The following is a 229,893-nucleotide window of genomic DNA, read 5'->3' on the forward strand; positions in this document are numbered from 1 at the left end:
TTGCCGAATCCGGTTTCACCATGCTGTTCATCGGCGCTGCTGTGCTGCTCTCCACGGTGGCGATCGTGCTGCTGGTCGGCCACTACATGATGCGCATCCCGTATGACGATCTCGTCGGCGTCGCATCGGGCGCGACCGGCAACCCCGCCATTCTGGTCTACTCGACCAAGATGGCACCAACGGAGCGGCCCGACATCGGCTACGCCATGATCTTCCCGTCGATGACGCTGGTGAAGGTGATCGCCGTGCAGATTGTCGGTCTCCTGACGTTGGGCAGCAGCGCGGGCGGGTGACGACGGATCCCGGGGAATATCAGGATGGACGAGCCGCCGCCCGCGTCACAGACGCCGATCTTCAATCTGCAGGCCTACAGCCCTGCCGAGATAAAGGAAGCCGTCGAAAAGGTTGGCGTGAAGAAAGCCAATCTGCCCTTTCTGACCTCCTTCATGCTGGCGGTCGTGGCCGGCGGCGGCATCGGTTTTGGCGCGGTCTACTACACCATCGTTGCCAGCGACCCCACGTTTAGCTTCGCCACCGTGCGGGTGGTCGGAGGGCTTGTCTTCAGCCTGGGATTGGCGCTGGTTCTGGTCGGCGGCGCCGAGCTGTTCACCGGCAACAATCTGATCGTGATGGCCTGGGCCAGCGGCAGGGTGTCCACCGTCACGATGTTGCGTAACTGGACCGTCGTCTGGTTCGGCAACTTGCTCGGCGCGCTTGGGCTCGTGCTGCTGATCTTTCTCTCACATCATCTGGACATGAATGACGGCCGCGTTGGCTTGTCCGTCCTGAACACGGCGGTCGGAAAAATTCGCCCGGACATGCTGACGCTGTTCGTCAAGGGGATCCTGTGCAATGTGCTGGTGTGCGCGGCCGTCTGGCTCGCCTACGCGGGCCGATCGGTCACCGACAAGATGGTTGCCGTCGTATTGCCGATCTCGGCATTCATTGCCGCCGGATTCGAGCATTGCGTGGCCAACATGTACTTCCTGCCGTTGGCCTGGTTGCTGGTCCAGACCGGTCATGCGCCCGCGAACTTCGATGCATCGCTCATCACAATATCGGGCATCGTCCATAACCTCGTGCCGGTGACGCTGGGCAACATCGTTGGCGGCGGAGGCTTTGTCGGCGTCACTTACTGGGGAATCTACCGGGTAACGTTCGGCGAATCCCGGTGAATATCAGACTATGGCTGCGTCTTTATGAGTCCGCTAGCTGGCCGCCGCCGTGCGCAGACGAAAAACCTTCGCCACTGGTGCGAACGCGGTTACGGCCGAGAATGTAGATCGCGATCGTGACGATCAGAAGCGCAAGGCCGAGCAGGATCGAGACGAAGCCGATCGGGATCAGCGCCAGCGTCAGATTGCGCTCGGGATTGATCAGCCAGTGATGGATCGAGGTCAGCACGAAAGCGAGGCCGAGAAAGCCGACGCCGCCGCCGGCAAGCAGCAGCGCCCACATCCGGCGCAGCTGGCTGAGCCGTTCGCGCGCGATATCGGTCCGCGGCGCGTGATGGCGCGCGACCCGTCGCACCAGGCGGATGGCGAAGGCAATCGAGCTGAAGCCGATCAGCAGGCTGGCTGCGCCCAGCCACATCCGCAAGCTGGGATCGAGATCCGGCATCCGCTGGAGGGTGAGCAGCGGGAAGTCGAACGCCGAATGCAGCGCAACCGGGCCTGCGAAGATCAACAGGCGGCTAGACAGGCGAGCCCAGTCGCGGTGGTGGCGGTTCGCACCCAGCGCCGTGCCGGCGCGGGCGATCGTCAGATACGCGCCGGCGATGATGCCGAGCGCGCCGTGGAACGGCACGGTCAGCACGCTGCGCAAGGCGGCCAGCGAGCGCCACATCTCGGCGTGCTGTACGAGATAGGCGAGGTTCTCGTAGGCGGCGAAGCCGAGGCCGACGGCGGCGCCATAGACCACGGTGTCCATCGGGTTGGCGAAGGTCCGCCGCTTGGTCGAGGAGACCAGCACGATGGCGATCACCTTGACGGCTTCCTCGGGCAGGGCGACGCCGAAGACCGAATGCATGGCGAGCGCCGCCCAGGGGTCGTCAGGGGCTGCAACCATCTTGGTGAACGGAGCGCGGGCAAGGCCCAGCAGCGAAATGCTGGCCGCGCCGAGCAGGAACGCAGTCCAGACCTGGGCCGGGGGTCCCGGGCGCTCCTCAGCGGCAATGACGAGCCATAGCATCAGCAGCGCCGGTGCGATGGCGGCAGTTCCGATGACGGTGGGTAAGGCTTCAATCAAATACATCGGCGCCGAAAATAGGTTCCCTTGATCCGCTAATCTACGTCCACCGATGCGACCATGTGCCATGCGCTTGCTGTCGTGTCGCTTAACAAGCGTGACAGCTTGCGTTCATCACCGCCGCCAAACGTTTAGAAGACGAGCACAATCAACTGCATGACAGGACCACTTCGCCATCCATGGCAGCGGTCGCGCGGACGCCATCGGATCGCGATTGGTAAGTCAGATCAAGGTAATGCGCAGGTTTCTTCGATTCACGATGCACGTGTGGGAGCAGCGAGTCCAGAGGCGGGATCGCTCCCGTCCGGACAATGCGCGGCAGTGCGAGCCGGCCTATTCACGCTTCGTTGTGCGGCCGCGGGGCGCCGATGCGATCCGGCGGGCCCGCACCTGCTCCAGCTCCCAGAAGGCGCGCACGAGGCACGTGCCAAGGACGAGGACGATGAGCAGCAGCAGGAAGGCCTGGTCGACGGCAGGGATGTGGATCATGGTGTGGATTAAGCAACGAGCATGCCATGTGTTCCCCGCGCCGCGCGTAGCCGCGCCTGCCGCGAAGCGCCGCTTGCCCCGGCTCGTATCCCGGCCCCGGCAAGGCGATCCGGGCCCGCGCCTCCGGCCCGTTCAATGCGTGGTGAACGGCGGCGCGTCGGGCGCGATGTCGAAGGCGCCGAGATGGTATTCCTCGCCGACCGCTTCGGCCGGCTCGGAATGGTGCGCGAGCAGCGTGAACGCGGCCCGCGGGTACTGCTTCCAGATATCGAGATCGCCAGCCGTAATCGTCAGCCAGCCGAACGTGTACATGTAGCGTCCGGGCTCGGTGACCCGGCCAACCCTGTCCCAGGTGATCTTGTTGACTGCCATACGGTCCCCCGATCGCAAGTCCGCAAATGACGTCCGGCATGAGGCACGGACCGTCAAAAACTGATCCCGCATTGGGGCCGCGATAGGGCAGCGGCGCGGAGGCAGGACGACCGCAGCGCGGTCGCCGCCGGCCGGTTAGCGCGCTGTCGGGGCCGCCTGCGCTTCGGCCGCCCGCTCCAGCTGACGGTGCGAGGCGTGGAAGACGTCGTGGACGAGGCCGATCTTCTCCAGGCCCAGAATGATCAGGCCGTTGAGATCGATCTCCCACCAGGCGTGCGAGATATAGGCGTCCCGCGGGAAGCGGTGATGGTTGTTGTGCAGACCCTCGCCGAAGGTGAGGATCGTGGTCACGAACTCGTTGGTCGAGGCGTCGTCGACCTCGAAACGGCGATAGCCATAGGCGTGGCAGACCGAGCCGGTGAGCTGGCTGGTGAGGATCAGCAGATAGGCGCGGAGCAGGCCGGAGAACAGCACGCAGCCGATCATGGTGTGCACGCCGCCGAAGACGTAGCCGATCACGCCGGGGATGAAGACCGCCGACATCCCGTACCAGACCCAGCGCGTGCGCACGAAGAACATCGCGATGGGATCAGCGAGGATGTCCTTGGCATAGTATTCGTTGTCGGTGGTCGCCTGGTCGAACACCCAGCTGCCCTGGGCGTGCAGGAAGCCCTTGAGCGCGCTGACATAGCGATTGCCGAAGCCGTCGAATTGCGGGCTGTGGGGGTCGCCGACGTCATCGGCATAGAGGTGGTGGCGGCGGTGATTGGCGACCCATTTGGCGATCGAGCCCTGCACCGCCATCTGGGCGATGGCGCAGAAGAAGACGCGCATGATCGGGCCGGTGCGGAAGCTGCGATGGACGAACAGGCGGTGCATGCCGGCGCCGATGCCGAACGTCGTCAGCGCGAACATCCAGACGAACGTAAACAGCTCGACCTTGCCGAGGCCCTGGGTGACGGCCCAGACGATGCCCGCGACAGCGCCGACATAGAGAATGCCGAGGAGAAGATAGCTCTCGCGCAGCTTGGCCTGGACGAGCGGTCCTTCGGTCACGACGCCGGGTGGAAGCTGTGGCTTAGCTGCAGGGTTCCGGGTGGTCTCTGCCGGCGTGAACCCGGCATCAGCGATGGACATTCCAGTACTTCCGATAACTCAGGGCCCGCAGTGATTGCGGACGTACCGGGTCACACCCTATCGCGCAGGGGTCTCCACCTCCAGTCCTTAGTTAAGAAAGAGTTAAGATTGATCCGGCCCGGTTCAGGCCGATTGCAGCATGGGCGTACGGACGATCAGGCGGACGAGGTCGTCCCGCTGCTGCTTCTCGGCGAACTTGACCGCAAAGCCGTTGTCGAATTTGCGAATGACGCGGCCGACGCAGGCACCGACCGCAAGCGGTGTTCCGATCTCAGGGTTGTATTCGCAGGATATCGCGACGCCGGCCGTGGAGACGTCGATGATGAAGCAGGGATGGGTGCTGCCGTCGGCGAGCGTCAGGAAGGTGTGCGAGACCTGGGGAACGAAGCGCGCGTCGTTGCGCAGCTCCAAAATGCTGTCGTCCTTCTGCTTCTTCTCCAGCCAGGTCAGCTTCTCCGACATCCAGGCACGCCGTGCCCGCGTCATGTCGAGTTCCATCAGGAAGCCCGCCTTCAGCGTCGCGCTGATGGTGCACTGGAATTCGCCAAAGTCCTGGAAATAGGAGGTCACGCGCTCGCCGACCTTTCCGACGACAGGCACGTCGACCATCATGCGGAACGGCGAGACACGGCTGGTCCGGCAGGCAAAGGTGCGCAGCTTGCCCTCACAATCGTACCAGCGCGGCAGCGAGTAGCTGCCGCTTACGGTGACCTGCACTGCACGCTGCCTGAGGAACTCTGCGACGGACATGGGCGCCAATCGTGTTTCGGAGGGTTTCCGTAGAAACACGTAGCGAGCAACGTCTAAGCAATCGATACGCCGATCAAATAGCAGGGGTAAATTTTTGGTAAATGCCCTGATCGGAGCCGGCGACATAGCGCCGCGTTTCATGGGCTTCCGATCTCACGATCGCGTCATCCGAGCATCACCAGCAAGGCCAGCGCGCCAACGGCCATGACGAGCTTGATCGCCGACCAGCCCAAGCTGTCCGGCCTGATCTGAAGTCCGAACCACGGCAATGCGCGCCGCATCGCCAGTGCTGCGAAGGCTTCGACGATGGCGAACACAATTGCGATGCCGGCGATGAAAGACCATGACTCCGCCGGCGGCATCCACGCCGCGAGCCAGGCGGGGGCGGAGCCTTTCAAGGACGCGAGCAGCGCGAACCATCCGAACATGGATGCGAAGCCCTTGACGACGTCAGGGCCAATCGTATCGGGCTCGAGCCGGATGCCGATCGTTCCGAGCGCGCGCTCGACGCGCTCGCCGTCGCTGATGAAGAGAAACCCGCCGAGATAGAGCGGGACGCGCGACTGGAAGAGCAGGGCGACGATACCGAACACGACCACGTAGCCGAAGGCATCGCCGAGAATGTCCAAGCCGCTCGTGCGCACCGGCGCCGGCACCCTCGCGGCGTGAGGCTGTGGAAGCGATCGGGCGCGTGCCATGTGCTCCAGCATCTTTGCGCGCCGGTCGGGTGCGTAGGGCGTCGTACGGTGCATCCAGGGCGGCGGTGCCGGCGACTGGTCTTCCGAGGGGGATTTTTGCTGCGCCATGGCCTGCACCGGTTCCAACGGGACATTGGTCGGCGGTCAGGGGCTGGGAGGTTCATGCGGGGTGGCGGATATCGCCGCATCACCCGATGGCTTGGATGATGGCGCTCCCTAGCGGAATCGAACCGCTCTCTCCACCGTGAAAGGGTGGCGTCCTAACCGATAGACGAAGGGAGCAAACGAAGGCCCCGCCGCTTTCCGCGGCACGGCCGCTGGCCGCCCGAGTCGGGCCCGGCGGCTGGCAGCGGGCGAACGTATAGTGGCCTTTGCGGCCGTGGGCAAGCCGTTCGGGAACGGTCTTTTGGCACCGGTGGATAGCCGGCCCCGGCACCATTCGGGAGGCGATTTCAACGGTTTCTTAGGCCCCCTGGGATAGCGCTGGAACCGGAGAAATTTGTCCATGCCACAGCCCAAGAAGCGCGCAGCCCGCAAATCGCTGTCGCAGCACGCCTGGATCACGCTCGACGGCGGGTTCGCGGCGCGGCATTGCCTGGTCCAGGACATCTCCGACACCGGCGCCAAGATCACGATGGACGAGGACGCGAGCCAGCTCCCGGGCGTGATCCGGATGGCGTTCGCGCGCGACGCCCGGACCGGGCGGAGCTGCCAGGTGGTCTGGCGCCGCGGCAAATCGGCCGGCGTCAAGTTCATCTGACCCGCGGGCGAAGCGAGCCGGATGGCGCGGGGCGCCGGTCCGGGCTAGAACGGCCCGCATGCGTGCGCCGCTCCTCATCCTCGTCTCGTTGCTGGCCCCATCCGCGGCCGGGGCCGAGGCCCTGCGCCTTCCGCCCGCCGAGCGGCCACAGGCCGGCAAGGCCCTGCCGCTGAAGGGCGCGGGCGGGGCGGCCAAGGCCGGCTCCTGCGCCTCCTATGGCCCGCGCTTCGTCATGGTCGAGGGCACCGGCACCTGCGTGAAGGTTGGCGGCTCGGTCAGTGTCGAGACCACGGTCAGGCGCTGAAGCCGATGCCGCCCGATCTCATGCGGCCCGACATCATCGTCCCCTTCGTGATGTATTGCGCGCTGCTGTTGTGGGTCGGCCGCGGCCTGAGCTGGACGGCAAAGCTCGCCACCGCGGTCGTGACGCTGGCGCTGATCATCTGCGTGCTGCTGGTCGAGCGCGGCTGGCGCTAGGGCCCCCAAAAACAAAAACTGGGAAAACAACCCCATGCACAGTAGCCGTCAAGTGCCGGCGCGGTGCTTGGCACGTGCGCCATAGCGCCGATTCATTGCGCTCTCAGCGCAGCTTACCCCGCGCCACCGCTCACGACATCGGCGGTGCGACGAATTGCGCAAATCCGGGGCGTTTGCCGAGCTCGGCGAGCCAACGCGCCAGGTGCGGCTGCGAGGGTCGCGTGATGCCCTCGACGCCGAGCCAGCGCCGCGCATAGGCGCCGATCGCGATGTCGGCGAGCGTGAACGCATCGCCGTCCATGAATGGCCGCGACGAGAGCAGGCGGTCGGCGATGGCCCAGACCTCGGCGGCGGCATCGGCATCCTTCTGCACCTTGACCATGTCGCGCTCGGCCGGCGGCGTGCGCACGATGCCCCAGAACACCGGACGGTCGACCGGCTGCACCATCGACAGCGTCCAGTCGAGCCAGCGGTCGACGCTGGTGCGCAGCTTCGGCGCGTCAGGATAGATCGGCGTGCCGCGGCCATGTGCGAGGCAGAGATAGCGCATGATGGAGTTGGACTCCCACAGCACGAAGTCGCCCTCGACCAGCGTCGGGATCCGCGCATTGGGGTTCATCGCGAGATAGTCGGCCTCGCGGGTCTTGCCGAACGCCATGCCGGCGTCGATGCGCTCATAAGCGAGGTCGAGCTCGGCGAGGCACCACAGCACCTTCTGCACGTTGACCGAGTTGGCGCGGCCCCAGATCGTCAGCTTGGTCTCCGGCATGAAATCCTCCCGCGGGTTTTCGTTGGCTACAGGCCACCGCGCGCGGTTGATAGCGGAATTCGCTTCAGCGGGCGACGCATGATTGCGCTGAGTCCCTCATGCAAAAAGCTCCGCCCGGGGCGGAGCTTTCATTGCAAGTCAAACTTCGTAAGTCGAACCTGGCAAATCAACTTGGCAGATTGAGCCTGATGATCAGTGGCCGAAGAACAGCCACAGCAGAATGATCACCGGGATCGGCACACCCAGCAGCCACAACAAAATTCCGCGTCCCATCGCGTTCTCCTCCAATCGCATTGTCAGGGAGAGAACGCGGGCAGCGCGGGCTTTGTTCCTGCGGGTTAAGCCTACCAATGGCCGGTATTGGGCATCGACGACCACGGCTCCTGCGGTGCCTTCGGCTCGCCCTTCTGCAAGATCTCGATCGAGTGCAGATCCGGCGAGCGGACGAAGGCCATGTTGCCGTCGCGCGGCGGCCGGTTGATGGTGACGCCGGCCTTCTGCAGCTTCTCGCAGGTGGCATAGATGTCGTCGACCTCATAGGCGAGATGGCCGAAGAAGCGATCCTCGCCGTACTTCTCCTCGTCCCAATTCCAGGTGAGCTCGACCAGCGGCGCGCCGCGCGTTTGCGGCTGCTTCTTCAGCGCCTCGAGATCGTCCGCCGAGCACAAGAAGACCAGCGTGAAGCGCCCCTTGTCGTTCTCGATCCGCCGCACCTCCTTCAAGCCCAGCGCATCCTGGTAAAACTTCAGCGCGACATCGAGATTGCGCACGCGCAGCATGGTGTGGAGGTATCGCATGTTTCTTGCTCCCTGGAATGGTCGGAGGGGTTTTGGGTCGGCGGGGCCGACGGGGGAAGGAGATAGCAGGAAAGTGGAACGAGGGGCAGGGGGTGAGAGCACGTGTACGTGAGGCGAAATGGCTCGCGACGCAAACTAGCGACGCAACAGCTCCAGCGGCAGGACAGGTGAGATGGCGACGGCGCATGAATTCAAGTCCGCTTTGAACCGGATGCCGTCGTGGGGAGTGCGACTGCTTCCAGACTCGGTATCTCCCGGTCCTCCCATTCCACGTTGTTGACTTCGAGATAGCGCGAGACGGCGACGCCGATTGTCGGAAAGAAATAGTGCTCGCCGAGCTGCGAGAACAAGCCAAATCGTTTCAGCTTGTCCTTCACGGGATCCTTGAGCTCGGCAAAGCAGAGCTCTATGCCTTGCGCCTGCAGCGCCTGGTCCAGTTCGGCGACCACGTCGCAGGCAGTGACGTCCACGCTGGTCACGGGTTCGGCGGTCACGACCAGCCAACGCACGGGCGTCGGCGATGTCGCGACGGCGTCGAGGACGCGTTCCCTGAAGAATTCGGCGTTGGCAAAAAACAGCGGCGCATCCCACCGGAACAGCACCAGCCCGGGGATACGGCGTGCATCCGGATATCTTGTGATGTCGTGATAGCCTTTGACGCCGTGGGCGCGCCCCAGGATGGCCGAGTGCGGGCGCCAGCCGTCCCACAGGAACTCGGCGATCGCGATTGCGATCGCAAGACCTATTCCCTGAATCACCCCGAGCACGGCGACGCCGACAAAGCAGACGACGGCCAGCCAGAACTCCCATCGCTGAATGCGATAGATGCGCCGGAGGTCGGCGACTTCGATCAAGCCGATCGCAGCGGCGATCACGACGGCGGCGAGGGCGGCATTGGGCAAATGCTGCAGGAGACTTGGTGCCACCAGCAGAAGCAAGGCGATGGCAAGCGCGCCCGTGACGCTCGTGAGCTGGGTGCGGGCGCCCGCGGCTTCCGCAACAGGTGTGCGCGAGCTGCTGCTGCTGATCGGAAAGCCCTGGAAAAAGCCTGCTGCCAGATTGGCGGCGCCAAGCCCGACCATCTCCTGATTGGGATCGACCCGATCCCCCAGGCGCGCGGCGAAGGCGCGTGACAGCACGCTCGTATCGGCAAACGAAACCAGCGCGACCGCGCAACCGCCGATCAGCACGGGGACGATGTCGCTGGTGCTGATCCAGGGGATGGAGAAAGCCGGCAGCCCCTGCGGAAGCGGACCCAGGACCTGGACGCCATACCGGGTCCCGAGATCGAGCATCCCGACGACGATCGTCGCGCCGACGACGGCTATCAGAATGCCGGGCAGCTTGCTGTTCTTGAGCAACAGGATCACGGCCAGGGTGGCGGAGCCAATTCCGAACGCGACCCAGTTTGACCGTCCAGCGAGGATGGCGCCGGCGATCTCCCACAAGCTCCGTAGCGGTCCCTCGCTCTCGGTGGAAAAGCCGAACAGCTTGGGCAGCTGGCTGATCAAGACAGTCAGGGCAATTCCGTTCATGTAACCGTAGCGGATCGGCTTGGACAGAAGCTCGGTGACAAAGCCAAGTCGCGCGACGCCTGCGAGGATACAAGCCGTCCCCGAGACGATCGCCATCATGCCGGCGAGCGTCACGGCCCGTGCGGGATCGCCGTGAGCCAGGGGCGCGATGACGCCCAGCAGTATGGCCGCCAGCGCCGAGTCCGGGCCCAGGACGAGAATGCGGCTTGGGCCAAACAACGCGTAGGCCAGCAGCGGCACGATCGTTGCGTACAAACCATAGATGCCGGGCAAGCCCGATGCGGTCGCATAGGCAATTCCGACCGGGACCAGCATTGTTGCCAGGACGACGCCGGCGAAGATGTCGCGCGGAAGCCATGCCGCTTCGTATCGACGGAGAGCGTCCAGTCCGGGCAACCAGTGCTTCATTGGCGGTCACTCCCAAGCTCGCTGCGAGCATTGAAAAGCGGTGGCCGCTGCGCCTCTATGAACCAGGTAAGGCCGATCCAAAAGGTCGCTGCACCATGCGTCGGTGGCGTTGACGCAGATCAACATTGCTTTTGGCACGCGGCACGCGTCGGGGCCGCGGAGCCATGCGTCGCACCCCTCGCGAGAAACGTCCGACCATACAACAGCTGGGGCGGTCTGCTAGTGTGGCTTGGGCGCGCGTCAGTCCTTGCAACCACGATGATGGTGCGCACATCCGAAGAGGAGATTTAGGCGACATGGTGGGTGACACGAACGTTCGGGCTGGCCAGTGCCATTGCGGTGCGGTGCGTTTCGAGGTGACGCTCAGCGACGGCTTCAATTCGATCCGCCGCTGCACGTGCTCTTACTGCCGCATGCGAGGCGCCGTCGTTGTCATGGCGGAAATGGGTGGGATCAAGATTCTGCAGGGCGAGGTTGCGCTCACAAGCTACCGCTTCCACACCGGATCAGCGCAGCACTTCTTCTGTTCTCGCTGCGGAATATACACACATCATCAGCGACGATCTGACCAGACGCTCTATGCCGTCAACGTGGCGTGCCTGGACGGGGTCAGCCCGTTCGATTTCTCCGAGGTTCCCGTCATGGACGGCGTCAATCACACCAATGATACCGGGAGGCCAACGCGTCGGGCAGGCACACTCCTCTTCGTCCCGGCGGACTAACCGGGCATCGAAAGGCAGCGGTTGCCAGCCCTGTCGCCGTAAAGACGGCTCTTGCGCCGCATCTCGAAGCTTGCCGATTGAAATGGTTCGGCCCTCGGCAGTTGAACCCCGCCGGAGCCCGGGCGACTAAACGCCATGGCCGCTGTCTTTGCAGAATTGCTGTTTGGTCTCGTCAGGAGCCTCGTTGGCGACTGGCTGAGGCAGGCTGCGATGGCCGTTTGTGCGTGGCTCGATACGAGGATTCACGGCCGCGCGGCGCGCTTTGTCGTGGGAGGCCTTCTTGGGCTTGCCGCCTACATCCTCATTCCTGTGATCGCCGGGCTGTTGGGATTCTGATGCCCTCCGTGAAGACGAACCTCATCATTGCACTGGCCATCGGCGCGCTGATCTCGGCGGTGCTGCTCGCCATCGAGCCGCTCACCGACTTCGCTTTTCTGTCGCTGGAGTGGCCTGGCATCAGCGTGGCGTATCTGTTCTGGGGAGCGGTCGGGGGCTCCACCTTCGCAGGGATAGCTATTTCCTGGGTGGTGAATGCACTCTGCTACGGTCTGGGTATTTTCGTCATTCTCAGCGCTCTCAAGGTGCTGATTGAGCCGAGGACTTGAGAAGCGCGGCTATGAAGCGGAGATCCAGGCCATGATGAGGGCGGCATGATGCGCTGGCTTCAAAGGCTCGGATGGATTGCGAGGGTTGCGGCGATTTGCGGGACCGTCGCGTGGCTCGTGCTTTTGACAAGCTCGCCTCAGGCGCCTGATGCCGCACATCCCGAACGTTACGCACACCGACACGACATCAGGTATGTGAGCGAAGGGACGGAATTGGCTCTGCGCATCCTGCTCGGCGCGTCGTTTACTCTGGCCCTGGTGGCGTTTGGATGCCATTTCGCGACCAGGGACATGCGTGAGTGAACTCCGCTGTCGGTGCCGCCTGCGTCGCCAACTGGAGCCCGGCTCTGCGCGGCAGCGTTGCCGGACGATGCTACGCATCGCCTAGGCTGCAGCGCGTCCGGGACACGAGAGTTTGGCGGATGGCCCCACGAACGAATTGATGCCCGGCCGCCGAACCCCGGCGCGGGCAGGGGCGACTAATCCATATGCTCCAGTCCCTGCTCAGCGCGCTCGTGGAAATCCTCCTGTCTGCCGCATGGAGCGCTGTCGTCCGATTCCTCGGTCTGGAAAACGTCGTCGAGATCGCGACGGTGATCTTCGGCCTCGGCTGTATCTTGATTGGCGCCGCCGTCTATTTGCTGGGCGCTCATTGACCATGGGGACGCCATGAAGACGATCACGCTGCTCGCGGTGGCGGCCATGCTGCTGGTGGAAATCTTGGGGCCGAAATCGAGCGTCGGCGGCTCGATGACCTTCATGCTGGTCTTTGTTGTCGTGATGCTCACTGTCGCGATCTACGAGGCCTGGTCGAACGGGCGCGGCGCGATCGGGTGGATCGGCAACATCATCGCCTCTGCCTTTGGCGGGCTGATTGCGGTTGCGCTCATCGGAATTGGGATGGACGAGTTGCTCCCGCACCTTCACCTCGAAGGTTCGCTCGCGTCGTCACAACATCCGCTGAAGTATGTTCTGGTCGCCGTCATTGCAGTCTTGATGGTGCTGGGATCATGGATCCCGCTATGGACGCTGAACCGGTTTCGGCGCTGAGAGCATTCGGCGGCGAGTTCCCTAGCGCTTTGCTTCCTCCTTGCGGCGCCTGATATCCTCGGCCTCGTCCACGAGCTTCAAGGCGGCGCTGTCGTAGCTCAGCTTCAGCCCGCGGCCGACGGTCCATATCCAGCCCTCGCGGGCGTCCCTGGTGGGCTGGGCGTTGAACTGGTCGGATATCGATTTGACGGCTGCCTCTTGCGGCCCGGGACTGATCAACTCCGCTTTGACGCGCCAGATGGGATGTTTTGCGTCAACTTCGTCGCTGTCGATCGTGAGCTTGGCGCCATCGACGGCGCATTCGAGGGTGTAGGAGTCGCGAAGCTGGCGGCAGCGGTAGCGGCGTTGCGTGACGACCTTGTCGGTCTCGTCGGAGGTCATTCCGGGCGAAAAGCCGAGGATGTCGGACTTCTTCACGAGCGCCAGCGACGCAGGCCTCAAGAAGCTCGGCTGGATCGCCACGACGGCGGCAACAGCAACAACGATCAAGCCGGCGAGAACAATGGCAATCTTCATCAGCCCCTCACGAGAAACAACCGACCATATACAACAGCTGGAGCATCCCGCCAGTCAGGCGTGGACGGCGCGTCGATAAGTCCTTGCAGCAGCTTGAAGTAGTCCTGGAAAAAGTGCTCAATCGGCTCCTTTTTCAATGGTCCGAATTATTTGGGAGGATAGTTGTGGAGCAGAATGAGGTGGAGGCCGCCATCGTCGAGGAGTTTGAGGGCGATGAGATCTATGAATCCTATGGGCCGAGCCAGCTAGCTGAAAGCGTCGTATGGGAGGTCTGGGTTAAAGAGGGGGGCGAGGTGTTCGCGACGCGGTTTCTGGAGGAGTTCGCGGACGGAAGCTACAAGGCATATGGATCGTTTCAAACTCTGGCTGTGAAGCTCAACAAACAACACGAAGCGACGGTCCAGAAAGCCAAGACCGACGAGTGGGCAAGACAGAAAGAGCTGGTAGAGATCCAGAGCAAGGATGGACGGCGAGCAATCGAGACCCAGGCGAAGATTGCGGCCCAGGCGGCGGCTCTGTCAAACAGCCGGATCGAACTCCTCGTCAAGCTCGGGATTGGCGTGCTTTGCATTGTGGTGGGGCTCGGCGTTGCCAGCGTTCTCGCAATAAGTGGTGCCGGTCTCCTCGCAGCCGCGGCTGCGTCTGCCCTGTTCCCGATCATCGGCGCGGCGTGCTTTTGGGTGTTCGGAAAATACCCCCGATTTAGTTGGTCGGGTCTCCCTTCTGCTTCAGACGTCCGCACAGAAAGTCCCCAGCCGCAGCCGGGGACATCGATCTAGACGCGGAGATCTCCTGCAGCAACTAAACGTGCAAAACCGCCCCTGACATGACCAGGGGCGGTTTTCGTCAAGCGCTGTTTCCGAAACTCGATCTAGTGACCGGTGCCGGGCTTCGTCGTCTTCGGCGGCTTGCCGTCTTCGACGCGGCCTTCGTTCCTGAGGTCACGCCCCTCCTGAGCCTTCTTCTGACTCTCGGGGGACTTGCCGTGCTCGTTCAGCTCTTCCTTGATGTAGCCGGCTGCTTCCTTCGCCTTGCCTTCAACGCTCATGTCGATCTCCTTGTCTGGAGATGAGTCAATGCGCGTGAGAACCGGGCGTTCCTGTGCTGCCATCATTGCTGGGAGCAGGCATGAGTGGGCCGCGCCGCCTTGTGCGAAGCGGCGCGGCCGGACGTGAGCGCTACAGGAATTCCGCTTACTTCATGTTGCTGCGAGTCTTGGTGCCGCCCTGGTCGCTGCCCGGGCCGGAGCCGCCCTGGCCGGAGGCGTCGGGCTTCACCATTCCGCCCTTGTTCATGCCGTCCTTGCTCATCCCGGTCGTGCCCGTCGAGCCCCTGTCCATCTTGTTCATGCCGGGCTTCTGCATGTTGTCGGATTGCGGGGCGGGGCCGGTCTGGTTCTGGGCAAAGGCAGAGCCGCACATGAGACCGGCGGCTGCGGCAGCGATGATGAACTTCTTCATCTCGAACTCCTGGTTGGTTGTGTGGGCCAACGGGAGTGCAGAAGCCCCGTTCCTAAACGGGGCCTTTTTGGAGCAAAGAAATAGCAGGCCGGAAATGTCGCCGTCTGCTGCTACGCCGCGATCCGCTGGTCGACGGGCGTTGTCAGATATTTGAGCGCCTGTGCATGTTGCAGATCGGGAACCGCGATGGCGGTGTGGCTGTAGATCGCATGGGTCCGCGATTTTGCGATCTGATCAAGGATCTCGCCGCCCTTGATGACGTGCAGGCCCATGCCTTCCTGCGAAGGGAAGATCGCCAGCACCACGTCGTAAGCCCTGATGACGGCGCGAAGCGCCTCGGCCTTGTCTTCGGCGATGTCGACGAACACGCGAACATCAGCCGCGAGTTCACGCAGCTCGTTAAAATCCAGCACTTTGGGGGTACTCCAACGCAACGATACTGAAGAGAGAGTGGAGGGGTTGGGTTACTGAAGTCTCAACAACGAGGGCCGAACCACAAGTTTCACGATGAGGTGAATCCCTCCCGGGCATCTGCGTGCTCCGTGCTGCGCGGCAGGGCGTCGATGGCAGTGACCACAGGCGAGTGGACGCGGCGCCGGCCTTCGAACGGCCATGCCCGGCCACGACGCTGTGGAGAAAGCGAAAGCCCCGCCTGGGGGAAGCGGGGCTCTCTGATGGGGGGTGAAGCTTGGGGACTTCAATTAGTTAGACGCGCCAGCGGGCGATTGGTTCAAAACAACACGGCAGCATGCTGCGACAGCTTTCAAGGGAGGAGTGGAACCCTCGCGGATACCCTGCTTGTATTTTGGGGCTCGATGGGTTCTAAGCCCGGGACTTCACGACATCAGGCATGAATCAGCATCACACTTGTGTGGTTCAGCCGCGTCCTGAGCAGGATTTGCTCGCCCGCACAAAAGGAATTCAGACATGGCGAAGATGACGAAGACTCAATTGATTGATGCAATTGCCGAGGGCACGCAGCTGTCGAAGAACGACGTGAAGTCGGTGATCGAGTACATGGCGACGGTCGGCTACAAGGAGCTCAACGAGTCCGGCGAGTTCGTCATTCCCGGCTTCGTGAAGATGTCGGTCGTGAACAAGCCCGCCACCGAAGCCCGCATGGGCGTCAATCCCTTCACCAAGGAGCCGATGCAGTTTGCGGCGAAGCCGGCGAGCAAGTCGGTGAAGGCCTCGCCGCTGAAGGTGGCCAAGGACTCCGTCTAAGCGGCTCGCGATGTCGTTGCGGCGCTTCCTGTCGCGAAGCGCCGCGACGGCCGCCGTGCGATGGTGACGCCTGGACGGAACTCTCCGGCGGTGTCAGGCTTTGCTTCCGAAAGGGAGGCAGCGCATGGCCAGTTTGAGCGAGGAAGAGATTCGAACCCGCGCCTATCACCTCTGGATGGACGCCGGCGAACCCGCGGGAAAGATGGACACTTTTTGGTACCAAGCCGAAAAGCAACTTCTCGCCGAGCGAAATGAGCAAGCCGCAGTGCCGGCGCCGCGCGATCGCTAGACGGACACATCCACGATTGCCGGCGTATCGACCTCGCGCTCGCGCCAGACGACAAAATCGCGTTTGGGATTGAGCCACTGGTACTCGGAGCCGTGCGCCTTCACATGTTCGAGCGCCGCATCGCGCGCGCTGGTCTCGTCGGGCGCTTCGACCATGATCTCCACGGTCTCTTCGATCTGACGCACCACCTCGACGGCGAAGTATTTTCTGTCGCTCTTCCTGGTCACGGCCCCTCTCTCCGGAGAGAGTAACGGGGAGGGCGCCAGCGCGTTCCGGTCAGCCAGCAGCCCAAAAGAAAAACCCCGCGCTTTCGCACGGGGCTCTCTTGGCTGGCGGCGTTGGGATTTCAGCGCCTGACCGCCGGCCGTACCTCTAACTTAAGGTTGAAAATCCAAAAAGCAACAGCGCCGCGGTGACGGAGTATATTCGTCAGGCGGCGCTGCGATGTTGACCGGGCGCTGAAATCCCCAGCCTCCATGGGTCCGCCCAGCGCCAAAAAGGTTCAACGCGACAGGGTGGAAAATCGCGCGCGAGGGGCTGGACTTTTGTTCTCATTTTGTTCTAGTTGGTCATCACGTTGGAGGTGACGCATGACCATCGAGAAACAGCGCGAGATCATCAGGCTCTGGAACCAGCTCAGGAAGGTCGAAGGCCCGGCCGCAGAAGAGCTCCGCATCCAGATCCTCGAATGTTTTTCCGAGAAGGCCAACGCCAAGCGCGCGGCGTGAGGAGCCTCGACGGGTGACGACGGCGACAGACCTCCGCCACGCGGCTTCGCGCGGCATCGATGTGAACCATGCCGCGAGATCGTGATCGTGATTGCGATCGTCTCGAAACTTCCGCCGCCGAAGAGCCTTGGCGCCAAAGAGTCCTGTCGTTGAAGACGTGACGGTGCGCGCCTTCATCAATCGTTAGGAGTCGCTCCGCGCCGATTGTTTCGACTCCGATTCGTTCTTTGCGAACGAAATGGAGTCGGATGCAGAACAAGGCGTGGCTTCTGTGTCGATGCGGGACATGCCTTGTCGCGGCGAGTTGGTGTGATGCTTCGCACAGTCCCGCCCTCGTGTCCTCGTTACGGAATGAGGCGAGGGAGAGCGACATGGATGTGTGCTGGTTTCTCGCCGAGATCGTGAAAGTGTTCTGGTACGACAGGCACCCGCGGCTGCGCAAAGGCAGGCCGTCGGTGCCGCAGGTGCCGCCACCACACAAGCCCGACGACACTCAGGTGATCGGGCGTTCGTCGTGACCATGCGTTCGCTTTCGCGACGATCCACACTGCTTGTTAAGAAACGCTCCGCGCTGATTTCTTCGATTCCGATTCGTTCTTCGAGAACGAAAGGCAGGCGAAGCTGGAACAAAACCGGCCGACGTTGGCCTTTCAGTTCGCGCGATCTTTAAGCGGCTCGCGGAGATGCAACGACGCCGCGCAAACTCCTAACGAAAGTTTGCGGGGAAGCCGATAACCCTATTCGGTTAGGTTAAAAGCCCAATCGCGTTGCGCTTGCCGTTGTTTGGGATAGGTGTCTGGCAACGACAAGAACGACTTTGCCAAGAAGCAAGTTTGCGAAGACAGATTTCATGACACCTTTTTCAGAACCGTCCTTTTATCAAGGCGACCGGCACACCTACCGGCGTGTCGCCATCGTCGGCATGCTGTTCTGTCTCGCCTTCGTGGCGATCAGTTTCTCGCTGCGGCCGCAGTTCGAGGACACCCGCGTCGCGGTCAAGGCCGACAGGTTGGTGCGCACGGCAGGCCAGGCGCCGCGCGCCAATTAGCGCTCATCGTTGCAGCCGGGAATCGTCGGCTGAATGGTCGCCGGACCCGCCGCCGCGGGTCGCGAGCGCGACGAAGCCGGCATAACCGGACAAATTGAGCAGAACTTCGAGCCACGCGGGCATGTCGGGTCCCTTCTGCGTGTGAGGTGACTCAACGTGCGCGGGTAATCCTTGTTCCCCGCGCGCCGAAACAAACGCGCTCAGAGCGGAGAGGAGGGGGCGAGCCGCCGGCCGGGAACCAGCCCGCGGATACGGGCAGCAAAGCCGATAGCGGCAATGTTTCCTCCCCGGCATTCGTCCCGATGGCAGCCATCGCTGCTGCTGCCATGTCCACTCCCTGAAATGAAGAACCCCGCCAGCACCGCGGAGGATGCTGACGGGGTCTTCGTGCTGTCACCTCTACCGGATAGCGGAGGCTTCCGCACTTGCAGGATAAAATCTTCGGAGCGCGGTTTCGTTCCCTCCCTCCCGACATTTTTTCCCAGCCCGGGTTCCGCGACTGCGCGCAACCATCGCAGTCCGCTCGCGTTGTCCCGAGGCAATGCGGAAGGAGAAGAGCATGAAGAAGACACTGGCAGTTCTCGCCACCGTCGCAGCCGTCGGCGTGACGGCGGTCGCGGTACCTGCGCCCGCCGAGGCGCACTACCGCGGCGTTGGCCCCGGCCTCGCGTTCGGCCTGGCCGCCGGCGCGATCACCGCAGGTGCGGTCGCAGCGTCCCGTCCGTACGGCTATGGCCCGGGCTACGGCTATTATGACGGCCCCGGCTACTATTACGGCCCTCGCCCTTACGCCTATTACGGTGGCGGCCCGTATTACCGCCGGCACTATTACCGTCACTGGTAACCGCTGAATAAGCGAAAAGCCCGGAGCGATGCCCCGGGCTTTTTTCATGCGTGGCGATCGGAAATGTCTTAGGGCCAGAGCGAGGGCCGTTCCACCTTGCGCGCATTGTCGAGCGTCGAAACGAAATACTCTTCGCGCTCGCGCTTGAATTTTTCCTGAGTGGCACGGAATGCGGCGACACGGGCGGCAATCTCTTCGCGTTCGCGGATTTTGCGTTGTTCGTCTTCGGTCATTGTCAAATCCTCTCCACACGTCAGTATGTGCACTACTGAACCCAAGCACTGCCGCCGCAATCACCTTGAGTCGCGTCAACACATGCATTGGCGCTTCTGATTGAGGCGTCAATGGGGAGGGGGCATTGCAGCATTGTGATAAGCGACGGTCGGAAAAAATTGCCGACCACAGCTTGCGCGGTTCTTGCGCGGCGGTGGATAAGAGCGTCAACAATCTTGTCGCTTGCGCGTGGTGCAGCTAGCGCAAAGCCAGATCGGGAGGCCGCGATTGATTGCATCGGATCTTCGCAGCGGCGTTGAGCGTCTCGGCGACATGATCGCGGAGGCGAAGACCATCGTGCCGTTCACCGGCGCCGGAATCTCCACCGAATGCGGCATTCCCGACTTCCGCTCGCCGGGCGGAATTTGGACGCGCTACCGTCCGATCGAGTTCGGCGACTTCGTCGCGAGCCAGGAGGCGCGTGACGAATCCTGGCGCCGCCGCTTTGCGATGGAGGAGGTGTTCGCCGCGGCAAAGCCCGGCCGCGGTCATCGCGCGCTGGCCTCGCTCTACCGCGCCGGCAAGATCCCCGCGATCATCACCCAGAACATCGACAATCTGCACCAGGCCTCGGGCTTCGCCGCCGAGCACGTGATCGAGCTTCACGGCAATACCACTTATGCGCGCTGCATCGGATGCGGGCAGACCTATCAGCTCGACTGGGTGAAGCGCCGTTTCGACGAAGACGGCGCCGCGCCCAACTGCACCGCGTGCGACGAGCCGGTGAAGACCGCGACGATCTCGTTCGGCCAGATGATGCCGGAGGACGAAATGCAGCGCGCGAGCGCGCTGTCGCAAGCCTGCGACCTCTTCATCGCGATCGGTTCCTCGCTCGTGGTGTGGCCGGCGGCGGGCTTTCCGATGATGGCGAAGAACGCCGGTGCACGTCTTGTGATCATCAATCGCGAGCCGACCGATCAGGACGACATCGCCGACCTCGTCATCCGCCACGACATCGGCGAGACTCTCGGGCCCTTTGTCGCAAATTGAGGCATCAATTTGATTCGCGGCTGTGCAAGCTGTTCATAGGTTCCGGCGAATCTCTTTTTTATCTATGCCTCGCAACCGGGAGTGTTATCTTTTGAGTCGAAAGATTCGCATCGCGTCGAATTGAGAATATTCTCTTAAGACGCGTGATTCGACGCCGCCGCTGAGGCGGGTTGCAATGGGCAGTGTGGGGTCCGGGGTTATGGGGTCGTCGGACGGATTTGAGTCCAAGAAGGTCGGAGTTCCAGCGGCAGGCGAGCACGGCGGTGCCGGTCGCGACAGCGGGCTCAGTCCCTTCACCGGTCTAGGTGAGGGCAGTGCGAACCTCGTCGAGGTTCACGGCGTCATCAAATGGTTCGACGCCTCAAAGGGCTACGGCTTCATCGTTCCCGACAATGGCTGGCCAGACGTGCTCCTGCACGTCACCGTGCTCAGGCGCGACGGCTTCCAGACCGCCTATGAGGGCGCCCGCATCGTCGTCGAGTGCATCCAGCGCGCCAAGGGCTACCAGGCCTTCCGCGTGGTCTCGATGGACGAGTCGACCGCGATCCATCCGGCGCAGATGCTGCCGCCGCGCACCCATGTCACCGTGACCGCGACCAGCGGGCTGGAGCGGGCGCAGGTCAAATGGTTCAACCGCCTGCGCGGCTTCGGCTTCCTGACCTGCGGCGAGGGTACGCCCGACATCTTCGTCCACATGGAGACGCTGCGCCGCTTCGGCATGACCGAACTCCGGCCCGGCCAATATGTGCTGGTCCGCTTCGGGCCCGGCTCCAAGGGCATGATGGCGGCCGAGATCCATCCCGAGACGGGATCGCCAGGGCTTTCTTCCCATTAGAAGGCTTTCTTCGCACTAGACGGCTTTCTTCTCACTAGAAAGCTTGCGGTCGCACCGGCGGCGGCCGATCGCCAACTCCCGCAATCGTGACGAGGGGCGCGCAGGCCAGCCCGCGCGCCTCTGGCTTTTGTCACGGTCGCCGCGTAAGGACTGCTCCAGTCCCCACGCCCTCGAGTACCGTCCCATGAATTTTGATCGAAAGGCCGTCTGGTCCATTGCGAGGGGCTGGCTGGCCGCCATCCTTGTCGTCGGCTGTGCCGTCGCGAGCGCGCCCGCCGGCGCCGCCAGCTTCGAGCCGCTCGAGATCGTCACCAAGAATGGCGTGCAGGTGTTCTCGGTGGAAATGGCGACGACCGAGGAGGAAAAGCAGACCGGGCTGATGTACCGCAAGGAACTGGCTGACGGCAAAGGCATGCTGTTCGACTTCAAGCCCGAGCAGGAAGTGTCGATGTGGATGAAGAACACCTACGTCTCGCTCGACATGATCTTCATCCGCGCCGACGGCCGCATCCTGCGCATCGCCGAAAACACCGAGCCGATGTCGACCAAGATCATCTCGTCCCGGGGCCCGGCGCGGGCGGTCCTGGAGGTGGTGGCGGGAACGGCGCAGAAATACGGCATCCGCCCCGGCGACCGCGTCGGCCACCCGCTATTCGGCACCAAATAGGGCGGTTTGGCGGGGTTATCGCCGCCGGACTGAAAGCTTGCTGGCGCTTTGGGAAGCGTGTATCGACGGGGCTCGCTGGACATTCGGGGTATAGCGCAGCCTGGTAGCGCGGCAGTTTTGGGTACTGCAGGTCGTTGGTTCGAATCCAGCTGCCCCGACCAGTCCCGAGGTTGAAGCTCCTTCAATTCTCTTGATAGTCCGACGCGCGAGTCCCGTTCCGCGGCCCGCCGACGGTCGGGCCGGCAGCGCGATCCCGCGAAATATTGCCGGATGCAACCTCTGCGTCAGGTTCGCGTGGTACTGATCCCCGCTCAAGGGGTGGCGAATGGGGAAGCTCGGGACATGTTGAAGTATCTCTGCGGCGCGGCGGTTCTCGCCCTGTCTGTCACGACGGCATCGGCCGCTGACCTCGCGCTGAAGGCAGCTCGCGCGGCTCCCGTCTCGTTCACCTGGACCGGCTGCTATGTCGGCGGTCACCTCGGCGGCGTCGTCAGCGACGATCGCACCATCAGCAGCATCGGAACGACGGTTGATTTCAGCTCGTCCGGCTTTGTCGGTGGCGGACAGATCGGCTGCAACTATCAGTTCGCGCCGAACTGGCTCGTCGGCGCAGAAGGCCGCGCCGCGTGGTCGAGCCTTTCGAACCACCATGCCGGCAGTGTCAGATTTCCCGCGCTCGGCAACCTCATCGTGCCGTCGCAGTTCGGCCTCGAGAACGATTTCCTCGCTTCGGCCACCGCACGGCTCGGCTACGTCTACGCCGAACGCTGGCTGCTCTATGTGCGGGGCGGCGCCGCCTGGACCCGCGAGAAGATCGACGATGCGTTCATCGCTCCAGTCGCCGGCGTCCTGACCGATCCCGGCGCAACCGTCACGCGGACCGGCTGGACAGCAGGCGCGGGCGTGGAATGGGCGTTCGCACAGCACTGGTCGGCCAATGTCGAATACAATTACCACGACTTCGGCACGAAGGGCCCCATCCTGCTGACCAGTCCGGTCAACAGCGTCACCGTCTCCAACCTCAAGGACACGATTCACGCCGGGACCGTCGGCGTGAACTATCACTTCTGATTCGTTGGCGACGACTGCGGCCGGCGGCGCAGGTTCAGAACAGCAGCCAATTGGCGAGGCGCCAGGCGATCCAGGCGAGGGCGCCGATCCAGCCCAGCATTGCGATCCCGGCGATGCCCAGCCCGCATAGCGCGAACAGCGAATTTTCGGTCTCCGGCGTGGCCGAGAGTTTCTCGGTCGTATCGATTTGACTCACGGCATCCCCTTGCCTGACGGCCTGCTGTTCATTGGTCTCCGCTCGCTCGTGAAAATTCACCGGCCGCGCTCCAGCTCACACGGTCGTGAGACGAGATGACCGTCCGTACATGACGCGGCGCGTCCATCGCAGCCACGCGGCTTCCCCGGACAGATGGGAAGAACATGCAACTCGTGGCGCGGTGATTGGTTGCGACCGCAGGAGCGGGAACTGCGCGCCGCAGCGACGATTTTTCGCAGCGCCGGCGCCTGCTTCGCGTGCCCCTTGCGTTGAAGGAGCGGGCAGGGCGCGCCATCGGCAAAGCGCCCGCGGCTTCCCTTGAGCGAGGACTTCATGTCGATCAGTGCGATTGCTTCATCCGCCGCGACGGCCTCGACCTTCCAGTCGACCACGGCGGCGTCATCCTCCGCTGCCTCATCGACGTCGTCGACGTCGTCGACATCCGCCACGTCGGCGACGTCCGCCGCGTCCGCGACATCGTCCTCGCGATCCGCGGGCGGCAGTTCCGGATCGGGCGGTGGCGGCAGCTCGGCCAAGACCATCGTCAGCGAGGTCTCGACCACCGTTGGCGGCATCACCACCACGACGATCACCTATTCCGACGGCACGACCGAGGTCCAGACCTCGACCAGCCCGCAAGCCGGCCAAGGCAACCAGGCGGGCCAGACCTACAACGCGCAGGGCACGCTCAGCGCCAATGCGCAGAGCACGTCGAGCATCTGAGCCGGTGGATCGCCGGGCGCGGGGCACGCGGCCGTCGTGTCCTGAAGCGCGTGCGAACCATGCGGAAAGCCTTGCTTGAAGCCTTGCCCGAACGCTTGCCTAACCCTTGCCTAACCCCTGGCGCTTGTTCTTCACCCAGCGTGACTTCTGGGCGATCTTTCAATGCATTGCGCAGGCCGGTCCGGCGCAGAATTCACAAATTTGCATCGAACCTTTGGCTGTCGCCATAGACATAAGAGTGTTGGGGGATTTCAGCGCCCAATACCTAAACGGACGCCGCCAAGCGATGATATTCCGCTTGCGCGGCGTCGCGCTTTTCCGAGCGATCAGTTCGTCGCGCACCAGCCAAGCGGAAACGGCAGGAACGGCCAGACCAGCTGATTGTCGTTGGCGGCCTTCGGCGGTTCTTGAGCGGACGTCTTGACGCGCGGAGCAGCCGGCGTCGAGCGCAGCGCCAGGCGCAAACATGCACATTGCAAATTCATTGTGGTCGACCCCGGCCAGTCAATTGTTTTGAAAATTGGAGATCAGTTCAAAATTACGGAGCGCCCAAACGGCGCGTTCATTCTCAAAGCGCGCATGCATTCTAGAAAAATCGACGCCTGCTTTCAACCGGTGTCTGCGCACCTGTGGACGACAAGTAAGGTTGATCGGTTAGGTTAAGGGCGAGAGGTTGTTGCGGCCCCATTCGAGGCTGTTATCAGGTCGGCAAGGCTCGCGATGGGCTACCTGCAAGAGGTACTCACACAGGATCACAGTTCGTCGCGGCGCTCATATTTTGTGAGTTTTGCGTCATGTCTTTCGATCGCAACGTCCGAACCGTCCATCCGCAGTCGAGCTGGACCGAGATCTGGCACCTCTGGACCGTGATCGTGCCGCGCCGCTCGATCAACGGGCAGCTGGTCTATGGAAAGGTCTGGCGCCGCCACGACGGCCGCGACTGGATCTACAAGAAGTTCACCGAATACGACAGCGAAGCGGCCTGAGCCCCCGCCGGGATCAGGCGGCCTTTGCAGGCGGGGCGACCGCGGGCTTGGCCGGCGGCGGCTTCAGCGGCTTGTCCTGCTTCTTCGACCAGGAGATGTAATAGGCCACCGTCGTCATGATCGCGATGCCGGCGATGCTGACGAAGAGTTGCGCGAACACCGAACCCGAGCTCATCGACAGCTCGAAATGGCCGACGAAGGACAGGAACACGCCGACGCAGAACACGGCGAGCGACTGCTGGCCGCACACGATCAGCGGATCGAACACCTTCCACTCCAGGCCCGGCCATTCCTTCGGCACGAAGCGGATCACCAGGATCACGATCACGACGAAGTGGAGGAAGCGGTAGGGCGCAAGGTTGGTCTTGTCATTGGGGTTGAAGGCCGAGAACAGCCATTGCGGGAACATGCCACCGAAGGTGGGGAAGCGGCCGGCCATGGTCATGACCAGCGCGAAGGCGAGATAGCCGAGGCAGAGCCACAGCGTGATCGGCGAGTTGATCAGGGCGCCGGAGCGCCGTGCCCCGCCCATCGCACACCAGGCGCCGAACACGAACAGCACCTGCCAGCAATACGGGTTGAAGTACCACTGGCCGGCCGGATAGGCGGTCAGATTCCAGCCGAAGTGGCGCGCGGCCAGCCACAGCACGATCGAGAGCACCATCGTCAGGTCGGGCTTGCGCAGCATGAACCACAGGATCGGCGGAAACAGGCCCATCAGCACGATGTAGAGCGGCAGCACGTCGAGATTGAGCGGCTTGAAGCGCAGGAAAAGGCCCTGGCGCAGCGTCTCGGTGGCGTTGTCGACGAGGCCGGCGACGTTGAACTCGTTGATCATCTCGGAATCGCCGAAGCGCAGCGCGAGATAGCTGATCGAGGCGATGTAGATCACGAACAGGATGATGTGGGCGACATAGAGCTGCCAGACCCGCTTGGTGAGGCGGGTGGCGCCGACGATGAAGCCGCGCTCCAGCATCATCCGCGCGTAGACGAAGGAGGCGGTGTAGCCGGAGATGAAGACGAACAGATCGGCGGCGTCGGAGAAGCCGTAATTGCGCGTCGTGATCCAGTTCACGACGTTGTCGGGGATGTGGTCGAGGAAGATCGCCCAGTTGGCGACGCCGCGAAACAGGTCGAGCCTGAGATCACGGCCTTTCTCGGGGAGCGTTGCGCTGACGTTCAGGAAGGCCATTCGACGGGGGCTTTCGAAAGGGACAGACAGGCAGGCGTCGGCGATGCAGCGCCGCCGGGCGGCATCCCGGGGCGGAAGGCGGGTACGCAATTGTCACGGTGCAGCATAATGACTATACCCGTCGGCGAGGCACCCAGGGACCGGAATCACCGAACAGTTCCCGAAAGGTGTCTCTATACTATGCCCACGGTTTCCACCAACTGCTACCGTGACGCATCGAATTCGACCGAAAAGACGCACAGAGGCCCGGACCGACCATGACCGCACGCATTTTCAAGCCCGCCAAGAACGCGATGCAATCCGGCCGGTCCAAGACCAAGGAATGGCAGCTCGACTACGAGCCGGAACAGCCCCGTTCGGTCGAGCCGCTGATGGGCTGGACCTCGTCCGGGGACATGAAGCAGCAGATCACGCTGCGTTTCCACTCCAAGGAAGAGGCCGTCGCCTATTGCGAGCGCAAGGGCATCGCCTACCAGGTGATCGAGCCCCAGGATTCGATCCGCCGGCCGGCTGCCTATGCCGACAATTTCTCGTTCCGGCGCGGCGAGCCCTGGACGCATTGAGGGGCGCTACGCCCGTTTAGGCCTCGTCATGCCCGGGCTTGTCCCGCCTGCGCGGCCGAAGCCGCTTCGGCGGGGCGCTACCTCGTCGGCGGCGACGATGGACATTCGCCAGAACCTTCTCAGGCAACTTTTCGAATGACCGGCGGCTTCCAGGATTCGTTCAAAATGCCTTCCTTGCCCCAATAGGCACGGATGTAGAGCGAGAAGTGTCCGTCCGGCGCCGGCAGCCAGTTCGTCTCCTTGTCACCGCCCGGTGACCTGGCGCCGGCATAGAGCGTCAGAGAGCCGTCGGCGTTGCGCTTGAGGTTCTTGTTCTTGGTGCCGAGCGAATAGCGCTTGAGGTTGTTGGCGTGGAAGAGATGCTTGTCGTTATAGAGCGTCAATGACCAGAAGCCGTTGACCGGCGGCTCCTCTCCCTTCGGAAACGTTATCTCGTAAGCGCTGCTGCCGTTGAGTTCGGCATTCGCGCCGTCATTGTCCGTGTAGAAATATTGCGTCTCAGTCGGCCGGTTGTCGAACATGTTCGATTTTGCCGTCCCGGTGCGGTTGAAGTAGTCGATGCCGAATTGCGCATTGTTGGTCGAGCGATTCCAGCCGTTACCGGCCGGGCGGCCGTTGTGCTTCCACTGGAAGAAGCTCTTGATGACCTTTTGCTCGGTCTCGACAGCGGTCTCGACCAATGCCTTCTTGAGTTCCGGATCCTTGCTGGCGGCATCGAGCAGCAGGCGGAATTGCCCGTACATCGCTTCCTCGCCCGGGAGCGGGCCGACGATGTCGAGCACCTCGCCGAACTGATCGAAGAATTTTTCCGGGACCACCCACTTCGTCTCCTCGCCGTCCGATTTCGGACCGGGGATGTTCGGGAGCTTACTCCATTCGACGGTCTTCATCTTGCCGGTGAAGTCCTTCAGCGGATAAGCGACAACTTGATTGACGACTGCCTGGATCGCCTTCTTGTCCTCTGCTGTGTCATCCTGGAATACACGCGGAATGGCGTTGGCAAGCGTGGTGGAGCAGCGAACGATCCCGGTAATGCCGGACGGCTTGAGGCCCTTCCAGTTCGGCCCAACCAACAAGTAGAAGCCGGGCTTTGTATGGTAGGGCTTACCGAGTTCGCCAAACTGGTCAGTGCGCGCATCGTAAAGAGCATAGACCCAGAAGCGGTCGCCAAAATCCGGGACTTGAACGACCACAGGCTCCTCATCGAGCGAGAAGAAACCAAGTCCGTAGACCACATCCTGGTTTGGACAGGTCACGAAAGTCTCCGACGGTTCGATGTAATCGTGGAGCATTCCGATCTGGCCGCGGGGCGCGACCGGTATGACGCCGTTCAACAGACCAGCCTGCGGCGCTTGCGTGATTGTCGCCCTGCGATTGATCATGTTGACCATCGGCCAACCCCAGATATAGGCCATCTGCGCGATTGCCTTCGCATAATCCGGGAACATCACGATGCCCGTCGCGGGCTCCGTTGGGGCGAGTGTGGCCTCGAGGGCCCGTTGAGCTTGAGCGGCGTCAGCGGTCAGCGCGATCGAAGCGGTCGCAATCGCGACCGGGGCTGCGGGGCCGGTGCCCAGTGCGGCGAGAGTTGCCACGCCGATACTGCCCTTCATTGCGTCGCGCCGCGTGGTGCCTTGTTCAATGATGGTTGCTGGTTTCATGCATTCTCCAGTTTCACTTCGATGGCTGAGTTGGATCGCGTCGATCTCGTCTCAGTTCACCTTCACGACGTCATCAGGTTTCCAGGTCTGGTCGAAGAATTCGACGCCGGTGCCGTAGAGACGCAGTGCCGCCAGGAAATCCCGTCCGGCGACGGTCTGGATCCAGTTCGACTCCGGCGCGTTGGCCGGCTTTTGCGGCGCGAACCAGATGTCGACCGAGCCGTCGCTGTTGGTCGCGACCTTGTTGAAGCCGTTGATCGACGGCAGCAGCTGCGGTGTCTCCGGCATCGTTCCGTCGGTGACGTTGTAGGCCGTCACGGCCCAGAACAAGGCGGCCGGCGGATTGGGCGGCAGATGCAGCTTGTAGGTGTTCGCACCGTTCAGAAATTCACCTTTGGAGTCGCGCCCTGTGAACGGATATTTCGATCCCGCGCCAAGCGTGCGCATGACCATGGCGGACGCCGTGGAATAGGCAAATTGGAAGTACGACGCCCGCTGATCCACATCGAGATAGCCGTCCTGAAGCCATTCCGCGGTGCCGCCGGCCCAAGTGTTCTCGTATTGGCGATCATTGTAGTACCGCGTACGGCCGTCCGGGCGGCCGAGCTGACGATTGGCCAGGATCATCCTCGGCGCTGTCTCGACTGCTTTCTTCAGCAGTTCCTGCTGCTTCGCGCCGGGATTGAACGGCTGGCCTTTGATGATGCCGATCGATGCCAGCACCCCGCGCAGCTCGGGATCGATGGCGGCGACGGGCTCGTAGTCGACGAACGCCTTGAGCTTCGTCCAGTAGGCATTGTCGACCGGGTACATCATGTTGACGCGCTTGCCGCTGCCATTGGGGAATTGCATCGGCTTGACGTCTTTTTCCATCGCCCACAGGGGATAGATGCGTGTTTGTTCCGCCAGCGCCACAGCGGGCTTGGGGTCAGGTCCGTTATCGCCCTTCGCCATCACGGTGCGGAAGAACAGGAAGACGTTGTAAGTCGATGATTTGAACGCGAAATACCCTTGAGGAATCTCGCCCTCGTAGCCAGGCGGCAGCAGCAGATAGAGCCCGCCACGCGCACGGTCAGGACCGATCGCACCGACATCCGTGATGGTCCGCTGGAAGAAATCGGTGAACATGCCGATCACGTTCGCAGGCGCAGCCACCACGAGCGGACCGGTCTCCTTGAGATCGAGATAGTTCATGGAGTAGACGACGTCGGCATTGGGGGTCGGCACCCACGCGCGCGAGTCCATCCTGTCTTTCCAGATCGGCAGGACGTTGTAGCCCTTTCCGAAGGCGGCCTCTGAACCGTCGCGCATGCCGATCACGTTCAATGCCGGCTGCATCGTCATGTAGACGTGGATCGCGCGCTGATAGAACAATTCGTCGCGGAGGTCCTCAGCTTCCTTCTGAGGCAGCCAATTCCCGTTGTTTATCTGTTTGAGCAGGGGAGGAACCGGCTGATCCTGCGCCATTGCGGACGAGCCGGTGAAGATAGAGGAAACCAGGAGAGCGGACATCAATACTGTTTTCATTTGCTTCCTCATTTCACACGGGAGCAATTTTCGCGACGTCGTTTCAATTGTGGATGGATCGTCCGGATACTGCTCCTCATTTGGAGCTGTATCATCGCATCAGTTCCATCTTACCGTTATGCAGTTTGTGCCAGGACGCGAGTCCTGCGGCAGTTTGACTCAAGAGAGCATCAATGACGGTGCTCGCGCGAAACGATCGGGTCGGATCCCCAGTTCCGCCTCTTGGCACCGATTCCGCCGCATGCTTCGCTGCCTCGCATGAGGCGACCATGGCGAGGTGGGGTATGGCGGGGCGTGATCAGCTCGACGGCATCGATCTGAAGATACTATCCGAGCTGCAGCAGGACGGGCGCGTTCGCAACAATGAGCTGGCGCTACGCGTCGGCGTCTCCGCGCCAAACTGCCTGCGGCGGCTGAAATCGCTGTTCAGCCGCGGCGTGATCCGGGCAGTCCGCGCCGTCATCGACGAGCGGCTGCTCGGCTATGAGGTGGTGTCGTTCGTCTCGATCCAGCTCGGCAGCCAGGCCCAGCCGGTGCTGGAGGCGTTCGAGAGCTCGATATCAGCGATCCCGCGCATCCAGCAGTGCTGGCGGATTTCGGGCGACACCGACTATCTGCTGAAATGCGTCGCGCCCAATGTCGAGAGCATGCGCCAGCAACTCCTGCATTTCGCCGCCATGCCTGATGTGAAGAACGTCCGCAGCTTCCCGGTGCTGGGTGTCGCGAAGGACGTGCCGCTTCCGTTGCAGGAGGGCATGGCGGCGGCAGCAGGATAGGGGGCTGCGCACTCCGGCCGTTGACCCGGCGACGATTTCACAAAAACCGAACTTGTGGCCTACTTATAGCTTAGCAACTCACCTAACTGTAACATGTGATTTAGGAAGCCCTGCGATGCGCTGGAACGTGATTGTCGGCTCGCGCGCCCGGCCTACATCCGGGGTGTGAACCTTGGCGTGCGTCCCATGCCGAGGACTCTTTTGTGGGACCCTGAGCTAGGAAAAGACAGCATGACCTCGACCTCGAAGACGTTCGTCGCCTCCGCTGCGACGCTGTTCGCCTCTGCGTTTCTCATGATGACCGCGCCCGCTGCCAAGGCCGACGACTTCTGCATCACCAACGGCGCCCAGGCCGCGCACGGTTGCGGCTATCCGACGATGGAAGCCTGCCGTCAGGCGGCCGGCGGCATCGGCGGCATGTGCTCGCAGAGCGGCGGCGCGAAGACCAGCAACGACGCGCTCGCGTTCCAGCCGAAGCAGACGCAGTCGCGCGGCAAGCATCGCTCGGGCGGCCAGACCAACTCGAACTAACGATAGAAGTCCCGTTTCTAGACTTTGCGGCCTCCGAGGTTCATCTCGGGGGCCGTTATTTTATGACAATCGGGCGACGGCGCGCGCGCGTGTGCCTCAGCGATACCGGCCGCGAAATTCGCGCGGGGAGGCGCCGGTCCAGGTGCGGAAGGCACGGGAAAAGCTCTTTTCGTTGCGGAAGCCGGCGATCTCCGCGATCCGCTTGATCGGGGCGCGTCCGCGCATCAGCTCCTGCTTGGCGAGCTCGAACTTTGCCTCTTCCTTGAGGTCGCGCAGCGAGGTCGCTTCCTCGCGCAGGCGGCGATGCATGGTGCGGGTGGAGAGCGCCAGCTCGCTCGCGACGTCTTCGGCGCCGAGGCTACGGCCGCGCGCGTTGCGCAGCACGCGGCGGACGCGCTCGACCAGCAGCCGGTCGCGCCGATAGGGCAGCACCGTCAGCCGCAACGCGCCCTTGAGCATGTTGTCGAGGTCTGCCGCGCTGCGCGTGAGCGGCAGCGAGAGATAATGCTTGTCGAAGATGATCGATGCGCACTTCGCGTCGAAGCGGATGTTCCGACTGAAGATGGTCGGATAGACCGAGACGTGGTCCGGCTCGGGGTACGGAAACTCCGCGGCGCGGAGCGCGATCCTGGAATCGACCGCCCAGCAGGAAAAGCCGAGCACGTAGCGGAGCAAGGTGACCAGGCAGAATTCGCGCAAAGGCCCGAGGTCACGCAACTCCCGGATGGAGACGATTGCGGTCTCCTCGCCGACCGCGAGATCGAGCAGCACGTCCTCGGTCAGCAGGCGGTGATGCCGGCACCAGCGTTTTAGCGCGACTTCGAGCGTGGGGGCTGTGATCGAGGCGCGGCACAGCATGCCGTAGGTGCCGAACGGCAGCCGGCGCGAGAACCAGCCGAGCGCCTCGTCGTCGAGCTCGCGCATGGCGTGGCCCGCCAGGGCCTCGAACTGGGCGGCCGTGACCCGCCCATCCGGAGAATTGACAAGGTCTGGCGGTACCTGGCCCCGGCTCAGCGCCTCCGCCGGATCGCGGCCATAGCGTTCGTAAGCGGCAATTACGCCGCGGACGAAGGCGGCAGGGGTCACGGCGCGGCGCGGGATCGCGGTGGCGACTTGGAACGGCATCGGAAATCCTTTGGGAAAATCCTCGCCAAGTTTGGCGGAAAATGCAACCTTTTCGACCGCAAGAGGGCCAGGACCCCGCTAGGTTCGGTCCCCAAAATACGGAGGAATCGCCGTGAACATCCCGAGCATCGATTTCGATCTGGGCGAAGACATCAGCATGCTGCGCGACACGCTTCGCGACTTCGTGGAGGCGGAGATCGCCCCGCGCGCGGCCGAGATCGAGAAGGCCAATCTGTTCCCTGCCGACCTCTGGAAGCGCTTTGGCGACCTCGGCCTGCTCGGCATGACCGCGCCGGAGCAATATGGCGGCTCCAACATGGGCTATCTCGCCCATATCGTTGCCATGGAAGAGATTTCGCGGGGCTCGGCCGCCGTCGGGCTGTCCTACGGCGCCCATTCCAACCTCTGCGTCAACCAGATCCGCCGCAACGGCAACGACGCGCAGCGCCAGCGCTATCTGCCGAAGCTGATCTCCGGCGAGCATGTCGGCGCGCTGGCGATGTCCGAGCCCGGCGCCGGCTCCGACGTCGTCTCGATGAAGCTGCGCGCCGACAAGCGCGGCGACCGCTATGTGCTCAACGGCTCCAAGATGTGGATCACCAATGGCGGCGACGCCGACGTGCTGGTGGTCTACGCCAAGACCGATCCGGCAGCGGGACCGCGCGGCATGACCGCGTTCCTGATCGAGAGAGGTTTCAAGGGGTTCACCCACGGCCACCATCTCGACAAGCTCGGCATGCGCGGCTCCAACACCTATCCCTTGTTCTTCGACGAATGCGAGGTGCCCGAGGAGAACGTGCTCGGCAAGGTCGGCGAGGGCGTCAAGGTGCTGATGTCCGGCCTCGACTATGAGCGCGCGGTGCTCTCGGGCGGCCCGCTCGGCATCATGGCGGCCTGCATGGACGCGGTGGTGCCCTACATGCACGAGCGCAAGCAGTTCGGCCAGCCGATCGGCGATTTCCAGCTGATGCAGGGCAAGCTCGCCGACATGTATGCGACCTGGCAGGCTACGCGCGCCTATGTCTATGCCGTCGGGCGGGCCTGCGACCGCGCCGACCACGCGCGCACGCTGCGCAAGGATTCCGCCGCCGCGATCCTCTATTCCGCGGAGAAGGCGACATGGATGGCCGGCGAGGCGATCCAGGCGCTCGGCGGCGTCGGTTATACATCCGAATTTCCGGTCGGACGGCTCTGGCGCGATGCAAAGCTCTACGAGATCGGCGCCGGCACTTCGGAGGTTCGGCGCATGCTGATCGGCCGCGAACTGATGGCCGAGACGGCTTAAGACCTTCACCTGATTGGAATCAACATGCCGCTCCATTCCAGCATCGATACGTCTTCATCCGACTTTGCGCGCAACTCCGAGGCCATGCGCACCCTCGTCGCGGATTTGCGCGAAAAGCTCGCCCAAGTCGCCGGCGGCGGCGGCGAGGCCTCGCGCAGCCGCCACACCGCGCGCGGCAAGATGCTGGCGCGCGAGCGCGTCGATCTGCTGATCGATCCCGGCACCTCGTTCATGGAGCTGTCGCCGCTTGCGGCCTATGGCCTCTACGGCGGCGACGTGCATTCGGCGAGCGTCGTCACCGGTGTGGGCCGCATCTCGGGCCGCGAATGCGTGATCGTCGCCAACGACGCCACCATCAAGGGCGGCACCTACTATCCGATGACGGTGAAGAAGCATCTGCGCGCCCAGGACGTGGCGCGGCAGAACAACCTTCCCTGCGTCTACATGGTGGATTCCGGCGGCGCTTTCCTGCCGCTCCAGGACGAGATCTTTCCGGACGAGCGGCATTTCGGCCGCATCTTCTACAATCAGGCGCAGATGTCGTCGCAGGGCATCCCGCAGATCGCGATCGTGATGGGCTCCTGCACCGCCGGCGGCGCCTATGTCCCCGCGATGTCGGACGAGAGCATCATCGTGCGCAACCAGGGCACCATCTTCCTCGGCGGCCCGCCGCTGGTGAAGGCCGCGACCGGCGAGGTCGTGAGTGCGGAGGAGCTCGGCGGCGCCGACGTGCATTCGCGCCAGTCCGGCGTGACCGACCACTACGCCCAGAACGACGCCCATGCGATCGGCATCGCCCGGCGCATCGTCGGCACGCTGAAGCCGTCGGCGCGGCCGAACCTCAACATGCATCCGCCGCGTGATCCCCTGTTTGCGGCGGAGGAGATTTATGGCGTGGTGCCGGTCGACGGACGCAAGCCGTTCGACGTGCGCGACATCATCGCGCGCGTCGTCGACGGCTCCGAGTTCGACGAATTCAAGAAGCTCTATGGCACGACGCTGGTGTGCGGCTTCGCCCACATCTGGGGCTATCCGGTCGGCATCATCGCCAACAACGGCATCCTGTTCAGCGAGAGCTCGCTGAAGGGCGCGCACTTCATCGAGCTGTGCTGCCAGCGCGGCATTCCGCTGGTGTTCCTGCAGAACATCACCGGCTTCATGGTCGGCAAGAAGTACGAGGCGGGCGGCATCGCGCGCGATGGCGCCAAGCTGGTGACGGCGGTCGCAACCGCGTCGGTGCCGAAATTCACCGTCGTGATCGGCGGCTCCTACGGCGCCGGCAATTATGGCATGTGCGGCCGCGCCTACTCGCCGCGCTTCCTCTGGATGTGGCCGAACGCACGCATCTCGGTGATGGGCGGCGAGCAGGCCTCGATGGTGCTGAGCCAGGTCCGCCGCGACAATATCGAGGCCAAGGGCGATAGCTGGTCGAAGGAAGAGGAAGAGACATTCCGCAGCCCGATCCGCGCGCAATATGAGAGCCAGGGGCATCCGTACTACGCCACCGCGCGATTGTGGGACGACGGCGTGATCGACCCGGCCGACACCCGGCTCGTGCTCGGACTCGGCCTCTCGGCGGCGTCGAATGCGCCGATCGAACCGACGAAATTCGGCCTGTTCAGGATGTGATGCGATGGACCGCTCAAAGCTCTACCGCCGTTTTCGCACGCTCCTCATCGCCAACCGCGGCGAGATCGCCTGCCGCGTCATCCGCACCGCGCGCGCCATGGGCCTGCGCACGGTCGCGGTCTATTCCGAGGCCGACCGCGACGCGATGCATGTCGCGCTCGCGGATGAAGCCGTGCTGCTCGGGCCCGCGCGTGCCCGCGACAGCTATCTCAATGTCGAGCGGCTGATCGAGGCCGCCCGCAAGACCGGCGCCGAAGCCGTGCACCCGGGCTACGGCTTCCTGTCGGAGAATGCCGAGTTTGCGCACGCCTGCCTCGATGCGGGTCTGGTCTTCGTCGGCCCGACCGCCGGGATGATGACCGCGATGGGCTCGAAATCCGGCTCCAAGGCGCTGATGGAGAAGGCCGGCGTACCGCTGGTACCGGGCTATCACGGCGAGGCCCAGGATGACGCCACGCTGTCGAAGGCGGCGGACAAGATCGGCTTCCCCATCCTGGTAAAGGCGTCCGCCGGCGGCGGCGGCCGTGGCATGCGGATCGTTCGCTCTGCCGCCGAGCTTGGGCCGGCGATCGTCAGCGCCAAGCGCGAGGCCAAGGCCGCGTTCGGCGACGATCGCATGCTGATCGAGAAATATGTCGACAATCCCCGTCACATCGAGGTGCAGATCATCGGCGACAGCCACGGCAATCTGCTGTCGCTGTTCGAGCGCGAGTGCACGCTGCAACGCCGGCACCAGAAGGTGATCGAGGAAGCGCCGTCGCCGACGCTCAATGCCAGCCAGCGCGAGACCGTCTGTGCCGCCGCGCGCAAGGCGGCGGGCGCGGTGGACTATGTCGGCGCCGGCACCATCGAGTTCGTCTCCGACGGCAAGGACGTGTTCTTCATCGAGATGAACACGCGTCTCCAGGTCGAGCATCCCGTGACCGAGCTGATCACCGGGATCGATCTCGTTGAATGGCAGCTGCGCGTCGCCTTCGGCGAGGCGCTGCCGATGAAGCAGGACGAGATCAAGCTCAACGGCCATGCCGTCGAGGCGCGCGTCTATGCCGAGAACCCCACGAAGAACTTCATGCCGTCGGTCGGCAAGATCTCGACCTGGCGCCTGCCGGCGGAGACCGGCGGCCTACGCATCGATGCCGGCTATCGCGAGGGAGACAGCGTCTCGCCGTACTACGACGCCATGCTCGCCAAGATGATCGCATGGGCGCCGACGCGCGACGTCGCGATCGAGCGGCTGAACCGGGGGCTGGAGGAGTCCGACGTTCGCGGCATCGTCACCAACATTCCGTTCCTGTCGGCGCTGATGACGCATCCGAAGGTGCGGACGAATGCGATCGACACCGGCTTCATCGAGCGCGAGCTGGCGTTCCTGACTTCGGCCGCGCCTGCGCCCGGCGAGCTCGAGCTCTGTGCCGCGGTGGCCGCCATCGTCGATGACGAGCGGCAGGCCGCGCAAGGCGGCGCGAATTCGCCCTGGCAAACTTTCGGCTGGCAGCCGGTCGGCCGCCGCCAGCGCAGCTTCGCCTTCCGCGTCGGACATGGGCCGGAGCAGAAGATCACGCTGAACTACGGCAGCGGGCCGTCGACACTGGTGATCGGCGGCCGCGAGCTGGCGTTCGCGATTGCGCCGAAGGTTGGCGGCTTCGACCTGACGCTCGATGGCGTCAAATCCGCGGTCGCGGCGGTGATCTCCGGCCATGAGCTGTACCTGCGCACGCGCAACGGCCGCTTCGACCTGCACTGGGTCGATCCGTTCGGCGGCGAGAGCGAGGAGCAGACCGGCGAGGACAAGATCGCAGCGCCCTTGCCCGGTACGGTCGTCGCCGTGCTGGCCGAGGAGGGCGCCAGGCTCGAGAAGGGCGCGCCGATCCTCACCCTGGAAGTGATGAAGATGGAGCAGACGCTGCGCGCGCCTTATGCCGGCGTGCTGAAATCCATCAAGTGCAAGGTCGGCGACATCGTCCAGGAGGGCGTCGAGCTTGCCGTGGTCGAGCCTTCCGGAGAATGACATGAGCGACCCCGTCCGCATCATCGAAATGGGGCCGCGCGACGGCCTCCAGAACGAGAAGACACCTGTGAGCGTCGAGGCTCGCATCGCTTTCATCGAGGCGCTGGTCGCGGCCGGCCTCGATACGGTCGAGGTCGGCGCCTTTGTCTCGCCGAAGGCGATCCCGCAAATGGCGAGTTCGGACGCCGTGCTGCGCGGCGTCAGCCACATCAAGGACGCCGAGTTCCACGTGCTGGTGCCGAACGAGAAGGGCTATGACGCCGCGCGCGCTGCGGGCGCGAAGGTCGTCTCGGTGTTCGCGGCGGCCTCGGAAGGGTTTTCGCGGGCCAATATCAATTGCACGGTCTCGGAGTCGATCGAGCGATTCAAGCCGGTGCTGACGCGCGCCAAGGCCGATGGCATTCCCGTGCGTGGCTATATCTCCTGCGTGCTCGGCTGCCCGTTCGACGGCGAGATCAAGCCGAAGGCGGTTGCCGACCTCGCGAGCACGCTGTGGGAGCTCGGCTGCTACGAGATCTCGCTCGGCGACACCATCGGCGTCGGCACGCCCGACAAGGCGAAGGAGATGTTGCGCGCGGTCGGCGCCAACATCCCGCCCGCCAAGCTCGCGATGCATTTCCACGACACCTACGGCCAGGCGCTCGCCAATCTCTATGCCGGCCTGGAGCAGGGCGTTCGCGTCATCGACGCCGCCGCCGGCGGCCTCGGCGGCTGCCCCTACGCGCCGGGCGCGACCGGAAACGTCGCGACCGAGGATGTCGTCTACATGCTCGAAGGCATGGGCGTCAGGACCGGCGTCGACATGGAAAGGCTGCTGGCGGCCACGAACGAGATGAGCGGCGTGCTCGGCAAGCCGCCCGTGAGCCGCGTGGCGTCCGCGCTGAATGCGAAGAAGAAGCGGGCTGCTTCGTAGCTTTGTAGGCTGGGTTAGCCCTGCGGACTGCGCGTAGCGCAGACCGCTTGGCGTAACCCACCACTTCTCGTTCCGCGGTCGCAAAGTTGGTGGGTTACGCCTTCGGCTAACCCACCCTACGAAACCTGTTTTCAGGCTGCCTTCAGGCCCACGTCCGGCAGGCGTGGCCGGCTCTTGAGCGCCTTGGCCATCATGGCCTCGACCTCGGCCTTTTCCTGCGGCAGCAGCGCCAGGCGCGGCGGGCGCGTCAGCGCGGTGCCGCGCCCCATGATGTGCTCGCACAGCTTGATGCACTGGACGAGGTCCGGGCGGGCGTCGAGATGCAGCAGCGGCATGAACCATTCGTAGATCGGCATCGCCTCGGCAAAGCGTCCCGCCTTGGCGAGGCGGAACAGCGTCTCGCCCTCGCGCGGGAACGCGTTCGACATGCCGGAGACCCAGCCCACGGCGCCCATGGCGATGCTCTCGACGATGACGTCATCCAGCCCTGCGAACAGCACGAAGCGGTCGCCGACCATGTTGCGGGTGTCGATGAAGCGGCGCGTGTCGCCGGAGGAATCCTTGAAGCAGACGACGGTTTCGACGTCGGCGAGCGAGGCGAGGATGTCGGGCGTGACGTCGTTCTTGTAGATCGGCGGATTGTTGTAGAGCATCACGGGAAGGTCGGTCGCGCTGGCGACGGCGCGGAAATGCGCGGCGGTCTCGTGCGGCTTGGACGAATAGACCAAAGCCGGCATCACCATCACGCCGTCGATGCCGACGCGCGCGGCTTCCTTCGCCGTTTCGACCGCGAATGCCGTAGTGAATTCGGCGATGCCGCACAGCACGGGCACGCGGCCCGCAGCGACGGACTTGGCCGTCTCCATGATCGCAACCTTCTCCTTGCGCTCCAGCGAGGTGTTCTCGCCGACGGAGCCGCAGACGATCAGGCCGGAGACGCCGTCGCGGATCAGCCCGTCCATCACTTTCGCAGTCGCGTCGATGTCGAGCGAGAGATCGTCGTGGAATTGCGTGGTGACGGCCGGGAAGACGCCTTCCCAGGAAACGCGGCGGCTCATGGTTTTCACTCCAGGTGTATTGCCGGCGGGGGGCTGGATCCGCCGGTAGTTAGGAACAGGATGGCTGGTGGGGTCAGAGCGTGGCGCCGACCTTGCGCAGTTCGGCGAGGACAGGTGCCTTCGGCAGCCAGATCTTGTCGAACTCGGCGATGACGGCCTCGGTGTCGCCCGCCGGGACCTGGCGGATCGGGATCGGCGCGTTCTTGAAATTCTCGATCAGTGCCGGCTCGTTGCCGGCGAGCTCGTCGATCTGCGCGTCGAGCGTCGCCTTCACCGTCTTGGCGATCAGCTCGCGGTCGGCCGCGGGGAGCGACTGCCAGACCCGGCCCGAGACGACCGCGGCCATCGGCATGAAGACGGCATTCATCTGAAGGATCACCTTCGACACCTTGTCGAAGCGCTGGTTCCAGGAGAATTCGAGATCGGCCTCGAGGCCGTCGACCTGACCGTTCGCCATCGCGTCGAACACCTGCGGCGTCGGGATCGGCGTCGGCGCGGCGCCCAGCGAGGAATAGAAATCGCGGTAGACCGGCGTCGGGTTGATACGCAGCTTCATGCCCTTGATGTCGGCGAGCGAATTCAAATCCTTCGACGAGAACACCGCGCGCATGCCGGTGATGCCCCAGCCGAGCCCGATCGTTCCGGTCTCCTGCGGCAGGACCTCGAACAGTTTCACCGCCGCCGGATGCCGCACGAATTTGGCGACCGCGGGCGTCGAGCGGACGATATAGGGCGCGTTGATTGCGGCGATGTGCGGCACGCGCGAGCCGAGCTCGGCGGCCTGGATGAAGCCCATGTCGAGCGCGCCGGACTGCAATTGCTGCATCATCGCCGGCTCGTTGCCGAGCTGGCCGGAGTGGAACACGGTCAGGCTCAGGCGGCCGCTGGTGGCGGCCTTGAGATCGTCGCCGAATTTGAGCGCGGCCTTGTTCCAGGAGTGGCCGTTCGGCGTGATCAGGCCGAGGCGGAATTCCTTGGCCTGGGCGAGCGCGAGCGACGGCGCAAACACCGATGCGGCGGCGCTGGCGGCGAGAAAGCGGCGGCGTGAAAGCGGCATGGTCGGGCTTCCTTCTGGACGGGCCTATTTGATGAGGATCAGCGAGAGCGAGGGATAGAGCGAGAGCAGCACGAGCAGGACGCAGGAGATGACGAAGAACGGCAGCGTCACCATGAACATCTTGCCGGGCTTGGCGCCGGTGACGGCGGCTGCAACGAAGAAGCAGAGCCCGACCGGCGGCGACAGCAGGCCGAGCACGAGGTTAATCACCACCACGACGCCGAAATGCCGGGGGTCGATGTGGTAGACATCGGTTGCGACCGGCAGCAGGATCGGCACCGTCATGATCAGGCCGGGGATGCCGTCGATCACCGTGCCGATGATCAGCAGGATGACGTTGCAGATCAGCATGAAGCTGACCGGGTCCCTGGCGACGGACTGGATCCAGCCGGCGGTTTCCTGCGGCACCTTGCCGAAGATCAGGACCCAGGAAAACACGGCGGCGGCCGCCACCAGGAACAGCACGATCGCCGAATAGATCGCGCTGCGCAGCATCATCTGCGGCAGCTGCGAGAACTCGAATTCCCTGGTCCAGTATTTTCCGACGAGCGCGGCGGCGACCGCGCCGACGGCGGCCGATTCCGTCGCGTTGGCGAGCCCACTGAGGATGGTGCCGACGATGACGATCGGAATCAACAGGGTGGGTGACGTCCGCAGGATTGTCGTGACGCGCTGGCGCGGCGTCTGATAGTCCGCGCGTGGGTAATTGTAGACGTAGCCCATCAGCGCGATGACGAGGCAGAACATCACGGTGAGGATCACGCCCGGCACGATGCCGGCGATCAGCATGTCGCTGACCGAGACCTGCGCGAGCACGCTGTAGACCACGAACATCACCGACGGCGGGATGATCGGGCCGAGCATGCCGCCATAGGCGGTCAGGCCCGCCGCGAAGGTCTTGTCGTAGCCCTTCTTCTCCATCTCCGGCACCATGATCTGGGCCATGATCGCGACCTGCGCGGTCGCCGATCCCAGGATCGAGGAGATGAACATGTTGGCGAGGATGTTGACGTAGGCGAGCCCGCCCTTGAGCGAGCCGACGAACGCCATCGCCATGTCGACGATGCGCCGCGTGATGCCGCCGCCATTCATGATCTCGCCGATCAGGATGAACAGCGGGATGGCGATCAGGCCATAGCTGTCGACACCGCCGAACAGCTGGAGCGGATAGGACTGGAACAGCACCGGATTGCCTGATGCCGCGATATAGACGAGGCCGGCGAGGCATAGGCAGAGGCCGATCGGCACGCCGACCAGCATGATCGCGACGAAGGCGGCCGACGTGATCATCAGTTGACCCCGTCGAGTTCGGAGAGCTGGAAGCCCTTCGGCGGCGTGCGCGGGACCAGCTCGAGATCTTCCAGCAGATTGGCGAGACCGTGAACGGTCATCGACACCGCGAAGATCGGCAGCGTCAGATAGAGCACCCAGGTCGGCCAGTTCAGCGTCTGGGTGTGCTCGGTGTAGAGGAAGTTGAAGGTTTCGGCGGCGAGCTTGCGCCCGTCGAAGCCGGCGCGGGCAAGGCCAATCGGATCCATCCAGAGCACGCAGGTGACGATCAAGGCGACGCCGAACACGACGACGAGGCCGGTCGAGATCACCTTTGCAACCTTCTGATGCTGCGGCGAGAGACGCTCGGTGAGCATCGTCACCGCGAAATCGAGCCGCAGCCGTGTCATTGCGGAGGCGCCGACGAAGGTCAGCCAGACCACGCAATAGACCGCGGATTCGTCGATCCAGTAGATCGGGAAGCGCGCGTAGCGGGTAACGACGTTCACCAGGATCAGGCCGGTGAGCAGGTACATCAGGCCCATCAGCGCGACGCGTTCGACGGCGAGCAGGGCGCTGGACGCGCGGACGATCAAGCGTCGAACGCTGAATGCGGGCGTGGCCGGCATCGTCTGCTCGATCATGAAAGAGGCCCCAACCCCTGAGAATTGTCGTGCTAAAGTCAAATGTATAATTTATACATTTTGGGTGTCAAACAGAGATTGCGGTCATTTCGGCGGCAGGACGCGCTTTTGCTGGGCACACGGCTTGTGGGGCTATTTGGCTTTTGCCGGGCGCCTCACCATGCAAGAGAGGGACCGCTTCACGCCGATGAGTCGGGAAGGACAACGGAAGGTCAGATGAAACAGCCTCTGAAGCATCGTACGCTGTCGGCTGCGATCGTGGACCAGCTCCGGCAGGCGATCCTCGACGGCACCTATCCGGCAGGCTATCAGCTGCGCCAGGATGCACTCGGCGAGGCCTACGGCGTCAGCCGCATCCCCGTGCGCGAGGCGCTGTTCCAGCTCGAGGCCGAAGGCCTGGTGCGGATCGTGCCGCAGAAGGGCGCCATTGTTTCTGAACTGTCGCTGGACGAAATCAACGACGTGTTCGACCTGCGCTGCATCCTGGAGCCGCGCCTGCTGGCGCAGTCGGCGCCGGGTTTCTCCGCGGACGATTTCGATGCGCTCGACGACATCCACAGGCAGTTCGAGAAGGCAATCAAGGCGAAGAATGTCAGCGACTGGGGGCAGCTCAACGCCGACTTCCACCTGGCGCTCTACATGCACGCCCCGCAGCCGCGCACGCGCGCGATCGTGCTGTCATTGCTCCAGACCAGCGACCGCTACACGCGCCTCCAGCTCTCCAACACCAAGGCGATGGGCACTGCCGAGAAGGAGCACGCCCATCTGATCGCGCTCTGCCGCGCGCAGAAGGTCGAGGAAGCCTGCCGGTTTTTGGAACGGCATATCGAGGCCGTGCGCAAGGATCTGCTGCAGGTGGTGGCGATCGCACCGCGGTCGCGGCGAAAGAGCTAGTGGTAGGAATCGTAGGGTGGGTTGGCCTTGCGGCTGCGCAAAGCGCAGTCGGAAGGCGTAACCCACCGCTGTTTGTCTCCAAGGAAACAGAAAAGGTGGATTACGCCTTCGGCTAATCCACCCTACGGCAGTTGTGATTGCCGCTACCTGCTCCCGTCCGGCCCCATCACCAGATCCGGCAGCCCGGTCGAGATCTCGGGCACGAAGCACAGCAGCAGCACCGCGAGCATCATCAGGAGCACGAAGGGCAGGGTGCCCCAGATCACCTCGCGCAGGGGAATATCCGGCGCGACGTTGCGGATGACGAAGATGTTGAGGCCGACGGGGGGATGGATCAGCCCCATCTCCATCACGATGGTCATGACGACGCCGAACCAGATGATGTCGAAATTGGCGGCGCGGAGCGGCGGCAGGATGATCGGCGCGGTCATTAGGATGATCGACACCGGCGGCAGGAAGAAGCCGAGCACGACCACCATGACGAGGATCGCGAACAGCAATTCCCAGCGCGGCAGGTGCATCGCGACGATGGATTCGGCGACCGATTGCGAGATGTGCAGATAGCTCATCACGTAGGAATAGAGCAGCGACATGCCGATGATCATCATCAGCATGGTCGATTCCCGGATCGTCGATTTCATGATCGGGGCGAGGTCGCTCGGCCGCCACACGCTGTAGATCGCCGCGATCAGCGCCAGCGCCAGCAAGCCGCCGAGGCCGGCGGTCTCCGACGGCGTGGCGTAGCCGCCATAGAGCGCGATCATGACGCCGGTGAGCAGCAGCACGAAGGGGATCACGCGCGGCAGCACGCTGAAGCGTTCGGCGAGCGTGTACTCGTCGCGGGCGAGGATCGCAGCCTCGGGGCCGCCATTCTTGAAGACTGCTTCGGCAGCGGCATACTCCCGGCGGAATCGGTACACCGCATAGAAGCCGAACAGCGAGACCAGCAGCAGGCCGGGGCCGATACCGGCCAGGAACAGCCGGCCGAGCGATTTTTCGGCGGCGACCGCGAACAGGATCATGGTGATCGAGGGCGGCAGCAGAATCCCGAGCGTGCCGCCGGCCGCGATGATGCCGGCGGCGAACCCGCCGGAATAGCCGCGCTTGCGCATCTCGGGGATGCCGGCCGATCCGATCGCCGAACAGGTCGCTGGGCTCGAGCCCGCCATCGCCGCAAACAGCGCGCAGGCGAACACGTTGGCGACGCCGAGGCCGCCGGGGACGCGATGCAGCCAGGCATGCAGGGCCGAATAGAGATCCTGGCCAGCGCGCGATTTGCCGATCGCGGCGCCCTTCAGGATGAAGAGCGGGATCGACAGCAGCGTGATCGAGGCCATCTCCTCGTAGACGTTCTGGGTCACCGTATCCAGCGAGGCGGCGGGCATGTAGATGCCCATGAACACGACCGCGACGGCACCGAGAGCGAATGCGATCGGCATGCCCGAGAACATGATGACCAGCGTCGCGATTCCGTAGGCGAGGCCGATACCGAAAACGCTCATGGACGCCTGGCTCCTGCGAAAGGCAGCGCAAGCTGCACGAGGATCTGGACGCAGAGCAGGCTCATCCCCAGCGCCATCAGCGAGTAGGGAATGGCGAGCGGCGGCGACCACATCGAGTTCGAGACCTGGCCGTCGACATAGGCTTCATGAGCCAGCGTCCAGGACTTCCAGGTGAAGAAGGCGCAGAACAGGAATGTCGCGACATCGACCAGCCAGAGTCTGATCCGGTTCGCGAGCGGCGACAGCAGGCCGACAAAGGCCTCGATGCCGATATGGCCGCGGTTCTGCTGCACATAGGCCGCCGTCATGAAGGTGGCGCCGACCAGGAGGAACACAGCGGCCTCGTCCTGCCAGTAATTGGCGGCCTTGAACAGCGCGCGGCTGAGCACGCTGTAGCTCAGGATGGCGCAGGCCGCGACCAGCGCGATCGCGGCGAACACCACGATGATGCTGTTGAGGATGGCGAGACTGCGATCGATCGCCGCCGCAAGGCCGGTCCTTGCGGCAGCGGTCTCGAGGTCATCACGATCCGGAAGCGGACCGTGGCTCATGCCGCGACGTCTGTGGCGAGCTTGAGCAAATTCGCCGCGGTCGCGGTCTTGGCGCTGTAGTCCTTCCACGCGGTGTCGCGGGCGATGTCGCGCCACTTGCCGACGGTGGCGGCGTCGAGCGCCGAGACCTTGGCGCCGGCCTTCTCGTAGACCTTGGCGACCTCGACGTCGTCATCCTGCGCGCCCTTGCGGCCGAAGGCCTCGAGCTCGGTGCCGACGGTGAGCAGGATGTCCTGCTGGTTCTTCGGCAGCTTGTCGAAGATCGCCTTCGACATCATCAGCGGCTCGAGCATGAACCAGTAGGAGGCGCCCGCGCCCGAGGTCAACGACTTCGCGACCTCTTCGAGCCGGAACGAGATCAGGCTGGTCGAGGAGGTGATGCCGGCATCGCAGGCGCCAGTCTGCATCGCTGCGTAGATTTCGTTCGAGGGCACCGACAGCACCGAGGCGCCCGCGGTCTGCAGCACCATGTCCATCTCGCGCGAGCCGCCGCGCACCTTCATGCCCTTGGCGTCTTCGGGCGCGACGATCGGCTTGGAGCGGCTGGCAACGCCGCCGGCCTGCCAGACCCAGGTGAGCAGGATGATGCCCTTGTCGGCGAGGAAGTCCGTCAGCGCCTTGCCGACCGGCTCCTTCTTCCAGCGCAGGCCCTGGTCGTAGGTGGTCACGAGGCCCGGCATCAGGCCGATATTGGTCTCCGGCAATTCGCCGCCGGCGTAAGGCATCGGATAGAGGCTGATGTCGAGCGCGCCCTTGCGCATCGCGGAGAACTGCGCGTTGGTCTTGATCAGCGAGGAGTTGGGATAGATCTCCGCGGAGATGTCGCCCTTGCTGCGCTTGGCGACTTCGGCGGCGAACATGCGGCAGAGGCGGTCGCGGAAATCGCCCTTGTCGATGGTGCCGCCCGGGAATTGATGCGAGATCTTCAGCGTGGTCGCGGCATGCGCGGTACCGGTGCCGAAGCGGAGAATGGCGGGTGCGGCGACGGCGGTCGCGATCAGGTGACGGCGCGTGAGCATGGTGTGATCCCCTTGGACTGGTCTTTCGACTGTTCTTGTTGGTGTGATTGGGTCAAGTCTCTGAGACCTGCGCGTAGGCCTATCCTAGCCGGTCTTTCAGTCGATGTTCTCTAGTCTGATAGTTCGAGACCGAATGCCGCGGCAAGTGCCGATCTTGCTGCGCTGCACACTTCCCGATCCCGTGGCTATTCCGAGCGATGGACGACGAGGAGCCCGCAGAAATTTTGTCAGCGGGGGCGTAACAACGCCAGCGGGCAATCCGTCGAGATTAGATAGCGGCGTCCGTCGCTGACAAACATCATCTCGAAGGGAAGATCACATGACCATTCGCACCCGCATCGTGCTCGGCGTCTCCGCTGCCGCTCTGTCGCTTGGCCTCGCGCTGTCGCCGGCCGCTTTTGCTCAGGACAAGATGGGCAAGGACGACGGCATGATGAAGAAGGACACGATGTCCAAGGACGGCATGAAGAAGGACACCATGTCCAAGGACGACGGCATGAAGAAGGACCACATGTCGAAGGACGGGATGAAGAAAGACGACGGGATGATGAAGAAGAATTGATCTTCCGCGGTCGTCACGACGTCATGACAGGCTGACGCGCGAGCTGAGCAGTCCTGGGGCGGTCACATCGACCACCCCAGCGATGCCCGGTTCAATTTCAATTGAACGTGACTTGCGAACGTTACTTCCGCTTGGCCTTGCGGGCCGCGTAGCGGGCGTCGCGCTTGGCCTTCTGCTCGGCCTCGAGTTCTGCCTGCCTGGCGATCGCTTCTTCCGCTTCGCGTGCGATGCGCGCGGCTTCGGCGGCGGCAGCTTCTTCCGCGGCGCGCTTCTGCTCGGCCTTTTCGGCTTCGCGCGCGGCCTTTGCCTCGGCGCGCTTGGCCGCGAGCGCCTCGCGCTCGGCACGACGTGCCGCTACCGCCGGGTCGTCTTGCCCGGGCTGCGACTTGAATTTGTTCAAAAGATTTTTGCGTGCGTCCTGCGCCGCCTTTTGCCGGTCTGCGAAGCCGGGTTCCCTGAATCCACTCATCGACGAGCCTTGTCTTCCTCGCTTCCGATCCTACATCATTGCCAGTTGGTACGTCGGCTGGGCATAGCGGGCGCCACGCGACGCAAGAGCGTGTACATCGGCGCGCGTCGCGAAGCCACCCATAATCGCAGCCGATCAGGTAGACGAAAAATCGCCAGCCCCCGACGATCTCTCGTAGCCCCGAAAAACTGCCGAATTGTGATGTCCCTCATAAGGGACCACGCGGAGCGGCGCCTAGCGTCCGCCCCGGATACGAGACGGAGCACGGGCATGACGAATTTCCGACTGAGCCCGAGGGCCCTGGCAATCGCCGTCGCGGCGGTCGCCGTGGCCGGCGCCGCGCTGCTGTTCGCCCGCCCACAACCGATCGAAAGCGCTGTTCTGGGCACCGACTGGGAATGCACGCAGACCGCATTCGTAGTCACGACCTGCGCACCGCGGGGTACCCCGGCGGTCGAAACCTCGCGCAAGGATCTGATCCGGCCGACCCGAGGCTGAGCGGGATGTGACGCCACGTCGCAGAGGTGGTAAAGCCGCTCATCCCTGTGATCAATCAGTCATGTCCAAGCCTGAGTCCAAGCCCGAACCGGGCGAAAAGCCCAAATCCCGCGCACAACCTCAATCCGGCGACAACCGCCGTGGCGCGATTGCCGGATTGATCATCGCGATCGTGATCCTCGGAATCGGCTGGTGGCTCGCCCGCGATCTCACCTCGGCCAGCAAGATGCAGGACTGCCTGATGTCGGGACGGACCAACTGCAACGTGATCGAACCGGCCCGCTAGAACCGCTCCAGTAGGGCCCTCTGCAGCCATCCGGGGCCAAAAATTGCCGTGATCTTAAACATTTGTAACGGGACAGGGCCTGCCAAAGCAGGTCTGTTATGTCAGCCGGCATCAGCCCAGCGCGAGGCGAATCGTCTTTCGCGCAGGGACCACGGCAATCGAGAGAGTAGGGGGTCAAGCACGCATGAGTGCGTCCAGCCGCATGAAGATCATCATTCCCTTGGTTTCGGCCATGTCCTTGGTCGCGCTGTCGGCGCAGGCCCAGGATTCCTTGCCGCCAAGGCCCCAGGCCCAGCCGCAGGGCGCGCCCGGCGCCGGTGCGCCGCCCCAGAACAATCAGAACATGCGCAAGGGCCCGCCGCCGCAGCAGGCAGCTCGGCCCCAGGCACAGCCTGGCGTACAGCCCGGCGGCCCGCCCCATGCCGGCGGTCCCGGTCCGGGTGCCGATCGAGGTCCGCGTCCGCAAAATGCCGGCGGCCCGCCGCCCGGCCGTAACTATGCCCGCGGGCCCGCGCCGCAGCGCGACTGGGGCGGTCATGCCTATCGCGGCAATCGCGCCTGGGATGGCGGACGCTGGCGCCACGAGGTCCGCAACGGCCGCTCCGGCTGGTGGTGGGATGTCGGCGGTGTCTGGTATTATTATCCGCAGCGGATGGCCGGCCCGCCTGCCTACATCTCGGACGACTATTACGACGACGTGCCGGTGGCCTATGCCCCGCCTGTCGCCTACGAACCGCCGCCGCCTCCGCCGCCGGCTGATCCCGGCGCGAGCGCGCTTGGCGGTGCCATTGTCGGCGGCGTGCTGGGCGGCCTGATTTCGGGCAACGCCTCGGGTGCGGCCGCGGGTGCCGTGATCGGCGGCGCGACCGGTGCGATCGCCGGCGCGACGGCTGCCTCGCGCCCTGGCTACTATCTGGCCCAGGGCAACTGCTACTACCGCTATCCGAGCGGCCAGTATGTGCAGGCCGATCCTCGCGCGTGTTACTGAGGCTGCAGGCAAGATCTGAAACAAAGAGGCGGGCGCAGGCCCGCCTCTTTTTGTGTGGGCGAAAGTGTTGGTTATCGAAGAGGTGCTGACCGGTTCGCGCCTCACACCAGCCAGTTGAAGAACGCGATCGCCGCCCAGACCAGGCCTGCGATCCAGGCCAGCATCACGATGCCGATGGTGACGAGAAGCGTGGCACCGAACAGGTCGGGCCTTGCGCGTTGCGTCGGGACGTGAGCCTCGGCTGCTTCTTGTGTCATGACGGACCACCCATGCCCGCTCGCGGCGGTGCGAGCGGTTGAGGCGCGGTTTAGCCGAGACGCCGGGCGCAGGCTGTGACGTAGTTCACAGATGGGTCCGGGGGAGGCCGGACGACGAGAAACCACCCCGCAATCATACGGACGAAATTGCCATGCGCCCGTCCATATCGGTCGTTAGGGTTGGGCGCATGTGTCCCAAGTACGACCCACAGCATGAAGCCGAGGCCGCGATGAAGCGGGCCGCGGCGTCGTCCGACGGCGACGACCGGCAGAGGCTGATCCAATTGGCTCTGGCCTGGCATCAGCTCGCCCGCGACCGGCGCGACCAGCAGGCGGACTGATCGCGTTCTCGGCGAAATCCCGCGTCAATGGTCGGCCGAGGTTTGCGAAGCTAATTGGCCTGCATGAGAAAGCCCCGTGCTCGGGGGACAAGCACGGGGCCCTTCAAAGCCGACCGGGGCAGATGATCGGCACCACTCTGTTTCGCTGCATCCAACGTGCCGGTCGTGACGTCGTTCCACTACGTCTTCGCATTTTGTAGCGCCGTGGTTCGCTGCGCCTGACATCGCGCGATGAGGAACATCCGTTCCGCGACGACGTTGGCCGGTGATGATGACGGACCCCGAGTTGCGCGCACAGGCGTTCGAGATCGCCTGGAAATATCTCGAACAATCCGGCTTGCTCACGGGCGAGCACGAGGATTCAGCCCGCTTCATCCTGAACAGGATCGATCGCATGATGCTGCGCGGCGAGCGGCGCAGGCTGCTGCTGTCGAACGCTGCGATCGATGCGTACCGGTTGCGGCCCGTGCTCGTGAGCGAGTCCGCGTGATCCGTTCGATCTGCTGAAACGTGTCGTTAACAATTGTTCGGGTGTCGATTTGCCGATCTCGATTCGTACTTCGGGAACGAAGCGGCGGCGGATCGTGAACAAACAAAAGGCCCCGAAGGGGCTCAATGTGTCGGGCAGCTGATTTCGCTCATCATGTCCTCCTCGTGCAGTGTCAACTTCGATGACCGATCTTCGTTGCAGCGGGAGCCGTTGCTGGACCTGCGGCGCGTCCGAAACGTTGTCAGTCGGTTGTATTGTTCTTTGAGTCCGCATGGAGACAATTCAGGACTATCTCGCGCGAAAACATCGTGAACTCGGGCTGCTGAACGACTGCCTGAGAAGTCCATTGCATATGGCTCGCCCGCGATCGGTCGATGAGGTCGTGACATCCAAATTCCAGCTCGCCGCCGCGCTGCGCGCGGAGCACGCGCTGCATGACTGGAAGGCGACTGAGACGGCCTGGTCGCATGCGGCGTGTCCCACCAGCGGACCGTTCGCGTTCAGTTACGACTACCAGCGCGCGGACCTTACGGTGCGTGGTCCCTCGTTTTACGAACTCGAAGGGGGCTGCAGGAGCGAAGCGATCTACACCGCCTCCGGCATGGCCGCGATCTCGGCGCTGCTGCTCGCATCCGCGGAGATCATCGACGAGGCCGATATTCTGGTGCTGCCCGGCTCCTACGGCGAGACGCTGGAGCTGATCGAGCGCTTTGTCCCTCATTTGCGGCTTGTCACGCTGAAGCTGCCGCTGGACGAAGCATTCGCTCCGGCCGGCTCACCGCGCATTCTGCTGCTGGATTCATGCGCCTCGGCCGGAGCGTTCGAAGCGGCCTTGCGCTGCGACGGATCGACGCTCGATCTGCTGATCTTCGACACGACATGTTTCGCCGGCAGATCGGGCCGCATCCGGCGTGTCCTGAGATGGGCAGGGCGATGCGGGATTCCCGTCGTGATGGTGCGGAGCCATAACAAGCTGGATTCGCTCGGGGTGGAATACGGCCGGCTCGGTTCTGCGGTCTTCCTGCGCTGGAGTGGGAAGGACCTCAACGCAAACGGTTTGATGTCCGAATGCCTGGCGGCGGAAACCCGCAATGCGGTGCGGCTTCTCGGCGGCGCGGCATTGCCGGCGCATTTTCCGCCGTTCGTGGGCACGAAGGCCTATTGGGCGTTAACAAGAAAGCGTGTCGCCGCGATCCTGCGCAACGGCCGCCATATGGCGCGATATTTCGCCTCGGAGCTGGCCTCGCTCTCGGCCGAACTGCATTTCACCCACGGCCTCTATGTCACGCTCTGCGGCAGGCACGCGCTCAATGAGGCGACCGCACGGCAGGCCGCCGAAGGCATGAGCCGCGACCTCAGCCGCGAAGGCTTCCCCATTCGCCACGCCGGCAGCTTCGGCTTCGATTTCGCCGCGACCGAGTGGTTTCACAACGCGACAACGAATCAGTACAGCGTCCGGGTCGCTGTGCCGGACCTGCCGACCGAGCTGTGGGGGGATCTCACCGCGGCGATTGCAGGGTGGTGGGCGAGACGTCAGCGGGTCCCTGAAGGGTGAGCACGTGCGAGGCCATGACAGAGCGGCGCAGCGGTCAATCGATCGCCAGGCATTCTTCCAAGCGCGGCTTCTGGTGGTCGCGACGCGGCCACGCCTGAACGGCGAAGGCGAGGTGATTCTGACCCATCGCTGCGCCCACGATGGAAGTCTGAGCCGTCTCGATCCGTTTTGTGACGACACTGGTGTTCACGACGCCGGCGTCGATCGCCAAGTACGACATTGCGACGATTGCCACCGCAGATGCGATAGCCATTCTCGTCCACTCGGATAGCGGCATCGGAGTCCTTATCGGGCGCACGTCGCCCGGCGCTTAGATAGGACTCGTTTGCCGGGTTGAAAGGCCGGTGCGAGGGTACCCACGCGTTCGTGATGTCCGATGGGCTGGGGACTGTGCGTCGGACACCCGCGCCCCTGCTTTGAGTCCGGGCCGGAGCCGATGCCGCAAATCGGCTTGAGGCTTCGTCAGTCCAATGATCAATGGCGATCCCAGCAGGACTCGAACCTGCAACCCGCGGAGTAGAAATCCGCTACTCTATCCAGTTGAGCTATGGGACCGTCTTTTGGCCAGACTTGAGACCAGCCTTGATGCCAGCCCTGGGCCGGCCTCGGCTGCCGCCTACTGGTCTCTTACCACGCCACATATGAAAAATCCTCGACCGCGCCAAGTCTGAACCGAACCGTTTTCGCACCTAAAGCGACAAAGCGGAACGGTGGGGTGTCAGGGTGCCGGGTTGAGCGGCAGCGGACTGGACGATGGTTCACATCGCCGGGAACGCTGGCCAGCTTCCGGGACACGGCCGCCGGTCGACGGGTCAGGTAGGGCTGCGCCATCAGGACGGCGTGCGCGGCGATATCTCGATCGGTCTCCTCTGGGCTTGCCTTGTCATGGCGAATGCGACGATTAGCACCTCTGGTTCCATCGCCTTGAGTCTGTCACCTTTCCGCGCACTTCATGCGCACGCGGCGTTCGCCGTGATTTCCGGGAGTCCCTCATGATCGGTCTGGTTCGCGCCGTCACAATCTGCGCCACGCTGGCGTTCGGCCTCAGCGCGGCGCACGCCGCCGACAAGGCGTTCAAGCGCGACGATCTTGCCGATTCCGCGATCAAGCTGGAGGCGCAGATCAAGAGCGAGGCGGGGCCGGTCGCCAAGACCAGCGCGACCCTGCGCACCGACGCCGACGCCGCCTTCCGCCGCAACGACTACCGCACCGGGCTGTCGGTGCTCGGGCAGATCGCGGCCACCACACCGGAGGATAACGGCAACTGGCTGCGGCTCGCCAAGGTCATCTTCCAGATCTCGCCGAAGAGCTCGAGCGAGCAGACCTTCCTTCTGGAGCGCGCCTCGACCGCCGCCTACATCGCCTATCAGCGTGCCGGCAACCCGGGCGAGGAGGCCGACGCGCTCGCCGTGCTCGGCAAGTCGCTTGCCGAACGCAAGCTGTGGCGGCCGGCGCTGGACGCGCTGCGGCTGTCGCTCGACATGCGCGAGGTCGCCGACGTCCGCGGCCAGTATGAGAAGATGCGGGACGAGCACGGTTTTCGGCTGCTCGACTATACCGTGGACTCGGATTCGGCGAGCCCGCGCGCCTGCTTCCAGTTCTCGGAAGAGCTCGCCAAGCGCACCGATTTCGCGCCGTACCTCGCGCTGGCGGGCCAGGACAAGCCGGCGCTGTCGGCCGAGGGCAAGCAGCTCTGCGTCGACGGGCTGAAGCATGGCGAACGCTACAACATCAATCTGCGCGCCGGCCTGCCGTCCACCGTCAAGGAAGGCCTGCCGAAATCGGCCGAGTTCAACGTCTATGTGCGTGATCGCAAACCCTTCGTGCGCTTCACCAGCCGCGCCTATGTGCTGCCCAGGACCGGCCAGCGCGGCATTCCCGTGGTCAGCGTCAACACGCCCGCGGTCAACGTCAACGTGTTCAGGATCGGCGACCGCAATCTGATCAATACGGTCGTCGATAGCGATTTCCAGAAGACGCTGTCGCGCTACCAGCTCTCGGATCTCGGCGGCGAGCGCGGCGTCAAGGTCTGGACCGGCGAGCTTGCGACCGCGATGACGCTGAACCAGGACGTCACCACCGCATTCCCCGTCGACCAGGCGCTGGGCGAGCTCCAGCCAGGCGTCTACGTGATGACCGCCGCCGCCAAGGGGCCAGGCTCGGACGACGAATCCCAGCTCGCCACCCAATGGTTCATCGTCTCCGACCTTGGGGTCACAGCCTATTCCGGCAATGACGGCATCCACGTCTTCGTCAATTCGCTGGCCTCGACCGATCCGGTCGGCAAAGCCGAGGTGCGGCTGATCGCCCGCAACAACGAGATCCTGGCCACCCGCAAGACCGACGACAGCGGCCATGTGCTGTTCGAGTCGGGCCTTGCGCGCGGCGAGGGCGGCTTGTCGCCGGCGATGCTGACGGTCACGGGCGAGAAGGCCGACTATGCCTTCCTCAGCCTGAAGACCTCCGCCTTCGACCTGTCCGACCGCGGCGTCTCCGGCCGCGCCGTGCCTGTTGGAGCAGACGCTTTTGTTTATGCCGAACGCGGCGTCTATCGCTCCAGCGAGACCGTCTATCTCACCGCGCTCTTGCGCGACGGGCAGGGCAATGCCGTCACCGGCGGGCCGATGACGCTGGTGATCGAGCGCCCCGACGGCGTCGAATTCCGCCGCGCCGTGCTGTCCGACCAGGGCGCCGGCGGCCGCACGCTCGCGGTGCCGCTCAACTCGGCTGTCCCGACCGGGACCTGGCGGGTGCGCGCCTTCACCGACCCAAAGGGCTCGTCGGTCGGCGAAACCACCTTCATGGTCGAGGACTACGTTCCCGATCGGATCGAATTTGATTTGTCCGCCAAGGACAAGGTGATCAAAGCTAACGCTCCAGTGGAGCTTAAGGCGGACGGCCATTTCCTCTATGGCGCGCCGGCCTCTGGCCTCCAGCTCGAAGGTGACATGCTGGTCGCGCCCGCGAGCGAGCGCCCGGGCTTTGCCGGCTATCAGTTCGGCGTCGCCGACGAGGAGACCACCTCGAACGAGCGCACGCCGCTGGAGAATTTGCCCGAAGCCGACGCCAACGGCGTTGCGACCTTCCCGGTGACGCTGGACAAGCAGCCGGCCTCAACCCGGCCGCAGGAGGCGCAGATCTTCGTCCGCATGGTCGAGACTGGCGGCCGCGCCGTCGAGCGCAAGATCGTGCTGCCGGTCGCGCCCGCAAGCGCGATGATCGGCATCAAGCCGCTATTCGGCGACAAGAACGTTGCCGAGGGCGACAAGGCCGAGTTCGATGTCGTGTTCGTCTCGCCCGAGGGCGAGAGGCTGCGCCGTGACGGCCTGCGTTACGAGCTCCTGAAGATGGAGTCGCGCTACCAGTGGTATCGTCAGAACAATTACTGGGAGTACGAGCCGGTCAAGTCGACCTCGCGCGTCTCCGACGGTGACGTGACGATCGCTGCCGACAAGCCGTCGCGGATCTCGCTCGCCCCGCAGCCCGGCCGCTATCGGCTGGATGTGAAGTCCAACGACGCCGACGGCCCGGTGACCTCGGTGCAGTTCGACGTCGGCTGGTATTCCGACGGCAGCGCCGACACGCCGGACCTGCTGGAGACCTCGATCGACAAGCCGCAATATTCCTCCGGCGAAACCATGACGGTGTCGGTGAATGTCCGCAGCGCCGGCAAGCTCACCGTCAACGTGCTCGGCGACCGCCTGCTGACGACGCAGACTATCGACGTCAAGGAAGGCACCGCGCAGGTCAAGCTGCCGGTCGGCAAGGACTGGGGCACCGGCGCCTATGTGGTGGCGACGCTGCGCCGTCCGCTCGACGCGGCGGCCCAACGCATGCCGGGCCGGGCGATCGGGCTGAAATGGTTCGGCATCGACAAGCAGACTCGCACGCTCCAGGTGAAGCTGACGCCGCCGGCGCTGATCCGGCCGAATGCGATGCTGAAGATCCCGGTCAAGCTCGACGGGCTCAATCCCGGCGAGGACGCCAAGGTCGTGATCGCGGCGGTCGATGTCGGCATTCTCAACCTGACCAATTACAAGCCACCGGCGCCTGATGATTACTATCTCGGCCAGCGCCGCCTCAGCGCAGAGATCCGCGACCTCTACGGGCAGCTGATCGACGGCATGTCGGGCACGCGCGGACAGATCAAGTCCGGGGGCGATGCCGGTGCTGGCGAATTGCAGGGCTCGCCGCCCGCGCAAAAGCCGCTGGCGCTCTATTCGGGCGTCGTCACCGTCGCTGCCGACGGTACTGCCGAAGTGAGCTTCGATATTCCGGAGTTCGCCGGCACCGCGCGCGTGATGGCGGTGGCGTGGACTGCGACCAAGCTCGGCCGCGCCAACATTGATGTCGTGATCCGCGATCCCGTGGTGCTGACCACGACCTTGCCGCGCTTCCTGCTCAATGGCGACCATGGCACGGTCAATCTCGAGATCGACAATGTCGAGGGCCAGGCCGGCGACTACGTCATCAACGTGAAGACCGGCGGACCGGTGAAGATATCGGGCAATCCCGCGACCACGGTCAAGCTCGCCGCCAAGCAGCGTAATTCGTTCGCGCTTGCGATCGACGCGACCGCAGCGGGGCAGGCGACGCTCGACGTCGACATCAAGGGACCGAACGGACTTGCGCTGGCGCGCCACTATGCGCTCGACGTCAAGGCGGCGACCCAGGTGCTGGCGCGGCGCTCGATCCGGACGCTGGCGAAGGGCGAGAGCCTAACGCTGACCTCGGACATGTTCTCCGATCTCGTGCCGGGCACCGGCAGCGTCTCGGTCTCGGCGAGCCTGTCAACGGCGCTCGACGCCGCGACGATCCTCAAGGCGCTCGATCGCTATCCCTATGGCTGCTCGGAACAGATCACGAGCCGCGCCTTGCCGCTGCTCTATGTCAACGACCTCGCCGCCGGCGCGCATCTGGCCATGGACACCGAAGTGGACCAGCGCATCCGCGACGCCATCGAGCGGCTGCTGGCCCGTCAGGGCTCGAACGGCTCGTTTGGCCTGTGGTCGGCGGGCGGCGACGATGCCTGGCTCGATGCCTATGTGACGGACTTCCTCACCCGCGCCCGCGAAAAGGGCTTTGCGGTGCCGGACGTCCTGTTCAAGAACGCCCTGGATCGCATCCGCAACTCGGTCGTCAACGGCAACGAGCCGGAGAAGGACGGCGGCCGCGATCTCGCCTACGGCCTCTATGTGCTCGCTCGTAACGGCGCAGCTCCCATCGGCGACCTCCGCTATCTCGCGGACACCAAGCTCTCGAACCTCGCAACCCCGATTGCGAAGTCGCAGCTTGCGGCCGCGCTGGCGCTGGTTGGCGACCGTAACCGTGCTGAACGCGTCTACGGTGCTGCGCTCGACAGCCTCGCCCCCAAGCCCGCGCTGGAGTTCGGCCGCACCGACTACGGCTCGCAGCTTCGCGATGCCGCCGCGCTAGTCTCGCTCGCCAGCGAAGGCAACGCGCCGAAGGCGACGCTGACGCAGGCGGTGTCGCGGGTCGAGACCGCGCGCGGGCTGACGCCCTACACCTCCACGCAGGAGAATGCATGGCTGGTGCTGGCGGCGCGCGCACTGGCCAGGGAGAACCTGTCCATGGACGTCGACGGCCAGCCGGTCAAGACCGCGCTGTATCGCAGCTACAAGGCCGTGACGCTGGAGGGCAAGCCGCTGAAGATCACCAACACCGGCGATGCGCCGGTGCAGGCGGTGGTCTCGGTGTCGGGCTCGCCGGTCACGCCGGAGCCAGCGGCATCGAACGGCTTCAAGATCGAGCGCAGCTATTTCACGCTCGACGGCAAGCCCGCCGACATCAGCAAGGTCAAGCAGAACCAGCGTTTCGCGGTGGTGCTGAAGATCACCGAGGCCAAGCCGGAGTACGGCCACATCATGGTGTCCGACTATCTGCCGGCGGGACTCGAGATCGATAATCCAAAGCTGGTGTCGTCGGGCGACAGCGGCACGCTGGACTGGATCGAGGACGGCGAGGAGCCTGAAGATACCGAGTTCCGCGACGACCGCTTCACCGCGGCGGTCGATCGCGCCTCGGATTCCAAGTCGGTCTTCACCGTCGCCTATGTCGTGCGCGCGGTCTCGCCGGGCAAATACGTGCTGCCGCAGGCCTATGTCGAGGACATGTACAATCCCTCGCGCTACGGCCGGACGGGCACGGGGAGTGTCGAGGTGCGGACGGCGAAGTGAGTGGTGGCATGAGCGAAGCCGACCAAGTCTCTCGTCATTCCGGGGCGGTGCGCAGCACCGAACTATGGCGCGCAATTGCGCGCCTGAGAATCTCGAGGTTCCGGGTCTGGTCCTTCGGACCATCCCGGAACGACGGCAGCGGAGCAGGGCGCGTGACCATGCGCGTCCTATCCACTCTTGCATTCACCTTCATCCTCACCATCCTCGGCTTCGTCGCATGGGTCTATTCCCTCGGTCCGCTCCCGCTCGACGAGGCGCGGCAGGTCTCCACCACCATCGTCGACCGCAACGGCAAGCTGTTGCGCGCCTACGCCATGTCCGACGGCCGCTGGCGGCTGCCGGTCGATGCCAGGACCAACGTCGATCCGACCTATCTGAAATTGCTGCTCGCCTATGAGGACCAGCGCTTCTACGCGCATAACGGTCTCGACCCGCTCGCGCTGGGGCGCGCGGCGTTGCAGCTCGGGACGCGCGGCCACATCGTCTCGGGCGGCTCGACCATCTCAATGCAGCTTGCGCGCCTGATGGAGCCGCGGCGGCAGCGCTCGCTCCATGCCAAGCTGCGCCAGATCGTTCGCGCGATCGAGATCGAGCGAAGCCTAAGCAAGGAGCAAATCCTCGACCTCTATCTCGCGCTGGCGCCTTACGGCGGCAATCTCGAAGGGATACGGGCCGCATCGATCGCCTATCTCGGCAAGGAGCCGAAGCGGCTGTCGCTCGCCGAGGCCGCGCTGCTGGTGGCGCTGCCGCAATCGCCGGAGACGCGCCGGCTCGATCGCCATCCCGAGGCGGCGCGCAAGGCCCGCGACCGCGTGCTCGACCGCATGGTCGCGGAGCATGTCGTCAGCGCTGACGATGCGGCACAGGCCAAGGCCGTGCCCGTGCCGAAGCTGCGCAAGCCGATGCCGATCCTGGCGCCGCATGCCTCCGATACGGCGCTGTCGACGGTCAAGGACACGCCCATCATCAAGCTGACGCTGGATGCCAATCTCCAGAAGGTGCTGGAGCCGCTGGCGCGCGACCGCGCCATTGCGCTCGGACCTAACATCTCGGTCGGCATCATCGTGGTCGATAACGAGAGCGGCGACGTGCTCGCGCGCATCGGCTCTGCCGATTATTTCGACGAGAGCCGGGCAGGGCAGGTCGACATGACCCGCGCCATCCGTTCGCCGGGCTCGACGCTCAAACCGTTCATCTATGGTCTTGCCTTCGAGGACGGTTTTGTCCACCCCGACAGCCTGATCGACGACCGCCCGGTCCGCTTCGGCTCGTACGCGCCGGAAAATTTCGACATGACGTTCCAGGGCACGGTGCCGGTGAAGAAGGCGCTGCAGCTATCGCTGAACGTGCCGGCGATCGTGCTGCTCGACCGCGTCGGCGCGAGCCGGCTGACATCGCGGCTGCGGCAGGCCGGCGGCAATCTGGTCCTGCCCAAGGACGAGGCGCCGGGGCTCGCCATGGGCCTCGGCGGTGTCGGTGTGACGCTCCAGGATCTCACCCAGCTCTATACGGGTTTCTCCCGGCTAGGCACCACCAAGCCGTTGCGCGAGATCGTGGCCGACAAAGACGACCGCGAGCCGCTGCGGCTGCTGGACCAGGTCGCAGCCTGGCAGGTCGGCAACGTGCTGCTGGGCACGCCGCCGCCGGAGAATGCCGCCCACAACCGTATCGCCTTCAAGACCGGCACCTCCTACGGCTATCGTGACGCCTGGTCGGTCGGCTTCGATGGCCGCATGACCATCGGCGTCTGGGTCGGCCGTCCCGACGGCGCCCCGGTTCCCGGCCTGATCGGCCGTGTCGCCGCCGCGCCGATCCTGTTCGACACCTTCGCCCGGACCGGCAAGACAATGGTCCCGCTACCGAAGCCGCCCAAGGGAACCCTGGTCGCCAGCAACGCCAAGTTGCCGTTGCCGCTGAAGCGGTTCCGCCCGGTCGGGGAACTGGTGCGGACCGGCGGCGAGCAGGCGCTGCACATCCAGTTCCCGCTCAACGGCTCGCGGATCGACGTCGACCGTTCCGGCGGCGAGGGGAGCGCGGCCATGCCCGTGAAGGTCGCCGGCGGCGTCCTGCCCATGACCGTCATGGTTAATGGAACGTCACTCGGAGAGATCGACGGGCGCCGTCAACGCCTGATCGATCCGCCCGGTCCGGGCTTTGCGCGGCTGACCGTCATCGATGCCACGGGCGCCGCGGACACAGTTGTCATTCGAATTCAATGACCTTGCCTCAAGCGGTTGTAGCGATGGCGGTTTCAGCGTAAGCGGAACCAATGGCCGAGACCTACCCAACTCCCCGTTTTGGAGCCCCCCGCGAGCCGAAATCACCCGTGAATCCGGGTAGCCGGCTGGTGTCCATGCTCGATGTCGCCACGGCCAGTCACGCCCGCGCGGTCGGCTTCCTGCTGTTGTGCGCGCTGCTGCTGTTCCTGCCGGGCTTCTTCACCATCCCGCCTGTTGACCGCGACGAGGCGCGCTTCGCCCAGGCCACCAAGCAGATGGTCGAGAGCGGCGACTTTGTCGACATCCGCTTCCAGGAGGACGTCCGCTACAAGAAGCCGGTCGGCATCTACTGGTTGCAATCGGCCGCCGTTGAAGCCGCCTCCGCGCTGAAGCTGCCGAAGGCCGAATTGCGGATCTGGGTCTACCGGCTGCCGTCGCTGATCGGCGCGATCGGCGCCGTGCTCATGACCTATTGGGCCGCGCTCGGCTTCGTCACGCGGCGCGCCGCGGTGCTCGCCGCGCTCCTGATGTGCGCCTCCGTGCTGCTCGGCGTCGAGGCGCGCCTCGCGAAAACCGATGCGATGCTGCTGTTCTGCGTGACAGCCGCGATGGGCGCGATGGCGAGGGCCTATCTGTCGTGGCAGCGCGCCGAGGACGAGACCCATCCGCCCTGGAGCTGGCCGGCGATCTTCTGGACCGCGCTCGCGGTCGGCATCCTGATCAAGGGTCCGCTGATCCTGATGTTCGCAGGCCTGACCATCGTCGCGCTCGCGATCCAGGACCGCGACGCCTCCTGGCTGTGGAAGCTGCGCCCCGTCTGGGGCCTGATGTGGATGCTGGTGCTGGTGCTGCCGTGGTTCGTCGCGATCTTCTGGCGCGCCGGCGACGCCTTCTTCGCCGATTCCGTCGGCGGCGACATGCTGAGCAAGTTGGGGGCCCAGGAATCCCATGGCGCGCCGCCCGGACTGTATCTGGCGCTGTTCTGGATCACGTTCTGGCCCGGCGCGCCGCTTGCGGCGATGGCGGCCCCTGCGGTCTGGCGCGCGCGGCGCGAGCCCGGCGCGCAGTTCCTGCTGGCCTGGCTGGTCCCGTCCTGGATCGTGTTCGAGGCGGTGCTGACCAAGCTGCCGCATTACGTGCTGCCGCTGTACCCGGCGATCGCGATCCTCACTGTCGGTGCGCTGGAGCGGCGCGTGCTGTCGCGGTCCTGGCTGATGCGCGGCTCGGCCTGGTGGTTCGCGATCCCTGCACTCGGCTCGATCATCGCCGTCGTCGGCGCGGTGGTGCTGACGCGGCAGCCGGCCTTCGTGGCCTGGCCGTTCATCGCGGCATCGCTGATCTTCGGCCTGTTCGCCTGGTGGCTGTTCGACACCAACCGTGCCGAACGCTCGGTGCTGAACGCGCTGGTCGCAGCTCTGATGCTCGCATTCACGGTCTACGGCATCGTGCTGCCGTCGCTGACCCCGCTGTTTCCGAGCATCGAGATCGCGCGTGCACTTCGCAACGTCACCTGCGTCGGGCCGAAGGCGGCTGCGGCCGGCTATCACGAGCCGAGCCTCGTATTCCTGACGGGCACGCAGACGCTGCTCACCGACGGCTCGGGCGCGGCGGATTTCCTGCGGCAGGGCAGCTGCCGCTTCGCGCTGATCGAGCAGCGCTCGGAGCGCGGCTTCGTGCAGCGCGCCGAGGCGATCGGGCTGCGCTACAAGGTCGGCGCGCGCATCGACGGCTATAATTTCTCGCAGGGCCGCGCGATCTCGATCTCGATCTTCCGCTCGGAAGGCACCGAGTAGGATGCCGGCCCCAACCGACACCACGCCGCGCCCGGGCTATCCCGCGCAATTGCTCGCGGTGTCGGGCCGTTCCCTGGCGCAGCTCGTCCGCACGCCTTCGCATTCGCGCCGCGCCGAAGCCGCGCGAAAGCTGGCGCGGCATTCGCTGTGGCTCAGCGCGGTCGGTGCGGCCCTGGTCATCGCGCTGATGGTCGCGTTCGATCTGACCGAGATCCAGTTGATGCCGGCGCGCGGCACCCCCGAGCTGTGGCCGATCCGCATCCTCACCGATTTCGGCAAGGACGAGTATGTGCTCTCCGTGTTGGGGATCGTGCTGGTGACCGTGGCGCTCGTTGCAGCCGGGCTGCATGGCACGCGCCGCGCGCTGCTGCTCGGCCTCGGCACGCGGCTGCAGTTCCTGTTTCTGTCTGTTGCCCTGTCCGTGTTCGTTGCCGAGATCCTGAAATATCTCATCGGCCGCGGACGTCCGTTCGTCGGCGGCAAGGCCAATCCGTTCAACTTCATCCCGTTCGAGGGTACGGGGGCTTATGCCAGCCTGCCGTCAGGTCATGCGGTGACGGCGTTCGCGCTGGCGTTTGCGGTCTCGGCGCTGTGGCCGCGCCTGCGCGTGTTCATGTTCACTTACGCAATCGTGATCCTGCTGACGCGGCTGGTGCTGCTCGCGCATCACCCGAGCGATGTCGTGGCCGGCGCCCTGGTCGGCACGGTCGGCGCCATGGCGGTGCGCTACTGGTTCGCGGCCCGCAGACTCGGCTTTGCCATCCGCGCCGACGGCACCATTGTGCCTCTTGCGGGGGCAGTCTCGGGCCGCCTCAAAAGGGTTGCCCACGGGGCATCCGCCCCATAAAAGCGGCTGCCTGCCGGGACCGCCGGTTCCGCAAGTTGCAGGCCAATTCCAACCACGAGCTTCATTTGTCGACGTCCCAGCCTTCGGTTTCCATCGTCGTTCCCGTGCGCAACGAAGCCGACAACATCGCGCCCCTGATCGAGGAGATCGGCGCGGCGCTCGACGGCCGCTGGGCCTATGAGATCATCTACGTCAATGACGGTTCGACGGACGCGACAGGCGAGCGGCTCGGCGCGATCATGAAGCAGCGGGACAATCTGCGCCAGCTCCGCCATGCCAGATCAGGCGGCCAATCCGCAGCAGTGCGCAGCGGCGTGCGCGCAGCGCGCGGCGCGATCGTGGCGACGCTCGACGGCGACGGCCAGAACAATCCCGCCTTCCTGCCCGATCTGATCGCGGCGGTGGAGAAGGGCGCCGGGCGGGTGGGCCTCGCGGCCGGCCAGCGTGTCGGACGCAAGGACACCGGTTTCAAGAAATTGCAGTCACGGGTGGCGAACGGGGTCCGCAACGGCATCCTGAAGGACGGCACGCGCGACACCGGTTGCGGGCTGAAGGCGTTCCGGCGCGAGGTGTTCCTGATGATGCCCTATTTCGACGGGCTGCATCGCTTCCTGCCGGCGCTGGTGCGCCGCGAGGGCTACGAGATCGCCTATGTCGACGTGATCGACCGGCCGCGCCATTCCGGCGTGTCGAACTATGGTTTCTTCGACCGGCTGTGGATCGGCATCATGGATCTCGCCGGCGTGTGGTGGCTGATCCGCCGCAAGAAGCCGACACCAGATGTGACTGAGGTGCAGGCATGATCATCCAATACGGTCAGGCGTTGAGCAATTATCTGTACGACGTCTTCGTCGCCAAGTTCGATTTCTGGCTGGCGTTCGGCCTCGTCGCTCAGCTGTTCTTCACCGCGCGCTTCCTGGTGCAGTGGATCGCGAGCGAACGTGCCGGCAACAGCGTGGTGCCGATGGCGTTCTGGTTCTGCTCGATGGGCGGCGGGCTGATGACGCTGGTCTACGGCGTCGTGAAGCGCGAGCCCGTCATCATCCTCGGGCAGGCGCTCGCGACCATCATCTATATCCGCAACATCATGCTGATCATCAAGAACCGCGGCCGCGCGTCCGCGACGGCGGATCGCTGAGGCGTTCCGCTAGCGCGGCAACGCCGACGCCGCGCCCGACGCGGGCAGGGCGGCCGTCTCCGCCTCGGTCCGGCGATAGGGCTCACCGGCCGCGTCCAACACCGGATAGGCGACCGAGCAGATATGCGAGTGGATGCGGCGCAGGTCGCGCAGCACGTCCAGATGCAGCGAGGTGGTCTCGATGGTCTCGGGGCGGCCCTCGCGCAGGCGGTCGAGGTGGCGCTCGACGGCGGCAAGCTCGGTGTTGCGCAGCGCCGTCTTCTCGACCAGCAGCTTGCGCGCCTCGTTGGCATCGCCCGACATGAAGACGCCGAAGGCGATGCGCAGCGAGTCCATCGTGCGCTTGTGGAAGGCGGCCAGCTCCTCGGCGCCCTCGGCCGAAAACTGGAAGCGCCGCTTGATCTTCTTGGTGGCGAGCTCGCTCAGATTCTTGTCGATGATGTCGCCGATATGCTCGAGGTTGATGGCGAAGGAGATGATCTCCATCGCGCGCCGGCCCTCGCTCTCGTCGAGACTGCCGCGTGTCAGTTTCGTCACATAGAGCTTGATGGCCTCATCGAGGCCGTCGACGACATTGTCCGTCTTCGTGACCTGGTCGACCAGCGCGCGGTCGCCCGTCATCATCGCCGCCATCACCTTGCGCAGCATGACCTCGACGAGATCGCCCATGCGCAGGGTCTCGCGCGCGGCGTCGGCGAGCGCCAGTGACGGCGTCTCCAGCGCGCTCTCGTCGAGATAGCGCGGCCGGGCCGGGTCGTCTTCCCGGACGCGATCGGGCAGCAGCCGGGTCAGGAGCCGGGACATGGTGTCGAGCAGGCCGATGAAGATCACGGCCGTGCCGACGTTGAATGCGATGTGGAACGCCGCCGTCATCCTGGCAAGATCCGGCTGCCAGGCGTGCATGTGCTCGGCGATCCCATTCAGGAATGGCAGCACCAGCGCGATCCCGATCACGCGGTTGGCGAGGTTGCCGAGCGGCAGGCGGTAGCTCGCGGGATCGTCGCGCCTGGCGCCCTCGAACACGGGATTGATGGCGCTGCCGAGATTGGCCCCCAACACCAGCGCGAGGGCTGCGTACGGCGTGATGAACTGCGAATAGGCCAGCGACATGATCAGCAGCACGCTGGCGACGCTCGAATGCACCGCCCAGGTGACGAGCGCGGCGATGAAGATGCAGAGCACGGGATCGCCCGTGATCGCCGACATCATGACACGAACGCCGGGCGCGTTCTCCGCCGGCGCCAGCGTGTCGAGCAGGATGTGCAGCGACAGCAGCATCAACCCGAGCCCGATGAAGACGCGGCCGACATCCTTGATCCGCGACCGCGGGCCGGCCCTGAAGGCAACGAGCCCGAGCACGAACAGGACCGGCGCGACGGCTGCGATGTTGAACGACAGCACCTGCACGATCAGCGTCGTGCCGACATTGGCGCCCAACATGATGGCGAGCGCGGCGGAGACGCTGACGAGGCCTTCGGCCGCGAATGAGCTGGTGATCAGCGCCGTCGCCGTGCTGCTCTGGAGCAGCGCGGTGAGGCCTAGCCCGGCGGCGAACGCGTTGAACCGGTTGCCGAGCGCCTTGCCAAGCAGCCGCCGCAGGTCCGGGCCAAAGGCGCGCAGAATCCCGCTGTGGACCATGTGCAGGCCCCACAGCAACAGCGCCACGCCGCCCATCAGATCGAGCAGAACCAACGTTCCCATGCTCCGTGTCCGGATTAGAGTCGATTGGTGAAGCTAGCGCCAAACGCTTGGGGATCAAACCCTTTGTTGGCGCATCAGCGTTAACGTTTGCGGGGGCTGCACGTTCCCGGGGCGCGATTGCCGCGTCCCCGAGCGAGATGCCTTGTGAGCAGGCTCACATTGCCGCCTTGAGGGCAGCGAAGCCTCGATCGAGATCGGCCTTGAGATCGTCGACGCTTTCGAGGCCGATATGCAGACGCAGGGTAGGGCCGCCGGGCGCCCATTTGGTCGCGGTGCGATAGGCGTCGCAGTCGAAGGGAATCGCAAGGCTCTCGAAGCCGCCCCAGGAAAAACCCATGCCGAACAGCTTGAGCGTGTTGAGCATGGTGTCGACGGCGGTCTGCGGTGCCGGCTTCAAGACGATGCTGAACAGGCCCGAGGCGCCGGTGAAGTCGCGCTTCCAGATCGCATGACCGGGATCGGTCTCAAGCCCCGGATGCAGCACGCGCGCGACCTCGGGTCTGGCCGCGAGCCAGCGTGCCATGTCAAGGCCGGAGCGATGATGCTGCGCCAACCGCACCGACAGCGTGCGCAGGCCGCGCAGTGCGAGGAAGACGTCGTCGGGACCCGCGCACACACCGAGCAGGCGGATGCCTTCGGCGATCTGCGGCCAGGCCTTGGCGTTGGCCGAGATGGTGCCGAACATGATGTCGGAATGGCCGCCGATATATTTGGTGGCAGCCTGCATGCTGATGTCGACGCCCTGATCGAGCGAGCGGTGATAGAGCGGCGTCGCCCAGGTGTTGTCGTCGATGACGAGCGCGCCGCGCGCATGCGCGACGTCGGCGATGGCGCGGATGTCGGGCATCTCGAACGACTGCGAGCCCGGCGCCTCCACCAGCACGGCGCTCGTGTTGGGCTTGAACAGCTTGTCGATGCCGGCGCCGATCATCGGATCGAAATAGGTTGTCTCGATGCCAAGACGGGCGAGCATGCCGTTGCAGAAATTGCGCGAGGGCCGATAGACGTTGTCGCAGACCAGGATGTGGTCGCCGGTCTTCAGCACCGAGAGCAGGGTGGTGGAGATTGCCGACAGCCCCGACGGCACGATGCCGACGCCGGCGCATTGCGGCCCCTCCAGCGCCATCAGCGTCTCCTGAAACGCCTTGGTGGTGGGGGAACCATGGCGGCCATAGGTGAACTCGCCGCGATGGGCGTGCAGGTCCTCGGCGGTCGGATAGAGCACAGTCGAGCCGTGGAACACCGGCGGATTGACGAACCCCTTCTGCGCCTTGGTGTCGCGGCCGGAGGTGACCAGCCGGGTCTCGGCCTGCTGCTGGGAGGAGTGCGAGGAATCCATGCGTCTGCTTTCAAAAGCGCGTTTCCACCGGGCGCACCGCACCCGCGGGCCGGCCGAAAGGCCGCTGCCGTTAATAACAGAACACAGAAGAGTCCCGTCAACCCCTTGACCCGGCTCGCCAGTCGTTCTGAGATGCGCAGGTGCTATTCAGTCGCCGCATGTTGAGGGGCTGCCGCGACCTTCGATCCATCGTCTGACCGAACCTTGCGCCACAGCCATAACATGACGGCGGGCGCCTGCGGCGGGGATTAAGGTATGGCCTCCCGGGATCGGCGAGTGTTCGGCAAGGTTTTCCAGCACGACTCTTGCAAGGCTAGTCTTGATGCGGCTAGCCCTGGCAGAGACGATCCCAAAGACGACATTCCTGACCTTGAGACGACTTTGAAAGGCCTTCAGCCCATGAAACGCGTAACCCTGGCTCTCACTCTTGCTCTCGCCGCCGGCCTCTCCGCCCAGGCCGCCGATGCGCAAACGCTCAAGACCATCAAGGATCGGGGCATGCTGTCCTGCGGCGTCAGCCAGGGCCTGCCCGGCTTCTCCTCGCCCGACGACAAGGGCAACTGGACCGGGCTCGACGTCGACCTCTGCCGCGCGATCGCCGGGGCGATCTTCAACGATGCGACCAAGGTCAAGTACGTGCCGCTGTCCGCCAAGGACCGTTTCACGGCGCTGCAATCCGGCGAGATCGACGTGCTCTCGCGCAACACCACCTGGACCATCTCGCGCGACACCTCGCTCGGCGCCAACTTCACCGGCGTCACCTATTATGACGGGCAGGGCTTCATGGTGAAGAAGTCGCTCAAGGTGAACTCGGCGCTCGAGCTCAACAGCGCCTCGGTCTGCGTCCAGACCGGCACCACCACCGAGCAGAATCTCGCCGACTACTTCAAGGCCAACAACATGAAGTACGAGGTGATCGCGTTCGGCACCAACGATGAAACCGTCAAGGCCTATGAGGCCGGGCGCTGCGACGTCTTCACCACCGACCAGTCGGGCCTGTACGCCAACCGCCTCAAGCTTGCCAATCCCAACGATCACATGGTGCTCCCCGAGATCATCTCGAAGGAGCCGCTCGGACCGATGGTGCGCCACGGCGACGACCAATGGTTCGACATCGTGAAATGGACGCTGTTCGCCCTGATCACCACTGAAGAGCTCGGCGTGACCTCGAAGAACGTCGACGAGAAGGCGAAACTGGAAAATCCGGAGCTGAAGCGCGTGCTCGGCAGCGACGGTAATTTCGGCGAACAGCTCGGCCTGACCAAGGACTGGGTGGTCCGGATCGTGAAGGCCGTCGGCAATTACGGCGAAGTGTTCGACCGCAATGTCGGCGCCGGTTCGCCGCTCGCCATCAATCGCGGTCTCAACAATCTCTGGAACAAGGGCGGTCTCCAGTACGCGCCGCCGATCCGCTGATCCCGCCTGATCCGCGGCGATGAGCACCGAGGCTCGAAAACCGCCGGCCCAGATCGCGCTGAAGATCAGGCGCATTCTGGGCGGCAAGGCAGGCTGGAACGGCGTCGCCGTCCAGTTTGCCTTCGCGGCGATCCTGGGCTGGATTGGCTATGAGATCGTCTCCAATGCCCGGGCCAACCTCGAAAACCAGCACATCGCCGCCGGCTTCGGTTTCCTGCGGAACAATGCCGGCTTCGACGTCAACCAGACCCTGATCTCCTACACCGGCTCGGACACGTTCCTGCGCGTGTTCGTGGTCGGGCTTTTGAACACGCTCGTGGTCTCGGTGGTGGGCATCTTCTTCGCCACCGTGATCGGCTTCATCGTCGCGTTGTGCCGGCTGTCGCCGAACTGGCTGCTGTCGCGCGTCGGCGAGATCTATGTCGAAATCGGCCGCAACCTGCCGGTACTGTTCCAGATCCTGTTCTGGTACCTGGCGGTGCTCGCGGCCCTGCCTAATCCGCGGCAGAGCATCTCGCTGCTGGGCGTCGCCTTCATCAGCAACCGCGGCCTCGTCATTCCGCGTCCGATCGGCGAGAGCGGCTTCGAGCCGTTCCTGGCAATGCTGGCCCTCGGCATCGTGGCGGCGCTGGCCTTGCGCATCTATGCGCGGCGCGCGCTGTTCCAGCGCGGGCAGATGATCCGGATCTGGCCCTATGTGCTCGCGCTGCTGTTCGGACTGCCGCTCGCCACCATGCTGGTGTTTGGTCTGCCCTTCACCTTCGAGATGCCGCAGCTCAAGGGTTTCAATTTCGCCGGCGGCTCGCGGATCATCCCGGAATTCGTGGCGCTGACGCTGGCGCTGTCGACCTACACCGCCGCCTTCATCGCCGAGATCGTGCGTGCCGGCATCCTGTCCGTCCACAAGGGACAGATGGAGGCGGGATCCTCGCTGGGCCTCAGCCGCGGCACCACGCTCCGCCTGATCGTCGTGCCGCAGGCGATGCGCGTGATCGTTCCGCCGCTGACCAACCAGTACCTCAACCTCACCAAGAATTCCTCGCTGGCGGTCGCGATCGGCTATCCTGACCTGGTCTCGGTCTTCGCCGGCACGTCGCTGAGCCAGACCGGGCAGGCGATCGAGATCATTGCCATGACGATGGGCGTCTACCTCCTGATCTCGCTGCTCACCAGCGCGATCATGAGCGTCTACGGTTGGCGCGTCAGCCGGAGCCTCGGCGCATGAGCGATATCACCTCGTCCGCCTACGTCCGCCAGGATCTGCTCACGGAGCGTCCCGCACCGGTGAAGACCACGGGCTTCATCGGCCTCGTGCGCACCCGCCTGTTCAATTCGCCGACCAACATCCTGCTCACGATCGTGGGTGCCTTGCTGCTCTGGTTCACCATCGTTCCCTCCGTCAGGTTCCTGATGGTCGATGCGGTCTGGACCGGCAAGGACCGCACGGCGTGCCTGACCGAGAACGCCGGCTTCGCGGTCGGCGCCTGCTGGCCCTACATCCAGGCCAAGCTGCCGCAGCTGATCTACGGCTTCTATCCCGAGGCCGAGCGCTGGCGCGTCAACCTCTCCCTGATCCTGGCGGCAGCCCTGCTGCTGCCGCTGCTCATTCCGCGCCTCCCCGCGAAGGGCCTGAACGCCAGCCTGTTCTTCTTCGCCTTTCCGGTGGTCGCCTTCTTCCTGCTGCACGGCGGCGGCATCAAGGGGTTTGGCCTGAGCTGGACGGCGAGCCTGCTGCAATTGTTCGACGACAGCATCATCGGCGCCGGGCAGGCTCTGCTCGGTCTCAGCAAGACCTCGGCCATCGCACCGCTCTTCTGGATTGTCGGCAATTTCATCGTGCTGGTCGGCACGGCGATCTACTGGCTGATCTTTCCGCTGACCTGGCTGCGTGACCAGCTCCAGGGGACGGGCCAGTCGGTCTGGGCCGATTTCACCATCACGGCCGCGATCGTTTCCCTGATCGCCTGCGTTCTCGGCGGCGGCGTTCGCACCGGCGGGCGGGCTCTGGCCTCCAGCGTCGCCAGCTTCGTCGCCATCGCGATCGTGATCAAGCTGATGGGGCTCGACCACGGCGGCCTGCCGGTCGTATCGACGAATCTGTGGGGCGGGCTGCTGGTGACGCTGGTGGTCTCCGTGACCGGCATCGTCACCTCGCTGCCGATCGGCATCGCGCTGGCGCTCGGCCGCCGCTCGACCATTCCGCTGATCCGGATCTTCTCGATCGCCTTCATCGAGTTCTGGCGCGGCGTGCCGCTGATAACCGTGCTGTTCTTCGCGACCTACATGCTGCCCTTGTTCCTGCCGGGCAATTTCACGGTCGACGGCCTGGTGCGCGCGCTGATCGGCATCGCGCTGTTCACGGGCGCCTATCAGGCCGAGAACGTCCGCGGCGGGCTCGCCGCGATCCCGCGCGGGCAGGGCGAGGCCGCCGCAGCCCTCGGGCTGTCCTGGTGGAAGACAACCTCGCTGATCGTGCTGCCGCAGGCGCTGCGCCACGTCATTCCGAACCTCGTCAACAGCTTCATCTCGCTGTTCAAGGATACGTCGCTGGTCTCGATCGTGGCGCTGTTCGACTTGCTGGGCTCGCTCCGGGCGTCGTTCTCGGATCCGAAATGGTCGACGCCGTCGACCGCCTTCACCGGCTTTGCGTTCGCCGGTATCATCTACTTCATCTTCTGCTTTGGAATGTCGCGCTACTCGCTCTTCGTCGAGCATCGCCTCAACGCTCACCGTCGCAACTGATCGAGGTCACCATGTCCGACCCCATCGTCAAGATTTCCGGCCTCAACAAATGGTACGGCGAGTTTCACGTTCTGCGCGACATCGACCTCGAGGTCGAGAAGGGCGAGCGCATCGTGATCTGCGGCCCCTCGGGCTCGGGCAAGTCGACGTTGATCCGCTGCATCAACGCGCTCGAGGAATTCCAGGAGGGCGAGATCGTCGTCGACGGCATCGAGCTCGGTCCGAACCTGAAGCACGTCGATGCGGTCCGCCGCGAGGTCGGCATGGTGTTCCAGAGTTTCAACCTGTTCCCGCATCTGACCGTGCTGGAGAACTGTACGCTGGCGCCGATCTGGGTGCGCAACATCCCGAAGAAGGACGCCGAGGTCAACGCGATGAAATTCCTGGAGCGGGTCAAGATCCCGCACCAGGCCAACAAGTTTCCGGGACAGATGTCGGGCGGCCAGCAACAGCGCGTCGCGATCGCCCGGGCGCTGACGATGAACCCGAAGGTGATGCTGTTCGACGAGCCGACCTCGGCGCTCGATCCTGAAATGGTCAAGGAAGTGCTCGACACCATGGTCGACCTCGCAGAGGAGGGCATGACCATGCTAGTTGTCACCCACGAGATGGGCTTTGCCCGCGAGGTCGCCAACCGCGTCGTGTTCATGGATGCCGGCCAGATCATCGAGGCCAACACGCCCAACGAGTTCTTCGCCGCTCCCCAGCACGCGCGGACGAAGCTGTTCCTGAGCCAGATCCTGCGGTGATCCCGTAGGGTGGGCGCCATGAGGTTTCCGCACCTCGCCATGGGCCACGAGCAGACCGGCACGATCGCCGGCGCCATCGTCAATCTCGTGCTGACGCTGGCGTTGTTGTTCTGGCCGGGCCGCGACCGCTACGCTTAGCCCGAGCGGCCGCGACCATTCCGGCTTAGACGAACGGCAACTTGATGTTGCTGCGCTTCTCCAGCCATTCCGGCACGGGCAGGTTCTTGGCGCGCATGAAGTCGGAGTTGAACAGCTTCGACTGGTAGCGGCTGCCGGAATCGCAGAGCACGGTGACGATCGTCTTGCCGGGCCCGAGCTGCTTGGCAAGGCGCATCGCACCCACGATGTTGATGCCGGTGGAGCCGCCGAGGCAGAGGCCTTCGTGCTGGAGCAGCTCGTAGATCACCGTGACCGCTTCGGCATCGGGAATGAGATAGGCGTCATCGACCTTCGCGCTCTCCACGATCGCGGTCGCGCGGCCGAGCCCGATGCCCTCCGTAATGGAATCGCCGGACGTCGCCTTGGCGGCGCCGGTCCTGAAGTACTCATACATGCCGGCGCCATGCGGATCGGCGCAGGCGATCCGGATGTCCTTGTTCTTCTCCTTCAGGTAACGGCTGACACCGGCGAGCGTGCCGCCGCTGCCGACCGAGCAGACGAAGCCGTCGACCTTGCCGCCGGTCTGCTCCCAGATCTCGGGGCCGGTCGAGTCGTAATGCGCCTTGGCATTGTCCAGGTTGTTCCACTGGTCGGCGAACAGCACGCCATTCGGCTCGGTCTTGCGCAGCTCGTCCGCGAGCCGGCGGCCTACATGCTGGTAGTTGTTCGGATTGGAGTAGGGCAGTGCCGGCGATTCCAGGAGCTCGGCGCCGCACAGCTTGAGAAAATCCTTCTTCTCCTGGCTCTGCGTCTCCGGGATCACGATCAGCGTGCGATAGCCCCGCGCGGCCGCAACGACCGCAAGGCCGATGCCGGTATTGCCGGCGGTCGCTTCCACCACCAGACCGCCCGGCTTCAGCTCGCCGCGCTTCTCGGCCTCCAAAATCATCCATTTGCCGGCCCGGTCCTTCACCGACTGGCCCGGATTCATGAACTCGGCCTTGCCCAGAATGGTGCAGCCGGTCAATTCGGAGGCGCGCTTGAGCTTGATGAGCGGGGTGTTGCCGATGGCTTCGACAACGTCATTTTTGATGGTCATGTCAGGCAATTACCGGCTGGTTCATAAGGTGGGCGCGACCCTAAAGTAGGGTCGCGGGCCTTACAAGCGACCCCTTGCAAGCCGACCCCTGCAAACTCTTATTGCTGCTTTGCGAAGATGACTTGCCGGACGTCGATATTCCCGGACAAGAATCCGGCCTCGCAATAGGACAGATAATACTCCCAGAGACGCCGGAACCGGTCATCGAAGCCGAGCGGCACGAGGCCCGGCCAGGCGGCGCGGAAGTTATTCCGCCAGGTGGCCAGCGTCTTGGCATAATCTTCCCCGAAGATGCGCTCGCGGATGACGGGCACGCCGAACCTGTCGCCGAGCGATTTGAGCACGGCGGGCGAGGGCAGCATGCCGCCGGGGAAGACGTAGTGCTGGATGAAGTCCACCTCGCGCCGGTAGCCTTGGAACAATTTGTCCTGGATGGTGATCGCCTGGATGCCGGCAAGTCCGCCGGGCAGCAGCCGGTCCCGAAGCTGCGCGAAATATCTTGGCCAGAACTGCTCGCCGACGGCCTCGATCATCTCGATCGAGGCGATCCGATCGTAGCGGTCGCGCTCGTCACGATAATCCTGAAGACGGATCTCGACCTTGTCGGCAAGGCCCGCCTCGTGAATGCGCTTCTGTGCAAAGTCGCGCTGCTCGGTCGAGATCGTGAGGCCGACGACGTGCGTGCCAAAAGTCTTTGCGGCGAACTCGGCGAAGCCGCCCCAGCCGCAGCCGATCTCGAGCAGCGTCTGGCCGGGCTTCAAGTCGAGCGCCTCGGCGAGCCGGCGGTATTTGTTGGTCTGGGCTGCCGCGAGGTCGGACGTGGTCTCCTCGAATAGCGCCGAGGAATAGGTCATGCTCGGGTCGAGCCAGGCCGAATAGAACGCGTTGCCGATATCGTAATGGGCGTGGATGTTGCGCCGCGCCTGACGGCGGGTGTTGCGGTTGAACCAGTGCTGCACCATCTGGACGAACCGCATCAGCGGCTTGTCGCTCAGCATGGCCTGGATCAGATCGTGGTTGACGCAGAACAGGTAGAGGAATTGCGTCAAGTCCGGCGTGTCCCAGTCGCCGGCCAGATAAGCTTCGGCAACGCCGATGTCGCCGGCGTTGATGAGACGCGAGGCGAAGCCGTAATTGTGCAGCCGCATCGCCGCATTCGGGCCCGGCTCCTGGCCGCCGAGACGGATCACGCGTCCGTCGGGCAGGGTGACGTCAAGCGTTCCGCGCCGCAGCCGCGCGCCGAAGCTGAGCGCAAGGCGAACCATGCGCGGCAGATCGGCAAGCACTGTGTCGATCGTGTCCGAACTCACACAGATGGCATTCGACATCGGCGGATCCATCACTTGAACGGATACTGTCCGGCCGCAAGCCGGGCGCGCCATACGCCTCATACCCCTGGATCCGAGCGCGCCCCGCAAACGGTCAGCTCCAATCATATAGGTGCGCGTTGCGGCGGCCGCCAAGGTGCTGGTGGGGTACCTCCAGCAATCCGCCGTCGCGTGCACAGCGCAATGGCAGACCATCCCCCCGATCATTGCGCGCCGAGCGCTCACCCAGGGCCGGTCAAGCAGCGGTGCGCTGCGGCGCAGCTTTCAGTGGAGTGCCTGTAGGGACTGGTGGTCCTGGCGTCGGCGTGGCGGCAATATCACATGAAATCTTGGTAAGCTTGAATGCGACTCGGAGCTGCGCCGAAATGCCAAAAAGCCTTGTGACACAGGCATATTTTGAATTTTCGCGAACGCGCCCTCGGTGCATTCGGAGCCGCATTTCGCAGGTGCGGGACTGTCCCCCCGTTCCGCGCCCCGCTAGTATGGATTTCAGGTTCCGCAGAAAGCATCACGGCTGTGAACGAGTTACATAAACGCCCCCGGCCGTTAGCCCGCGAATCGGTTAATCCGGCTGCGCGGTGGCGGTTCGATCTGCCCGGCGGGGGGTGGATGTGACACAGGACGGTCCTGCGGTCGCCATGCGGCGATCTCCTGGCCTTACGTCCCGGACGCTGCGTGCGGCGCGCTGGGTCGCCGTGGCGTGCCTTGCCGCCAGTTCAGGCGCCTGCGTACTGACGCAGGATTTGCCCGATCCCGCGCTCGATGTACCCGCGAGTTACAAATACGCCGGCAAGGCGGATGCGCCCCCGACGCTGGATTGGTGGCGCGGTTTCCGCTCGGCGGAGCTGACGCAGTTGATGGAGGAGGCGCACACCGTCAACCTCGACATCGCCGCTGCCGTCGCGCGCATCGTCCAGGCCGATGCCCAGGCGCGGCAGGCGGGCGCGGCGCTGCTGCCGAGCCTGTCGGGCGGCGGCTCGGAGACCTATTCGCGCACCTCGGGCTCGAGCGCGTCAGGCCTGACCAATGGCGGCCGCGAGGTCGTCAACTATTCGGCGTCCCTGAGCGCGAGTTACCAGCTCGATTTCTGGGGCCAGAACCGTGATGCGCTGCAAACGGCGGAAGAGACGGCGAACGCCAACCGCTTCGATCGCGACGTCGTCGCGCTGACGACGCTCGCCGGCGTCGCCAACGCCTATTTCCAGGTGCTGGCCTCACAGGATCGTCTGAAGACAGCGCAGCAGAACATCGCGAGCGCACAGCGCGTTCTCGATGCCATCCGCGAGCGCCGCAAAGCCGGCACCGGCACCGATCTCGACGTCGCCCAGCAGGAGAGCCTGCTCGCCAACCAGAAGGCGCTGGTGCCGCCGCTGCGCCAGACCCTCGACCAGAACGTCAACGCGCTCGCCGTGCTGGTGTCCCGGCCGCCGGAGAGCGTGCGCGTGCTCGGCGGCTCGCTGAACAGCATCGCGATCCCCAAGGTGACGCCCGGCCTGCCGTCGGAGATTCTGACGCAGCGGCCGGACATCCGCCGGCAGGAGGCGCAACTTGCCTCCGCCACCGCCAACATCGGCAATGCCCGCGCGCAGTTCTTTCCGTCCATCCAGCTCACCGGGAATGGCGGCTATCAGAGCTCGGCGCTGGTGTCGCTGTTCCAGCCGCATGCGGCTTTCTTCCAGCTCGTCGGCAGCGCGACGCAGCCGATCTTCGACGGTGGCAAGATCCTCGGCAATTTCGAATTCGCCAAGGCGCGGCAGGACGAACTGCTCCAGACCTACCGCAAGACCATCATCCAGTCGTTTGCGGACGTCGACAACGCGCTGTTCTCGATCAAGCAGACCACGATCAAGCTGCAATTGCAGCGCGATGTGGTCAGCTCTTCGCGCCGCGCCTTTGAACTCGCCGAGCAGCAATTGCGGGCCGGCACCGCCGATATCGTGACCGTGCTCAACGTGCAACAGACCCTGTTCCAGGCGGTAGACGCGCTGTCCCAGGCCCAACTCGCACGGCTTCTTGCCATCGTCAGCCTGTATCAGGCGCTCGGCGGCGGCTGGGAGCCGCGCATGGAGAAACCGGTCAATGCTCTTTAAGCCGGAAACGAAGGAAGGCGCGAAAGAAGGGACGGCGAAGACATCGCGCGGCCGCGGCTTCGTCATGACCCTGATCACCCTCGCGATCCTCGCCGGGCTCGGCTATTTCGGATGGACCGTCTGGCACCAGCAGCCGCAGCAGGCGAACGGCCGCAACCAGCGGCCCGATCTGCCGGTGCCGGTGCTGGCGGCGACCCCGCGCATCCAGGACGTGCCTGTCTATCTCGACGGCGTCGGCGCGATCCGCGCGCTCAACACCGTGACCGTGCGCTCGCAGGTCGACGGCAAGCTGATCGCCGTGAAGTTCATCGAAGGCCAGGACGTCAAGAAGGGCGACGTGCTCGGCGAGATCGACCCGGCGATCTACCAGGCCGCCTATGACCAGGCCGTCGCCAAGAAGGCGCAGGACGAGGCGCAGCTCGCCAACCAGCGCATCGACCTCACGCGCTACGAGCAGCTCGCTGCCTCCAATGCCGGCTCCAAGCAGCAGGCCGACACCCAGCGTGCGCTGGTCGCGCAGACCGAGGCGCTGGTCAAGGCCGACCAGGCCGCGATCGACAATGCGGCGGCGACGCTGAGTTATACCAAGATCGTGGCGCCGCTCTCGGGCCGCGCCGGCCTGCGCCAGGTCGACCAGGGCAACATCATCCACGCCGCCGACACCACGGGCCTCGTCGTCATCACGCAATTGCAGCCGATCGCGGTGTGGTTCAGCCTGCCGCAGCAGCAGATCATGCGCGTCAACGCGGCTGCGTCGAAGGGCACGCTCGCGGTCGACGTGTTCGGCAATGACGGCATTACCGTGATCGACACGGGAAAACTCACCGGCATCGACAACCAGGTCGACCAGACCACCGGCACGCTCAAGCTCAAGGCCGAATTCCCCAATGCCAATTACCAGCTCTGGCCGGGCCAGTTCGTCAATGTCCGCCTCAAGGTCGAGACCTTGATGCAGGCGCTGGTGGTGCCGACATCGGCGGTGCAGCGCGGACCGATCGGCACCTTCAGCTATGTCATCGGCGAGGACAATGTCGTCTCGGCCAAGCCCGTGACCGTGACGCAGCAGAACGAGCATGACGCCGTGATAGCCAACGGCCTGTCGCCGACCGACAAGGTCGTCACGACCGGCTTTGCCAATCTGTCCGACGGCTCCAAGGTGGTCGTCGGCCGCGATGACCAGACACCGTCGGCCGATCTCGCCCCGCGCAAGCGCTCGCGAGGGCCGGACGCTCAAAAGAAGGAAGGCCAGAAGGACGGGCCGGGCAAGGACGGCGAACACCGCGCCAGGCGAAGCAGCAGCGAAGGCGACCAGAAGGGACAGACCGGGCCGGCGCCGGGGCCAGGAGCATCGGGAAGTGGAGCCAAGCAGCCATGATCCCGACAACAGCCGCCTGAGCGGCAGGCAGATCCCATGGGTGTCTCCGAACCCTTCATCCGCCGTCCGATCGCGACCTCGCTGCTTGGCATCGCGCTGCTGATCGGCGGGCTGCTGGGCTATTTCGCGCTGCCGGTCTCGGCGCTGCCGCAGGTCGATTTCCCGACGGTGCAGGTGACGACGCAGCTTCCGGGCGCCAGCCCCGACGTGATCGCTTCGCTGATCACCGCGCCGCTGGAGCGGCAGCTCGGCCAGATCCCGTCGCTGTCGGCGATGAACTCGACGAGTTCGTTCGGCGTCAGCCAGATCTCGCTGCAGTTCGATCTCAACCGCGACATCGACGGTGCGACCCAGGACGTTCAGGCCGCGATCAACGCGGCGGCCGGCGTGCTGCCCAAGACGCTGCCTTATCCGCCGACCTACGCCAAGGTGAACCCGGCGGACGCACCGGTGATGACGCTGGCGCTGCGCTCCGACACCATCTCGCTGCGGGCGATGAGCGACATCGCCGACACGCTTCTGGCGCAGCGGCTGAGCCAGATCTCCGGCGTCGGGCGCGTCTCGGTGCTCGGCGGGCTGAAGCCGGCCGTTCGCATCCAGGCGGACCTTGCGCGGCTTGCGGCCTATGGCATCGCGATGGAGGATCTGCGCACCGCGATCGCCAACGCCAATGTATCCGGGCCGAAAGGCTCGCTCGACGGTGCCCAGCAATCCTACATCATCGCCGCCAACGACCAGATCGCCGCCGCCGACGCCTACAAGCCTATTATCATCGCCTACCGCAACGGCTCGCCGGTCACGATCGCCGACGTCGCGCAGATCGTCGATGGCCTCGAGAACGACCGTACCGGTGGCTGGTACCAGGGCACGCCGGCCGTCATCATCGACATCCAGCGCCAGCCTGGCGCCAACGTCATCGACGTCGTCAGCCAGATCCGGGCCGAGATTCCAAAGGTCCAGCGCGCCATTCCGGCCGGCGTGAACCTCACCATCGTGTCCGACCGCACCGTGACCATCCGCGCCTCGGTGCGCGACGTGCAGTTCACGCTGATCCTCAGCGTCGTGCTGGTAACGCTGGTAGTGCTGCTGTTCCTTCGCTCGCTGCGGGCCACGCTGATTGCCGGCGTGGCGCTGCCGCTGTCGCTGATCACCAGCTTCGGCATCATGTATTTCGCCGGCTTCAGCCTCGACAATCTGTCGCTGATGGCACTCACCATCGGCACCGGTTTCGTCGTCGACGACGCCATCGTGATGATCGAGAACATCGTCCGCCACATGGAGAACGGCGACAACGCGATGGAGGCCTCGCTCAAGGGCGCCAGCGAAATCGGCTTCACCGTGATCTCGCTGACAGTGTCGCTGATTGCCGTGTTCATCCCGCTGCTGTTCATGTCGGGCCTCGTCGGGCGCATGTTCCGCGAATTCGCGCTGACATTAACCATCGCGGTCGTGACTTCGGCCGTGGTCTCGCTGACCCTGACGCCGATGATGTGCTCGCGGCTGCTCAAGCACGCCCATGAGGAACTCGCGGTGCCGGGGCTGGCCGCGATCAGCCGCTTCATCGACCGCACCGTTGAATTCTATCACCGCACGCTGCTTTGGGTGCTGGAGCGCCAGCGCGCTACACTGCTTGTGACGTTCGCCACGCTGGTGGCGACCCTCGTTCTCTACGTCGTCGCGCCAAAGGGCTTCCTGCCGCTTCAGGACACCGCCTCGATCACGGCGGTGACGGAGGCGGGTCCGGATGTCTCGTTCGCGGAGATGCAGAAGCGGCAGGCCGAGGTTGCCGACGCCATCAAGGCCGATCCTGACGTGGTCGGCGTCGTCTCCGTGATTGGCGCGGGATCGGTCAACCCGACTACCAATGTCGGACGCCTTGTCATGACGCTGAAACCTCGCGGGGAGCGGCGCGACGATGTCAGCCTGGTCATCACGCGGCTGAAGGAGAGGGTATCAGGCGTCCCCGGCATGACCGTCTATTTCCAGCCGGTGCAGGACGTGCAGATCTCGACCCAGTCGAGCCGCTCGCAATACCAGTACACGCTGACCGGCACCGATGCCGCACTGGTGTCGGAATGGGCGCGCAAGCTGGTCGCGGAGATGCGGCGCGATCCGCTGTTCCGCGATGTCTCCTCGGAGGCGCAGGAGGGCGGCCTGCGGGCACAGCTCGATGTGGACCGGACCCGGGCCGGACAGCTCGGCGTCAGCCTGCAAGGCATCACCGACACGCTCAACGACGCGTTCGCGCAGCGGCAGATCTCGACCATCTATGGCCAGGCCAACCAGTACCGCGTGGTGCTGGAAGCCTTGCCGATGTACCAGCGCGATCCCTCGATCCTGTCAAAACTCTATCTGCCGGGCGCCGCGAGCAGCGTCGTGGGCGCGCCCAGCGCCCAGGTGCCGCTCTCCGCGGTGGCGACGCTGAAGCGCACCACCGCGCCGCTCGCGATCTCGCACCAGGCGCAATTCCCGGCGATCTCGCTCAGCTTCAACCTCGCCCCGGGCGCCGCGCTCGGCGATGCCGTCCAAGCGGTGAAGACGATCGAGACCCGGATCGAGATGCCCAACAGCATCGTCGGCGTCTATGCCGGCGACGCCGCCGAATTCGCCAAGGCGCTCGCCGGACAGCCCTGGCTGCTGCTCGCCGCCGTGATCACGATCTACATCGTGCTCGGCGTGCTCTACGAGAGCTACATCCACCCCATCACCATCCTGTCGACGCTGCCCTCGGCCGGCGTCGGAGCGATCCTGGCGCTGGTCCTGTGCGGGCAGGACCTCTCGGTGATCGGCCTGATCGGCATCATCCTGCTGATGGGCATCGTCAAGAAGAACGCGATCATGATGATCGACTTCGCGCTCGAGGCCGAGCGCGGGCAGGGGATGTCGCCGAACGAAGCCATCGTGCAGGCCTGTCTGCTGCGCTTCCGCCCGATCATGATGACGACGCTGGCGGCGCTGTTCGGCGCGCTGCCGCTCGCGATCGAGAGCGGCACCGGCGCCGAGCTGCGCTTTCCGCTGGGCATCTCCATCATCGGCGGCCTGCTGCTGAGCCAGCTGCTGACGCTCTACACCACGCCCGTGATTTACCTCGCGCTTGACCGTATCAACCGCCGCCTCGAGCAGGCGCTGCCGCCGGCCGAATCCGGCGGCCCGCCGGTCGCAGGTGCGACCGAGGGGATGCAGTGATGGCATCGATCTCGGAGCCCTTCATCCGCCGCCCGGTCGCGACCACGCTGCTGTCGATCGGATTGTTCCTGCTGGGTGTCGTGGCCTACGAGTTCCTTCCCGTCGCCTCGGTCCCGAACGTCGACTTTCCCGCGATCTTCGTCTCGGCCAGCCGGCCGGGCGCGGATCCGTCCGTGATGGCGGCGACGGTAGCCTCGCCATTGGAGCGTCGGTTAGGTGAGATCGCCGGCATCAACCAGATCACCTCGACATCGTCGCTCGGCACGACCAACATCCAGCTCCAGTTCGACATCGGGCGCAACATCGACAAGGCCGCGCGCGACGTGCAGGCGGCGATCAACGCCGCGCTGATCGACCTGCCGAGCGACCTGCCGACGCTGCCGCGGTTCCGCAAGGCGAACACGGCCGGCGCCCCCGTCTTCGTGCTGGCGCTGACCTCGAAGACGCTGTCGGCCAGCGCGATCTACGACGTCGCCGACACGGTGCTCGCGCAGCGCATCTCGCAGGTGCCGGGCGTCGGTGACGTGACGGTGAGCGGCGCCGATCAGCCGGCGGTGCGCGTGCAGCTCAACCCCGTCGCACTGTCCAACGCCGGCATCGCCACCGACGACGTCAGAACCGCGATCATCAACGCCAACCCGCTCGGTCCCGTCGGAATCTTCAACGGCGAGCGCCAGAGCGAGACGCTGTCCCTCAACAAGCAGATGCGCACCGCGAAAGAGTTCCGCGACATCGTCATCAAGAGCTCGAACGGCAATTTCGTCCGGCTTTCCGACGTCGCCGACATCGAGGACTCCGTCCGCAATGCCCGCTCCATCGCCTGGTTCAACAAGCAGCCGGCGGTGCTGATCCAGATCACCAAGCAGGGCGACGCCAACGTCATCGACACCGTCGACCGGGTGAAGGCGCTGATCCCGGCGCTGAAGCAATGGATCCCGGCGGGCGTCGACATTTCCACCCTGGTCGACCGTACCAGCACGATCCGCGCCAGCGTGCTCGACATGCAGTGGACGCTGCTGGCGACGGCCGTCCTCGTGATGGTCGTGGTGTTCGTGTTCCTGCGGCGGCTGACGCCGACGATCGCGGCCGGCATCTCGGTGCCGCTGGCGCTGGCCGGCACCTGCGCCGGCATGTGGGTCGCGGGCTTCTCGATCGACAATCTGTCGCTGATGGCGCTGGCGATCTCGGTCGGTTTCGTGGTCGACGACGCCATCGTCATGATCGAGAACATGTACCGCAATCTCGAGCATGGCATGCGGCCGCTCCAGGCAGCTCTTGAAGGAGCCCGGCAGATCGGCTTCACCGTGGTCTCGATCAGCCTGTCGCTGATCGCGGCCTTCACGCCGCTGATCTTCATGGACGGCATCGTCGGCCGCCTGTTGCGCGAGTTCTCGCTGACGCTGACCTTCGCGATCCTGGTCTCGACGCTGGTGTCGCTGACGGTCACGCCGATGATCTGCGCTCACTACATTCGGCAGACCACGTCCGGGACCGCAACGCTGTTCGATCGGCTGATCGAAGGCTCGCTGTCGCGCATCGTCGCCTTCTACGCCCGCAGCTTGCGCAACGTGCTGCAATATCCGCTGCTGACGTTGCTGGTGTTCTTCGCCACCATCGCGCTGACGGTGACGCTCTACATCAAGGTCCCCAAGGGCTATTTCCCGACCGACGATTCCGGTTTCGTCATCGGCGCGACGCGCGCCTCGGCCGACATCTCGTTCCAGTCCATGCTGGGCCTCCAGCAACGGCTCGCCGACATCGTGATGCAGGATCCGGCCGTGGCCGGCATCGGCTCCACCGTCGGCAGCGGAGGCGGGGGCCCGGGCGCGGCGACCTCGAACCGCGGCACCATGTTCATCAGCCTGAAGCCGCCGGAGGAGCGCGACCACGTCTCGACGCAGGTCGTGATCGACCGTCTCAGGCGCGCCCTCTACCCGGTCCCCGGCATCCGCCTCTTCATGTTCGCCGCCCAGGACGTCCGCGCCGGCGGGCGGCAAAGCGATTCCGACTACCAGTACACGCTGACCAGCACCGATCTCGGCCTGCTCCAGAAGTGGGCGCCGATCGTGGCCAAGCGCATGGAGAGCGTCGAGGGCATCACGGATATTTCCAGCGACCGCGATCCCGGCGGACTTCAACTGACCTTGTCGATCGACCGCCAGAAAGCCTCGGCGCTCGGCGTCAAGGTCCAGGACATCGACAACGCGCTCAACAACGCGTTCTCGCAGCGGCAGATCGGGATCATCTACACCCAGCGCAACCAGTACATGACCGTGCTGGAGATCGACCCGAAATTCCAGGTCGACCCGTCCAACCTCGATCGCATCTATGTCGCAGGCGCGGGCGACGCGCAGGTGCCGCTGTCGGCCGTGGTGCATGCGACGCGCGGGCTCGCTGCGCTGGCGGTCTATCATTCGCAGGCGTTTCCCTCGACCACAGTGTCGTTCAACCTGTTGCCGGACGTGCCGCTGCAGACCGCCACCCAGAACGTCCAGCGCGCGGTCGAGGAACTGCACATGCCGGAAGGCATCCGCGGCAGCTTCGACGGCAATGCCGGTGATTTCGCCAAGACCAGCGGCCGCCAGCCCCTGCTGATCCTCGGCGCGCTGGTGGCGATGTATATCGTGCTCGGCGTGCTCTATGAGAGCCTTGCCCATCCGCTGACGATCATCTCGACGCTGCCCTCGGCCGGGCTCGGCGCGCTGCTCGCCTTGCAACTGACCAACACGCCGCTGACGGTGATCGCCTTCGTCGGCATCATCCTGTTGATCGGCATCGTCAAGAAGAACGGCATCATGATGGTGGACTTCGCGCTCGATGCCGAGCGCCAGCGCGGCCTGTCCTCGGCCGAGGCGATCTTCGAAGCCTGCCAGGCGCGCTTCCGCCCGATCCTGATGACGACCATGGCGGCGCTGTTCGCGGGCATTCCGCTGGTGATCGCGACCGGACCCGGCACGGAGCTGCGCCGTCCGCTCGGCATCACCATCATCGGCGGCCTGTTCGTCTCGCAGATCCTGACGCTCTATACGACACCGGTGATCTACCTCCTGATCGACCGCCTGCGCCGCCGCTCCGAGCCGCGCCCGCTGGCCACGCCGGCTGAATAGGCGGGTTGTTGAACGCCTGCGCAAAGCGTATAGCGGCGGCCATGTCGAACCAAACCGCCGCCGCGCCGGCCGAACCGATCCCCGAATGTCCGCACTGCCAGAAGCCGATGCCGCTGTGCATCTGCGACAGCGTCACGCCGATTGAAAACCGGCTCTCGCTCCTGATCCTGCAGCATCCGCAGGAGCAGGACAGGGCGCTCGGCACCGCGCGGCTGCTGGCGAAGCATTTCGAAGATGCCACGGTGCGGGTCGGCCTGTCCTGGCCGAGCCTGTCCAAGGCGCTGGGGCACCCGGTCGAGAACGCCTCGCACTGGGCCGTGCTCTATCTCGGCTCGGCACGCGCCGCCGATCTCGAAGCCGAGGGCGAGATCCTGGCGCTCAACCGCAAGGGCGAGGTCGCGGACAACCAGCGCGCGCTCCTCGGCAAGCTCGAAGGCGTGGTGCTGCTCGACGGCACCTGGAGCCAGGCCAAGGCGCTGTGGTGGCGCAATCCCTGGATGCTGAAATGCCAGCGCGTCATCCTCAACCCGGCGCACCCCTCGCGCTACGGTCGCCTGCGCAAGGAGCCGCGCAAGGACGGGCTGTCGACCATCGAGGCGGCCGCAACGATCCTGGCCCGTCTTGAGAAGCGCCCCGACATCGCGGAGACGCTGAACGCCAGCTTTGAACGGCTGTTGACACGCTACCGCGAGGTGCAGGCCGAGATGCCGGAATTGGCGCCGAAACCGGCTCCGAAGGGCCGCCGGCGCGACTTCCGGCGCGGCAAGCGAGCCTGACTTCGGCCCACATCATCCGTACGGTTGATTGCTCCGTGCAAGGCGGCCGGATAGACACCATCGGCCGGTGAGCTGTGGTCTGCTATCCTGCCACGGCATCGGAAAGCCGGAAGCGGAAGGGGCAGTCGAATTCAGTTCGCGGCGAAGGAAATCCTTGCACAGGCGGCGCGGCCCGATCGATGGGGCACGCTCGCGCTGATGGACATTTCGCTGCGCTACCGGCGCACCGTGATCGGCCCGCTCTGGATCACGCTGACCCTCGCAGCGACCATCGCCAGCGTCGGCACGGTCTACGCCGCACTGTTCAAGCAGGACATCGCCGGCTTCCTGCCGCACTTTGCCGTCGGCCTGATCGTCTGGACCCTGATCGCAACGACGCTCCAGGAGGGCTCCAACATCTTCGTGGCGTCGGGCCATTTGATCAAGGCAGTGCCGGCGCCGCTGATCGTGCATGTGCTGCAAATGATCGCGCGCAACGTCCTCATCTTCGCGCATCATCTGGTGATCGTCGTGCTGATCTATGTCGTGATGCCGTGGCCGCTGCATGGGAGCATGCTGCTGGCGGTGCCCGGCTTTGCGATCCTGCTCGTCGTCCTGCTCGGCGGCTCGGTCGCTCTCGGCATGCTCTGCGCGCGCTTTCGCGACATCGGCTCGGCGATCGTCAGCGGCCTGCAATTCGTCTTCTTCCTGACGCCGATCATCTGGACCGAGGACGCCGTGCGCGGCACCGCGTTCCAGTGGCTGATCCGCGCCAATCCGTTCGCGACGCTGCTCGATCTCGTGCGCAGGCCGCTATTGTCGCAACCGACCGATCCGGAGCAATGGCTGCTCGGGATCATCTATGCCACTGTCGTGGCCGTCATCGGCCTCGGCTGTTACGCGAGATATCGCCATCGCGTGGCGTATTGGCTGTGAGGCACGCATGAGCCTTGCTGCCCACATCGTCCTGCGCAACGTCTCCGTGACTTTCCCGGTGCTGTCGTTCCGCGACCGCTCGCTGCGCAGCCGCTTCGTCAGCGCCGTGACGCTGCGCCGGACGGCGGCGGTGCCGCACATCGTCACCGCGCTCAACGACGTCAGCCTCGACATCCGCGCCGGCGACCGCGTCGCCATCGTGGGCGCCAATGGCGCCGGCAAGACCACGTTGCTGCGGGTTCTGGCCGGCATCTATCATCCGACCGCGGGCAGCGTGGATGTGCTCGGCCGCTGCCTGTCGCTGTTCGACCTGTCGGCCGGCTTCGACGAGGAGGCGACCGGCTACGAGAACATCATGCGGCGCGGGCTCGTGATCGGCGCGCGGCGTTCCGAGATCGACGCGCGCCGCGCCGAGATCGCCGGGTTCACCGGGCTCGGCGACCGGCTCGATTTGCCGCTGCGCACCTATTCCAGCGGCATGATGCTGCGCCTGATCTTTGCGGTCGCAACCGCCGTCGAGGGCGAGATCGTGCTGCTGGACGAATGGATCGGCGTCGGCGACCAGCAATTCCGCAAGAAGGCGCGGCAGCGGCTCGACGAGATCGTCGCGCGCGCCGGCATTCTGGTGCTGGCCTCGCACGACATCGAGCTGATCCAGAGCACCTGCAACCGTGCGATCCTGCTGGAGGAGGGGCGGATCGCCGCGGTTGGCGCGACCGACGCGATTCTTGCGAAATATCTCGTAGGCCCCGGCGGTGCGAAGGCGTAAACGCCCGGTCGCGGGGTTGCCTAACCCATTGATCCCCTATATTGGTCCGCCCTTACGGGGCCACGTGGCGGAGTGGTTACGCAACGGTCTGCAAAACCGTGTACACCAGTTCAATTCTGGTCGTGGCCTCCATCAACAAGCTTCTGAATTTCCAACATAAATTCGATTGCAGCGCGGGCTCCACGGAGCGCCGTCAGCGAGGTCTGCCGCCCCTTCCACACCGGGTTTGCCCGGGGCTTGGCGGCAACCCGCGATTCAGGCCCGCTGGCATAGAGTTCGCATCAGCGAAGTGATGCAATCCCCAACGATCGAGCGCTGGAGAGCACGTGAGCGAAATCGTCCGATTTGTCCCGAAATCCGAGCTGGAGCGGGCTCGCCTCATTCGTGAGGCCCGCGCGATCTATGACAGCATCTTCCCGCCGGCCGCGCCCGACAGGGCGCCGCAGGACGGTGAGGATCGCGTCAAGACGTGATCGCGATGCGCCGGAGTTCGGCGCAGGGGCAATAGCAAGGCCCTATGGCAAAACGCCCGCGAGGCGGGCGCTTGGGTTTGCGGTGAAAGTGGCCTCAGCAGGCCGCGTACCAACCGTCCGGAAACGGCAGGAGGGGCCAGGCGCCCTCATTGTCATTGGCGGCCTTGGGCGTTGCGGCGTACGACCACGAGCGGGGCACGAATTCCTCCTCCGGCAAGGGCGCGAAGTCTTCATTGACCATGGCGTCCCGGACGGCATCTAGCAGCAAGTTGAATTCGGCTTCGCTCATCGCACCCTCGCAGAACGCGGATGGCGCAATGTCGCAAAGCCGGTTTGTTACCCGATTGAGCGGATCGTTCGCATTTTAACGATCCGGCGATCGGGTCCCGTTTGGTTAGCGATTTCTAAAAAAGTCCCCCGGAAATCCCCTCGGGAACCTATGGTCCCGCTGGCCGGCCCCAATGTGAAAGAGATCACATTCCCCGCGATTTATTTCTCCTACCCCTTTGACCAGCACCGGCCAGCAAGGGCCGGGGGCGGGCAGGGCAAACAGGAGGCTGGTCATGAAGGCGAGGTTCTTGCGGTTTGCGGGTGTGACGAGCCGGGCGCGCCGCGCCTCGACGGTCGGGCTGTTCCTGGCCCTGTTTGCGACCGCCGCCAACGCCCAGCAGGGAACGCCGGAGCAGCGCCGGGCCTGCACGCCCGACGTCTACCGGCTCTGCGCCGGCGAGATTCCCAACGTCCGCGCCATCACGGCCTGCCTACGGCGTAACCGGCCAAGCTTGAGCGAGGCTTGCCGCACCGTGTTCGACCAGGCCGGCGGCTGACATACCGGACCTGTGGGTTTGTGCGCAGCAAGTGGCTCGTGCGGGCTCGCGAATCCGGCATAGTCGGCCTGTGGATATGCTGCGGACAGGCTGTGGAGTGCTGTGGATACCGGCCGCAGATGCGGCGGCCTAGCGTCGTATCTCCGTCAGCAAGCGTCATATCTCTGTCAAATCACGACACCAGGTGATTCTCGGATCGCGCAGATTGCCGCGAGAGACGAGACTATTTGGTTCTCCCGAATTCGGATTCCCGCACCGGCTGCACTCCGTGCCACGAACAGTTTTTGTGCAGCCGCTTGCCCAAATCGCGGGCCCCCTCCATCCAATTTTTTGTACGCCCGCGGACAAGCTTTCCCCGACGCACTCCACCTAGGCTCGCTCCCGAGATCTGGAGCATGGCCCATGCCATGGCAATCAAAGGAGCGGGACGATGGAGAGACGGGTATTGCCCCAGGCGCGGGGGATGTCGCGCGCGTTGCCATGGCGCAAGGTCGCGCTCGGCGCCACCGTTGCTTTCGGCTTCGTCGCCGCAGCACCGCTGAGCGCACAGGCCGCAGCGCCTGCGACCTGTGCCGCGCTCCAGGACAAATATCCGGACTGGAAGGGCAAGACCCTCGTCAACGCCATCAACCCGCACACGCCGGGCTATGAGACCATCGATCCGAAGGATCCCAGTAAATATATCGGCTTCGATATCGATCTCGGCGAAGCCATCGGCGAATGCCTCGGCTTCAAGCTGACCTACAAGCCGGTGACGTTCGCGGCTCTCCTGACCACGCTCGCCGCGGGACAAGCCGACATCGTCATCTCCGACATCTACGCCACCAAGGAGCGCGCCAAGGCCGCCGACTTCATCACCTATTCGAAGGTGTTCGACGGCGTGCTGGTCGCCAAGGGCAATCCGAAAGGCATCAACGGCATCAACATGTCGATGTGCGGCACGGCGGCCGCCGAGAACACCGGCTATGTCGAGGTGCCGCTGATCCAAGCGCTGATCCCGGAGTGCAAGAAGGCCGGCAAGCCCGAGCCGACCATCCAGCTCTACGACAACAACGCCAACTGCATCCAGGCGATCCTCGCCGGCCGCGCCGACACCTACATCAACGACGTCAACACCGTCGACAGCGCCGTGAAGGCCTATCCGGACAAGCTGGAGAAGGCGATCGCCGTGACGATCCCGTATTCGGTCGGCATCGCCGTTCCCAAAGACAAGCCGAAATTCCGCGATGCCGTGATGGCCGCGCTGATCGAGGTGCAGAAGGCCGGCACGCACATGGAGCTTCTGAAGAAGCACGGGCTCGATGTGAACAACTTCAAGGAGCCCGACATTCTGACGGCTGACTGATGTCGCTGTTCCTCCACTATTTGAGCATGCCGTATCTGCTCGAGGGCATCGAGCTCACCCTCGAGGTGACCGCCCTCGGGCTCGGCGGCGGATTGATCCTCGGATTGATCCTTGCCGGCATGCAGCTCTCGCGCTTCTGGCTCCTGGCGGCGATCGCCAGGGCCTATACCGTGATCTTCCGCGGCACGCCGCTGATCCTCCAGATGGTGTTCGCCTACGACGCGCTGCCGCATATCGGCATCAAGCTGCCGGCCGTGCTGGCGGCCGGTCTCGCGCTCGCCTGCAACGAGGCGCCGTTCATCGCGGAGATGCTGCGCGCCGGCGTGCTCGGCGTCGACCGCGGGCAGGTCACGGCCGGCCAGGCGCTCGGCATGACGCCCCGGATCCTGATGTGGCGGGTGATCGCGCCGCAGGCGATCCGCACCATGATCCCGGCCTTCGGCAACGAGGCCGTCAGCGCGCTGAAGAATTCCTCGCTCGCGTCCGTCGTCGCGGTCCAGGAGCTGACCTTGCGCTCGACCCAGCTGGCGTCATCGACCTTCGACTTCTTCTCGATCTTCTTCGCCTCGGGCCTGCTCTATCTCGTGCTGACTTTCGCCATCAGCATCATTCAGCTGTTCGTCGAATGGCTGCTCGATCTTGATCGCGCCAAGGGCCGCCAGCGCAAGCTCTCGGATTATCTGCCCTGGCGCCGCGTCGACCTCGGCACAAAGCTCGAACTTGCCGAGGTGACGGCGAATGATCCGGAGCCAGTGCAGGCGGAGCCTGTTGCAACGCCGCCGCCAGCCCTAACGCGTGAGGAGCGTGCCCGCCGGGCCGCGACGATCGCGCGCAACAACATCGCGGTCGAAACGAAGGACCTCACCAAGAGCTACGGCCCGCAAAAGGTACTCGACGACCTCAACCTGACGGTGCGCGTCGGCGAGGTGGTCGCGCTGCTCGGTCCCAGCGGCTCCGGCAAGAGCACGCTGCTCCGCTGCATCAACCATCTCGAAACCTGGGAGTCCGGCGCCGTGCGCGTCGGCGGACGACGCCTCGGCTTTGGCGAGCACGGCAAGCCGCTATCGCCCCGCGACCTCGCCAATGAGCGCGCCAGCGTCGGCGTCGGCATGGTGTTCCAGCAGTTCAATCTGTTCGCTCATCTCTCGGCGCGGGAGAACATCGCCGGTCCCTTGCGCTGGGTCCACGGCATGCCCCGCATCGATGCCGACCGCCGCGCCACCGAGCTACTCGATCGTGTCGGGCTGTCGCATCGCGCCGACGCGCTGCCGCGGCACCTCTCAGGCGGCCAGCAGCAGCGCGTCGCCATCGCCCGCGCGCTGGCGCCGAACCCGAGCGTGCTGCTGCTGGACGAGCCGACCTCGGCGCTTGATCCCGAGCTGGTCAACGAGGTGCTGGAGGTGATCCGGCGTCTCGCGATCGACGACGGCCTCACCATGATCATCTCGACGCATCAGATCCGCTTCGCCGATGAAGTGGCCGACCGCGTCGCATTCCTGAGCGGCGGCGCGATCATCGAGGAGGGGCCGGCGCACGAGGTGCTCTCCAATCCACGCAATCCGCTGACGGCACGTTTCCTCAGCGTGATGGAAGCCGACAAGACTCCGGAGGCGGTGCGATGAGCACTGTCTCCACCAGGTTCAAGACCGCGTTCCCCGAAAAGGCCATCTCATGAAGCATTTCACGCTGCCGGTTTCGCCAAAGACCGTTCACTGGGGCTACTTCTCCAAGAAGGTGGCTCCGGCCCTGACGCTGCGCTCCGGGGATCGCGCCACCATCGAGACGCTCACCCATCACGCCAACGACGATTACGAACGCATGATCCAGGGCGATCCCGGTGCCGAGAGCGTGTTCCAGTGGACCCGCGAACACAAGGCGGTTGCGCGGCGCGGCTCGGGCCCGACGGAAGGTCCTTTCATCCGCGGCGCAGGTGAGGGGGTCGGCGTGCATCTCCTCACCGGTCCCGTGGCGATCGAGGGCGCCGAGCCCGGCGACATTCTCGAAGTGCGCATCCTCGACGTCCGGCCGCGGCCGAGCTGCAGTGCCTGCCATGCCGGCCGCTGCTTCGGCTCGAACGTCGCGGCGAACTGGGGCTTTCACTATCACGATCTGATCGAGGAGCCGAAGCCGCGCGAGGTCGTCACCATCTTCGAACTCGACACCTCGGGCGAGCCCTATGCGAAGGCGGTCTACAATTACGTCTGGACGCCGCAGACCGACCCCGACGGCATCGTGCATCCGACCATCGATTATCCCGGCGTCCGCGTCGATCACGCCTCCATCAGGAAGCGCGAGAACATTCTCGCAAGCGTCAAGGTGCCGGCGCGTCTGCATTTCGGCACCATGGGGCTCGCGCCTTCCGAGGCCGACTTCGTCAGCTCGATCCCGCCGAGCTATACCGGCGGCAACATCGACGACTGGCGTATCGGCAAGGGCGCGCGGATGTTCTATCCGGTCGCGGTTCCCGGCGCCTATTTCTCGGTCGGCGATCCCCATGCCGCGCAAGGCGACAGCGAGCTCGGCGGCACCGCGATCGAAACCTCGCTGACCGGCGATTTCGAGTTCATCCTGCACAAGAAAGCCGACCTCGCCGGCACCAATCTGGAGGGCCTCGACCATCCGATGCTGGAGACCGATCAGGCCTGGTCGTTCTACGGCTTCACCTATCCGAACTACCTCGCCGCGCTCGGGGCCGACGCACAAACCGAGATTGCCAACCACTCGAGCCTCGACCGTGCGATGCGCGATGCGTTCAGAAAGCTCCGGCGGTTCCTGATGACCGTGCACGGCCTCAGCGAGGACGAGGCGATCTCGCTGCTGTCGGTAGGCGCCGATTTCGGCGTCACCCAGGTGGTCGACGCCAACTGGGGCGTCCACGGCACGATCCGCAAGAACATTTTTCGGTGCGACTAATGCATTGATGCGTATTTGATATTCGGGATGAACGCGTGAAGGAGACCCCGCATCTGCAGCCCGTCGCTGCGACGGATGACTGCGTGCGTCTGGCACAGAGGTTGCTTCGATCGACCGCAATCTGGGTTGATCCGATGAGCTTCCGTCCCTTCACGAGCGAGTCCTACGCGCAAGACGACCGCCCCGAAGCCTGGCGGGACGTGCTGGCTGCGGTCGGCCTGCAACCGGCTGGCGGCCATTCCTTCTTTGACGGCCATGCGACGGCATCGCATCGCCACGCCGCGGGCGTTGCGCTGACGCGCATGGCCGCAGGCGCGCAAACCGTTGGCCCTCGTGCGCACGGGAATGAAGACCTTCCAATCGCGCTGATGCCGGTAGAGGACGGCATGGTGCTCAAGAGCGCCGGCGGCCATCGCATCGTTCCTGTCGGCCATCTCGTGCTGCTGCCGCGCAGCGGCGACTGGAGCATCGTGTTCCAGCGCGACATGCGCGCAATCGTGCTGTCAGTCACCTCGGAAGCGCTGCACGGACGCCTCTCGGGGAAGCCGCGCCTCGGTGAGCCCCGCGTCGTTTCGCCGAGTGGTTTTGCCGACGTGTTCGCGCGCCTGCTCGATGCGACCGCGCGCACGCTGGACAGCTTGAGCGACGCCGAATGGGATTCGATCGCACAGTCGCTGGTTGATCTGTTCCTGACGCTTGCACATCAACTGGCGGCCTCGGCTTCCGATGCCGGATCGAGCGCGACGCAGGCCGCGCTGCTGCACCGGATCTGCCAGACCATCGAGCGCCGCCTCGACGATCCCGATCTGGTGCCGGCGCGCGTCGCGCAGGCTGAAGGGATCTCCGAGCGCTACCTGCAAAAGCTGTTCGAGACGGTCGGCGACAACTTTACTCACTACGTTCGCGAGCGGCGGCTTCAGCGGGCCTGGGCCGATCTGTCCAATCCGACCGAGGCACATCGCTCGATCTCCGAAATCGCCTATGCCTACGGCTTTGGCGATTCCGCGCATTTCAGCCGTGCCTTCCGCCATCGCTTCGGCCTGCCGCCGCGCGAGTTTCGCCAGCAGGAGGCGGAGCGGGCGACCGCGCAGCATGGCATCGCCGGCCAGCGCGGCTGGCCGCAGGAGGCGCTGGCACAGCTTCGCGCGCACCAGACAGGTACGGAAGCACGCGGCGCCGTCACGCGCGCCGACGCAGAAGGACCGGCAACAGCAGAACGCCGGCACCATCACCTCCCGGTCGAGGCCAGCCGCGTGCATTGGGGCTATTTCAGCCGCTCATTGCCGCCGCAGATCGAGATCGCCTCGGGCGACACCATCACCATCGAAACGCTGACACAGCACGCCTCCGACGCTCCGGACTTGATGATCGCTGGCGATGCCGGCGCGGAAAGCGTGTTCGGCTGGAGCAGGGACAAGAAGAACGTTGATCGCCGTGGCGCAGGGCCAATGGATGCCAGCGTGTTCGGCCGTGGTGCAGGCGAGGGGTTTGGCGTTCACATCTGCACGGGGCCCGTGGCGGTGAAGGATGCCCAGCCCGGGGACGTGCTGGAGGTCCGCATCCTCGACATCGTGCCGCGCGCAAGCCGCAATCCGAACCATGCGGGCCGTGTGTTCGGCTCATCGGTCGCGGCCTGGTGGGGTTATCACTACAACGAGTTTCTCGGCGGTCCGAAGCCGCGCGAGATCGTCACGATCTACGAGATTTTTGACGCCCCCGAAGAGCCCCACGCCCGCGCGCTGTATTCCTACCGCTGGGAGCCACAGACCGATCCGTTCGGCGTCGTGCACACCACCTACGACTATCCCGGCGTTCCCGTCGCGCCTGCGACAGTGAAGCGCCGGCATGCCGTGCTCGACGGCGTCCGTATTCCGCTGCGGCCGCATTTCGGCGTCATCGCGGTCGCGCCGCGCGAGGTCGATTTCGTCGACTCCGTGCCGCCATCCTATTTCGGCGGTAATCTCGACAATTGGCGGCTGGGGAAGGGGTCCACCGTCTATCTTCCGGTCTCGGTGCCCGGCGCGCTGCTGTCGGTCGGCGACTCCCATGCCACCCAGGGCGACGGCGAGCTCAGCGGCACCGCGATCGAATGCTCGATGACCGGCACGTTCGAAGTCATCCTGCACAAGAAGGCCGATCTCGCCGGCCGGCCGTTTGCCGATCTATCCTATCCCCTGATCGAGACCGAGACCGACTGGGTGCTGACCGGCTTCAGCCACCCCAACTACCTCGCCGAGTTCGGCGCGCAGGGCCAGAGCGAGGTCTACGCAAAATCCTCGCTCGACCTCGCCATGAAGGACGCGTTCCGCAAGATGCGGCGCTTCCTGATGAACGTGAGGGGCCTCAGCGAGGACGAGGCCATCGCGCTGATGTCCGCCGCCGTCGATTTCGGCGTCACCCAGGTCGTCGACGGCAATTGGGGCGTCCACGCCATCCTCAGCAAGCGCCTGTTTCAGGACGCGACCTAAACAAGGACACATCTCGTGAAATTCCACATGATCAGCGGCGGCCCGAAGCCGGTCGCGCCCTTCAGCCACGCCGTCGAGACCGACGGCTTCGTCTTCGTCACCGGCCAGATGCCGGATACGCCGCAAACGCCGGGCGTGCTGCCTGAGGGCATCGTGGCGCAGACGCAAGCCGTAATGGAGAATTTGAAAGTGGTTCTCGCTGGTCTCGATCTCGGCCTCGATCACGTCGTGATGACACGCATCTATCTGACGCGTTTCAAGGAAGACTACGCCGCGATGAACGAGACCTACCGCAGCTTCTTTCCACCGGACCGCCTGCCGGCCCGCACCTGCGTCGGCGTCACCGGGCTCGCCTACGACGCGCTGATCGAGATCGATCTGGTGTGCCGGCGGCCATGAGAGCAGCGTAGCGCGGATTAGCGCAGCGTAATCCGCCACGTCCTCGCCGCGGAGGTGAATGCGGCGGATTACGCCTTCGGCCAATCCGCCCTACGGCCCCTCATGTTCCCATGTCGGCGCGAACTTTCCGTAAAATTGCAACCCGCGCGTGCAAGAAATCTTGATCGGCGGTCATCTAGAGGTAATGGCGCGCCTTGAACGCGGCCCCGGGCGACAGCGACTAATCTCCAGAGTGCACAAGGATCAGTGGAACGTGATCGAACTTCCCCTTCCTAAAGCACCAAAATGGTGCTTTAGTGCTTTCCATGAGCCCGTCGCCCCGAAACGCGCCATCTGCGCTGCGTTACAGGCTTGCCCCTGATCCGGCCGCCAAGGCCGCGCTGGAGGCGACGTTCCAGGCCTATGACCGCATGATGGAGATCCTGGACGAGGTCGCACGGAGCCATAATGTCGGCTCCAACGTCGTCCTGCTCCATGCCCATGCCTATGACCCAATCCGCAAACAGACCGCGCTGCCGTCGCGGCTGGTAACGCTGGGCCTGCGCGACCGCGCCGATTATCGCGCCGCGCAAGGACGCCGCCTGCCGCTCGACGACAAGCTCGCCAAGATCAAGGGCCCCGCCACCATTTCGATTGCGACGGTGCAGGGGCGCTTCAGCGTGTCGTTCGACTACGCCGGCTATGCCGAGGGCTGGGGGCAGAGCGCACCCGCGCACCTCATCCGCACCGACGACGGCTTCGAAGTTCACTACGGCGTCACGCCGAACAGTCTGCCAGAGGAGGAGAACGCTATGGATACCATCGCTGCCGCCCCCGACAATTTCCTGTCACGGGTCGGGCGCCTGATCGCCGGGATTGCCTATGACGCGATCGAGCAGGCGGAAGGCAAGAACAAGCTCAAAGTGGTCGGCCAAGCCATCCGCGAGATCGAACGCGCGGAAAGCGAAGCGCGCGACGCGCTCGCGGCCGCACGTGCCGAGGAATACCGTCTCAACGCGCGTCGCACCGAGATCGAACGCGAGATGACCGATCTTGCTCCCAAGATCGAGGGCGCGATCGCCGATAACCGCGACGATCTCGCGCGCGCCGGCATCGCGCGGCAGATGGATCTGGAGGCGCAGTTCGAGGTGCTCTCCCGCGCCATCGACGAGAACAACGAGAAGATCGAGCAATGCGTGACATCGCTGCGTGCGGTGCTGTCGGCGCTCCAGGACGCCGAGCAGCGCCGCGCCGATCTCGAAAAGAGCGAAGCACAGGCGAGCCATCAGGCCGTGACGTCGCCCCTGAAATCGGGCGGCAGCTCGGCGGCGGCGAAGGCGCTGCGCGCGGGCAGGGCGGTGGCGCGCGCCACCGGCGTGCCTCCGGGCATCCCGTATTCGAGCGACATCGACGAGCTCAGCACGCTCCATCGCGACAAGGAGATTGCGGCGAGGCTCGCGCGGCTGAAGTCGCGCTCCTGAGTGCCGTGTCATGAGCGCTCTGCTCGAACACGTCATGATGCCGGAGGTCAGGCCGTTCGCGATCGCGGCGGCCATGATCCTCATCGTCGGCTCGATCGAGGTGGTCTCGATGCTGGTCGGCGCTTCGCTGAGCGAGATGCTCGGCACCAACATCGATTTCGGTCACCCCAGCGATAATGGCGTGATCAATGCTATCTCCTGGATCAATGTCGGCGGCGTGCCGCTGTTGATCTTCCTGCTGCTGCTGCTCGGCGCCTTCTCCATCACCGGCTTCCTGATCCAGGACATCGCGCGGATGGTGGCTGGTCCCTTGCCGACGACGCTCGCCTCGGTCGGGGCGGTCGCCGCCTCGATTCCGCTGGTCCGCGGCGCGAGCCGGGCGATCGCGCGGGTCATCCCCAAGGATGAAAGCTACGCCGTCGGCCTCGGCGATCTCGTGGGCCGCGTCGGCGAGGTCGTCATCGGTCCACTCGATCAGGGGCCGCCCGGCCGCGTCAGCGTCGCCGACATTCACGGCAACCGCCATTTCGTCTGGGCGGTCGCCGCACCATCGTCATCGCCCCTGCCGCAGGGAACGATGGTCCTGCTGGTCGATCGCGCCGACACCCGCTTCGTGGCGGTGAAGGCCGACGATGAACTCAAGCCGTCCAAACCACCTCTAAGCAGCTAGCAAGCCATTTATTGGAGAAAGTCATGTTCGACATCGCAGTCCCGGCCATGATCGGCGTCGCGCTGATCGTCGTCCTCGGGATCGTCTTTACCATCCTCTACAAGCGCGCGACCCGCGACGAGGCCTTCGTCCGCACCGGCCTTGGCGGCAAGAAGGTCGTGCTCGACGGCGGCGCCATGATCCTGCCGATCTTCCACTCCTATGCCAGCGTCAATCTGAAGACGCTGCGCCTCACCGTCGAGCGCAAGGAGCGGGAGTCCCTGATCACCAAGGACCGCCTGCGCGTCGACATCGTCGCCGAATTCTACGTGCGCGTCCGCCCCGACGATGAGAGCATCGCGCTGGCGAGCCAGACGCTGGGGGCGTTGACCAACGACGCCGAGGCGCTGCGCAACCAGGTCGAAGCAAAGTTCGTCGACGGCCTGCGCTCGGTGGCGGCGACCATGAGCATCCTCGAGCTTCAGGAGAAGCGCTCGGACTTCGTCAAGCACGTGCAGGCCACGGTCGAGTCCGATGTGAAGTCGAACGGGCTCGAGCTTGAATCGGTGTCGCTGACCAAGCTGGACCAGACCGACGTCAAGTTCTTCAACCCCGAAAACTTCTTCGACGCCGAAGGTCTCACTCAATTGAAGACCGTCACCGAGACCCGTCGGCGCGACCGCAACGCCATCGTGCGCGACAACGAGGTGGCCATCGCGCAGAAGGACCTCGAGGCGCGGCAGCAGACGCTCGGGATCGAGCGGACCAAGAAGGAGGCCGAGCTCTCCCAAGAGCGCGACATCGCCAACAAGACCGCGAGCACCCGGGCCGAGGTCGCAACCGCAACCCAGACCGCGCGCCTGACCGAAGAGAACGCACGCATCGATACCGATCGTGCCGTTGCCGAGAAGGAGGCCGGCGCCAAGCAGGTCAAGGAAACGGCAGTCATCGAATCGGATCTGGCGATCAACAAGCGCAAGACCGATGCCCAGCGCGAGATCCAGATCGCCACGCAGGAGAACGAGATCCAGATCGCGTCCAAGAGCAAGCAGACCTCGGAGGCCGTCGCCGAGGCCAAGACGGCCGAAGCGCTTGCCGTCTCCGCTGAGGAAAAGGTGGTGACGGCGCGCGCCGTCGAGGTCGCCGACCGCGCCCGTCTCACCCAGGTGCTCGCCGCGCGTACCGAGGCCGAGCGCAAATCGACCGAGCTGATCGTCGCGGCCGAAGCCGAGAAGAAGGCGTCGCTCGATCGCGCCGAGGCGGTCAAGACGCTGGCCACCGCGGAGGCCGAGTCTAACAAGATCAAGGCGGTCGGCGTCAGGAATATCGGTGAAGCGGAAGCTGCCGTCATCACCATGAAGAACGAAGCGCAGAACAAGCTCGGCAGCAACGTCATCGATTTCGAGATCGCCAAGAAGCGGATCGAGACGATGCCGTCGGCGCTGGCCGAGATGGTGAAGCCGATCGCCAACCTCAAGGACGTCCGCATCCTGCACACCGGCGGCGCATTTGGCGGTAACGGCGCGGGCGGAGGCAATGTCGGCTTCGGTGAAGGGCTCGCAGGCGAGCTGCTGAAGGTGCACGCGCTGCGTCCCATGATCGACGAGATCCTGCGCCAGAGCGGTTTTGCGCCCGGCGATGATCCCGTGAAGGCGCTGGTCGGCGCCGTGACGGGCAAGAGCAACGGTGCCGCGATGCCCGCGCCCGTGGCGGAGAAAACAAACTCCGCCGATCTATGAATGCCCATTCATTGCTGCGGAGAAATCGAATCGATATGAACTGGCTCGTTGCGCGTCTCGCGTCGTGCAACGAGCCGGAGTGCGGATCGATGGCGTGTTGAACCTCTCGATCTCGCTCCGGATGAATTCCTGGGGCAACGTCATTTGTTGCCGCGGCGCCTGCGCCGATCGACGTCAGGCGCTTGAAGCCAGTTTCGATCCGGAGACTTTTGCATGAAGTATTTTCTGTCTGGACTGATCGCGATCGGACTTGCGATCGCCGCCGCACCGTCGTTCGCGGCCGACGCCCGCAACGTCACCGTCGTCAACGAGACCGGCTATGCCATCAAGTTCCTGGGCTTCAATGCGCCGGACGATGGCCTGGACGAATGGGACAACGAGCTCGAGAAGGTGTTGCAGAACCAGGCCAGCACCTATGTCGAGTTCGAGGAGGATGACGAGGGATGCGTCTGGAACATCCGCGTCGACTGGCAGAACTATGACGAGGCCGTGCTCTGGAAGAACGTCAATCTCTGCAAGATGACCGCACTTCGGCTGCGCTACGACCCCGGCACCAAGACCACCTCGTTCGTCGCCGAGTAACGCGACCTGACTTGACTGACTTGGCCCGGAGGAGGGGCCGCCCGAGGCCCTTCCTTCACGCTTTGTGCAAGATAGCGAATTCGTCCTTTGCAAGCGCAAGCGGCTTTGTTATACGCAGCCCGCGCGAACGACTGGTTCGCCCTTTTCCTCGGTAGCTCAGCGGTAGAGCATCCGACTGTTAATCGGATGGTCGCTGGTTCGAATCCAGCCCGGGGAGCCAAAATCCAAATAAATTCAATGGTCTAAATGCGTTGCGCGACGCAGCGGTGATCATGGCTGCCCCTCGGGGGCGTTCGCCCGGCTGTTCTGTCGCCTGGAGAATGGGAATCGGCCGGGCCGTAGCCAGCGCCCAGCGCCGCCGCACCAGACGCTTATAGTTCAGGCTCGGGGGCTTGGACCCTCAGGCGAGGACCGGCTCCTACTGCCAGGGTCTGCGACGGACGCTCCCCGAACATCGCAAGGTAATACTGCGAGAATCGCCCGAGCTCGTAGAAGCCCTGCTGCATGGCGACAGCGGCCACGGTCGTCGAGCCCGGCACGCTCTCATGCAGAATGGAATGAACGGCGCACAGGCGCTTGTGCCTGAGGAAGCTGACCGGGCCCAAACCGAACACCTCTTGAAATGCGCGATGCAGGGTGCGGCGCGACACCCCGAGGGCGGCGCAGATCTCCGACACATGCACCGGGCGCGTGCCGGTATCTTCGAGATACTCCTCGACCCGGCGGATCAGCCGCCTTGCCGAAGGCAGCCAGCCGGTGTCGTCAGGCGGCTGAGACGACATGACATTGGCCGCCATGCACTCCACGATCGATCGCGTCCAGAAGTCGGCGGTCGACGGTGTCAGGCCGGCCTTGTAGGTACGCAGATGCGACATGATCCGGACCAGGCGACGTGAGGCGATGGCGCCGCTATCGAGGTCTGCCCGGAAATGTCCGCGGCTGCGCCAGGTTTCGGGGTCGCTCAACCTCGGTTCGCCGCCGAACAGCGAGGCCACGTCGTTGAGGTCGAAGCGCATGGCCGCGTAAGCGGATGCGCCGAAGAAGACGCCGTCATGCTCGAGCAGCGGCGGAATCACGAGCACATCGTTGAGGCCCATGTCGAAAGACCAGTGAGTGACGCGCTCTTCGGCCGCGAGCAGCATCCCGATGATCAGCTTGTCGTCGCTGGAGACGCGCTGCGTGCGCATGCCGACGTTGAACGTGCCGATGCTGAGGGAGAAATCGCCGATGCCGACATGGGACAGCGTTCCGCGCAGCCGCCCGCGGCCGAGTTGCATCACGTCGACATGCGAGCCGTGGACGGCCTGCTGAAGACCTTCGAAGCCGTCGAGCTTACGCGAATCAACCAGGAGGAATTGCCCCATGGCCGTACCTTGTTACTCAAGCGCGACAATTCTGCGGCAGGCGGCAGCAAATACTACCACAACGCGAGAGGTCGGAGTGACGATCTGAGCTCGCGTCCTTGGTCAAATCATCTTCGAATTTAACGCAAAGTATGCGCCAAACAGCGCTCCGGATCGAGGAATTCGCGATATGAGGCAATTAGTCTCGCCAGCTGCTCTCGTGCACTGGCGCAAGCTGCACACCACAGGAATTCAATCCTCAGATACCGTTTGCAACCTAAGCGTTATCAGCGGCAATCGCTCTACGGATCCGCAGGCGGTATGTCGTTGCCGCGTGCTCAAAGGATGTGTACCGCCCGCCCGGCTGCTCCGTTCCGATGCTCGCCTAAAGAGGAAAGGAGATAATTTCAGCCAATTTCAAGATCTTACCCCCACGTTCTAACGTTGTTCTCGACACGGCTTCAGGCAACACCTCAACAGTGATCCGGCTGCTTCCGGTGCAGAATCGCGTTCAAGCAGTTGTGTGCGTGTGGGCGCAGTCGCGTCATGAGGGGGACGCCAATTCGACTCAATTCAAATCGAGCTTAGCGGGAGCCGGTTTTTTATGGAGCTGATTCCCATGCCAGACATCCAGGTCGACCGCTTCCGTATGGCCCCCTCGATTCTGCCGGCAGACGTTCCCGAGCTCAGCGATGATGAATGCCTGGCTTGCCTCGCGCGCGCCGTCGAGGAGCACGATTCGGCGCGGCTCGACGAAGTCGCCGCGCTGATCGGCCGCCTCGCGGTGACGATCGAATAGCTCATCGACCACTTTGATGCCGTGAGTTGCGCAGCCCGGGTCTGGCGCCCGGGCCCACGGACGTGTTGCGTTTTCGCGGAGCCTGTTCCAAAGATGCCGCCAACTTTCGTCCGCGGCATCGTCCGCATTGCAGGGTCCGCAAATGTCCGGTTTCTCGACCGCGCGCCTAAAAATGGTCGATGGCCAGGTGCGCACCAATGACGTCACCGATCGCCGTGTTCTCGACGCCATGCTCACGGTTCCGCGCGAGGCGTTCGTGCCGGTTGCCAGGCAGGCACTGGCCTATCTCGACCTCGATCTCGACGTGAGCGAGGGCGGCGCTAGGCGTTTCCTGATCAAGCCGCAGCTGACCGGCAAGCTGCTTCAGGCCGCCGAAATCGGCGAGGGCGACAACGTGCTGGTGGTCGGCTGCGCCACGGGCTACCTCGCTGCGCTGGCGGCCAAGCTCGCCGGTCAGGTCACCGCGACGGACTGTGATTCGGCCCTGGCCGCGAAAGCCAAGGATGCTTGCGCCAGCCTCGGGCTCGCCAACGTCACTTGCAAGGCAGCGGCCTGCGCCGACGGGGACCCTTCTGCGGCTCCCTATGACGTCATTATCCTCAACGGCGCCGTCGAGGTGACGCCCGAGGCGCTGCTCGGGCAGCTCAAGGAGGGCGGGCGACTCGTGGGGGTGTCTGCCGAATCCAGGCCGCCCCGGGCCATGATCGTGACCCATACCCACGGTGAATTCGGCCATCGGGCGCTGTTCGATGCCGCAGCTCCGGTGCTTCCCGGGCTGGAACGGGCCGCCGCTTTCGTCTTCTGACCGCGCAAAGCCCGTTAAAATCCCGTTCTGAATCAGAAGTGTGGCCCGGATGCTGCAGCTGAAGAGTTTCCGCTGGGAACTGCCCAAGGGTAGTTCCGTCGCGCCCATTGGCGTCCTATGTTGCTGAGGGGCAACGACTCCACTCGGTAGACGGTAACCCAGCTCGCGGGCACGAGCCGGGCGTTAGATGAACGGAATTTTTGGATGCATGGGGTGAAGCTGTTCACCGGAGCTGCAGTTTCGGTCCTGCTGCTGGCGCTTGCCGGGCCGACGCCTGCCTTGGCGGACACCATCGAGGCCGCGCTGGTGCGCGCCTATCAGAACAATCCGCAGCTCAACGCGCAGCGCGCCCAGGTGCGCTCGACCGACGAGAACGTGCCGCAGGCCTTGTCGGGCTATCGTCCCCGGGTCGCGCTGTCGGCGAACGGCGGCTATCAATATCAGGATACGCTGAGCCAACCGGGGCCGAACAACGCACCGATCAACGGGCCCTCCGTGCCGCGTAGCGTCGGCGTGACCGTTTCTCAAACGCTCTACAACGGCAACATCACCGCCAACAGGACGCGCGCTGCGGAGAGCCAGGTCTCCGGATCCCGCGAAGCGCTGCGCAGCCTCGATCAAAGTGTGCTGCTCCAGGGCGCCACGACCTATATGGACTATCTGCGCGATTCCGCCACTCTCGAAGTCCAGCGCAGCAACGTGCGCGTGCTCGAGCAGACGCTGAAGCAGACGCGTGATCGCTTCAACGTCGGCGAAGTGACGCGCACCGACGTTGCTCAATCGGAAGCGCAGTTGGCTGCCGGCAAGACCCAGGCGCTCACGGCCGAAGCGAACCTCACCACGACGCGCGCGAACTTCCGCCGCATCATCGGCAACGAGCCCACGAATCTTGCGCCGGGCTCGCCGGTCGATCGCTTCCTGCCTCCCTCACTCGCCGCGGCAGTCGAGCTCGGCCTGGTCGAGCATCCCAACGTCACGGCCGCGATGTTCGGCATCGACGTCAATTTCTTGCAGGTCAAGGTCGCCGAAGGGGCGCTGCTGCCGACGATCTCATTGCAGGTTGCCGCCACGCAGGGGAACGAACAGTCCTTGATCCAATACAGGGCCTTCAACGCTTCCGCGATCGCGCAGGCCAACTGGCAGCTCTACGATGGTGGCAATTCATACTCGCTGATCCGCCAGTCCAAGGAAAACCTGGCGCAGCAGCGTCTCAACCTCGAAACGACCCGCGACCAGACCCGCGCGACGGTCGTGCAGTGGTGGGGTTCGTTACAGGCCGGCAAGGCGCAGGTGCAGTCCGCGCAGGCACAGGTCACGGCGTCCGAGATCGCGCTGAACGGCGTGCGTGAGGAAGCCAAGGCCGGTCAGCGCACCACGCTCGACGTGCTCAACGCACAGCAGGCACTGGTCAATGCGCGCGTCGCACTGGTCACCGCCCAGCACGATCGCGTGGTCGCGTCCTATCAGGTCCTGGCCGCCGTCGGCCGTCTGTCGCCGCAGGTCCTCGGCCTTGCGACCACGGTTTACGATGCGAGCGTTCACTACCATCAAGTCCGCGACAGCTGGGCCGGCGTGCGCACGCCTGACGGACGCTAAAGTCCCGTAGTCATCCGGTCGGCATCGCAAACAGCGGAAGCCGACCGGTGCTTTGCTTGCAATCATCAAAATCCCTGACATAGCCTTGCCAAGAAGATGCGGGTCGATTCGCCCTGCACTTGATGTCGTATGCGTAAAGCTTGAGTGCCGAGGGCAGGGGCGCACCGCCGCACGTTGAGCCGTGAACTGGGGACAAGTCGGGCTGCCGCGACGAAAATGTCGGGGCGTCCGTCCGGAACCGGCCAATCCTGTCGTGCTTGGTGTAAAACAACGCATGCGAGGGCGTTGATGATGTGGAGTCGGAGATGACGCAGCCTGCAAAGGTCACAGAACCCTCGATGGAGGAGATTCTGGCCTCGATCCGGCGCATCATTGCTGACGACGAGGCCAAGCCGCCGCCGGCAGAAGCTGCCAAGCCCGCGCCCGCCGCAGCTGCGCCGAAGCCGCAAGCGATGAACGACAGTCCGCCTTCCAAGGTCGCACCCGCAAAACCTGCCGCCGAAAAACCGGCACCACCGCCGGCCGCAAAGCCCGCAGCGGCGCCGCCGCCCGCGCCTGCGGCGGATGCTGGACCGAACAGCCAGGACGATATCGACGCGCTGCTGGCTGGGCTCGACTCCGCTACGCCTGCGCCCGAGGTCCGGGCTCCAGAGCCGGAGCCCGAGCCCGACGTGCTCGAATTGACCGACGAGATGGCGATGGATCCGGAGCCGACGCCGCCTCCACCGCCGCCGAGCTTCCGCAAGGTCGAGCCGCGCGACGATCTGGAATTCGCCGAATCGCCGCCGCCGCGCCCGACTCCGTCACCGTCCTATGCGCCGGTGGACTTCGATGCGCCGCCGCTACCGCCCCAACAGCCGATGCTGGCGCAATCGACGGTCTCGGCGGTCGAATCCGCCTTCAACTCCCTGGCCCACACGGTGCTCAGCAGCAATGCGCGGACGCTGGAGGATCTGGTCAAGGAGATGCTGCGTCCGATGCTGAAATCCTGGCTCGACGACAATTTGCCGGGCCTCGTTGAACGCATCGTGAAGGCCGAAATCGAGCGGGTCTCGCGCGGCGGCAGGTAGAACCCCAGCCGGAGCCCTCATTAAGCCCCGCTTGGGCGGGATGCTCGGCGTTCCGGCCGGGCCGGGAAGCCCGTCCGCCGCCGGGCTTTCCCGTTGACTTGCCCCCCGTGCGCGGCTTTCTAGCAGCCCATGATCGAGAAAAATTACCAGCCCGCCGATATCGAAGCCCGCATGTCCGTCGTGTGGGAGGACAGCCTTGCGTTCAAGGCCGGCCGCCCCGACCGCCGCGACGCTGTGCCCTTTACCATCGTGATCCCGCCGCCGAACGTGACGGGCTCGCTGCACATGGGCCACGCCCTCAACAACACGCTGCAGGACATCCTGTGCCGGTTCGAACGCATGCGCGGCCGCGATGTGCTGTGGCAGCCCGGCACCGACCATGCCGGCATCGCCACCCAGATGGTCGTCGAGCGGCAGCTGATGGAGCGCCAGCAGCCCGGCCGCCGCGAGATGGGCCGCGAGAAGTTTCTGGAGCGGGTCTGGCAGTGGAAGGCCGAGAGCGGCGACACCATCATCAACCAGCTCAAGCGCCTCGGCGCCTCCTGCGACTGGTCGCGCGAACGCTTCACCATGGACGAGGGCCTGTCCAAGGCCGTCATCAAGGTGTTCGTCGAGCTCCATCGCGACGGCCTGATCTACAAGGACAAGCGGCTGGTGAACTGGGACACCAAGTTGCTGACCGCGATCTCCGACCTCGAAGTGCAGCAAACCGAGGTCAAGGGTCACCTCTGGTATCTGCGCTATCCGATCGAGAGTAAGATTTTCAGCCCCGAGGATCCCTCGAGCTTCATCGTCGTCGCCACCACGCGGCCCGAGACCATGCTCGGCGATACCGGCGTTGCCGTGCATCCCGATGACGAGCGCTATCGGAAGCTGGTCGGCAAGAACGTGATCCTGCCGCTGGTCGGCCGTAAGATTAAGATCGTCGCCGACGAATATTCCGATCCGGAGAAGGGCTCGGGCGCGGTGAAGGTGACGCCGGCGCACGACTTCAACGATTTCGAGGTCGGCAATCGCCATGGCCTGCGCCGCATCAGCGTGCTCGACAGGGAAGGCTGTCTCGATCTCCTCGACAACGAGGATTACCTGCGTGACCTGCCGGAAGGCGCCTCGCAGTTTGCCGAGGAGTTCAACAAGGTCGACCGCTTCGCCGCGCGCAAGCGCCTCGTCGAGCGGTTGGAATCCTTCGGATTCGTCGAGCGGATCGAGCCGCACACCAACATGGTGCCGCATGGCGATCGCTCCGGCACCGTGATCGAGCCGTATCTGACCGACCAGTGGTACGTCGACGCTAAGACGATGGCCAAGCCCGCGATCGCGGCGGTGCGGTCGGGCGAAACGACGTTCGTGCCGAAGAATTGGGAAAAGACCTATTTCGAGTGGATGGAGAACATCCAGCCCTGGTGCATCTCGCGCCAGCTGTGGTGGGGTCATCAGATCCCGGCCTGGTACGGTCCTGACGGCAAGGTATTCGTCGCCGAGACCGAGGAGGAGGCCGTCAGCCACGCGCTCGGCTATTACGTCGAGCAGGAGGTCATCACGGCCGAGCAGGGCCGCGAGATGGCGCTCGACCGCAACAAGCGCGAAGGCTTCATCACCCGCGACGAGGACGTGCTCGACACCTGGTTCTCCTCGGCGCTGTGGCCGTTCTCGACGCTCGGCTGGCCCGAAGACGCGCCCGAGGTGCAGCGCTATTACCCGACCAACGCACTGGTGACCGGCTTCGACATCATCTTCTTCTGGGTCGCCCGGATGATGATGATGGGCATGCACTTCATGAAGGAGGTGCCGTTCTCGACGATCTACATCCACGCCCTCGTCCGCGACGAGAAGGGCGCCAAGATGTCGAAGTCGAAGGGCAACGTCATCGATCCCCTCAACCTGATCGACGAATACGGCGCGGACGCGCTGCGCTTCACGCTCGCCGCGATGGCGGCGCAGGGACGCGACATCAAGCTCGCCACCAGCCGCGTCGAGGGCTACCGCAACTTCGCGACAAAGCTCTGGAATGCCTCGCGCTTCGCGGAGATGAACCATTGCGCCGTGCCCGACGGTTTCGAGCCGGCGAAGGCCAAGGAGACGCTGAACCGCTGGATCGCGCATGAGAGCGCGCACACCACGCGCGAGGTGACCGAAGCGATCGAAGCCTATCGCTTCAACGATGCGGCAGGCGCCATCTATCGCTTCGTCTGGAACGTCTATTGCGACTGGTATGTCGAGCTCGCAAAGCCCGTGCTGCTCGGTCCGGACGGCCCCGCCAAGGACGAGACCCGCGCCATGATCGCCTGGGCGCGCGACGAGATCCTGAAGCTGCTGCATCCCTTCATGCCCTTCATCACCGAAGAGTTGTGGGAGGTCACGGCCAAGCGCGAGGGCCTGCTCGCGCTGGCGCAATGGCCGCTGAAGCCGGCCGCGCCGACACCGGAGCAGCTCGCGATGCTCGCTGCGGCGGCCGGGCCGACCGATCCGCTGATCTCGCCGGCACTGATCATGCCGATCTTCGACCATGCCGACTTCACCGATCCCAAGGCGGAAGCCGAGATCGGCTGGGTGATCGACCTCGTGACGCAGATCCGCTCGGTGCGCGCCGAGATGAACATCGCGCCGGCAACGCTGACGGCGCTGGTGCTCGCGGGCGCCTCGGCCGAGACCAAGGAACGCGCGCCGCGCTGGACCGAAATCATCAAGCGCATGGCACGGCTGTCCGACATCTCGTTCGCCGATCGCGCGCCTGACGGCGCGGTCCAGCTCCTGGTGCGCGGCGAGGTGGCCGCACTGCCGCTGAAGGGCGTGATCGACGTGGCTGCCGAGCGCACTCGCCTCGACAAGGAGATCGGCAAGGCCGACGCCGACATCAAGCGCGCCGAGTCGAAGCTCGCGAACGAGAAATTCGTCGCCAATGCGGCCGAAGAGGTCGTGGAGGAGGAGCGCGAAAAGCGTGAGGCGGCGCTGGCTCGCAAGGCCAAGCTGCTCGAGGCGCTGGAGCGGCTGAAGCAGGCGTCGTGATCTCGCTGTCATTCCGGAGCGACGCGCAGCATCGAACTGACGTGCGCAATTGCGCAGGTCAGAATCTCGAGATTCCGGGTCTGGTCCTTCGGACCATCTCGGAATGACGATCACTTCGGAAACGGCTTGCTCAGGAACTTCGAGCCCTTGACGCCATAGCGCCAGGGCAGCTCGACCGCCTTGGTGATGCCGATCCGGATTCCGGCCGCCACCTCCACGTCCTCCGTCCGCGCATGCAGCGCGATCGGAGGCCGGTCCAGCGGCAGGGTGTTGTGCGCGATGGTGATGCCGAGCGCTTCGGTGAGCTTGCCCGGGCCCGAGCACAGCGCGTGAAGGTCCTGGAGATGGCGGCGACGGCGCATTGCGGCGATGCCGTGGGTCGGCTCCAGCGCGCGGATCAGCACGGCGCTCGCCGAGCCTGCCTCCTCGCAGACGAAGTTCACGCACCAATGGATGCCGTAGGAGCGGTAGACGTAGGCGTAGCCGGGCGGGCCGAACATGATCTGGTTCCGCGGCGTCGGGCCGTTGTAGGAGTGCGCCGCAGGCTCGGTATGATGATAGGCCTCGACCTCGACGATGATCCCGCCGACGCCGTCCACGAGCATGGTGGCGCCGATCAGGTCGGGCGCGACCTCGCGAACGTCGCGGTCGAAAAAGGACCGCTTCAGCGCCTTGCCGAGCCGCGGTGTGGAGGCGTTCGAGACTGGAGCCATTCGAGGTGAGAATCGCCTGAGAACTGAGCAGGATATTGCCCATATCTGCCATGTTCCCTGAAGCGGCGCGAGCCGGGTTGCGGCAGGCAGCCAGACCGACTAGGTAGGACCTGAACAGACCGGACAGCCCATGGTCGTTATTGTCGACACTATCTCGAACCCGTTGCGCCCGCGTCACCCCGAAAAGGTGAATCGCCCCGACTCCGCTTCGCCGCCGAAGCCGGACTGGATTCGCGTGCGCGCGCCCAATACCCGCGGCTATGCCGACACCCGCAACATCGTGCGTGCCAACGGCCTGCACACGGTGTGCGAGGAGGCGGGCTGCCCGAACATCGGCGAGTGCTGGGACAAAAAGCACGCGACCTTCATGATCATGGGTGACACCTGCACCCGCGCCTGCGCCTTCTGCAACGTCAAGACCGGCCTGCCCAATGCGCTGGATGCGGCCGAGCCGCAGAACGTCGCCGAGGCCGTCGCCAAGCTGGGGCTGGCCCACGTCGTCATCACCTCCGTCGACCGCGACGATCTCGCTGATGGCGGCGCCGAGCATTTTGCCCAGACCATCCGTGCGATCCGGGCTGCGTGCCCCTCGACCACGATCGAGATCCTGACGCCGGACTTCCTGCGCAAGGAGGGGGCGCTCGAGGTCGTGGTCGCGGCGCGGCCCGACGTGTTCAACCACAATCTCGAGACCGTGCCGTCGCGCTATCTCACGGTGCGGCCCGGCGCGCGCTATTTCCACTCGATCCGGCTGTTGCAACGGGTCAAGGAGCTCGATCCCACCATCTTCACCAAGTCCGGCATCATGGTCGGCCTCGGCGAAGAGCGCCACGAGGTGCAGCAGGTGATGGACGATCTGCGCTCGGCCGAGGTCGACTTCCTGACCATCGGGCAATATCTCCAGCCGACCCGCAAGCACCACGCCGTGATGCGCTACGTGCCGCCGGACGAGTTCTCGTCCTACGAGAAGGTCGCCTACACCAAGGGATTCCTGATGGTGTCGGCGAGCCCGCTCACCCGCTCGTCGCATCATGCCGGCGAGGATTTTGCGAGACTGAAGGCCGCGCGGGCAGCTAGCGCCCGCTGAACCGCCATGCCCAAATTTTCCAGCAAGCGCCGTGTCAATCACAGCGCATCCGAGATGTTTGATCTGGTCGCCGACGTCGAGCGCTACCCGGAGTTCGTGCCGCTGTGCAGCGCGCTCAAGGTCCGTCAGCGCATGGCGAAACCCGACGGCACCGAGGTGCTGGTCGCGGACATGACGGTGTCGTTCAAGCTGGTCAAGGAGTCCTTCACCAGCCGCGTGACGCTCGACCGCGCCAATCTGAAGATCCTGGTCGAATATCTGCAAGGTCCCTTCAGTAATCTCGAAAATCGCTGGACGTTCGAGCCCAAGGGCCAACAGGAGGGCGAGCGCGTCTGCGACGTCGGTTTCTTCCTCGCCTACGAGTTCAGGAGCCGCATGCTGGCGATGCTGATGGGCTCGATGTTCGACGCCGCGTTCGCGCGGTTCTCCATTGCGTTCGAGAAGCGGGCGGATGCGATCTACGGCCGGCCGAAGCTGGCGTCGTCGTAGGCTCCCTCCGCCGTCATTGCGAGAAGCACTTGCGACGAAGCAATACAGACTGCTTCCGCGGAAAGAGTCTAGATTGCTTCGCTGCGCTCGCAATGACGAAGAGGAGTCGGGCGTGCCCCCTCAATCCACCGCCTTCACCACATCCGGCGGCTGCGAGGCGTAGTACGCTGCCGCCTGCTCGATCTCCTGCGGCGTCATCGCGCGCGCGATGTTGCGCATCTGCTGGCTGATGTCGTTGCGCCGCTCGCCGGACGCGAAGGCCTGGAGCTGGGCCTTCATGTAGGCCTCGGACTGGCCCTCGAGCCACGGACTGCCGGTCTTGTTGTCGAGGCTGCCATGGCAGGAGCCGCAGGGCGCGATCCCGCGCATCGGCGCGCCGTAGATGACGATGTTAGGCTTCGGCAGCTGCGGCGTCGGGTGATAGGCCGGAAGCCGCGGCAGATAGGCGTAATAGTTCGAGAGATCGGTGATCTCCTGATCCGTCAGATTGACGGCGAAAGGCGACATCACGGCGTTGCTGCGCGCGCCGGTGCGGAAATCGTGCAGCTCCTTGTAGATCACGGCGGCATACTGGCCGGCGAGATTGGGCGAGTCTGCGCGGCTGACGCCGGTCGGCCCGTGGCAGATCGCGCAACGCTGCGCCAGCGTCGCGCCACGGCCGATCGCCTCCTGGCTCGGACGTGACAGCGTGTTCGACGTGAGCACGACCCCGGACAGGCGCTTGCTCTGCTCGGGCGCCGTGACGCTTGCCGCGCGTTGCGGCACGCCGGCGGCGCTGCAGATCGCATCCCAGACATTGGCGAACTGCACCCAGGGCTGCGCGAAGGGCAGCACGATGAAGCCGACAATCGTGGTCACGATCAGGATCGCAGCGGTGATGCCGACGCCGACGGTGAAATGGCGGTTGCTGAAGGTGAAGAGGTCGCGGGCGCTCATCACTGCGCTCCCACATAGACGGCCGGCACCGAGGTGCCTTCGGTCCGCGCCAGCGTCAGGATCGGGTAGCCGTAGTTGGTGAGCGTAAGCGCGATCATCAGCGCCACCCACAGTGCGTGTGTGTTGAGCGCGACCGGCACGGTCGCCGGCTGGTGCACGGCCAGTGCAAAGCGGTACGGGCCGGCGTCAACCTGGGGCGCACGCATGCCGCGCGCCAGGACGACGATGAACATGATGCCCGATGCCAGCAGGATGAAGCCGCCGATCGCAGAGAAAGTGACCGAGAGCGCCTGCGGCGCGATCGCGGGATCGCCGAAGTCGAAATAGGCCATGCGGCGCGGCATGCCGAGAATGCCGACCCAGTGCCACGGGAAGGTCGTGACGATCATGCCGACGAACCACAGCCAGAGCTGGGTGCGGATCAGGCGGACATCGATCAGCTCGCGCCCGGTCAGATGCGGCCACAGGTCGTAGGCGATCGCAAAATACATGATCACGATGGCGCCGCCGAAGATCAGGTGGAAATGGCCGGTGATCCACTGCGTGTTGTGGATCGACGCATCGAGCTGGTAGCTCATGTTGATGAGCCCGCCGGCGCCGCCGAAGCCGAGCATGACGAACGAAAACGCCAGCGCCAGCATCATCGGATTGTCCCAGGGCAGGGCCCTGACCCAGCCGAACACCCCGCGGCCGCCGCGCAGGCGCGCCGCGATCTCGACGGACGCGCAGATCGTGAACACGGTGAGCAGCGTCGGCAGCGCGACCAGCGCCGTGAAGGCCGAGTGGATGAACTTGAAGCCGGCGCCGACCTGCGGGTCGGCAAAGGTGTGGTGCATGCCGATCGGCATCGCCACCACCAGGAACAGGATGAAGGAGATCCGCGCCATTGTGTCGGAAAAGACCCGGCCGCCGATCGCGCGCGGCACGATGGTGTAATAGGCGATGTAGGTCGGCATCAGCCAGAAATAGACGATGGCATGCAGCGTCCAGGAGAAGAACACGCGGGCGAGGCCGGCATCGATGGTGGCCTTCAGGCCAGCCGCAACCGGAATGATCTGCAGCAAGAGCTCGAGCGCGGCGCCAACCGCGGTCCAGGCCCACAGATACGAGCCCGCGACATTGGCGAACATGGCGAGTGGCACCGGCGCGCCGGGATGGGCCTTGCGCCAGACGCGCAGATTGATCGACATCAACGCGACCCAGATCCAGGAGCCGACCACGACCAGCACGACGCCGAGGTAGTAGAAGACGTTGCCGATCAGCGGCGGATAGAACGTATAGAGCACCGAGGCACGGCCGAGCGCGACCGGGACCATCGCCATGATCGCGCCGACCACGATCAGCCAGAACCCGGCCCAAGCCCAGCGGACGCCCACCAGTCGCTGCTCCAGCGCGGACTCGCTGATGGCGTAGCCGAAGCCCATCGCGACCAGCGTCGGGAAGACGTAGCCCATCACCGTGCCGTGCGCGGTCAGCGAACGGTAATAGAGCTCGGGATTGGACAGCCAGGTCCCGATCGGGCTGCGGATGAACATCTGCCAGGCGCCGAGCGTGAGCGCGACGCCGAATACGGCGAAGGCCAGCCAGAAATGGGCGAGGATGAGCTTCCTATTCGCCAACACAGCTCAGCCTCCCGCCACCCTTCGCACGGTTTGCGAATTCGGTCTTGTCGATCACCTTGACCTTGCCCCACATGCCCTCATGGCCGAAGGAGCAAAACTCCTGGCAGGGCATCAGATAGTCGCCGGTCTTCGTGAAGCGCATGAGCTGCTCGGAGATGTAGCCCGGTACCAGCATGGTGTTGATATTGGTGCCCTGGACCAGGATGCCGTGCACGACGTCGGCGCTGGTAGCGCGCAGCGTGATCGGCGTGTCAGCGGGCACCACGATGCAGGCCGGCGTGAAGGAATATTGCTGGCCGATCGCGCGCACCGTCACATTGCCGTTGGCCTCCAGCACACTGCCGAGATTGCTCTCGACGAACTCGCCGGACAGATGCAGCCGCGAAGGGTCGGTGGTCTCGACGCGCGGCTGCGGCATGGTCGCGCGATGAATCCCGGCGAAGGCCGCGAGCAGCGCCATCATCACGATGATGATCACGGCGATGGTGGCCCAGCGCCGCTCGACGCGGGCGGCGACCTCGGCGCTACCATGGGTTTGCTCAGCGCTCATTGCAGCGACCCGCGCGGCAGGAAGACGAACAGATAGAACGCAAGCCACATCGCGACCACGCAGGCCGTGGCGATGCCGGCGACCACGATCGCACCTGATGGTCCCGCGGCAACGACTTCCTCGATGGCCTGGTCGGCGGCGGCTGGGCTGGTCGGCGGATCGGAATTGAACATGATGGACCTTTGGCGGATCTCAGTTCAGCGGAGCGGAGCGCAGCTCGTTGGCCTCGCGCGCCGAGACCGGCGTGCCGCGATTGCCCCAGGCGGTGCGGATGTAGGAGACGACGGCGGCGACCTCGTTGTCGGAGAGGAGGCCGGCGAAGGGCGGCATGCCGTAGGGCATCGGGTTACCCTTGGTGCCCGGCGGATAGCCGCCGTTGAGCACCATGCGGATCGGATTGACCGCCGACTGCATCTCGATCGACTGGTTGTTGGCGAGCGGCGGCCAGTGCGGCGGCTTGCCTTCCCCCTGGAGGCCGTGACAGCTCGCGCAGTTCTTGTCGTAGACGGTCTTGCCGAGGCTGATCAGCAGGCTGCTCTCGGTCGTCGGCAGCGCAGAGCTCGGCGGCGGCGAAGGCGAGGGCTCCGCGATGCCCTTGAGGTACACCGCCATCGCACGGGTGTCCTCGTCGTTGAGATATTGCAGGCTGTTGTGCACGACCTCGGCCATAGGACCGTAAACGACGCCGCGCATTGAGACGCCGGTCTGGAGCAGGTCGGTGATGTCCTTGATGCTCCAGTCGCCGAGGCCAGCCTCGCGATTGGAGGTGAGCGAGGGCGCGTACCAGTTCTGCATCGGGATCAGGCCGCCCTTGAAGGCGTCCGATTGCGAGGTGCCGCCGAGCGCGTTGATCGGCGAATGGCACATGCTGCAATGGCCGAGGCCCTCAACCAGATAAGCGCCGCGATTCCATTCCGCCGACTTGCCCGGATCCGGCTTGAATTCGCCCTCGCGGAAGTACAGCGTGCGCCAACCCAGGATGAGCTGACGGTTGTCATAGGGGAAGCGCAGCTCGTGCGGCTTGTTCTTCTGGTTCACCGGCGCGATCGAGCGCAGATAGGCAAAGATCGCGTCGGTGTCGGCGCGCGTGACCTTGGTGTAGGACGCAAACGGCATCGCCGGATAGATCAGCCCGCCGTCGGGAAAGCGGCCGCTATGCATGGTCTTGTAGAAGTCGTCGGCGCTCCACTTTCCGATCCCGGTATCAGGGTCCGGCGTGATGTTGGAGGTGTAGAGCGTGCCGAACGGGGTCGGCATGGCGCGGCCGCCGGCGAACAGGCGGCCTTCCGGCGCGGTGTGGCAGGCGGTGCAATCGCCGGCACGGGCAAGATATTCGCCGCGCGCGATGATGTCGCTCTTGTCCTGCGCCTGCGCTGCCGTGGTGAGCGCGGCGAGAGCGAGAAGCGTGATCGACAGTTTCGAGCCCATCATCCGCCTCGTCAGTTGGGCTGGCTGCCGCAGCCGAAAGGCAGCGCATAGGTGCCTTTCGGCACGGGGGCCGGGTTGGCGGGCGCGGGCCGCGTCGCGAGCCAGGCCGCAACGGCGGTCACATCGGCTTCCGTCAGATGGCCTGCGACCAACTGCATGCAGTCGGGCGATTTGGCGGTGCGCGTGCCATAGCGCCAGGCGCCGAGCTGCGCGCTGACGTAAGCGGCGCGCAAGCCCAGCAGGCCGGGGATGCCGGGCTGCATGCCCGTGAGTCCCGGGCCATGACAGCTCACGCACGCCGGTATGTTGCGGCCGGCATCACCGCTGGTCGCGAGCAGCTCGCCCTGCGCCAGGACCTCCTTGCTGACCTCGCTCGGCGCGGGCGGCGGCAGCGGCGGATGCTCGCTGGCGAAATATTCGGCCATCGCTTCCAGATACGGATCAGGCAGGAACTCCAGCAGATAATTCATCGGCGGGTATTTGCGCCGGCCGCTGCGGAAGGCGAGGAGCTGGTTGTAGAGATAGCCGGCCGGCTTGCCGGCAAGGCGCGGGAAATAGACGTCGCTGGTGCCTTCGCCCTTGTTGCCGTGACAGGGCGTGCACGCCTCCACCCGCGCCGCCATCGTATCCGGCGGCTGGTTGGCCGTTTGGGCGGCCGCACCATCAATGGCGGCCAAGGTAGCAATGGCGATTGCCAGTGCAGCGTCGCGAGCGAACACGCCGTCGCCCTCCAGAAAGCGGACCGGGTTGATTCCCGGTCACAACGTAGAGCCGCATTATTGCGCCAGTATAGTCGCACGCAAGATGAGAAGGGAATGACGACGTTTGGTCGCGCTCTCGCACTGCGCATAATGGTCAATTTCGACAAGTTTTGCGTGCTTTTTGAAAAGCAAACATGGGCGTGCAGTCTCGCGACGAATCTCGCCCGAGCTTTGCTTCATGGCGCCGCCCTCAGGTGTCAGAGGGCGCAGGGAAGACCGGGTGCCGGCTGGCACCCGCGGTCCACTGTGCGTTAAGATGCGCTGGAAGAAGTTGCACAGCGGCATACAGGTGAAGCCACAACAACCGGCCTTCCCTGCGCAGTGGTTTTACGGCTTATGCCGAGCTCTCCCCGGGGAGCGATGCACTATTGCCCCCGTCGCCTTGCGGATGATCGATGTGCGCACCCGGTCGGGCCGCCGCATCACCGCAAAGGCTTGACGCACAGACCCCGGGCGTCAGGACGACACGGTTTTGCCGTACGCGAAAGCTGCACCGGTCGTGTGCGCGCGGTGATCGCTCACGGTTTCCCGCCCTGCGATAGCCTTCGCGCCGGTGCTGCCTGCGTCCACCACCACCCATCCCGCGCTTCATGACGATCGCGATGCGCCCCTCTGACCGGGATGAGGTGGCGCGACAATGCGACAAAGCCGAATTTCTGTAAAGACGAATATTTTCGCGGGCGCGGATTGACCCGGCGGCTGGGTGTTTTGCCCGTCGGGTAACACAAGAGTTCGTAGGGTGGATTAGCCGAAGGCGTAATCCACCATGTCTGCAGCCGCGGAAGCAGAAGAGGTGGATTACGCTTCGCTCATCCACCCTGCGGCACCCTTCGCGTGGAATGCATGCAGGTTCCCGATCGTTCTGCGCCGGGATCATTTCGCGCCGCCGCGAGTTTGCAACGGATTGTCCGCGTGGGAGGCCTCATGACCGTCAATTTCGACACGCTGAAAGCGTCGCTGGTCCTGTATGGGCTGAACGCGGTCTACGCGATCCTGCTGCTGGCGATCGGCTGGTATCTGTCCGGCGCAATGCAGCGTTTCGTCACGCGCGTGTTGAACGTCGGGCACCGGATCGATCCGCTCGTGACCTTGTTCGTGTCCAGCGTCACGCGCTACGGCGTGCTGGCGGTGGTCGGCATCGCCGTGCTTCAGCTGTTCGGCATCCAGACCGCAAGCCTCGTCGCCGTGCTGGGCGCGACGTCACTCGCCATTGGTCTGGCGTTACAGGGCACGCTGTCCAATCTCGCCGCCGGCGTCATGCTGCTGCTGTTCCGCCCCTTCCACATCGGCGACGACGTCGAGGTCGGAGGCAAGGCGGGGAAGGTCAAGTCGTTGTCGCTGTTCATGACCGAGCTGGTCGCGCCCGACAACACCCAGATCCTGTTGCCGAACGGGCAGGTGTGGGGCGCGGCCATCATCAATCACAGCGCCTATCCCGGCACCGGCGAGGTCAAGGTGACGTTTCCGGTCAGGGCCGGATCGGTCAACGCGCTGGCTGCCCAGATCCTGCGGGAGCTGCGTGAGGATCCTCGCGTCGACGATCGCGCCGCGCCGTCGGTCAATGTGTCGAAGGTGATTGCAGCCGATCCCGCAGCCCCCGTCGTGGAATTGACCGTGAGCGCGAAGGTGAAGCCGTCCGACGCCGACGCGGTCAAGCAGCGCGTGCTCGATCACGCCAGCGCGCTGCTGGCGGCGTGAGACGTCCCATCGGCATGCGCAGCTTCGTAGCCCGGAGGGACTTCACCCTCGCGGCGAGCGCGGCGATCTGCGCTTCACCGCGTGCCTGCGCGGCGAGCGGGTCACGCGGGGACGCAGGCGTGTTGCTGCGGTGGCGCGGCGCGGCTTGGTCTGGGCCTGCGGGCCGCGAGCAAGATCCATCAGCATGCGCAGCGCCTCGACCACCGAGCGCTGGCGCACGGCGGTGCGGCCGATCGCGCCGAAGCGATGCTCACGGTGGATGATGCGGCCGTCGCGCGCGGCGGCGGCGAAATGCACGAGGCCGACGGGCTTGCCGGGCGTGGCGCCGCCGGGGCCGGCGATGCCGGTGATGGCAACCGCGAGATCGACGCCAGCGCGCTCCAGCGCACCGACTGCCATCGCGGTCGCGGTCTCCTTGCTGACGGCGCCGAAATTGGTCAGCGTCCCGGCCTCGACCCCCAGCATCGCGCGCTTGGCGTCGTTGGAATAGGTGACGAAGCCGCGGTCAATGACATCAGAGGAGCCGGGGATGTCGGTCAGCGCGCCGGCCACGAGGCCGCCGGTGCAGGACTCCGCGGTCGCGATCGTCAGCTTGCGCCCCCGGCACAGATCGAGCAGCGAGCGGGAGAGGGCGCGTGCGTCGCTGCCGCCCATGATCCTACACGCTCCAGGGCAGGCGGATGGTGGCGCTCGCGGTGGCCGCGATGCCTTCCTCGCGGCCGGTGAAGCCGAGCCGCTCGCTGGTCGTCGCCTTCACCGCGACGCGGGAGATGTCGACCCCGGAGATCTCGGCGATGCGGGCGCGCATGGTATCTCGCAGCGGGCCGATCTTCGGCCGCTCGCAGATCATCGTCACCTCGAGATTGGCGATACGGCCGCCGCGCTGGGTGACGCGCTCGATGGCGTATTTCAGGAACTGGTCGGAGGAGGCGCCCTTCCATTTCGCATCGCTCGGCGGGAAGTGCGAACCGATGTCGCCATCGGCGAGCGCGCCGAGGATGGCGTCGACCAGCGCATGCAGACCGACATCGCCGTCGGAATGCGCGAGGAAACCCTTCGTGTGCGGCACGCGCACGCCGCAGATCATGAGGTGGTCGCCTTCGCCGAAGGCGTGCACGTCATAGCCCGTGCCGGTCCTGATGTCGCCGAGCAGGCTGGCGAGGCGCGCTTCCTCGCGCACGAAGTCTTCGGGAGTGGTGAGCTTCATATTGGCAACATCGCCTTCAAAGGTTGCAACCGTCAATCCCGCCCATTCGGCAATCGCGGCATCGTCGGTGAAATCGCTGCGCCCGTCCTTTGCCGCGCGACGATGCGCCTCGAGGATGACGTCGAAACGAAAGGATTGCGGCGTCTGCGCGATTCGCAAGGAGGCCCGGTCCGGCGTGTCCTCCACATTCCCGCCCTCGCCGGCGACCTTGATCGTGTCGGTAACGGGGACGACGGGGAGCGCGGCGCCGGTGCGGCTTGCCGCATCGATCGCGCGGGAGATCACGCCTTCCGAGACGAAGGGGCGCGCGGCGTCGTGGATCAGCACGATGTCCGGCTTGTGCCTGGCGAGAGCTTCCAATCCGGCGAGCACCGAGGCCTGTCGGGTGGCGCCGCCATTGGTCGGCGGCTCGTGCTTCAGGCCTGCGACCGCTGCCGTGAACATGGCGCTGTCGTCGGGGTTCACCACGGGCTGTACGGCAAACACGTCGGGGTGGCGGCTGAAGGCTTCCATGGCGCGATAGATCACGGGCACGCCGCCGATCTCGCGATATTGCTTGGGACCACCGGCGCCTGCCCGCAGGCCGCGTCCGGCCGCGACAAGGACGACTGCGGTGCGCTGTGATTTCGCCATAGGACTCAAATACTCAGTTGGTGATGGAGAGAGTCGGGGAGAGGGGTGATTGCCGCATGCCTCTAGCACGGCAGGCCCGCAAAAAAAGGGGGTTTCCCCGGATTGTGGGAAACAGCATTTTGCTGCACTGCACTTGAAAGATTTGCAGAACTGTCTAAACTGTAGGCATGACGCTTGACTGCACAAGAATTGTGCGCAAGATAGGTCATGGCAGGCGCGATGAGGCCCTGCCTACGCAACGAGACCCCTGTGACCGGCTCGGCAGTATCAGGCTCTAAGCCGTTGAAAATAGGCGATATCGAAGTCGCCGCCCCGGTCTTCCTGGCGCCGATGTCGGGGGTAACCGACTCGCCCGTCCGCCGGCTTGCCGCCGAGCTCGGCGCCGGTCTGGTCGTGTCCGAAATGACCGCCAGCGATGAACTCGCGAATGGCCACAGGATGTCGCGGTTGCGCTGCGAAGCGACCGGGATCGGTCCACACGTGGTCCAGCTCGCCGGCTGCGAGGCACACTGGATGGCGGAGGGCGCCCGGATCGCCGAGGCGGAGGGCGCCGACATCATCGACATCAACATGGGCTGTCCGGCCCGGCACGTCACCGGCGGCCAGTCCGGCTCGGCCCTGATGCGCGACCTCGACCATGCCGTCAGCCTGATTGACGCGACGATCGCGGCGGTGAAGGTTCCGGTGACGCTGAAGATGCGGCTCGGCTGGGACGACCGTAGCCGCAACGCGCCGGAGCTGGCGCGCCGCGCGGAAGCTGCCGGCATCAAGCTCGTCACGGTCCATGGCCGCACCCGCTGCCAGTTCTACAAGGGCGAGGCCGATTGGGACGCGATCCGCGCCGTGCGCGAAGCCATCTCCATTCCGCTCGTCGTCAACGGCGACATCACCACTTACGAGAAGGCGCTCGCCGCGCTGGAGGCCTCCGGCGCCGATGCCGTGATGATCGGCCGCGGCGCGCAGGGCCAGCCCTGGCTGCCCGGCGAGATCGGCCGGCGCCTCAAGGGCGGAGCGGCTGAAGCCACGCCGTCGCTCGCAACGCAGCTGCACTATGTCCGCACGCTCTATGAGGGCGTCTGCGCGCTCTACGGCCTGCGTATCGGCCTCAGGCATGCGCGCAAACATCTGGGCTGGGCGCTCGACGTCGCGGCCGATGCGAGCGGGGCGCCATTCGAGAAGCTGAAGGGGTGGCGCCAGAAGATCCTCACCTCCGAGGATCCGGGCCTGGTCCACCAGTCGCTGCAAGACGCATTCGACGACTTCGCATGGAGCGCTGCTGCATGAGCTCAGCCGCTGAACACCGCCGGCCGGCCGACAGCGATGCGATTCTGGATGCGCTGCCCAATCCCGTGCTCATGATCGGACCGGACGGCAAGATCGTCGCCGCCAACATCGCAACCGAGGCCTTCTTCGATATCTCGACCCAGTTCCTGAAGCGGCAGTCGCTGAAAGAGCTGGTGCCGTTCGGCAGCCCCTTGCTGGCGCTGATCGACCAGGTGCGTTCGTCGAACTCGCCGGTCAACGAATACAAGGTCGATCTCGGCACGCCGCGCATGGGCGGCGACCGTCAGGTCGATCTGCACGTCGCCCCGCTGACGGAGCGGCCCGGCCATATCGTCGTGATGCTGCAGGAGCGCTCCATCGCCGACAAGATGGACCGCCAGCTCACCCATCGCAGCGCCGCGCGCTCGGTGATCGCGCTGGCCGCGATGCTGGCCCATGAGATCAAGAATCCGCTGTCCGGAATCCGCGGCGCGGCGCAGCTGCTCGAGCAGCAGGCCTCGTCCGAGGACCGCATGCTGACGCGGCTGATCTGCGACGAGGCCGACCGGATCGTGACGCTGGTCGACCGCATGGAGGTGTTCGGCGACGAACGCCCCGTGGTGCGCGGCCCGGTCAACATCCATTCCGTGCTCGATCACGTGAAGCGGCTGGCACAGTCGGGCTTTGCCCGCAACATCCGCTTCATCGAGGATTACGATCCTTCGCTGCCCCCGGTGCTCGCGAACCAGGATCAGCTCGTCCAGGTGTTCCTCAACCTCGTGAAGAACGCCGCCGAAGCGCTGATCGACGTTCCCGACGCCGAGATCCAGCTCACCACCGCGTTCCGTCCCGGCGTGCGCCTGTCAGTCCCCGGTCAAAAATCCCGTGTATCCCTGCCGCTCGAATTCTGCGTGAAGGACAACGGACCAGGCGTGCCGGACGATCTTCTGCCCAACCTGTTCGATCCCTTCGTGACCACCAAGCAGACCGGCTCGGGTCTGGGCCTCGCGCTGGTCGCAAAGATCATCGGGGATCACGGGGGCATCATCGAATGCGAGTCTCAGCCGCGCAAGACCACCTTCCGCGTGCTGATGCCGATGTATTCCACATCGGTCAAACATGCCGATCAAAGCAGCCGCGACGGCTCTGCCGGGAAGTCGTCGTCTGCGTCACAGGGGGCGAAATGAGGATTAACGATGCCCGCAGGTAGCATTCTCGTTGCTGATGACGACACCGCCATCCGCACGGTTCTCAATCAGGCACTATCCCGCGCCGGCTATGAGGTCAGGCTTACCGGCAATGCCGCAACGCTGTGGCGCTGGGTCAGCCAGGGGGAGGGCGATCTCGTCATCACCGACGTGGTGATGCCCGACGAGAACGCCTTCGACCTGCTGCCGCGGATCAAGAAGATGCGGCCGAATTTGCCCGTCATCGTGATGAGCGCGCAGAACACGTTCATGACCGCCATCCGCGCGTCCGAGCGGGGCGCGTATGAATATCTGCCAAAACCCTTCGATCTGAAGGAGCTGATCGCCATCGTCGGCCGTGCGCTGGCCGAGCCGAAGGAGCGGGTCTCGACGCCGGACGAGGACGCCGAGATGGAGGCGATCCCGCTGGTCGGCCGCTCGCCGGCGATGCAGGAAATCTACCGCGTGCTGGCGCGCCTGATGCAGACCGACCTCACCGTGATGATCACGGGCGAGTCCGGCACCGGCAAGGAACTGGTGGCGCGCGCGCTGCACGATTACGGCAAGCGCCGCAACGGCCCGTTCGTCGCGGTCAACATGGCGGCGATCCCGCGTGACCTCATCGAGTCCGAGCTGTTCGGCCATGAGCGCGGTGCCTTCACCGGCGCCAACACCCGCGCCTCCGGCCGGTTCGAGCAGGCCGAGGGCGGCACGCTGTTCCTCGACGAGATCGGCGACATGCCGATGGAGGCACAGACCCGCCTGCTGCGCGTGCTCCAGCAGGGCGAATACACCACCGTCGGCGGCCGCACCCCGATCAAGACCGACGTGCGGATCGTCGCGGCCTCCAACAAGGACCTGCGCGTCCTGATCCAGCAGGGCCTATTCCGCGAAGACCTGTTCTTCCGCCTCAACGTCGTGCCGCTGCGGCTGCCCCCCTTGCGCGAGCGCATCGAGGATCTGCCGGACCTCGTGCGACACTTCTTCACGCTGGCCGAGAAGGACGGCCTGCCGCCGAAGAAGCTGGACGCGCTGGCGCTGGAGCGGATGAAGCAGCACCGTTGGCCCGGCAACGTGCGCGAGCTCGAGAACCTCGCGCGGCGCCTCGCCGCGCTCTATCCGCAGGACGTGATCACGGGCTCCGTCATCGACGGCGAGCTCGCGCCGCCCACGGTCAGCCCCGGCGCCGCAGTCCCGCAGGGCGTCGACAATCTCGGCGGCGCCGTAGAGGCGTATCTGTCCTCGCACTTCCAGGGCTTTCCGAACGGCGTGCCGCCGCCGGGCCTTTATCACCGCATCCTCAAGGAGATCGAGGTGCCGCTGCTCACGGCCGCGCTTGCCGCGACCCGCGGCAACCAGATCCGCGCCGCCGACCTGCTCGGCCTCAACCGCAACACGCTGCGGAAGAAGATCCGGGATCTCGATATCCAGGTCTATCGGAGCGGGGGCTAGTCTTCCCGAACGGACGGTGGCTCAGCTCCCCCTACCAAAGCGGAGCTGAGCCTGTCCGGATCGCGTTGGCCGTTGTGGCTGACGCGGTGAGGAAAAGTCCGAATCGGGCCGAAACGTTCCGTTGGAACGTATGAATTGTCATTTAACCGCGGCGCGCTGCGTCGCGCTCATCTGACCAGCCGGCCAGAGACGGGCACGGCGCTGGCGACGCTCGCCGGTGGCTCTTGCACCCCGACACCGTTGACGAGCAGATCGGCGGCCACGATCAGCAGCAGCACGGCCGACACCATTAGCGCGAGAAAGAACCTGTCCATGTCGGTCAAGCCGCATGGAGCGGAATCCGTTCCCGCAAGCGAGGTCTGCCAGAACAGCGGCCTGTGGATGCGCCGGTCCGCCGCGGCGGGGGCGCCGCGGAATTGTCGCAATTCGGCAACAATGTGGTACGAATACATCAGTATCCGCCCGCCGCGGACCCCGTTTTCAGCACCATTGCCGGAATGACCAGCGCAGATACCTCGGCCGCACACTTTGACACGGCCCCAGCGGAAGAGCCCCGGCGTTGGTCGGTACGGCGCTGGCTGGCGCCGCTTGCCGTCGCGATGGCATTGCTGTCGGCGCTCCTGACCTTTCTGGTCCTGACCGGCCTGACGAAAATCGAGCCGACCCCGGAGGTGGTGCGCTCGTTCTATCTGATCAATGCGGCCACGATCCTGCTGCTGGTCGGCATCATCGTCCGCGAGCTCTGGCAGCTGATCCTGGCGCGTCGGCGGGGCCGGGCGGCGGCCCGCCTCCATGTCCAGATCGTCAGCCTGTTCTCGATCGTGGCGGTGCTGCCGGCGGTGCTGGTCGCCGTGGTCGCCAACGTCACCATCGAGCGCGGCCTCGACCGGCTGTTCTCCGGCCCGACCAAGGAAGTGATCCAGAATTCGCTGACGATCGCGCGCGCCTACATGCAGGACCACGCGCAGCTGATCCGCGGCGACATTCTCGGCATGGCCAATGACATTGCCCACGCCCGGCCGCTCTACGACCAGGACCGCCGCTCGTTCCGCGAGCTGCTGACCGCCAGCGCCGGCTCGCGCAATCTGCCGGGCGCGATGATCATCGACAAGAACACCAACATCCTGGAATCCGCCGACACCGGCATGCGGCTGGCCTATTCGCCGCCGGCGCCGGACTTCCTCAGCAACGTCAACGAATCCGAGCCCGAGATCGCGGTGCTGCCCGATGCGAGCTTCGTCGCCGCGGTGATCCGCCTGCGCGCCTTCAGCGACACCTTCCTCTATGTCGCGCGGCCGCTGGATCCGAATGTGGTTCAACAGCTCAAGCAGACCGAGGTCAGCGTCGCCGAATACGCCCAGATCGAGTCGCGCCGGCTCGGCATCCAGGTCGCCTTCGCCTTGATGTTCGCGGTGATCGCGCTGACCATCCTGATGGCCTCGGTGCTGATCGGCCTCAACTTCGCCAACTCGCTGGTCTCGCCGATCCGGCGGCTGATGAACGCGGCCCACACGGTCTCGACCGGCGACCTCCACGTGCAGGTACCCGTGCACCAGTCCGAAGGCGATCTCGCCCAGCTGGGCGAGACCTTCAACAAGATGACGCAGGAATTGCGCAGCCAGCGCGACGAGCTCGTCAACGCCAGCGATCTCATCGACAGCCGTCGCCGATTCATCGAGGCCGTGCTGTCCTCGGCAAGCGCCGGCATCATCGGCGTCGACACATCAGGCAGCGTCGGCATCCTCAACCGCTCCGCCGAGAAGCTGATCGGGCACTCCGAAGCGGAGACGCTCGGCCATCCGCTGTCCGACGTGCTGCCCGAGCTCGACGAGATGATGAAGACGGCGCGGGAAGGGACCCAGCGCCTGGTGCAGGGCCAGATCACGATCACGCGCGACGGCACCGAGCGCAACCTGTCGGTCCGCGTCAGCGCCGAGAAGAACCAGCCGCACGACAGCTACATCATCACGCTCGACGACATCACCGAGCTGGTCTCGGCGCAGCGCACCTCGGCCTGGGGCGATGTCGCGCGCCGCATCGCGCACGAGATCAAGAACCCGCTGACGCCGATCCAGCTCTCGGCCGAACGCATCCGCCGCAAGTTCGGCAAGGACATCACCGAGACTAAGGACAAGCAGATCTTCGAGCAGTGCACGGACACCATCGTGCGCCAGGTCGACGATATCCGCCGCATGGTCGACGAGTTCTCACGCTTCGCGCGGATGCCAAAGCCGGTGATGGAGGGCGAGGACGTCGCCGACACCGTGCGGCAGGCGGTGTTCCTGATGAAGGTCGCCCATCCCGAGATCGATATCGAGGCCGAGTTCAGAGAGGATCCGCTGCGGGCCCAGTTCGACCGGCGGCTGATCTCGCAGGCGGTCACCAACATCGTCAAGAACGCGACCGAGGCGATCGAGCAGGTCCCGCCGGAGGAGCTCGGCAAGGGCTACGGCAAGGGCCGCATCGACGTCGTGGTCTCGCGCGAGGGCGAGGACGTGCTGATCGACGTCATCGACAACGGCATCGGCCTGCCCAAGGTCGCGCGTTCGCGGCTCCTCGAGCCTTATGTGACGACACGCGCCAAGGGCACCGGCCTCGGCCTCGCGATCGTCGGCCGCGTGCTTGAAGACCATGGCGGTCGTATCGAGCTGAAGGATGCCTCCGACTTCCGGGAGGGCCAGCGCGGCGCGTGGATGCGGATGCGCTTTGCGATCTCCGGGGCGCCCCCGAAGAGCGAGGAGACCGGGCAGGCACCGACGGCCGCAAACGCGGTCACGGAAACCGCCAGGCCCCCTGAAACAGACGAGACCCCCGAAACAAAACAGCCGGCCGCCGAAACCAAAGAGCCGGCTGAAAAGACCAATGATTCACCGAAAATCGAAGCCTCAACAGGCAGCTGACAAGACAGGCGCGACCCATGGCAAGTGAAATTCTGATTGTCGATGATGAGGCCGATATTCGGGATCTCGTCGCGGGCATTCTCGAAGACGAGGGTTTTGTCACGCGGACCGCGCGCGATAGCGACTCCGCGCTCGCCGAGATCGCCAACCGCAGGCCGCATCTGGTTTTTCTCGACATCTGGCTGCAGGGCTCCAAGCTCGACGGCTTGCAGCTGCTGGAGCAGGTCAAGAAGGACAATGCCGACCTGCCGGTCGTGATGATCTCCGGCCACGGCAACATCGAGACCGCGGTCGCCGCGATCAAGCGCGGCGCCTACGATTTCATCGAGAAGCCGTTCAAGGCCGACCGGCTGATCCTGGTCGCGACCAGGGCGCTGGAGAATTCGCGGCTCAAGCGCGAGGTCAAGGAGCTGAAGCAGCTCGCGCCGAGCGCAAGCTCGCTCGTCGGCCGCTCGCCGAGCATGAACCAGCTGCGCCAGACCATCGAGCGCGCGGCCAAGGCCAACAGCCGCATCCTGATCGTCGGCCCTGCCGGCGCCGGCAAGGAGCTGACCGCGCGCACCCTGCATACGGCCTCGGGTCGCGCCGACGGTCCCTTCGTCGTCATCAACGCAGCCGCGATCACGCCCGAGCGCATGGAGCACGAGCTGTTCGGCGTCGAGCAGTCCAACGGCGAGCAACCGCGCAAGCCCGGCGCGCTCGAGGAAGCCCATGGCGGCACGCTGTTCATCGACGAGATCGCGGACATGCCGCGCGAGACCCAGAACAAGATTTTGCGCGTGCTGGTCGAGCAGTCGTTCCAGCGCGTCGGCGGCACCTCCAAGGTGCAGGTCGACGTCCGCATCATCTCCTCGACCGCGCGCAATCTCGAGGAGGAGATCGCGGCCGGGCATTTCCGCGAGGACCTCTATCACCGGCTCTCGGTGGTGCCGATCCGCGTGCCCGCGCTGTCGGAGCGGCGCGAGGACATTCCGGAATTGATCGACTATTTCATGGAGCAGATCTCGGCCGGCAGCGGCCTGCCCAAGCGGCAGATCGGGCAGGACGCGATGGCGGTGCTGCAATCGCATGTCTGGCCAGGCAATGTACGCCAGCTCCGCAACAACGTTGAGAGAGTCATGATTCTGGCCGCGGGTGGGCCGGAGGTGATCATCACCGCCGACATGCTGCCGCAGGACGTCGGCTCCATGGTGCCGGCCATGCCGACCAGCAACAACGGCGAGCACATCATGGGCCTGCCGCTGCGCGAAGCGCGCGAAGTGTTCGAGCGCGACTATTTGATTGCACAGATCAGCCGTTTTTCAGGAAATATTTCTCGCACGGCTGAGTTTGTTGGCATGGAACGTTCGGCGCTGCATCGGAAGTTGAAAGCGCTCGGCGTCGGCTAGGGCGTTTTCGCGTGAATGGCATACCGGCTCGCATACAGAAGGCCGCATCAGCACGAGAATCTCGGGTGCCGCTTCAACGGGAACCGAAATGACTCGAGCGCCGCGACGTTGCGGCCGGGCGTCAGGGATAAGCGAGGAAAATCATCGATTTCCGTAGTTTTTCGGGGCAATTGGGCTTGGCCTGCCGCGTGAAGCGGCTTGCCTAATAACCCGTCCTGCCCTCTAATCGAACCGCTGTTCCTCCGAGGGGGATCTCATGAGGAACGGCAACCGGATGAGACCCCATATTCTCAAAAGCGGGGCACAACCGGCGCAATAAAAAGAAACTCAAAGCGAGAAAAAAACAATGGCGGCAGACCGCGCACAAAACCTACAGGACACCTTCCTTAATCACGTTCGCAAAACCAAAACGCCACTGACGATCTTTCTGGTCAACGGAGTGAAGCTCCAGGGCATCGTGACCTGGTTCGACAATTTCTGTCTGCTACTTCGGCGCGACGGTCACTCGCAGCTCGTGTACAAGCATGCGATCTCGACCATCATGCCGGGCGCTCCGATCCAGCTGTTCGAAGGCGGCGAGGATCAGCCGGCTTGAGAGTGATCTGATTGGAACCCCGGAATTTCGACGGGGAGGCCGACCGTCCGCGGGCGGCCGGGGCTAAGCAGACGGGGCGGGTGCTTGTCATCGGCCCCTACTTGCGGGTGCGTGCGGGAAGCGCCGACGCGCAATCGGAAAGCCATGTCCAGCGAGACGCCGAGGCCCGGCTCGACGAAGCCGCGGGCCTCGCGCGTGCGATCGATCTCGTCATTGCCGAGGCCATCATCGCGCCCATCAGCCAGATCAGGCCCGCGACCTATATCGGCAAAGGCAAGGTCGAGGAGATCGCGGGGCTGATCAAGACCCTGGACGTCGAGCTCGTGGTGATGGATTGCGCCCTGGCGCCGATCCAGCAGCGCAATCTCGAGAAGGAATTGCACGCCAAGGTGCTCGACCGCACCGGGCTCATCCTGGAGATCTTCGGCCGCCGCGCCAAGACCAGGGAAGGCTCGCTTCAGGTCGAGCTTGCGCATCTCAACTACCAGCGCTCGCGCCTGGTGCGGTCGTGGACCCATCTCGAACGCCAGCGCGGCGGTTTCGGGTTCATGGGCGGTCCCGGCGAGACGCAGATCGAGGCCGACCGTCGCCTGATCCAGGAGCGCATTTCCAAGCTCGAGGGCGAACTGAAGAAGGTGCAGGCGACGCGGCGCCTGCATCGCGCGGGACGCCAGCGCGTGCCGTATCGCGTCGTCGCGCTGGTCGGCTACACCAACGCCGGCAAGTCGACACTGTTCAACCGCCTGACCCGCGCCGACGTCCAGGCCGCCGACATGCTGTTCGCGACGCTCGATCCGACCCTGCGCGCGCTCACCCTGCCGCATGGCGGCAAGGCGATGCTGTCCGACACCGTCGGGTTCATCTCCAACCTGCCGACGCAGCTCGTTGCTGCCTTCCGCGCCACGCTGGAAGAGGTGCTGGAAGCGGACGTCATCCTGCATGTGCGCGACATCTCGCACGAGGATGCCGAGGCCCAGCAGAGCGACGTCGACGCCGTGCTGCGCCAGCTCGGCATCAATCCCGATGACAGCGGCCGCATCATCGAGGTCTGGAACAAGATCGACCGCTACGATGCCGAACAGCGCGAAGAGCTTTTGAACATCGCCGCGCGCAGGCCGGAAGATCATCCGGCGATGCTGGTCTCGGCCGTATCGGGCGAGGGCATCGATACGCTGCTGGCCGCGATCGAGGAGCGGTTGGCCGCAAAACGCACCACGCTCGATCTCTCCATCGACGCCGCCGACGGCGCCGGCATCAGCTGGCTGCACCGCAATTCCGAGGTGCTGGCCAAGGAGCTGCTCGACGGCCGCTTCGACATGACGGTGCGGGTGGACGAGACCAAACGCGATATCGTGGTGAACCGGTTCGACGCCGTGCCGCGTCTGTCGGCGTAAGACGCCCTCGTAGCCCGGATGAAGCGAATGTAATCCGGGATGTCATTGCGCTGCGCTCCATCCGGGCTACGCACTTTCCGTGCAAGCCGGCGACAGCGAGTTGGCGGCGGGCTTCCTTGCGTGCCTCCGACGCGGAGTGACGCAGGACACTAGGACGCGGACTCATTAACGCGCAGCCACAGCCTAATCGACGCAAGTTCAACGAAGGCAAAGCGCTGCGCGCTCAACTACGGAAGTCCTTTTGTCATCGTAAAGGGATTGAACCCACGTTCCGCGAGGGCAGCCCAAGAAGCTGCGCCAAGATGTGACAATCGGAAATAGAGTCGCGGCTTGGTCGGGTCGGTGTCCAACACGAACCCAGTCGGTAACTCGCGGACAGTCGTGGCATAGAACCCACCATCGGGCGACCTCTTGGATTCGATTACAGCGATCAACGACTCTGCCCTCTCAGTCCTGCCGAGCAATTTCATCAAGAGAGCCATTTGGCCCGTCCCTTCGGTCCACACACCGTCCCGGTCTTCACCGTAAGAAAAGCCCCCGCCGACACTCATTCGCTGTTCGGCGGTCGTCATTGCTGATGCAAATTTCCCGGCCGCTCCGTGAAGCGCTGTTAAAGGCCAGATCTGAGCATCCAGAGCCAAAATCGGATTGTGCGTGACGCCGTCTTCAGCGGTACCTGCGGCGAAACAGGCGCATGCCGGATCCCACATCGTATTTACGAAGTACTCAGCAACCGTTGCCTTATCGCGCCAGCGCGAATCGCCTGTACGGATCGCAAGAAGGCCAAACGCGGCGGCGAGGTCAGTATTATGTTCAGTCGATTTCCACGTCCGCACTTCCGGCGACGGTTCGTGCCCAAACGTACCACCCGTGAAACCGCCAGTACCGCGCTTATCGGCCCATTGCGCGACCCAGGCGCCAAGCCGTGCTGCACCATCGCGGAACCGAGAGCCGGTATTCACATCATCAATCGACAGCAACGCCAACATGGCCCATGCCATGTTACCAACATCGCTGCCCACCTGATATCGATCCTCTAACCATTTGTTCTGAGTCTTGTCCCACCACCCTGGAAGTTTGACGGGGCCATTCGCCACCACACCCGCGGCGTAGGCGTTCCTGAGCCGTCCATCATGCCAGGTGCGGTCGTTGTCGATGGCCCAGAGAATCGCCGAGCCAATCCGATACGCTTTGTCTTGCTCACCGCAACCGACCAATGCGATGGCGGCTACCGCATTGTCATAGAGGTAGGCGGCGCCATGCAGAGGCCCCGATTCGACGGTCGGATAGCTGGGCAGGAACAACGGCCCTGATGGCGGTGCCTTATCAATTAGACCAGCGAGGTATCCGCACGCTGACGTTTTTGGTGCTGTTGAAGCCTGCAGTGGAGCGGAGGCCATCATGATTGCGAAAGTCGCGACGACCCAAGTGTGAGGGCAGAGCCCGCGACAACGGTAGAAGCAATAAGTGATTGGTGCCGGTAGCATTTCGCTGCCTCTCGTGTCTTTTCAACCAAGATAGACTTTGGGACATCGGGAAGAAAGCAGGTCAGGATCGAGTAAAAAATCGTGCCTTCATCTTCAATGGCAGTTTACCCATCGCGACATCTTGCGCTGCCACACAACTCCGGCCGCTATAGGAGCAAAGCAGGCATTGCCTTCGCATCACGCCGCCGGGTTTATGGGTACACGGCCTAGAATGGAATGGTCAGGCCCGGAGTTTTCGCTTGCGCCCTGGTATAGGCGACGCCGTGGATCTTGATCCCATGCTCGTCCAGCAGCGAAATGATGCCGCCTTGGTTCGACAATTCCATCGGCTTCTGCACGACGACAGCGAGCGTGCCGCCGGCCTCGATCTTCCCTGACAGGACCATTTTGTTCTTCTGCTTGTCGGCCAGCATCCAGCCGGTGAGATCAATGTCGCGATCGGCCGTATTGAGCAGCGTGACGACTTCCCGTTCGGGCGTCTTCACGGCATTGACGAGTGCCGCAATGATGCGCACGAGGCCATCGGGCATTTCTCCGGTCGGAGGAGTCGTCGGATCTCTCGGCTGTGTCGGCGTGCCTCCGCCGATGGGGTCACCGGTCTTGTCGTCGGTGTGCCAGGCCTGCGTCTGGAATTTGAGGAAGACCGCCGTCCATAACTTCTGATCCGGGAATTCGAACACGAGCCCGCCGTCCTGCCACGGCCCGTTGTCACCCGAGAATCTTCCCCTTGGATTTCCCTGATTCATGTGGATGTCGTGAATGCCGCGCCCCGGCCGGAAGCCGAAATAATTGTCCGCCTTCGTCTCCGGCCCCCAGGTCTCACCGAATGCGTAGACCATCGCGCTTTCGTTTGAGAGTGCGCGCTGGACGAACTGGTCGAGTTTCTCGTTGAGGTCATTGTCCGGTCCGGGCACGGACAACGGCAGCGGAATCATCTCCTGCGGCTGCATCAGATTGCCGCGAATGAAATCCAGCGCGATGCTGGCCGGCTTCGGCGGCTGTGGGTGCAAGCCCACCGGCAGCGCCGCGAGATGATCGGTAATCGGATGGACAAAGTGCGATCGCACCAGGAACGCGACTTCGCTTCCGTCGGCTGACTGCACATTGACGGCGATGCGGAAATCCGCGTTGTCGGCCACGACATGGACTTGATAGTGCGGCGACTGGCCGGTGCCGAAACGCATCGCGATCGGGCGTCCCTTGAGGACCGAATAGTGTTTCAGTGGCATCGGACTTACCTGCGGTGGGTTTCGGCTGCGCGGGCTCCGTTGCTCAACTTTAGACTGCCGGTCATGACGATTTCATGGCTGAGGTGCACCTCACGCTTTGCCAAGACCGCCTCGCTGCATTTCCGGAAAAGGTGCTGACCTAAATCCGGATCACATACGTAGAGTGAAATGAGTCCGCCCGGCCGTTGGCCGCATTGGTGGTGGTCGCATTGGTCCTGGGTCGAAAATCACCTGGAGAGATCAAGGTGCATGAACTGGTTGTGCGGGCTCGCCTGATAGTCGGCGAACGGCGCGCAGGAGACGAAGCCCGCGCTGCGGTAGAGCGCGACGGCCGGAACGTGCAGCGGCGCTGTGCCGGTTTCCAGGCTGAGACGCGCATAGCCACGTTTGCGGGCTTCAGCAATGATGTGGTGCAGGATGGCGCGGCCAACGCCGGTCCCGCGCGCAGCAGGCGCGACACGCATCGACTTCACCTCCGCATGCGCGTCATCCAGCTGCTTGAGGGCGCCAAATCCCACCAGCGCATCGTCCTGCCAGATAGTCCAAAACGTCACGGCCGGGTCCGAAAGACCGCTCGCGTCGAGCGCCTGCGCGTGTTCACCCATGACGTTGCGCAGCTCTTCCAGATGATGGGCCAGCAAATCGGCGACATAGGGCGCCGTCGGATCGTCCTGCCTGATGTCCACTCTTATGTCCTCGGATCAGGTGGCCGTCTTCGCCGCGTTCCACAGCGCATCCATCTCCGCCAGCGACGCCTGCTCCAGCGTGCGGCCCTGCGCCTCCAGCGCCCGTTCGATATAGGCAAATCGCCGCTCGAATTTCGCGTTGGTCGCACGCAACGCGGCTTCCGGATCGGCGTCGACATGGCGGGCGAGGTTGACGAGGGCGAACATCAGGTCGCCGGTCTCCTCCGCGATCTCCTGCTTGTCGTTGCGATCGAGCGCGGCCTCGATCTCGTCGGCTTCCTCGCGGATCTTTTGCAGGACCGCGCGCGGGTCGTTCCAGTCGAAGCCGACCGTGGAGGCCTTGCGCTGCAGCTCCATGGCGCGCGTCAGCGCCGGCTGGCCGGCCTTGACGCCCGACAGCAGCGATTTGTGCGACGGCGCAGCCTCCGACGGCCGGCGCGCGGCGCGCTCGGCCTTCTCCTCGGTCTTGATGCGGTCCCAGACTTCCTTGACGTGGTGCGAGGCGAGATTGCCGTCCTTGTCGGCGAAGACATGGGGATGGCGGCGGATCATTTTTCGCGTGATGGCCTCGACGACGTCTCCGAACGCGAAGGCGTTCTGCTCGGATGCCATCTGGGCGTGGAACACGACCTGGAGCAGGAGGTCGCCGAGCTCCTCTCTGAGATCGTCGAGGTCGCCGCGGCTGATGGCCTCGACCACCTCATAGGCCTCCTCGATCGTGTAGGGCGCGATCGTCGAAAAATCCTGCTCGAGGTCCCAGGGGCAGCCGGTCACCGGCGTGCGCAGCGCCGCCATGATCTCGATCAGGCGGGAAATGTCGCGGGAGGGCTTCATGTCGTGCGATTCCAAACAACCATTTGATTCGGTAGCGAAATTCAATCCATAGCCAAGTTCAGCCGATGATAAAGTACGGACGGCAATTGGCGAATGGAATGCGTACCAGTTCCAAGGGAATACGTGCCAGTTCCTAGGGGATGTCACAAATTCAAAGCGCGTGAGCGCAATGGAGGAGGGTATCTCTCAGTCTGGAACAGAGATCCGAATGGATGGGTGAATAATGATGTGCAGCGCAAAGACCGCTACCAGCTTCCTCAATGTCGACCTCGACATACGTGGAAACACTGACGACCTCGAGAATTTTTTGAAGTCGATCGAGACTTCGGTCGTCGTGCTTAATCACACCGGCCAGGAAGCATCCATAGAGCTTGCCAAGGAGTACGCTTCGCTCGAAGAGACCGTGCTGCGCCTAATTGAGCTCATCAACGCACTTCAGCCCGAGCTCAAGAATAGCTGGGATCGGTTCGATTTTCGTAGGCTGAACGTTGGCATACAAGCGGCCTCCGAGCCACACGCAGCGTATTTTGCGATCTCAACTAAGGCAGTCGAATTGATGGCGGCCCTGCGATTTGAAATCCTTTTCACGGTTTACGCGCCTCTCGCACGTTGACCGCCTGAGCACGACTTCTGCCTCGGGTCACGATCAGTAGGCCCGGATTGAGCACATGAATTCTGCTACGCATCCGCCGAGCGCGGCGGAACGGGCCGATTTCCACCGATTGGCGAGCGGCGCCCGCAATGCTAAAGCGCGGGCCATGAGTGACGCATTTTCATCACAAACCGCCCTGGTGCTGTTTTCCGGCGGCCAGGATTCCACCACCTGCCTCGCCTGGGCGCTGGATCGCTTCGCGCGGGTGGAGATGCTGGGCTTCGACTACGGCCAGCGCCATGCAGTCGAGCTTGACTGCCGCGACCGCCTGTTCGACGGCATCAAGGGCCTTCGCCCCGACTGGGCCGCAAAACTCGGCGAGAGCCACACGCTGTCGATCCCGACGCTGGCGGCGGTGTCCGAGACGGCGCTGACCCGCGATGTCGCGATTGCGATGGGCGCCGACGGCCTGCCGAACACGTTCGTGCCAGGCCGCAATCTGGTGTTCCTGACGTTTGCCGCGGCGCTGGCCTACCGGCGCGGCATCACCCACATCGTCGGCGGCATGTGCGAGACCGACTATTCCGGCTATCCCGATTGCCGCGACGACACCATCCGCGCCATGCAGGCCGCGCTCTCGCTCGGCATGGCGAGGTCCTTCGAGCTACACACGCCGCTGATGTGGATCGACAAGGCTGCGACGTGGAAGCTCGCGCACGACCTCGGCGGCGATAGGCTGGTCGATCTCATCCGCGAGCACTCGCACACCTGCTATCTCGGCGAACGCGGCGCGCAGCACGATTGGGGTTATGGCTGCGGCGAGTGCCCGGCGTGTAGCCTGCGGGCGAGGGGATGGCGGGAGTTTGCGGCGGGAAGCAAATAGCGCTCCAGTCTCCGCCGTCATCGCCCGCCTTGTGCGCAATCGCGCACTGGAGCGGGCGATCCACTAAGCACGGTGGATGAGGTCGGAGTGTTAATCCGCCTCGACCATAGCTTATGGTTCGGAGGATCAACCTTGCAGGAGTTTGAACGAGACCACTCAACTGCTTGGCGCAAACGCTGCAAGCTTAGCGGAAGCGGCCGCCCCACATCGGGGCAAGTTATGAAGTTGCTTCTTGGGTAGCTTATTTGTGGGCTTCGGCTGGTGCGGCGTCAGCAGCCTTGTTGCCGAGTATGTCGGGCCTGCCTTGCTTGATCCAGGCCATTGTTGCGCCGACTGGCCTTGAACCAACCTGTAGATACACCCCGTCCAACCTCGGAGAGAAATTCCGAAATGGATTGTGCGCTTCGCCCTCGGATTCCGGAGGAAAGTCAACGACCATGGCTGCACCATTCGCGCCAACAACGGGGTACGAGCCCACGCCGAGCCCGGCATTTGTCAGAGCTCTTGCAAGGGATATTGCTGCTTCCCCCAGCGCTGCAAACGTTTTCTGCACCTCATTCTTCGGATCCCAGGCTTTGTGCGAGGAGGGCGAAAGAACGCTAAGCCCTTCGCTTAAGTTGAGAGATACGCCGGAGCGTTTTTCGTCGATAAACTCAGGTATCCAGCCAAATTTTGAAAGCACAATCGCAATTTCATTCGCAAGGTTCTGTGCCTCAGGGTCACCTTGGATGACTTGGATTAGTAATTTTGTGCCGGCCCAACGCTCGAATCCAGCAAACCACTTTTTGGCGGGCGGCTCTTGATCGAGCCCAATGAGGCCAACATGCCTAGGTAGCAGAACAGTTTGCAGCACAAGATTGTCTGCCTGCAATCGAGCCGTTCCGTTATTGAGCTCAGCGATGCGTTCACTGGAATGCTTCCGATCTTCGGCCCAATGCTCCTCTTTTACGTCTGTTGTCTGGACGATGACAAAGGTAGCCAACATGCCACCCAGTAGACAAACAAGGAGCGCCCAATTCGCAATTGAGCCAATCAGCGTCGCTGTCGATAAAGAAATGCCTGCAAACGGCCACATCAGAATTCCCCCATGATTCTTTCTTGGAGGAGTTATAGCCATTCTGCTGGCGGGTTGTCTGGCGCTTTTCAATCAACCCGGACGGTCATTCGCAGGTATCGCGAATGGCGAGGAAGCCACGACCGCTGAAGTTGGGACCGTCTTGTCAGTCTGATGGGGGCAGGGCGGGTCAAAAGTCTAGAAACCTCCTAGGACCGTATCCCAGAGGCCGTACCTGAGCCGAGAAGCCGCGGCGTACTGGATTCCCCGCCTTCGCGGGGAATGACAGCGCGGGGCTTGGCGCGAGCGCGTCAATGACCGAGCTAGCCAAAATCCTCCGGCCTAAGCTCGATCGGCTTGCCGTGCGGCGTGCGGTCGGCGGCGTGGTCCCAGGCGTCGCGATAGCGGTGCAGCGTCTCCGCCGAGGCCACGCCTTTGCGCGCGACGAGGCCTTCCAGCGTCGCGAGCCAGTGCAGATAGTACGTCTCGCCCGTATCCGGATCACCGGCGGCCTGCGCGCGCTTGATCTCGGCGGCCAGGGCTGCGGCCCATTCCGGCCAGGTGAATACGCCGCGATCGTGCAGGCTCAAGGCCATCGCGAACGCATGCGCTTCCCAGGGCGCACGGAACACCGGGCCGTCGTCATCGCGCGGAATGCTTGGAATGGCCGCCGTCGCGGCGGCCGCAGCCGTGCTGCTCATCACGCCGGGTCCAGATAGGGCTCGAACGCATCGATCGACACCTTCAGGGTCGGATCACCATCCGCGCCCCAGAGATCGTTGCCTTCGAACACCACGGTGTAGAGCCATTGCGGGTTCTCGCCGAGCTCCATCGCCGCCGAATCCGGAAAAACATGGCAGCCGTGGTTCAATTCGACGACACCGACATGGCCGCGCACATAGCGCGGCAGCCGCGTATGCGTGGTCGGATGAATGTTTTTCGCGCGCACGCGGTCGCCGATGTTGAATTTCGCCGCCGCCGGGGCAGGGCGGGCGAACTTGCCGCGCACCATCACGCGCTCGACGTTGGCGAGGTCGAACTTGCCGTGCTTGAGCGTCTTTGCGGGCTGCATCGCATGGCCGGCTGCAACTTCCTCCCGGGTGAGGTAGCCCTTCTCGATCAGCATCTCCTCGAGCCCGAGGAACCATTTCTTGTAATAGGAGCTCGAGAGATAAACATGCGGCGGCAGCGTCTCGCGATAAAAGCGCGAGGTGTCGATGTTGAAGGCCCCGGCAGCCCCCATCGCGCGCACCATCGCCAGCACGCGGGATTCCCAGTCTGCGTGAAACATCGGCTCGTTCGGCTCGGGCTCGACCTTGCCGAACCCGTCCATGCCGCCCATGTCGTGCACGCCGTTCATGAAGGCGCTCCCGGCGTCTTGGGAAAGCCGGTGCCGATCATGGAATCGCGCGTGACGAGCGCGGCGAGTTGCTCCTCGCTCCAGCCCTCAGTGCCCGCGGGGCGCATCGGCAACACCAGGAAGCGCGTCTCGGCCGTCGAATCCCAGACACGGATCTCCATGTCCTTCGGCAGACTGACGTCGAAATCGGCGAGCACACCGCGCGGGTCCTTCACTGCGCGGGAGCGGTAGGGCGAGGCCTTGTACCAGACCGGCGGCAGCCCAAGCATTTCCCAGGGGTAGCAAGAGCACAAGGTGCACACGACCATGTTGTGGCGTTCAGGCGTGTTCTCGACGACGACGAGATGGTCGCCGACGCGGCTGACATGGCCGAGCGTGCCGATGGCCTTGGAGCCGTCTTCCAGCAGCGCCTTCTTGAACGCCGGATCGGTCCAGGCCTTGGCGACGACGCGTGCGCCGTTATGCGGGCCGATCTTGGTCTCATAGGCCTGGATGATGGCATCGAGCGCGGCCGGCTCGACATAGCCTTTTTCAGTCAGGATCGTCTCGAGCGCACGCACGCGCAGCTCGGTCTCGGACAATTCCGAGTGATCGTGATCGTGGTGATGGTGGTGGTCGTGATCATGGCTCATGGCATCGAAGATAGGCGCAATGATCCCCGCCTGTCGAGTATGCGTTGCGGCGCAACCGGGTCCCATATTCGTGAGGCCGGGTGTAGGCTGGCGTTGCGGCAAAGCAGATTGGGAGACGTTGGTGACAGACTACGTGAAGATCGAGAAGGGCCTCGGGCCCGAAGGACGGATTGCCGTCGTACGCTTCGACCGTGGCGACGGACTCAATGCGCTGTCGCCGGAGGCGTTGCGCCAGCTCACGGCGGCAGCCCGCAGCTTCGAGGATGACGCCGCAACCTCCGTCGTGGTGCTGACCGGCAGCGCCGCTGCATTCAGCGCCGGCTTCGACCTCAAGGACGCCGAAGGACGCTCGCGCAAGGACATGGATCTCGGCACGCTGCGGCGGCATCTCAAGCTCGGGCCGCGCCTGACCCACGCCTGGCAGGAGATGGAGCAGATCACGATCGCGGCGATCGAGGGCTTCTGTGTCGGAGGCGGCGTCGCGCTAGCCGTGGCGCTCGACTTCCGCGTCATGGGCCGCGATGCGCATCTGCGCGTGCCCGAGATCGGCCTCGGCATGAACATGAGCTGGCAGAGCATCCCGCGCATGCTGCATCTGATGGGACCGGCCCGCACCAAACAGGCGGTGATCTTGGCCGATGAACGTATCTCGGCCGATGAGGCCTATGAATGGCGCCTGGTGGAGCACGTGGTCGATCCCGGCCATGCGTTCGATGCCGCGATGGATCTCGCGCGCAAGGTCGCCGCACAGCCGCCGCTCTCGGTCGCGATGACGAAGCTGACGGTCAACCGGCTCGCGCATGCGCTGGACGATCTCGCCAGCCACATGGACGTTGATCAGTTCGCGCTCGCCGGCCTCAGCGAGGACCACAAGGAGGGGGTCGAGGCGTTCCTGGCGCGCCGCAAGCCACGGTTCAGGGGGCGCTGAAACTCAAGCCAGGATAGAACTCGAGACAGGCCATTGATAGCGCCGCGGACAATCCGTATACGCCGCGCTGGGACAAGAGCAGGCTCGACCAACGAGCCGCACGATGCGACGACAATCAAGGGGAGGATCCATGACCGCCAGTTCTCAGGCGCCTGAAGCGACGGGGTTTCGCTGGAAGCTGATCGCGCCGCTGGTGGTGTGGCTGGCGATCTACCTGTGGCCGGTGCCGCCAGGGCTCAACGTCAACCAGTGGCACTATTTTGCCGTGTTCGCGGCCGTGATCACCGGGCTCATCCTGGAATCGATGCCGGTCGGCGCTGTCGGCTTTATCGGCCTGACGGTCGCGGGCGTCGCCGGCTATATCGATCCTGATCCCGGCAAATCGCTGCGCTGGATGCTGGCGGGATTTGCCGAGAGCACGGTGTGGCTGATCGTCGGTGCCTTCGTGTTCTCGATCGGCTATCGCAAGAGCCAGCTCGGCCGGCGCATCGCGCTGGTGCTGGTGCAGCGGCTCGGCAGCAACACACTCGGTCTCGGCTATGCGGTCGCGATGTCGGACTTCCTGCTCGCGCCGGCGACGCCGTCCAACACCGCGCGCAGCGGCGGCATCGTCTATCCCATCATCAGCAACATCCCCCGCATCTACGGCTCCGAGCCGGGGCCGACTGCCGGCAAGATCGGGACCTATGTGATGTGGACCGCGTTCGCGGCGACCGCGGTCACCAGTTCGCTATTCTTTACCGCGCTCGCGCCCAATGCCGCGGCGCTTGCGATCGCCAAGAAGACTGCCGGGGTCGAGGTGAGCTGGGCGCAGTGGTTCATGGGCTTCGCGCCGCTTGGCATCCTCCTGATGGTCCTCGTGCCGCTGCTCAGCTACGCGGTCTGCCGTCCCGAGGTGAAGCGCAGCCCGGAGATCTCCGATTGGGCGGCGAAGGAGCTCGGCACGATGGGCCCGATGTCGCGCAACGAGTGGATCATGCTCGGCCTGATCCTGCTGGCGATGTTCCTCTGGATCGCGGGCTCGAGCCCGGACATCCACGTGCCCGGGATCGGCTCCAACTTCGTCAACGCCACCACCGTCGTATTCATCGTGATCTCATTGATGCTGGTGACCGGCGTGATCGAGTTTGCCGACATCGTCAGCGAGAAGAGCGCCTGGGAGGTGTTCTTCTATTTCACCTCGCTGTTGACGCTGGCCTCGGGCCTCAACGAGATCGGTTTCATCAAATGGTTCGCAACCGAATACGCAAAACCGCTTGCGGGGCTGTCGCCGTCGACCGCCATGCTTCTGCTGGTCGCGCTGTTCTTCTGGATCCACTATTTCTTCTCGAGCATCACCTCGCATGCCGCCGCCGTGCTGCCGGTGGTGCTCGCGGTCGGATCGGGCATTCCCGGCCTGCCGGTCGTCACGCTCGCCATGCTCTGCATGTATTCGCTCGGCCTGATGGGCGTGATCTCGCCCTATGCGACCGGACCCGCGCCGATGTATTTCGGCAGCGGCTATATCGGGAAGGGCCAGTTCTGGGGCTTTGGGCTGCTGTTTGGACTGGTCTATTTCGCCGGCCTGCTGCTGATCGTGCTGCCCTGGTTGTGGGTGTACTGAGCCGGAGGCTGATACCCGCGGCAGATGATTTTTCTTCCCGGGGGAGGGATTTGGAAAACTTCGTCCAACTCCCCGCAAATATCTGACATTGCAAGAAAGTCCGGAAAGGGCGATGGTGCGTGCTGCGGTGCAGCGCGCTCGACCCGAGCCGTCATCGCTTTTCACCCCAAGTCGCGCGATGCGACCAGGTTCCCGTGTGCCTCAGGGGCATCCGGGCAAGCGAACTATTGTGCATGAAGGCCGCCTCCATGAACGCCCACCAATCGCTCGCGATCGGACAACCGCTCGAAACGCTTGACGCGATTTCACCCGCCGCAGCCGAAGCGGACGCAATGGTCCGTTTCGCTGGCATCTCGAAAATCTACCCGGCCTATCGTGGCAAGCCCGGCGTCAACGCACTGCAGGATATCGACTTCGCGATTCCGCGTGGCTCGATCACCGGAATCATCGGCCGCTCCGGCGCCGGCAAATCGAGCCTGGTCCGGCTGATCAACGGTCTGGAGAAGCCGACCACGGGCCGCGTGATCGTCGATAACAGCGATATCTCGGCGCTGGCCGGCCGCGAGTTGCGGCTGGCACAGCGCTCGATCGGCATGATCTTCCAGCATTTCAACCTGCTGTCGTCGCGCACGGCCGCCGACAACGTCGCGCTGCCGCTCGAAATTGCCGGCTGGGCCAAGGCCGATATCAAGGCCCGCGTCGCCGAGCTGCTGGCGCTGGTCGGCATCGCCGACAAGCACGACCGCTATCCCTCGGAACTCTCCGGCGGCCAGAAGCAGCGCGTCGGCATCGCCCGTGCGCTGGCGACGCGGCCGAGCGTGCTGCTGTCGGACGAGGCGACCTCGGCGCTCGACCCGCAAACCACACGCGCGATCCTCGATCTGCTCGCCAACATCAACCGCGAGCTCGGCGTGACCATCGTGCTGATCACCCACGAGATGTCCGTGGTGCGCCAGCTCGCCAAGGAAGTCGTGGTGCTCGACGCCGGCCATGTCGTCGAGAGCGGCCATGTCGCCGATATCTTCACCCATCCGAAGCATCCGATCACGCAGTCTTTCCTCGCCGAAGTGATCGGCGACAGCCTGCCGGTGTCGCTGGCGAGCCGGATCGTGCCGGAGCCGACTGGCGGCGGGCAGGCCGTGATCCGCGTTCAGGTGCGCGGGGCAGGGGCCGGCGACACGCTGGTGGCGCGGCTCGCCCGCGAGCTCAGTCTCGACGTCTCGCTCTTGTCGGCCCGCATCGACGAGATCGGCGGCCAGCATGTGGGCTCGCTGACCCTCGGTATACCTCTCGGCATTTCCGGCGGCGAAGACGCGGTGACGCGGACGCTGGCCTGGCTCTCTCAATATCAATTCTCGGCGGAGCGTCTCGGCTATGTCGCCTGAACTCATCAACCTCATCGTCCAGGCCACGGGCGAAAGCCTGTACATGGTCGGCATCGCGGCGCTGCTCGGCACCGCCTTCGGCCTGCCGCTCGGCGTCTTCCTCGCGACCAGCCGCAAGGGCGAGCTGTTCTCGGCTCCCTTCATCAATCGCGTGCTTGGCATCGTCGTCAATGCGACGCGCTCGACGCCCTTCATCATCCTGGTCGTCGCCATCATCCCGTTCACCCGGCTCATCGCCGGCACCTCGATCGGCTCGACCGCCGCGATCGTGCCGCTGGTCATCGCGTCAACGCCGTTCATCGCGCGTCTGGTCGAAGCCGCGATCCGCGAGGTCGATGGCGGCCTGATCGAGACCGCGTCCTCGTTCGGGGCTTCTCCAATCCAGATCGTGCTCAAGGTGCTGATCCCCGAGGCGCTGCCGGGCCTTCTGCTGGCGTTGACGCTCGCCGTGGTCAGCCTGCTCGGCTATTCCGCCATGGTCGGCGCGGTCGGAGGCGGCGGGCTCGGCGATCTCGGCATCCGCTACGGCTATCAGCGCTTCATGCCGGAGATGATGCTCGCCGTCGTGGTCGTGCTGATCGCGCTGGTGCAGCTCGTCCAGAGCGCGGGCGACTATCTGGCGCGCCGGGTCAACCGCCGGCTGCGGCAGCGCTGAGGCAATTTTTTCGAAACTGGAGACATCAATGCGTTTTCTCGCAACCCTTGCGGCTGCAGCCTTGCTCGCGACCACGGCTAACGCCGAAACCATCCGGGTCGGCGTGACCGCCGGTCCCCATGCCGAGATCCTGGACGTCGTGAAGAAGGTCGGTGCCGAGCGCGGCCTCGACATCAAGGTGGTCGAGTTCACCGACTACGTGATCCCGAACCAGGCGCTGGCGCTGAAGGACCTCGAAGCCAACTCGTTCCAGCACGAGCCGTACCTGAAGAACCAGATCTCCAAGACCGGCTGGAAGATCGTCAAGGTCGCGAACACGATCGGCTCGCCCCAGGGCGTCTATTCGCAGAAATACAAGAAACTCGCCGATCTGCCGGAAGGCGCCCGCGTCGCGATCGCCAACGATCCCTCCAACGGCGCGCGCGGCCTGATGATCCTGGCGCTGCATGGCGTGATCAAGCTGAAGGATCCGAACAACGTCTCTTCGACCATCGCCGATATCACCGAGAACCCGAAGAAGCTCCGCTTCGTCGAGCTCGATGCCGCCCAGCTTCCGCGCGCGCTGCAGGACGTCGACGTCGTCTCGATCAACAACAATTACGCCGTGCAGGCCGGCCTCAATCCGGCGACCGACGCGATCGCCCGCGAAAACCCTGACGGACCCTGGGTCAACATCCTCGCCGTCCGCGAGGAGGACAAGGACAAGCCGTGGGTGAAGCAGCTGATCGAGGTCTATCACTCCGACCCCGTGAAGGCGTTTCTGGAGACGCGCTTCAAGGGCACCTATCTGCCGACCTGGTAAGCGGCGAACCGCGCGTCAGGCAGCCAGCCTGGCGCGCCGCAACGTCTGCGAGGGCAGCTCGGAGAAGTGGCGCTTGTAGTCGAGCGAGAACTGGCTGAAGTGCCAGAAGCCGTGCTGCACGGCGACATCGTAGACGGACGTCTCGGCGCCGCGCTTGAGGTCGCGCCGCACACGGTTCAGCCGCATCGCGCGCCAATAATGCATCGGGCTCGTGCCCACGACTTCCTGGAAGCAATAGCCGAGCTTGCGCGGGCTCGCGCCGACCGCCTTGCAGACTTCCAGCAGCGAGAGCGTGCGCTCGCCGCTGCCATGCATCAGCTCGCGGGCGCGGTCCACCGTCCGCTTGCGCGCCGCAGAGCTGCGGCCGGGATCGCTGGTTCGTGCGGTCGGCAGCATGTCCATGATCTCGACGAGGAGGGCGTCCTCCAGCACCTGCCGCGCGGCCGGATCGTCGAACTGTTCGGGCGCGGCCGTGATGGTCTCGTAAATGGTGGCGAGATGGGCGCGCAGTCGCGCAACCGGCGCCGCCGACATCTCGATCACCCGCAACTGGTGCCAGACGCTGCGCGGCAGCTCGATATCAAGCCGGGCGGCCAGCTCCTCGATCAGCGCCGCGCTGGCGACGACACCGCGCAGCTCGAACGCCTTCGGCGTGCACATGTCGACCTCGGCGTCGATGCAGGCGATGACCTGGGCGCCCGCAACGGCGGCGCCGTTGCAATTAACCTCGCCCTCGCCACGCCAGGGCAGGCCGATGCCGAAACTGCCGGCGCCGAGTTGGCCATATTGCCGGACCTGCTGGCTGGTGATCTCGCGGAACACCTCCAACCGGGGCAAAGACAGCTGGGTGAAACTGCCCCTGAAGGCACCGGCGCTGATCTGGTCGTAGCTGAGCCGCCAGCGGCCGAGCGTGGCGCAATGCTCGTCGACATCTGTACTGCTGGCCTGAAGCAGGTTAGCAGCCGAGTCTTGAATCGGAAGAGTTGCGCTTAAGACCATGACAGCACGTCGAAATTCACCACCCGACCGCCAGCAAGAACCACACCAGACTGGCACGCCCCACGCCCGTGTCCAGCAAAATATTGCTGGATCTCGATAACGCCCAAGGCGCCTTCCGCGCAGTCTGCCTCCTTGCCGTTCCCGACACCGGGGTTGGAATGGCCTTGCGGAGGGATCGAGATGCGACCGACGGACATCATGCGCGGCAGCCCGCCTGCACCCGAGGCCCAGGTGACACGCGCCAACTGGCGCAGCTCCCCCGCCATCCGCTGGGGCTTTACCCACACCCGCGAAGTGCTGCCGACCGCGGAGATCCGGCGCTCGGCGCAGCCGACATCGATGCCGAGCGCACCGCGCGAGCTGTCAAAGCTCGCCTTTACAGCGCCCGACGGCCAGCCCACCACGATCGAGGCGACGCTGCGCGAGACCTTTGCCGATACTCTCCTCGTCATGCATCGGGGCACGCTGATCCACGAATGGTATGGCGACGGCATGAGCGTGACCACGCCGCATCTGATCTGCTCGATCAGCAAGGCGGTCGCCGGCACGCTCGGCGGCGTGCTGGCGGCACGTGGCCTGGTCGATCCGGAGGCGAGGGTGGTGCGCTACGTGCCGGAGCTCGAGAGTTCGGTTTACGGCACCTGCACCGTGCGCAACCTCCTGGACATGGCCGTCGCGATCCAATTTGAGGAAGACTACGAAGACCCCGCCGGCGACGTCGCCCGGTACCGCTTCTCATCGGGCTGGGATGTGCCGCCACCCGGCGTCGAGCCCGGCCATCAGCGCGCCTATCTCGCCACGCTGCGCGGCACCGGCAAGCCGCATGGCAAGGTGTTCCACTACGTGTCGACCAACACCGAGGTGCTCGGCTGGGTCTATGAGCGCGCCTGCGGCATGCCCTACCACCGCATCCTCTCCGAATATCTTTGGCAGCCGTTGGGCGCCGAGGAGGACGGCTCGCTCACGCTCGACAGCCACGGCATGGGCCGCATTGCGGGCGGCATCTCCGTGACCGCGCGCGATCTGCTGCGGTTTGGTGAGATGATGCGTAACCGCGGCGTTGTGGAGGGGCGTCAAGTGGTGCCGGGCTGGTGGATCGACGACATCCGCGAGAACGGAGATGCCAAGGCCTGGGCGGACGGCGACCTCGCCGAGTTCTTTCCGGGCGCGCGCTATCGCAGCAAATGGTTCACAATCGATCCATCCCGCAATGCGCTGACCGGAATCGGCATTCACGGCCAGCATCTCTATGTCGATCTCGACTCGGACACCGTCATCGTCAAGCTCGCGACGCAGCCCAAGGCGATGGACGTCCCGATCGACCAACGCTGGTTCGCGGCCTTCCGCGCCATCACGACCCATCTCGCTCCGCGCTGATCTCTGGACATCACAATGCTCGAGACCGTCAAAGCCAAATCATCGCCGCAGACCGCAACGCTACATCCGCTCGATCCGCTGACCGCTGAAGAGATCACTGCGGCCTGCACGCTGGTGCGCGCCGCCGCGACATCACCCGTGAACTGCCGCTTTCCGACGGTGCGGCTGGAAGAGCCGACCAAGCAGGAGCTCGCCGCGGGCGGAGCGGGGCGCCGCGCCTTCGCGCTGACCCTGGATATAACGACTGGCGAAGCCATCGAGCACATCGTCGATCTCGCCCGCAATGAGATCGTCGGGCGAAAAGTCGTTCCGAACCGGGAGGCACCGTACGGACAGCCGCCGGTGATGCTGGAGGAGTTTTTCAAGTGCGAGGCCGTTGTGAAGGCCGACCCCAGGTGGCGCGCGGCGATGTACCGGCGCGGGCTCACCGACAAGGACATCGAGCTGGTCCAGGTGGACCCGTTCTCCTCGGGCTTCTTCGATTTCGAGTATGAGCGCGGCGCGCGCATCGTTCGCGCCGTCAGCTTCTTCCGCGAGCATCTCCAGGACAACGGCTATGCCCATCCGATCGAGGGCGTGGTCGCGGTCGTCGACCTCATCGGTGGCAAGATCATTGACCTCACCGACGCGGACCCGATCGTGCCGATCCCGCGCAAGAAGCGGAACTACGGCGCGCATGAGGTCCAAAACCCGCGCACCGACATCAAGCCGCTGCACATCGAGCAGCCGGACGGTCCGAGCTTCAAGCTCGATGGCTGGAAAGTCGACTGGCAGAAATGGAGCTTTCGGGTCGGCTTCACGCCGCGCGAGGGCCTGGTGCTGCATCAGCTCGGCTATCAGGACGGCGATCGCAGGCGTTCGTTGATCCATCGCGCCAGCGTCACCGAGATGGTCGTGCCCTATGCCGATCCGACCGCCAACCATTTCTGGAAGTCGGCGTTCGATGCCGGCGAATACGGGCTCGGCATGCTCGCCAACGCGCTCGAGCTCGGCTGCGACTGCCTCGGCAACATCCACTATTTCGACGTGCCGGCGGCCGACAACAAGGGCGAGCCCTTCGTCATGCAGAACGCGATCTGCATGCATGAAGAAGACTATGGAATTGCCTGGAAACACTACGAATTCCGCAACGGCCTGTTCGAGGTCCGCCGTTCGCGGCGCCTCGTCATCTCGTTCTTTGCGACCGTCGGCAATTACGATTACGGCTTCTACTGGTATCTCTACCAGGACGGCACGATCCAGCTGGAGACGAAGCTCACCGGGATCATCCAGACCGCCGCCGTGCCGTCAGGCGAGGCGTACAAATGGGGCGGGATGGTCGACGACAATCTGGGCGGACCGACGCACCAGCACTTCTTCAACGTGCGCCTGCACATGGATCTCGACGGCGGCGGCAACACCGTCACCGAGCACGAGTTCGTGCCGCGGCCCTGGGGCCGCGACAATCCGCATGGCAACGTGTTCGACACCACCACGCGCGTGCTGTCGCGCGAGCGCGACGCGGCGGCGATCGCAAACGGAGAGACCGGCCGGTTCTGGAAGATCAGCAATCCCAACGAGACCAACTCGGTCGGCGGATCGCCGGCCTACAAGCTCGTCGTCAATCCGAGCCCGCTGATGCTGGCGCAGGAGGGCAGCTATGTGCGCAAGCGGGGCGGCTTTGCCACAAAACACGTCTGGGTGACCGCCTTCGACGCGAGCGAAAAATACGCAAGCGGCGACTATCCCAACGTCCATGCCGGCGGCGACGGCCTGCCGCGCTATGCCGCGCAGAACCGCAACATCGAAAATACCGACATCGTGCTGTGGCACTCCTTCGGCCACACCCATATCTGCAAGCCCGAAGATTTCCCGATCATGCCGGTCGAATATGCCGGCTTCGTCCTGAAGCCGACCGGCTTCTTCGCCGCCAATGCCGCCGGTGACATCCCGCCGGAGCGCAACAGCCGCAGTGTGCTGGCGGGCGAGCCGAGCGGCGCGGGCGGAGGGGAGTGCTGTCGCACCAGAGACGCATAGGTCGCACTGCGTCACGTTCGCAACAGGCTGACCAACCTGGCTTCGTCAGCCGACTGCGCTTGTCATCGAACTGTCCGGACGAGGGAGTATCATTGTCGTTTCGGGGCCGACGACGTGCGCGTCCCAAACGAGTGCATCTCCTCCGTGAGCGCTCTCGACACCGACGTGTTTCGGCTTACGCTTCAATTTTAGGTTCAATGAGTATGTATGCCCAGCTGATCGTCCGGGGCATTCAAATGCAGGCGGTCGGCCCTTCTCCATCCTGCTTCGATAACGAAACGTCATTTCTGCGTTTTGACGAAGCTACGAGTGCGGCCAAGGGGACGCGTCGAAAAGTCTGCTTTCAATCGCTTGCCGAAGTGATACCATCTTAAAGTTGTATTTTGTAAGGAGATTTCCCATGACCCACGCGCTCAATCTCACGCTGCCGATCAAGCAGGATGCCGAGACCCTGGCCAAGCTGCAGCACCTCAAGGCCGTCTTCGCCGACGAGGTCCAGTCCAAAATCGCGGCTGCGTTGAAGCAGTCCCGGATCGTTCATTTCGCGCGCGTCGTCGTCATCGACGACAAATACATTCAGGTCATCACCGAATATGAGGGATCGCACCAGGAATACACGGAGTTCTTCCGGCGTGCGCTTACGCCGGTATTTGCCGCGATATTTTCCCTGGCAGATACCAAAGGCCTCGACATCAACGATCCTGCCTCGTTCTTCGAATTCTCGAAGAACGCCAACGCGCTCTCGCTGGGCAAGGCCACCGACGGTTCAACAGACATCAATGGTAACCCGTCCGGCTGGCTGTTCTCGGCTTACGACCACATGACGGTCGAAGAAATCCTGAAAAAGCTCGGGAAATAGCATTCAGGGCCGATTTGCTCTTTCGAGATAGGTCAGCCTTGAAGCTGCACCTATCGGCTGACCGTTCTTGCAGGACAGGCGCCATGGTGGATCTCGGCAATTTGCAAGCGATCGTTGCGCGAAGCTCCGCCAAGCCGCTGCTGGCGGTTCTGCTGTTCAAGTTTGGCGATGCCGGCGGCACCAAATCGTTCTTGCGGCAATGGATACCGCGGACGGCGGTGGGGGCGGGGCCGGACGCCGATGGTCCCGCGTTCCACTTCCTGTTCAGTTGGAACGGCATCGCGACTTTGTTGTCAGGCCACACCGACCTCGACGTCGCGCAGGGCCGTCGGCAGTTCGAGGCGGCTTTCGTGGACCCGGCGCAGGCGCCGGATGGCGGCATTGCAACACAGCTCGGGTTCTTCGACGCCAGCGCTCCCGCCGGATGGTGGGACGGCAAGTTCAAATCGGGCGATATCGATCTCGCCATCCACATCGGCTTCGATACGCCCGAGCAGAAAGCCGATTGCCTCGCGCAAATCCGGCAGTCGGCGACAGGCTTCGGTGTTCAGGAATTGGTGCTCGACAGTTGGGACGACGGTGCGCTGTCCGGCTGTCGGCCGGCCGACGGCCGCCTGCATTTCGGTTACCGCGACGGCATCACTGCGCCGAACATCGACTGGCAGGACGTGCCGGCTGCGAGGGCTTCCGACGCCGTCGATTGTCGCGAGATCGTCGTCGGTTATCCGAACAGCGATTTTCCCACGGCACCGTTCAAGCCCGGCCCTTGGCAGGACTTCGCGCGCGACGGCTCATTCGTCGGCCTGTCCTGGCTCTATCAGGACGTCGCGGGCTTCAACACATTCCTGAAGGAGAATGCACCGCAGGCGGCGCCGCATGTCGGGCCGGGGCTGGCGGAAGAATGGATCGCGGCCAAGATCATGGGACGCTGGCGACATGGTTCGCCGCTGTCACGTTTTCCGGATGCACCACCGTCCACCCCGCAACTGAACGACGCGTTCGGCTATAGCGACGATCCAAACGGCGTCAAATGCCCGCTCGGGGCTCACATTCGAGTGGTCAATTGCCGCGATCAGCCGCTGAAATTTGCCAATCAGATCCGTTTCCCCAACGGGCCGCCGCGCGTCATACGCCGCGGATTTTCCTATGGTCCTCATCTGGACGGCACGGTGGACGACGGGAAGGACCGCGGCATCGTAGGGCTCTTCTACTTCGCCAGGATCAACGAGCAATTTTATACCATCCTGCGGTGGATGCATCTGACGGACTTTGCCGACGCCTACAAGCAACTTCCGAACGGAACCAGCGCGCAGGATGCCTTGACCGGAAATCGGGCAGATCCGAAGGCCCAGACCCAGTTCCAGGTTACGCTTGCAGGGAACTCTTCCCTGACGTTCCAAATGAAGCAGTTTATCCGCTACAAGGGCGTCGCGGTGCTGTTTGCGCCGAGTGTCAAAGCGCTCAACACGATGATTGCTTCGCAAGGTTGAGTTGCCGGGACTGTTCTGGGTGGCTCGCCCGCGGTCAGCAGTCGGAGTGATCGTCGTCGCGGCGATTCGTTCGCGAGGGAGCAAGGCCGCCGCTTTCCAGGCGGTTGCGGACAAGCGGCGAATGCTCCCACTCTAGAAGCATTCCATATCAGAGCGCTCGCAGAAGCGAGCGATGCACCTAAATCCGGCCATGGGCGCATTCGCCGCACGGTTTATTCCCCAGTCTCGATAAATTCTAACGCCCGATCTCTCGCACTGAAAATGCCCCTGCGTTAGGGCGAGACTCCAAAAATCATTCCGGCAAAGCCGGCCGTGCGTGGGGCTTCAATAGACGTGCCAAACTTCCAACTTCGTTCGTGTTCCAATACGCGTGTTCGACAGCTTCAAGTGCTTTTCTTCGCCGCCGTCAGCACATCCGCTCTCAGCATTCCCTTCACATCCGTCATGGCCCAGACCCAGATTCCTGCGGTCTCGGTGGAAGCGCCGGCCCAGCGCGCGCGTTCTGCGACGGTGACCTCAACGCGGCGATCCGTGACGACACGTGCCGCACGCGCCGACCGGCGTTCTCCCGCGCAGCAAGCCACGCCAACGCAGTCGGCGTCATCGAATTCCAACACGGGCGAACGCGCCAATGGTCCGGTGCGCGGCTTCGTAGCGACTCGGAGCGGTACGGCCACCAAAACCGACACGCCCCTGATCGAGACGCCGCAGTCGGTCTCCGTCGTCACCACCGACCAGATCAGGAATCAGGGCGCGGTCTCGATCGGCGAGGCCTTGCGCTATACCGCCGGCGTCAGCGGCGACGTCAATGGCGGCTCGGACACCCGCTTCGGCGCCCTCCAGATCCGGGGCTTTGACACGACCATGTCAGGCCTCTACATCGACGGCTTGCGGGTTCCCTCCAGCAACTACGTGCATTTCAACGGCCTCGATCCCTACGGTGCCGAACGCCTGGAGGTCCTCAAGGGCCCGTCCTCGGCGATGTATGGCGGCAGCGGCACCGGCGGAATCCTCAACTACGTCACCAAGCTGCCGACCGCGCAGCAGTTCGGCGAGGTCTCGATCTCCGGCGGCAGCTTCAACCGCTATCAGGGCCAGTTCGACATGGGCGGCCCCGCCAACAAGGAAGGTACCGTGCTGTGGCGCCTCACCGGCGTCGTCCGCGACGGCGAAACCCAAGTCGACTTCACCAAGGACAACCGCGTCTTCATCGCGCCCGCCGTCACGTTCAAGCCGAACGAGGACACCACCATCACGATCCTCGCCGACTATCAGAGGGATCGGGCAGGGTGGGGCCTCCAGTTCCTGCCGGCCTCCGGCACGGTATGGCCCAACAACGGCCGCTCCATCCCGGTCTCGTTCTTTGCGGGCGTGCCGAGCTTCAACGCGTTCAACACCGAGATCGCGACCGCCGGCTACCAGCTCTCGCACAATTTCACCGACAACATCACGTTCCGGCAGAACCTGCGCTACGCCTATCAGCACAACGAGGAGAAGGTGTTTTACGGCGGAGGCTACACCAACGAGGCCGCGGGGCAACTCGCGCGTTTCGGCAGCTATAGCAACACGTACATCAACTCCTTCGCGGTGGACAATCAGCTCCAGGGCAAGTTCACCACCGGCTTCCTCAGCCACACCACGCTGGTCGGGATCGACTATCGCAACACCACGTTCCGCGACACCGCCTTCGGCGTCACGACCTCGGCACCCGAGATCAATGTCTTCAACCCGGTCTACAGCTACGACTGGACGATCGGCGCCATGAACGACAATACCGGCGTCAAGCAGTCGCAGGTCGGCCTCTACGCGCAGGACCAGATCAAGTTCGGCCGGCTGTCGTTCCAGCTCGGCGGCCGCCAGGATTTCGTGACGACGCAGGTCGACAGCAATCTCCCCGCTGCCAACACGTCGGTCTCGAAGGATGCTTCGGCCTTCACCGGCCGTGCTGCCGTGATGTACAATTTCGACAACGGCATCGCGCCCTATTTCAGCTATTCCGAGTCGTTCCTGCCGGTGCTCGCGACCGGGCCGTCCGGACAGATGCTCAATCCCGAGACCGGCGTCCAGTACGAGGTCGGCGTCAAGTACCAGCCGCTCGGCTGGAACGCGCTGTTCACGTTTGCCGCCTTCGACCTGACGCGCGACAACGTCGTCGTCTTTGCGCCGCCGAGCTATCTCGCCGAGCAGATCGGGCAGGTAAAATCGCGCGGCATCGAGCTCGAAGGCACGATGTCGCTCGCCGACGGCTGGAACCTGCGCGCCGCCTACGCCTATGTCGACGCCGAGCTCTCGCGGGATCCCGTCAATCTCGGCAAGGCGCCGCCCACGGTGCCGCTCAACCGCGCTTCGCTGTGGAGCGACTACACGCTCCAGAACGGCCCGCTCGCCGGCCTTCAATTCGGCGGCGGCATCCGCTACGTCGGCGCGACCTGGGGTGACGACGCCAACACCTTCAAGGTGGGATCGTCCACCGTGCTGGACGCGCTGCTCGCCTACACCCGCGACAATTGGCGTCTGTCGCTGAACGTTACCAATCTCGCCGACACGCGCTATGTCGCCGCCTGCTACAGCCTGTCCGGCTGCTTCTACGCGGAGGGGCGCAAGGCGATCGGCAAGCTGACCTATCGCTGGTGAGTTGTGAGGACGGTCCGGCCATGGCAGCCGGTCCCGCTTGATGAGAGAAGACGATGAGAGCGATATTCGGCAAACTGCATCGCTGGGCGGGACTGCTGACGGCCGGATTCCTGTTCTTCTCCGGCATCACCGGCGCGATCATCTCCTGGGACCACGAGATCGACGACGTCCTGAACAGCCATTTGTTCGACGTCACCAGCAAGGGCCCGGCCATTCCCTCGATCGAGCTCGCGAAGATGATCGAGCAGCGCGATCCCCGCGCGCGCGTCGTCTACCTCTTCCTGACGCCGGAGGAGGGGCACTCGCTGTGGTTCTTTGTCATGCCGCGGATCGATCCTTCGACCGGTAAGCGGTTTGCGATGGACTACAATCAGATCTTCCTCGATCCCAATACCGGCACGGAGCTGGGCCGGCGCTATTGGGGCGCGGTGTGGCCGGTGACGCGGGAGAATTTCGTCTCGTTCCTCTACAAGCTCCATTACACGATGCACATTCCGGAGTTCTGGGGCAGCGACCGCTGGGGCATGCGCGTGCTCGGCGTGATCGCCATCATCTGGACCATCGATTGCTTCGTCGGCTTCTATCTGACGCTGCCTTCGCGGCGGCGCGCCAAGGCCGCGCGGGCGCCTCAAGTCACGCGCCAGCTCGAGCGCGGCTTCTGGGCACGCTGGGCCCCGGCCTGGACCATCAAGACCTCAGGCAGTGCCTACCGGATCAATTTCGACATCCATCGCGCCTTCAGCCTGTGGACCTGGGGCGTGCTGTTCATCATCGCCTTCACCGCGTTCTCGCTGAACCTCTATTTCGAGGTGTTCTCGCCGATGATGAAGATGGTGTCGAACTACACGCCGACGCCCTATGAGCAGCGGCCCTATCGCGGTCTCGACGATCCCATCGAGCCCAGGGTGACTTTTGCCGACATCGCCGCGCGCGCGGCGGCCGACGGCAAGGCGCGAGGGTGGAGCATCCCGGTCGGCTCGATCAGTTACGGCCCGGCCCATGGCGTCTATGCCGCGGCGTTTTTCCATCCCGGCGACGATCACGGCGCCGGCGGCGTCGGGCCGGCGCAGCTCTATTACGACAGCGAGGACGGCCGTCCGATCGGCGAACGGCTGCCCTGGGTCGGGACCGCCGCCGACATCTTCGTGCAGGCGCAATTCCCGCTGCATTCGGGCCGCATCGTCGGGCTGTTCGGCCGCATCCTGATCTCGATCATGGGCCTCGTCGTGGCCGCGCTCTCGGTGACCGGCGTCGTGATCTGGTGGCGCAAGCGCCGCGCCCGCGTCCGCGTGCGCGAGACCGCCGCGGTGCGGCTGAGCCGGCAGCAACTCACGCCGGCGGAGTAGGGCTCAGCGCACCGCGCAGGATCAGGGGCAGCAGGCCGCCGGCCCGCAAGATCTCGCATTCGAGACTGGTCTCGATCGCGGCGATCGCCTCGAACGTATCAACATCCTTGCCATCGCGACGAATGCGAATGGGCACGCCACCGCGTGGGCGGATCGCCTCGATCGGCGCATCGATCTCGATCTCGTCGGTCGGGCGAAGGCCAAAATCCTGCGGCCGGCGATCGGCGGGCAGGCGAAGCGGCAGGACACCCATGCCGATCAGATTGGAGCGGTGGATGCGCTCGAAGCTGAGCGCCAGCACCGCGCGCACACCGAGCAGGGCCACGCCCTTGGCGGCCCAGTCGCGTGACGAGCCCATGCCGTAGCGTTCGCCGGCGAGCACCACAACGGAACGTCCTTCTTCGGCGTAGCGGTCGGCCGCACGCCACAGCGCCAGTTGCTCGCCCGAGCCGGCATGAACCGTGCTGCCCGGACGCAGATCGCCGGCCAGCCAATTGCGCACGCTCTTGTTGGTGAAGAGGCCGCGCAGCATCACCTCCCAATTGCCGCGGCGCGAGGCAAAGACGTTGAGATCGTCGGAAGCCTCGCCGCGGCTCACCAGATAGTCGCCGGCATCGCCGGTCGCCGGAATCGCACCCGCGGGCGAGATGTGGTCGGTCGTGATGTCGTCTCCGAGCACGAGCAGCGGCGTCGCGGCATAGCGGCCGAGCCGCGTGCCCTTACCAAGGCTCGCGAAGGGCGGGCGACGGATATAGGTCGACGCCTCATCCCAAGGAAACAGCGCCGCGCGGGACGCATCGAGCGCGGCCCAATCGGCGCTGGCCCCGGCGGCCTCATAGGCGGTCGCATAGTCGCTTGCATCGCGCGCCTGTGCCAAGGCAGCGTCGATCTCGGCGCCCGTCGGCCAGAGATCGGCGAGGTGGACGTCGCGCCCATCGGCGCTGGGCGCGATCGGATCTTGCAGGATGTCGCGCCGCGCGTCGCCGGCAAGCGCAAAGGCGACCACCAGGGGCGGCGAGGCGAGGAAGCCGTTCTCGACCTGGGCGTGGACGCGGCCAGGGAAATTGCGGTTGCCGGAGAGCACGGCGACCGGCGCGATCTTCTGCGATGTCACGGCCTCGGCCATGACAGGCGCGAGCGGGCCGGAATTGCCGATGCAGGTGGTGCAGCCATAGCCGACGATGCCAAAGCCGAGCGCTTCGAGATCGTCCATCAGACCGGCGCGGCGCAGATAGGCTTCGGCAGTAGGCGACCCCGGCGCAAGCGAGGTCTTCACCCAGGCGGGCGGCGTGAGGCCGAACTGCCGGGCCTTGCGGGCGAGGAGGCCCGCGGCGATCAGCAGGCGCGGATCGGAAGTATTGGTGCAGCTCGTGATCGCGGCGATCGCGACCGAGCCGTTGGCCGGCGCATTGGCGGGAGAGGCGGTGGCGTTGAGCCCGAGCGCCTCGGCGCTGCGGCTCGCCGCGATGCGATCCTGAGGGCGGCGCGGGCCGGCAAGACTGACCTCGACCTCGCCGAGATCGATGGTGAGGGTGTCGGTGTAGCGCGGGCTGCATTCCGGATCGAACCACAGACGCTGCCGGCGGGCGTAGGCTTCCACCAAGGCGACCTGCTCGGGCGAACGGCCGGTCTGCGCGAGATAGTCGAGTGTGTGCCGGTCGATCGGGAAGTAGCCGGAATTGGCGCCGAACTCCGGCGTCATGTTGGCGACGACGGCGCGGTCGCCGGCGGACAGTGTGGAGACGCCGGGGCCGTAGAATTCGACGAAGCGGTCGGCGAGATCGATGCGGCGCAGGCGTTCGGTGACTGTGAGTGCGAGATCCGTGGCGAGCACGCCCTCGCGCAAGGCGCCTGTAAGACGCACGCCGACCACGTCGGGCACGCGCAGCATCACAGGCATGCCGAACATCACAATTTCGGCTTCCAGGCCGCCGACACCCCAGGCCAGTACGCCGATGCCGTTGATCATCGGCGTGTGGCTGTCGGTGCCGATCAGCGTGTCGGGTGCGGCCCATAGCGTGCCGTCACGATCGAAAGCGGAGACGACGCTCGCCAGGCGTTCGAGGTTCAACGTATGCATGATGCCGGTGCCGGGCGGGTGCACGCGGACCCCTGACAGGGCCGAGGTCGCCCACTTCATGAAGCGATAGCGCTCGGCATTTCGCTTCAGCTCCAGTTGCATGTTGTGCCTGAGCGCCCCCTTGCGCGCGAACGCGTCGACGCCGATCGAGTGATCGGTCGAGACGTCCACCGGCAGCACCGGGTTGAGCCTGTTGGGATCGCCGCCGGCTTCCGCCAGCGAGGCGCGCAGGCCTGCGATATCGACTAGCGCAGGGCCGCACGTCGTGTCGTGCATCAGGATGCGCGCGGGCTGGAAGGCGATCTCGCGCTCGCTGGTGCCATGCGCAAGCCAGCCTCGGATCGCGGCGACAGCCTCCTCGCGCTCCTCGCCGGCGTTGCGGAGCACGTTTTCGAGGAGGACGCGCAGGATCACCGGCAGGCGCGTGAGATCGTCGCCCAGTACGCCTGCGATATCCGCGATGCGGTAGGTCTTGTCCGCGACGGAAAGGGTCGTGGGCTCGGTCATATCAACTCCTCAGGCGTGCTGCTCGGCCGGTCTGGCGCGCGCAACACCGGTGCTTTCCATCCGGGCAAACCAAGTCATCAGGAAGGAGACGAACAGCAGGCCGCTCAGGAACAGCAACCCGCCATAGGTGCTGCCGGTCCAGTCCTTGATGGCGCCGATCGCGTAGGGGCCTGCAAAACCACCTAGATTGCCGATCGAGTTGATCGCGGCGATCGAGACCGCCGCGGTCGATCGGCTGAGGAACAGCCCCGGCAGCGACCAGAACGGCGACTTGAAGGCGTAGATGCCGGCCAGCGCCAGCGAGATCAGCGCCATCGCGATCGCCGGCTGCACGACGAGGCCGGTGCAGCCGAGCGCGACCGCGCCGAGCAGGAGCGGCAGCGCCGAATGCTTCTGCCGCTCGCCAGTGCGGTCGGAATTGCGCGACCACAGCACCATCATGACCGTCGCAAACGCATAAGGCAGCATGGCGACGAGGCCGATCTCGAAATTGGTCAGGGATGACGAGAGGCCTTTGATGATCTGCGGCATCCACAGGCCGATGCCGAGATTGCCGACCTGGTAGATGAAATAGATCACAGACAGAAACAGCACCTTCGGATTGGTGATCGCGGCGATGACGCCGAGATGCTCGACATCGGGACGCGCGGCGTGATCCTTGCGCAGCTCCCCGGAGAGCCAGTCACGCTCTTCCGCCGTGAGCCAGCGCGCCTGCTCGGGACTGTCGGTCATGATGAAGTAGTTGACGATGCCGGCGATCACGGCAGGGCCGCCCTCGAGCAGCAGCATCCAGCGCCAGCCGCTGAGGCCGAAGCCGGAGACGTGATCCATGATCCAGGTGCTGAGCGGCGCACCGAGGAGATACGACACCGGGATCGCCGCGGTGAACAGCGCGACCGTGGTGGCCTGCTCCTTGGCGCGGAACCAATAGGTCAGGTAGATGATGATGCCGGGAAAGAAACCGGCCTCGGCGACGCCGAGCAGGAAGCGCAGCACGTAAAGCTGGGTCGCGCTCTGCACGAAGGCGGTGGCGGTCGCGACGATTCCCCAAGTGATCAGGATGCGCGAAATCCAGATGCGCGCGCCGTATTTGTTGAGCGCAACGTTGCTCGGCACCTCGAACAGGAAATAGCCGATGAAGAAGATGCCGGCGGCAAAGCCGAAGGCCTCGCTGGTCAGCGCCAGCTCCTTGTTCATCTGCAGCGCCGCGTAGCCGATATTCGCGCGGTCGAGATAGGAGATCACGTAGAGCACGAAGCAGTAGGGCACGATGCGCCAAAACACCTTGCGCGTTGCGGACTGCTCGACTGACGTCGTGGACATGGCGGCGCTTCCTCGGGGCTTGTGGTTTTGGCGCGCTTGTCCGTCCCTCCGGCAGCCGCACTGGGAAGCCTTATTGCATTTTAAATTATAAAAGACAAATACTCAGTAGGGCCCTAGACGCGGGGGATCTTGATCAACCCTGCGCCGGAGATATGGACCCGGAGGAAGTCGGCGGCCTCCTGGCGCAGGCCATTCTCCAGCAAATCCAGGATGTTGAGGTGCTCCCGGCATTGCTGGGGCAGGCGGCTGCGATCGACCGTGATGCGATATTCGACGAGGCGGCGCAGCCGGTTGACGCGCTTGACCGCGTCGAGGAAGAACGGATTGCCGCTGCAGATCATCAGCATCTCGTGGAACTCGTTGTTGGCGGCGAAAACCTCCGCGCGTGAGGCCCGCTTGTAACCACCGTCGAGCAGCCATTGCTGTTTTTCGCGTGCCGCCGCAAAGGCCGTGCGGTCGACCTGAAAGCTCGGCAACAGGAGGGCCTGCGGCTCCAGCGCAATGCGCAACTGATAGCCCTGCTGATAGCTCTCGCGCGAGGTCAGCAGTGGCCCGAAGGCCCAGCCATTGCCGGGCAGGCGCTCGATCCAGCCTTCATCGGCGATCTTGGTGAGGACCTTCAACAGGCTCGTGCGCGACAGGCCATAGCGGCGCATCAGCTCGCTTTCGCTGACGCGTTCGGGCAGCTTGCCGGACAGGCGGTCTTCGGCGATCGCAAAATACCATTCGTCCTCCTGTTCCGCGCCGGTATCGGCGGTTTCAGGCAGCTCGCGTGCACTCTTGACCAGGAAGAAGCCGCGGTTCGGCTCCGAACGCACGACGTTCATGTCCTCCAGCATTTGCAGCGCGGCGTTGATCGGCGCGCGCGAGACGCGGAGCGCGTCCGCAAGCGCCTGGCTCGGCAGATGCTGATCGGCCTCGAGATCGTTCAGGCGGATGTAGTCGAGGATCCGCGCGGTCATCTGGGCGGCGAGGTTGGGGCGGGGCATGCGAACGACTCAAAGAGGGTCCAGAGCAGGGATCATTGGCCGAGCGGCCGGATCGGCACAAGCGGCGGCATCGCCATTGTACCTACCCCACAATTGTGTTTTAAGTAATAAAAAGCAATATGGGGAACGGGCGATGTCGCTAACGAAATTGCCGGCCGGGCCGTCCCGGCGGGGCGAGATTTCCCGGCGGGGCCTGGCGCATCTGACGATCGGCGGCGTCTTGGCTGCCGCCGCGCCATCTCAATCGCGCGCGCAGCCGCGCCAGGCAATGGGAGAGCAGACCATGTCCGAAGGATCAGCCTCGTACGTCTATGTCGGTGCGCGCACCACGAAGGAGCGCAACGCCCGCGGCGACGGTCTCAACGTCTATCGCATGGACCATGCGAGCGGCGCCTGGACGCACCTCCAGCTGCTCGGCGATCTCGTCAATCCCTCGTTCCTGGCCTTCGACCGCACCCGGCGATTCCTCTACACCGTGCATGGCGATCTCAGCGACATCACCGCGATGGCGATTGATCCCGCGACCGGCCGGCTCCGGGTGATCAACCGGCAGAGCACGGAAGGCAAGAATCCCGTCCATCTCGCGATCGACCCGAGCAACCGCTTCGTCGTGGTCGCCAACCACATCACCTCGACGTTGGCGCTGCTGCCGCGTCAGGAAGACGGCTCGCTCGGTGTGGCGATCGATCTGGTCAAGCTGGAGGGTAAGCTCGGGCCGCACCGGGTGGAGCAGCCCTTTGCAAAGCCGCACCAGGTGGAATTCGATCCGTCCGGCGCCTTCGTCATCGTGCCGGACAAGGGGCTGGACGCCGTCTTCACCTACCGGATCGACGCGGAGAAGGGGAAGCTGGTGCAAGCCGGCCCGCCGGTGCAGGCCCGTGAGGGCGCCGGTCCCCGCCACGTCGCGTTTCATCCGGCAGGCCGGCTCGCCTACGTCGTCAACGAGCTGGATTCGACGGTGACAGGCTATCGCTTCGATCCGGGTAACGGCGCGTTGACGCCGTTCCAGGTCGTCTCCGCCGTACCCGACACTTTCACCGGTAACAGCCGTGCGGCGGAGATCGCCGTGTCGGACGACGGCCGGTTCGTCTATGCTTCCAACCGCGGCAACGACAGCATCGCAATGTTTGCGATCGACGCCGCGAGCGGCCGGCTGACGCCGGCGGGCTGGACATTGAGCGGCGGCAAGACGCCGCGATTCTTCGCGCTCGGCGTGTCCGACAAGTTCCTGTTTGCCGCCAACGAGGACAGCGACACCGTGACCATGTTCACGCGCACCGGGGATGGCCGCCTCGTCGCCACGGACAAGGTCGTGAAGGTCGGAAGCCCGGTTTGCATCCTGCTCAGGGATAGCCAGTCATAGGCGTCAGGAGGCCATTCGGCGGCCCAGCGTCGTCGAATCGGCGGCGGCCTGCAGCCCATGAACCTTCACGCCCGGCACCGTCACAAAGACTGGAGATCGCTCCCAGCCGGAACTTGCCATGAGATCGCTCGCCTTGCTCTGCCTCCTCGTCTTCGCCGCAAGCGCCCGTGCGGCCGGCCCCGAGCAGCATTATCTCGACCTGCGCGACCGCTACATCGCAAAATTCTCGAAAGCCAAGGAGAACGACGAGACCTCTAAGCAGCACGATGCGGCATTGAAGGAGCTGACAGGCGTGCTGCGCGGCCTGGTCGGGCCCGTCACGATCAAGGGCCTGCCGGCAGAGGGCAAGTCGAACGCCGATACGCTGTTTAAGGGCGACTCCGGCTTCGGCCATCTCGACGGTCTCGGCTTCGCCTCCGAAGGTGACAAGCTTCAAGCCGTGGTGACCACCACGGGGCTGCTCAAGCACTGGCTGCGTGAGCACCGCGAGGACGGCATGCCGCAGGAGATCGGCGCGGCCTTCACGTCGGACCGCTTCTACTATCAGGCGATCCAGGATGCGGCATTCGCCAAATATGCCGAGCTGCCGGTCACCAAGCCCTCAGGAGCAAGCGCCGCCGTCGCCGTGCTCGGCGTGCGCGGCAATGGCGACCTGAAGGCGCCGCCGCGTGAAATCGACGTCGTCGCCATCCAAGGCGACAAGGTCTTCTTCCTCGCCAGCAGCGACGCCGTGAAGACCGCCGAGATCCCGGCCTGCGAAAAAGTCTGGAAGCAGATGATGGCCAGGAAGACTCCGCAGGACGCCATGGCCAAAGAGGACCAGGCCATGGATGCCTACACAAAATGTTTCGCCAAGGAAGCACCGAGCCAGAGCTGGTTCGCGGCAGCGGTGAAGAAGGCGCAGAGCCAGTTGGAGCTGCTGCCGCTGCGCTAAGGCAAACTGCCGCCGAGATTCGGGCCGCGGCCGCCTGCCGACGACCATCCGATGAACAGTCGGATGGTCGCCGGGCGCAGTCAGCGCGAGCGCAGGCCGCGGTTCAGAACGGATAATGGCGAGGTCCGGTCTGCACGGTGATCCAGCGCAGCTCAGTGAACTCGTCGATGGCCGCTCTTCCGCCGAAGCGACCGTAGCCTGACGCCTTGGTGCCGCCGAACGGCATCTGCGGCTCATCGTGCACGGTGGGCGCATTGACATGGCAGATGCCGGCCTCGATCCGCTTGGCAACGCCGAGGGCGCGCGCGATATCGCGGCCGAACACGGCCGAGGAGAGACCGTATTCGGTGTCGTTGGCCACTCGCACGGCCTCGTCGACCCCGCTGACGCGGACGACGGTCACGACGGGGCCAAAACTCTCCTCGCCATAGATGCGCATCGCCGGGGTGACGTGATCGACGATGGTGGCTGGCATGATGGTGCCGCTGCCATGTCCGCCCGCTGCGATCACGGCGCCCTTGGCGACGGCATCGTCGATCAGCCCCCTGACACGGTCGCAGGCCGCAGCGCTGACAAGCGAGCCGAGCACGACATTGCCCTTGCCGGGATCGCCGTGGGGCAGGCTCTTCGCCTTCGCGGCAAACTTGGCGACAAAGGCGTCCGCCACCTTGTCGTCGACGACGATCCGTTCGGTCGACATGCAGATCTGGCCCTGGTTCATGAAGGCGCCGAAGGCAGCGGCGTTCACGGCGGCGTCGAGGTCGGCATCGTCGAGGATGACCAGCGGCGCCTTGCCGCCAAGCTCCAGCAGCGCGCGCTTCAGATGCCTCGCGCAAGCCAGTGCAATGAGGCGGCCGACCCGGGTCGAGCCGGTGAAGTTGACGCGGCGGATCGCGGGATGGGCGATCAGCGCCTCAACCACAGCCTGCGCATCCTCCGGCGCATTGGTCACGACATTGACGACGCCGTCGCCAAGGCCGGCCTCAGTCAGGCAGCTTCCGATCAGGCGATGGACGCCTGGGCTCATCTCGGAGGCCTTCAGCACCACCGTGTTGCCGCAGGCGAGGGGCATCGCGACGGAGCGCACGCCGAGGATCACCGGTGCATTCCACGGTGCAATGCCGAGCACGACGCCGACCGGCTGGCGGTAGGCCATGGCGAGATTGTCGGGCTTGTCGGTCGGAATGACCTCGCCCGAAATCTGCGTCGTCATGGCGGCGGCCTCGCGCAGCATGCCTTCGGCGAGGTGCACGTTGAAGCCGGCCCAGCCGGCGGTGGCGCCGGTCTCAGCCACCATCAGCGCGGTGAACTCCGCCGCTCGGCGCGCGAGAATGTCAGCGGCCGCGCTGAGCCGCTTGCGGCGCTCGGACGGGCCGAGCTGTGACCAGGCCGGGAAGGCGGCGGCCGCAGCGTCGGCAGCGCGCATCGCATCGTCGATCGAGGCTGCCGCCACTGTTGTCGCAACCTCGCCGGAGATCGGATTGTGGCGCTGGAACGTGCGCCGATTGCTGGCCGACTGGTCCTTGCCGCCGATGAGAAGGTCGATTGCGTTCATGGGGCTCTCCGTGGGTTGCGGGGTGATGTTGGTGGAGGTGATATGGCGCGCGCCTTGCCGAGATAGGCGCGCTGGATCTCGGGATCGTTCTTCATTGCGGCAGCCGGACCATTGCCGGCGTTACGGCCGGACTCGATCAGGTAGACGCGGTCGGCGATGTCGAGGCTGGCCCGCGCATTCTGCTCGACCAGCAGCACGCCGACGCCGTCCGAGCGGATCTGCGTCAGCGCGCGAAACACCTCGCGGCTGAGCAAAGGCGACAGGCCGAGCGAGGGCTCGTCGAGCAGCAGCAGCAGCGGGTTCGACATCAGCGCGCGGCCGATCGCGACCATCTGCTGCTCGCCACCGCTCATGGTGCGGACCGCCTGGCTCATGCGCTCGGCAAGGCGCGGGAACAAGTTCAGGATCCTGTCGAGTCGGTCGGATTCGCCTTCACGGGCACGGGCGGGATAGGCGCCCAGCTGCAAGTTCTCGGCAACCGTCAGATCGCCGAAGACGCCACGACCCTCCGGCACCAGGGCGATGCCTCGCTCCACGATCAGATGGGCCGGCAGCTCGCCGATGCTCTGTCCGTCGAAGCGCATCGTCGCGCCCGGCGCGGGCTTCACCAGACCCGCGATACTCTTGAGCAGCGTCGACTTGCCGGCGCCGTTGGCACCGAGGATGGCGACGATCTCGCCTTGCGCAATGTTGAGCGCGACGTCGGCCAGAGCCTGGTGCTTGCCATAGAAGTGGGAGAGGGCGGCGACCTCAAGCATCCTCGCCTCCGAGATAGGCGGCGACGACCTTCGGATCGGCCAAAACCTCGTCCGGCGCGCCGCGCGCGATCACGCTGCCGGCGTTCATGACGATGCAATGGCCGCACAGCGCCCGGATCGCATCCATGACATGCTCGACCATGATGATGGTGAGGCCACGGTCGCGCAGCTTTCCGATCAGGGCGATTCCGGTCTCGAGCTCGCTCGGATTGAGCCCCGCCAGCCATTCGTCGAGCAGCACGAGGCGCGGCTGTAGCGCCAGCGCACGGGCGAGCTCCAGCCGCTTCTGGTCGATATAGGTCAGCTCGCCCGCGGGCGTTTCGTGCATCGCCACGAGCCCAACCAGATCGAGCAATTCGCCTCCCGTTGCCTCCGAGCCGCTCGATGTGGAGAACAGCCGCGCAGCCGCGACGTTTTCAGCGGCGGTCATATCCGGCATCACGCGCACCAGTTGGAAGGTGCGGGCAAGGCCGAGACGCGCGATCTGGTGCGCGCGCAGGCCATTGAGCACGGTGCCGCTGAACCGGATCGTGCCTGACGAGGGCCGCAAGGCCCCGGACAACGTATTCAGGAGCGTCGTCTTGCCGGATCCATTGGGCCCGATGATGCCGATGATCTCGCCCGGCGCGACCGTGAAGCTGACGCCGTCGACCGCGCGCAGCCCGCTGAATGACTTGCTAACGCCGTCGACCGCGAGGAGCGGGGACTCCATCTTGCGGGCGGAAGCAGCGGCGGGACCTCCGGCCGGAACACGCCAGCGTCCGGCCCCAAACAGTCCGATCACGCCGTTCGGCAGCACCATGACGATGAGGACGAAGATGACTCCGAGCACGATGCTGAAATGGTTGGGCAGCGTCGCGGTCAGCACCTCGAACAGCAGTACCAGCGGAATGACGCCCAGCACGGGGCCGAACAGCGAACCCGCGCCGCCCAGCAAGGCCATGATCACGACCTGGAACGAAATCGTTGGATTGAAGGCAATCGCAGGATCGATATAAGTCCAGCGTGGCGCCATCACCGCACCGGTCACCGCCATGAATGTCGCGCTCAGAACGAACACGCCGAGCTTGACCCGCGTGGCATCGATGCCGGAATGGCTCGCCGCAGTCTCGTCGGCGCCGATGGCGCGCAGGGCCAGCCCATAGCGCGAGCGCCCGAGCAGCCATCCCACCAGGAAAACGAGCGCGGTGAGGGCGAGAAGCTGCCAGTAGAGAATGTCCTGCGTCACCGCACTGAAGAGATAGCGGCCGACCGATTTGTGAATGTTGACCTCGTACCAGATCACGAGCTGCCGGATCAGCTCGGCAAGGCCGAAGGAGAAGATCACGAAATAGATGCCTGATAGCCTCAGCGTCGAAAGCCCGGTGATGGCGGCGGTGAGCGCGCCCACGCCCGCCGCGGCCAGCAGCACGACGGGCCAGGGCATGGTCTCGCCGAGCACCGCGGCGGTGTAGGCGCCGAGGCCGAAGAATGCGACGGTCGCAAGCGAGACGTAGCGGGTGGGACCTGAGAACATCGCCCACGCGGTTGCGAGGATCGTGAAATAGAGAACGCTGATGCCGAGCGCGAGATAGTAGCCGTTGACGTAAAGCGGATAGGCGATGACGGCCCCCGCCAGGAGGGGGGCAACACACCACAGCAGAAGGCGGAGAGGCTCGCTCACGACGCTGTCCTCCCGAACAGGCCCGTTGGCCTGATCAGCAGCACGCCGAGAAATAGTGCATAGGTCGCAGCCAGCGTCAGGCCGGGATCGACCAGCCGCGCCACCGCGGTTTCGACCACGCCGAGCAGCAGTCCCGCGACCAGCGCGCCCATGACGTTGCCGACGCCGCCCATGATGACGACGACCAGCGCCTTCATGGTGAAGACCACGCCCATCGCGGCATTGAAGGTGAGGAACATGCTGACGAGCACGCCGCCGACGGCCACGAGGCCGCCGCCGAAGGCAAACGCAAATCCTGACAATGCCGCCACGTCGATCCCGACAAGGCGCGCGGCATTCGCGTCCACCGCGATGGCGCGGACGGCGGTGCCGATCCGCGTGCGGGTGAGGGCGAGATACACGGCGCCGCCGACCAGGGCCGCAAACAGCAGCGCGACGAGGCGATTGACCGCAAGGGTCGACCCCATGATCGTCAGCGGAATCGAGAGGTAGCTATAGCTGTAATACTGGCCGCCGAAGGCAACTAGCATGGCACCCTGGATCACGAACAACACACCGAAGGTGACGAGGATGCTGTCGATCTCCTGCGCGCCCCGGTCCTTGCCCCGCCGCATCAGCCGTTCGAGCAGGAAACGATAGAGCAGCCAGTTCAGCACCATCGCGACCGGAACCGCGAGCAGCAGCGCGGCCAGCGGGCTGAGGCCGAGACCGCTGTAGAGCGAGAACGCGCCGAAGGCGGCCGCGACCAGCGACTCCCCGTAGGAGAGGTTCATGATCCGCGCCACGCCATATTGCAGCGTCAGCCCGAGCGCGATCAGCGCGTACATGCCGCCAAGCACGAGGCCCGGCAGGACGATGTCGACAAGCAGCATGAAACGGCGTCCCCTGGACCGGACGACGGGCAGGCCTCGCAGCGCAAGGCCTGCCTGCCAAACCTACTGCCACTGCGCCTTGGGTACGACCGGCGCGCGCGCCCCCGGAAGCGAGGCGGGCGCAAGTGCGTAGAACTCGCCGTTCTGCCACTGGCCGACGCTCCACACCTCCTGAAGCAGCCCATCCTTCAGCTTGACCTTGCCGATGATGGTGTCGAACGTGCCCGAGCGGATTTCGGCTGCGACCGCGGCGCGGTCCACCTTGCCGACCTTCTCGATCGCCTGCTGGAGTACCTGGAGGCTCGCATAGGTGATCGAGCTCGCCCAGCGATCCGGCTCCTTGCCGGTCGCGGCCTTGTGGCGCGCCAGATAATCCTTCAGCTCTGGCGAGTCCGCGTTCCAGCCGCCGATCCCCATCACGCCGTCGCTGTTCGCGGCAAACTTGCCCTTGTAGAGCGGGAAGGCGGTGCCGACGCCGACGTAAAAGACCTTCGGGTTGAACTTGAGGAGCTGCGCCTGCTCGGTCAGCGCGATCGTATCCGGCGGATAGCTGAAGGCGACGAACGTGTCCGGGTTGGACGCGATCGCGTCCTTCAGCAGGGGCTGAAGATCCTGCGCCCCCATCGGATAGGTCTTGTCATAGGTGAGCGTGAAACCGTGCTTCTTGAACGCCTCGCGGCCGGCGGCGGATAGCTCGATGCCGAACTGGTCGGCAACGCTGACCATCGCGACGTTCGCGCCGATCTTGCCTTCGCTCTTCAGCTTGCCGAGCAGATCGGCCAGCCCCTCGGAGATCTGCGCCGACGTGCCGAGCCAGAACGTCGCGTTCGACCAGCGCTTGGCGAGCTCCGGCGCCTTGTCGGTCACCGAAGTTACCGCGAGGTGAGGGTAGCCGAGGCGGTTCAGGGTCGGACCGACCGCAAGGTTGAGGCCCGTGCTCCAGGGCGACAGAATGAAATCGACCTTGTCCTGGTTGGCGAGGCGCTCGATCGCCTTGACCGCTTCTTCCGAGCTGCTGCGATCGTCGTATTCGACAATTTCGATCGGGAGCTTCTTGTCCCCTAGCTTGATGCCGCCGGCGGAATTCACGTCCTTCACCCACAGCTCGTAGTTGGGCAGGGTGGTGATGCCGGCGCCGCCGGCATAGGGACCGGTCTTGGAAATGGCATAGCCGATCCGGATCTTCTCCTGCGCATCGGCCGTGGACCCAAAGATCCCCAGCGCCGTGGCGAAAGCCACCAGGCCGGTGACGCGCAGCAACGTTCGACGGTTCGCCGAAAACATGTCGATCCTCCCTCGTGTTTCACTCAAGCGATGGTTCGCAACGATGTGAGTGGGTCGTTTCCTCTTGGTCCCGATTGCTTTTCGGCGCGGGTTCTTTGAGCCGGCCGCGACAGGACTTGACCTAGCAAGCACCCCAAGGTTTGTTCGCACAATGGACAGATCCGGCGAAAGATTGGACATTTCCGGCCGCAACGGGCAAGTGCGTCGAGGCGTCGCGGACGCCAATCCGGCGCCGGCCGTCGCTGCGAGCGCAGCTGCGCCTGTCGGCGCCGAGCTGATCGGATCGCACTATGTTGCGCGGCGCTGGATGCTGACGTCGAAAGCCGCCCGGACGTTCATTCATCTGCTCTGCCTTCACCAGGGAGCCGCCGCCGAGGTCGGTCAGGGCGGAAGGATGATGGCGTTGGCCGGGCCCGCAATCATCTGGCTCCCGGCGGGATCGGCCGAATATCTGGAGGTGTCGGCCGGAGCGTCCGCGGAGCTGCTGCAACTGCGCACGGGCGTGTGGCATCGCTATCTGCCGCCGTCGGCCGAGCCGGCCTATCTCGCGCTCGAAGGCGCCGGCGGCATCATGGCGCTGCCGGTCGAACCTGATCTCGTGATCACGATGGCGCGCTCCATCGCGGCGATCGCCGCCGAGATCGCATCGCCCGCGCGCAGCGGCGCGGCATCGATCATGTCGGCCGAACTGACGCTGTGCGTGCTGCGCTTCTGGCGCCTGTTCGCCGGCGACAGCGACCGGTACGAGGAGGGCAGCAGCGCCGAGATTCTGAGCCGCTTCCGCAGACTGCTCGAGGAACGCTATCAGCAGCATCTACGCGTCGGCGATTACGCCAAACTCCTCGGCATGACGCCGGATCGCCTGCACGCACTCTGTAGTCGCGAGCTGAAGCGCTCACCGAGCGAGCTGATCCAGCAGCGTGTCGTCAAGGAAGCCGCGACACGGCTCGAGGCCGGCACCGTCGCCGTCAAGCAGATCGCATTCGCGCTCGGCTTCAAGGACACCGCGTATTTCAGCCGCTTCTTCCGCAAGCACACCGGCGAGGCACCTGGCGTGTGGCGCCGCCGCGTTGCGGCCCGCGCGAGAGCCGGACAATCGAGGCCGGCGCTGAATTTTGCCGACTGGCCGTGAGCGCGGACCGGCGTTGTCGGGGCTCTTGACCTACCGCTGGTGAGGAGGCTCTGAGATCCTGCGAATGGCAGCCGCGCGTCGCGGCCAACACGCTGCAAGTCTGGATCAGCCGCTAGACCGGCTCGATCACCTAGCGTCCGCGCCTGAGGTCCTCGGTCGCACGCCTGAGGATGTCGTGAAGCCAGTCGTGCGACGGTTCGCCCTCGATGCGTTCGTGCCACAACAAGCGGACCTCGACCGGGGTCGTGGCATAAGGCAGTTCGTACGTCGTGACGGCATGCGCGCGTTCGAACGCCCGTGCCAATGGACGTGGAACGATGGCCGCCAATTCGGAGTCCGCGAGCAGGGCGGGCAGGGCAAGGAAATGCGGCAGCGACACAGCTATGCGTGGCGGCCGGTCGCTTTCGGAGAGCGCCCGTTCGAGCGCCGCGCGGTCGTACATCTCCGATCGTCGGGCGAGGCCGCGCTCGGAGATGAAACCACCGATCGCACCCTCCTGCTCGCCACCGAAGGAGACGACGACCAGCGGCATGCGCGCCAGGGCCGCGTTGTCGATCCGGCCGAGCTTGCGCTTGCCGCCCACGATCAGCACGTCGTCATATTCGAACAGCAGCGAGGTGCGGAAGCGGCTCGGCGGATCCGAGAAGACGCCGATCGCAACGTCGATCCGACCGAGGTCGATCTGTTCGGCGAGGTCGATCCGCGTCACCGGCTTGATGATCAGGTCGATCGCCGGCGCCTCGAGCCCGAGGATCTTCAGGAGCGGTGAGGCCAGCACCATCGTGGTGAAGTCGTTGGCGGCGAGGGTGAACTGCCGGGTGGAGGCCGCCGGAACGAAGCCCGGCAGCTCAACCGCAGCTTCGAGCGAACGCAGCGCTTCGCGAACCTGCGGCGCCATCGTCAATGCGCGCGCCGTCGGCTGCATGCCGGTCGCCGTGCGCACGAACAGATCGTCTTCCAGCATCTCGCGAAGCCGGGCGAGCGAATGGCTCACGGCAGATTGACTGAGGGCAACCCTCTGGCTGGCCCGCAGCACGCTGCGCTCCTCCATCACGGCCTCGAAGACCTTGAGCAGGTTCAGGTCCAGGGTCTTGAAGGAAACAGCCACGCGCAGACACCGTCTCGAGGCGGATCGCGCGCCCGTTGCGTACCTGCGATCGCGTCCAGTTAAGGGCAACCGCGCAGCGGACGCAACCGAGCAGGGCCGCCGGATCGCGAGGCCCGGCCCGTTCGCCTCCCAATCTGAAGGTGGTTCAGGATCACTCTGCAAGAGTTTCACTTCCGCAATCGCGCGATCCCGTCATGATCCCGGCGCCGGATTTGGAGGAGACGGACAATGAAATCCTGCGGGATGTCGATCGGAGTTTTTGGAGTCGCACTGGCGCTGCTCACGGCGCCGGTCCTTGCGCAGGATGGTCCGGTGAAGCTCGGCGTCCTCACCGACATGTCCTCGCTTTACGCCGACAATGGCGGGCAGGGCTCGGTGGTCGCGGCGCAGATGGCCGCCGACGACTTTGGCGGCCAGGTGCTCGGGCGCCCCATCCAGATCGTCGCGGGAGACCATCAGAACAAGGCCGATGTGGGAGCGACCATCGCGCGGCGCTGGCTCGAAAATGAAAATGTCGAGGTCATTCTAGACGTGCCCAATTCTGCGGTCGCCCTGGCGGTGCAGGGCATCACGCGCGACAAGAAGAAGCTGTTCCTCGCCACCGGCGCCGCTACCTCGCGCCTCACCGGCGACGAATGCTCGCCGACCGGAATTCACTGGACCTACGACACCTACGCACTGTCGCAGGGAACGACGCGGGCGATGTCGCGTCTTGGCGCGAAGTCCTGGTACTTTGTCTCGGTCGACTATTCCCTCGGCGCCCAACTCGAGGCCGACAGCCGCAAGGTCATCGACGCCATGGGCGGCAAGGTGACCGGGGCGGTGAAGCACCCGCTCAACACGCCGGATTTCTCGTCCTTCCTGCTCCAGGCACAGTCCTCGAAGGCGGACGTGATCGCGCTCGCCGACACCGGCGGCGACTTCATCAACGTCGTCAAGCAGGCCGGCGAATTCGGCATCACGCAGCGCCAGAAGCTGGTCGGGCTGCTCGTCTTCATTGCCGACATTCACAGCCTCGGGCTCCAGAGCGCTCAGGGCCTGATGCTGAGCTCGGCGTTCTATTGGGACCTCAACGAGGACACGCGGACGTGGTCGAAGCGCTTCATCGCCAAGACCCAGAAGGTGCCGACGATGATCCACGCCGGTACCTATGGCGCGGTGATGCACTACCTCAAAGCGGTTCAGGCGGCAGGCACGCTGGATGGGCCGACCGTCGCCGCCAGGATGCGCGACATGCCCGTGAACGATTTCATGACGAAGGATGGCCGGATTCGCGACGACGGCCGGCTGGTCCGCGACATGTATCTGTTCCGCGTCAAGTCGCCCGAGCAGTCCAGGTACAAGTTCGACTATTACGAGCTGCTGGCGACGATCCCGGGCGAAGAGGCTTTCCGGCCGATGGAGCAGGGTGGATGTCCGCTCCTGAAGAAGCCATGACCGGCGCAGGCGTACCCGCACGGAGCAGCATCGACGAGATCATCGCAGGCCGTTTTGCGTGCCGCGACTTCTCGGACGCGCCGGTCGGGCGAGGGACCGTCGAGCAGATTCTCCGCGTGGCGCGGTTTGCGCCAAGCGGCGCCAACATCCAGCCCTGGCGCGTCTACGTGCTGGCGGGCGCTGCCAAGAACAAGGTGTCAGCGGCGCTGCGCGAGGCGCACGAGACCGCCCGCGACGAGCATCTGTCGGAATACAGTTATTATGCTAGCGACCTGCCTGCCCCATATCTGCAACGACGGCAGGAGTTCGGCCGATTGTTCTACGGCTCGCTCGGCATCGCCCAGACCGATATCGAAGCGAGGAGCGGCCAAACCGCCAAGAACTATGCGTTCTTCGGCGCCCCGGTCGGACTGATCGTCACGATCGACCGGTGCCTCCAGGTCGGCAGCTGGCTCGACCTCGGCATGTTCGTCCAGAACGTACTGCTGGCCGCGGCAGGCCATGGGCTCCAGTCCTGTCCGCAGGAGACATTCTCGAAATACCACCGGATCCTGCGTCCGCTGCTGTCGATCCCGGCGGAACAAATGGTGGTGTGCGGCATCTCGATCGGCCGCGCCAGAGACGTCGCCAAGGACGGCACCAAGCGAAGGCTGATGCCGCGCGCAGACGTCGCGGAGTTCGCATCTTTCGCAGGCTTCGAAGAACAAAGTGTAACCCAAATGGAAAGGACAAGGCCATGGGAAGCCGAGACGAGCTGATTCAGTGCAGCATTCCGTTTCTCCGCGAGGTCAAGGACATGACGCCCGGCGCGGAGATGGAGCGCTGGCTCAATGACAAATACGGCGAGGGCAGCCCGCTCTACCAGGACCTGGCGCGCCTGATTAAGCGCGGGGTCGAAGAAGGCTGGGCAGCGAACCAGGAGGTCGACGGTCCGAACTACCGCCGCAGCCGCATCCAGGAGCCGGTCCCCGAGACGTTCCAGTTCAGCATCACGGCCGTCTACATGAACAGCACCGATCCGCGCCGCTTCAAGGACGAGGACGACCACGACGTGCTGCGCGGCCAGTATCACGGGCACCCATACGGCGAGCTGAACCTGGTCGTGCCCCTGGACAAGGGCGCCGAACTGAAGGGGCTCCAGGGCTGGCAGGGACCCGGCTGGACCGCACCCGACCCCGGCAGCCGGCACTATCCTGAGGTCCGTGGCGGCGCCGTCATCGCGCTGTTCTATCTGCCGGCCGGACGCATCTCGTACGACTTCGCGGCGCCGTCCTGACAGCCGGCCGGACGATCCCGGGTTGATGCCGTTCGCGCGCGTTCCGCATTTCGACCACACACCAGCCGAGGTCCGCGCGGCGGCGATCCGCCGCGACGGCCTCGGGCTGCCAGCCAGCTCACCAAGAGCATCGAGGAGGGATTTCGGCGGCCAAACGCCTGGCGGCTGATACTTCTCTCGCCAATCGAGTCCGGCGAGGCGAAATATCAAGCGAAATCAGTGGTCTGCTTATCCAAGATCTTGAGTCTCAAGAGCACGAATTCCGAGTCCCCAGCTTATCAGCTTGCTCAAATTCTGAGTCCCCGGCACGACCGTCCAAGCCATTGAAATCACAAAAAGCAGTCACTACGTGCCGGCTCTTTTACGGGAGCGGAATGCGAACCTACCCCGCGAGTTTGACCCCAGCTTCCTTGCCATGGGCGCGGATGACCTTCATTGCCTCATCAAGAGCGAGTTCCATCCTTTTCTCGCGCCTACGGCCGATGCGTCGCACGAGCCATGCCGCAATGAGCGCGGGGCTCATCAGAACGATTAAGAGAGCGGCTCCCGCGGCGACGACGTACAACTTGTACTTAGCCCAAAGGGCATCAATCTGACCTTCGAGCGCCGCCTTTGCAGCCGCAACGATGTCCTCAATCGCCTTCTTGGCCGCATCTCCGACAATCTTCAAAGCATCTTCGGCGGCCTTGAGCGGAAATTCAGCGGCCTGCTTCGCCGCGTCTGCGGCTTGGTTTTGGGCGTCTTGAATCGTCTTGTTGGCATTGTTGAACGCCTTCGCAAGCTCGCCGTTTCCTTCCATCGTCTGCCTAGGCACTGGCTTGGTAGGGTCGGAAGTGATCTCCGTTTTCATGCCCGGGGTTTTGATTTCAGCGCTCGGCGCGCGGTCAATTCGAGGAGGCGTGACCGTCACTTGCGGCAGCGAGTCTTCCGCCTTCTTTTTCGTATCCGAAAGAAAGTCCGCGTGCGCTAAGGGAATGCCGATAAAGAGAGTGGCGGCGATAAGAAAGCAAATTCCTTTTTTCGTATTGAACATTGGTTTGCGGGTATCAACCCGCCCCCTGGTTGAGGTGCAGAAGATGCGCCCTGAAAACTGTCGGGACGTAGACGGGAAATTACCCGCCCTTCATGTATTTCGATTCCCCGAACTGACTGGGGAATTAGGTCGGATTAAACTCTTGGAAGAGGCAGGACGTAAAACTCCCTGAGCCAAGTCGGGAGGTTTGACGCGTGCACATCTCCCGCGATTGCGTGGCGGTCGAGCCTAGCTATTTTGGAAACTTTCTCAGGATCTTGTCCAGTTCGCTTGCCAGCTCCACCGTGCTGCACATCTTTATCTCACCAAGAGGAGCGGCTCTTTTCAGGTCATCGAAGAACTTGTTGTAGTCAGCAATGATGTTGTCCAAATATGGTGTGGTCCCCCCGCCGCCGAGTGCCTTCGACAGCCGTTCCCGCGTGAGAATCACGACGTTGGTGTCCGAACTGAGCCACTCATACAGATCGTCGTCAAAGTGATTGTCTTTGTTGCAAGCGGCTTCGGCAGCGCTGCTGTAGAGAAGTAAACAGGCTGCTAAGAGCAGGTATCGAGTCCTCATTTTGCGCTCCAAGTGGCAGGAATGTTGAGAAGCGATCATCTACGCTCCGGCAGTGCATTGCCTGAAACGCCGTCGCGCCGTGCATCCGTTCGACGCCCGGCGATCACGACTGCACCCGGCCACCATGTTGCCAAGCTCTTCCGGGCACGGCAACACGCAAAAACCTGACAAAAGTCCGAAGCTCGCTTAGGTTGAGGCATGTAGATTAGGCTTCAAGTTCTTTTTTTTCTACTTGAAGGCGATCTGAAATTCGGGCTTAATCGTGGCAGTCATCCTTATTTAGTTCTTGGGCACTGTTGGGGGGCAGGTGCCGCGAGTGGCGAACCTTCGTCGCGATTACGCGCGGGGCATGCAATTTTATCTCATTTACTGACGGCTCGGTAGAAATCGAGCACAAAGCGCGTGCGCGATCTTGCTGCTTGCTGCCAGCAACCTCAAAGCTCGCCAGACGCGCAATTGTTTGCGTTCGAATGACAATTCGTGGTCGGTCTCGTGTGTGTTTTCGCCGTCAGCTTGGTCAGTCCGTTTTTGAACGTTCCTGCTCCTGCTGTTGCTGATACCTCGACCCACTCACCATTAGGTTGAATTGCTGTGACTGATAACCAGGCTCCCCATCCTTGCGCGCCGGTCAGCGATTCCGACCGCGAAATGATACAGGTCGATCGTCGCGAATTGCTCGCTGGATTGGCCGCGGGAATTGCCGTGGGAGCGTCGGCATCCGGCGTCGAGGCCGCCGAGACGTCGAAGCGACCTGACATACGCATTATCCGCAATCCAAATCTCCACAACGAGTTCGGCGTCGGGATCGAGTACGCTCCGGCCGGCGACGACAAGATCATGATCGCACTATATCCGCGACTGTTTGGCGATACGCGCAAATTCGGCAAGCGAAGCATCCCGGTCGGCTACCGTGCCACTGGCCCGAGCAGCTTTGTCACCGATGTCAGCAACCTCGATAGGTTCGAGTTTTCCGCAGTGATGTTTTCGGATCGCGCGAATTACTCGCTCGCCTTCCTTGTCAAGAGTTCGGACGCGTCGGTGCAAATCACCGCGGTGCTCGACAGCAGACGGCCGGGCGGCCAGCACAAGTCTAACTCGGTAGACCTCGCAGACTTTTTGCAGGGCAAGAAGGGACTTCAATTTGCATTGGATCTTCCCGCGGCTGAATACTTCCGATGGGGCATTTTCGGCGAGCGGCTGGAAGTCGAGGGTCAAGGGGCGCTGCTGACGCTGTTCTTTCCGCGGCTGGCGAAAGGTAAGGGATATACCGACTGGGCGGAGCCTGAGCTTGAGCTGGTGCTTGAGCCAATCGGGAGCAGCAAGATCTGGGCTATCGAAGGCACCGTTGTCGTCAAGAAGCTCACGATAAGAAAGATTGAGGGAGGTGAAGGCGACGGAGCGTTGATTCAGGAACAACAGGAACTAAAAGAACTGCTGGACGGCAAGAATTCGTCGACCGACCGCTATCATTCGAACGCCTGGGTTGGAGAAGCGGACGGAAATCCGGGGCAGGTCGCGCCGGAATTGATGTGGGAGCAACGCAAGAGCAAGAAGAAGCCCGGGCCGAATCCCGCGCAAAAGCCGAAGCCGCTCAGGCGATATCAGATCGGGCACGTAGCATTTCCGCGAACCAAGCCGGCGCTCGAAATCGTTCAGTCCGCTCAACCGACCCGCCTGACGCTCCGCCAATGGGGGCGAGCACGTAACACCCTGGCGATGCTGCGGGCGCAATTCAACGTCACGATCCTCAGTCCGGGAAAAACTGAAACGGACGCGCCGCCGCCTACGATGTTTCCGCTCGCGGAAGCGATCCTGACAAGACAAGACCTCAGCGAAAAGGTCGTAAGCAAGCCGGGTGACATAAAGGATGAAACCATTGAGGAGACCCTAACGGGCCGCCTTGCAGACAAGCCGTTCGCCATCGATACGAATTACGGAACCTTCATCGTTGAGGGCGATCCGCCGCCGGCCATTGCAGCTGACAAAAAGAAGCCGGCGCCGGCTGCACCTCCGGCAGTCGCCAAGACCAAGACCGACGGCGCAGAGACGAAGAACCCGTTGGGTCTACCGATCGAGCGCCGGAACGAATTCGCGTTTCGTCCTGCCAAGGGCCTTACCCAATTGCATATCCGGGCCGTCCGGGAGGAGATCAATTTCTTTGATGTGCGGGCCGTGTTGCGGCAGATCGCGCTTGAGCTGCCCAATACGGGCGGCCAGACCGCCGGCATTAAAGAGGATGGTAAGGTCTGGAGTCGTCTGGATTTCAACGGGACAGAAATCGCATTCCGGCTTCCGCTTCCCGAAATCAAGGACCAGGTATGGCCGAGCGCACGCGGCGTCGTGACGATCGGAGAGGCGCCGAGGGGCCTTGCCTCGCTGGCAACCCGAAACGGTACGGGCGAGGGAATTGTGCCGCCGGTCTCGATCGCCCTTGACGGCGCACGTCTTCAGGCCCGGCGCGACAGCGACAACCTTTCGTTGACGTTCCAGTTTGCCCGCATGGCACTTGAGTTGGGGAAAGACGGCGGCCGCATCGTGCCGAACCTGCGGCTCAGCGGCGCCGGCGCGGGACAATCCCGCAACTCGCTGGAGGCGGGAGCGCGCGCGTTCGACGATCGGTCGTTGCTGATCGTGAATTTTCCGCCCCAGCACGTTGCCGAGAAAGTCTATTACCGGCAGGTCAACGATGGTGTGTCGCTGCCGGACGTTCCCGGCGGCATCACCGGCGATATCGAGTTCGCGCGGGCGGTCCGGCAGTGGCGAGCGATGCCACTAGGTGACGAGAGCGCGAAACTTAAGGTTCGAAAGGAAATTTGCGAGAATCAGGCGAATGCAGTCAAATCGATACTTCGAGATAAGAGTCACGCTCTCTACGATCAGATTTCACACAGCGGGATCCAGGAGCTTCTTGATTTTCTTGACCCCGACGGTGGCGCCGACAAATGGCAGGAGATCGTCGGCGACCAGAAAGCGGCGCTTCTCGAACGCTGGAAGAATCTGCCGAAGGACCAGCGGGCCTTCTATATCGGTATCTCGGCCGATGCGATGGATCCCGATGTCCGCAAGGTGTGGCTCGATATCTGGCGGGCGTATCGCAGCCAGCAGGTTGCTACTCTCCCTCCGGCCGCCCCTGACGCCGCGCTCGAAGATGCACTCCTGAGTCTTCCGGACCCGGACGTGCCGCAGGCCGTCCAGGATGACATCGTGTCGCGCCTGTCGGGCGCGGCCGTGCCCGGCACGGACGCAGCGAAGAAAATCGATCCCGTGAAATTGCAGCAGTTGCTCGCGCTCGAGAAGATCAAGCGCAGCGACGATTTTGCCAATCTCGCGAACGTCTATCTGAAGATGGTCGACGATAAGGCGAAGGTTCCCGGCGTCGTCTCGGGTGCCGTGAAGTTTTACTCGGGGCGGGAAGCCATCCGGCAGATATGGAAAAGCTCCGATCCTGCCGGTCGGAGCAAGATCGAGGCATTCGTCCAGCTACTGGCCCAGGCGGCGGCAGTTTATCAATTCGATGCCTTCAAGGCGATTACGCCAGCAAGGCTTTCCGGGCCGTCGCGGCTTGTGTTCCGGTTCGAGGCGGCAGGGGGCACCTTTGACGACAAGGATTTGGGCAAGCGCTCGAACCTGAGCGAAGATCAGGACGGTACCCGGTCGATCCACTTCTCGTTCGAAGGACTGACCGATTGGGGCCGCTTCGACCTTGCGGTGACGCGCCGCGCCGAAACCCTGGAGATGAAGCTAGGCGGCCGGGTCCCGCATTCCGATTTGCGAGGGTTTGATCTCGACCCTGCGCGAATGCTGGCGCATCAGGGAATTCGTCCCGGCCGTTCCGTGGAAGCGCGGATGGCCGACATCAAGGCGAGCCTGCGCGCGCCCGGCCCTGACGAGACGGCCATCGAACTGCCGTTTCGCCTCGTGCTATCGCCCGATCAGTTCGGCCGGTTCAGAACCCGCCGGCCGATCGCAACCGGCGTGCTGCGCTCGCGGTCGGGTGCCGACACCCCGGCGAGCCTGAAAATCGAGCCCGTGCTCTGGTCGGCCAACCTGCTGATTGGAGCAGCTACGCCGACCGTGCGCGCGGTCTGGTCGGATGACTTCTGGCCGGACGCCCTCAACACCGGGGGAATCTCTCCGCCGCGCGGGCCGATCGCGCCATGGCAAGTGCCACCGCGCGAGGGGCAGGAGCCGGCGCAATTCCGTACCGCACTGGATGCCTATGATCGTCACGAGATCGTGGCGCTAAGCTCGGTGTACGGCCTTCCCGTGATGGGCCGGAGGAACGAACTCGACAATCTGGTGGACGGGAGCCAGTTCGAGCCGCCCAAAGAGTACAGGCTCGACAACCTGAAACTCTACCAGCGACAGACTTCCGACAAACTTGACGATCTCAGCGGAATCTACAACCCGTCGGCGCTCAACATTTCGGAATTGCGTCTCACCGCGCTCGGCGGTTCCCTGAAACATGACAGCAGTTTCACGCCGCCGGCCGGCGCCGTTTTGTATAACGGCAAAAACCTCTTCGAGGCTTTCTCAGTCGAGCGTTGGCGCCAGATTACGGTGCTCGGCCGCGATATCGAGGTCGAGGTCGTTTACAAGGGGTTTCTGTTTCCGCTCGGAATCCGCGCTTCGCTGGTAAAGCTCACGGAGCGGCGTTTCCTGCGCAACGATGCGAACGGCGCCATCACCGCCTTCCTGATTCAGCGTCAGTTCATCCGGATCGGAAAGCCGGTCAAGAACTTCCCGGCCACCGGGCAGCCCGACAAGGCGCGCCGGTTTCCGCTGTCAGAGTTGACGATGCTCACGCGCGAAACGCCTGATATCGTCGATCCAAACCTGCCTCTTGAGCCGTCACCGTTGCCGTTGAATAAGCTGTTTCTCGGCCTGCATCCGAACGGCAAGGTCGATTTCAGCGCATCCGGAAAGTTCGATAACGCCAACCGCTTCCAGGGGCTTTGCTTCTGGCCGCGCACCCGGCCGGGCAACGGCGGTAATATCTATTTTGAGTTCAGGATCGAAGGCGACGCGACGCCGCTGCGCATGCCGATGATCTTTGTCGACAATCGGGCTGCCAACAACCCGGATGTCGTTTCCGCACTCGCGGCTTACTACAACTGGGAGGGCGGCGACCTCGGCGCCGCAGTCAAATCGCTCAGGACCGTCGGGTTGGGCGGCGCCCGGCGCCGGTATGCCGACGAAAACAAGGATGGCGAGTGCGAATTCGAAACCTTCCGTTGGGAAATCAAGGCCGAGGGCCGGCTGGGTCTGCAGGAGAACGCCGAGAAGACGCGTAACAGCTATTATGCATTCGATCCCCTGCTGCAGGGCAGCGACCAGCCGCCTTTCTACCCTTACGTTGCGGTGGCCAATATCCGTATCGGCCAGGCCGAACGATTCATCGGGCATCCGCTCCCACCGAACAACGTGGAATTCGTCGATGACTACCGGCTTGGCGGGTTCCCGAGCGCAGCCGATGCGAAACAGAAGGATGATCCGAACAAACAGGCTGCCTACTACGCGAACTACCTTGAACGTTATCTCGAATTGGTTGAGGGGGAAAAACTCAACCTTGACATGGGTGAAGGGGGCGATCGTTCCGGCGGCATAGGCCGGCCGGCGATGAACGTCAAATTCCTGTCGCGGCGCTTCGGCTTGATGTCCAAGGATGCACCGACGCCGATCACCCAGGCTGCGACGCCGCCGGCAACTCCGGCAACTCCAACAGTGCCGGCATCGGTTTCCGACGGAGCCAATACCGACGATCTGCCGACCGAGCCGCCTGCGCCGCCATTCAACCTCAAGAGCTTCTTCAACGGCGACGCCAAGCTGCTCGGCATCATCACGTTCAGCGAATTGCTGGAGGCCGCATTGGCCTTGGGCGGCGGCAGCGCCGTCCCGGCGTTAAAGGAGCAGATTGAATCGGCGACCGAGGACACCGCCGAATTTCTGCGCCAGTCGGTGCTGCCGGAGATCGAGCGCGCCCTGAAGGCGCTGGAAGACATGTGGCGAGCGGCACAGAGGGCTCTTACCAGCCAGGCGGGAGCCACGCGCGGCGTCGCCACGCTCGAGATCAACAAGATCTATCCGGACATTGCTCCGGCACTCGACGATCTCATCGTCAAGGTGCAGCGCGCCAAGAAGGCGTCGAGCCTGGAACTGGTCGGCGCGATGACGGCCGTACAGGCCAGCGGTCGCAAGTTCGTCACCGCGATCAACAGGACGCTCGCCGATCCCGTCGCCCCGCTGCGCGAGGAGTTGCGCAGCAAGTTTCGCTTCATCAGCGCCCAGATTCAGGCCTTCAGCGAAGGGTTGGGCGCGGTTGCCCACGAGGCCATCACGCAACTCAAGGCCGACCTGATCAAGGATGCGAGGAAGGAGATTGTCGATGGCCTGAGGACGAACATCGATACAATCAAGCCATTCACCCGGCTGGTACTAGCGTTGCCGGTTCCGGCTCCATTTCCGGTTGTCGATGTCGAGCAGGCGAAAAAGCAGGTTGGCGAGCAGCTTGACAGCGCGCTGGCGGAAGGAACCATCGCTTTTTTCGATAGCGTTCTCGCCAAGGGTAACCTGTCCGACGACACGCTCGCTGATGCGCTTCGGGATGGGCTGAAAGCGGCTAACGCAAAGCTGGATCCTCTTGCCGCAACGCTGCACCAGCAGGCCAAGGACGCCATTTCCGCGTATCAGACCGAAGCCAAGGCGCTACTCACGAAGCTTGAGAATGCAACGGACGCTGCCAAGGCCGAGGTCAGGCGACAATTGCTGCGCCAGGTTCCGGGCGTTCTCTATCCAATACTGTTTGGAAACGGCGGAGTCGTCGAGCAGCTTTCCAAAGAGGCCGATCAGCTCGAAGCGGACATCCGGATGGGTGGACGGGACGTGCTGGACATCGCCTCCCGACATATCGCCAACGCCTTGAAGAATACCGCAAAGGTATTGATCGACCAGCAAACCAAGAATCTGTGCGCCAATCTGGCCGGAAAACTGGCAGTGCTGGCGAACAGCGTGCTGCCTCTGGGCGACAGCACCGATCGCGACCGTAATCTGGATACCGTCCTGAAGGCGCTTGCCGATCTGGCAAAGGCGGCGGGCGTCACGCCTGATCCCGAGGGAGAAGTCGTCACGCGATACCGGTCGCTCCGCAAGACACTCACCGACAATCTGATCGCCGACGCTTGCGTAGCCGACAACGCCCAGAGCGCCATCGCGACCTCCATTGCCAAGATCATGCAGGAGCTGACCGCGCTACAGCAAGCCATCGGAAAGCAGGCCCTCGCAACAGTCTGGGCCTGCGAGAAGAACCTGAACAGTGCGCTGGGGAATGCCGTCCAATCCGTTGTTACCCTGGATAGCAGCCGCAGGGCCGCGGCTGTCCGCGCAGGCCGGAACTTAGCCGGTGCCGCCATCAATTTGGGAGAAGTCGTTACCGGCGGTGCGCCGGATATCGACGATCTGGTCAAGAAACTTGCGGGCCAACTCGGCGAGTTCGTCGGCGCGGTTGAAGGAACCGCACTGACGGCGCTTGATGAATTGTCTAAGGCGATTCCGCCCGACCCCGGCACGGGCTCGGCAATCGACAGCGTGATCACCGACCAGCTGATACAATTGCGGGCAAGCATTGCAGAGACCTCTACGGTCCTGACCACCGCGGCCGGCATGATCAGGAGCGTGGTAACGTTGTCGCTGGATCCGGCCGATCTGAGCGATCCGCAGCGCCGCTTACACATGTTGCTCGTCGTTCTGGAGGGTGCGGGAGCAACAGAGCGAGCGCTGATCTCGAAACGGTTCGATGCGTCGCGCGTGGTATTGAGGGCACAATTCGACAAGCAGAAACAAATCGTCGAGGTGGGCATTCTTCATGCCATCGCCGGAGTCGAAGATCGCCTGATGTCGCTGCTCGGCGAAGCGCTCGCGGCGAGGGATGCCGCCAAGGCAGCGGCCGTCGCGACGGTGGCTCGCGTCGCCAGGCCGGTCGTCAAGACGCTCCGCGACAAGATTTATGTCCAGGTCGATCAGCTACGTTTGGAAGGCCAGAAAGCGCTGGCCCCCGACGGCGACGCGAGTGCCATATCGAAGATTCTGCAAGCTATCCTCAAAGTGCTGAAGGCGCCCAACGGTCAGCCGCTGCAGGATCTCTTCACCATCCCCCCGATCAAGGCAGGGAAGGATCAACTCGATCGCGACCTCGCACTTCTCGGGCGTTTGACGGCAGATAATCCCGATCCCAACACTTATGTCGTCGACCTGGCGACGCTGACCGAGGACTGGAGGAGCGGTAATGCGTCGCCGCTGCTGATCCTCCGCAATATCGGCTATATCCTGACTGCGGTCCTCAAGGGCGATCTCGCGCAATTTGTCGACCTGCATGAAATCCGTCGCCAGGTCGACCAGGCCATTCGCACCATGGTGCCGGCACGGATCAGCCGCAGCTACGACCTGAAGCTGAAAATGTCGAACCTCGGCGATCTCGTGCGGTTCGATGGCAAGCCCGGTTTGCCCCGGCCGCATCCCAAGGGGCTTCCGGGAACGCTGGTGTTGCATGCGACGGGCATCGTCGATGTGCTGCAGCCGAAGAATTCGACCGTCGAGGCCGAGGGTTATATGCCCGGCCTGACATTGCAGCTGTTACCCGCGTTCGACGTCGCCACATTCTCGTTCCCGCCGACCACCTTCACGGCCGGACTCGGAAAACCGTTCCACATCTCGCTGAAGATCGATGACGTTACGCTCGGCGAGAAAGTTCAGTTCCTCAAGAAGATTCAGTCGATTCTTCCGGCGCCGAAGAACGGGAACGGCTTCTATATCCGGATGCTGAGCGGCCGCGGTTCGCTCGGAATCGTGGCCGGATATGCGCTGCCGATTTCGCCAATCACGATTGGCAACATGTTCATCGACAACCTTTCCCTGAACGCAGCCGCCGAACTCCCCTTTGACAGCGGCGATGCGCGGTTTGTTATCAGTATCAGCCGGCCCGAAGCGCCGTTCATGATTGCGGTAGCCCCGTATGCAGGCGCCGGACATTTCGGCCTGATCGCAAACCCGAAGGGGATTGTCGGCTTTGAGGCGTCGTTTCAATTCGGTGGTGGAGGCGGTTTCTCGTTCGGACCGCTGACCGGCAAGGGACGCATCGCCGTCGGCATCTATATCCGCAAGATCTCCGGCCTGACCGAGCTCTACGGCCTGTTCTTCGCAGGCGGCTCCGCCCGCATCGCCTGTTTTGCGGTTGGCGCGTCGCTCAATGTGAGGATGAGCCAGAGCGGCGGCAATGCGGAAGGCGAGGCGATCTTCACCTTCTCGTTCTCGATCGGCATCAAGGATATCGAATATTCCATTCTTGTCTTCAAGCAGGAGAAGGGTAGTGGCGGTGGTGGCGGTGGTGGCGGCGGCGGCGGGGCGTCGCTTATCGACGGGGACAAGGTTATCGACCTTGCGACGCACGAGTACAGGGACGTCTTCGCCAAGGCGCCCGACCCGACGCTCGCTGTGCTCGCGAACGGAACATGGTGCAAGGGCGAGGATTTCAAGGCCTACCGCGGCTATTTCAGCCGCCGCGAGGTTCTTCAGCCCGGCCGCGCGAAACCGGCCAGACCTGAGGCGAGTAACCGTATTTGGGTGATGCGATGACAGACGTTTCAATCAGTACGCATGTGATCGCGGCCGGCATCGCTGCCGACGGCAAGGTCCGGTTGACGCTTTCCATAATGCCGGTCAAGGCGGGCGCGGGCGTCAAGATCGACATCGCAAAATGGCCTGAGGAAATCCGCAAATTCTTGATGAAGAAGGACGGCCGCCGCGGCTTCGCCGTTGTTGCCGTACCCATCAAGTCCGCGGCCGACTTGAGCGCGCCCACGGATGCGCGACCGGGCGTTGGACTGAACTATCAATTCGCCGAAGACGCCAACACGGGCGTACAAACCCTGTGGAGGGAAGTCGCGACCGCCGCGCTGAGAGGATGTTCTATGCCGCAGCCCGGCATCGGAGAGTTCTGGGAAGGGGTTGCAAACGTATTCCGGGAGAACAATCCGGGGGATTCATACGTCGAAACGGTCGGTACAAAGCCCGTTCCCGTCGTGTTGTCCACCGGGCGGGGCGATGCCGCGGTGCTGCATTTGCTCGATCAGACAAAACGTCTGACCGACCGGATAAAGCCGCCGCTGCCGGCCGCCGCCAACGCAGACGGTGCCGTCGGCACCGTGTCCGATTCTTGGGACAAATTGAAAGAAGACGAGATCGTCGATGCCTATCGCTCGGACAAGACGAACAAGGACAAGCTCGACGAGATCCTGAAGTCCGCCCAGGAGAGCGAGCGGGATGTTATCGACAAGCAAGCGGTCGCCTATTTTGAGCAGAACAAGCAGTACTTCCTCAATCCGGCCGGCGCAGTGCCGCCCTCCACGCTGACGAGTGCGCCGATCGACAGTCTTTTTGGCGACAATGAGAGCGTGCTGAAGCAGACGCAGGCGCTGCACCTTGCTGCGCTTCTGCCTGACAGTGACATTGGGGCCCGTCCGAAAGGGCTGCTGAAGCCCAACAAGGCCAGGGATCTCGAAAAGGACCGAGAGGCCGCCGTAGACGAACCGGTCGAGTATGTAGCCCGCAATTTCGTCGCGGCCATTCGCAGCTCTCCCATGCTCGCGCGGCTGTTCGGGTTTGTCGTGGATGTCGAGATCAAGCAGGATGATCTCAAGCTTGTCTACCTTGAGCCCGGCGGCAAGGAGGCCTTTGTGCTGCTCGGCGCCGGCGAACCGGCTGCGAACGGGAGTGTCGAGACCAACGGCATCGGATTCTTTTCCATTGCCAAGGCGGTCAAACCGGCAGCCGCCATCGACAAGTCCGGCTTCTGGCCCGTGACGCGCGAAGAGGCTGAGCTTCGCTTGGCCAATCTGGCCGGATCGATGAAGGACATCCGTTCGACCGGAAAGGTCAGCCAGGTCAACGGCGTTGTCGATCTCGGACAGGTGATGGGCGCTGGCCCGAGCTACAATCCCCGGTTCGACATCATTTCGATTGATCCCGTCTTTGCGATGGAAGCTTCGGTTCGAAACGCCGGCAAGATCGGATCCAACAAGGATTCGCTGACGCGCCTGAATCTGGATGAATCCACCTTGCAATCGCCGTTTCAGGATGAGCCGGAACGCGGCGTCGTCAGCAGGGGTCTGGCAATCGTCGATCGTTGGCGCGCCCTCAGTGTATCCAACGAAATCATCGCGGCTGCGGCGAACAAGGCGGATCCGCAGACAGTCCGGATCGTCGACGGCGACGACCTCACGATCGGCTATCGCGTCGACGTGGCGGTCAGGATCGGCGAGAACGGGACGGCCGAGTGGCGAAGCCTGATGGAGCGCGAGATCGACTATCGTCGCGTCGAGCGCAATGCGGGCAAGGACGACCTCAAGGACTGGTTCAAGGCGCTGAGCCTCGATCGCGCCGCCAAACGAAAACAGTTTGCGGAGCTCGAATACGAGGCTGACCGACGGCGGGATTACGACGCAGGCCTGACGATGCCAACCTCCCGGCGCAGGCTTCGCGCTGACGGCGAAATGATTCACGCCGAGGAAATGATCTCCGCCTGGGAGGGCGATCCGCTCGGGCTGAATTGCGGCAACGAGACAATTCCGGTTCGTCCCGGCAGCGATGTCGCGATCCACCGTACCTTCTACCTGCCAAACGAGCCGGACGAGGAGGAGCACAAGGCATGGCCGCTGCGTTACGGCTGGGCGTACCGCTTCGGCATCCGTCCCGTCTGGCTCGGCGGCGTTTCGCTGCCGCTGAAGGAAGCGATCCGCCAATATGACAACAGCCAGGCTGGATACGAGAATCTCTCGCTGCCACTGGCCTCAACCAGGCTGATTGAGGTCAAGGGCTGGCGGCGCTTTCTGCGCTATGAGCCGATTTTAGCGCCGGTGGCCCTTCTGCCATATGCGATCGCGTGGGGTGAGAAGGAACCGAATTTCCTGCCGCAATCCGGCATCCGAGGCATCCTGCGAACGCTATATGTCGAGGATGAACGGTGGACGGACAGCGAGAAGGAAGATCATCGCAAGCGGTACCAGGATTATCAGGATAGGGAGGTTGACAGCACCTGGCGGGTCATTCTGCCGCCGCGCATTTCGCTCGACGAGGCAGTCCGTCACGGCGTGTTCGACGCTTTGAACGAAGTCGGAACGACGCCTCCCGGTGACTTGCTTCAGGTCGACTACGATGCCGTGACAGGTAAACGCTCCCAGGGAATTGTTGGCTCGGGCGAAGAATTAGGTCAGAAGACGGCGTTCCCGTTTGTGGAGCGGACCATTTCAGGCATATTGGGACTGAACGAAAAGGGCGTCGCTCCGGAACCCGCGAAGGAAGATTTTTTCCGCGTGCACGCCAAGGCGAAGACGGTCAACGAGCGCGGCAAAGCCCCCGAGCAATATTATGCGGATCCTATGGCTGATCGTCTTGTGGTCGCGCTTCGCCCGAACAACCGGCGCGTTGGGGAAAACTACTTCAAGGGTGTCCCGCGCGTATTCGATATCAGGGCCAAGGACGGGAGCGTGCTGCCGGTTGCGCTGAAGATCAAGCGCGATCGGAACGCCCCGCGGTCGGGAGACCCGACGCAAGAAGATTTTTGGGAAGGGAAAATCACCGCCCAGAACATCAACGGAAACGCGATGGAAGGCACTATCGCGGGCGGCAGCGTGCAGGCGCGCATGGCGACGCTGCAGTTGCGAGCCGGCGAATCCGTCGAGATCGATTGCTGGTTCGTTCCGTCGCCGGAGAAGCTGCGTGCCTATTTCGGCTGGCCGGAAGCGCTTGCGGTCAAGGCGGCCGCAGACATCGGCGCTCCGATCGATAACGATCGGGCGGCCTACCGAAAGCTCATGATCAATAAGCTCAAGGATGTGCTGAATGGCGACCTCAAGGAGGCCGAGGTCGGAAAATTACTGGAAGACTACAAGAGCGATCCGGCCTGGGTCGGTCTTGCAGGCAAGATGGCGGATCCTGCCGCCGTTGCGGCCGCCAACAAGATTCTATACGCGTATTTGCTGAAGCAGCCTCTCCCCGAGATTTCCTCCGTCAGGACCATCGACGCGGTCCATGCCGTTGCCCTGCCGCCGCGACTGCCACTGTTACAATCCGATTTCGCTCTCCTGCGATCGCCAAGCAAGGATGAAGACCGGCAAAAGGTTCTGGAGGGATACACGCCCGGCGACGCAGCGACGGCCAAATATTTCGGCAACGAAGGCGACGACGGGATTGTTTTCGTCGGCAGCGTCCAAATGGATCGCGACACCTGCCGTCAACTTGAAGTGCTCGCGCACTGCACGCCGCCGTCACGTGCTGTGCTCGACGACGTGCGGCTTGGCCGCACGGAGCTACAGCGTCTACTCGGCGAATGGCCGAAGCGGGTCGTTCCGCTAGATGCTGACGGCGAACCGGCAGCAGACCGTGCGGTCGAGGCCGAGCTCGGCAATACCGAGTTTAAGCGCTTCAAACTAACGCCGAGCGCGCAGCATCTGTTTGGCTTCGACGTCGATGAAGAGGGGAACGTTTATCTTCCGAAGCAGACGGTTACCCTGCTGCATCTGGAAAACCTCGCCGAGCAAGGCACCGATTCCAAGTTCGCCGGGCTGGAGTCGATCGACTTGGTGAAGGAGCAATTGAGTACGTTGCAGCGGCAAGTCGCGGAGCAGAAGAAAGCGCTGGAAGGGAAACGTGCGGAAAAGGGCAGGGCCAGTCTCGCCAAGGGCGCCATCCGCGCGGCGCCGCTCGATCATTATGCCGACCGGCGTGCCCGAAAGATCGTTGTCACGTTGCAGGCAACGAGTCGGTTTGATGCCTATTTCACAAGGCTGACGCCTTCGAAGAATTCGCCGCTGCCGGAGACGATATTCCCGCCGATACCGGAGGAAATCGGCCTGATCCAGTGCCGAAGCCACAAGGATGATCTTGGGCGGCTCGACGATGCGTCGACCTATGCGGAGGAGCGCGCCGCCCCGCCGGAACAGATGAAGGTGCTGTGGATTCCGGCCACGATCGCACCGGCGAAGCCGCAGGTGCATGCTGTCTTGCCGTCCTACAACATCGTCCGCCCCACCAGCGACAAGGGCGAACCCGCGCCCGACGGAAGCGATGCGAAATATTGGCGGTTTTGCCGCCGACCGCGAATTCGGATTTTGCTCGACCGGCCCTGGTATTCGTCCGGCGAAGGCGAGAGGCTAGGCGTTGTGCTCTGGCCTCCGCACTTGGTGGAGATCGGAACCAAGAAGAGCGATGCCAAGCGGCTTGAGAGCGGCAAAGTGCTTCGTTCGGTTCTGCATGCGTTTGACAAAGACAACGCACAGGTGATGGAGCTAAACGATTTCCGCGATGAGGATCTCGGGTTGGGCGGGAAATTCACGACACGCTGGGGAGCCGATCCGATCCGGGAAAATACCGGGCCCATCGGGCCGTTTCTGCCGCGTGAGGCCATCCTCAAGGTGCCGTCCCCGATTCAGTCCGCGCTGGAAGACGCCAGGAAGGACAGGTTGGAAGACGAGGGTGTTCGTTACGTGCCCAGCATCGCGGTGCCGTTGCGCGATCTAAGGGAGGAGGAGGACAGGAAAGAAAAGGAGAAACAGGAAAGAAAGACGTCGGAGGAGATATCGACCGCGTACGAGACGTTGACCGCTGCGCTGGCCACCTTTGTTCCGCGCTTCGACGTCGAAAGCGAAAAATGGTTTGTCGACCTCGCGCTGAATTCCGATCTGGCGGTCGAACCGTTCATTCGCCTGGGCCTTGTCAGGTATCAGGAACGAGCCGGCGAAGGGCTTTGCAGCTCGGCGCCAGTGGCGGTTTGGGCGCAAATTCCGCCGGAGCGGACGGTCGAGGTCTGGTTGTCGACGAATGCGGCCGGCGACACGGTCATGCAGGTGCAGGTCAGCGGCAAGGTCAGCGGTCGGGCCAGGACCGATCGGGGCCGGGACAAGAAGGATGAAACCGAGGAGTTGCTCTATCCGCGGATGCGGATCAGCGTGATCGAGGTGACGACCCGGGTTTCTGGCGTCAGGATCGAGCGGATCGCAACGGCCCGCAAGATTGACGTCACCAAGAATGCACCGGTCGCCCCCAACGCGCCGGAGGCGACGTTCCCGGCCGTTGCATGGGCGGAATGGTCTCCGCCCGATCCAAGCGGTTCGCTCAGCAGTCCGCTGCCCTGGTACGCAGCCTTTACACTGCCGGTCAGCAGGGACGAGTCGGGCAAGGTTGAGGTGCGGAAATTTGCCGTCGTGGTCGAGGAAATCGAGGAGTTTCCCTCCACCGCAAACGATCCAAGCCCTCAAAAGGGCCCGGCGTCATCGGTCGCGGCCGATGCCGGGGCGGCGGCTAATGTGGCTGCTCCGTCGGCCGCTTCGACGGCGCTGGATCTGGTCGAGGCTGAGCGTGATGAACTCGAAGCTGGAAAGGTTCGCAGCGGCCCGCGTTTTCTCGCAAGAATCGATGTCGATTATGACGAAGTCGAAAACCAGCCGCGCAGAAAAGGAGCGCGACGGGATGCAGGCACCCATAAAATGCCAGGATAGCAAGGCGTTGCCACTCCCCAAGCGAGCATATGGGCGTGGGAGAATTTCGCGTCCGAATATCCCGGGTTCGAGATTAGTTGGAAGTGATACCTTAAACGATCCGAGGTTTCAGCGAGAACGAGTTACGAATGGTTCAAATTTCTAGGAGGTAAACATGAGCCTTACTCGACGCTTATTTCTTTCAGCCGCACCTCTGGTGCTTCTCCCTACAGGGGCAAAGGCTGATCTCTACGATGACTACATTAACAGCAGTTCGAGACAGCCTTTCGTTTCATTTTTTGCTCGAGACGATACCTTGACGGGCCATGCGTTCGTGTCGGTTGGCACCGAACTCGATAATGGATTGACGGTCTACGAGGGAATTTATGGATATTATCCGGCCTCAATGGAAAAAAAGATCATGAAATTCCGAGGCACTGATCGGGGGATGATAACATTCAAGGAAAACGACTACCCCTCGGCGATCAGGTACAGGAAGAACGTCGACGACAGCACAAAGGCGAAAGCTCTAGCGGTATTCGACAAATGGAAAAGTGAAGATCCAAAATACAACGTGCTCGCAATGGGGGGAAAGAACTGTAATAGCCTCGCGAAAGAAGTGGCGCAGGCAATCGGAATCAAGGTTCCGTCAGATAACCCAGGCGCTACCTTCCCCGCCAATTACATCAGATTGATAAAGGAAGCGAACCCGTAAGAGGCGGTTTACGATTGTCAAGTCGGCTCGTCGGGACCAGCCGTTGAGAAATGGGCAGCGGCTCGAGGCGAGAGGGAGGTCGGCTCACACCCGAGTGCGAACCTAAGGCTTTGGACGCCTATTCATCTTGCCGGGCTCGGCAAATCGTTAGGGCCGAGGACCCGAGCGGATGGAATCGCTCGACCATCAGCGCAAGCTTCTCGATAGACGGAGCAGGCCGGACGACGAGCGGCACGGTTTTCCAACCTCCTGCGCCGATCGCCAAATTCCAACCGTGCCCATCCTCGACGATTGCTGCGTACATGCTTCTGTAAAGCGTCCCAGCGGTCAGGTGGGAGTAACGAGGCCCCGCGGCTTCGATAATGCGTGCCACGACGTGGGAGATGGCCTTCACTCCAAGGCGAGTCCACGGTGGGAGCGAGGCAGGAAACAGCGATTTGTCAGCAGCCGGAATGCTCGCTCGATATTCGACCCACTCCGACACCGCCGCTGACGCCAACTCATCAAGGCGCACCAAGCGTTCGCGCGACCTGTTTCGCCCGGCTGTCACGCCGTTAGTCGAGTGATCGGCGATGTCGAGGCCTACCAATTCGGCCACGGTAATTCCTGCAGCAAGAAGACAACCCAGAACAAGACCGCGTAATTCGAAGGGATTTCTTGATCCTTGCGCCTGCTGAAGACGGCACCTCTGCCACGAAATCAATGCGTCGACTTCCGCGCGCTTTATCGAATAGTTCGGCGGGATGGTGGTGTTTGCAGAGAAGGGAAGTAGCAGGGCGGGGTTATCAGTGCGAAGTCCCGCATTGACGAGAATTTGGATTGCAGTCCGAAGACTCCAGATGAGCCGATTCATTGATCGCTCATTGCGAGTCTTGGCACGCTCCTGGCAAAATGCGGTCAAATCCAAATGATCAGCACTAAGAAAATCCTTGTTGGTCCTACCCAAAAACTCCGAGAACCATGGAAGGATGATGGATATGTTATAAGCTTCAGCAGGACTAATCGAGGCTTTGACGGCTTCAATTATGACCTTAACTTGATATTCGATGGCCAACGTCATAGGCCCTCCAACACTGCCGTTGTCCATGACCAGCATGACGGGGATCATCGAGATATCGCAGGCGTTTTCGATTCCGAGCTCCGCGAACAACTCGAACTTCGGCGACATGGCCATCTTGAGGGCCTTCATCGTCCGGAGGCTGTTCGGTCCGTCGATGCCAAGAACCTCCGCGGCACCTGCTGACCCCAGCCTCCGAAACGGTCAAAAACGGATCAGAGCAGGGGGCAGAGGTTCCCGATCGCACGGTCAGCTACCGTGCGATCCAACGAACTTAACTTCCCATCTTTCGTCGAATAGCCGCGAGAACGTTCCGCGTCGAGCCGACGAAGGCCAGATGTCATCGCCATCAGGGGCGTCCTGCCGCGAAGGCCGGCGTGCGGTCGGATGTGGTAGACGTCCATAATGAAGTGCCAGATGAAGCGTTTGAGCTCCTTCATTCTCAGTGGCTTCGCGGGATTGTTTTCTTTCGCCTTCGGTCCTTTCTTGTTGCAGGCGTTCTTCGCTTCCGCACCACGGATCTTCCGCAGGAACGCCTTCAGGGTCCGGAAGAATCTCTCGACGAACGGCTTGTAGTCACCGCGGTAGACACCCGCGAATTGCTGGGTGATCAGCAGATCCGAAAGGAACGCTGACACGTCCTTCGAATGAAAGTCCTTGCCGTTGTCCATGACCAGCATGACGGGGATCATCGAGATATCGCAGGCGTTTTCGATTCCGAGCTCCGCGAACAACTCGAACTTCGGCGACATGGCCATCTTGAGGGCCTTCATCGTCCGGAGGCTGTTCGGTCCGTCGATGCCAAGAACCTCCGCGGCACCTGCTGACCCCAGCCTCCGAAACGGTCAAAAACGGATCAGAGCAGGGGGCAGAGGTTCCCGATCGCACGGTCAGCTACCGTGCGATCCAACGAACTTAACTTCCCATCCTTCGTCCCCGCATCTCAGGGCGACGAACGCCGACGGTTCCAAGTCGAACAGCGGACATTGGCTGCAGCCGCGTTACCAAGGAAGTCAGTCATGTACTGGCCTGCGGCTATCGCGGCCAGCGGCTCGGAGCCAGACTCAAAATGGCCGACAATAGACTCGGATTAGAAGAGAAGGTTCAGGAGCACCCAGCCCAGATCGCCATATCCATGATTCGCATAAGGTATATTATGGAATATATTTATATACAATCAGATCAGATATTTAGGCGGAATTCCTGCCACCGCGCCTTCGCTTGCCGTCCATTTTCGGTCTGCGCCTCGACCGTCGCCCCAGCTCGTGACGGCTACTGTGCATGGGGTTGTTTTTCAGATTTTGAATCGGCCGATGTCTCCGAAAGCCGATATTGCCGCGACGGTGTCCGGCTGCAATAAGCGAGACCTCGCGAGATCGCAGATGACCTTCAGGCCTTCCGTCCGTATAGGTTTGCATCTCAGAACAACAACAAACCTTCCGAGGAAGCAGACCCATGAGTTTTTCCCGACGCACGCTTCTCAAGGCCTCCGCCGCGACCGCGGTCCTGGGCGGTCTCAGTGCGCCCCATGTGGCCCGCGCCCAGAGCGCCGAGTTCACCTACAAGTACGCCAATAACCTGCCGGACACCCATCCGCTGAACGTGCGCGCCAAGGAGATGGCGGCGGCGATCACGGCCGAGACCAACGGCAAGTTCGACCTCCAGATCTTCCCGAACAACCAGCTCGGGTCCGACACCGACATGCTGAGCCAGATCCGGTCCGGCGGCGTCGAGTTCTTCACGCTGTCCGGCCTGATCCTGTCGACCCTGGTGCCGGCGGCGTCCATCAACGGCATCGGCTTCGCGTTCCCGGACTACGACACGGTCTGGAAGGCCATGGACGGCGACCTCGGCGCCCATGTCCGCGGCGAGATCAAGAAGGCCGGCCTCGAGGTCATGGACAAGATCTGGGACAACGGCTTCCGCCAGACCACGTCGTCGAGCAAGCCGATCACCGGTCCTGACGACCTCAAGGGCTTCAAGATCCGCGTGCCGGTGTCGCCGCTGTGGACCTCGATGTTCAAGGCGTTCGACGCCGCGCCCGCCTCGATCAATTTCAGCGAGGTCTATTCCGCGCTCCAGACCAAGATCGTCGAGGGCCAGGAAAACCCGCTGGCCATCATCTCGACCGCCAAGCTCTACGAGGTGCAGAAGTACTGCTCGCTGACCAACCACATGTGGGACGGCTTCTGGTTCCTGGCCAACCGCCGGGCCTGGGAAAAGCTCCCACAGGACGTGCGCACCGTCGTCGCCAAGAACATCAACGCCGCCGCCGTCAACGAGCGCGCGGATACCGCCAAGCTCAATGCCAACCTCCAGCAGGAGCTCGCGGCCAAGGGCCTGACCTTCAACCAGCCTGCGGTGGCGCCATTCCGCGACAAGCTGCGCACCGCCGGCTTCTATGCCGAGTGGAAGGGCAAGTATGGCGACCAGGCCTGGGACCTCCTGGAAAAGGCCGTCGGCAAGCTGTCGTAACGCGTTGGGGCCGTCATGGCTCATATCGAGGTTGAGGCGACCGGAGTGGAGGGCGAGGCGACTGTTCAGTCCCCTCGCCGATCTTCGTTGCTGGCCTCGCTGGAACGCATGCTTGGTCTGATCGTCGAGATTCCGGCGGCCATCCTGGTGGTCGCCGAGATCGTGATCCTGTTTGCCGGCGTGGTCGCGCGCTACGGCTTGCACCGGCCGCTGATCTGGTCCGACGAACTCGCCTCGATCCTGTTCCTGTGGCTCGCCATGCTGGGCGCGGCGGTCGCGTTCCGCCGCTCCGAGCACATGCGCATGACCGCGGTCGTCGCGAGCGCGAGGCCTGCGATGCGGGCCTGGCTCGACTTGGTCGCGACCTGCGCGGCGCTGGCGTTTCTGGTGCTGATCGTGTGGCCGTCCTGCGACTATGCCTATGAGGAAAGCTACATCACCACGCCGGCGCTCCAGATTTCCAATATGTGGCGCGCCGCGGCGCTGCCGGCCGGCATCTGCCTCATGGCGGCGTTCGCGCTGTTGCGGCTGCTGCGTGCGGCCGACTACCGGATGGTCGCGGCCGCCGTGCTGTCGGTCGCCGTCCTGATCGGCCTGTTCTGGCTGGCGGAGCCGGTCCTGCGGCCGCTCGGCAACATCAACCTCATCATCTTCTTTGTCGGCGTCGCCGGCTTCTGCGTCTTTGCCGGCGTTCCCATTGCGTTCGGGTTTGGCCTCGCCATCTACGGCTATCTGGCGCTGACCACGCGCACGCCTGTCATGGTGCTGGTCGGGCGGATGGACGAGGGCATGAGCCACCTCATCCTGCTCTCTGTGCCGCTGTTCGTGTTCCTGGGGTTGCTGATCGAGATGACCGGCATGGCGCGGGCCATGGTCGCGTTCCTGGCGAGCCTGCTCGGCCACGTCCGCGGCGGCCTGCATTATGTGCTGGTCGGAGCCATGTACCTCGTCTCCGGCATCTCCGGCGCCAAGGCCGCCGATATGGCCGCTGTCGCGCCCGTGCTGTTCCCGGAGATGAAGCAGCGCGGCGCCAAGCCCGGCGACCTCGTCGCGCTTCTTGCGGCGACCGGTGCCCAGACCGAGACCATTCCACCGAGCCTCGTGCTAATCACGATCGGCTCGGTCACCGGCGTGTCGATCGCCGCCCTCTTCACCGGCGGCCTGCTGCCCGGAGTCGTGCTCGCCATCACGCTCTGCATGCTGGTGTGGTGGCGCTACCGCCACGAGGACATGAGCCATGTCCGCCGCGCCACAGGAGGCGAGATCGGCAAGACCTTCGTCATAGCCCTGCCCGCGCTCGCGCTGCCTTTCGTGATCCGCTACGCCGTGGTCGAGGGCATCGCGACCGCGACCGAGGTCTCCACCATCGGCATCGTCTACGGCGCCCTGGTCGGCCTCCTCGTCTACCGCCGTTTCGACTGGCGGCGGCTGTTTCCGATGCTGGTCGAGACCGCGGCGCTGTCAGGCGCGATCCTGCTGATCATCGGCACTGCGACCGGCATGGCCTGGGGGCTCACCCAATCGGGCTTCTCGCGCTCGCTGGCGGCGGCCATGACCGGATTGCCCGGAGGGCCCATGACCTTCATCGCCGTCTCGATCCTGGCCTTCACCATTCTCGGCAGCGTGCTCGAGGGCATTCCGGCCATCGTGCTGTTCGGGCCGCTGCTGTTTCCGATCGCCCGTGCCGTCGGCGTGCACGAGGTGCACTATGCGATGGTGATCATTCTGGCGATGGGTATCGGGCTATTCGCCCCGCCCTTCGGCGTCGGCTATTATGCCGCCTGCGCCATCGGACGCGTCGATCCGGCCGAGGGCATCAGGCCGATCTGGGGCTATCTGCTGGCGCTGCTGGTGGGATTGATCATCGTCGCGATCTTCCCCTGGATCTCGATCGGATTCCTGTAAGGCGCGGCGTCAAGGAGGGTGTCGATGAGCGAGCTGCAGAACCAGTACAATATCGACCTCGACAAGACCCCCGCCAACTACGTGCCGCTGTCGCCGCTGAGCTTCCTCGCGCGCAGCGCCGCCGTCTATCCCAACCAGGTCAGCACCGTCTACGAGGGCCGCAGCTTCACGTGGCGCGAGACGCATGAGCGCTGCAAACGCTTTGCGTCCTGGCTCGCGAGCAGGGGTATCGGCGTCGGCGACACCGTCGCGGCGATGCTGCCGAACATTCCGGCGATGAACGAGGCGCACTTCGCCGTGCCCATGACGGGCGCCGTTCTCAACGCGCTCAACATTCGCCTCGATGCGCCCTCCATCGCGTTTCAGCTCGATCATGGCGGCGCCAGGATCATCCTGGTCGATCCGGAATTTTCAGGCGTCATCACCGACGTGCTCGCGCAGATGAAGGGGCCGAAGCCGCTCGTCGTCGACGTCGACGACGCCGCCTTCAACGGCGGCAAGCGCATCGGCGAGATCGAGTATGAGGCGGCGGTTGCGCTAGGCGATCCGGATTTCGCGGCGAACCCTCCGGGCGACGAATGGGACGCCATCGCGCTGAGCTACACCTCGGGCACCACGGGCAATCCCAAGGGCGTCGTCACCCATCATCGCGGCGCGTATCTCAACGCCGTCAGCAACATCCTCGCCGGCAATCTCGGCCAGCACCCGGTCTATCTCTGGACGCTGCCGATGTTCCATTGCAACGGCTGGTGCTTTCCCTGGACCATCGCGGCGGCCGCCGGCATCAATGTCTGCCTGCGCAAGGTCGAGCCGACCAGGATCTTCGAGCTGATCAAGCAGCACGGCGTCACCCACATGTGCGGCGCGCCGATCGTCTACAACACGCTGATCAACGCGCCCGATGCGCCGAAGGGCAGTGCCGCCCGCCGCGTCGTCGGCCTGATCGCCGGCGCTGCGCCGCCGGTCGCGGTGCTCGAAGGCGCAGAAAACATCGGCATCAAGCTCACGCATGTCTACGGCCTGACTGAAGTCTACGGCCCCGCCTCCGTCTGCGCCGAGCAACCCGGCTGGGACGATCTGCCCGCCGCCGAGCGCGCCGGCATGAAGCGGCGGCAGGGCGTGCCCTATCCGCTAGAGGAGGGCGTCACCGTCATCGATCCGCAGACGATGCAGCAGGTGCCGCGCGACGGCGAGACCATCGGCGAAGTCATGTTCCGCGGTAACATCGTGATGAAGGGGTACCTCAAGAACGACAAGGCGACGAAGGAAGCCTTCGCGGGCGGCTGGTTTCACACCGGCGACCTAGGCGTGCTCGACGAGCACGGTTACGTCATCATCAAGGATCGCTCCAAGGACATCATCATTTCCGGCGGCGAGAACATTTCCTCCGTCGAGGTCGAGGACATCCTCTACAAGCATCCGGCCGTGCTGTTCGCCGCCGTCGTCGCAAAGCCAGATCCGAAATGGGGCGAGGTACCCTGCGCCTTCGTCGAGCTGAAGGACGGCGCCAGCGCGAGCGAAGCCGAGATCATCGCCTTCTGCCGCTCGCATATGAGCGGCTTCAAGACGCCGAAGGCTGTCGTGTTCGGACCGATCCCGAAAACGTCCACGGGCAAGATCCAGAAATTCCTGCTGCGTAACGAGATCGGCTCGGCGAAAGCGATCTCGACCTGATTGATCGGGGCAGGCCTCGCCGGATTCCCGTGAAACTCCGGACACGGCGGGAAAAGATTTGAAAAAGACGCCTCCCCCTTTACGGTCCCATCGCATTGGGATCGCCGATTCTTGAACGGCGCAGCGCGCGGCCGGTCGCTGGCGCGGTTGGGGCGCATCATGCGATTGATCACGCGCGCAGCCGCATCCTTGCGTCTCGCGCCGCTATTAATGATTGGATTGCTGCCGGCCACCGCGAACGCGCAAGCCCCCGCGAAGACTCCTGCCAGCGCATCACCAGCAGCCCAGAACACCGCTCCATCGGCCTCGACCCAGACGCGTGTGGCGGCAGCCGATCCGGCACCATCGTCCCAGATTTCGACAGCAACGACCGTGAGCGCCGCTGTGACCAGTCCGGCCCCTGTTGCTTCAGCCGCGTCCGGCAGCAGCGCGGTGACCAGCGGCACGAGCTCGCCCGCCTCAGCCAGCACGACAGCGACTAATCCGCAAAGCTCTGCCACAACTCCAATCGCGGCCGCACCGACCGTTACCGCGAGCGTTGGCGTCGGCGCGGCGCTGTCAGCCGGTGGTCCGCTGGCGCTGTCGCAGGCAGAGACCGCGCAGGCCACGTTCCTGGCGATGACACAGTTCACGCAGACGCTGCTCGACCCCGCGATCGACGGCCGCGGAGCCGACGCGACACCCGCCCTGACCGATCAGGTGCTTCAGTCCTATGCGATGGCCCCGTCCGACCGAACGCGCGGCGGTGTTGGGCGCGATGTGTATGAAGCCTTCTACGGCAAGATGGGCCTTTCCAGCTCGTCCAACGCGCCGCGTTGGAATGTCTGGACCTCGGGGTTCGGCAGCTCACAAGTCTCGAGCAACAACGCGGCGCCGGGATCCAGCTCATCGAGCCGCATCTTTGCAACAGTGGTCGGCGCTGATTATTCGCTGTCGCCGCAAACGCGGCTGGGTTTTGCAATGGCTGGTGGCGGCACCAATTTCGCCGGCAGCAGCGGGAGCGGTCGCTCGGACCTCTTCCAGGCCGGCGCGTTCGCCCGCCATGCGATTGGGCAGGCCTATGTGGCTACGGCGCTTGCCTATGGCTGGCAGGCGATGACCGGCGATCATCCGGGCGTCGATCAGCTCAATGCCGCCTTCAATGCAAACGCCTATTCCGCCCGCATCGAGAGCGGCTATCGCTTCGCCACACCCTGGCTCGGCGTGACCGCCTATGCCGCGGGCCAATTCATGACCTTCAACTTGCCGACCAGCGCGGCCCAGCCTTCTTCTGCGAACGCGTTTGCCACGGCCCTTGGCAGCGATCGCATCAACGATAGCCGGAGCGAACTGGGCTTTCGTACCAGCACGTCGCTGGCGCTTCACGACGGCATCGTGAATCTGCGCGCACGTGTAGCCTGGGCGCATGATTTCACCGCTGCGGAGGCATTGCCGGCCGCTCTTAAGGCGCTGCCGGGACTGGGCTACGTCGCCAGCGGCGCCGCGCTGGCGCCGAATTCGGCGCTCGTCGGCGGTACGATCGAATTGAAATGGCTGAACAGCTGGGTTGCGGCCGGCACCTTCGACGGCGAACTCTCAAGCCAAGTGCGGTCTTACACCGGCAAGGCCACCATGCGCTACGCCTGGTAAATGTCCCACCGGCTCTCAGCCGCAGCCCTCGTCGCAATCACCCATATTGCATCGACATAGAGTCGCCGAGCGACGCGGACCTGTCAGGCGTTTCATCTCGAAACCGATCGTGCATATTCAACGACACCGGGACACGACAGGAAAAGATTGGAAAACGTTAGAGACGCATTTACGTTTTGCTCCAGTCGGATTCGCTGATTCCAGATGATTCGCCGCGCGGGCTGCGCGGCTGGCGACCGGCGCTGTTGGGGCGCTTCATGCGGTTGGTGTCGTGAGCGCGGACGTGCGTGCGCGTCTGTCGCTGCTGCTGTTGACGGCTGGACTGCTGCTACCCGGCGCGGCCGCTGCGGAGACGATGCGCGAGTTTGGCGCATTCGCGGGCATGCCGGCCTATGGGGCTGCCGGGCCGAATATGCCGGGCTATGGCTTCAACAATTTCGCCAATCCCGCGTTCGGCGGTGCTCCATTTGGCGGGCCGCAGACATCGACTTTCTCCGGCGCCTGGTTTGGCAATGGCGGCGGCGGTGGCGGCATGCAGCCGGGCTATGGCTGGAACGGCGAGCCACCCGGCCTTGCCGGCGAAGCCCGGTTCGGCATGCGGCAATCCTTTGGCGGCGGCGCTGATAGTGCCTCCCGACCCGAGACGGCGCAGGCCACGTTTCTGGCGATGACGCAATTCATGCAGACCCTGCTCGATCCCGCCATCGACGGCCGCAGCATCGGCCCGGCAGAGTTTGACGCAGAGCTCGCGGCCTACGCCGATCTCGGCAACGACCAGACGCATGGCGGGGTCGGACGCGAAGCCTATGGGGCGATCTACGGCAAGCCCTCGCTCGCGTCTGCGCACTGGAATGTCTGGGCCGCCGGCTTCGGCGGATCGCAGGTGTCGACCGGCGGCGGCTCCGCCAGCCGGAGCTTTGGCACGGTCGTCGGTGCCGATTATTCGCTGTCGCCGCAGACGCGGATGGGCTTTGCGCTCGCCGGCGGCGGCACTGGCTTTGCCAACAATTTGTCCAGCGGCCGCTCCGACCTGTTCCAGGCCGGCGCCTTCGTCAGGCATTCGGTCGGACCGGCCTATGTCGCGACGGCGCTCGCTTATGGCTGGCAGGCCATTACCGGCGACTATCAGGTGACGCCGGCCGGCTCCAGCCTTAACGCAGCAGTCAACGCCAATGCCTATTCAGGCCGTCTCGAAGGCGGCTATCGCTTTGCCATGCCCTGGCTCGGCATCACGCCCTATGCGGCCGCGCAGATCACCACCTTCCGCCTGCCCTCCAATACGGCGCAACCGGCCTACGCCGTCGACCGGTCTCCGGCGGCGCCCGGCGACGACGGTTTCACCGACACCCGTGCCGAGCTCGGCCTGCGCACGAGCACGTCCTTTGCGCTGTTCGGAAGCGTGATGAACCTGCGCGGACGACTCGCCTGGGCGCATGATTTCAGCGCGGGGCGGTCGATCCCGCCAGCGTTCCAGTCCCTCCCCGGTCAGGGCTTCATCGTCGGCGGCACGGCCTTGGCGCCGAATGCGGCGTTGACAGGCGTCGCGCTCGAGCTGAGAGACCTGAACGGCTGGTCGGCTTCGGCGAACCTCGACAGCGAAGTGTCGAGCCTGGTGCGCTCCTACACCGGCAAGGCCATCCTGCGCTACGCGTGGTGACCCTGCCTCAAGCTCGAGGGAAAGACGTCCGCCCGCACGCCGGACCGCGGCGAGGGAAAGCCCTCTCCCGTCCTTACATCTTCTTGTAGGCGTCGATCAGCGCCACGCCATCGGGCCCTGCCTTCTTGAGCCAATCGGCGGTGAGCTGATCGCCGATCTTCTGGAAGCCGGCCTTCAACGCCGGGCTCGGCGGTTCGACGGTCATGCCTTTGGCCTTGAGCTGATCGATGTACCAGGTGCTCTTGTCTTGCCAAGCCTTCCAGCCGCGGGTTTCCGCGGTTGCGGCGGCCTTGAGGATGGCCTCCTGGGTCGGCTTGTCGAGCGCGTCGAACGCGGCCTTGTTGACGAAGGTGTAGTCCTTCGGAATCCAGGCCTGCACATCATAGAAGTACTTGAGCGACTCCCAAGCCTTTGCATCGTAGCCCGTGCCGCCCGACGACATGAAGGAGTTCACAACGCCCGTCGCAAGCGCCTGCGGCAGTTCGGCGGCTTGGATCGTGACCGGCTGCGCGCCGACCAACTCGCCAATGCGCGCGGTTCCGACATTGTAGGCCCGCCATTTCAGGCCCTTCATGTCTTCGATCGACGCGAGCGGCTTGTTGACATAGACGCCCTGCGGCGCCCACGGCACGACGAACAGCAGCTTGAGGCCCTGTGCCTCGAGCTTCTTCGTAATCGCGGGCTTGGAGGCCTGATAAAGCTTCATCGCGTCCGGAAAGCTGGTCGCAAGGAACGGCACGACGTCGACACCGAACACGGGGTCCTCGTTCTCGTGGATCGACAGCAGGACCTCACCCATCTGCGCCTGCCCGGTCATGACCGCGCGCTTGATATCGGGCGCCTTGAACAACGAGGCGCCGGGATGAACCGTGATCTGCAGCTTGCCGGACGTGGCGGCTTCGACGTCCTTGGCGAAAGCGACCAGATTTTCGGAGTGCGGATTGTCGGCGGGATACGCTGCCGGCAGATTCCATTTGGTCTGAGCCAAAGCCGGCGTCGCGGCCAGCACGACGCCCGCAATCAAGGATGCGCGGAATAAACGTGACATCATCGAACTTCTCCTCACAGTCAATTTGAAAGCCGGGCGCGATCAGTCTGGGAAAGCAAGCTTGGGCAGGAACAGCACGATCTGCGGATACTCCGTGATGATGAACACCGCGGCCAGCAGCAATACGAAGAACGGGAATGCTGCCCGCGCCACGGTGAAGGTGTCGCGACCACTCATGTTCTGGAGCACGAACAGATTGAAACCCACCGGCGGCGTGATCTGCGCCATCTCGACGTGGATGATGAGGTAGACGCCGAACCAGACCAGGTCGAGGCCAGCCTGCCTGACCATCGGCAGCACGATGACGGCGGTCAGAACAATCATCGAGATGCCGTCGATCAGGCATCCGAGGATGATGTACATGATGCTCAGATACAGCGCGAGCATGCCCGGCGTCAGCTGCTGCCCCTGAACCCAGGTGGCGAGTGCGGCCGGAATGCCCGTATAGGCCATCGCAGCCGTGGTATAGGCGGCGCCTGCGAGGATCAGCATGATCATGCAGGTCAGGCGCGTCGCGCTCATAATGCTCTCAAGAAAATTCTTGCGCGTGAGCGTGCCGCTCCACCATGCCAGCAGAAGCGCGCCGCTGACGCCCCAAGCGGCACACTCTGTTGCCGTCGCAAAACCCAACACGAGCGAGAGGAAGACAGCCAGGATCAGCAGCAGGCACGGAACGAGCTTGGCGGATTCCTGCAGCTTCCGGCGAAACGACATCGGCGGATCTCGCGGCGGAATCTTGCTGGGGTTCAACAGCGACCAGATGATGATGTAGCCCGAATAGAGCACCATCACGAGTGCGCCCGGAAGGAAGCCGCCGAGGAACACCTGAAGCACGGACACATTCGCCGTCACGGCATAAACGACCATCGGGATCGACGGTGGAATTAACAGGCCGAGAGTGCCGGAACCTGCCAGCGAACCGAGACTGAGCCCCTTGTCGTAACCGCGCTTGTCGAGTTCGGGCAGCGCGATCTTGCCGATGGTCGCGCAGGTCGCGGCCGAAGACCCCGACACCGCCGCGAAGATGCCGCAGCCGATCACGTTGACATGGGTCAGCCGTCCCGGCAGCCATTGCACCCAGGGCGACAGGCCGCGAAACATCTCCTCCGACAATTTGGTGCGGAACAGGATCTCGCCCATCCAGATGAACAGCGGCAAGGCGGCCAGTGTCCAGGACGAGCTTGCGCTCCAGGTCGTGGTCGCAAGCACGGAGCCGAGCGGCAGGCTCGTGGTCAGCGCCATCGCCACGAAGCCGACGAGACCCAGTGAGACCGCAATCCAGATGCCGCTTCCCAGCAGCAGAATCATGACGCCGAGCAGGATGAAAGACAGCTCGATCATGCCGAGATTGGCCATGATCAACCTCCCCCGCCCTGTGAGATGCGCTCGATGAATTCGTCCGGCGTCTCGTCGGGCGAGCCCTTCTCATAGCTCGGCCGGTTGCCGCCGATCACATTGACCATTTCATCGATCAGCGCGATCGACAGGATCGCAAGGCCGCCGGCGAAGCCGAGCTGCGGAATCCAGAGCGGAAGCGCGACCACGCCCTGCGCCACGTCGTTGAAGCGCCAGGAGTCGTAGGTCATCTGAATCGCGTGCCGGGTGAAGTAGAGAATGAAGGCCGTCGCAATGCCGAGCGCCACGATTTCCGCGATCTGCTTGGTTCGCCCGTGCAACCGCTCCAGCAGCAGGCCGACGCGGATCATCTCGCCGCGCTTGAAGGTGTGCGCGAGACCGAGGAACGCCATCGCGGCCATGCACCAGGACGCGAAATCATCGCCGGCGGGAATGTTGATCGCAAACTGGCGCCCGACCGACATGATCATCATGATTGCAAAGATCGCAACCAGGAAGACGCCCGCGGCGTAGCCCGCACCGAGATAAAGGAGATCCAGAGCGCGTCGCACCAGTCCCCTCGTCGCTACATCGTCCCCTGCCAACGCGATCCCCATCCTCACGAGGCGATACAACCAGCCCGGCGGCCGCTATCAGGCGCCGCCGGTTCTGATTGAATATCGCCCTGTCCAGCGCCTGTCTTTCAGACGTTAGATCAACATGATGGGGCCGGTGCAAGCAAGGAGTATGCCGGCTGTTGCCGGAATTCCCACCGCAGATTCAGTGCGTGTCCAGCCGTAGCCCGTCAAAAGCCGGCACCACGCCCGCGGGCAGCGATTGCCGGATCACCTCGTAATCCACGTCGGCGGTCATGTTGGTGATGACGGCACGCTTCGGCTTGAAGCGCTCGATCCAGGACAGCGCGTCGTTGATACTGAAATGGCTGGAATGGGTGGTGTAGCGCAGGCCGTCGACGATCCAGAGATCGAGGTTCTCCAGCGCGCCCCAGCTCTCGCGCGGGATGTCGTTGAGATCGGGCGTGTAGGCGGCGTTGCCGATGCGATAGCCGAGCGCGGGGATCTTGCCATGCTCCACCAGGAAGGCGGTCATCGTCACCGCCCCGCCCTTCCCCAAGACGGTCTGGCTCTCGCCCGCCTCGATGGAATGCCGCGTCAGGATCGGCGGGTAGTCGCTGCCTTCCGGCGAGATGAAGCAATAGGAGAACCGCGCCATGATGTCTTTCGCGGTCGACAGGTTGAAATAGACCGGAATGCGCTTGCGCATGTGGAGCACCACGGAGCGCAGATCGTCCATGCCATGGGTCTGGTCGGCATGTTCGTGCGTCAGGAACACCGCGTCGATGTGATCAACGTCGGTCGAGAGCAGTTGCTCGCGCAGATCCGGCGAGGTGTCGATCACGATGCGCGTGGTGCCGTGGCTTGACGTCTGTTCGACCAGCAGCGAGCAGCGGCGGCGGCGGTTCTTCGGATTGTTGGGATCGCAGGCGCCCCAGCCGAGCGCCGGGCGCGGCACGCCGGCGGAGGAGCCGCAACCCAGGATCGTCAGCGTCAGCGTCATGCGGCTCCCAACCTTAAGCTTTCACCTTGGAGAACAAGCGGAAGAAGTTTTCGCTTGTCTGGCGTGAGATCTCGTCAAACGACACGCCGCGCGCCTCGGCGAGCACCTTGGCGACCTCGACGACATAGGCCGGCTCATTGCGTTTGCCCCGGAACTTGCCGGGCGCAAGATAGGGCGAGTCTGTTTCAACCAGAATACGGTCGGACGGCAGTTCAGCGGCAAGCGCGCGCAGGGCCTCCGATTTCTTGAAGGTCAGGATACCCGTGAAGCCGACATAGAGCCCGAGCGACACCGCCTTCAGCGCCAGCTCGCGCCCGCCGGTGTAACAATGCAGCACGGCGCGAAACGATCCCCTGGCCGCCTCCTCTTCCAGGATGCGGGCGCAATCCTCGTCCGCCTCGCGGGTGTGGATCACCAGCGGCAGGCCGGTCGCACGGGCAGCGGCGATGTGGGCGCGAAAGCCCCTCGCCTGCGCCTCCGGCGAGCCGTTGTCGTAGAAATAGTCGAGCCCGGCCTCGCCGAGCGCGACGACCCTGGGATGTTCGGTCAGCGCGATCAGCTCGTCCGGCGCGATGCCGTCCTCCTCATCCGCGTTATGCGGATGAGTGCCGACCGAGCAATAGACGTCGTCGAAGCGCTCGGCGATGGCGAGAAGCTGATTGAGCTTTCGCACCCGCGTCGAGATCGTGACCATGCGCGTGATGCCGGCCGCACGGGCACGCGAGACGATCCCGTCGAGATCTTCCGCAAAGTCCGGAAAATCCAGATGACAGTGGCTGTCGACCAGCATCGCTACGTGCGCCTCAGGCCGCCGGCTCGATGTAGCGCGGGAATGCCGGCGTCGGCGCCGGCAGCGTAGAGCCCGGCGCGATGCGCTTGCCGCCGCCCAGCATGGCGAAGTTGCGCTCGTCCGCGGGAATGCCAAGGCTGTCAAGCAGCAAGCTAGACGCGGTCGGCATCGCCGGCTGGGCCAGGATCGCGATCTGGCGCACGACTTCGGCGGTGACATAGAGCACCGTCTTCTGCCGCGCAGGATCGGTCTTGGCCAGCGCCCACGGCGCCTCGCCCGCGAAATAGCGGTTGGCTTCCGCGACCACGGCCCACACGGCATTGAGCCAGTGATGGATCTGCTGCGTCGCCATCGCCTCGCGCGATGTGGCGATCATGCCGTCGGCCATCGCCAAGATCGCCTTGTCGTTGTCGCTGAACTCGCCGGGCTCCGGCAGCACGCCACCCAGCTGCTTGGCGATCATCGACAGCGAACGCTGCGCGAGGTTGCCGAGATCGTTGGCGAGATCGGCGTTGATGCGCGCCACGATGGCTTCGTGATTATAGTTGCCGTCCTGGCCGAACGGCACCTCGCGCAGGAAGAAATAGCGCATCTGGTCGACGCCATACTGGTCGGCGAGATTGAAGGGGTCGACGACGTTGCCGACCGACTTCGACATCTTCTCGCCCCTGTTGAACAGGAAGCCGTGGGCATAGACCCGCTTCTGCACGGGAATGCCGGCCGACATCAGGAACGCCGGCCAGTACACCGCATGGAAGCGGATGATGTCCTTGCCGATGATGTGCACATCGGCAGGCCAGTAACGCCAGTTCTGGTCGCTTTCATCGGGGAAGCCGACGCCGGTGATGTAGTTGGTGAGCGCGTCGACCCACACATACATCACGTGCTCTTCGTCGCCGGGCACCTTGACGCCCCAGTCGAACGTGGTGCGCGAGATCGAGAGATCGCGCAGGCCGCCCTTGACGAAGCTCACCACCTCGTTCTTGCGGGAGTCCGGCCCGATGAAATCAGGCTTCGTCTCGTAGAGCTTCAGCAGCTTGTCCTGATAGGCCGAGAGGCGGAAGAAATAGCTCTTCTCCTCGACCCACTCGACCGGCGTGCCTTGCGGCCCGAGACGCACGCCGTCGTCGTTCAGGCGCGTCTCGTCCTCGGCGTAATAGGCCTCGTCGCGCACGGAGTACCAGCCGGCATAGGTGTCGGCATAGATGTCGCCGTTCGCGTCCATGCGCCGCCAGATCTCCTGGCTGGAGCGATGGTGCTGCTCTTCGGTGGTGCGAATGAAGCGGTCGAACGACACGTTGAGGCGTTCGTCCATCTCCTTGAAACGGCCGGCATTGCGAGCCGCCAGCGCCGACACCGTCAGGCCTTCGTTCTGCGCGGTCTGGATCATCTTCAGACCGTGCTCGTCGGTACCGGTCAGGAAGAACACCTCCTTGCCGTCGAGCCGCGCAAAACGCGCCAGCACGTCGGTCGCGATCGCCTCATAGGCGTGGCCGATATGCGGACTGCCGTTGGGATAGGCGATCGCGGTCGTGATGTAGAAGACGTTGTCGCGCGCGGGTGCGGCTGCGGGAGCAGCGGATTGCGGAGCCGCGACGGGCTTCGGCGCCGGCGGCGCCTTGGGCTTCGACACCCTGGGCTTCACGGCCTTGGGCGGCGTAACGACAGGAGCCGGTGCGGCGATCACGGCAGGCGACGCAACCTTCGCCTTCTTGGCCGCCTTCTTCGCGGGAGTCTTCGAGGGAGTCTTGGCTGGCTTCTTGGCCGCTTTCTTCACCGCCTTCTTGGCGACGACCTGCTTCTTCGCAGCCTTCTTGCCGACCTTCTTTGCCGTCTTCGCAGCGCTCTTCTTCACGCCCTTCCTGGCGGCAGCCTTCTTGGTCTTCTTGACTTTCTTGGCGGCCTTGCGCGCAAGCGCCTTCACGGCCTTCTTCGCGGCCTTGTTGGCAGCCTTCTTCTTGCTGCTCTTGCCCTTGGCGGTTTTCTTAGCTCGCGTTGCCACGACGAATTCCTTTACCGGCTTCTCGAAATTTGGAAACGAACCTGCGTTAGGTTATTGTTTTGAGCATGATCCTGTCGGAAATCCGCTCCGCACCTTTCCGGATCATGCTCTAGCGCGTTGCGTCCGCCAGCCAGCCGAACACCGAGAAAACCAAGGGCTTTCGCTCCAGATTGTAGGTTTCGGTGTCGCGCGCCGCGCGGACGATCTTTTCCCATACCTCTGCAAGGCGCGCAAGGCGCGGCAGGTTCTGGTTGGCGTTCGCTTCGTCGGCATGCAGTCGCTCCGCGATCCAGCGATCGATGCCGTCGATGAAGGCCGCGAGCGCCACGCGGTCGCTGGTGCCGAGCGACTCGCCGAGCGTGTGCAATTCACGCGGATCGACCTGCGGCAGGCGCGCCAGCAGCGCCGCCGTACGCTGCTGGAGTTTCAGGGCGTCGCCGCCGAGCAGCGTCAGCGCCCGCGCGACACTGCCCTCGGAGGCCTCAGCGGCCTCGCGCAGCGCCGGATCGTTCGGATCGAGATCGGCCGCCGAAGCTGCGGCGCCGATCACGTCATCCGTGCCGAGCGGGCGCAGGCGCAGCTTTCGGCAGCGCGACTGAATCGTTGCGAGCACGCGCGCCGGCGCGTGGCTCACCAGGAGGAACAGCGATTGCTGCGGCGGTTCCTCGAGGATTTTCAGCAGCGCGTTCGCGGCGTTCGGATTGAGCTCGTCGACGGTGTCGACGATGCAGACGCGCCAGCCTTCTGCCGCAGCAGTCGAGCCGAAGAAGCCGATCGTCTCCCGCGTCTCGTCCACGGTGATCACCGTGCGCATCACGCCGCGGTCGTTGGCGGTGCGTTCCAGCGTCAGCAGCCCGCCATGCGAGCTGGCCGCAACCTGACGCGCCACGGCGTCATCAGGATCGATCGCGAGGGTCTCCGCGCGCTGCACGGACGGCGCCAGCGGCTGGCCATTGGAAAGCACGAAGCGCGCCATGCGATAGGCCAGCGTCGCCTTGCCGATCCCCTGCGGTCCTCCGATCAGCCAGGCATGCGGAATGCGCCCGCTGCGATAGGCCGCGAGCAGCGCCGTCTCGGCTTCGCGATGGCCGAACAGAAGACTCGTCTCGCGCGGATGCGGAATGGCGGACTCGCGTTCGGCCTGACGCGGGCTCATCTGGAAACCACCGATGCAGGTGTCGGGAGAAGACGATCGCGCAGCGCCGTCCAGACGCGCCCGGCGACCGTGTCAGGATCGGAATTGGCATCGATCAGCACGCAGCGCGCGGGATCGTCCGCCGCGATCTTGCGATAGGCTTCGCGCAGGCCCTGATGGAAGCTGAGCTTCTCGCCCTCGAACCTATCCGGTGTGCCGCTGCCGCGGCGTGCGGCGGCGCGCTGCAAGCCGATCTCGACCGGCAGGTCGAGGATGATGGTGAGATCCGGCTTGAGATCGCCGATCGTGACCCGCTGCATCGCGTTGATGAGGCCAGCCGGCACCTGGCCGAGACTGCCCTGATAGGCGCGGGTCGAGTCGGCAAAGCGGTCGCACAACACCCAGGCGCCCCGATTGAGCGCGGGCTCGATCACGGTGCGGACATGGTCGTCGCGGGCAGCGGCAAACAGCAGGGTCTCGGCGTCGGGCCCGAGCAGCTTGCCCATCCCCGACAGCACCAGATGGCGCATGATCTCGGCGCCCGGCGAACCGCCGGGTTCGCGCGTGACGAGGGTCCGCATCCTGGCCGCGTTGAGCCGGTCGGCCAGCTTCTTGATCTGGGTCGACTTGCCCGTCCCCTCGCCACCTTCAAAGGTGATGAAGCGTCCGCGTCCGGACGGCCGCTGTGCCGCGCTCTCACTCATGATCAGAGCTTCTCGGCGCCTGCGCGGAACATGCCGATCACGAGCTCGCTGGCGCCGTCGATGGCGCGGCGCATGGTCGAGCCGGTGCCAATCGCCTCAGCCGCATAGACCGGCGTCTCCACCGCGATGTTGCCGCTGCGCCAGACCCTGACCAGGCCGACCTTCTGGCCGGCCTCGATCGGGGCGCGCACCGGTCCGCTATAGACGACACGCGCGATCAGCTTGTCGCTGCCGTTCTTGTGCACCATCACCTTCACGGGCGTCTTGGCGACGAGCTTGACCGAGCGGCTCTCGCCGCCAAACACCTTGGCGTAGCCGACTTGCTGGTCGGCCGCGATCAGGGTGCGGGTCTCGAAATTGCGAAAACCCCATTCCAGCATCTTCTTGGCTTCGGTGGCGCGATCTTCCGGATCTTCCAGCCCGTTGACGACGACGATCAGCCGCGTGCCGTTCTGCACCGCCGAGCCGACCATGCCGTAACCGCCCTCCTTGGTGAAGCCGGTCTTCAGACCGTCAGCGCCCTCCATCGAATTGAGCAGCGGATTGCGGTTGGGCTGCCGGATCTTGTTCCAGGTGTACTCCTTCTCGCCGAACAGTTTGTAGAATTCGGGGAAGTCGAGAATGATGTGCCGCGCGAGGATGCCGAGCTCGCGCACCGTCATCTTGTTGCCGGGGTCGGGCAGGCCGTTGGAATTGCCGAAAGTCGACTTCGTCATGCCGAGCTCGCGGGCGCGCTTGGTCATGAAGTCGGCGGCAAAGATTCTCTCGTTGCCGGCGATGCCTTCGGCCAGCGCGATGCAGGCGTCGTTGCCGCTCTGGATGATCGCGCCGTGCAGGAGATCGTCGACCGAGACCTTGCTGTTGATGGCGGCGAACATGGTCGAGCCGCCCGAGGGCGCCCCGCCCTTGCGCCAAGCGTTCTCGCTGATCCGGTACTCGTCGGTCGGCTTGATGTCGCCCTTCTTGATGGCGTTGAAGACGACTTCCGCCGTCATCAGCTTCATCATGCTGGAGGGCGCGCGCAGCTCGTCGGCGTTCTTCTCGAACAGCACGCTGCCGCTGGAAGCCTCGATCAGGATCGCGGTGGGGGCATCACCATCAAAGCCGGAATCTTCCGCTTTCTTGACACCCTGGATGCTCTGGTTGGCGGCGTAGATCGCCCCGCCCCAGCCGATGCCCGCCACCAGAACCGCAGCAACCAGCCCGCGTGCCAGCACTCCTGCGGAGAACCGGGTGCGACGAAGCGGAAAAAGACGAAATGCCATGGCCAAGCCCTGAGAGCGGCGTTCTAACAGCAGGAACCGGTGCGAACAACACGAGGCTAACCGCCGGAACCCGAGATTGCACGATTCTCGCGGCGCCCCTATCGTGTCACCTCATATTTCTCGACCAAACCCCTGAAACAAGGCGGAAAAGCGAATGTTGTCCACCCGCGTGATCAAGGCCAACGGGATCGATCTGTTCATCCGCGAAGCCGGCCAGGGTCCGCTGGTGGTGCTGTGCCATGGCTGGCCGGAGCTATCCTACTCCTGGCGCCACCAGATCCCTGCGCTTGCGGACGCCGGTTTCCACGTCGTGGCCCCCGACATGCGCGGTTACGGCCAGAGCGCAGCGCCGGCGGACGTCGCCGCCTACTCTATCTTCGACACGGTCGGCGACGTCGTTGGCCTCGTGCATGCACTCGGCGAGAGCAAGGCGATGGTGGTCGGCCACGACTGGGGCGCACCGGTCGCCTGGCATGCGGCGTTATTCCGGCCTGACATCTTCACGGCGGTGGCCGGCCTGAGCGTGCCGCCACCATTCCGCGGCCGCGGCAAGCCGCTCGATCTGCTGCGCCAGGGCGGCGTCACCAATTTCTACTGGCAGTATTTCCAGACGCCCGGCGTCGCCGAGGCCGAATTCGAGCAAGACGTCGCCCGCACCATGCGCATCGTGCTCGGCGGGCGCGGCCTCGCCGATCCCAGCGCCGCCATGTTCGTCCAGGAGGGCAAGGGCTTTCTCGGCCACGCAACTGTCGAGGAGCCGCTGCCGGGCTGGCTGAGCGAGGCTGATCTGGCCTATTTCACCGAGACCTTCGCCAGGTCCGGCTTCCGCGGCGGGCTGAACTGGTACCGCAATCTCGACCGCAACTGGGAGCTGACGGCGCCCTGGCAGGACGCGCAGATCCACCAACCGTCGCTGTTCATCGCCGGCTCGAAAGACGCCGTCATCACCGGCCTGATCGGGGCCAAGCGGGTCAACGAGCTCGAGCGCGTGCTGCCCAATCTGACGCGCAAGCTGATCATCGAGGGCGCGGGCCATTGGGTCCAGCAGGAGCGGCCCGACGAGGTCAACGCTGCGCTGGTGAAGTTCTTGAAGGAGCGCGCGGCTCAGTAGAGGCCGCGGCCACTCAGGATGCTGCGAGCCTCGGCAGCGCCGTCTGCCGATGACGGCGCGTTCTCGGTCGCGTAGCGGCCATCCTCGTCATAGGACACGGCTCGCGCATTCTGGAGCGCCCGGCCCCGGCTTCGGCTCGAGGCCGACATCTCCGAGGTCGCATTGAGCGAAGCCATGTCGGCGGAGGTGTTGCCGAGATTGTAGGGCCGGCCCTCCGGCATCGGAACCTCGCCGCGAATGGCGCTGCGGTTCGACGATGGCAGCTCCGGCACGAAGGGCCTTGCCGAGGCGACCCGCACCATCGAGGGCGACGGCGCCGGGATCCCGGTGCGCAGGGTCGCCATCAGCTGGCGATCGTCGGAGCCTTCGAGCGGCGCCCGGCCGACATATTCGACACGGACCTTGGCGACGCCATTACCTTTGAATTCAAGGAGTTCGGCAGCTTTGTTCGATACGTCGATGAGCCGGTTGCCGTGATAGGGCCCGCGGTCGTTGACGCGCACGATCAGCGATTTGCCGTTCGAGATGTTGGTCACCCGCGCATAGGACGGCATCGGCAGGGTCGGATGCGCCGCCGTCAGCGAGGTCATGTCGAACACTTCGCCATTGGCGGTCAGGCGGCCATGGAAATCGTCGCCGTACCAGGACGCCATGCCCTCGGCGCGGTAGTTGACGTCCTCCTCCGGCACATAGGTCCGGCCGGCCACGACATAGGGCTTGCCGACGCGGTAGGTGCCGCCGCCCTTCGGGACCGGATCCCCAAACGCCACGACCCGGGGGCTCGAGGATACGCCGTATTTCGGATCGACCCGGCTGGCGAACTTGTTCGAGGAGGCGCAATTGGCGAGCGCAAGGCAGGTCGCGACCGCCGCAACACCGCGCGCGGCCCGCAAAACCGAATCTGACCGTCGGATCCCCATGTGCCCCAAATACCACTTCGCCGGAGGCGTACCCAACCCGCTTTGGCTACGGGGGAGCGCTGTCCGGTCCCTTGATCCGAGGCGGCCCACCACCGCGTCGGAAGCAGTAAGGATAACGCAACCCGAACACGGCGGAAATGGGGAGCCCACAGCGATCACGCTGGGATGGTAAACGGGACGTTCGCTTTTCTCCCGTTGCTCTACGGGAGAAGAAGCCCCCGCCCTGTGCCACTCCTGGACATTCTGTTGCGCTGAATCCTCACTCCACCCCCATTGTCTTGTGGCTCACTGGAATTCTTTTGACTGTGCAAGGCCGCACGCGTTTTCTCGGCTGCAAGGGCGAACTGGAATTTGACGATGATCGAGACGGTTTCGGCACTGATGGGTCTGGTAAGCGCGGGGATCTTCCTGGCCCATGCGTTTGAAGGTTACCGCACGAGGGCCTGACGGCATTCGCGCGGACGGCAAGCATCCCCTCTTTCAAGCCAGCACGTTCGGATAATTTTAAGCGATCCGACCGAGCATAGAAGACGAGAGCGGCAGGTGTCCCATGCGCAATCATGACTTCGTATCGGATGGCTTCCTGGCACTGACCGCCGGCGGCTTGGTCCTACTCTGCTCGAGCCTTGTGGCGCTGGCCTTCGGCTGAGCACCACCACCACTTTTCTTATTTCTAACCACAACTATACCGCGATGCAGCACGGCACCCGTTTTGGATTGCCCCGCTCCCATTTAGTTGATTGAATTTCTGCGTTTGACGCCTCGACTCATTTCAAGAGGCCATCACCAACGAGGGTGACGCAAATGCTTGCTGAAAAATTTTTCCTGGTTCTGGAATCCCTGATCCGCGGCGATCGCACCTATCCCGACGGAAGTCCCCGCGTCATCAGCACCTCCCCCCACGTGCCGATGAAGCTGCCGGGTCGGAAATAGCCGGTCCTGCGAACTTCCGAATCACGTGGCGCTCAGCGCAGGCCCAATAGCGAGCGGCGAAAAGAGCTGTCGCGAGCCTCGCGGAGGCAGACAAAACTGCCATCGAAACCCTGACCGTACCGCTTCTGGCCCTTGCCGTAGTAGATGCCTTTCCTGAAATCGAGCCAGACCACCTGGTCGTGCGGGCAATGACGCTGCGCCTGCGCCTCGTAGCGAAACGGCGTCAGTGGTGTCGCCGACACCTCCGCGCCGCTGGCGCCAACCAGCATTGCGACTGCGATGCCGCCCAGCCTGCCGAAGCCGCTCCAAGACACTCCCGAAGACACTCCCGCCTCCCGATTCAAGCCGTCGCGCCGTGGCCGTTCGGCACGGTAGCACGAGACGACGCAATCTGTCGGCCGAGGCAGGGCGGCTTCGCGTCTTCCGCCGGCCATCTTGTCGGGTTACATGAAAGCGAGATCATTTCAGCTCGCGAGGATGCTGTCTGAATGTCGGTTGAGCCTGAGCCCAGGACCGAACCCCGCCCGCCCTTGCCGCGCCTGGGCCTGCTCCCGATGGTCATCTTCGGATCGCGCTGGCTGCAACTGCCGCTCTATCTCGGACTGATCGTGGCGCAATGCGTCTACATCGCGCTGTTCCTGAAGGAGCTGTGGCATCTCTCCTGGCACGCCCTCGACCTCACCGAGCAGCAGATCATGATGAGCGTGCTCGCGCTCATCGACGTCGTGATGATCTCCAATCTGCTCGTGATGGTGATCGTCGGCGGCTACGAGACCTTCGTCTCGCGGCTCGACCTCCAGGGCCATCCCGACGAGCCGGAATGGCTCGGCCACGTCAATGCGAGCGTCCTGAAGATCAAGCTCGCCATGGCCATCATCGGCATCTCCTCGATCGCGCTGCTGCGCACCTTCATCGAGGCCGGCAATCTCGGCTCGAACCGCGCCGGCTTCACCGAGACCGGCGTGATGTGGCAGGTGCTGATCCACATCACCTTCATTCTCTCGGCGATCGGCATTGCCTACGTGGATAAGCTCAGCGATTCAGGCATGCGCAAGCACGCCGAGTGAAGCGCCACGGCCGGCCTTCCTTACTTGTCCGCCTCGAGCTGCTGCAGGGCCTGGTGCAGGCATTCCTGCAGCTTCAGGGCGACCTGCTCACGCCCGACGCCCTTGCCGGCGAGATCGGCTGAGACCTTGCCCACGACATCGTCGATCGTCTGGCTCCCCAGATTGTCCGTCACCAGTGCGGTCGCGTAGCTGGCCGCGGCATCGCCGCTGAGCCCGAGCTGGCCTGCGGCCCAGAGCCCGAGCAACTTGTTGGACCGGGCCGTGGCCTTGAACATGAGGTCCTCGTCGTGGGCGAATTTGGCCTCAAAGCCCTGCTCGCGCTTGTCGAACGTGGTCATGGTCAGCTCCATTGCGGTTTCGCTTGATGAGGATCGGACTGGCTGGGAGCGAGCGTCTCCGTGGTTCTCGTCAGTTTAGGATCTTTTGAATCTTCCTCCCGGAAGGCAGACCCCGTCAAGCCTGGCGCGGCGGTGCGCCGGGCCGGGGCGTGTGCACGGAAGCACCAGCGCTGCGCCAGCCAGCTCGGCTAGGCAGAGTCGTTTACCGTTTGTTAAACAGACTCGGCGCGGGATGGCCCGGGGGACATCGAGAGCTGACGCATGAACAAGGACCTGCGGGAGTTTCGACGGCTTGAACGGGTCTGCCTGGAGCAGGCCGCCCTCTCCACCATGGACCTCACGCGAAGCGGGCTGCTCAAGGTCGCCGACGATTGTCGCATCGCGGCCGAAGCGATCGAGGCGCAAGCGCCTCGCGGCGCGTTCGCAGGCGCCGTCCAGGCGCTCAAGCTGGCTTTGAGCGCAACCGGGATGTCCAACCGGCATTAGCTGCCGGTCACGGTCGGGAGATCGATTCAGGCGATTGCTGGCGGCGACCGTGTTCGGTCAGCCCTTCGCTGCGGCCGCTTCGCGCGCGAGCCGCTCGGCCTTCAGCCGATCCTTGTTGGCGTAAAACGCCTTCTGCGCCTCTTCGTGATCTCGCATGGCCTTTTCGGCCTCGATTCGGCGTGCGGCATCACGAGCCTGGCGCTGCTCAGGGGTCAAGGGTTTGCGTCGGAAGGAAAGGTCTTCAGTCATGCCAAGACAACGCGGAAGCGGCGAAAGGGTTCCACGAGCCGAACCAGACAGGCCGGCGTGGCCGATCTCAGCCTCAAAATATCAGATAGTTAGATGCTTCGCTCGGTGGTCGGCCGGACCTATTGCTTCGAACCCGGCGGGGTGACGCCGACGAGAGGGCATTGCGGTGCTGCGGGAATCGGGCTGCGCCAGCTCCGTACCTCCATGACGTCGAGGATCGTTGAGCAGGCTGCGGTAGGTCCAATGTCCGACGAATGGATCGTCGCTCATGATGCCTCGCTTTTTTTGGATCGGGTCTCGATCTCGTTGTTCGCTCGACGCTGATGCATTTGGCGCTGTAACTGTCGGCGGGCTGGACCGCCGGCTCGTAGGGATTGCGCACGATGAAGCCGAGCCTGCACCACTCGGTCACCATCTTGAGGTCACCGACCCCGCCGGCACCGGCGCGACCATCTTGATGCCGAAGATGTCGGCCGCCTCCAGCGCCGCCGCGCCGTTGCCCCAGAACCGCCCGCACCGCCATAGTCGGCAGTGCTGTCGCCCGCGGCTTCATCCAGGATCGCCTTCACCCGCGCATGAGCAACGGTCAGTGCTTCGGTGTCCATTCCAGCCCCCGGGCAAGGCATGACGGAGAAGGCGGCTGTGGATGCCGTCATCTCAACACGCACCTTCGCGCCCTAATGAACGGCGAATATTTTTGTCAGGTAGCGTGAGCTATTTCATACAACCGAAATGGACGGAGAGCGCGCTGCATTCAAATTGTCGAAAACAACCCCATGCACAGTAGCCGATGCGTTTGAAATCAACGGCTTGCGCGTCCTGTATAAGGCCGTTTTGACTCGTCGGGCAAAACAAGGGTAGAATACTATTATTCCGAAATCGTCACTGGCCCTGAAAGCTATGGTTCGCCAAGCGCGTAGCCAGAAGAGTGACGATGAGAGGATTGCGGTCGTGTGACCTCATGACACCGCGATCCTCTCGGCTCCAGCCGAAGCGGCGCCCTCCCGGGTCCGTTCAGCTCCCTTTGGGAGTGGTCCCCGACTGCGACCCGCCAAGGCCGGGATTGATGGCAAGCGATGCTCCGGCGGCGCCGCCGGCTTCATAGGCCGTCATCGAAACCATCCGGCTCGTGCTGCGCTGGGTCCGGAGCTTGAGGTCGAGCTTGTCGAATTCTGCATCGACCACCGAGCTCTTGAGAACCACCAGCCCGCGGCCGGTGGTTTCGTTGACCTGATCGCGACTGGCCTTGATCGCCTCCAGCCTGCGCGCGATCGACGCCACCATCCCGAGCGCGAAGGAGCCATTGGCCAGATGCCGCTCCTGGTGCCGGAACCTGATGTAGTCGACCGAGGTCTTGAAGCGGCCGAGTTCGGCGCGCACGGCGCCGTCGATCACTTCGGCCAGATAATGCGCGACCTCGATATCCGCGCCGAGACCGAAGAACACATAGCAGCTCTCGCCGGCCGCGTTCTTCTCGCGCCAGACCCGGCAATCGCAGAAATGAGCGATCGCGCCGATACAGTCGTCCAGGGGAATTCGCTTCTTGCGATGGGTCTCAAAGACCCTCCGCTCGCACGGCGACGCGCGCAGCTCGACGTCGGAGAGCGACAAATCGTGGCGATCCAGCAGCTCGGCGACCTTGGCGGCGGCAGACAGCGCCTCGTCCTCGGTGCAGCCATTGGCAATGGTTTTGGCGCGCAACGCCTGAATGCGGGCCTTCAGCTTGTCGAGCGCAGCCGGATTGAACGTCTGATTCACCGATCACCTGCCCGGGAAAGCCTGACCGACAAACCCCGGTCGCATGTTCTGGCGGAAGGGGTGTCCTCGCTTTGTAGCCGTAAGAGATTGATTTGAAAAAAGTTTTACAAAGCGCCCTCACCTACCTACAGGCCTAACCACAATCAGATATCCGGTGATTGGCCATGTATGAGAAAACTGGTTTCTACGGGGTTTCGGCGACTCTGGACGAGCATGAACCGCCCCGCTCGAAAATCAATAGAGGACGTATGCCGAGAACTTGCCGACACATCTGCGGACAGCGTCGAACGAGCCGCGCTCCTCGAGCTTGCCGACAACTACAGGCGTGCCGCCTTTTCCACACCCACGACTGGCAGTGGCTCGGGCAGATTCCGGGCCGCTAGGAATCGATAATTTGACTCTCGCCTGCGCCACGTTTCGATCGCGTCATCACGAAGGCAGAGAACCGAGCGGCTGCGCGGGCTTGGTACAAAGAGCAGATGCACCAGCGTGCTGCAGAAGCGCGAGCCATAGCGGTCGAGGCCGAGCTCGCCGAGCTGGATCGGTTACGCCGCTTTCTCATTCGAGAACGGACCCTCGGCCACACGCGTCCGCTGATCGACGCGATTGACGACTATGTCGAGCAGATCACGGGCGACCGGACGGCGCTGCACGCCAAAAACCACAAGTGCGGATGACCTAGTTTTCGAGATGCAATGAGAGTTTTAGGTGCCGCAGATCTTTCGGTTGACGCACGTACCGTTCCCAATAATGGCCATACCTTGCAGGATCCTCTCCAGCTTCTCATCAATGCGTTGCAGATAAGGATCAGATCCTTGAGCGTGGGCGGGGGCAGGTCTGAGGCTCGGCACAAGTGCGTTCGCCCAAAGACTGGCGGCAATAACGCCAAGCAGGATCTTAGTAGAACGGTCCATGATTTCTCCTCCATGCTCGATTGAGGCAATAAGCTCCAACATTTGCTGTGGGATGCGGCACGTCGCTCACAAGCGTCGATGTCTTTTGCAGGGTAGGTCAGCATGTGTCTGAGCCAAGCGTTCTGCGACACCAGGAATATGACCTGTAATTAAGCGTTCAAAGGCCCGCCGGTTCACGCTGGCGGGCCTTCCTTATCAATGCTGCTGGGGCATTGTTGGTGCCGTAGAGCCGTTGTGAGAGCCACGATAGCGGCAGAGATGCGCTATAACCTTTTTATCTCAAGGCCGAGTAGATTTCAGATTCGCCGATGCGAATAGGCCGGCGACCAAGGTGTGTAAAGTCGAACGCGCTCTTCGCGATCCCACAGATATTTCCTCCGTGGCTCCGCACACATGCAAATCGGCGCTCCTGCGCTATTTTTCGTGGCGAGGCAAAACGCACCGAAACCGTCACAGTGACCGGAGCAGACGTAACCATTACCGGAGCAGGCGAGCGTGGCTGAAGACCCTATCGTTGAAAGGGCAATCACTCCGAGGAAGACAAGGAAATGCATTTTGGCAATCATGAAATTTCTCCCATTCATGCAACAACGCAGTAATTTTAGGTTGTATACCCATATTTAACCACTGTGGGTGCGACAAATTGGCCGGGAAGAGGGCCCGCCAGCGTGAACCGGCGGGCCGCGATTCAAAATGCCGGATTTGCCGGCAATAAAGCGAATAGCAGAGTCAGATCAGCGACTTAAATCCGCGAGTCGTTCAGCCCGACGGCGCGCCCACCTAAGCCGCTGAAGCGCCCATAAGGCCCGGATCAGTCGCACTCGACGGCCTCCCTTATCCGGTCGGCCTTCGCTCTGATCTCCAGGGCCACTAAGCGGGCGCCGTCAGATGCGTTTTCGGGATCAGGCCCAGCGAACAAGACGACCAGAAGGTCGGCTAGGTGGACGATCTCGGATGCGAGATCGTGCGCGCCGGCAAGATCTGGCGCGCTCATGGCAGCACCGCTGAGCACTCAGCCAGCCGCGGCTCGTTGCTCTCCCGGTCGCAGTCGTCCTGCTCGTGGTCCCCGCCGTCCTCCTCGTCCCGCTCGCTCAGCTCGAGCTCGTCGGTGTCACAGGGCACATCGTCGACCCCTTCCTCCCGCTCAGTCATGACGTAGGGGTCTGAGGCGTCCAGGAAGGCGATCAGCCGCTCGATCTCGGCGGATGCCTCTTTCCTGAGCCTGGCGAGGTCGCTGAGGGCCATCCGCCGGCGCAGCTCTTGGAGTGCAGGTCCTGACAGCATCGCTTCCAGCGACTCCGCAGGTAGTTCTCTGACGATTTTCATGGTGGTTCTCTGGATCAAACCGGCTTCTCACGGCCGGGTGCCAGTGGGCAGCACTGGCGCCGGGAGGGTGAGAACATCGCCAGAGACGATGCGCGACGGCCTTTCCCTTTCGGGTCTTGTATAGCCGCCGCTCTCCCGGCCAAGTGGTGCCGTTCACGCTGGCGGCTAACCAGCGCGTCCTAATCGACGGCGACGGATGATCCCGGCAAGGATCGCCCTGCCATCGCCCTGGTGCCGAACGCAGCCCGGCAAGGCTGTTCGGCGGGAGTTCTCACGCTCCGTCCTCAGTGCACCACTGATTTGGTTAAAAATCCATCCCCTTTCGGGGGGAAACGTGCTGCCATAGCGGCATGGGCCGTACCCCCGCGCGCGTCACCAAAGCTGACATCCGCCGCGCCCTGAAGGCCGCGAAACAGGCAGGGGCTGCCGCAGTCTCGGTGCTGCCGGATGGAACGATGCGTATTGAGCTCGCGCTCGACGACGGGATCCCTGGTCCGGCAAGACACTCGAGAGATGGTCGATCAGCGGCTGGAAGAGCAAGCGCCGCACAAGCCGCCGTCGCGCTGAGAATAGAACAGCGGAAAGAGAGCCTGCGTCCGCAGCGAAGGGCAGAAACCGCTGAGCAAATTCGGACACGCAAGGGATATACGGACGAAAACGGAAACTACCGCAAAATAGTTGCTGGTCTACGCGCCGGAAAAGTTCGCGTCATCGGACCCGACGGTCGGAAATAGATCGAGGATGCGAAGCCCACCGACCCGGCTCTGTGGCAGCGCAAGCGCCCACCTAAGTCTTGGTGATCGATGCCTTTGCTGACAATCAAAGAAGCCGCCGCCAGGTTGAGCGTGTCACCACAGTGGCTGAAGTATTGGCTCGTCGATAATCCCGAGGACGCCGCGGGCACTCCGTTCTATCTGCGGATGGGAAACCGCCTCAAGTTTGAGGAGAACGACGTCGAGCGAATACTCACCCATCTGCGAGAGCTAGAATCCGCCCGCCTCGGACCAAGCATCAAGGCAAAGGCTAAGCTGGCCGGGCTTATGTCTCGTGTCGGTGGCTATGACCACCTGCTTGAGGTGCGGGAAGCTGCGGATCGCAGGAAGCGTGAAGCCAAGTCTAAGCATGGTCCTCGACGACGCGTGACATTGCCCGACTGGCCAAAATGAAAGCGCAGAATTGAGCTGAGGAACGGCGCGCCTGAGTCGCGGCGGCGCAAGGGCGGCCGCCTGTCAATCCTCCGGCCCAATACGGTTGTCTTTCAATGAGCCCCTTCGAAAGGGGCATTGCATTTCTGTGCCCGTGCCGGTTGAGTCCGACCGAAAGTGGCTGGGTGGCTACATGAAGGACGTTCTTAAGCGATTGGGCTACGTGCTGCATTGGACTTGCAGTGGTGTCGCAGGACTGCTGGTTCTTGTGGCAAGCGGCTTTGGCATCGCGGCCCAAGTCAGCTCGTCTAGAGCCGATTACGATGACGCACTCTCAACCGGTACGATGTATGCCGCGGGAGCGGCGTTGAGCTGGCTGATCGGTCGAATCTCTAAGTTCGTGCTAGCAGGCGAGTGAGCGCTCCTCCTGCCAGCCGGAGCCGACATCTGTTTACGGGTTGAAATTCTATCATGAGCAAGCGAGCGCAGAGACGAAATAAAGCAAAAACGAAAAAGCCGGCCGCGCCACCTGACTGGCGCTCAGAAGCGTCCGGGCCATTATTTCATTATACGTCCGGTGCCGGTCTCATCGGCATTATTCAGGATCAAGTTCTTTGGGCGACTCATGCCAGCTTCTTGAACGATACCGCGGAGCTAAAGATTCTCTCTACACTGCTCGCGCCGCAAATCGCGGACGAATTTCGAGAGATTGTTCCGAAGCTTGATGCTCTAGACGTATTCAAGCCCGAGATGCTGCGCCGTCACGGTGAAGGCATCTACGATACTGAAGCCGGGAACCTGTGCCACGCCGTTATGCGGGCGATTGAGAATGTCTCGCCCATGTACGTTGTCTCCTTCTGCATGCACGACGCAGGAAGCGAGGAGAGCAAGCACGGACTGTTGAGCCAGTGGCGAGGTTACGGCTTCGGCGGCTTCGCGATTGAATTCGACCCTGAGGAGCTAGACCGGCTCTGTATTGAAGAGAGGACCAAATGCTCGTTGCAAATGGTGGCGACGCGAAAGGTCGCGTATCACGATCATGCGGCCCGCGCGCAGTTGGATCGATTCCACGGGATCGGCCGGTCGACTCTTGGCAGTACTGTTCGCGAAGTCGCTCCTGAAATAGCTGAAAGGGCGGAAATCAAGGAAATCCTGGGCGACAAACGGTTGGATAATTTCATTCGTCCATTCTTGGAGACGGTGCCTTTTCTGAAAACACCCAGGTTCGAAGCAGAGCGTGAGTATCGGCTGGTTGCAGCGCCGACGCGGTTACGGAAGGCCGTCGACGACAAACGCCAAACTGTAAAAGTCTATTTTCGAGAGGGACCTTCAGGCACGATTGTCCCATACGTTAAGCTGTTTGAAACCCTTGGCGAAAAGCTCCCGATCCGGAAGATTATTGTGGGTCCGCACCGAGACCAGGAGAACCAGCTTCGTGCTGTCGAGCTGCTGCTTGAGCAAAACAAGATGGACATCGAGGTCGTGACTTCGGACACAACTCTCCGCGTGTGAACCGTGGTTTTGGTAGGAACGTCGTCTCAGTCCCCCCTGAGATTCCGCACCTGGTCCATATAGGCCTCCGTGGCGTGGTCTTTGTGCTGGAAGCTCTCGCCCAGCCGCCCGAATTACGGTGACGCTGCACTTTATTAGCATGGGCAGCATTGGCGACAGAGGGCAGCTGATTAACCGGCATCACATCGCCCATGTTCTTAGCTCCGGCTGAAGCCGCGCCCCTCCCCGATGCGCTCAGCTTTCCTTGGGAGTGGTCCCCGACTGCGACCCGCCAAGGCCCGGATTGATGGCAAGCGACGCTCCGGCAGCGCCGCCGGCTTCATAGGCCGTCATCGAAACCATCCGGCTCGTGCTGCGCTGGGTCCGGAGCTTGAGGTCGAGCTTGTCGAATTCTGCATCGACCACCGAGCTCTTGAGAACCACCAGCCCGCGGCCGGTGGTTTCGTTGACCTGATCGCGACTGGCCTTGATCGCCTCCAGCCTGCGCGCGATCGACGCCACCATCCCGAGCGCGAAGGAGCCATTGGCCAGATGCCGCTCCTGGTGCCGGAACCTGATGTAGTCGACCGAGGTCTTGAAGCGGCCGAGTTCGGCGCGCACGGCGCCGTCGATCACTTCGGCCAGATAATGCGCGACCTCGATATCCGCGCCGAGACCGAAGAACACATAGCAGCTCTCGCCGGCCGCGTTCTTCTCGCGCCAGACCCGGCAATCGCAGAAATGAGCGATCGCGCCGATACAGTCGTCCAGGGGAATTCGCTTCTTGCGATGGGTCTCAAAGACCCTCCGCTCGCACGGCGACGCGCGCAGCTCGACGTCGGAGAGCGACAAATCGTGGCGATCCAGCAGCTCGGCGACCTTGGCGGCGGCAGACAGCGCCTCGTCCTCGGTGCAGCCATTGGCAATGGTTTTGGCGCACAACGCCTGAATGCGGGCCTTCAGCTTGTCGAGCGCGGCCGGATTGAACGTCTGATTCACCGATCACCTGCCCGGGAAAGCCTGACCGACAAACCCCGGTCGCATATTCTGGCGGAAGGGGTGGGATTCGAACCCACGGTACCCTTGCGGGCACGCCGGTTTTCAAGACCGGTGCCTTAAACCACTCGGCCACCCTTCCAAACCCGGAATGGCTGTCGCTTAACGTAGTCGACGGCGCAAGGCAACGCGAAGTTGGCGCGCCCTATCCCAAACACCCGATCTGTCAGGCGAGCGTCAGCCTGTTCCCTTAGCCTGTATTCCTCAGCAATCCCGGACACTGGCGACATCTCCCAGGGCGTCGCTGGTTGCGAGGCCCGGTTTGGAGTTGCCTCCGTTTCCGGGCCTCGCTTTCTGCCCGCAAAAGAAAACGGCGCCCCGTGAGGAGCGCCGCTCGAAACCGTTGGCTACGTCGGCTCAGTAGCCGCAGGACGCGCAGCCCATCTGCACCGGGGCGTAGTAGGAATAGCCGGGCGAGACCATCTCGACGCGCTGGCGCGTCGCGTATTGCGGCGGGATGCGCTCATACTGGACGCCGGGCGGCGCGACCATCACGGTCTGCGGCACCATCACGGTGCGGTACTGCGCCGGCGTGCGATGCGCGACGACGGAGCCGGGAGAGACCATCACGGTCTCGTCGACGGTGCGGTATTGCGGCTGCACATATTGCTGCTGGTAGCAGGTCGTGCACGGCGGCGGCGTGTAGCAATTGTAGCAGCCGGCGGAGGCTGCACCGGTCATCGAAATCGCGGCGACGACTGTTGAGAAAACGACAGCGAGAGTACGAGACATTACGGTGGTGCCCCAGTTGCCCGAAATGGATTTGCGAAGGTCGATCGCAGTATACGCCGCAAAATCCTGAGCTGCCGAAGTTCGTGGGGGCATCCTTAATGCGAACGGCCGGCTTTCGCCGGCCGTTCAGACCTTGTTGACCATGCACGCGAGGTGCGAACGGTGCAGCGCTTAGTTCGAGCGACGCTTCACCTCGCGCACCGCACCGCGCGCAGCGCTGGTGGTGAGCGCAGCGTAGGCCTGCAGCGCGGTCGAGACGTTGCGCTTGCGCGCAGCGGGCTGCCAGGCGGCATCGCCCTTCGCCTCCTCCGCGGCGCGGCGGCTGGCCAGTTCCTCGTCGGAAACCTCCAGGCTGATGCTGCGGTTCGGAATGTCGATGGCGATGCGGTCGCCGGTGCGGACGAGACCGATATTGCCGCCTTCGGCCGCTTCCGGCGACAGGTGGCCGATCGACAGGCCGGACGAGCCACCGGAGAAGCGTCCGTCGGTGACGAGCGCGCAGGCTTTGCCGAGGCCCATCGATTTCAGATAACTGGTCGGATACAGCATCTCCTGCATGCCGGGGCCGCCGCGCGGGCCTTCATAGATGATGACCACGATCTCGCCGGCGACGACCTTGCCGCCCAGGATGCCTTCGACGGCTGCGTCCTGGCTCTCGAACACGCGCGCGGGGCCGGAGAATTTCAGGATCGAGGCGTCGACGCCGGCAGTCTTCACGATGCAGCCATCCTGCGCGAGGTTGCCGTAGAGCACGGCGAGACCACCGTCCTTGCTGAATGCGTGTTCGAGATCGCGCACGACGCCCTTCTCGCGGTCGGCATCGAGCTCGTCGTAGCGGCGCTCCTGGCTGAAGGCGACCTGGGTCGGGATGCCGCCGGGCGAAGCGCGATAGAAGGTGCGGACGGACTCGCTCTTCGAGCGCTTGATGTCCCAGCGCTCCAGCGCATCGTTCATGGTCGGCGCATGCACCGTCGAGACCGAGGTGTCGATCAGGCCGGCGCGATCGAGTTCACCCAGAATGCCCATGATGCCGCCGGCACGGTGCACGTCCTCGACATGCACGTCGGCAACCGACGGCGCGACCTTGCACAGCACAGGCACGCGGCGCGAGAGACGATCGATATCCTGCATGGTGAACTTGACCTCGCCTTCGTGGGCGGCGGCCAAAAGATGCAACACGGTGTTGGTCGAGCCGCCCATCGCGATGTCGAGCGTCATGGCATTCTCGAACGCCTTGAAGTTGGCGACGTTGCGCGGCAGCACCGAGGCGTCGTCCTGCTCGTAGTAGCGGCGGACGAGATCGACGATGGTGTGGCCGGCCTCGACGAACAGGCGCTTGCGGTCGGCATGGGTTGCGACCACGGTGCCGTTGCCGGGCAGCGCGAGGCCGAGCGCCTCGGTCAGGCAGTTCATCGAGTTCGCCGTGAACATGCCCGAGCAGGAGCCGCAGGTCGGGCACGCCGAGCGCTCGATCACCTTGACGTCCTCGTCGCTGACCTTGGAGTCGGCCGCGGCCACCATGGCGTCGATGAGGTCGACGGCCTTGGTCTTGCCGGCGAGCTTGACCTTGCCGGCCTCCATCGGGCCGCCCGAGACGAACACGGCGGGGATGTTGAGCCGCAGCGCGGCCATCAGCATGCCGGGCGTGATCTTGTCGCAGTTGGAGATACAGACGAGGCCGTCGGCGCAATGGGCGTTGGCCATGTACTCGACGCTGTCGGCGATCAGCTCGCGCGACGGCAGGCTGTAGAGCATGCCGTCATGGCCCATGGCGATGCCGTCGTCGACCGCGATGGTGTTGAATTCCTTGGCGACGCCGCCCGCCTGCTCGATCTCCCGCGCCACCAGCTGGCCGAGGTCCTTGAGATGGACGTGGCCGGGCACGAACTGGGTGAAGGAGTTGACGACCGCGATGATCGGCTTGCCGAAATCCGCATCCTTCATGCCCGTCGCGCGCCAGAGGCCGCGGGCACCCGCCATGTTACGGCCGTGGGTGGTAGTGCGGGAGCGATAGGCTGGCATGGCGGTTTCCGTCCTCGGTTTGGCTGGCCGGGCGGGAAAATATCGAAGCCGCCTCAAGCCTTTCCGGCCGGATAGCGCACGGGGTGGGCGCGCGCAACGGGAACTTGCCCCTGATAGCCCCGGATCGGCCTTGCGCAGGCCTCCCCTGCTCCCGGCGCGGACTTATTGCAGGGGCGCGCCAGCGCCGGACGGACCCTGGAGCTAGCGCTTCGGCTTGGGCAACACAATTCTCCCCTGGGAGGCAATGCCGCCCCACTTGGCGGACCACCCGACCTCCGAGGCCGCGGATTGCTCGATGTCAGCCTGACCCCGGGCACCCTGCAGTGCAAACAGGGCGCCCTGGGGATCGACACATCGTGCAATCCAGCAACCATCAGGCAATTCGATCGGACCCTGGAGGATGCGGCCTCCACCAGCAGTCACATGCCTCGCCGCAGCGCCGATGTCGTCGACATTGAAGTAATGCAGCCAGCATGGCTGCGCGACGGCCGGAAGCTTCGTCAGCATGCCGCCGACCGTTTGCCCACCCGCCGAAAACAATTGATACCAGTCCGTTGGATCGGTTTGAGCGTCGGCCTTCTGCCAACCAAATAGTTCTCCGTAGAAATCGAAGATCGCTGTTCGGTCGGCGGCCAGCAGCTCATGCCAGCCTACGCGCCCCGGCTCGTCCAGCCGACCCGGTTTCCCCCGGCCATAGGTCGGTTCTTGGATCAGTCCGAACGTCGCTTCCTGCGGATCTGCAACGACTGCTATTCGGCCAATATTGGTGTCCGTCGGCGGTACAAAGATCGTGCCTCCAAGACGCCGGATCTGCGCGGTGGTGGCGTCCAGGTCGTCGACGGCGACGTATCCCATCCATCTCGGCGTCGCCCCCAATCTCCGGCCCTCTTCCGGGATATCCATAAGTCCGCCCAGCGGAGCGCCGCCGCTGCGAAGCACCGTGTAAGGCAGCTCCGGGGTCGATTCATCCCTCACGCCCCAGCCGACGGCCTTGCGATAAAATGCGCCCGCCGCCGCGACATCCGTGGTCAGGAGTTCATACCAAGCGAAAAGCCCTGATTGATCTGCCACGCCGATCTCTCCGTTCAAGATGCGATGCTCTTGCGGCACTGCACCAAACAGCATGCGCACCAAGAGCGTGGATCGTTGATGCGCTGTGTCAACCGGTCGCGCCGGTTGCCGTTCATGAAGATGAATACATCCTGAACGTGCGGCCCCGCGCTTTCGTGCGCGTCATTGTTGCTCGCGTGATTTCCTGAGCGTAGACTTACCGTGGCTGGGATGCTTCTTGCAATGCTCGGAGGTTCGACCATGCGGCAGGCGAAGAAGACTTCTAAAGGGAAGAAGCGCGTAACCAAAGTCGCCGTGCCGGCGTTCGGAGCCGCAGGGTTGACGTTCTCGCTGGCGGGGGGCGCATCGGCCTCCGCAGTGCCGACACCCGACACACAACAATTGCAGCACCTTGGACCGGGTCAGGCAATCACGCTCGATGAAGAGGAAATGGCTGACGTCAGCCTCGCCACCTTCCATCTCTTCGACAAGGAAAATGCCGGCAGCCGTGTGCAGCTGGCATGGCGCGGATGCGGCGGTTGCCGCGGCTGCAGAGGCTGCCGGGCTTGCCGGGCCTGCCGATGTGGCGTCGGTTGCCGATGTGCAGGTTGTGCTGTCGGCTGTGGCGTTGGCTGCGGCGTTGGTGTCGTGGGATGCGCCGTATCATGCGCGGGTTGCTGCGCATCGTGGGGCCGCTGCCGCCTGTGCTAGGCCTCGGCGCGCTCCGAATGGCGTGTCCACAAGCCGGTACATCATTGGCCGGCCCTGAGACAGGGGCCGGCCAAATGCTTGCTTTCGCTACGGCGCCTGCATCGATGGCGGGCGAATTGTTTCAACACTCCGGGAAATATCAGCGCGCGGGTACGACGATCCGTCTTGCGCCGGCGATTTGACGTAACGGCAACAGGATCAGCGTGCTGACTCAATGAATGCCAATAGCAAGACCCGCGTTGCGCGGAAGACCCACAAAGAACTCCTCCGATTTGCACCGAACTTCACCGCCTACGTTCTGCCTCCCGATGCGGTTTGCCTCTATTCCGAGGATCGCAAGTTCTTCCTGCACGGCGAACTCTATTGTGCCTTGGCCACCGCGCTCGGAAAACATGGCGAGGCCAGGCCGGAGATCATTCGGCAGCTTTCGAAGCGCTTCCCGGCCGCCAAGATCGAGGAGGCGATCAAGCGGCTCCTCGATCGCCGATATGTCATTGCGCGGACCTCGCCAGCATTCGACGAGGCCGTCGGCGGTTTTTGGGCAAGCCTCGGCCTGTCTCTGGAAGTCGCGGAGCAAAATCTTCGCAGTTGCTCCGTGCGAGTCGAGTCGATTGACGTCAAAGGCGCCAAGGAGCTGACCGCGGCCCTGGGTAAGCTCGGCGTTCAAATCGCCAAGCGCTCGCCAAAGCTCACGATCACGCTCGCGAACGACTATCTCGACCAGCGCCTTGCTGAATTGAACCAGGATCGCGTGGCCGGCAAGACACCCTGGTTGCTGGTACAGCCATCCGGCCCGTTTCCGCTGGTCGGGCCCGTGTTCAAACCGGGCGAGAGCGCCTGCTGGACCTGCCTGTTCGATCGCATGATCCGCAACCGCGAGATCAAGGGGTTTCTCGACCGGGGACCGGCGCATGCGGTTGCGATATCACCGCTCGTCAGAGAAGGCGTCGGCCAGACCGGAATCCATTTTGCGGCCGTCGAAATCGCCAAGGCAATTGCATCGGATTTTCGCACCGATCTGTGCGATCACATTGCCAGTTTCGACCTGACCGGCGCCGCCATCGCCAAGCACTACGTGATGCGACGTCCACAATGTCCGACCTGCGGCAGCAAGAAGCTGAACAACCCGCGCCGATCTCCGGCCCCGGTCGAGATTGCAGAGGGCAAGAGGCTCGTCATGACCAGCGGTGGATATCGCACCGTGACGTCGCGGTCGACGGTGTCGCGCTTCCGCAAGCATGTGAGCCCCCTGACAGGGGTGGTGACCAGGCTCGAACGAATCGACGTCGATCTGCCGATGAACACCAACTACTTCGCCCAGCATAATTTCTCCGCGCCGGCCCACAGCATCGACCAGCTCAGGTCCGGATTGAGCGGTGGCAGTTTTGGCAAGGGCTCGACCGCCGAGCAGGGCGAAGCCAGCGCGCTGATGGAATCGATCGAACGCTATTCGGGCATTTTCCAGGGCGATGAGATCAGGACGACGCGCAGCTTTGCCGACTTCGCGCCCGGCGACGCCCTTCTGCCCAACGACGTGCAGCTGTTCAGCGAAACGCAGTTCAAGAACAGGTTTCTCCAGCAGCCGGACGATCCCCACCCGGTTCCCGAGCCGTTCGATCCCTCGGCGAGGACCGAGTGGTCGCCGGTCACATCGTTGCGCGACAAGCGCTTCAAATATCTGCCGACCGGCCTCCTGTACTTCTTCTATGGCGGATTTCATACGGATTCCAACGGCTGCGCGGCCGGCAACACCCGCGACGAAGCGATTGTCCAGGGCTTCCTGGAGCTGATCGAGCGCGATGCCTACGCGATCTGGTGGTACAACCGGGTGCAGCGCGCCGAGGTCGACCTCGAGCAGTTTGACGATTTCTATGTCCGGGATCTCCAGGCTCAATTTGCGGAAGCCGGTCGCAAGCTGTGGGTGCTCGATGTCACCACCGATCTCGGCATTCCGACCTACGTGGCAATCATGCACTGGATGCAGAATGGGGACGAGCATATCGAGTTCGGCTCCGGCGCGCATTTCGACCGCCGCATAGCCCTGCTGCGCGCTCTCACCGAGCTGACCCAATTCATGTCCGTCAGCATGATGAGCGGTGCGACCAGCGAGAAGCCGACCCTCGACGGTGTCACACCGCTGCGCCTGGAAGACTATCCGTTCCTGACACCGAGCGATCGCCCGATCGTTCCTCCGGCGCCGAGCCTCAAGCTTCACGACAATACGCGTGACCAGGTCATTGCCTGCGTCGAGATCGCCGCCCGTGCGGGCTACGATTTCCTCGTCCTCGACCAGACACGTCCCGACGTCGAGGTTCCGGTCGTCAGAGTGCTCGTTCCCGGCTTGCGTCACTTTTATCGCCGCTTTGCACCGGGCCGCCTTTTCGACGTG

At 64.0% G+C, this 229,893-nt stretch carries 206 protein-coding genes and 6 tRNA genes (2 of these 212 only partly in view); 119 read left to right on the top strand and 93 right to left on the bottom strand.

The features are described 5' to 3' along the window. Together NLM15_RS21510 and NLM15_RS21515 are read left to right on the top strand one after the other, a co-directional pair. On the top strand, window positions 1-293 hold the final stretch of the coding sequence (locus NLM15_RS21510) for a TrkA C-terminal domain-containing protein (protein WP_254119183.1). 1,450 nt of this gene lie to the left of the window's left edge; the window shows 293 of its 1,743 coding nt (coding positions 1,451-1,743); the start codon falls outside the window, past its left edge; it ends in the stop codon at window positions 291-293. A gap of 24 nt (window positions 294-317) precedes the next feature. Then, window positions 318-1,175 (top strand): formate/nitrite transporter family protein, encoded by an 858-nt coding sequence (locus NLM15_RS21515; RefSeq protein ID WP_254119185.1) that lies wholly within the window; start codon window positions 318-320, stop codon window positions 1,173-1,175. A 22-nt stretch (window positions 1,176-1,197) separates the two neighbouring features. Here the strand turns inward: NLM15_RS21515 and NLM15_RS21520 are convergent, their stop codons facing one another. The 7 genes from NLM15_RS21520 to NLM15_RS21550 form a co-directional block, all read right to left on the bottom strand. Next, window positions 1,198-2,253 carry a PrsW family intramembrane metalloprotease gene (locus NLM15_RS21520; RefSeq protein WP_254119187.1) on the bottom strand — a complete coding sequence of 352 codons (1,056 nt, stop codon included), beginning with the start codon at window positions 2,251-2,253 and terminating at the stop codon, window positions 1,198-1,200. A 327-nt stretch (window positions 2,254-2,580) separates the two neighbouring features. Further along, window positions 2,581-2,736 carry a hypothetical protein gene (locus NLM15_RS21525; protein WP_254119189.1) on the bottom strand — a complete coding sequence of 52 codons (156 nt, stop codon included), beginning with the start codon at window positions 2,734-2,736 and terminating at the stop codon, window positions 2,581-2,583. A 132-nt stretch (window positions 2,737-2,868) separates the two neighbouring features. Continuing rightward, on the bottom strand, window positions 2,869-3,108 hold the full coding sequence (locus tag NLM15_RS21530) for a hypothetical protein (protein WP_254119190.1): 240 nt from the start codon (window positions 3,106-3,108) through the stop codon (window positions 2,869-2,871). A gap of 135 nt (window positions 3,109-3,243) precedes the next feature. Next, window positions 3,244-4,245, bottom strand: a complete 1,002-nt coding sequence (locus NLM15_RS21535; RefSeq protein WP_254119192.1) for an acyl-CoA desaturase — start codon at window positions 4,243-4,245, stop codon at window positions 3,244-3,246. Between the two features lie 123 nt (window positions 4,246-4,368). Beyond that, window positions 4,369-4,995 (bottom strand): PilZ domain-containing protein, encoded by a 627-nt coding sequence (locus tag NLM15_RS21540; protein WP_254119194.1) that lies wholly within the window; start codon window positions 4,993-4,995, stop codon window positions 4,369-4,371. Window positions 4,996-5,159: 164 nt separating this feature from the next. After that, a complete protein-coding gene (locus NLM15_RS21545) occupies window positions 5,160-5,801 on the bottom strand; it encodes a hypothetical protein (protein ID WP_254119196.1) in 642 nt (213 codons plus the stop codon). Between the two features lie 99 nt (window positions 5,802-5,900). Further along, window positions 5,901-5,975, bottom strand: a tRNA-Glu gene (locus NLM15_RS21550). Window positions 5,976-6,198: 223 nt separating this feature from the next. Between NLM15_RS21550 and NLM15_RS21555 the strand changes: the two genes are divergently transcribed. Genes NLM15_RS21555 through NLM15_RS21565 form a run of 3 tightly spaced genes read left to right on the top strand, consistent with a single transcriptional unit; the run spans window position 6,199 to window position 6,930 of the window. After that, window positions 6,199-6,453, top strand: coding sequence for a PilZ domain-containing protein (locus NLM15_RS21555; RefSeq protein WP_254119198.1), 255 nt, complete (start codon window positions 6,199-6,201; stop codon window positions 6,451-6,453). A gap of 58 nt (window positions 6,454-6,511) precedes the next feature. After that, the gene (locus tag NLM15_RS21560) at window positions 6,512-6,757 is read left to right on the top strand and encodes a hypothetical protein (protein WP_254119199.1); all 246 of its coding nucleotides are present in this window, start codon (window positions 6,512-6,514) and stop codon (window positions 6,755-6,757) included. A 5-nt stretch (window positions 6,758-6,762) separates the two neighbouring features. After that, a complete protein-coding gene (locus tag NLM15_RS21565) occupies window positions 6,763-6,930 on the top strand; it encodes a hypothetical protein (RefSeq protein WP_254119201.1) in 168 nt (55 codons plus the stop codon). Window positions 6,931-7,060: 130 nt separating this feature from the next. Here the strand turns inward: NLM15_RS21565 and NLM15_RS21570 are convergent, their stop codons facing one another. From NLM15_RS21570 to NLM15_RS21580, 3 genes are all read right to left on the bottom strand, one after another. After that, on the bottom strand, window positions 7,061-7,699 hold the full coding sequence (locus NLM15_RS21570; RefSeq protein ID WP_254119203.1) for a glutathione S-transferase family protein: 639 nt from the start codon (window positions 7,697-7,699) through the stop codon (window positions 7,061-7,063). 344 nt (window positions 7,700-8,043) lie between these two features. Next, entirely contained in the window at window positions 8,044-8,496 is a 453-nt protein-coding gene (locus tag NLM15_RS21575) for a VOC family protein (protein ID WP_254119204.1), read from the bottom strand. Between the two features lie 191 nt (window positions 8,497-8,687). After that, on the bottom strand, window positions 8,688-10,439 hold the full coding sequence (locus NLM15_RS21580; protein WP_254119206.1) for a SulP family inorganic anion transporter: 1,752 nt from the start codon (window positions 10,437-10,439) through the stop codon (window positions 8,688-8,690). Window positions 10,440-10,735: 296 nt separating this feature from the next. Here NLM15_RS21580 and NLM15_RS21585 point away from each other — a divergent pair, with 296 nt between their 5' ends. From NLM15_RS21585 to NLM15_RS21595, 3 genes are all read left to right on the top strand, one after another. Continuing rightward, the gene (locus NLM15_RS21585) at window positions 10,736-11,161 is read left to right on the top strand and encodes a GFA family protein (protein WP_254119208.1); all 426 of its coding nucleotides are present in this window, start codon (window positions 10,736-10,738) and stop codon (window positions 11,159-11,161) included. 135 nt (window positions 11,162-11,296) lie between these two features. After that, a complete protein-coding gene (locus tag NLM15_RS21590; RefSeq protein ID WP_254119209.1) occupies window positions 11,297-11,497 on the top strand; it encodes a hypothetical protein in 201 nt (66 codons plus the stop codon). Beyond that, window positions 11,497-11,766, top strand: a complete 270-nt coding sequence (locus NLM15_RS21595) for a hypothetical protein (RefSeq protein WP_254119211.1) — start codon at window positions 11,497-11,499, stop codon at window positions 11,764-11,766. The genes NLM15_RS21590 and NLM15_RS21595 overlap by 1 nt, the downstream gene beginning before the upstream one ends. Before the next feature lie 479 nt (window positions 11,767-12,245). Here NLM15_RS21595 and NLM15_RS21600 read toward each other — a convergent pair whose 3' ends face one another. Further along, window positions 12,246-12,527 carry a hypothetical protein gene (locus tag NLM15_RS21600; RefSeq protein WP_254119213.1) on the bottom strand — a complete coding sequence of 94 codons (282 nt, stop codon included), beginning with the start codon at window positions 12,525-12,527 and terminating at the stop codon, window positions 12,246-12,248. Here NLM15_RS21600 and NLM15_RS21605 point away from each other — a divergent pair. Next, window positions 12,517-12,816, top strand: a complete 300-nt coding sequence (locus NLM15_RS21605) for a hypothetical protein (RefSeq protein ID WP_254119215.1) — start codon at window positions 12,517-12,519, stop codon at window positions 12,814-12,816. The genes NLM15_RS21600 and NLM15_RS21605 overlap by 11 nt on opposite strands. 21 nt (window positions 12,817-12,837) lie before the next feature. On the opposite strand, the gene NLM15_RS21610 is transcribed toward NLM15_RS21605, so the two are convergent. Next, the gene (locus NLM15_RS21610) at window positions 12,838-13,332 is read right to left on the bottom strand and encodes a hypothetical protein (RefSeq protein WP_254119216.1); all 495 of its coding nucleotides are present in this window, start codon (window positions 13,330-13,332) and stop codon (window positions 12,838-12,840) included. A gap of 83 nt (window positions 13,333-13,415) precedes the next feature. Here NLM15_RS21610 and NLM15_RS21615 point away from each other — a divergent pair, with 83 nt between their 5' ends. Continuing rightward, window positions 13,416-14,111 carry a hypothetical protein gene (locus tag NLM15_RS21615; RefSeq protein ID WP_254119218.1) on the top strand — a complete coding sequence of 232 codons (696 nt, stop codon included), beginning with the start codon at window positions 13,416-13,418 and terminating at the stop codon, window positions 14,109-14,111. Window positions 14,112-14,203: 92 nt separating this feature from the next. Here NLM15_RS21615 and NLM15_RS21620 read toward each other — a convergent pair whose 3' ends face one another. From NLM15_RS21620 to NLM15_RS21630, 3 genes are all read right to left on the bottom strand, one after another. Beyond that, complete coding sequence (locus tag NLM15_RS21620; RefSeq protein WP_254119220.1) at window positions 14,204-14,380, bottom strand: hypothetical protein; 177 nt, start codon at window positions 14,378-14,380, stop codon at window positions 14,204-14,206. Between the two features lie 145 nt (window positions 14,381-14,525). Beyond that, window positions 14,526-14,792, bottom strand: coding sequence for a hypothetical protein (locus NLM15_RS21625; protein ID WP_254119222.1), 267 nt, complete (start codon window positions 14,790-14,792; stop codon window positions 14,526-14,528). A gap of 110 nt (window positions 14,793-14,902) precedes the next feature. Further along, entirely contained in the window at window positions 14,903-15,205 is a 303-nt protein-coding gene (locus NLM15_RS21630) for a hypothetical protein (RefSeq protein WP_254119224.1), read from the bottom strand. Window positions 15,206-15,719: 514 nt separating this feature from the next. Here NLM15_RS21630 and NLM15_RS21635 point away from each other — a divergent pair. Both NLM15_RS21635 and NLM15_RS21640 read left to right on the top strand, forming a co-directional pair. Continuing rightward, window positions 15,720-16,016, top strand: a complete 297-nt coding sequence (locus NLM15_RS21635) for an HU family DNA-binding protein (protein ID WP_007591377.1) — start codon at window positions 15,720-15,722, stop codon at window positions 16,014-16,016. Window positions 16,017-16,140: 124 nt separating this feature from the next. Beyond that, window positions 16,141-16,305 (top strand): DUF2934 domain-containing protein, encoded by a 165-nt coding sequence (locus NLM15_RS21640; protein ID WP_254119225.1) that lies wholly within the window; start codon window positions 16,141-16,143, stop codon window positions 16,303-16,305. On the opposite strand, the gene NLM15_RS21645 is transcribed toward NLM15_RS21640, so the two are convergent. Continuing rightward, the gene (locus NLM15_RS21645; protein ID WP_254119227.1) at window positions 16,302-16,532 is read right to left on the bottom strand and encodes a hypothetical protein; all 231 of its coding nucleotides are present in this window, start codon (window positions 16,530-16,532) and stop codon (window positions 16,302-16,304) included. The two genes, NLM15_RS21640 and NLM15_RS21645, sit on opposite strands and share 4 nt — an antisense overlap. Before the next feature lie 363 nt (window positions 16,533-16,895). On the opposite strand from NLM15_RS21645, the gene NLM15_RS21650 reads away from it, so the two are divergent. The 4 genes from NLM15_RS21650 (at window position 16,896) to NLM15_RS21665 (ending at window position 18,925) form a co-directional block, all read left to right on the top strand. Further along, on the top strand, window positions 16,896-17,033 hold the full coding sequence (locus NLM15_RS21650; RefSeq protein WP_254119229.1) for a hypothetical protein: 138 nt from the start codon (window positions 16,896-16,898) through the stop codon (window positions 17,031-17,033). Window positions 17,034-17,404: 371 nt separating this feature from the next. Continuing rightward, window positions 17,405-17,551 carry a hypothetical protein gene (locus tag NLM15_RS21655; RefSeq protein ID WP_254119230.1) on the top strand — a complete coding sequence of 49 codons (147 nt, stop codon included), beginning with the start codon at window positions 17,405-17,407 and terminating at the stop codon, window positions 17,549-17,551. A 332-nt stretch (window positions 17,552-17,883) separates the two neighbouring features. Beyond that, the gene (locus NLM15_RS21660; protein WP_254119232.1) at window positions 17,884-18,081 is read left to right on the top strand and encodes a hypothetical protein; all 198 of its coding nucleotides are present in this window, start codon (window positions 17,884-17,886) and stop codon (window positions 18,079-18,081) included. Between the two features lie 559 nt (window positions 18,082-18,640). Further along, the gene (locus tag NLM15_RS21665) at window positions 18,641-18,925 is read left to right on the top strand and encodes a hypothetical protein (RefSeq protein WP_254119234.1); all 285 of its coding nucleotides are present in this window, start codon (window positions 18,641-18,643) and stop codon (window positions 18,923-18,925) included. A gap of 68 nt (window positions 18,926-18,993) precedes the next feature. Here the strand turns inward: NLM15_RS21665 and NLM15_RS21670 are convergent, their stop codons facing one another. Next, entirely contained in the window at window positions 18,994-19,158 is a 165-nt protein-coding gene (locus NLM15_RS21670; RefSeq protein WP_015686271.1) for a hypothetical protein, read from the bottom strand. A gap of 268 nt (window positions 19,159-19,426) precedes the next feature. On the opposite strand from NLM15_RS21670, the gene NLM15_RS21675 reads away from it, so the two are divergent. The 5 genes from NLM15_RS21675 to NLM15_RS21695 all read left to right on the top strand — a co-directional run bounded on the left by NLM15_RS21675 (window position 19,427) and on the right by NLM15_RS21695 (window position 22,761). Next, window positions 19,427-20,188, top strand: a complete 762-nt coding sequence (locus NLM15_RS21675) for an NAD-dependent protein deacetylase (RefSeq protein WP_254119235.1) — start codon at window positions 19,427-19,429, stop codon at window positions 20,186-20,188. Between the two features lie 199 nt (window positions 20,189-20,387). Continuing rightward, a complete protein-coding gene (locus tag NLM15_RS21680; RefSeq protein ID WP_254119237.1) occupies window positions 20,388-21,023 on the top strand; it encodes a cold-shock protein in 636 nt (211 codons plus the stop codon). Window positions 21,024-21,207: 184 nt separating this feature from the next. Continuing rightward, the gene (locus NLM15_RS21685) at window positions 21,208-21,690 is read left to right on the top strand and encodes a DUF192 domain-containing protein (RefSeq protein ID WP_254119239.1); all 483 of its coding nucleotides are present in this window, start codon (window positions 21,208-21,210) and stop codon (window positions 21,688-21,690) included. A gap of 84 nt (window positions 21,691-21,774) precedes the next feature. Continuing rightward, window positions 21,775-21,851 (top strand) — tRNA-Pro (locus NLM15_RS21690). A 181-nt stretch (window positions 21,852-22,032) separates the two neighbouring features. Further along, window positions 22,033-22,761, top strand: a complete 729-nt coding sequence (locus tag NLM15_RS21695) for an outer membrane protein (protein ID WP_254119241.1) — start codon at window positions 22,033-22,035, stop codon at window positions 22,759-22,761. Window positions 22,762-22,795: 34 nt separating this feature from the next. On the opposite strand, the gene NLM15_RS21700 is transcribed toward NLM15_RS21695, so the two are convergent. Further along, complete coding sequence (locus tag NLM15_RS21700) at window positions 22,796-22,957, bottom strand: RNA-binding protein (RefSeq protein ID WP_254119243.1); 162 nt, start codon at window positions 22,955-22,957, stop codon at window positions 22,796-22,798. Window positions 22,958-23,290: 333 nt separating this feature from the next. On the opposite strand from NLM15_RS21700, the gene NLM15_RS21705 reads away from it, so the two are divergent. Both NLM15_RS21705 and NLM15_RS21710 read left to right on the top strand, forming a co-directional pair. Beyond that, entirely contained in the window at window positions 23,291-23,680 is a 390-nt protein-coding gene (locus tag NLM15_RS21705) for a hypothetical protein (RefSeq protein WP_254119245.1), read from the top strand. A gap of 794 nt (window positions 23,681-24,474) precedes the next feature. Continuing rightward, a complete protein-coding gene (locus tag NLM15_RS21710) occupies window positions 24,475-24,666 on the top strand; it encodes a hypothetical protein (protein WP_028150987.1) in 192 nt (63 codons plus the stop codon). A gap of 13 nt (window positions 24,667-24,679) precedes the next feature. Here the strand turns inward: NLM15_RS21710 and NLM15_RS21715 are convergent, their stop codons facing one another. Beyond that, window positions 24,680-25,858, bottom strand: a complete 1,179-nt coding sequence (locus tag NLM15_RS21715; RefSeq protein ID WP_254119247.1) for an OpgC domain-containing protein — start codon at window positions 25,856-25,858, stop codon at window positions 24,680-24,682. Window positions 25,859-26,115: 257 nt separating this feature from the next. Between NLM15_RS21715 and NLM15_RS21720 the strand changes: the two genes are divergently transcribed. Then, complete coding sequence (locus NLM15_RS21720) at window positions 26,116-26,421, top strand: ETC complex I subunit (protein WP_254119249.1); 306 nt, start codon at window positions 26,116-26,118, stop codon at window positions 26,419-26,421. A gap of 119 nt (window positions 26,422-26,540) precedes the next feature. Here NLM15_RS21720 and NLM15_RS21725 read toward each other — a convergent pair whose 3' ends face one another. Together NLM15_RS21725 and NLM15_RS21730 are read right to left on the bottom strand one after the other, a co-directional pair. Further along, window positions 26,541-28,082: a DUF1254 domain-containing protein gene (locus NLM15_RS21725; RefSeq protein WP_254119251.1), complete on the bottom strand. Its 1,542-nt coding sequence runs from the start codon at window positions 28,080-28,082 to the stop codon at window positions 26,541-26,543. A 51-nt stretch (window positions 28,083-28,133) separates the two neighbouring features. After that, complete coding sequence (locus NLM15_RS21730; protein ID WP_375166854.1) at window positions 28,134-29,609, bottom strand: DUF1254 domain-containing protein; 1,476 nt, start codon at window positions 29,607-29,609, stop codon at window positions 28,134-28,136. Window positions 29,610-29,893: 284 nt separating this feature from the next. Between NLM15_RS21730 and NLM15_RS21735 the strand changes: the two genes are divergently transcribed. Then, window positions 29,894-30,385 (top strand): Lrp/AsnC family transcriptional regulator, encoded by a 492-nt coding sequence (locus NLM15_RS21735; RefSeq protein WP_254124313.1) that lies wholly within the window; start codon window positions 29,894-29,896, stop codon window positions 30,383-30,385. Window positions 30,386-30,616: 231 nt separating this feature from the next. Continuing rightward, on the top strand, window positions 30,617-30,916 hold the full coding sequence (locus NLM15_RS21740) for a DUF3551 domain-containing protein (protein ID WP_254119254.1): 300 nt from the start codon (window positions 30,617-30,619) through the stop codon (window positions 30,914-30,916). 96 nt (window positions 30,917-31,012) lie between these two features. On the opposite strand, the gene NLM15_RS21745 is transcribed toward NLM15_RS21740, so the two are convergent. Further along, window positions 31,013-32,041 carry an AraC family transcriptional regulator gene (locus NLM15_RS21745; RefSeq protein ID WP_254119256.1) on the bottom strand — a complete coding sequence of 343 codons (1,029 nt, stop codon included), beginning with the start codon at window positions 32,039-32,041 and terminating at the stop codon, window positions 31,013-31,015. A 112-nt stretch (window positions 32,042-32,153) separates the two neighbouring features. Between NLM15_RS21745 and NLM15_RS21750 the strand changes: the two genes are divergently transcribed. Genes NLM15_RS21750 through NLM15_RS21765 form a run of 4 tightly spaced genes read left to right on the top strand, consistent with a single transcriptional unit; the run spans window position 32,154 to window position 37,876 of the window. Further along, window positions 32,154-33,326: an acyl-CoA dehydrogenase family protein gene (locus tag NLM15_RS21750; protein WP_254119258.1), complete on the top strand. Its 1,173-nt coding sequence runs from the start codon at window positions 32,154-32,156 to the stop codon at window positions 33,324-33,326. Window positions 33,327-33,350: 24 nt separating this feature from the next. Next, the gene (locus NLM15_RS21755; RefSeq protein WP_254119259.1) at window positions 33,351-34,955 is read left to right on the top strand and encodes a carboxyl transferase domain-containing protein; all 1,605 of its coding nucleotides are present in this window, start codon (window positions 33,351-33,353) and stop codon (window positions 34,953-34,955) included. 4 nt (window positions 34,956-34,959) lie between these two features. Beyond that, window positions 34,960-36,963, top strand: a complete 2,004-nt coding sequence (locus NLM15_RS21760; protein WP_254119261.1) for an acetyl/propionyl/methylcrotonyl-CoA carboxylase subunit alpha — start codon at window positions 34,960-34,962, stop codon at window positions 36,961-36,963. Window position 36,964: 1 nt separating this feature from the next. Then, entirely contained in the window at window positions 36,965-37,876 is a 912-nt protein-coding gene (locus NLM15_RS21765) for a hydroxymethylglutaryl-CoA lyase (protein WP_254119262.1), read from the top strand. Window positions 37,877-38,007: 131 nt separating this feature from the next. On the opposite strand, the gene NLM15_RS21770 is transcribed toward NLM15_RS21765, so the two are convergent. The 4 genes from NLM15_RS21770 to NLM15_RS21785 all read right to left on the bottom strand — a co-directional run bounded on the left by NLM15_RS21770 (window position 38,008) and on the right by NLM15_RS21785 (window position 41,889). Continuing rightward, entirely contained in the window at window positions 38,008-38,934 is a 927-nt protein-coding gene (locus tag NLM15_RS21770; protein ID WP_179730528.1) for a dihydrodipicolinate synthase family protein, read from the bottom strand. A gap of 73 nt (window positions 38,935-39,007) precedes the next feature. Continuing rightward, complete coding sequence (locus NLM15_RS21775) at window positions 39,008-39,991, bottom strand: TRAP transporter substrate-binding protein (protein WP_254119264.1); 984 nt, start codon at window positions 39,989-39,991, stop codon at window positions 39,008-39,010. A 24-nt stretch (window positions 39,992-40,015) separates the two neighbouring features. Then, on the bottom strand, window positions 40,016-41,281 hold the full coding sequence (locus NLM15_RS21780) for a TRAP transporter large permease (protein ID WP_254119266.1): 1,266 nt from the start codon (window positions 41,279-41,281) through the stop codon (window positions 40,016-40,018). Next, window positions 41,281-41,889, bottom strand: coding sequence for a TRAP transporter small permease (locus NLM15_RS21785; RefSeq protein ID WP_375166942.1), 609 nt, complete (start codon window positions 41,887-41,889; stop codon window positions 41,281-41,283). Before NLM15_RS21785 ends, NLM15_RS21780 begins: the two co-directional genes overlap by 1 nt. Window positions 41,890-42,120: 231 nt before the next feature. On the opposite strand from NLM15_RS21785, the gene NLM15_RS21790 reads away from it, so the two are divergent. Continuing rightward, entirely contained in the window at window positions 42,121-42,798 is a 678-nt protein-coding gene (locus NLM15_RS21790) for a GntR family transcriptional regulator (RefSeq protein WP_254119270.1), read from the top strand. Between the two features lie 143 nt (window positions 42,799-42,941). Here the strand turns inward: NLM15_RS21790 and NLM15_RS21795 are convergent, their stop codons facing one another. From NLM15_RS21795 to dctP, 3 genes are read right to left on the bottom strand one after another with little or no spacing between them, the layout of a single operon-like run. After that, window positions 42,942-44,300: a TRAP transporter large permease gene (locus NLM15_RS21795; RefSeq protein WP_254119271.1), complete on the bottom strand. Its 1,359-nt coding sequence runs from the start codon at window positions 44,298-44,300 to the stop codon at window positions 42,942-42,944. Then, window positions 44,297-44,851, bottom strand: coding sequence for a TRAP transporter small permease (locus NLM15_RS21800; protein ID WP_254119273.1), 555 nt, complete (start codon window positions 44,849-44,851; stop codon window positions 44,297-44,299). Before NLM15_RS21800 ends, NLM15_RS21795 begins: the two co-directional genes overlap by 4 nt. Then, window positions 44,848-45,870, bottom strand: coding sequence for a TRAP transporter substrate-binding protein DctP (gene dctP / locus NLM15_RS21805; protein ID WP_254119274.1), 1,023 nt, complete (start codon window positions 45,868-45,870; stop codon window positions 44,848-44,850). The genes NLM15_RS21800 and dctP overlap by 4 nt, the downstream gene beginning before the upstream one ends. 319 nt (window positions 45,871-46,189) lie before the next feature. Between dctP and NLM15_RS21810 the strand changes: the two genes are divergently transcribed. After that, window positions 46,190-46,432 (top strand): pentapeptide MXKDX repeat protein, encoded by a 243-nt coding sequence (locus tag NLM15_RS21810; RefSeq protein ID WP_028150975.1) that lies wholly within the window; start codon window positions 46,190-46,192, stop codon window positions 46,430-46,432. A gap of 121 nt (window positions 46,433-46,553) precedes the next feature. Here the strand turns inward: NLM15_RS21810 and NLM15_RS21815 are convergent, their stop codons facing one another. After that, the gene (locus NLM15_RS21815; protein ID WP_254119276.1) at window positions 46,554-46,901 is read right to left on the bottom strand and encodes a DUF6481 family protein; all 348 of its coding nucleotides are present in this window, start codon (window positions 46,899-46,901) and stop codon (window positions 46,554-46,556) included. 270 nt (window positions 46,902-47,171) lie between these two features. Here NLM15_RS21815 and NLM15_RS21820 point away from each other — a divergent pair, with 270 nt between their 5' ends. The 3 genes from NLM15_RS21820 to NLM15_RS21830 all read left to right on the top strand — a co-directional run bounded on the left by NLM15_RS21820 (window position 47,172) and on the right by NLM15_RS21830 (window position 48,673). Continuing rightward, on the top strand, window positions 47,172-47,399 hold the full coding sequence (locus NLM15_RS21820; protein WP_254119278.1) for a hypothetical protein: 228 nt from the start codon (window positions 47,172-47,174) through the stop codon (window positions 47,397-47,399). 61 nt (window positions 47,400-47,460) lie between these two features. Beyond that, entirely contained in the window at window positions 47,461-47,685 is a 225-nt protein-coding gene (locus NLM15_RS21825; protein ID WP_254119280.1) for a DUF2273 domain-containing protein, read from the top strand. 184 nt (window positions 47,686-47,869) lie between these two features. Further along, window positions 47,870-48,673, top strand: a complete 804-nt coding sequence (locus tag NLM15_RS21830) for a hypothetical protein (RefSeq protein ID WP_254119281.1) — start codon at window positions 47,870-47,872, stop codon at window positions 48,671-48,673. A gap of 101 nt (window positions 48,674-48,774) precedes the next feature. On the opposite strand, the gene NLM15_RS21835 is transcribed toward NLM15_RS21830, so the two are convergent. Further along, entirely contained in the window at window positions 48,775-48,930 is a 156-nt protein-coding gene (locus NLM15_RS21835) for a hypothetical protein (RefSeq protein ID WP_254119283.1), read from the bottom strand. Window positions 48,931-49,118: 188 nt separating this feature from the next. Between NLM15_RS21835 and NLM15_RS21840 the strand changes: the two genes are divergently transcribed. The 3 genes from NLM15_RS21840 (at window position 49,119) to NLM15_RS21850 (ending at window position 51,316) form a co-directional block, all read left to right on the top strand. Beyond that, window positions 49,119-49,271: a hypothetical protein gene (locus NLM15_RS21840; protein WP_254119284.1), complete on the top strand. Its 153-nt coding sequence runs from the start codon at window positions 49,119-49,121 to the stop codon at window positions 49,269-49,271. A gap of 268 nt (window positions 49,272-49,539) precedes the next feature. Continuing rightward, window positions 49,540-49,761, top strand: a complete 222-nt coding sequence (locus NLM15_RS21845; RefSeq protein ID WP_375166943.1) for a hypothetical protein — start codon at window positions 49,540-49,542, stop codon at window positions 49,759-49,761. Window positions 49,762-50,032: 271 nt separating this feature from the next. Beyond that, on the top strand, window positions 50,033-51,316 hold the full coding sequence (locus NLM15_RS21850; protein ID WP_254119286.1) for a hypothetical protein: 1,284 nt from the start codon (window positions 50,033-50,035) through the stop codon (window positions 51,314-51,316). 34 nt (window positions 51,317-51,350) lie between these two features. Here NLM15_RS21850 and NLM15_RS21855 read toward each other — a convergent pair whose 3' ends face one another. Both NLM15_RS21855 and NLM15_RS21860 read right to left on the bottom strand, forming a co-directional pair. After that, window positions 51,351-51,569, bottom strand: coding sequence for a hypothetical protein (locus NLM15_RS21855; protein WP_254119288.1), 219 nt, complete (start codon window positions 51,567-51,569; stop codon window positions 51,351-51,353). Between the two features lie 225 nt (window positions 51,570-51,794). Then, window positions 51,795-51,871, bottom strand: a tRNA-Arg gene (locus NLM15_RS21860). A gap of 437 nt (window positions 51,872-52,308) precedes the next feature. On the opposite strand from NLM15_RS21860, the gene NLM15_RS21865 reads away from it, so the two are divergent. The 6 genes from NLM15_RS21865 to NLM15_RS21890 all read left to right on the top strand — a co-directional run bounded on the left by NLM15_RS21865 (window position 52,309) and on the right by NLM15_RS21890 (window position 63,510). Beyond that, a complete protein-coding gene (locus NLM15_RS21865) occupies window positions 52,309-57,513 on the top strand; it encodes an alpha-2-macroglobulin (protein WP_254119290.1) in 5,205 nt (1,734 codons plus the stop codon). Window positions 57,514-57,671: 158 nt separating this feature from the next. Beyond that, entirely contained in the window at window positions 57,672-59,732 is a 2,061-nt protein-coding gene (gene pbpC, locus NLM15_RS21870) for a penicillin-binding protein 1C (RefSeq protein WP_254124315.1), read from the top strand. A 50-nt stretch (window positions 59,733-59,782) separates the two neighbouring features. Further along, window positions 59,783-61,525, top strand: a complete 1,743-nt coding sequence (locus NLM15_RS21875; RefSeq protein WP_254119291.1) for a glycosyltransferase family 39 protein — start codon at window positions 59,783-59,785, stop codon at window positions 61,523-61,525. 1 nt (window position 61,526) lies between these two features. Next, complete coding sequence (locus NLM15_RS21880) at window positions 61,527-62,372, top strand: phosphatase PAP2 family protein (RefSeq protein ID WP_254119293.1); 846 nt, start codon at window positions 61,527-61,529, stop codon at window positions 62,370-62,372. Window positions 62,373-62,437: 65 nt separating this feature from the next. Beyond that, window positions 62,438-63,175: a glycosyltransferase family 2 protein gene (locus NLM15_RS21885; protein ID WP_254119295.1), complete on the top strand. Its 738-nt coding sequence runs from the start codon at window positions 62,438-62,440 to the stop codon at window positions 63,173-63,175. Then, a complete protein-coding gene (locus NLM15_RS21890; protein WP_254119296.1) occupies window positions 63,172-63,510 on the top strand; it encodes a lipid-A-disaccharide synthase N-terminal domain-containing protein in 339 nt (112 codons plus the stop codon). Before NLM15_RS21885 ends, NLM15_RS21890 begins: the two co-directional genes overlap by 4 nt. A gap of 9 nt (window positions 63,511-63,519) precedes the next feature. Here the strand turns inward: NLM15_RS21890 and NLM15_RS21895 are convergent, their stop codons facing one another. Together NLM15_RS21895 and metC are read right to left on the bottom strand one after the other, a co-directional pair. After that, window positions 63,520-65,211: a Na/Pi cotransporter family protein gene (locus NLM15_RS21895; protein ID WP_254119298.1), complete on the bottom strand. Its 1,692-nt coding sequence runs from the start codon at window positions 65,209-65,211 to the stop codon at window positions 63,520-63,522. A gap of 154 nt (window positions 65,212-65,365) precedes the next feature. Then, the gene (gene metC / locus NLM15_RS21900; protein ID WP_254119300.1) at window positions 65,366-66,550 is read right to left on the bottom strand and encodes a cystathionine beta-lyase; all 1,185 of its coding nucleotides are present in this window, start codon (window positions 66,548-66,550) and stop codon (window positions 65,366-65,368) included. A gap of 399 nt (window positions 66,551-66,949) precedes the next feature. Here metC and NLM15_RS21905 point away from each other — a divergent pair, with 399 nt between their 5' ends. From NLM15_RS21905 to NLM15_RS21920, 4 genes are read left to right on the top strand one after another with little or no spacing between them, the layout of a single operon-like run. Further along, entirely contained in the window at window positions 66,950-67,966 is a 1,017-nt protein-coding gene (locus NLM15_RS21905) for an amino acid ABC transporter substrate-binding protein (RefSeq protein ID WP_254119302.1), read from the top strand. A gap of 19 nt (window positions 67,967-67,985) precedes the next feature. Continuing rightward, window positions 67,986-69,191: an amino acid ABC transporter permease gene (locus NLM15_RS21910; protein ID WP_254119303.1), complete on the top strand. Its 1,206-nt coding sequence runs from the start codon at window positions 67,986-67,988 to the stop codon at window positions 69,189-69,191. Next, complete coding sequence (locus tag NLM15_RS21915) at window positions 69,188-70,708, top strand: amino acid ABC transporter permease (protein WP_254119305.1); 1,521 nt, start codon at window positions 69,188-69,190, stop codon at window positions 70,706-70,708. Before NLM15_RS21910 ends, NLM15_RS21915 begins: the two co-directional genes overlap by 4 nt. A gap of 11 nt (window positions 70,709-70,719) precedes the next feature. Beyond that, window positions 70,720-71,457, top strand: coding sequence for an amino acid ABC transporter ATP-binding protein (locus NLM15_RS21920; RefSeq protein WP_254119306.1), 738 nt, complete (start codon window positions 70,720-70,722; stop codon window positions 71,455-71,457). A 163-nt stretch (window positions 71,458-71,620) separates the two neighbouring features. Here NLM15_RS21920 and NLM15_RS21925 read toward each other — a convergent pair whose 3' ends face one another. Then, on the bottom strand, window positions 71,621-72,655 hold the full coding sequence (locus NLM15_RS21925) for a cysteine synthase A (protein ID WP_254119307.1): 1,035 nt from the start codon (window positions 72,653-72,655) through the stop codon (window positions 71,621-71,623). Window positions 72,656-72,753: 98 nt separating this feature from the next. Continuing rightward, window positions 72,754-73,983, bottom strand: coding sequence for a cyclopropane-fatty-acyl-phospholipid synthase family protein (locus NLM15_RS21930; RefSeq protein ID WP_254119308.1), 1,230 nt, complete (start codon window positions 73,981-73,983; stop codon window positions 72,754-72,756). Between the two features lie 605 nt (window positions 73,984-74,588). On the opposite strand from NLM15_RS21930, the gene NLM15_RS21935 reads away from it, so the two are divergent. From NLM15_RS21935 to NLM15_RS21975, 9 genes are all read left to right on the top strand, one after another. After that, window positions 74,589-76,073 carry an efflux transporter outer membrane subunit gene (locus tag NLM15_RS21935; RefSeq protein ID WP_254119309.1) on the top strand — a complete coding sequence of 495 codons (1,485 nt, stop codon included), beginning with the start codon at window positions 74,589-74,591 and terminating at the stop codon, window positions 76,071-76,073. Next, window positions 76,063-77,448, top strand: coding sequence for an efflux RND transporter periplasmic adaptor subunit (locus NLM15_RS21940; RefSeq protein ID WP_254119311.1), 1,386 nt, complete (start codon window positions 76,063-76,065; stop codon window positions 77,446-77,448). The genes NLM15_RS21935 and NLM15_RS21940 overlap by 11 nt, the downstream gene beginning before the upstream one ends. 36 nt (window positions 77,449-77,484) lie before the next feature. Beyond that, the gene (locus tag NLM15_RS21945; protein WP_254119313.1) at window positions 77,485-80,634 is read left to right on the top strand and encodes an efflux RND transporter permease subunit; all 3,150 of its coding nucleotides are present in this window, start codon (window positions 77,485-77,487) and stop codon (window positions 80,632-80,634) included. Beyond that, entirely contained in the window at window positions 80,634-83,741 is a 3,108-nt protein-coding gene (locus tag NLM15_RS21950) for an efflux RND transporter permease subunit (RefSeq protein ID WP_254119315.1), read from the top strand. The genes NLM15_RS21945 and NLM15_RS21950 overlap by 1 nt, the downstream gene beginning before the upstream one ends. A 41-nt stretch (window positions 83,742-83,782) precedes the next feature. Then, window positions 83,783-84,517 carry a tRNA-uridine aminocarboxypropyltransferase gene (locus NLM15_RS21955; protein WP_254119317.1) on the top strand — a complete coding sequence of 245 codons (735 nt, stop codon included), beginning with the start codon at window positions 83,783-83,785 and terminating at the stop codon, window positions 84,515-84,517. Between the two features lie 198 nt (window positions 84,518-84,715). Beyond that, complete coding sequence (locus NLM15_RS21960; RefSeq protein WP_254119319.1) at window positions 84,716-85,432, top strand: ABC transporter permease; 717 nt, start codon at window positions 84,716-84,718, stop codon at window positions 85,430-85,432. Between the two features lie 7 nt (window positions 85,433-85,439). After that, entirely contained in the window at window positions 85,440-86,201 is a 762-nt protein-coding gene (locus NLM15_RS21965) for an ABC transporter ATP-binding protein (protein WP_254119321.1), read from the top strand. 58 nt (window positions 86,202-86,259) lie between these two features. Further along, window positions 86,260-86,333, top strand: a tRNA-Cys gene (locus NLM15_RS21970). 194 nt (window positions 86,334-86,527) lie between these two features. After that, on the top strand, window positions 86,528-86,674 hold the full coding sequence (locus NLM15_RS21975) for a hypothetical protein (RefSeq protein ID WP_254119323.1): 147 nt from the start codon (window positions 86,528-86,530) through the stop codon (window positions 86,672-86,674). A 94-nt stretch (window positions 86,675-86,768) separates the two neighbouring features. Here the strand turns inward: NLM15_RS21975 and NLM15_RS21980 are convergent, their stop codons facing one another. Further along, a complete protein-coding gene (locus NLM15_RS21980; RefSeq protein ID WP_254119324.1) occupies window positions 86,769-86,963 on the bottom strand; it encodes a hypothetical protein in 195 nt (64 codons plus the stop codon). A gap of 274 nt (window positions 86,964-87,237) precedes the next feature. Between NLM15_RS21980 and NLM15_RS21985 the strand changes: the two genes are divergently transcribed. From NLM15_RS21985 to NLM15_RS22035, 11 genes are all read left to right on the top strand, one after another. After that, window positions 87,238-87,501, top strand: a complete 264-nt coding sequence (locus tag NLM15_RS21985; RefSeq protein ID WP_254119326.1) for a hypothetical protein — start codon at window positions 87,238-87,240, stop codon at window positions 87,499-87,501. Window positions 87,502-87,964: 463 nt separating this feature from the next. Further along, on the top strand, window positions 87,965-88,846 hold the full coding sequence (locus NLM15_RS21990; RefSeq protein WP_375166855.1) for an ABC transporter substrate-binding protein: 882 nt from the start codon (window positions 87,965-87,967) through the stop codon (window positions 88,844-88,846). Next, window positions 88,846-90,468, top strand: a complete 1,623-nt coding sequence (locus tag NLM15_RS21995; protein ID WP_254119330.1) for an amino acid ABC transporter permease/ATP-binding protein — start codon at window positions 88,846-88,848, stop codon at window positions 90,466-90,468. The genes NLM15_RS21990 and NLM15_RS21995 overlap by 1 nt, the downstream gene beginning before the upstream one ends. Before the next feature lie 49 nt (window positions 90,469-90,517). Beyond that, the gene (locus NLM15_RS22000; RefSeq protein WP_254119331.1) at window positions 90,518-91,759 is read left to right on the top strand and encodes an acetamidase/formamidase family protein; all 1,242 of its coding nucleotides are present in this window, start codon (window positions 90,518-90,520) and stop codon (window positions 91,757-91,759) included. A 134-nt stretch (window positions 91,760-91,893) separates the two neighbouring features. Further along, window positions 91,894-94,227 carry an acetamidase/formamidase family protein gene (locus NLM15_RS22005; protein ID WP_254119333.1) on the top strand — a complete coding sequence of 778 codons (2,334 nt, stop codon included), beginning with the start codon at window positions 91,894-91,896 and terminating at the stop codon, window positions 94,225-94,227. A gap of 15 nt (window positions 94,228-94,242) precedes the next feature. Beyond that, window positions 94,243-94,626, top strand: a complete 384-nt coding sequence (locus NLM15_RS22010) for a RidA family protein (protein ID WP_254119335.1) — start codon at window positions 94,243-94,245, stop codon at window positions 94,624-94,626. A gap of 296 nt (window positions 94,627-94,922) precedes the next feature. Further along, window positions 94,923-96,086 (top strand): PspA/IM30 family protein, encoded by a 1,164-nt coding sequence (locus tag NLM15_RS22015; RefSeq protein WP_254119337.1) that lies wholly within the window; start codon window positions 94,923-94,925, stop codon window positions 96,084-96,086. Window positions 96,087-96,096: 10 nt separating this feature from the next. Beyond that, a complete protein-coding gene (locus NLM15_RS22020; protein WP_254119339.1) occupies window positions 96,097-96,756 on the top strand; it encodes an OB-fold-containig protein in 660 nt (219 codons plus the stop codon). Window positions 96,757-96,779: 23 nt separating this feature from the next. After that, entirely contained in the window at window positions 96,780-98,474 is a 1,695-nt protein-coding gene (locus NLM15_RS22025; protein ID WP_254119341.1) for a flotillin family protein, read from the top strand. Between the two features lie 213 nt (window positions 98,475-98,687). Continuing rightward, window positions 98,688-99,056: a hypothetical protein gene (locus NLM15_RS22030; RefSeq protein ID WP_254119343.1), complete on the top strand. Its 369-nt coding sequence runs from the start codon at window positions 98,688-98,690 to the stop codon at window positions 99,054-99,056. 145 nt (window positions 99,057-99,201) lie between these two features. After that, window positions 99,202-99,276, top strand: a tRNA-Asn gene (locus NLM15_RS22035). A 151-nt stretch (window positions 99,277-99,427) separates the two neighbouring features. On the opposite strand, the gene NLM15_RS22040 is transcribed toward NLM15_RS22035, so the two are convergent. Then, entirely contained in the window at window positions 99,428-100,420 is a 993-nt protein-coding gene (locus NLM15_RS22040; RefSeq protein ID WP_254119345.1) for a helix-turn-helix domain-containing protein, read from the bottom strand. A gap of 598 nt (window positions 100,421-101,018) precedes the next feature. On the opposite strand from NLM15_RS22040, the gene NLM15_RS22045 reads away from it, so the two are divergent. The 5 genes from NLM15_RS22045 (at window position 101,019) to NLM15_RS22065 (ending at window position 107,675) form a co-directional block, all read left to right on the top strand. After that, window positions 101,019-101,198, top strand: a complete 180-nt coding sequence (locus NLM15_RS22045; RefSeq protein ID WP_254124317.1) for a hypothetical protein — start codon at window positions 101,019-101,021, stop codon at window positions 101,196-101,198. A 142-nt stretch (window positions 101,199-101,340) separates the two neighbouring features. Further along, window positions 101,341-102,003, top strand: coding sequence for a protein-L-isoaspartate O-methyltransferase (locus tag NLM15_RS22050; RefSeq protein ID WP_254119348.1), 663 nt, complete (start codon window positions 101,341-101,343; stop codon window positions 102,001-102,003). A 204-nt stretch (window positions 102,004-102,207) separates the two neighbouring features. Then, the gene (locus NLM15_RS22055) at window positions 102,208-103,599 is read left to right on the top strand and encodes a TolC family outer membrane protein (RefSeq protein ID WP_254119350.1); all 1,392 of its coding nucleotides are present in this window, start codon (window positions 102,208-102,210) and stop codon (window positions 103,597-103,599) included. 305 nt (window positions 103,600-103,904) lie between these two features. Beyond that, on the top strand, window positions 103,905-104,669 hold the full coding sequence (locus tag NLM15_RS22060) for a PopZ family protein (protein WP_254119352.1): 765 nt from the start codon (window positions 103,905-103,907) through the stop codon (window positions 104,667-104,669). A gap of 129 nt (window positions 104,670-104,798) precedes the next feature. Further along, window positions 104,799-107,675 carry a valine--tRNA ligase gene (locus tag NLM15_RS22065; RefSeq protein ID WP_254119354.1) on the top strand — a complete coding sequence of 959 codons (2,877 nt, stop codon included), beginning with the start codon at window positions 104,799-104,801 and terminating at the stop codon, window positions 107,673-107,675. Between the two features lie 110 nt (window positions 107,676-107,785). Here NLM15_RS22065 and NLM15_RS22070 read toward each other — a convergent pair whose 3' ends face one another. Further along, entirely contained in the window at window positions 107,786-108,388 is a 603-nt protein-coding gene (locus NLM15_RS22070) for a DNA-3-methyladenine glycosylase (protein ID WP_254119356.1), read from the bottom strand. A gap of 130 nt (window positions 108,389-108,518) precedes the next feature. On the opposite strand from NLM15_RS22070, the gene lipA reads away from it, so the two are divergent. Together lipA and NLM15_RS22080 are read left to right on the top strand one after the other, a co-directional pair. Then, the gene (gene lipA / locus NLM15_RS22075) at window positions 108,519-109,475 is read left to right on the top strand and encodes a lipoyl synthase (protein ID WP_254119358.1); all 957 of its coding nucleotides are present in this window, start codon (window positions 108,519-108,521) and stop codon (window positions 109,473-109,475) included. Between the two features lie 6 nt (window positions 109,476-109,481). Next, entirely contained in the window at window positions 109,482-109,964 is a 483-nt protein-coding gene (locus tag NLM15_RS22080) for a type II toxin-antitoxin system RatA family toxin (protein ID WP_254119360.1), read from the top strand. A 120-nt stretch (window positions 109,965-110,084) separates the two neighbouring features. Here the strand turns inward: NLM15_RS22080 and NLM15_RS22085 are convergent, their stop codons facing one another. Genes NLM15_RS22085 through NLM15_RS22110 form a run of 6 tightly spaced genes read right to left on the bottom strand, consistent with a single transcriptional unit; the run spans window position 110,085 to window position 115,219 of the window. Further along, window positions 110,085-110,900: a cytochrome c gene (locus NLM15_RS22085; protein ID WP_254119362.1), complete on the bottom strand. Its 816-nt coding sequence runs from the start codon at window positions 110,898-110,900 to the stop codon at window positions 110,085-110,087. Continuing rightward, window positions 110,900-112,522 carry a b(o/a)3-type cytochrome-c oxidase subunit 1 gene (locus NLM15_RS22090; RefSeq protein ID WP_254119364.1) on the bottom strand — a complete coding sequence of 541 codons (1,623 nt, stop codon included), beginning with the start codon at window positions 112,520-112,522 and terminating at the stop codon, window positions 110,900-110,902. The genes NLM15_RS22085 and NLM15_RS22090 overlap by 1 nt, the downstream gene beginning before the upstream one ends. Next, window positions 112,509-113,072, bottom strand: a complete 564-nt coding sequence (locus tag NLM15_RS22095) for a cytochrome C oxidase subunit II (RefSeq protein WP_254119365.1) — start codon at window positions 113,070-113,072, stop codon at window positions 112,509-112,511. The genes NLM15_RS22090 and NLM15_RS22095 overlap by 14 nt, the downstream gene beginning before the upstream one ends. After that, window positions 113,069-113,245 carry a hypothetical protein gene (locus NLM15_RS22100; protein ID WP_254119367.1) on the bottom strand — a complete coding sequence of 59 codons (177 nt, stop codon included), beginning with the start codon at window positions 113,243-113,245 and terminating at the stop codon, window positions 113,069-113,071. The genes NLM15_RS22095 and NLM15_RS22100 overlap by 4 nt, the downstream gene beginning before the upstream one ends. 19 nt (window positions 113,246-113,264) lie before the next feature. Continuing rightward, entirely contained in the window at window positions 113,265-114,500 is a 1,236-nt protein-coding gene (locus tag NLM15_RS22105) for a cytochrome c (protein ID WP_254119369.1), read from the bottom strand. An 11-nt stretch (window positions 114,501-114,511) separates the two neighbouring features. Continuing rightward, window positions 114,512-115,219, bottom strand: a complete 708-nt coding sequence (locus NLM15_RS22110; RefSeq protein ID WP_254119371.1) for a c-type cytochrome — start codon at window positions 115,217-115,219, stop codon at window positions 114,512-114,514. A 966-nt stretch (window positions 115,220-116,185) separates the two neighbouring features. Here NLM15_RS22110 and NLM15_RS22115 point away from each other — a divergent pair. Then, window positions 116,186-116,959, top strand: a complete 774-nt coding sequence (locus NLM15_RS22115; RefSeq protein ID WP_254119373.1) for a mechanosensitive ion channel family protein — start codon at window positions 116,186-116,188, stop codon at window positions 116,957-116,959. Window positions 116,960-117,001: 42 nt separating this feature from the next. On the opposite strand, the gene NLM15_RS22120 is transcribed toward NLM15_RS22115, so the two are convergent. Further along, window positions 117,002-117,613, bottom strand: a complete 612-nt coding sequence (locus tag NLM15_RS22120; RefSeq protein ID WP_254119375.1) for a CinA family protein — start codon at window positions 117,611-117,613, stop codon at window positions 117,002-117,004. A gap of 4 nt (window positions 117,614-117,617) precedes the next feature. Continuing rightward, complete coding sequence (locus NLM15_RS22125; RefSeq protein ID WP_254119377.1) at window positions 117,618-118,799, bottom strand: bifunctional 2-C-methyl-D-erythritol 4-phosphate cytidylyltransferase/2-C-methyl-D-erythritol 2,4-cyclodiphosphate synthase; 1,182 nt, start codon at window positions 118,797-118,799, stop codon at window positions 117,618-117,620. A gap of 282 nt (window positions 118,800-119,081) precedes the next feature. Between NLM15_RS22125 and dusB the strand changes: the two genes are divergently transcribed. Genes dusB through ntrC form a run of 3 tightly spaced genes read left to right on the top strand, consistent with a single transcriptional unit; the run spans window position 119,082 to window position 122,701 of the window. Further along, window positions 119,082-120,083 (top strand): tRNA dihydrouridine synthase DusB, encoded by a 1,002-nt coding sequence (gene dusB / locus NLM15_RS22130; RefSeq protein ID WP_254124319.1) that lies wholly within the window; start codon window positions 119,082-119,084, stop codon window positions 120,081-120,083. After that, the gene (locus tag NLM15_RS22135) at window positions 120,080-121,249 is read left to right on the top strand and encodes a nitrogen regulation protein NR(II) (protein WP_254119379.1); all 1,170 of its coding nucleotides are present in this window, start codon (window positions 120,080-120,082) and stop codon (window positions 121,247-121,249) included. Before dusB ends, NLM15_RS22135 begins: the two co-directional genes overlap by 4 nt. Window positions 121,250-121,258: 9 nt before the next feature. Beyond that, complete coding sequence (gene ntrC / locus NLM15_RS22140) at window positions 121,259-122,701, top strand: nitrogen regulation protein NR(I) (protein WP_254119381.1); 1,443 nt, start codon at window positions 121,259-121,261, stop codon at window positions 122,699-122,701. A gap of 167 nt (window positions 122,702-122,868) precedes the next feature. Here ntrC and NLM15_RS22145 read toward each other — a convergent pair whose 3' ends face one another. After that, window positions 122,869-123,153, bottom strand: a complete 285-nt coding sequence (locus NLM15_RS22145) for a histidine kinase (RefSeq protein WP_254119382.1) — start codon at window positions 123,151-123,153, stop codon at window positions 122,869-122,871. A 45-nt stretch (window positions 123,154-123,198) separates the two neighbouring features. Between NLM15_RS22145 and NLM15_RS22150 the strand changes: the two genes are divergently transcribed. The 4 genes from NLM15_RS22150 (at window position 123,199) to hflX (ending at window position 128,978) form a co-directional block, all read left to right on the top strand. Further along, window positions 123,199-125,601, top strand: coding sequence for a PAS domain-containing sensor histidine kinase (locus NLM15_RS22150; RefSeq protein ID WP_254119384.1), 2,403 nt, complete (start codon window positions 123,199-123,201; stop codon window positions 125,599-125,601). A 17-nt stretch (window positions 125,602-125,618) separates the two neighbouring features. Then, window positions 125,619-126,989, top strand: coding sequence for a sigma-54 dependent transcriptional regulator (locus NLM15_RS22155; RefSeq protein ID WP_254119386.1), 1,371 nt, complete (start codon window positions 125,619-125,621; stop codon window positions 126,987-126,989). 346 nt (window positions 126,990-127,335) lie between these two features. After that, window positions 127,336-127,584, top strand: a complete 249-nt coding sequence (gene hfq / locus NLM15_RS22160; RefSeq protein ID WP_007591126.1) for an RNA chaperone Hfq — start codon at window positions 127,336-127,338, stop codon at window positions 127,582-127,584. Between the two features lie 11 nt (window positions 127,585-127,595). Then, on the top strand, window positions 127,596-128,978 hold the full coding sequence (gene hflX, locus NLM15_RS22165) for a GTPase HflX (RefSeq protein WP_254119388.1): 1,383 nt from the start codon (window positions 127,596-127,598) through the stop codon (window positions 128,976-128,978). A gap of 227 nt (window positions 128,979-129,205) precedes the next feature. On the opposite strand, the gene NLM15_RS22170 is transcribed toward hflX, so the two are convergent. The 4 genes from NLM15_RS22170 to mazG form a co-directional block, all read right to left on the bottom strand. Then, the gene (locus tag NLM15_RS22170) at window positions 129,206-130,282 is read right to left on the bottom strand and encodes a hypothetical protein (RefSeq protein ID WP_254119390.1); all 1,077 of its coding nucleotides are present in this window, start codon (window positions 130,280-130,282) and stop codon (window positions 129,206-129,208) included. 389 nt (window positions 130,283-130,671) lie between these two features. Further along, window positions 130,672-131,694: a DUF2278 family protein gene (locus NLM15_RS22175; RefSeq protein WP_254119391.1), complete on the bottom strand. Its 1,023-nt coding sequence runs from the start codon at window positions 131,692-131,694 to the stop codon at window positions 130,672-130,674. 227 nt (window positions 131,695-131,921) lie between these two features. Then, window positions 131,922-132,380: a GNAT family N-acetyltransferase gene (locus NLM15_RS22180; RefSeq protein ID WP_254119393.1), complete on the bottom strand. Its 459-nt coding sequence runs from the start codon at window positions 132,378-132,380 to the stop codon at window positions 131,922-131,924. A 15-nt stretch (window positions 132,381-132,395) separates the two neighbouring features. After that, the gene (gene mazG / locus NLM15_RS22185) at window positions 132,396-133,214 is read right to left on the bottom strand and encodes a nucleoside triphosphate pyrophosphohydrolase (protein WP_254119395.1); all 819 of its coding nucleotides are present in this window, start codon (window positions 133,212-133,214) and stop codon (window positions 132,396-132,398) included. 307 nt (window positions 133,215-133,521) lie between these two features. Here mazG and NLM15_RS22190 point away from each other — a divergent pair, with 307 nt between their 5' ends. Then, entirely contained in the window at window positions 133,522-133,827 is a 306-nt protein-coding gene (locus NLM15_RS22190; protein ID WP_254119397.1) for a hypothetical protein, read from the top strand. 145 nt (window positions 133,828-133,972) lie between these two features. After that, window positions 133,973-134,689: a 7-cyano-7-deazaguanine synthase QueC gene (gene queC / locus NLM15_RS22195; RefSeq protein ID WP_254119399.1), complete on the top strand. Its 717-nt coding sequence runs from the start codon at window positions 133,973-133,975 to the stop codon at window positions 134,687-134,689. Between the two features lie 241 nt (window positions 134,690-134,930). Here queC and NLM15_RS22200 read toward each other — a convergent pair whose 3' ends face one another. The 4 genes from NLM15_RS22200 to nthA all read right to left on the bottom strand — a co-directional run bounded on the left by NLM15_RS22200 (window position 134,931) and on the right by nthA (window position 137,735). Then, window positions 134,931-135,764 (bottom strand): hypothetical protein, encoded by an 834-nt coding sequence (locus NLM15_RS22200; RefSeq protein ID WP_254119400.1) that lies wholly within the window; start codon window positions 135,762-135,764, stop codon window positions 134,931-134,933. Between the two features lie 302 nt (window positions 135,765-136,066). After that, on the bottom strand, window positions 136,067-136,444 hold the full coding sequence (locus NLM15_RS22205) for a nitrile hydratase accessory protein (protein ID WP_254119402.1): 378 nt from the start codon (window positions 136,442-136,444) through the stop codon (window positions 136,067-136,069). Continuing rightward, window positions 136,444-137,103 carry a nitrile hydratase subunit beta gene (nthB, locus tag NLM15_RS22210; protein WP_254119404.1) on the bottom strand — a complete coding sequence of 220 codons (660 nt, stop codon included), beginning with the start codon at window positions 137,101-137,103 and terminating at the stop codon, window positions 136,444-136,446. Before nthB ends, NLM15_RS22205 begins: the two co-directional genes overlap by 1 nt. Then, complete coding sequence (gene nthA / locus NLM15_RS22215; protein ID WP_254119406.1) at window positions 137,100-137,735, bottom strand: nitrile hydratase subunit alpha; 636 nt, start codon at window positions 137,733-137,735, stop codon at window positions 137,100-137,102. The genes nthB and nthA overlap by 4 nt, the downstream gene beginning before the upstream one ends. A 121-nt stretch (window positions 137,736-137,856) precedes the next feature. On the opposite strand from nthA, the gene NLM15_RS22220 reads away from it, so the two are divergent. From NLM15_RS22220 to NLM15_RS22240, 5 genes are all read left to right on the top strand, one after another. Continuing rightward, window positions 137,857-138,663, top strand: coding sequence for an enoyl-CoA hydratase/isomerase family protein (locus NLM15_RS22220; RefSeq protein WP_254119408.1), 807 nt, complete (start codon window positions 137,857-137,859; stop codon window positions 138,661-138,663). Window positions 138,664-138,793: 130 nt separating this feature from the next. Beyond that, the gene (locus tag NLM15_RS22225) at window positions 138,794-140,266 is read left to right on the top strand and encodes a DASS family sodium-coupled anion symporter (RefSeq protein ID WP_254119410.1); all 1,473 of its coding nucleotides are present in this window, start codon (window positions 138,794-138,796) and stop codon (window positions 140,264-140,266) included. Between the two features lie 233 nt (window positions 140,267-140,499). Continuing rightward, the gene (locus tag NLM15_RS22230) at window positions 140,500-141,651 is read left to right on the top strand and encodes a methionine ABC transporter ATP-binding protein (RefSeq protein WP_254119412.1); all 1,152 of its coding nucleotides are present in this window, start codon (window positions 140,500-140,502) and stop codon (window positions 141,649-141,651) included. After that, window positions 141,641-142,306, top strand: a complete 666-nt coding sequence (locus NLM15_RS22235) for a methionine ABC transporter permease (protein WP_254119414.1) — start codon at window positions 141,641-141,643, stop codon at window positions 142,304-142,306. The genes NLM15_RS22230 and NLM15_RS22235 overlap by 11 nt, the downstream gene beginning before the upstream one ends. Before the next feature lie 28 nt (window positions 142,307-142,334). Then, complete coding sequence (locus NLM15_RS22240; protein WP_254119416.1) at window positions 142,335-143,108, top strand: MetQ/NlpA family ABC transporter substrate-binding protein; 774 nt, start codon at window positions 142,335-142,337, stop codon at window positions 143,106-143,108. A 15-nt stretch (window positions 143,109-143,123) separates the two neighbouring features. On the opposite strand, the gene NLM15_RS22245 is transcribed toward NLM15_RS22240, so the two are convergent. Then, a complete protein-coding gene (locus NLM15_RS22245) occupies window positions 143,124-144,107 on the bottom strand; it encodes a helix-turn-helix domain-containing protein (RefSeq protein WP_254119418.1) in 984 nt (327 codons plus the stop codon). Between the two features lie 180 nt (window positions 144,108-144,287). On the opposite strand from NLM15_RS22245, the gene NLM15_RS22250 reads away from it, so the two are divergent. From NLM15_RS22250 to fsrB, 6 genes are all read left to right on the top strand, one after another. Further along, complete coding sequence (locus tag NLM15_RS22250; RefSeq protein ID WP_254119420.1) at window positions 144,288-145,484, top strand: serine hydrolase; 1,197 nt, start codon at window positions 144,288-144,290, stop codon at window positions 145,482-145,484. Between the two features lie 15 nt (window positions 145,485-145,499). Further along, window positions 145,500-147,500: a primary-amine oxidase gene (locus tag NLM15_RS22255; protein ID WP_254119422.1), complete on the top strand. Its 2,001-nt coding sequence runs from the start codon at window positions 145,500-145,502 to the stop codon at window positions 147,498-147,500. Window positions 147,501-147,900: 400 nt separating this feature from the next. Then, window positions 147,901-148,359 carry a hypothetical protein gene (locus tag NLM15_RS22260; RefSeq protein ID WP_254119424.1) on the top strand — a complete coding sequence of 153 codons (459 nt, stop codon included), beginning with the start codon at window positions 147,901-147,903 and terminating at the stop codon, window positions 148,357-148,359. 350 nt (window positions 148,360-148,709) lie between these two features. Further along, a complete protein-coding gene (locus NLM15_RS22265) occupies window positions 148,710-149,849 on the top strand; it encodes a hypothetical protein (RefSeq protein WP_254119426.1) in 1,140 nt (379 codons plus the stop codon). Window positions 149,850-150,488: 639 nt separating this feature from the next. Then, complete coding sequence (locus NLM15_RS22270; RefSeq protein WP_254124321.1) at window positions 150,489-152,483, top strand: TonB-dependent siderophore receptor; 1,995 nt, start codon at window positions 150,489-150,491, stop codon at window positions 152,481-152,483. A 53-nt stretch (window positions 152,484-152,536) separates the two neighbouring features. Further along, entirely contained in the window at window positions 152,537-153,829 is a 1,293-nt protein-coding gene (fsrB, locus tag NLM15_RS22275) for a siderophore utilization protein FsrB (protein WP_254119428.1), read from the top strand. Here the strand turns inward: fsrB and acnA are convergent. The 3 genes from acnA to NLM15_RS22290 form a co-directional block, all read right to left on the bottom strand. Continuing rightward, window positions 153,813-156,416, bottom strand: coding sequence for an aconitate hydratase AcnA (gene acnA, locus NLM15_RS22280; protein WP_254119430.1), 2,604 nt, complete (start codon window positions 156,414-156,416; stop codon window positions 153,813-153,815). The genes fsrB and acnA overlap by 17 nt on opposite strands. Window positions 156,417-156,425: 9 nt before the next feature. After that, window positions 156,426-157,739 (bottom strand): MFS transporter, encoded by a 1,314-nt coding sequence (locus tag NLM15_RS22285; protein ID WP_254119432.1) that lies wholly within the window; start codon window positions 157,737-157,739, stop codon window positions 156,426-156,428. A 113-nt stretch (window positions 157,740-157,852) separates the two neighbouring features. Continuing rightward, on the bottom strand, window positions 157,853-158,728 hold the full coding sequence (locus tag NLM15_RS22290; RefSeq protein ID WP_254119434.1) for a GntR family transcriptional regulator: 876 nt from the start codon (window positions 158,726-158,728) through the stop codon (window positions 157,853-157,855). A gap of 283 nt (window positions 158,729-159,011) precedes the next feature. Between NLM15_RS22290 and NLM15_RS22295 the strand changes: the two genes are divergently transcribed. Further along, complete coding sequence (locus tag NLM15_RS22295) at window positions 159,012-160,091, top strand: lactonase family protein (RefSeq protein WP_254119436.1); 1,080 nt, start codon at window positions 159,012-159,014, stop codon at window positions 160,089-160,091. Between the two features lie 118 nt (window positions 160,092-160,209). Continuing rightward, window positions 160,210-161,025 (top strand): hypothetical protein, encoded by an 816-nt coding sequence (locus tag NLM15_RS22300; protein WP_254119438.1) that lies wholly within the window; start codon window positions 160,210-160,212, stop codon window positions 161,023-161,025. 103 nt (window positions 161,026-161,128) lie between these two features. Here the strand turns inward: NLM15_RS22300 and NLM15_RS22305 are convergent, their stop codons facing one another. The 5 genes from NLM15_RS22305 to NLM15_RS22325 all read right to left on the bottom strand — a co-directional run bounded on the left by NLM15_RS22305 (window position 161,129) and on the right by NLM15_RS22325 (window position 167,157). Further along, window positions 161,129-162,580 (bottom strand): aldehyde dehydrogenase, encoded by a 1,452-nt coding sequence (locus tag NLM15_RS22305; RefSeq protein ID WP_254119440.1) that lies wholly within the window; start codon window positions 162,578-162,580, stop codon window positions 161,129-161,131. Beyond that, on the bottom strand, window positions 162,577-163,338 hold the full coding sequence (locus NLM15_RS22310) for an ABC transporter ATP-binding protein (RefSeq protein ID WP_254119442.1): 762 nt from the start codon (window positions 163,336-163,338) through the stop codon (window positions 162,577-162,579). The genes NLM15_RS22305 and NLM15_RS22310 overlap by 4 nt, the downstream gene beginning before the upstream one ends. Further along, window positions 163,331-165,001, bottom strand: coding sequence for an ATP-binding cassette domain-containing protein (locus NLM15_RS22315; protein WP_254119443.1), 1,671 nt, complete (start codon window positions 164,999-165,001; stop codon window positions 163,331-163,333). The genes NLM15_RS22310 and NLM15_RS22315 overlap by 8 nt, the downstream gene beginning before the upstream one ends. Further along, window positions 164,998-165,873, bottom strand: a complete 876-nt coding sequence (locus tag NLM15_RS22320; RefSeq protein ID WP_254119445.1) for a branched-chain amino acid ABC transporter permease — start codon at window positions 165,871-165,873, stop codon at window positions 164,998-165,000. The genes NLM15_RS22315 and NLM15_RS22320 overlap by 4 nt, the downstream gene beginning before the upstream one ends. Before the next feature lie 63 nt (window positions 165,874-165,936). Further along, a complete protein-coding gene (locus NLM15_RS22325; RefSeq protein ID WP_254119447.1) occupies window positions 165,937-167,157 on the bottom strand; it encodes an amino acid ABC transporter substrate-binding protein in 1,221 nt (406 codons plus the stop codon). 199 nt (window positions 167,158-167,356) lie between these two features. Here NLM15_RS22325 and NLM15_RS22330 point away from each other — a divergent pair, with 199 nt between their 5' ends. Next, window positions 167,357-168,289 carry a helix-turn-helix domain-containing protein gene (locus NLM15_RS22330; RefSeq protein ID WP_254119449.1) on the top strand — a complete coding sequence of 311 codons (933 nt, stop codon included), beginning with the start codon at window positions 167,357-167,359 and terminating at the stop codon, window positions 168,287-168,289. Between the two features lie 130 nt (window positions 168,290-168,419). On the opposite strand, the gene NLM15_RS22335 is transcribed toward NLM15_RS22330, so the two are convergent. Further along, entirely contained in the window at window positions 168,420-169,397 is a 978-nt protein-coding gene (locus NLM15_RS22335; RefSeq protein WP_254119451.1) for a LysR family transcriptional regulator, read from the bottom strand. A gap of 228 nt (window positions 169,398-169,625) precedes the next feature. On the opposite strand from NLM15_RS22335, the gene NLM15_RS22340 reads away from it, so the two are divergent. From NLM15_RS22340 to NLM15_RS22350, 3 genes are read left to right on the top strand one after another with little or no spacing between them, the layout of a single operon-like run. After that, a complete protein-coding gene (locus tag NLM15_RS22340; protein ID WP_254119452.1) occupies window positions 169,626-170,834 on the top strand; it encodes an ABC transporter substrate-binding protein in 1,209 nt (402 codons plus the stop codon). After that, window positions 170,810-171,592 (top strand): nitroreductase, encoded by a 783-nt coding sequence (locus tag NLM15_RS22345; RefSeq protein ID WP_254119454.1) that lies wholly within the window; start codon window positions 170,810-170,812, stop codon window positions 171,590-171,592. The genes NLM15_RS22340 and NLM15_RS22345 overlap by 25 nt, the downstream gene beginning before the upstream one ends. Continuing rightward, on the top strand, window positions 171,571-172,110 hold the full coding sequence (locus tag NLM15_RS22350; RefSeq protein WP_254119456.1) for a DUF4863 family protein: 540 nt from the start codon (window positions 171,571-171,573) through the stop codon (window positions 172,108-172,110). The genes NLM15_RS22345 and NLM15_RS22350 overlap by 22 nt, the downstream gene beginning before the upstream one ends. Window positions 172,111-172,492: 382 nt before the next feature. On the opposite strand, the gene NLM15_RS22355 is transcribed toward NLM15_RS22350, so the two are convergent. Both NLM15_RS22355 and NLM15_RS22360 read right to left on the bottom strand, forming a co-directional pair. Continuing rightward, the gene (locus NLM15_RS22355; protein ID WP_254119458.1) at window positions 172,493-173,143 is read right to left on the bottom strand and encodes a hypothetical protein; all 651 of its coding nucleotides are present in this window, start codon (window positions 173,141-173,143) and stop codon (window positions 172,493-172,495) included. 232 nt (window positions 173,144-173,375) lie between these two features. After that, window positions 173,376-173,702: a hypothetical protein gene (locus NLM15_RS22360; RefSeq protein ID WP_254119460.1), complete on the bottom strand. Its 327-nt coding sequence runs from the start codon at window positions 173,700-173,702 to the stop codon at window positions 173,376-173,378. Between the two features lie 591 nt (window positions 173,703-174,293). Between NLM15_RS22360 and NLM15_RS22365 the strand changes: the two genes are divergently transcribed. The 3 genes from NLM15_RS22365 (at window position 174,294) to NLM15_RS22375 (ending at window position 189,941) form a co-directional block, all read left to right on the top strand. Continuing rightward, on the top strand, window positions 174,294-183,329 hold the full coding sequence (locus tag NLM15_RS22365; RefSeq protein ID WP_254119462.1) for a hypothetical protein: 9,036 nt from the start codon (window positions 174,294-174,296) through the stop codon (window positions 183,327-183,329). Then, window positions 183,326-189,247 carry a hypothetical protein gene (locus tag NLM15_RS22370; RefSeq protein ID WP_254119464.1) on the top strand — a complete coding sequence of 1,974 codons (5,922 nt, stop codon included), beginning with the start codon at window positions 183,326-183,328 and terminating at the stop codon, window positions 189,245-189,247. Before NLM15_RS22365 ends, NLM15_RS22370 begins: the two co-directional genes overlap by 4 nt. A 154-nt stretch (window positions 189,248-189,401) precedes the next feature. Then, the gene (locus NLM15_RS22375; RefSeq protein WP_254119466.1) at window positions 189,402-189,941 is read left to right on the top strand and encodes a hypothetical protein; all 540 of its coding nucleotides are present in this window, start codon (window positions 189,402-189,404) and stop codon (window positions 189,939-189,941) included. A 118-nt stretch (window positions 189,942-190,059) separates the two neighbouring features. On the opposite strand, the gene NLM15_RS22380 is transcribed toward NLM15_RS22375, so the two are convergent. Continuing rightward, window positions 190,060-191,130, bottom strand: a complete 1,071-nt coding sequence (locus NLM15_RS22380) for a hypothetical protein (protein WP_254119467.1) — start codon at window positions 191,128-191,130, stop codon at window positions 190,060-190,062. 83 nt (window positions 191,131-191,213) lie between these two features. Next, on the bottom strand, window positions 191,214-191,771 hold the full coding sequence (locus NLM15_RS22385; RefSeq protein ID WP_254119469.1) for a hypothetical protein: 558 nt from the start codon (window positions 191,769-191,771) through the stop codon (window positions 191,214-191,216). Between the two features lie 682 nt (window positions 191,772-192,453). Here NLM15_RS22385 and NLM15_RS22390 point away from each other — a divergent pair. The 5 genes from NLM15_RS22390 (at window position 192,454) to NLM15_RS22410 (ending at window position 200,338) form a co-directional block, all read left to right on the top strand. Continuing rightward, window positions 192,454-193,473, top strand: coding sequence for a TRAP transporter substrate-binding protein (locus NLM15_RS22390; RefSeq protein ID WP_254119471.1), 1,020 nt, complete (start codon window positions 192,454-192,456; stop codon window positions 193,471-193,473). 15 nt (window positions 193,474-193,488) lie between these two features. Continuing rightward, on the top strand, window positions 193,489-195,378 hold the full coding sequence (locus NLM15_RS22395) for a TRAP transporter large permease subunit (RefSeq protein WP_254119472.1): 1,890 nt from the start codon (window positions 193,489-193,491) through the stop codon (window positions 195,376-195,378). 24 nt (window positions 195,379-195,402) lie between these two features. Beyond that, on the top strand, window positions 195,403-197,052 hold the full coding sequence (locus NLM15_RS22400; RefSeq protein WP_254119474.1) for an acyl-CoA synthetase: 1,650 nt from the start codon (window positions 195,403-195,405) through the stop codon (window positions 197,050-197,052). Between the two features lie 384 nt (window positions 197,053-197,436). Further along, the gene (locus NLM15_RS22405) at window positions 197,437-198,681 is read left to right on the top strand and encodes an autotransporter outer membrane beta-barrel domain-containing protein (RefSeq protein ID WP_254119476.1); all 1,245 of its coding nucleotides are present in this window, start codon (window positions 197,437-197,439) and stop codon (window positions 198,679-198,681) included. 283 nt (window positions 198,682-198,964) lie between these two features. Then, a complete protein-coding gene (locus NLM15_RS22410; protein WP_254119478.1) occupies window positions 198,965-200,338 on the top strand; it encodes an autotransporter outer membrane beta-barrel domain-containing protein in 1,374 nt (457 codons plus the stop codon). A 73-nt stretch (window positions 200,339-200,411) separates the two neighbouring features. Here the strand turns inward: NLM15_RS22410 and NLM15_RS22415 are convergent, their stop codons facing one another. The 9 genes from NLM15_RS22415 to NLM15_RS22455 form a co-directional block, all read right to left on the bottom strand. Further along, complete coding sequence (locus tag NLM15_RS22415) at window positions 200,412-201,389, bottom strand: TRAP transporter substrate-binding protein (RefSeq protein ID WP_254119479.1); 978 nt, start codon at window positions 201,387-201,389, stop codon at window positions 200,412-200,414. Between the two features lie 39 nt (window positions 201,390-201,428). Continuing rightward, window positions 201,429-202,742, bottom strand: coding sequence for a TRAP transporter large permease (locus tag NLM15_RS22420; protein WP_254119481.1), 1,314 nt, complete (start codon window positions 202,740-202,742; stop codon window positions 201,429-201,431). Between the two features lie 2 nt (window positions 202,743-202,744). Further along, window positions 202,745-203,338, bottom strand: coding sequence for a TRAP transporter small permease (locus tag NLM15_RS22425; protein WP_254119483.1), 594 nt, complete (start codon window positions 203,336-203,338; stop codon window positions 202,745-202,747). 163 nt (window positions 203,339-203,501) lie between these two features. Beyond that, window positions 203,502-204,299, bottom strand: coding sequence for an MBL fold metallo-hydrolase (locus NLM15_RS22430; protein ID WP_254119484.1), 798 nt, complete (start codon window positions 204,297-204,299; stop codon window positions 203,502-203,504). Window positions 204,300-204,312: 13 nt separating this feature from the next. Continuing rightward, window positions 204,313-205,089: a TatD family hydrolase gene (locus NLM15_RS22435; protein ID WP_254119486.1), complete on the bottom strand. Its 777-nt coding sequence runs from the start codon at window positions 205,087-205,089 to the stop codon at window positions 204,313-204,315. A gap of 13 nt (window positions 205,090-205,102) precedes the next feature. Beyond that, the gene (gene metG, locus NLM15_RS22440; protein WP_254119488.1) at window positions 205,103-207,091 is read right to left on the bottom strand and encodes a methionine--tRNA ligase; all 1,989 of its coding nucleotides are present in this window, start codon (window positions 207,089-207,091) and stop codon (window positions 205,103-205,105) included. A gap of 109 nt (window positions 207,092-207,200) precedes the next feature. Further along, entirely contained in the window at window positions 207,201-208,247 is a 1,047-nt protein-coding gene (locus NLM15_RS22445) for a DNA polymerase III subunit delta' (RefSeq protein ID WP_254119490.1), read from the bottom strand. Further along, the gene (gene tmk / locus NLM15_RS22450) at window positions 208,244-208,930 is read right to left on the bottom strand and encodes a dTMP kinase (protein ID WP_254119492.1); all 687 of its coding nucleotides are present in this window, start codon (window positions 208,928-208,930) and stop codon (window positions 208,244-208,246) included. Before tmk ends, NLM15_RS22445 begins: the two co-directional genes overlap by 4 nt. Before the next feature lie 2 nt (window positions 208,931-208,932). Next, complete coding sequence (locus NLM15_RS22455) at window positions 208,933-210,195, bottom strand: D-alanyl-D-alanine carboxypeptidase family protein (protein WP_254119494.1); 1,263 nt, start codon at window positions 210,193-210,195, stop codon at window positions 208,933-208,935. A gap of 154 nt (window positions 210,196-210,349) precedes the next feature. Between NLM15_RS22455 and NLM15_RS22460 the strand changes: the two genes are divergently transcribed. Further along, on the top strand, window positions 210,350-211,306 hold the full coding sequence (locus NLM15_RS22460; RefSeq protein WP_254119496.1) for an alpha/beta fold hydrolase: 957 nt from the start codon (window positions 210,350-210,352) through the stop codon (window positions 211,304-211,306). Here the strand turns inward: NLM15_RS22460 and NLM15_RS22465 are convergent. Continuing rightward, window positions 211,300-212,226 (bottom strand): septal ring lytic transglycosylase RlpA family protein, encoded by a 927-nt coding sequence (locus tag NLM15_RS22465; protein WP_254119498.1) that lies wholly within the window; start codon window positions 212,224-212,226, stop codon window positions 211,300-211,302. The genes NLM15_RS22460 and NLM15_RS22465 overlap by 7 nt on opposite strands. Window positions 212,227-213,030: 804 nt before the next feature. Between NLM15_RS22465 and NLM15_RS43530 the strand changes: the two genes are divergently transcribed. Further along, window positions 213,031-213,159, top strand: coding sequence for a hypothetical protein (locus NLM15_RS43530; protein WP_256565480.1), 129 nt, complete (start codon window positions 213,031-213,033; stop codon window positions 213,157-213,159). Between the two features lie 32 nt (window positions 213,160-213,191). On the opposite strand, the gene NLM15_RS22470 is transcribed toward NLM15_RS43530, so the two are convergent. Further along, the gene (locus tag NLM15_RS22470; protein WP_254124323.1) at window positions 213,192-213,473 is read right to left on the bottom strand and encodes a hypothetical protein; all 282 of its coding nucleotides are present in this window, start codon (window positions 213,471-213,473) and stop codon (window positions 213,192-213,194) included. A 174-nt stretch (window positions 213,474-213,647) separates the two neighbouring features. Between NLM15_RS22470 and NLM15_RS22475 the strand changes: the two genes are divergently transcribed. Next, window positions 213,648-214,226: a TIGR00645 family protein gene (locus tag NLM15_RS22475; RefSeq protein WP_254119500.1), complete on the top strand. Its 579-nt coding sequence runs from the start codon at window positions 213,648-213,650 to the stop codon at window positions 214,224-214,226. A 20-nt stretch (window positions 214,227-214,246) separates the two neighbouring features. On the opposite strand, the gene NLM15_RS22480 is transcribed toward NLM15_RS22475, so the two are convergent. Further along, window positions 214,247-214,564, bottom strand: coding sequence for a DUF1476 domain-containing protein (locus NLM15_RS22480; protein ID WP_254119502.1), 318 nt, complete (start codon window positions 214,562-214,564; stop codon window positions 214,247-214,249). Between the two features lie 261 nt (window positions 214,565-214,825). Here NLM15_RS22480 and NLM15_RS22485 point away from each other — a divergent pair, with 261 nt between their 5' ends. Next, window positions 214,826-215,050: a hypothetical protein gene (locus tag NLM15_RS22485; RefSeq protein ID WP_254119504.1), complete on the top strand. Its 225-nt coding sequence runs from the start codon at window positions 214,826-214,828 to the stop codon at window positions 215,048-215,050. A 57-nt stretch (window positions 215,051-215,107) separates the two neighbouring features. Here NLM15_RS22485 and NLM15_RS22490 read toward each other — a convergent pair whose 3' ends face one another. Then, window positions 215,108-215,299: a hypothetical protein gene (locus tag NLM15_RS22490; RefSeq protein WP_254119506.1), complete on the bottom strand. Its 192-nt coding sequence runs from the start codon at window positions 215,297-215,299 to the stop codon at window positions 215,108-215,110. A gap of 1,014 nt (window positions 215,300-216,313) precedes the next feature. Continuing rightward, window positions 216,314-217,057 (bottom strand): DUF2786 domain-containing protein, encoded by a 744-nt coding sequence (locus tag NLM15_RS22495; protein ID WP_254119508.1) that lies wholly within the window; start codon window positions 217,055-217,057, stop codon window positions 216,314-216,316. Window positions 217,058-217,536: 479 nt separating this feature from the next. Between NLM15_RS22495 and NLM15_RS22500 the strand changes: the two genes are divergently transcribed. Further along, window positions 217,537-217,734 (top strand): hypothetical protein, encoded by a 198-nt coding sequence (locus NLM15_RS22500; RefSeq protein ID WP_254119510.1) that lies wholly within the window; start codon window positions 217,537-217,539, stop codon window positions 217,732-217,734. 27 nt (window positions 217,735-217,761) lie between these two features. Here NLM15_RS22500 and NLM15_RS22505 read toward each other — a convergent pair whose 3' ends face one another. From NLM15_RS22505 to NLM15_RS22515, 3 genes are all read right to left on the bottom strand, one after another. Continuing rightward, complete coding sequence (locus NLM15_RS22505; RefSeq protein ID WP_254119511.1) at window positions 217,762-217,971, bottom strand: hypothetical protein; 210 nt, start codon at window positions 217,969-217,971, stop codon at window positions 217,762-217,764. An 811-nt stretch (window positions 217,972-218,782) separates the two neighbouring features. Then, window positions 218,783-218,965, bottom strand: a complete 183-nt coding sequence (locus NLM15_RS22510) for a hypothetical protein (RefSeq protein ID WP_254119513.1) — start codon at window positions 218,963-218,965, stop codon at window positions 218,783-218,785. Further along, the gene (locus tag NLM15_RS22515) at window positions 218,962-219,297 is read right to left on the bottom strand and encodes a hypothetical protein (RefSeq protein ID WP_254119515.1); all 336 of its coding nucleotides are present in this window, start codon (window positions 219,295-219,297) and stop codon (window positions 218,962-218,964) included. The genes NLM15_RS22510 and NLM15_RS22515 overlap by 4 nt, the downstream gene beginning before the upstream one ends. Window positions 219,298-220,100: 803 nt before the next feature. Between NLM15_RS22515 and NLM15_RS22520 the strand changes: the two genes are divergently transcribed. The 3 genes from NLM15_RS22520 to NLM15_RS22530 all read left to right on the top strand — a co-directional run bounded on the left by NLM15_RS22520 (window position 220,101) and on the right by NLM15_RS22530 (window position 221,954). Beyond that, window positions 220,101-220,463, top strand: coding sequence for a hypothetical protein (locus NLM15_RS22520; RefSeq protein WP_254119517.1), 363 nt, complete (start codon window positions 220,101-220,103; stop codon window positions 220,461-220,463). Between the two features lie 172 nt (window positions 220,464-220,635). Then, window positions 220,636-220,860: a hypothetical protein gene (locus NLM15_RS22525; RefSeq protein ID WP_254119519.1), complete on the top strand. Its 225-nt coding sequence runs from the start codon at window positions 220,636-220,638 to the stop codon at window positions 220,858-220,860. Between the two features lie 53 nt (window positions 220,861-220,913). Further along, a complete protein-coding gene (locus NLM15_RS22530) occupies window positions 220,914-221,954 on the top strand; it encodes a DUF2971 domain-containing protein (protein WP_254119520.1) in 1,041 nt (346 codons plus the stop codon). A gap of 234 nt (window positions 221,955-222,188) precedes the next feature. Here NLM15_RS22530 and NLM15_RS22535 read toward each other — a convergent pair whose 3' ends face one another. The 5 genes from NLM15_RS22535 to NLM15_RS22555 all read right to left on the bottom strand — a co-directional run bounded on the left by NLM15_RS22535 (window position 222,189) and on the right by NLM15_RS22555 (window position 226,868). Beyond that, window positions 222,189-222,932, bottom strand: coding sequence for a DUF2786 domain-containing protein (locus tag NLM15_RS22535; protein WP_254119522.1), 744 nt, complete (start codon window positions 222,930-222,932; stop codon window positions 222,189-222,191). A gap of 49 nt (window positions 222,933-222,981) precedes the next feature. After that, window positions 222,982-223,071: transfer RNA gene (locus NLM15_RS22540), tRNA-Ser, on the bottom strand. A 275-nt stretch (window positions 223,072-223,346) separates the two neighbouring features. Continuing rightward, complete coding sequence (locus tag NLM15_RS22545; RefSeq protein WP_254119523.1) at window positions 223,347-223,670, bottom strand: hypothetical protein; 324 nt, start codon at window positions 223,668-223,670, stop codon at window positions 223,347-223,349. Between the two features lie 222 nt (window positions 223,671-223,892). Next, entirely contained in the window at window positions 223,893-225,743 is a 1,851-nt protein-coding gene (gene ilvD, locus NLM15_RS22550; protein WP_254119525.1) for a dihydroxy-acid dehydratase, read from the bottom strand. Window positions 225,744-225,944: 201 nt separating this feature from the next. Then, a complete protein-coding gene (locus tag NLM15_RS22555) occupies window positions 225,945-226,868 on the bottom strand; it encodes a VOC family protein (protein WP_254124325.1) in 924 nt (307 codons plus the stop codon). An 850-nt stretch (window positions 226,869-227,718) separates the two neighbouring features. Here NLM15_RS22555 and NLM15_RS22560 point away from each other — a divergent pair. Then, window positions 227,719-229,893: the 5' portion of a TOMM precursor leader peptide-binding protein gene (locus tag NLM15_RS22560; protein WP_254119527.1), read on the top strand. 72 nt of this gene lie beyond the right edge of the window; only the first 2,175 of its 2,247 coding nucleotides appear in the window; it begins with the start codon at window positions 227,719-227,721; the stop codon falls past the right edge of the window.

It is taken from the genome of Bradyrhizobium sp. CCGB20, assembly GCF_024199855.1.
Lineage (GTDB): Bacteria > Pseudomonadota > Alphaproteobacteria > Rhizobiales > Xanthobacteraceae > Bradyrhizobium.

Coding starts and splice junctions, on each gene's coding strand:
- NLM15_RS21545 (WP_254119196.1), bottom strand. CDS start 5,801: ATGGCGCAGCAAAAATCCCCCTCGGAAGACCAGTCGCCGGCACCGCCG.
- NLM15_RS21570 (WP_254119203.1), bottom strand. CDS start 7,699: ATGCCGGAGACCAAGCTGACGATCTGGGGCCGCGCCAACTCGGTCAAC.
- NLM15_RS21865 (WP_254119290.1), top strand. CDS start 52,309: ATGATCGGTCTGGTTCGCGCCGTCACAATCTGCGCCACGCTGGCGTTC.
- NLM15_RS22115 (WP_254119373.1), top strand. CDS start 116,186: ATGACCGTCAATTTCGACACGCTGAAAGCGTCGCTGGTCCTGTATGGG.
- NLM15_RS21655 (WP_254119230.1), top strand. CDS start 17,405: ATGGATGTGTGCTGGTTTCTCGCCGAGATCGTGAAAGTGTTCTGGTAC.
- NLM15_RS21840 (WP_254119284.1), top strand. CDS start 49,119: ATGTGTCCCAAGTACGACCCACAGCATGAAGCCGAGGCCGCGATGAAG.
- NLM15_RS22300 (WP_254119438.1), top strand. CDS start 160,210: ATGAGATCGCTCGCCTTGCTCTGCCTCCTCGTCTTCGCCGCAAGCGCC.
- ntrC (WP_254119381.1), top strand. CDS start 121,259: ATGCCCGCAGGTAGCATTCTCGTTGCTGATGACGACACCGCCATCCGC.
- NLM15_RS22060 (WP_254119352.1), top strand. CDS start 103,905: ATGACGCAGCCTGCAAAGGTCACAGAACCCTCGATGGAGGAGATTCTG.
- NLM15_RS22345 (WP_254119454.1), top strand. CDS start 170,810: ATGTCCGCTCCTGAAGAAGCCATGACCGGCGCAGGCGTACCCGCACGG.
- tmk (WP_254119492.1), bottom strand. CDS start 208,930: ATGAGTGAGAGCGCGGCACAGCGGCCGTCCGGACGCGGACGCTTCATC.
- NLM15_RS22125 (WP_254119377.1), bottom strand. CDS start 118,799: ATGGCGAAATCACAGCGCACCGCAGTCGTCCTTGTCGCGGCCGGACGC.
- NLM15_RS22255 (WP_254119422.1), top strand. CDS start 145,500: ATGCTCGAGACCGTCAAAGCCAAATCATCGCCGCAGACCGCAACGCTA.
- NLM15_RS22230 (WP_254119412.1), top strand. CDS start 140,500: ATGAAGGCCGCCTCCATGAACGCCCACCAATCGCTCGCGATCGGACAA.
- NLM15_RS21990 (WP_375166855.1), top strand. CDS start 87,965: ATGTCGCGCGCGTTGCCATGGCGCAAGGTCGCGCTCGGCGCCACCGTT.
- NLM15_RS21670 (WP_015686271.1), bottom strand. CDS start 19,158: ATGACCGAAGACGAACAACGCAAAATCCGCGAACGCGAAGAGATTGCC.
- NLM15_RS21820 (WP_254119278.1), top strand. CDS start 47,172: ATGACGAATTTCCGACTGAGCCCGAGGGCCCTGGCAATCGCCGTCGCG.
- NLM15_RS22400 (WP_254119474.1), top strand. CDS start 195,403: ATGAGCGAGCTGCAGAACCAGTACAATATCGACCTCGACAAGACCCCC.
- mazG (WP_254119395.1), bottom strand. CDS start 133,214: ATGAAGCCCTCCCGCGACATTTCCCGCCTGATCGAGATCATGGCGGCG.
- NLM15_RS21680 (WP_254119237.1), top strand. CDS start 20,388: ATGGGGTCGTCGGACGGATTTGAGTCCAAGAAGGTCGGAGTTCCAGCG.
- NLM15_RS22245 (WP_254119418.1), bottom strand. CDS start 144,107: ATGGTCTTAAGCGCAACTCTTCCGATTCAAGACTCGGCTGCTAACCTG.
- NLM15_RS22000 (WP_254119331.1), top strand. CDS start 90,518: ATGAAGCATTTCACGCTGCCGGTTTCGCCAAAGACCGTTCACTGGGGC.
- NLM15_RS21985 (WP_254119326.1), top strand. CDS start 87,238: ATGAAGGCGAGGTTCTTGCGGTTTGCGGGTGTGACGAGCCGGGCGCGC.
- NLM15_RS22420 (WP_254119481.1), bottom strand. CDS start 202,742: ATGGCCAATCTCGGCATGATCGAGCTGTCTTTCATCCTGCTCGGCGTC.
- NLM15_RS22460 (WP_254119496.1), top strand. CDS start 210,350: ATGTTGTCCACCCGCGTGATCAAGGCCAACGGGATCGATCTGTTCATC.
- NLM15_RS21790 (WP_254119270.1), top strand. CDS start 42,121: ATGAAACAGCCTCTGAAGCATCGTACGCTGTCGGCTGCGATCGTGGAC.
- NLM15_RS22375 (WP_254119466.1), top strand. CDS start 189,402: ATGAGCCTTACTCGACGCTTATTTCTTTCAGCCGCACCTCTGGTGCTT.
- NLM15_RS21760 (WP_254119261.1), top strand. CDS start 34,960: ATGGACCGCTCAAAGCTCTACCGCCGTTTTCGCACGCTCCTCATCGCC.
- NLM15_RS22350 (WP_254119456.1), top strand. CDS start 171,571: ATGGGAAGCCGAGACGAGCTGATTCAGTGCAGCATTCCGTTTCTCCGC.
- NLM15_RS21625 (WP_254119222.1), bottom strand. CDS start 14,792: ATGAAGAAGTTCATCATCGCTGCCGCAGCCGCCGGTCTCATGTGCGGC.
- NLM15_RS22490 (WP_254119506.1), bottom strand. CDS start 215,299: ATGACTGAAGACCTTTCCTTCCGACGCAAACCCTTGACCCCTGAGCAG.
- NLM15_RS21715 (WP_254119247.1), bottom strand. CDS start 25,858: ATGGCCTTCCTGAACGTCAGCGCAACGCTCCCCGAGAAAGGCCGTGAT.
- NLM15_RS21770 (WP_179730528.1), bottom strand. CDS start 38,934: ATGAGCCGCCGCGTTTCCTGGGAAGGCGTCTTCCCGGCCGTCACCACG.
- NLM15_RS22525 (WP_254119519.1), top strand. CDS start 220,636: ATGAAGGACGTTCTTAAGCGATTGGGCTACGTGCTGCATTGGACTTGC.
- NLM15_RS22475 (WP_254119500.1), top strand. CDS start 213,648: ATGTCGGTTGAGCCTGAGCCCAGGACCGAACCCCGCCCGCCCTTGCCG.
- NLM15_RS21845 (WP_375166943.1), top strand. CDS start 49,540: ATGATGACGGACCCCGAGTTGCGCGCACAGGCGTTCGAGATCGCCTGG.
- NLM15_RS21665 (WP_254119234.1), top strand. CDS start 18,641: ATGAAGAAGACACTGGCAGTTCTCGCCACCGTCGCAGCCGTCGGCGTG.
- NLM15_RS22555 (WP_254124325.1), bottom strand. CDS start 226,868: ATGCTGTTTGGTGCAGTGCCGCAAGAGCATCGCATCTTGAACGGAGAG.
- NLM15_RS22025 (WP_254119341.1), top strand. CDS start 96,780: ATGTTCGACATCGCAGTCCCGGCCATGATCGGCGTCGCGCTGATCGTC.
- NLM15_RS22085 (WP_254119362.1), bottom strand. CDS start 110,900: ATGAGCGCCCGCGACCTCTTCACCTTCAGCAACCGCCATTTCACCGTC.
- NLM15_RS22260 (WP_254119424.1), top strand. CDS start 147,901: ATGACCCACGCGCTCAATCTCACGCTGCCGATCAAGCAGGATGCCGAG.
- NLM15_RS21720 (WP_254119249.1), top strand. CDS start 26,116: ATGACCGCACGCATTTTCAAGCCCGCCAAGAACGCGATGCAATCCGGC.
- NLM15_RS22240 (WP_254119416.1), top strand. CDS start 142,335: ATGCGTTTTCTCGCAACCCTTGCGGCTGCAGCCTTGCTCGCGACCACG.
- NLM15_RS21785 (WP_375166942.1), bottom strand. CDS start 41,889: ATGCCGGCCACGCCCGCATTCAGCGTTCGACGCTTGATCGTCCGCGCG.
- NLM15_RS22485 (WP_254119504.1), top strand. CDS start 214,826: ATGAACAAGGACCTGCGGGAGTTTCGACGGCTTGAACGGGTCTGCCTG.
- NLM15_RS21940 (WP_254119311.1), top strand. CDS start 76,063: ATGCTCTTTAAGCCGGAAACGAAGGAAGGCGCGAAAGAAGGGACGGCG.
- NLM15_RS21590 (WP_254119209.1), top strand. CDS start 11,297: ATGGCCGCTGTCTTTGCAGAATTGCTGTTTGGTCTCGTCAGGAGCCTC.
- NLM15_RS21745 (WP_254119256.1), bottom strand. CDS start 32,041: ATGCCGTTCCAAGTCGCCACCGCGATCCCGCGCCGCGCCGTGACCCCT.
- NLM15_RS21610 (WP_254119216.1), bottom strand. CDS start 13,332: ATGAAGATTGCCATTGTTCTCGCCGGCTTGATCGTTGTTGCTGTTGCC.
- NLM15_RS21735 (WP_254124313.1), top strand. CDS start 29,894: ATGGCGGGGCGTGATCAGCTCGACGGCATCGATCTGAAGATACTATCC.
- NLM15_RS21580 (WP_254119206.1), bottom strand. CDS start 10,439: ATGAAGCACTGGTTGCCCGGACTGGACGCTCTCCGTCGATACGAAGCG.
- NLM15_RS21725 (WP_254119251.1), bottom strand. CDS start 28,082: ATGAAACCAGCAACCATCATTGAACAAGGCACCACGCGGCGCGACGCA.
- NLM15_RS22175 (WP_254119391.1), bottom strand. CDS start 131,694: ATGCCACTGAAACACTATTCGGTCCTCAAGGGACGCCCGATCGCGATG.
- NLM15_RS21620 (WP_254119220.1), bottom strand. CDS start 14,380: ATGAGCGTTGAAGGCAAGGCGAAGGAAGCAGCCGGCTACATCAAGGAA.
- NLM15_RS21685 (WP_254119239.1), top strand. CDS start 21,208: ATGAATTTTGATCGAAAGGCCGTCTGGTCCATTGCGAGGGGCTGGCTG.
- NLM15_RS22135 (WP_254119379.1), top strand. CDS start 120,080: ATGAGCTCAGCCGCTGAACACCGCCGGCCGGCCGACAGCGATGCGATT.
- NLM15_RS22005 (WP_254119333.1), top strand. CDS start 91,894: ATGAGCTTCCGTCCCTTCACGAGCGAGTCCTACGCGCAAGACGACCGC.
- queC (WP_254119399.1), top strand. CDS start 133,973: ATGAGTGACGCATTTTCATCACAAACCGCCCTGGTGCTGTTTTCCGGC.
- acnA (WP_254119430.1), bottom strand. CDS start 156,416: ATGACCGAGCCCACGACCCTTTCCGTCGCGGACAAGACCTACCGCATC.
- NLM15_RS22370 (WP_254119464.1), top strand. CDS start 183,326: ATGACAGACGTTTCAATCAGTACGCATGTGATCGCGGCCGGCATCGCT.
- NLM15_RS22045 (WP_254124317.1), top strand. CDS start 101,019: ATGCCAGACATCCAGGTCGACCGCTTCCGTATGGCCCCCTCGATTCTG.
- NLM15_RS21955 (WP_254119317.1), top strand. CDS start 83,783: ATGTCGAACCAAACCGCCGCCGCGCCGGCCGAACCGATCCCCGAATGT.
- NLM15_RS22505 (WP_254119511.1), bottom strand. CDS start 217,971: ATGGACCGTTCTACTAAGATCCTGCTTGGCGTTATTGCCGCCAGTCTT.
- NLM15_RS21740 (WP_254119254.1), top strand. CDS start 30,617: ATGACCTCGACCTCGAAGACGTTCGTCGCCTCCGCTGCGACGCTGTTC.
- NLM15_RS21780 (WP_254119266.1), bottom strand. CDS start 41,281: ATGATCACGTCGGCCGCCTTCGTCGCGATCATGCTGGTCGGCGTGCCG.
- NLM15_RS22390 (WP_254119471.1), top strand. CDS start 192,454: ATGAGTTTTTCCCGACGCACGCTTCTCAAGGCCTCCGCCGCGACCGCG.
- NLM15_RS21605 (WP_254119215.1), top strand. CDS start 12,517: ATGACCTTCATGCTGGTCTTTGTTGTCGTGATGCTCACTGTCGCGATC.
- NLM15_RS22510 (WP_254119513.1), bottom strand. CDS start 218,965: ATGAGCGCGCCAGATCTTGCCGGCGCGCACGATCTCGCATCCGAGATC.
- NLM15_RS22295 (WP_254119436.1), top strand. CDS start 159,012: ATGTCCGAAGGATCAGCCTCGTACGTCTATGTCGGTGCGCGCACCACG.
- NLM15_RS21945 (WP_254119313.1), top strand. CDS start 77,485: ATGGGTGTCTCCGAACCCTTCATCCGCCGTCCGATCGCGACCTCGCTG.
- NLM15_RS21660 (WP_254119232.1), top strand. CDS start 17,884: ATGACACCTTTTTCAGAACCGTCCTTTTATCAAGGCGACCGGCACACC.
- NLM15_RS22155 (WP_254119386.1), top strand. CDS start 125,619: ATGGCAAGTGAAATTCTGATTGTCGATGATGAGGCCGATATTCGGGAT.
- NLM15_RS22225 (WP_254119410.1), top strand. CDS start 138,794: ATGACCGCCAGTTCTCAGGCGCCTGAAGCGACGGGGTTTCGCTGGAAG.
- fsrB (WP_254119428.1), top strand. CDS start 152,537: ATGAGAGCGATATTCGGCAAACTGCATCGCTGGGCGGGACTGCTGACG.
- NLM15_RS22070 (WP_254119356.1), bottom strand. CDS start 108,388: ATGGCTCCAGTCTCGAACGCCTCCACACCGCGGCTCGGCAAGGCGCTG.
- NLM15_RS22200 (WP_254119400.1), bottom strand. CDS start 135,764: ATGTGGCCGTTTGCAGGCATTTCTTTATCGACAGCGACGCTGATTGGC.
- NLM15_RS22320 (WP_254119445.1), bottom strand. CDS start 165,873: ATGCTGCTTGTCGACATCGTCCTGCCGGGCCTCGTGCTTGGCGGCATG.
- NLM15_RS22480 (WP_254119502.1), bottom strand. CDS start 214,564: ATGACCACGTTCGACAAGCGCGAGCAGGGCTTTGAGGCCAAATTCGCC.
- NLM15_RS21995 (WP_254119330.1), top strand. CDS start 88,846: ATGTCGCTGTTCCTCCACTATTTGAGCATGCCGTATCTGCTCGAGGGC.
- NLM15_RS21695 (WP_254119241.1), top strand. CDS start 22,033: ATGTTGAAGTATCTCTGCGGCGCGGCGGTTCTCGCCCTGTCTGTCACG.
- NLM15_RS22415 (WP_254119479.1), bottom strand. CDS start 201,389: ATGATGTCACGTTTATTCCGCGCATCCTTGATTGCGGGCGTCGTGCTG.
- NLM15_RS21875 (WP_254119291.1), top strand. CDS start 59,783: ATGGCCGAGACCTACCCAACTCCCCGTTTTGGAGCCCCCCGCGAGCCG.
- NLM15_RS21890 (WP_254119296.1), top strand. CDS start 63,172: ATGATCATCCAATACGGTCAGGCGTTGAGCAATTATCTGTACGACGTC.
- NLM15_RS22250 (WP_254119420.1), top strand. CDS start 144,288: ATGCGACCGACGGACATCATGCGCGGCAGCCCGCCTGCACCCGAGGCC.
- NLM15_RS22455 (WP_254119494.1), bottom strand. CDS start 210,195: ATGGCATTTCGTCTTTTTCCGCTTCGTCGCACCCGGTTCTCCGCAGGA.
- NLM15_RS22380 (WP_254119467.1), bottom strand. CDS start 191,130: ATGAAGGCCCTCAAGATGGCCATGTCGCCGAAGTTCGAGTTGTTCGCG.
- NLM15_RS22445 (WP_254119490.1), bottom strand. CDS start 208,247: ATGAGCCCGCGTCAGGCCGAACGCGAGTCCGCCATTCCGCATCCGCGC.
- NLM15_RS22340 (WP_254119452.1), top strand. CDS start 169,626: ATGAAATCCTGCGGGATGTCGATCGGAGTTTTTGGAGTCGCACTGGCG.
- NLM15_RS21560 (WP_254119199.1), top strand. CDS start 6,512: ATGCGTGCGCCGCTCCTCATCCTCGTCTCGTTGCTGGCCCCATCCGCG.
- NLM15_RS21705 (WP_254119245.1), top strand. CDS start 23,291: ATGTCGATCAGTGCGATTGCTTCATCCGCCGCGACGGCCTCGACCTTC.
- NLM15_RS22305 (WP_254119440.1), bottom strand. CDS start 162,580: ATGAACGCAATCGACCTTCTCATCGGCGGCAAGGACCAGTCGGCCAGC.
- NLM15_RS22040 (WP_254119345.1), bottom strand. CDS start 100,420: ATGGGGCAATTCCTCCTGGTTGATTCGCGTAAGCTCGACGGCTTCGAA.
- NLM15_RS22355 (WP_254119458.1), bottom strand. CDS start 173,143: ATGTTCAATACGAAAAAAGGAATTTGCTTTCTTATCGCCGCCACTCTC.
- NLM15_RS21960 (WP_254119319.1), top strand. CDS start 84,716: ATGGACATTTCGCTGCGCTACCGGCGCACCGTGATCGGCCCGCTCTGG.
- NLM15_RS22360 (WP_254119460.1), bottom strand. CDS start 173,702: ATGAGGACTCGATACCTGCTCTTAGCAGCCTGTTTACTTCTCTACAGC.
- NLM15_RS21635 (WP_007591377.1), top strand. CDS start 15,720: ATGGCGAAGATGACGAAGACTCAATTGATTGATGCAATTGCCGAGGGC.
- NLM15_RS21965 (WP_254119321.1), top strand. CDS start 85,440: ATGAGCCTTGCTGCCCACATCGTCCTGCGCAACGTCTCCGTGACTTTC.
- NLM15_RS22235 (WP_254119414.1), top strand. CDS start 141,641: ATGTCGCCTGAACTCATCAACCTCATCGTCCAGGCCACGGGCGAAAGC.
- NLM15_RS22150 (WP_254119384.1), top strand. CDS start 123,199: ATGACCAGCGCAGATACCTCGGCCGCACACTTTGACACGGCCCCAGCG.
- pbpC (WP_254124315.1), top strand. CDS start 57,672: ATGCGCGTCCTATCCACTCTTGCATTCACCTTCATCCTCACCATCCTC.
- NLM15_RS22050 (WP_254119348.1), top strand. CDS start 101,341: ATGTCCGGTTTCTCGACCGCGCGCCTAAAAATGGTCGATGGCCAGGTG.
- NLM15_RS21520 (WP_254119187.1), bottom strand. CDS start 2,253: ATGTATTTGATTGAAGCCTTACCCACCGTCATCGGAACTGCCGCCATC.
- NLM15_RS22520 (WP_254119517.1), top strand. CDS start 220,101: ATGCCTTTGCTGACAATCAAAGAAGCCGCCGCCAGGTTGAGCGTGTCA.
- NLM15_RS21815 (WP_254119276.1), bottom strand. CDS start 46,901: ATGAGTGGATTCAGGGAACCCGGCTTCGCAGACCGGCAAAAGGCGGCG.
- NLM15_RS22205 (WP_254119402.1), bottom strand. CDS start 136,444: ATGAGCAGCACGGCTGCGGCCGCCGCGACGGCGGCCATTCCAAGCATT.
- NLM15_RS21925 (WP_254119307.1), bottom strand. CDS start 72,655: ATGACCATCAAAAATGACGTTGTCGAAGCCATCGGCAACACCCCGCTC.
- NLM15_RS21525 (WP_254119189.1), bottom strand. CDS start 2,736: ATGATCCACATCCCTGCCGTCGACCAGGCCTTCCTGCTGCTGCTCATC.
- NLM15_RS21585 (WP_254119208.1), top strand. CDS start 10,736: ATGGTGGGTGACACGAACGTTCGGGCTGGCCAGTGCCATTGCGGTGCG.
- NLM15_RS21710 (WP_028150987.1), top strand. CDS start 24,475: ATGTCTTTCGATCGCAACGTCCGAACCGTCCATCCGCAGTCGAGCTGG.
- NLM15_RS43530 (WP_256565480.1), top strand. CDS start 213,031: ATGCTTGCTGAAAAATTTTTCCTGGTTCTGGAATCCCTGATCCGCGGC.
- NLM15_RS21950 (WP_254119315.1), top strand. CDS start 80,634: ATGGCATCGATCTCGGAGCCCTTCATCCGCCGCCCGGTCGCGACCACG.
- NLM15_RS22145 (WP_254119382.1), bottom strand. CDS start 123,153: ATGTATTCGTACCACATTGTTGCCGAATTGCGACAATTCCGCGGCGCC.
- NLM15_RS21895 (WP_254119298.1), bottom strand. CDS start 65,211: ATGGGAACGTTGGTTCTGCTCGATCTGATGGGCGGCGTGGCGCTGTTG.
- NLM15_RS21795 (WP_254119271.1), bottom strand. CDS start 44,300: ATGAGCGTTTTCGGTATCGGCCTCGCCTACGGAATCGCGACGCTGGTC.
- NLM15_RS21755 (WP_254119259.1), top strand. CDS start 33,351: ATGCCGCTCCATTCCAGCATCGATACGTCTTCATCCGACTTTGCGCGC.
- NLM15_RS21765 (WP_254119262.1), top strand. CDS start 36,965: ATGAGCGACCCCGTCCGCATCATCGAAATGGGGCCGCGCGACGGCCTC.
- NLM15_RS22285 (WP_254119432.1), bottom strand. CDS start 157,739: ATGTCCACGACGTCAGTCGAGCAGTCCGCAACGCGCAAGGTGTTTTGG.
- metC (WP_254119300.1), bottom strand. CDS start 66,550: ATGGATTCCTCGCACTCCTCCCAGCAGCAGGCCGAGACCCGGCTGGTC.
- NLM15_RS22500 (WP_254119510.1), top strand. CDS start 217,537: ATGCACCAGCGTGCTGCAGAAGCGCGAGCCATAGCGGTCGAGGCCGAG.
- NLM15_RS21555 (WP_254119198.1), top strand. CDS start 6,199: ATGCCACAGCCCAAGAAGCGCGCAGCCCGCAAATCGCTGTCGCAGCAC.
- NLM15_RS21920 (WP_254119306.1), top strand. CDS start 70,720: ATGTCCGACCCCATCGTCAAGATTTCCGGCCTCAACAAATGGTACGGC.
- NLM15_RS22290 (WP_254119434.1), bottom strand. CDS start 158,728: ATGCCCCGCCCCAACCTCGCCGCCCAGATGACCGCGCGGATCCTCGAC.
- dctP (WP_254119274.1), bottom strand. CDS start 45,870: ATGCTCACGCGCCGTCACCTGATCGCGACCGCCGTCGCCGCACCCGCC.
- NLM15_RS22105 (WP_254119369.1), bottom strand. CDS start 114,500: ATGGGCTCGAAACTGTCGATCACGCTTCTCGCTCTCGCCGCGCTCACC.
- nthA (WP_254119406.1), bottom strand. CDS start 137,735: ATGAGCCATGATCACGACCACCACCATCACCACGATCACGATCACTCG.
- NLM15_RS21595 (WP_254119211.1), top strand. CDS start 11,497: ATGCCCTCCGTGAAGACGAACCTCATCATTGCACTGGCCATCGGCGCG.
- NLM15_RS21600 (WP_254119213.1), bottom strand. CDS start 12,527: ATGAAGGTCATCGAGCCGCCGACGCTCGATTTCGGCCCCAAGATTTCC.
- NLM15_RS21835 (WP_254119283.1), bottom strand. CDS start 48,930: ATGACACAAGAAGCAGCCGAGGCTCACGTCCCGACGCAACGCGCAAGG.
- NLM15_RS21850 (WP_254119286.1), top strand. CDS start 50,033: ATGGAGACAATTCAGGACTATCTCGCGCGAAAACATCGTGAACTCGGG.
- NLM15_RS22515 (WP_254119515.1), bottom strand. CDS start 219,297: ATGAAAATCGTCAGAGAACTACCTGCGGAGTCGCTGGAAGCGATGCTG.
- NLM15_RS22530 (WP_254119520.1), top strand. CDS start 220,914: ATGAGCAAGCGAGCGCAGAGACGAAATAAAGCAAAAACGAAAAAGCCG.
- NLM15_RS21855 (WP_254119288.1), bottom strand. CDS start 51,569: ATGGCTATCGCATCTGCGGTGGCAATCGTCGCAATGTCGTACTTGGCG.
- ilvD (WP_254119525.1), bottom strand. CDS start 225,743: ATGCCAGCCTATCGCTCCCGCACTACCACCCACGGCCGTAACATGGCG.
- NLM15_RS21800 (WP_254119273.1), bottom strand. CDS start 44,851: ATGAGCCACGGTCCGCTTCCGGATCGTGATGACCTCGAGACCGCTGCC.
- NLM15_RS21575 (WP_254119204.1), bottom strand. CDS start 8,496: ATGCGATACCTCCACACCATGCTGCGCGTGCGCAATCTCGATGTCGCG.
- NLM15_RS21540 (WP_254119194.1), bottom strand. CDS start 4,995: ATGTCCGTCGCAGAGTTCCTCAGGCAGCGTGCAGTGCAGGTCACCGTA.
- NLM15_RS21775 (WP_254119264.1), bottom strand. CDS start 39,991: ATGCCGCTTTCACGCCGCCGCTTTCTCGCCGCCAGCGCCGCCGCATCG.
- NLM15_RS22100 (WP_254119367.1), bottom strand. CDS start 113,245: ATGTTCAATTCCGATCCGCCGACCAGCCCAGCCGCCGCCGACCAGGCC.
- NLM15_RS22425 (WP_254119483.1), bottom strand. CDS start 203,338: ATGGGGATCGCGTTGGCAGGGGACGATGTAGCGACGAGGGGACTGGTG.
- NLM15_RS22545 (WP_254119523.1), bottom strand. CDS start 223,670: ATGACCGGTGCAGCCTCCGCCGGCTGCTACAATTGCTACACGCCGCCG.
- NLM15_RS22120 (WP_254119375.1), bottom strand. CDS start 117,613: ATGGGCGGCAGCGACGCACGCGCCCTCTCCCGCTCGCTGCTCGATCTG.
- NLM15_RS21830 (WP_254119281.1), top strand. CDS start 47,870: ATGAGTGCGTCCAGCCGCATGAAGATCATCATTCCCTTGGTTTCGGCC.
- NLM15_RS21650 (WP_254119229.1), top strand. CDS start 16,896: ATGACCATCGAGAAACAGCGCGAGATCATCAGGCTCTGGAACCAGCTC.
- nthB (WP_254119404.1), bottom strand. CDS start 137,103: ATGAACGGCGTGCACGACATGGGCGGCATGGACGGGTTCGGCAAGGTC.
- NLM15_RS21810 (WP_028150975.1), top strand. CDS start 46,190: ATGACCATTCGCACCCGCATCGTGCTCGGCGTCTCCGCTGCCGCTCTG.
- NLM15_RS21730 (WP_375166854.1), bottom strand. CDS start 29,609: ATGAAAACAGTATTGATGTCCGCTCTCCTGGTTTCCTCTATCTTCACC.
- NLM15_RS21930 (WP_254119308.1), bottom strand. CDS start 73,983: ATGTCGAATGCCATCTGTGTGAGTTCGGACACGATCGACACAGTGCTT.
- NLM15_RS21535 (WP_254119192.1), bottom strand. CDS start 4,245: ATGTCCATCGCTGATGCCGGGTTCACGCCGGCAGAGACCACCCGGAAC.
- NLM15_RS22095 (WP_254119365.1), bottom strand. CDS start 113,072: ATGAGCGCTGAGCAAACCCATGGTAGCGCCGAGGTCGCCGCCCGCGTC.
- NLM15_RS22465 (WP_254119498.1), bottom strand. CDS start 212,226: ATGGGGATCCGACGGTCAGATTCGGTTTTGCGGGCCGCGCGCGGTGTT.
- NLM15_RS21640 (WP_254119225.1), top strand. CDS start 16,141: ATGGCCAGTTTGAGCGAGGAAGAGATTCGAACCCGCGCCTATCACCTC.
- NLM15_RS21565 (WP_254119201.1), top strand. CDS start 6,763: ATGCCGCCCGATCTCATGCGGCCCGACATCATCGTCCCCTTCGTGATG.
- NLM15_RS22325 (WP_254119447.1), bottom strand. CDS start 167,157: ATGTTTTCGGCGAACCGTCGAACGTTGCTGCGCGTCACCGGCCTGGTG.
- NLM15_RS21915 (WP_254119305.1), top strand. CDS start 69,188: ATGAGCGATATCACCTCGTCCGCCTACGTCCGCCAGGATCTGCTCACG.
- NLM15_RS21910 (WP_254119303.1), top strand. CDS start 67,986: ATGAGCACCGAGGCTCGAAAACCGCCGGCCCAGATCGCGCTGAAGATC.
- hfq (WP_007591126.1), top strand. CDS start 127,336: ATGGCGGCAGACCGCGCACAAAACCTACAGGACACCTTCCTTAATCAC.
- NLM15_RS22065 (WP_254119354.1), top strand. CDS start 104,799: ATGATCGAGAAAAATTACCAGCCCGCCGATATCGAAGCCCGCATGTCC.
- NLM15_RS21515 (WP_254119185.1), top strand. CDS start 318: ATGGACGAGCCGCCGCCCGCGTCACAGACGCCGATCTTCAATCTGCAG.
- NLM15_RS22430 (WP_254119484.1), bottom strand. CDS start 204,299: ATGACGCTGACGCTGACGATCCTGGGTTGCGGCTCCTCCGCCGGCGTG.
- NLM15_RS22435 (WP_254119486.1), bottom strand. CDS start 205,089: ATGCTGGTCGACAGCCACTGTCATCTGGATTTTCCGGACTTTGCGGAA.
- NLM15_RS22395 (WP_254119472.1), top strand. CDS start 193,489: ATGGCTCATATCGAGGTTGAGGCGACCGGAGTGGAGGGCGAGGCGACT.
- NLM15_RS21530 (WP_254119190.1), bottom strand. CDS start 3,108: ATGGCAGTCAACAAGATCACCTGGGACAGGGTTGGCCGGGTCACCGAG.
- NLM15_RS21905 (WP_254119302.1), top strand. CDS start 66,950: ATGAAACGCGTAACCCTGGCTCTCACTCTTGCTCTCGCCGCCGGCCTC.
- NLM15_RS22310 (WP_254119442.1), bottom strand. CDS start 163,338: ATGCTTGAGGTCGCCGCCCTCTCCCACTTCTATGGCAAGCACCAGGCT.
- NLM15_RS22020 (WP_254119339.1), top strand. CDS start 96,097: ATGAGCGCTCTGCTCGAACACGTCATGATGCCGGAGGTCAGGCCGTTC.
- NLM15_RS22080 (WP_254119360.1), top strand. CDS start 109,482: ATGCCCAAATTTTCCAGCAAGCGCCGTGTCAATCACAGCGCATCCGAG.
- NLM15_RS21825 (WP_254119280.1), top strand. CDS start 47,461: ATGTCCAAGCCTGAGTCCAAGCCCGAACCGGGCGAAAAGCCCAAATCC.
- lipA (WP_254119358.1), top strand. CDS start 108,519: ATGGTCGTTATTGTCGACACTATCTCGAACCCGTTGCGCCCGCGTCAC.
- NLM15_RS22385 (WP_254119469.1), bottom strand. CDS start 191,771: ATGAAGGCCCTCAAGATGGCCATGTCGCCGAAGTTCGAGTTGTTCGCG.
- NLM15_RS21880 (WP_254119293.1), top strand. CDS start 61,527: ATGCCGGCCCCAACCGACACCACGCCGCGCCCGGGCTATCCCGCGCAA.
- NLM15_RS21980 (WP_254119324.1), bottom strand. CDS start 86,963: ATGAGCGAAGCCGAATTCAACTTGCTGCTAGATGCCGTCCGGGACGCC.
- NLM15_RS22030 (WP_254119343.1), top strand. CDS start 98,688: ATGAAGTATTTTCTGTCTGGACTGATCGCGATCGGACTTGCGATCGCC.
- NLM15_RS22055 (WP_254119350.1), top strand. CDS start 102,208: ATGCATGGGGTGAAGCTGTTCACCGGAGCTGCAGTTTCGGTCCTGCTG.